178 protein-coding genes, 2 tRNA genes, 3 rRNA genes and 1 other RNA gene (1 of these 184 cut by a window edge) are annotated in these 230,686 nt (G+C 72.6%); 113 read left to right on the forward strand and 71 right to left on the reverse strand.

The features are described 5' to 3' along the window. The first annotated feature begins 8 nt into the window (after window positions 1–8). Entirely contained in the window at window positions 9–590 is a 582-nt protein-coding gene (locus FHX78_RS20215; RefSeq protein ID WP_145868833.1) for a DUF501 domain-containing protein, read from the forward strand. Then, complete coding sequence (locus FHX78_RS20220; protein ID WP_145868834.1) at window positions 587–1,540, forward strand: Ppx/GppA phosphatase family protein; 954 nt, start codon at window positions 587–589, stop codon at window positions 1,538–1,540. The genes FHX78_RS20215 and FHX78_RS20220 overlap by 4 nt, the downstream gene beginning before the upstream one ends. Before the next feature lie 37 nt (window positions 1,541–1,577). Here FHX78_RS20220 and FHX78_RS20225 read toward each other — a convergent pair whose 3' ends face one another. After that, window positions 1,578–1,865, reverse strand: coding sequence for a type II toxin-antitoxin system RelE family toxin (locus FHX78_RS20225; RefSeq protein WP_145868835.1), 288 nt, complete (start codon window positions 1,863–1,865; stop codon window positions 1,578–1,580). A gap of 415 nt (window positions 1,866–2,280) precedes the next feature. Between FHX78_RS20225 and FHX78_RS20230 the strand changes: the two genes are divergently transcribed. Next, window positions 2,281–3,666: an NAD(P)/FAD-dependent oxidoreductase gene (locus FHX78_RS20230; RefSeq protein WP_145868836.1), complete on the forward strand. Its 1,386-nt coding sequence runs from the start codon at window positions 2,281–2,283 to the stop codon at window positions 3,664–3,666. A gap of 263 nt (window positions 3,667–3,929) precedes the next feature. Further along, window positions 3,930–5,231 (forward strand): SAM-dependent methyltransferase, encoded by a 1,302-nt coding sequence (locus tag FHX78_RS20235; RefSeq protein WP_145868837.1) that lies wholly within the window; start codon window positions 3,930–3,932, stop codon window positions 5,229–5,231. 66 nt (window positions 5,232–5,297) lie between these two features. On the opposite strand, the gene FHX78_RS20240 is transcribed toward FHX78_RS20235, so the two are convergent. Continuing rightward, entirely contained in the window at window positions 5,298–7,826 is a 2,529-nt protein-coding gene (locus tag FHX78_RS20240; RefSeq protein WP_145868838.1) for an ABC transporter permease, read from the reverse strand. 58 nt (window positions 7,827–7,884) lie between these two features. Beyond that, window positions 7,885–8,655 (reverse strand): ABC transporter ATP-binding protein, encoded by a 771-nt coding sequence (locus tag FHX78_RS20245; RefSeq protein WP_145868839.1) that lies wholly within the window; start codon window positions 8,653–8,655, stop codon window positions 7,885–7,887. A gap of 400 nt (window positions 8,656–9,055) precedes the next feature. On the opposite strand from FHX78_RS20245, the gene FHX78_RS20255 reads away from it, so the two are divergent. Both FHX78_RS20255 and FHX78_RS20260 read left to right on the forward strand, forming a co-directional pair. After that, a tRNA-Leu gene (locus FHX78_RS20255) sits at window positions 9,056–9,142 on the forward strand. A 491-nt stretch (window positions 9,143–9,633) separates the two neighbouring features. Then, window positions 9,634–10,542: a Bax inhibitor-1/YccA family protein gene (locus FHX78_RS20260; protein ID WP_145868840.1), complete on the forward strand. Its 909-nt coding sequence runs from the start codon at window positions 9,634–9,636 to the stop codon at window positions 10,540–10,542. An 81-nt stretch (window positions 10,543–10,623) separates the two neighbouring features. On the opposite strand, the gene FHX78_RS20265 is transcribed toward FHX78_RS20260, so the two are convergent. Beyond that, a complete protein-coding gene (locus FHX78_RS20265; RefSeq protein ID WP_145868841.1) occupies window positions 10,624–10,854 on the reverse strand; it encodes a DUF4287 domain-containing protein in 231 nt (76 codons plus the stop codon). 102 nt (window positions 10,855–10,956) lie between these two features. Here FHX78_RS20265 and FHX78_RS20270 point away from each other — a divergent pair, with 102 nt between their 5' ends. After that, window positions 10,957–11,268, forward strand: coding sequence for a hypothetical protein (locus FHX78_RS20270; protein WP_145868842.1), 312 nt, complete (start codon window positions 10,957–10,959; stop codon window positions 11,266–11,268). Between the two features lie 22 nt (window positions 11,269–11,290). Here FHX78_RS20270 and FHX78_RS20275 read toward each other — a convergent pair whose 3' ends face one another. From FHX78_RS20275 to FHX78_RS20290, 3 genes are all read right to left on the reverse strand, one after another. Next, entirely contained in the window at window positions 11,291–12,067 is a 777-nt protein-coding gene (locus FHX78_RS20275; protein ID WP_145868843.1) for a hypothetical protein, read from the reverse strand. Window positions 12,068–12,340: 273 nt separating this feature from the next. After that, window positions 12,341–13,561 carry an acetyl-CoA C-acetyltransferase gene (locus tag FHX78_RS20280; protein WP_145872078.1) on the reverse strand — a complete coding sequence of 407 codons (1,221 nt, stop codon included), beginning with the start codon at window positions 13,559–13,561 and terminating at the stop codon, window positions 12,341–12,343. A gap of 372 nt (window positions 13,562–13,933) precedes the next feature. After that, a complete protein-coding gene (locus FHX78_RS20290; protein WP_145868845.1) occupies window positions 13,934–14,950 on the reverse strand; it encodes an SGNH/GDSL hydrolase family protein in 1,017 nt (338 codons plus the stop codon). Window positions 14,951–15,113: 163 nt separating this feature from the next. Between FHX78_RS20290 and FHX78_RS20295 the strand changes: the two genes are divergently transcribed. Further along, window positions 15,114–16,502: a cystathionine beta-synthase gene (locus FHX78_RS20295; protein ID WP_145868846.1), complete on the forward strand. Its 1,389-nt coding sequence runs from the start codon at window positions 15,114–15,116 to the stop codon at window positions 16,500–16,502. A gap of 361 nt (window positions 16,503–16,863) precedes the next feature. On the opposite strand, the gene FHX78_RS20300 is transcribed toward FHX78_RS20295, so the two are convergent. Beyond that, window positions 16,864–17,286 carry a hypothetical protein gene (locus tag FHX78_RS20300; RefSeq protein ID WP_167531985.1) on the reverse strand — a complete coding sequence of 141 codons (423 nt, stop codon included), beginning with the start codon at window positions 17,284–17,286 and terminating at the stop codon, window positions 16,864–16,866. A 99-nt stretch (window positions 17,287–17,385) separates the two neighbouring features. Further along, window positions 17,386–18,168: a hypothetical protein gene (locus FHX78_RS20305; RefSeq protein ID WP_145868848.1), complete on the reverse strand. Its 783-nt coding sequence runs from the start codon at window positions 18,166–18,168 to the stop codon at window positions 17,386–17,388. Between FHX78_RS20305 and FHX78_RS20310 the strand changes: the two genes are divergently transcribed. Continuing rightward, the gene (locus tag FHX78_RS20310; RefSeq protein WP_145868849.1) at window positions 18,167–18,478 is read left to right on the forward strand and encodes a hypothetical protein; all 312 of its coding nucleotides are present in this window, start codon (window positions 18,167–18,169) and stop codon (window positions 18,476–18,478) included. The two genes, FHX78_RS20305 and FHX78_RS20310, sit on opposite strands and share 2 nt — an antisense overlap. Here the strand turns inward: FHX78_RS20310 and FHX78_RS20315 are convergent. After that, the gene (locus tag FHX78_RS20315; protein ID WP_145868850.1) at window positions 18,442–18,825 is read right to left on the reverse strand and encodes a hypothetical protein; all 384 of its coding nucleotides are present in this window, start codon (window positions 18,823–18,825) and stop codon (window positions 18,442–18,444) included. The genes FHX78_RS20310 and FHX78_RS20315 overlap by 37 nt on opposite strands. A gap of 419 nt (window positions 18,826–19,244) precedes the next feature. Here FHX78_RS20315 and FHX78_RS20320 point away from each other — a divergent pair, with 419 nt between their 5' ends. The 3 genes from FHX78_RS20320 to FHX78_RS20330 are packed head-to-tail and all read left to right on the forward strand — an operon-like array spanning window position 19,245 to window position 23,021. Beyond that, window positions 19,245–21,068 (forward strand): peptidoglycan-binding domain-containing protein, encoded by a 1,824-nt coding sequence (locus FHX78_RS20320; protein WP_145868851.1) that lies wholly within the window; start codon window positions 19,245–19,247, stop codon window positions 21,066–21,068. After that, window positions 21,065–21,796: an ABC transporter ATP-binding protein gene (locus FHX78_RS20325; protein WP_145868852.1), complete on the forward strand. Its 732-nt coding sequence runs from the start codon at window positions 21,065–21,067 to the stop codon at window positions 21,794–21,796. Before FHX78_RS20320 ends, FHX78_RS20325 begins: the two co-directional genes overlap by 4 nt. Next, complete coding sequence (locus FHX78_RS20330) at window positions 21,789–23,021, forward strand: ABC transporter permease (protein WP_145868853.1); 1,233 nt, start codon at window positions 21,789–21,791, stop codon at window positions 23,019–23,021. The genes FHX78_RS20325 and FHX78_RS20330 overlap by 8 nt, the downstream gene beginning before the upstream one ends. A 31-nt stretch (window positions 23,022–23,052) precedes the next feature. Here FHX78_RS20330 and FHX78_RS20335 read toward each other — a convergent pair whose 3' ends face one another. Beyond that, window positions 23,053–24,750, reverse strand: coding sequence for an LCP family protein (locus tag FHX78_RS20335; RefSeq protein ID WP_145868854.1), 1,698 nt, complete (start codon window positions 24,748–24,750; stop codon window positions 23,053–23,055). A 300-nt stretch (window positions 24,751–25,050) separates the two neighbouring features. On the opposite strand from FHX78_RS20335, the gene FHX78_RS20340 reads away from it, so the two are divergent. The 3 genes from FHX78_RS20340 (at window position 25,051) to FHX78_RS20350 (ending at window position 27,967) form a co-directional block, all read left to right on the forward strand. After that, window positions 25,051–25,893, forward strand: a complete 843-nt coding sequence (locus FHX78_RS20340) for a MurR/RpiR family transcriptional regulator (protein WP_145868855.1) — start codon at window positions 25,051–25,053, stop codon at window positions 25,891–25,893. Between the two features lie 176 nt (window positions 25,894–26,069). Then, window positions 26,070–26,666 carry a TetR/AcrR family transcriptional regulator gene (locus tag FHX78_RS20345; protein ID WP_145868856.1) on the forward strand — a complete coding sequence of 199 codons (597 nt, stop codon included), beginning with the start codon at window positions 26,070–26,072 and terminating at the stop codon, window positions 26,664–26,666. Window positions 26,667–26,749: 83 nt separating this feature from the next. After that, a complete protein-coding gene (locus tag FHX78_RS20350; protein ID WP_145868857.1) occupies window positions 26,750–27,967 on the forward strand; it encodes an MFS transporter in 1,218 nt (405 codons plus the stop codon). Window positions 27,968–28,242: 275 nt separating this feature from the next. Here FHX78_RS20350 and FHX78_RS20355 read toward each other — a convergent pair whose 3' ends face one another. Continuing rightward, window positions 28,243–29,682 carry a type III PLP-dependent enzyme domain-containing protein gene (locus FHX78_RS20355; protein WP_145868858.1) on the reverse strand — a complete coding sequence of 480 codons (1,440 nt, stop codon included), beginning with the start codon at window positions 29,680–29,682 and terminating at the stop codon, window positions 28,243–28,245. 147 nt (window positions 29,683–29,829) lie between these two features. On the opposite strand from FHX78_RS20355, the gene hutU reads away from it, so the two are divergent. From hutU to hutI, 4 genes are read left to right on the forward strand one after another with little or no spacing between them, the layout of a single operon-like run. Beyond that, window positions 29,830–31,503 carry a urocanate hydratase gene (hutU, locus tag FHX78_RS20360; RefSeq protein ID WP_145868859.1) on the forward strand — a complete coding sequence of 558 codons (1,674 nt, stop codon included), beginning with the start codon at window positions 29,830–29,832 and terminating at the stop codon, window positions 31,501–31,503. Then, window positions 31,500–32,717, forward strand: a complete 1,218-nt coding sequence (locus tag FHX78_RS20365) for an allantoate amidohydrolase (RefSeq protein WP_145868860.1) — start codon at window positions 31,500–31,502, stop codon at window positions 32,715–32,717. Before hutU ends, FHX78_RS20365 begins: the two co-directional genes overlap by 4 nt. Further along, window positions 32,714–34,057 carry a formimidoylglutamate deiminase gene (locus FHX78_RS20370; RefSeq protein WP_145868861.1) on the forward strand — a complete coding sequence of 448 codons (1,344 nt, stop codon included), beginning with the start codon at window positions 32,714–32,716 and terminating at the stop codon, window positions 34,055–34,057. Before FHX78_RS20365 ends, FHX78_RS20370 begins: the two co-directional genes overlap by 4 nt. Before the next feature lie 20 nt (window positions 34,058–34,077). Then, entirely contained in the window at window positions 34,078–35,250 is a 1,173-nt protein-coding gene (gene hutI, locus FHX78_RS20375; protein ID WP_145868862.1) for an imidazolonepropionase, read from the forward strand. A 145-nt stretch (window positions 35,251–35,395) separates the two neighbouring features. On the opposite strand, the gene FHX78_RS20380 is transcribed toward hutI, so the two are convergent. Further along, entirely contained in the window at window positions 35,396–36,310 is a 915-nt protein-coding gene (locus tag FHX78_RS20380; RefSeq protein ID WP_145868863.1) for an RNA polymerase sigma factor SigF, read from the reverse strand. Between the two features lie 251 nt (window positions 36,311–36,561). On the opposite strand from FHX78_RS20380, the gene FHX78_RS20385 reads away from it, so the two are divergent. After that, a complete protein-coding gene (locus tag FHX78_RS20385) occupies window positions 36,562–36,939 on the forward strand; it encodes an STAS domain-containing protein (protein WP_145868864.1) in 378 nt (125 codons plus the stop codon). 245 nt (window positions 36,940–37,184) lie between these two features. After that, on the forward strand, window positions 37,185–37,739 hold the full coding sequence (locus FHX78_RS20390; protein WP_145868865.1) for an ATP-binding protein: 555 nt from the start codon (window positions 37,185–37,187) through the stop codon (window positions 37,737–37,739). Between the two features lie 141 nt (window positions 37,740–37,880). On the opposite strand, the gene FHX78_RS20395 is transcribed toward FHX78_RS20390, so the two are convergent. Next, window positions 37,881–39,377 (reverse strand): oligopeptide:H+ symporter, encoded by a 1,497-nt coding sequence (locus FHX78_RS20395; protein WP_145868866.1) that lies wholly within the window; start codon window positions 39,375–39,377, stop codon window positions 37,881–37,883. A gap of 513 nt (window positions 39,378–39,890) precedes the next feature. Between FHX78_RS20395 and FHX78_RS20400 the strand changes: the two genes are divergently transcribed. Both FHX78_RS20400 and FHX78_RS20405 read left to right on the forward strand, forming a co-directional pair. Further along, window positions 39,891–40,568: a response regulator transcription factor gene (locus tag FHX78_RS20400; RefSeq protein ID WP_145868867.1), complete on the forward strand. Its 678-nt coding sequence runs from the start codon at window positions 39,891–39,893 to the stop codon at window positions 40,566–40,568. A 34-nt stretch (window positions 40,569–40,602) separates the two neighbouring features. After that, window positions 40,603–41,877, forward strand: coding sequence for an ATP-binding protein (locus FHX78_RS20405; protein ID WP_145868868.1), 1,275 nt, complete (start codon window positions 40,603–40,605; stop codon window positions 41,875–41,877). Between the two features lie 30 nt (window positions 41,878–41,907). Here the strand turns inward: FHX78_RS20405 and FHX78_RS20410 are convergent, their stop codons facing one another. Beyond that, complete coding sequence (locus tag FHX78_RS20410) at window positions 41,908–42,405, reverse strand: GtrA family protein (protein WP_145872079.1); 498 nt, start codon at window positions 42,403–42,405, stop codon at window positions 41,908–41,910. A gap of 151 nt (window positions 42,406–42,556) precedes the next feature. Between FHX78_RS20410 and FHX78_RS20415 the strand changes: the two genes are divergently transcribed. From FHX78_RS20415 to FHX78_RS20430, 4 genes are all read left to right on the forward strand, one after another. Further along, the gene (locus tag FHX78_RS20415; protein WP_145868869.1) at window positions 42,557–43,696 is read left to right on the forward strand and encodes a 5-(carboxyamino)imidazole ribonucleotide synthase; all 1,140 of its coding nucleotides are present in this window, start codon (window positions 42,557–42,559) and stop codon (window positions 43,694–43,696) included. A 77-nt stretch (window positions 43,697–43,773) separates the two neighbouring features. Continuing rightward, window positions 43,774–44,274, forward strand: coding sequence for a 5-(carboxyamino)imidazole ribonucleotide mutase (gene purE / locus FHX78_RS20420; RefSeq protein WP_145872080.1), 501 nt, complete (start codon window positions 43,774–43,776; stop codon window positions 44,272–44,274). Further along, window positions 44,271–45,458 carry a dipeptidase gene (locus FHX78_RS20425; protein WP_145868870.1) on the forward strand — a complete coding sequence of 396 codons (1,188 nt, stop codon included), beginning with the start codon at window positions 44,271–44,273 and terminating at the stop codon, window positions 45,456–45,458. Before purE ends, FHX78_RS20425 begins: the two co-directional genes overlap by 4 nt. A gap of 141 nt (window positions 45,459–45,599) precedes the next feature. Continuing rightward, window positions 45,600–46,736 (forward strand): dipeptidase, encoded by a 1,137-nt coding sequence (locus FHX78_RS20430; RefSeq protein WP_145868871.1) that lies wholly within the window; start codon window positions 45,600–45,602, stop codon window positions 46,734–46,736. Window positions 46,737–46,763: 27 nt separating this feature from the next. Here the strand turns inward: FHX78_RS20430 and FHX78_RS20435 are convergent, their stop codons facing one another. After that, window positions 46,764–47,156: a VOC family protein gene (locus tag FHX78_RS20435; RefSeq protein WP_145868872.1), complete on the reverse strand. Its 393-nt coding sequence runs from the start codon at window positions 47,154–47,156 to the stop codon at window positions 46,764–46,766. Window positions 47,157–47,171: 15 nt separating this feature from the next. Next, window positions 47,172–47,531 carry a VOC family protein gene (locus FHX78_RS20440; RefSeq protein WP_145868873.1) on the reverse strand — a complete coding sequence of 120 codons (360 nt, stop codon included), beginning with the start codon at window positions 47,529–47,531 and terminating at the stop codon, window positions 47,172–47,174. A gap of 127 nt (window positions 47,532–47,658) precedes the next feature. Between FHX78_RS20440 and FHX78_RS20445 the strand changes: the two genes are divergently transcribed. Further along, on the forward strand, window positions 47,659–48,165 hold the full coding sequence (locus FHX78_RS20445; RefSeq protein ID WP_145868874.1) for a CGNR zinc finger domain-containing protein: 507 nt from the start codon (window positions 47,659–47,661) through the stop codon (window positions 48,163–48,165). 187 nt (window positions 48,166–48,352) lie between these two features. Here FHX78_RS20445 and FHX78_RS20450 read toward each other — a convergent pair whose 3' ends face one another. Next, complete coding sequence (locus FHX78_RS20450; RefSeq protein ID WP_145868875.1) at window positions 48,353–49,696, reverse strand: UDP-glucose dehydrogenase family protein; 1,344 nt, start codon at window positions 49,694–49,696, stop codon at window positions 48,353–48,355. 192 nt (window positions 49,697–49,888) lie between these two features. Between FHX78_RS20450 and FHX78_RS20455 the strand changes: the two genes are divergently transcribed. Beyond that, window positions 49,889–51,046, forward strand: a complete 1,158-nt coding sequence (locus tag FHX78_RS20455) for an acyl-CoA dehydrogenase (RefSeq protein WP_145868876.1) — start codon at window positions 49,889–49,891, stop codon at window positions 51,044–51,046. An 85-nt stretch (window positions 51,047–51,131) separates the two neighbouring features. Here FHX78_RS20455 and FHX78_RS20460 read toward each other — a convergent pair whose 3' ends face one another. Beyond that, complete coding sequence (locus FHX78_RS20460) at window positions 51,132–51,569, reverse strand: spore-associated protein A (RefSeq protein WP_229923874.1); 438 nt, start codon at window positions 51,567–51,569, stop codon at window positions 51,132–51,134. A gap of 174 nt (window positions 51,570–51,743) precedes the next feature. Here FHX78_RS20460 and FHX78_RS20465 point away from each other — a divergent pair, with 174 nt between their 5' ends. Beyond that, a complete protein-coding gene (locus tag FHX78_RS20465) occupies window positions 51,744–52,112 on the forward strand; it encodes a four-helix bundle copper-binding protein (protein WP_145868877.1) in 369 nt (122 codons plus the stop codon). Window positions 52,113–52,175: 63 nt separating this feature from the next. Here FHX78_RS20465 and FHX78_RS20470 read toward each other — a convergent pair whose 3' ends face one another. Then, window positions 52,176–53,456, reverse strand: coding sequence for an LCP family protein (locus FHX78_RS20470; RefSeq protein WP_444545364.1), 1,281 nt, complete (start codon window positions 53,454–53,456; stop codon window positions 52,176–52,178). A 119-nt stretch (window positions 53,457–53,575) separates the two neighbouring features. On the opposite strand from FHX78_RS20470, the gene FHX78_RS20475 reads away from it, so the two are divergent. After that, window positions 53,576–54,133 (forward strand): acyl-CoA thioesterase, encoded by a 558-nt coding sequence (locus FHX78_RS20475; protein ID WP_145868878.1) that lies wholly within the window; start codon window positions 53,576–53,578, stop codon window positions 54,131–54,133. 12 nt (window positions 54,134–54,145) lie between these two features. Here the strand turns inward: FHX78_RS20475 and FHX78_RS20480 are convergent, their stop codons facing one another. Continuing rightward, complete coding sequence (locus FHX78_RS20480) at window positions 54,146–55,615, reverse strand: LCP family protein (RefSeq protein WP_444545363.1); 1,470 nt, start codon at window positions 55,613–55,615, stop codon at window positions 54,146–54,148. Window positions 55,616–55,742: 127 nt separating this feature from the next. On the opposite strand from FHX78_RS20480, the gene FHX78_RS20485 reads away from it, so the two are divergent. Further along, window positions 55,743–56,780, forward strand: coding sequence for a glycosyltransferase family 2 protein (locus FHX78_RS20485; RefSeq protein ID WP_145868879.1), 1,038 nt, complete (start codon window positions 55,743–55,745; stop codon window positions 56,778–56,780). A gap of 48 nt (window positions 56,781–56,828) precedes the next feature. On the opposite strand, the gene FHX78_RS20490 is transcribed toward FHX78_RS20485, so the two are convergent. From FHX78_RS20490 to FHX78_RS20505, 4 genes are all read right to left on the reverse strand, one after another. Then, the gene (locus FHX78_RS20490; RefSeq protein WP_145868880.1) at window positions 56,829–58,406 is read right to left on the reverse strand and encodes an LCP family protein; all 1,578 of its coding nucleotides are present in this window, start codon (window positions 58,404–58,406) and stop codon (window positions 56,829–56,831) included. Between the two features lie 312 nt (window positions 58,407–58,718). Then, a complete protein-coding gene (locus FHX78_RS20495; RefSeq protein ID WP_145868881.1) occupies window positions 58,719–60,485 on the reverse strand; it encodes an LCP family protein in 1,767 nt (588 codons plus the stop codon). 243 nt (window positions 60,486–60,728) lie between these two features. Continuing rightward, window positions 60,729–61,901 carry an LCP family protein gene (locus tag FHX78_RS20500; protein ID WP_145868882.1) on the reverse strand — a complete coding sequence of 391 codons (1,173 nt, stop codon included), beginning with the start codon at window positions 61,899–61,901 and terminating at the stop codon, window positions 60,729–60,731. 245 nt (window positions 61,902–62,146) lie between these two features. Further along, a complete protein-coding gene (locus tag FHX78_RS20505) occupies window positions 62,147–62,908 on the reverse strand; it encodes a TIGR03089 family protein (RefSeq protein ID WP_145868883.1) in 762 nt (253 codons plus the stop codon). 129 nt (window positions 62,909–63,037) lie between these two features. On the opposite strand from FHX78_RS20505, the gene FHX78_RS20510 reads away from it, so the two are divergent. Both FHX78_RS20510 and manB read left to right on the forward strand, forming a co-directional pair. Next, window positions 63,038–64,687, forward strand: a complete 1,650-nt coding sequence (locus FHX78_RS20510) for an N-acetylmuramoyl-L-alanine amidase (protein WP_229923873.1) — start codon at window positions 63,038–63,040, stop codon at window positions 64,685–64,687. A 121-nt stretch (window positions 64,688–64,808) separates the two neighbouring features. Next, window positions 64,809–65,891 carry a mannose-1-phosphate guanylyltransferase gene (manB, locus tag FHX78_RS20515; protein WP_145868884.1) on the forward strand — a complete coding sequence of 361 codons (1,083 nt, stop codon included), beginning with the start codon at window positions 64,809–64,811 and terminating at the stop codon, window positions 65,889–65,891. 157 nt (window positions 65,892–66,048) lie between these two features. Here the strand turns inward: manB and FHX78_RS20520 are convergent, their stop codons facing one another. Genes FHX78_RS20520 through FHX78_RS20535 form a run of 4 tightly spaced genes read right to left on the reverse strand, consistent with a single transcriptional unit; the run spans window position 66,049 to window position 69,912 of the window. Next, on the reverse strand, window positions 66,049–67,032 hold the full coding sequence (locus FHX78_RS20520) for a DNA-3-methyladenine glycosylase family protein (RefSeq protein WP_145868885.1): 984 nt from the start codon (window positions 67,030–67,032) through the stop codon (window positions 66,049–66,051). Between the two features lie 49 nt (window positions 67,033–67,081). Beyond that, window positions 67,082–68,395, reverse strand: coding sequence for a coenzyme F420-0:L-glutamate ligase (locus FHX78_RS20525; protein WP_145868886.1), 1,314 nt, complete (start codon window positions 68,393–68,395; stop codon window positions 67,082–67,084). Next, window positions 68,392–69,375 carry a 2-phospho-L-lactate transferase gene (gene cofD, locus FHX78_RS20530; protein ID WP_145868887.1) on the reverse strand — a complete coding sequence of 328 codons (984 nt, stop codon included), beginning with the start codon at window positions 69,373–69,375 and terminating at the stop codon, window positions 68,392–68,394. Before cofD ends, FHX78_RS20525 begins: the two co-directional genes overlap by 4 nt. A gap of 33 nt (window positions 69,376–69,408) precedes the next feature. Further along, window positions 69,409–69,912: a cysteine dioxygenase gene (locus tag FHX78_RS20535; RefSeq protein WP_145868888.1), complete on the reverse strand. Its 504-nt coding sequence runs from the start codon at window positions 69,910–69,912 to the stop codon at window positions 69,409–69,411. Window positions 69,913–70,650: 738 nt separating this feature from the next. On the opposite strand from FHX78_RS20535, the gene FHX78_RS20540 reads away from it, so the two are divergent. The 3 genes from FHX78_RS20540 (at window position 70,651) to FHX78_RS20550 (ending at window position 76,301) form a co-directional block, all read left to right on the forward strand. After that, on the forward strand, window positions 70,651–70,914 hold the full coding sequence (locus tag FHX78_RS20540; RefSeq protein ID WP_003975777.1) for a WhiB family transcriptional regulator: 264 nt from the start codon (window positions 70,651–70,653) through the stop codon (window positions 70,912–70,914). A gap of 273 nt (window positions 70,915–71,187) precedes the next feature. Then, window positions 71,188–74,817, forward strand: a complete 3,630-nt coding sequence (locus tag FHX78_RS20545; RefSeq protein WP_145868889.1) for a glycosyltransferase — start codon at window positions 71,188–71,190, stop codon at window positions 74,815–74,817. Then, entirely contained in the window at window positions 74,814–76,301 is a 1,488-nt protein-coding gene (locus FHX78_RS20550; RefSeq protein ID WP_145868890.1) for a DUF5719 family protein, read from the forward strand. Before FHX78_RS20545 ends, FHX78_RS20550 begins: the two co-directional genes overlap by 4 nt. 240 nt (window positions 76,302–76,541) lie before the next feature. Here FHX78_RS20550 and FHX78_RS20555 read toward each other — a convergent pair whose 3' ends face one another. Next, window positions 76,542–76,925 carry a metallopeptidase family protein gene (locus FHX78_RS20555; RefSeq protein ID WP_145868891.1) on the reverse strand — a complete coding sequence of 128 codons (384 nt, stop codon included), beginning with the start codon at window positions 76,923–76,925 and terminating at the stop codon, window positions 76,542–76,544. Window positions 76,926–77,277: 352 nt separating this feature from the next. Between FHX78_RS20555 and FHX78_RS20560 the strand changes: the two genes are divergently transcribed. From FHX78_RS20560 to FHX78_RS20600, 9 genes are all read left to right on the forward strand, one after another. Next, the gene (locus FHX78_RS20560; protein WP_145868892.1) at window positions 77,278–77,700 is read left to right on the forward strand and encodes a DUF3499 domain-containing protein; all 423 of its coding nucleotides are present in this window, start codon (window positions 77,278–77,280) and stop codon (window positions 77,698–77,700) included. Window positions 77,701–77,852: 152 nt separating this feature from the next. Next, window positions 77,853–79,469 (forward strand): L-lactate permease, encoded by a 1,617-nt coding sequence (locus tag FHX78_RS20565; protein ID WP_145868893.1) that lies wholly within the window; start codon window positions 77,853–77,855, stop codon window positions 79,467–79,469. Window positions 79,470–79,551: 82 nt separating this feature from the next. Further along, window positions 79,552–80,916, forward strand: coding sequence for a phosphomannomutase/phosphoglucomutase (locus FHX78_RS20570; RefSeq protein WP_145868894.1), 1,365 nt, complete (start codon window positions 79,552–79,554; stop codon window positions 80,914–80,916). A 165-nt stretch (window positions 80,917–81,081) separates the two neighbouring features. Then, window positions 81,082–81,252, forward strand: coding sequence for a Trm112 family protein (locus tag FHX78_RS20575; protein ID WP_145868895.1), 171 nt, complete (start codon window positions 81,082–81,084; stop codon window positions 81,250–81,252). Between the two features lie 82 nt (window positions 81,253–81,334). Then, the gene (locus FHX78_RS20580) at window positions 81,335–82,462 is read left to right on the forward strand and encodes an SIS domain-containing protein (RefSeq protein ID WP_145868896.1); all 1,128 of its coding nucleotides are present in this window, start codon (window positions 81,335–81,337) and stop codon (window positions 82,460–82,462) included. Between the two features lie 78 nt (window positions 82,463–82,540). Continuing rightward, window positions 82,541–83,692: a mannose-6-phosphate isomerase, class I gene (manA, locus tag FHX78_RS20585; RefSeq protein ID WP_145868897.1), complete on the forward strand. Its 1,152-nt coding sequence runs from the start codon at window positions 82,541–82,543 to the stop codon at window positions 83,690–83,692. Window positions 83,693–83,836: 144 nt separating this feature from the next. After that, window positions 83,837–84,817 carry a cation diffusion facilitator family transporter gene (locus tag FHX78_RS20590; protein ID WP_145868898.1) on the forward strand — a complete coding sequence of 327 codons (981 nt, stop codon included), beginning with the start codon at window positions 83,837–83,839 and terminating at the stop codon, window positions 84,815–84,817. A 311-nt stretch (window positions 84,818–85,128) separates the two neighbouring features. Continuing rightward, the gene (gene ahcY / locus FHX78_RS20595) at window positions 85,129–86,586 is read left to right on the forward strand and encodes an adenosylhomocysteinase (protein ID WP_145868899.1); all 1,458 of its coding nucleotides are present in this window, start codon (window positions 85,129–85,131) and stop codon (window positions 86,584–86,586) included. Between the two features lie 159 nt (window positions 86,587–86,745). After that, entirely contained in the window at window positions 86,746–87,360 is a 615-nt protein-coding gene (locus FHX78_RS20600) for a hypothetical protein (protein ID WP_145868900.1), read from the forward strand. Window positions 87,361–87,379: 19 nt separating this feature from the next. Here the strand turns inward: FHX78_RS20600 and FHX78_RS20605 are convergent, their stop codons facing one another. Then, complete coding sequence (locus FHX78_RS20605) at window positions 87,380–88,387, reverse strand: RDD family protein (protein ID WP_145868901.1); 1,008 nt, start codon at window positions 88,385–88,387, stop codon at window positions 87,380–87,382. Between the two features lie 149 nt (window positions 88,388–88,536). Between FHX78_RS20605 and FHX78_RS20610 the strand changes: the two genes are divergently transcribed. The 4 genes from FHX78_RS20610 to rrf all read left to right on the forward strand — a co-directional run bounded on the left by FHX78_RS20610 (window position 88,537) and on the right by rrf (window position 95,261). Then, window positions 88,537–89,544, forward strand: a complete 1,008-nt coding sequence (locus tag FHX78_RS20610) for a stage II sporulation protein M (RefSeq protein ID WP_145868902.1) — start codon at window positions 88,537–88,539, stop codon at window positions 89,542–89,544. Window positions 89,545–90,099: 555 nt separating this feature from the next. After that, window positions 90,100–91,625: ribosomal RNA gene (locus FHX78_RS20620) — 16S ribosomal RNA — on the forward strand. Between the two features lie 315 nt (window positions 91,626–91,940). Further along, window positions 91,941–95,060, forward strand: a 23S ribosomal RNA gene (locus FHX78_RS20625). Between the two features lie 84 nt (window positions 95,061–95,144). Further along, window positions 95,145–95,261 (forward strand): 5S ribosomal RNA (gene rrf, locus FHX78_RS20630). The 16S, 23S and 5S rRNA genes sit together here, the layout of an rRNA operon. 104 nt (window positions 95,262–95,365) lie before the next feature. Here the strand turns inward: rrf and FHX78_RS20635 are convergent. Genes FHX78_RS20635 through FHX78_RS20655 form a run of 5 tightly spaced genes read right to left on the reverse strand, consistent with a single transcriptional unit; the run spans window position 95,366 to window position 100,952 of the window. Next, window positions 95,366–96,676: a DUF58 domain-containing protein gene (locus FHX78_RS20635; RefSeq protein ID WP_145868903.1), complete on the reverse strand. Its 1,311-nt coding sequence runs from the start codon at window positions 96,674–96,676 to the stop codon at window positions 95,366–95,368. Next, complete coding sequence (locus FHX78_RS20640) at window positions 96,676–97,665, reverse strand: AAA family ATPase (RefSeq protein WP_145868904.1); 990 nt, start codon at window positions 97,663–97,665, stop codon at window positions 96,676–96,678. The genes FHX78_RS20635 and FHX78_RS20640 overlap by 1 nt, the downstream gene beginning before the upstream one ends. Then, window positions 97,665–98,861: a DUF4350 domain-containing protein gene (locus FHX78_RS20645; protein ID WP_145868905.1), complete on the reverse strand. Its 1,197-nt coding sequence runs from the start codon at window positions 98,859–98,861 to the stop codon at window positions 97,665–97,667. The genes FHX78_RS20640 and FHX78_RS20645 overlap by 1 nt, the downstream gene beginning before the upstream one ends. Beyond that, window positions 98,858–99,607, reverse strand: a complete 750-nt coding sequence (locus FHX78_RS20650; protein ID WP_145868906.1) for a DUF4129 domain-containing protein — start codon at window positions 99,605–99,607, stop codon at window positions 98,858–98,860. The genes FHX78_RS20645 and FHX78_RS20650 overlap by 4 nt, the downstream gene beginning before the upstream one ends. A 4-nt stretch (window positions 99,608–99,611) precedes the next feature. Next, window positions 99,612–100,952, reverse strand: coding sequence for a proline-rich domain-containing protein (locus tag FHX78_RS20655; RefSeq protein WP_145868907.1), 1,341 nt, complete (start codon window positions 100,950–100,952; stop codon window positions 99,612–99,614). Between the two features lie 140 nt (window positions 100,953–101,092). Between FHX78_RS20655 and mtnA the strand changes: the two genes are divergently transcribed. From mtnA to FHX78_RS20695, 7 genes are all read left to right on the forward strand, one after another. Then, window positions 101,093–102,241, forward strand: a complete 1,149-nt coding sequence (gene mtnA, locus FHX78_RS20660) for an S-methyl-5-thioribose-1-phosphate isomerase (protein ID WP_145868908.1) — start codon at window positions 101,093–101,095, stop codon at window positions 102,239–102,241. A 4-nt stretch (window positions 102,242–102,245) separates the two neighbouring features. Next, window positions 102,246–102,935 carry a two-component system response regulator MtrA gene (mtrA, locus tag FHX78_RS20665; protein ID WP_189908751.1) on the forward strand — a complete coding sequence of 230 codons (690 nt, stop codon included), beginning with the start codon at window positions 102,246–102,248 and terminating at the stop codon, window positions 102,933–102,935. 1 nt (window position 102,936) lies between these two features. Continuing rightward, window positions 102,937–105,312, forward strand: coding sequence for an MtrAB system histidine kinase MtrB (mtrB, locus tag FHX78_RS20670; RefSeq protein WP_229924220.1), 2,376 nt, complete (start codon window positions 102,937–102,939; stop codon window positions 105,310–105,312). Beyond that, the gene (locus FHX78_RS20675) at window positions 105,302–107,137 is read left to right on the forward strand and encodes an LpqB family beta-propeller domain-containing protein (protein ID WP_145868910.1); all 1,836 of its coding nucleotides are present in this window, start codon (window positions 105,302–105,304) and stop codon (window positions 107,135–107,137) included. Before mtrB ends, FHX78_RS20675 begins: the two co-directional genes overlap by 11 nt. A gap of 76 nt (window positions 107,138–107,213) precedes the next feature. Further along, on the forward strand, window positions 107,214–108,290 hold the full coding sequence (locus tag FHX78_RS20680) for a ComF family protein (RefSeq protein WP_145868911.1): 1,077 nt from the start codon (window positions 107,214–107,216) through the stop codon (window positions 108,288–108,290). Window positions 108,291–108,605: 315 nt separating this feature from the next. Then, window positions 108,606–109,298, forward strand: a complete 693-nt coding sequence (hpf, locus tag FHX78_RS20690; RefSeq protein ID WP_145868913.1) for a ribosome hibernation-promoting factor, HPF/YfiA family — start codon at window positions 108,606–108,608, stop codon at window positions 109,296–109,298. Window positions 109,299–109,502: 204 nt separating this feature from the next. Continuing rightward, window positions 109,503–110,249: a response regulator gene (locus FHX78_RS20695; protein WP_145868914.1), complete on the forward strand. Its 747-nt coding sequence runs from the start codon at window positions 109,503–109,505 to the stop codon at window positions 110,247–110,249. Window positions 110,250–110,256: 7 nt separating this feature from the next. Here the strand turns inward: FHX78_RS20695 and FHX78_RS20700 are convergent, their stop codons facing one another. Together FHX78_RS20700 and FHX78_RS20705 are read right to left on the reverse strand one after the other, a co-directional pair. Then, a complete protein-coding gene (locus tag FHX78_RS20700) occupies window positions 110,257–111,444 on the reverse strand; it encodes a winged helix-turn-helix domain-containing protein (protein ID WP_145868915.1) in 1,188 nt (395 codons plus the stop codon). A 49-nt stretch (window positions 111,445–111,493) separates the two neighbouring features. Continuing rightward, window positions 111,494–112,063: a GNAT family N-acetyltransferase gene (locus FHX78_RS20705; RefSeq protein ID WP_145868916.1), complete on the reverse strand. Its 570-nt coding sequence runs from the start codon at window positions 112,061–112,063 to the stop codon at window positions 111,494–111,496. Between the two features lie 280 nt (window positions 112,064–112,343). Here FHX78_RS20705 and secA point away from each other — a divergent pair, with 280 nt between their 5' ends. Next, window positions 112,344–115,190, forward strand: a complete 2,847-nt coding sequence (gene secA / locus FHX78_RS20710; protein ID WP_145868917.1) for a preprotein translocase subunit SecA — start codon at window positions 112,344–112,346, stop codon at window positions 115,188–115,190. 75 nt (window positions 115,191–115,265) lie between these two features. Here the strand turns inward: secA and FHX78_RS37530 are convergent, their stop codons facing one another. Continuing rightward, on the reverse strand, window positions 115,266–115,853 hold the full coding sequence (locus FHX78_RS37530; protein WP_229924221.1) for an Rv3235 family protein: 588 nt from the start codon (window positions 115,851–115,853) through the stop codon (window positions 115,266–115,268). Window positions 115,854–116,510: 657 nt separating this feature from the next. On the opposite strand from FHX78_RS37530, the gene FHX78_RS20720 reads away from it, so the two are divergent. The 4 genes from FHX78_RS20720 (at window position 116,511) to FHX78_RS20735 (ending at window position 124,814) form a co-directional block, all read left to right on the forward strand. Beyond that, window positions 116,511–117,017 carry a DUF6912 family protein gene (locus FHX78_RS20720; protein WP_145868919.1) on the forward strand — a complete coding sequence of 169 codons (507 nt, stop codon included), beginning with the start codon at window positions 116,511–116,513 and terminating at the stop codon, window positions 117,015–117,017. 45 nt (window positions 117,018–117,062) lie between these two features. After that, window positions 117,063–117,734: an HAD family hydrolase gene (locus FHX78_RS20725; RefSeq protein WP_145868920.1), complete on the forward strand. Its 672-nt coding sequence runs from the start codon at window positions 117,063–117,065 to the stop codon at window positions 117,732–117,734. 466 nt (window positions 117,735–118,200) lie between these two features. Next, entirely contained in the window at window positions 118,201–123,153 is a 4,953-nt protein-coding gene (locus FHX78_RS20730) for an NAD-glutamate dehydrogenase (protein WP_145868921.1), read from the forward strand. Window positions 123,154–123,293: 140 nt separating this feature from the next. Continuing rightward, window positions 123,294–124,814 (forward strand): hypothetical protein, encoded by a 1,521-nt coding sequence (locus FHX78_RS20735; protein ID WP_145868922.1) that lies wholly within the window; start codon window positions 123,294–123,296, stop codon window positions 124,812–124,814. A gap of 16 nt (window positions 124,815–124,830) precedes the next feature. On the opposite strand, the gene FHX78_RS20740 is transcribed toward FHX78_RS20735, so the two are convergent. The 4 genes from FHX78_RS20740 to FHX78_RS20755 form a co-directional block, all read right to left on the reverse strand. Beyond that, window positions 124,831–126,504 carry a glycosyltransferase family 2 protein gene (locus FHX78_RS20740; RefSeq protein ID WP_145868923.1) on the reverse strand — a complete coding sequence of 558 codons (1,674 nt, stop codon included), beginning with the start codon at window positions 126,502–126,504 and terminating at the stop codon, window positions 124,831–124,833. After that, window positions 126,501–128,699 (reverse strand): CDP-glycerol glycerophosphotransferase family protein, encoded by a 2,199-nt coding sequence (locus tag FHX78_RS20745; protein ID WP_145868924.1) that lies wholly within the window; start codon window positions 128,697–128,699, stop codon window positions 126,501–126,503. The genes FHX78_RS20740 and FHX78_RS20745 overlap by 4 nt, the downstream gene beginning before the upstream one ends. A 228-nt stretch (window positions 128,700–128,927) precedes the next feature. Then, on the reverse strand, window positions 128,928–129,812 hold the full coding sequence (locus FHX78_RS20750) for an ABC transporter ATP-binding protein (protein ID WP_145868925.1): 885 nt from the start codon (window positions 129,810–129,812) through the stop codon (window positions 128,928–128,930). Beyond that, window positions 129,805–130,731, reverse strand: a complete 927-nt coding sequence (locus FHX78_RS20755) for an ABC transporter permease (RefSeq protein ID WP_145868926.1) — start codon at window positions 130,729–130,731, stop codon at window positions 129,805–129,807. Before FHX78_RS20755 ends, FHX78_RS20750 begins: the two co-directional genes overlap by 8 nt. 145 nt (window positions 130,732–130,876) lie before the next feature. Between FHX78_RS20755 and FHX78_RS20760 the strand changes: the two genes are divergently transcribed. Next, window positions 130,877–131,503, forward strand: a complete 627-nt coding sequence (locus FHX78_RS20760; protein WP_145868927.1) for a TetR/AcrR family transcriptional regulator — start codon at window positions 130,877–130,879, stop codon at window positions 131,501–131,503. Between the two features lie 250 nt (window positions 131,504–131,753). Here the strand turns inward: FHX78_RS20760 and galE are convergent, their stop codons facing one another. The 3 genes from galE to FHX78_RS20775 all read right to left on the reverse strand — a co-directional run bounded on the left by galE (window position 131,754) and on the right by FHX78_RS20775 (window position 134,971). Continuing rightward, window positions 131,754–132,734, reverse strand: a complete 981-nt coding sequence (gene galE, locus FHX78_RS20765; protein ID WP_145868928.1) for a UDP-glucose 4-epimerase GalE — start codon at window positions 132,732–132,734, stop codon at window positions 131,754–131,756. A gap of 40 nt (window positions 132,735–132,774) precedes the next feature. Beyond that, window positions 132,775–134,376: a glycosyltransferase family 2 protein gene (locus FHX78_RS20770; protein ID WP_145868929.1), complete on the reverse strand. Its 1,602-nt coding sequence runs from the start codon at window positions 134,374–134,376 to the stop codon at window positions 132,775–132,777. 88 nt (window positions 134,377–134,464) lie between these two features. Next, a complete protein-coding gene (locus FHX78_RS20775; protein WP_145868930.1) occupies window positions 134,465–134,971 on the reverse strand; it encodes a MarR family winged helix-turn-helix transcriptional regulator in 507 nt (168 codons plus the stop codon). Between the two features lie 131 nt (window positions 134,972–135,102). Here FHX78_RS20775 and FHX78_RS20780 point away from each other — a divergent pair, with 131 nt between their 5' ends. Continuing rightward, the gene (locus FHX78_RS20780; RefSeq protein WP_145868931.1) at window positions 135,103–135,516 is read left to right on the forward strand and encodes an organic hydroperoxide resistance protein; all 414 of its coding nucleotides are present in this window, start codon (window positions 135,103–135,105) and stop codon (window positions 135,514–135,516) included. A 30-nt stretch (window positions 135,517–135,546) separates the two neighbouring features. On the opposite strand, the gene FHX78_RS20785 is transcribed toward FHX78_RS20780, so the two are convergent. Further along, window positions 135,547–137,106, reverse strand: a complete 1,560-nt coding sequence (locus tag FHX78_RS20785; protein WP_145868932.1) for a hypothetical protein — start codon at window positions 137,104–137,106, stop codon at window positions 135,547–135,549. A 176-nt stretch (window positions 137,107–137,282) separates the two neighbouring features. Continuing rightward, the gene (locus FHX78_RS20790) at window positions 137,283–138,728 is read right to left on the reverse strand and encodes an MFS transporter (RefSeq protein WP_145868933.1); all 1,446 of its coding nucleotides are present in this window, start codon (window positions 138,726–138,728) and stop codon (window positions 137,283–137,285) included. A gap of 57 nt (window positions 138,729–138,785) precedes the next feature. Between FHX78_RS20790 and FHX78_RS20795 the strand changes: the two genes are divergently transcribed. Continuing rightward, window positions 138,786–139,454, forward strand: coding sequence for a TetR/AcrR family transcriptional regulator (locus tag FHX78_RS20795; protein WP_145868934.1), 669 nt, complete (start codon window positions 138,786–138,788; stop codon window positions 139,452–139,454). Window positions 139,455–139,536: 82 nt separating this feature from the next. Here FHX78_RS20795 and FHX78_RS20800 read toward each other — a convergent pair whose 3' ends face one another. From FHX78_RS20800 to FHX78_RS20835, 8 genes are all read right to left on the reverse strand, one after another. Beyond that, window positions 139,537–140,808 carry a hypothetical protein gene (locus FHX78_RS20800; protein ID WP_145868935.1) on the reverse strand — a complete coding sequence of 424 codons (1,272 nt, stop codon included), beginning with the start codon at window positions 140,806–140,808 and terminating at the stop codon, window positions 139,537–139,539. Beyond that, on the reverse strand, window positions 140,805–143,021 hold the full coding sequence (locus FHX78_RS20805; protein ID WP_145868936.1) for a bifunctional glycosyltransferase/CDP-glycerol:glycerophosphate glycerophosphotransferase: 2,217 nt from the start codon (window positions 143,019–143,021) through the stop codon (window positions 140,805–140,807). The genes FHX78_RS20800 and FHX78_RS20805 overlap by 4 nt, the downstream gene beginning before the upstream one ends. A 7-nt stretch (window positions 143,022–143,028) precedes the next feature. Then, window positions 143,029–145,230, reverse strand: coding sequence for a bifunctional glycosyltransferase/CDP-glycerol:glycerophosphate glycerophosphotransferase (locus tag FHX78_RS20810; protein WP_145868937.1), 2,202 nt, complete (start codon window positions 145,228–145,230; stop codon window positions 143,029–143,031). 152 nt (window positions 145,231–145,382) lie between these two features. Beyond that, the gene (locus tag FHX78_RS20815) at window positions 145,383–147,650 is read right to left on the reverse strand and encodes a bifunctional glycosyltransferase/CDP-glycerol:glycerophosphate glycerophosphotransferase (protein WP_145868938.1); all 2,268 of its coding nucleotides are present in this window, start codon (window positions 147,648–147,650) and stop codon (window positions 145,383–145,385) included. Window positions 147,651–147,797: 147 nt separating this feature from the next. Then, entirely contained in the window at window positions 147,798–148,703 is a 906-nt protein-coding gene (locus FHX78_RS20820; protein WP_145868939.1) for a carbohydrate ABC transporter permease, read from the reverse strand. After that, entirely contained in the window at window positions 148,700–150,046 is a 1,347-nt protein-coding gene (locus FHX78_RS20825; RefSeq protein WP_167531809.1) for a carbohydrate ABC transporter permease, read from the reverse strand. The genes FHX78_RS20820 and FHX78_RS20825 overlap by 4 nt, the downstream gene beginning before the upstream one ends. Window positions 150,047–150,053: 7 nt before the next feature. Then, on the reverse strand, window positions 150,054–151,433 hold the full coding sequence (locus tag FHX78_RS20830) for an ABC transporter substrate-binding protein (RefSeq protein WP_145868940.1): 1,380 nt from the start codon (window positions 151,431–151,433) through the stop codon (window positions 150,054–150,056). Window positions 151,434–151,617: 184 nt separating this feature from the next. Continuing rightward, on the reverse strand, window positions 151,618–155,388 hold the full coding sequence (locus FHX78_RS20835; RefSeq protein WP_145872086.1) for an FHA domain-containing protein: 3,771 nt from the start codon (window positions 155,386–155,388) through the stop codon (window positions 151,618–151,620). A 463-nt stretch (window positions 155,389–155,851) separates the two neighbouring features. Between FHX78_RS20835 and FHX78_RS20840 the strand changes: the two genes are divergently transcribed. The 4 genes from FHX78_RS20840 (at window position 155,852) to FHX78_RS37535 (ending at window position 161,112) form a co-directional block, all read left to right on the forward strand. Next, on the forward strand, window positions 155,852–157,528 hold the full coding sequence (locus FHX78_RS20840; RefSeq protein ID WP_145868941.1) for a serine/threonine-protein kinase: 1,677 nt from the start codon (window positions 155,852–155,854) through the stop codon (window positions 157,526–157,528). Window positions 157,529–157,637: 109 nt separating this feature from the next. Further along, window positions 157,638–158,882: a serine/threonine-protein kinase gene (locus FHX78_RS20845; protein WP_145868942.1), complete on the forward strand. Its 1,245-nt coding sequence runs from the start codon at window positions 157,638–157,640 to the stop codon at window positions 158,880–158,882. A gap of 138 nt (window positions 158,883–159,020) precedes the next feature. After that, a complete protein-coding gene (gene prfB, locus FHX78_RS20850) occupies window positions 159,021–160,127 on the forward strand; it encodes a peptide chain release factor 2 (protein WP_145868943.1) in 1,107 nt (368 codons plus the stop codon). A gap of 310 nt (window positions 160,128–160,437) precedes the next feature. After that, a complete protein-coding gene (locus tag FHX78_RS37535) occupies window positions 160,438–161,112 on the forward strand; it encodes a hypothetical protein (RefSeq protein WP_145868944.1) in 675 nt (224 codons plus the stop codon). 98 nt (window positions 161,113–161,210) lie between these two features. On the opposite strand, the gene FHX78_RS20860 is transcribed toward FHX78_RS37535, so the two are convergent. Further along, window positions 161,211–161,402 (reverse strand): hypothetical protein, encoded by a 192-nt coding sequence (locus FHX78_RS20860; RefSeq protein WP_145868945.1) that lies wholly within the window; start codon window positions 161,400–161,402, stop codon window positions 161,211–161,213. 265 nt (window positions 161,403–161,667) lie between these two features. Here FHX78_RS20860 and ftsE point away from each other — a divergent pair, with 265 nt between their 5' ends. From ftsE to FHX78_RS20890, 6 genes are all read left to right on the forward strand, one after another. Continuing rightward, entirely contained in the window at window positions 161,668–162,357 is a 690-nt protein-coding gene (gene ftsE / locus FHX78_RS20865; protein ID WP_030224873.1) for a cell division ATP-binding protein FtsE, read from the forward strand. 29 nt (window positions 162,358–162,386) lie between these two features. Beyond that, window positions 162,387–163,304 carry a permease-like cell division protein FtsX gene (gene ftsX, locus FHX78_RS20870; protein WP_145868946.1) on the forward strand — a complete coding sequence of 306 codons (918 nt, stop codon included), beginning with the start codon at window positions 162,387–162,389 and terminating at the stop codon, window positions 163,302–163,304. 67 nt (window positions 163,305–163,371) lie between these two features. Then, the gene (locus FHX78_RS20875; protein ID WP_167531810.1) at window positions 163,372–164,532 is read left to right on the forward strand and encodes a S41 family peptidase; all 1,161 of its coding nucleotides are present in this window, start codon (window positions 163,372–163,374) and stop codon (window positions 164,530–164,532) included. 71 nt (window positions 164,533–164,603) lie between these two features. Beyond that, window positions 164,604–165,083, forward strand: a complete 480-nt coding sequence (smpB, locus tag FHX78_RS20880) for an SsrA-binding protein SmpB (RefSeq protein WP_145868947.1) — start codon at window positions 164,604–164,606, stop codon at window positions 165,081–165,083. Window positions 165,084–165,238: 155 nt separating this feature from the next. Further along, window positions 165,239–165,641, forward strand: a transfer-messenger RNA (tmRNA) gene (gene ssrA, locus FHX78_RS20885). 233 nt (window positions 165,642–165,874) lie between these two features. After that, window positions 165,875–166,843, forward strand: coding sequence for an extracellular catalytic domain type 1 short-chain-length polyhydroxyalkanoate depolymerase (locus FHX78_RS20890; protein WP_145868948.1), 969 nt, complete (start codon window positions 165,875–165,877; stop codon window positions 166,841–166,843). Window positions 166,844–166,856: 13 nt separating this feature from the next. On the opposite strand, the gene FHX78_RS20895 is transcribed toward FHX78_RS20890, so the two are convergent. Together FHX78_RS20895 and FHX78_RS20900 are read right to left on the reverse strand one after the other, a co-directional pair. Continuing rightward, a complete protein-coding gene (locus FHX78_RS20895) occupies window positions 166,857–167,864 on the reverse strand; it encodes a LacI family DNA-binding transcriptional regulator (RefSeq protein ID WP_145868949.1) in 1,008 nt (335 codons plus the stop codon). Window positions 167,865–167,973: 109 nt separating this feature from the next. Next, window positions 167,974–169,323, reverse strand: a complete 1,350-nt coding sequence (locus FHX78_RS20900) for an MFS transporter (RefSeq protein WP_145868950.1) — start codon at window positions 169,321–169,323, stop codon at window positions 167,974–167,976. Between the two features lie 83 nt (window positions 169,324–169,406). On the opposite strand from FHX78_RS20900, the gene FHX78_RS20905 reads away from it, so the two are divergent. From FHX78_RS20905 to FHX78_RS20950, 10 genes are all read left to right on the forward strand, one after another. After that, window positions 169,407–170,375 carry a LysR family transcriptional regulator gene (locus FHX78_RS20905; RefSeq protein ID WP_145868951.1) on the forward strand — a complete coding sequence of 323 codons (969 nt, stop codon included), beginning with the start codon at window positions 169,407–169,409 and terminating at the stop codon, window positions 170,373–170,375. Between the two features lie 284 nt (window positions 170,376–170,659). Then, the gene (locus FHX78_RS37540; RefSeq protein WP_229924172.1) at window positions 170,660–172,153 is read left to right on the forward strand and encodes a hypothetical protein; all 1,494 of its coding nucleotides are present in this window, start codon (window positions 170,660–170,662) and stop codon (window positions 172,151–172,153) included. Beyond that, window positions 172,153–174,351, forward strand: coding sequence for a bifunctional polysaccharide deacetylase/glycosyltransferase family 2 protein (locus FHX78_RS20915; protein ID WP_145868952.1), 2,199 nt, complete (start codon window positions 172,153–172,155; stop codon window positions 174,349–174,351). The genes FHX78_RS37540 and FHX78_RS20915 overlap by 1 nt, the downstream gene beginning before the upstream one ends. Continuing rightward, complete coding sequence (locus FHX78_RS20920) at window positions 174,348–175,670, forward strand: acyltransferase family protein (RefSeq protein ID WP_145868953.1); 1,323 nt, start codon at window positions 174,348–174,350, stop codon at window positions 175,668–175,670. The genes FHX78_RS20915 and FHX78_RS20920 overlap by 4 nt, the downstream gene beginning before the upstream one ends. 139 nt (window positions 175,671–175,809) lie before the next feature. Further along, on the forward strand, window positions 175,810–176,721 hold the full coding sequence (locus tag FHX78_RS20925; protein WP_145868954.1) for a hypothetical protein: 912 nt from the start codon (window positions 175,810–175,812) through the stop codon (window positions 176,719–176,721). 192 nt (window positions 176,722–176,913) lie between these two features. Beyond that, window positions 176,914–177,447, forward strand: coding sequence for a 2'-5' RNA ligase family protein (locus FHX78_RS20930; RefSeq protein WP_145868955.1), 534 nt, complete (start codon window positions 176,914–176,916; stop codon window positions 177,445–177,447). A gap of 529 nt (window positions 177,448–177,976) precedes the next feature. Continuing rightward, window positions 177,977–178,732 (forward strand): (5-formylfuran-3-yl)methyl phosphate synthase, encoded by a 756-nt coding sequence (locus FHX78_RS20935; RefSeq protein WP_145872088.1) that lies wholly within the window; start codon window positions 177,977–177,979, stop codon window positions 178,730–178,732. A gap of 8 nt (window positions 178,733–178,740) precedes the next feature. Continuing rightward, window positions 178,741–180,144 carry an aldehyde dehydrogenase family protein gene (locus FHX78_RS20940; RefSeq protein ID WP_145868956.1) on the forward strand — a complete coding sequence of 468 codons (1,404 nt, stop codon included), beginning with the start codon at window positions 178,741–178,743 and terminating at the stop codon, window positions 180,142–180,144. A 1-nt stretch (window position 180,145) separates the two neighbouring features. Next, the gene (locus tag FHX78_RS20945; protein WP_145868957.1) at window positions 180,146–181,252 is read left to right on the forward strand and encodes an NAD(P)-dependent alcohol dehydrogenase; all 1,107 of its coding nucleotides are present in this window, start codon (window positions 180,146–180,148) and stop codon (window positions 181,250–181,252) included. Window positions 181,253–181,332: 80 nt separating this feature from the next. Beyond that, a complete protein-coding gene (locus FHX78_RS20950) occupies window positions 181,333–182,238 on the forward strand; it encodes a class I SAM-dependent methyltransferase (protein WP_145868958.1) in 906 nt (301 codons plus the stop codon). Between the two features lie 150 nt (window positions 182,239–182,388). On the opposite strand, the gene FHX78_RS20955 is transcribed toward FHX78_RS20950, so the two are convergent. The 3 genes from FHX78_RS20955 to FHX78_RS20965 form a co-directional block, all read right to left on the reverse strand. After that, the gene (locus FHX78_RS20955) at window positions 182,389–182,922 is read right to left on the reverse strand and encodes an EF-hand domain-containing protein (RefSeq protein ID WP_145868959.1); all 534 of its coding nucleotides are present in this window, start codon (window positions 182,920–182,922) and stop codon (window positions 182,389–182,391) included. Window positions 182,923–183,728: 806 nt separating this feature from the next. Further along, window positions 183,729–184,094: a beta/gamma crystallin domain-containing protein gene (locus tag FHX78_RS20960; RefSeq protein ID WP_145868960.1), complete on the reverse strand. Its 366-nt coding sequence runs from the start codon at window positions 184,092–184,094 to the stop codon at window positions 183,729–183,731. A gap of 90 nt (window positions 184,095–184,184) precedes the next feature. Next, window positions 184,185–185,042 (reverse strand): hypothetical protein, encoded by an 858-nt coding sequence (locus FHX78_RS20965; protein ID WP_229924173.1) that lies wholly within the window; start codon window positions 185,040–185,042, stop codon window positions 184,185–184,187. 278 nt (window positions 185,043–185,320) lie between these two features. Here FHX78_RS20965 and FHX78_RS20970 point away from each other — a divergent pair, with 278 nt between their 5' ends. The 9 genes from FHX78_RS20970 (at window position 185,321) to FHX78_RS21010 (ending at window position 197,770) form a co-directional block, all read left to right on the forward strand. Continuing rightward, window positions 185,321–187,615, forward strand: a complete 2,295-nt coding sequence (locus FHX78_RS20970) for an ATP-binding protein (RefSeq protein WP_145868962.1) — start codon at window positions 185,321–185,323, stop codon at window positions 187,613–187,615. 219 nt (window positions 187,616–187,834) lie between these two features. Next, window positions 187,835–189,193 carry a nitrate/nitrite transporter gene (locus tag FHX78_RS20975; protein ID WP_145868963.1) on the forward strand — a complete coding sequence of 453 codons (1,359 nt, stop codon included), beginning with the start codon at window positions 187,835–187,837 and terminating at the stop codon, window positions 189,191–189,193. A gap of 120 nt (window positions 189,194–189,313) precedes the next feature. After that, window positions 189,314–190,465 carry a uroporphyrinogen-III synthase gene (locus FHX78_RS20980; RefSeq protein WP_145868964.1) on the forward strand — a complete coding sequence of 384 codons (1,152 nt, stop codon included), beginning with the start codon at window positions 189,314–189,316 and terminating at the stop codon, window positions 190,463–190,465. A gap of 112 nt (window positions 190,466–190,577) precedes the next feature. Beyond that, complete coding sequence (locus FHX78_RS20985) at window positions 190,578–191,171, forward strand: CGNR zinc finger domain-containing protein (protein ID WP_145868965.1); 594 nt, start codon at window positions 190,578–190,580, stop codon at window positions 191,169–191,171. A gap of 281 nt (window positions 191,172–191,452) precedes the next feature. Then, window positions 191,453–192,037 (forward strand): sigma-70 family RNA polymerase sigma factor, encoded by a 585-nt coding sequence (locus FHX78_RS20990; protein WP_037932079.1) that lies wholly within the window; start codon window positions 191,453–191,455, stop codon window positions 192,035–192,037. A gap of 74 nt (window positions 192,038–192,111) precedes the next feature. Beyond that, window positions 192,112–192,873 (forward strand): anti-sigma factor family protein, encoded by a 762-nt coding sequence (locus FHX78_RS20995; protein WP_280117370.1) that lies wholly within the window; start codon window positions 192,112–192,114, stop codon window positions 192,871–192,873. A 60-nt stretch (window positions 192,874–192,933) separates the two neighbouring features. After that, a complete protein-coding gene (locus tag FHX78_RS21000; RefSeq protein WP_145868967.1) occupies window positions 192,934–195,231 on the forward strand; it encodes a HelD family protein in 2,298 nt (765 codons plus the stop codon). 442 nt (window positions 195,232–195,673) lie between these two features. Next, on the forward strand, window positions 195,674–197,092 hold the full coding sequence (locus FHX78_RS21005) for an NAD-dependent malic enzyme (protein WP_145868968.1): 1,419 nt from the start codon (window positions 195,674–195,676) through the stop codon (window positions 197,090–197,092). 396 nt (window positions 197,093–197,488) lie between these two features. After that, complete coding sequence (locus FHX78_RS21010; protein WP_004987462.1) at window positions 197,489–197,770, forward strand: HU family DNA-binding protein; 282 nt, start codon at window positions 197,489–197,491, stop codon at window positions 197,768–197,770. Between the two features lie 85 nt (window positions 197,771–197,855). Here the strand turns inward: FHX78_RS21010 and murA are convergent, their stop codons facing one another. Further along, a complete protein-coding gene (murA, locus tag FHX78_RS21015) occupies window positions 197,856–199,202 on the reverse strand; it encodes a UDP-N-acetylglucosamine 1-carboxyvinyltransferase (protein ID WP_145868969.1) in 1,347 nt (448 codons plus the stop codon). Window positions 199,203–199,456: 254 nt separating this feature from the next. Between murA and FHX78_RS21020 the strand changes: the two genes are divergently transcribed. The 10 genes from FHX78_RS21020 to FHX78_RS21065 all read left to right on the forward strand — a co-directional run bounded on the left by FHX78_RS21020 (window position 199,457) and on the right by FHX78_RS21065 (window position 212,757). Then, complete coding sequence (locus FHX78_RS21020) at window positions 199,457–200,029, forward strand: YqgE/AlgH family protein (RefSeq protein ID WP_167531811.1); 573 nt, start codon at window positions 199,457–199,459, stop codon at window positions 200,027–200,029. A gap of 30 nt (window positions 200,030–200,059) precedes the next feature. Next, window positions 200,060–200,350, forward strand: coding sequence for a DUF3039 domain-containing protein (locus FHX78_RS21025; protein WP_142195067.1), 291 nt, complete (start codon window positions 200,060–200,062; stop codon window positions 200,348–200,350). 250 nt (window positions 200,351–200,600) lie between these two features. After that, on the forward strand, window positions 200,601–201,893 hold the full coding sequence (locus tag FHX78_RS21030; protein WP_145868971.1) for an extracellular solute-binding protein: 1,293 nt from the start codon (window positions 200,601–200,603) through the stop codon (window positions 201,891–201,893). Next, window positions 201,890–202,849 carry a carbohydrate ABC transporter permease gene (locus FHX78_RS21035; RefSeq protein WP_145868972.1) on the forward strand — a complete coding sequence of 320 codons (960 nt, stop codon included), beginning with the start codon at window positions 201,890–201,892 and terminating at the stop codon, window positions 202,847–202,849. Before FHX78_RS21030 ends, FHX78_RS21035 begins: the two co-directional genes overlap by 4 nt. A 29-nt stretch (window positions 202,850–202,878) precedes the next feature. Continuing rightward, the gene (locus FHX78_RS21040) at window positions 202,879–203,724 is read left to right on the forward strand and encodes a carbohydrate ABC transporter permease (RefSeq protein WP_145868973.1); all 846 of its coding nucleotides are present in this window, start codon (window positions 202,879–202,881) and stop codon (window positions 203,722–203,724) included. 1 nt (window position 203,725) lies between these two features. Then, a complete protein-coding gene (locus FHX78_RS21045; protein ID WP_145868974.1) occupies window positions 203,726–205,369 on the forward strand; it encodes a beta-N-acetylhexosaminidase in 1,644 nt (547 codons plus the stop codon). Window positions 205,370–205,687: 318 nt separating this feature from the next. Continuing rightward, entirely contained in the window at window positions 205,688–206,581 is an 894-nt protein-coding gene (locus tag FHX78_RS21050; RefSeq protein ID WP_145868975.1) for an FAD binding domain-containing protein, read from the forward strand. Next, entirely contained in the window at window positions 206,578–209,004 is a 2,427-nt protein-coding gene (locus FHX78_RS21055) for a 2Fe-2S iron-sulfur cluster-binding protein (protein ID WP_167531812.1), read from the forward strand. The genes FHX78_RS21050 and FHX78_RS21055 overlap by 4 nt, the downstream gene beginning before the upstream one ends. Then, window positions 209,001–211,316 (forward strand): xanthine dehydrogenase family protein molybdopterin-binding subunit, encoded by a 2,316-nt coding sequence (locus tag FHX78_RS21060; protein ID WP_145868976.1) that lies wholly within the window; start codon window positions 209,001–209,003, stop codon window positions 211,314–211,316. Before FHX78_RS21055 ends, FHX78_RS21060 begins: the two co-directional genes overlap by 4 nt. A gap of 265 nt (window positions 211,317–211,581) precedes the next feature. Next, window positions 211,582–212,757, forward strand: a complete 1,176-nt coding sequence (locus FHX78_RS21065) for an SUKH-4 family immunity protein (RefSeq protein ID WP_145868977.1) — start codon at window positions 211,582–211,584, stop codon at window positions 212,755–212,757. Between the two features lie 87 nt (window positions 212,758–212,844). Here FHX78_RS21065 and FHX78_RS21070 read toward each other — a convergent pair. Next, a tRNA-Cys gene (locus tag FHX78_RS21070) sits at window positions 212,845–212,917 on the reverse strand. Between the two features lie 178 nt (window positions 212,918–213,095). Here FHX78_RS21070 and FHX78_RS21075 point away from each other — a divergent pair. The 4 genes from FHX78_RS21075 (at window position 213,096) to FHX78_RS21090 (ending at window position 218,347) form a co-directional block, all read left to right on the forward strand. Beyond that, complete coding sequence (locus tag FHX78_RS21075; RefSeq protein ID WP_145868978.1) at window positions 213,096–214,559, forward strand: MFS transporter; 1,464 nt, start codon at window positions 213,096–213,098, stop codon at window positions 214,557–214,559. A 161-nt stretch (window positions 214,560–214,720) separates the two neighbouring features. Further along, entirely contained in the window at window positions 214,721–216,514 is a 1,794-nt protein-coding gene (locus tag FHX78_RS21080) for a DEAD/DEAH box helicase (protein WP_145868979.1), read from the forward strand. 309 nt (window positions 216,515–216,823) lie between these two features. Further along, entirely contained in the window at window positions 216,824–217,465 is a 642-nt protein-coding gene (locus tag FHX78_RS21085) for an IclR family transcriptional regulator (protein WP_145868980.1), read from the forward strand. A 90-nt stretch (window positions 217,466–217,555) separates the two neighbouring features. Then, window positions 217,556–218,347 carry a S16 family serine protease gene (locus tag FHX78_RS21090; protein ID WP_145868981.1) on the forward strand — a complete coding sequence of 264 codons (792 nt, stop codon included), beginning with the start codon at window positions 217,556–217,558 and terminating at the stop codon, window positions 218,345–218,347. A gap of 9 nt (window positions 218,348–218,356) precedes the next feature. On the opposite strand, the gene FHX78_RS21095 is transcribed toward FHX78_RS21090, so the two are convergent. Genes FHX78_RS21095 through FHX78_RS21115 form a run of 5 tightly spaced genes read right to left on the reverse strand, consistent with a single transcriptional unit; the run spans window position 218,357 to window position 222,618 of the window. Beyond that, the gene (locus FHX78_RS21095) at window positions 218,357–219,337 is read right to left on the reverse strand and encodes a glycine betaine ABC transporter substrate-binding protein (protein ID WP_145868982.1); all 981 of its coding nucleotides are present in this window, start codon (window positions 219,335–219,337) and stop codon (window positions 218,357–218,359) included. Continuing rightward, window positions 219,334–220,149: an ABC transporter permease gene (locus tag FHX78_RS21100; protein ID WP_373313131.1), complete on the reverse strand. Its 816-nt coding sequence runs from the start codon at window positions 220,147–220,149 to the stop codon at window positions 219,334–219,336. Before FHX78_RS21100 ends, FHX78_RS21095 begins: the two co-directional genes overlap by 4 nt. Window positions 220,150–220,187: 38 nt before the next feature. Then, window positions 220,188–221,477 (reverse strand): ABC transporter ATP-binding protein, encoded by a 1,290-nt coding sequence (locus FHX78_RS21105; protein WP_145868984.1) that lies wholly within the window; start codon window positions 221,475–221,477, stop codon window positions 220,188–220,190. Further along, entirely contained in the window at window positions 221,470–222,117 is a 648-nt protein-coding gene (locus FHX78_RS21110) for an ABC transporter permease (RefSeq protein ID WP_145868985.1), read from the reverse strand. The genes FHX78_RS21105 and FHX78_RS21110 overlap by 8 nt, the downstream gene beginning before the upstream one ends. A 30-nt stretch (window positions 222,118–222,147) precedes the next feature. Beyond that, the gene (locus FHX78_RS21115; RefSeq protein ID WP_037643868.1) at window positions 222,148–222,618 is read right to left on the reverse strand and encodes an Lrp/AsnC family transcriptional regulator; all 471 of its coding nucleotides are present in this window, start codon (window positions 222,616–222,618) and stop codon (window positions 222,148–222,150) included. A gap of 122 nt (window positions 222,619–222,740) precedes the next feature. Between FHX78_RS21115 and hppD the strand changes: the two genes are divergently transcribed. Continuing rightward, window positions 222,741–223,889: a 4-hydroxyphenylpyruvate dioxygenase gene (hppD, locus tag FHX78_RS21120; RefSeq protein WP_145868986.1), complete on the forward strand. Its 1,149-nt coding sequence runs from the start codon at window positions 222,741–222,743 to the stop codon at window positions 223,887–223,889. A 21-nt stretch (window positions 223,890–223,910) separates the two neighbouring features. Here the strand turns inward: hppD and FHX78_RS21125 are convergent, their stop codons facing one another. Then, window positions 223,911–225,647 carry a tetratricopeptide repeat protein gene (locus FHX78_RS21125; protein ID WP_244403709.1) on the reverse strand — a complete coding sequence of 579 codons (1,737 nt, stop codon included), beginning with the start codon at window positions 225,645–225,647 and terminating at the stop codon, window positions 223,911–223,913. Between the two features lie 103 nt (window positions 225,648–225,750). On the opposite strand from FHX78_RS21125, the gene FHX78_RS21130 reads away from it, so the two are divergent. From FHX78_RS21130 to FHX78_RS21140, 3 genes are all read left to right on the forward strand, one after another. Next, on the forward strand, window positions 225,751–227,166 hold the full coding sequence (locus tag FHX78_RS21130) for an FAD-binding oxidoreductase (RefSeq protein ID WP_145868987.1): 1,416 nt from the start codon (window positions 225,751–225,753) through the stop codon (window positions 227,164–227,166). 115 nt (window positions 227,167–227,281) lie between these two features. Next, entirely contained in the window at window positions 227,282–228,784 is a 1,503-nt protein-coding gene (locus tag FHX78_RS21135; protein WP_145868988.1) for an RDD family protein, read from the forward strand. A 118-nt stretch (window positions 228,785–228,902) separates the two neighbouring features. Beyond that, window positions 228,903–229,553: an RDD family protein gene (locus FHX78_RS21140; RefSeq protein WP_145868989.1), complete on the forward strand. Its 651-nt coding sequence runs from the start codon at window positions 228,903–228,905 to the stop codon at window positions 229,551–229,553. Window positions 229,554–229,580: 27 nt separating this feature from the next. Here FHX78_RS21140 and FHX78_RS21145 read toward each other — a convergent pair whose 3' ends face one another. Then, complete coding sequence (locus tag FHX78_RS21145) at window positions 229,581–229,862, reverse strand: hypothetical protein (protein WP_189908734.1); 282 nt, start codon at window positions 229,860–229,862, stop codon at window positions 229,581–229,583. Between the two features lie 390 nt (window positions 229,863–230,252). On the opposite strand from FHX78_RS21145, the gene FHX78_RS21150 reads away from it, so the two are divergent. Then, on the forward strand, window positions 230,253–230,686 hold the 5' portion of the coding sequence (locus FHX78_RS21150; RefSeq protein WP_145868991.1) for an immune inhibitor A domain-containing protein. 1,927 nt of this gene lie beyond the right edge of the window; only the first 434 of its 2,361 coding nucleotides appear in the window; the start codon lies at window positions 230,253–230,255; its stop codon lies beyond the right edge, outside the window.

Below are 230,686 nucleotides of genomic sequence, written 5' to 3' on the forward strand. Positions count from 1 at the left end.
AGACAGGTATGGAAACCCCTCCGCCCACGACCCCGCGCACCGAGCCCACCGAGGCGGACGTCGAGGCCTTCAAGCAGCAGCTCGGGCGGCCCCCTCGCGGGCTGCGCGCCATCGCGCACCGCTGCCCCTGCGGGCAGCCGGACGTCGTGGAGACCGCGCCGAGGCTGCCCGACGGCACCCCCTTCCCGACGCTGTACTACCTCACCTGCCCCCGGGCCGCCTCGGCGATCGGGACGCTGGAGGCGAACGGCGTGATGAAGGAGATGACCGAGCGGCTGGGCACCGACCCGGAGCTGGCGGCCGCCTACCGCGCGGCGCACGAGGACTACATCCGGCGCCGCGACGAGATCGAGGAGCTGAAGGGCTTCCCGAGCGCGGGCGGCATGCCGGACCGGGTGAAGTGCCTGCACGTCCTGGTCGGCCACTCGCTGGCGGCCGGACCGGGTGTCAACCCGCTGGGCGACGAGGCGCTGGCGATGCTGCCCGAGTGGTGGCGCAAGGGCCCCTGCGTGACGCTCCCCGGGTCCGCCGGGTCCGCCGGGTCCGTCGAGTCCGCCGAGTCCGCCACGGAGAAGGAGGACGGCCGGTGACCCGGGTCGCCGCCATCGACTGCGGTACGAACTCCATCCGTCTGCTGGTGGCCGACGTCGACCCGGAAACGGGCGAACTGACGGAGCTGGACCGGCGCATGACGATCGTGCGGCTCGGCCAGGGCGTCGACCGCACCGGCCGGCTGGCGCCGGAGGCGCTGGAGCGGACCTTCGCCGCCTGCCGCGAGTACGCGGAGATCATCACGTCGCACGGCGCGGAACGCCTCCGCTTCGTCGCCACCTCCGCCTCCCGCGACGCCGAGAACCGCGACGCGTTCGTGCGCGGGGTGCTGGACATCCTGGGCGTGGAGCCCGAGGTCATCACCGGCGACCAGGAGGCCGAGTTCTCCTTCACCGGCGCGACCAGGGAGCTGGCGGGCCGGCCCGACCTGCACCGCCCGTTCCTGGTGGTGGACATCGGCGGCGGCTCGACCGAGTTCGTCGTCGGCGACGACCACGTGCGCGCCGCCCGCTCGGTGGACGTGGGCTGCGTGCGGATGACGGAGCGGCACCTGGTGCGGGACGGGGTCGTGACGGACCCGCCGTCCGAGGAGCAGATCGCGGCGATGCGCGCCGACATCGAGGCCGCGCTCGACCACGCCGAGGAGACGGTGCCGCTGCGCGAGGCGCACACCCTGGTCGGCCTGGCGGGCTCGGTCACCACGGTGTCGGCCATCGCCCAGGACCTCCCCGAGTACGACTCGGAGGCGATCCACCACTCCCGCGTCTCCCGCGACCGCGTCCGCGAGATCACCGAGTGGCTGCTGCGCTCCACGCACGCCGAGCGCGCGGCCGTGCCCTCGATGCACCCGGGCCGGGTCGACGTCATCGGGGCCGGCGCCCTCGTCCTGCTGTCGATCATGGAGCGGATCGGCGCGGAGGAGGTCGTGGTCTCGGAGCACGACATCCTGGACGGCATAGCGCACAGCTGCGCCGCCGAGGCGCGCTGAGAAGCACTGCCGGGCGATGCCGGCACCGGGCGGGGCGTCACACGTCGCGGTGGACGTCCCGCCGGCCGCCCATCTCGACGACGAGGACGACGAGTTCACCGTCGTTGATCCGGTGGGCGACCCGGTGGCTTCCGACCCGGAGCCGGTGGGCGACCCGGTGGCTTCCGGCCCGGAGCCGGTGGAGCCCCGAGGGGCCGGTGAGCTTCTTGACGTCGGCGTCCTGGCGGTACGGGTCGTCACCGAGTGCGGTCAACGCGGTCAGGACGCGCATGGCGTCGGGTCGGCTGCTCGCCCGGCTCCCTTCTTCGTGGCCGGTCACCGGCACTCGGCTGAGCTGTCGGAAGGGCGTTTGAGCGGGCTTCCGGGGGCTCTTCGGGGCCCTCGGCGGGAGCCCGCGCAGAAAGTTCGTGAAGTTCTTCACAAGGAATTGGCCCCGGTAGGTCGAAGAAGACGGCCCTGTTGACCCGTTCGGGGCCCCAACGCCCCTTTGAACACGTTCAGAAGGCGCCCGGAGGGGTCCGCTCGGAGGCGGCTGCCCGGGGGCTCCGGTGGGCCTCACACGACCCTCCGGTCGGCAGAGAGGCAGCTCACGCGGCATTGACAACGTGCCGTCGGGTGCGCCGGTTCCCGGTTCGCACTGTGATCTGGATCAAGAGGCGCGGGAGTGTAACACAGGGCCTGTCGGACCTTGTGAAGGGGCGCACGAGGTACCCCCTCCCGGCGGGTGGATACTCGATGGCATGAGCACCACGGAGCGTCCCAGGATCCTCGTAGTAGGCGGTGGGTACGTAGGCCTGTACGCAGCTCGGCGCATCCAGAAGAAGATGCGTTACGGCGAGGCGACCGTCACCGTCGTCGACCCGCGGTCGTACATGACCTACCAGCCCTTCCTCCCCGAAGCCGCCGCCGGCAGCATCTCCCCCCGGCACGTCGTCGTCCCGCTGCGACGCGTGCTGCCGAAGGCGGAGGTCCTCACCGGCCGGGTCACCACCATCGACCAGGACCGCAAGGTCGCCACGATCGCCCCGCTGGTGGGCGATGCGTACGAGCTGCCCTTCGACTACCTGGTGATCGCGCTCGGCGCGGTCTCGCGCACCTTCCCGATCCCCGGCCTCGCCGAGCAGGGCATCGGCATGAAGGGCATCGAGGAGGCCATCGGCCTGCGCAACCACGTCCTCGAGCAGCTCGACAAGGCCGACTCCACCACGGACGAGGAGATCCGGCGCAAGGCGCTCACCTTCGTCTTCGTGGGCGGCGGCTTCGCCGGCGCGGAGACCATCGGTGAGGTCGAGGACATGGCCCGCGACGCGGCCAAGTACTACACCAACGTGTCCCGCGAGGACATGCGCTTCATCCTCGTCGACGCCGCCGACAAGATCCTCCCCGAGGTGGGTCCCAAGCTCGGCGCGTACGGCAAGGAGCACCTCGAGGGCCGCGGCGTCGAGGTCTACCTGTCCACCTCGATGGACTCCTGCGTCGACGGCCACGTGGTGCTGAAGAACGGCCTCGAGGTCGACTCCAACACCATCGTGTGGACGGCCGGCGTCAAGCCGAACCCGGCCCTGTCCCGCTTCGGCCTGCCGCTGGGCCCGCGCGGCCACGTCGACACCGAGCCGACCCTCCAGGTCAAGGGCACCGACTACATCTGGGCCGCCGGCGACAACGCCCAGGTCCCGGACCTCGTGGGCCGCAAGGCCGGCAACGAGAACGCCTGGTGCCCGCCGAACGCCCAGCACGCGCTGCGCCAGGCCAAGGTGCTCGGCGACAACGTGGTCTCCGGCATGCGGGGCTTCCCGCAGAAGGAGTACAGCCACGCCAACAAGGGCGCGGTGGCGGGCCTCGGCCTGCACAAGGGCGTGGCGATGATCGTCATGGGCAAGATGAAGATCAAGCTCAAGGGCCGGCTCGCCTGGTACATGCACCGCGGCTACCACGGCATGGCGATGCCGACCTGGAACCGCAAGATCCGCGTCTTCGCCGACTGGACCCTCGGCATGTTCCTCAAGCGCGAGGTCGTGTCCCTGGGCGCGATCGAGTCCCCGCGCGAGGAGTTCTACGAGGCCGCCAAGCCGGCCCCGGCTCCCGCGGCGGCCCAGCAGGAGAAGACCGAGGCCAAGGCCTCCTGACCCCACCTCCGGTCACCGCCTCCCCGAAGGGGCCGCCCGCCATCCGTGGTGCGGGCGGCCCCTTCGGCGTGTCCGGGGAGCGGTCCCCCGCGGATCCGGGGCGCAGCCCGGGAGGGGGCGCGGGCGGGCGGGCCCCCGCTCCCGCCGGTGCGGCCCACCCCCTTTCGCCCGGAGACGACGCGCGCCGGGGACTGCCAAGCCGCCCCCCAGGTGTTTACGTGGTGGACGACATTCCGGGATTACCCGTCACGGAGGTGTACCCCATGGCAGACGCCGCCCCCCGACTGAAAGGCCTCGTCGAACAGCTGATCGGCACGCCCCTCCCCGTCCGTGTCCGCGCCTGGGACGGATCGCTGGCCGGTCCTCCCGGCGCCCCGACCCTGGTGGTCCGCAACCGCCGCGGCCTGCGCCACCTGCTCCGCAAGCCGGGCGAACTCGGCCTCGCCCGCGCCTGGGTGGCCGGTGACCTCGGCATCGAGGGCGACCTCTACACCGCGCTCGACCTGCTCTCCGGCCTCATCTGGGAACGCGACGAGGACGCCCCCCGCCCCCTCGCCAGAGCCCTGCGCGACCCCGGCTTCCGCTCCGCCGTCCGCGGCCTCCTCGCCCTCGCCGGCCCCCCGCTGCCGCCCGCCCCGCCCCGCGAAGAGGCGCGCCGGCCCCGCCGCGGACTGCACACCAGGCACAGCGACCGGCGCGCCATCAGCCACCACTACGACGTCGGCAACGACTTCTACGAGATCGTCCTCGGCCCGTCCATGGTGTACTCCTGCGCCTACTGGCCCGCCCCGCCCCCGCGGGGCACCCTCGAACAGGCCCAGCGCGACAAGCTCGAACTGGTCGCCCGCAAGCTCGCCCTGACGCCGGGACAGCGCCTGCTGGACGTCGGCTGCGGCTGGGGCTCCCTGGCCCTCCACGCCGCCCGCGACCACGGCGCGCGCGTCGTCGGGATCACCCTCTCCCACGAGCAGGCCGCCTACGCCCGCAAGCGCGTCGCCGACGAGGGCCTGACCGACCGCGTCGAGATCCGCGTACAGGACTACCGCGACGTCACCGACGGCCCCTACGACGCCATCTCCTCCATCGGCATGGCCGAACACGTGGGCGCCGAACGCTACCTGGAGTACGCCACCGCCCTGCACCACCTGCTCAAGCCGGGCGGACGGCTGCTGAACCACCAGATCGCGCGCCGCCCGCAGCGCGACGAGTCGTCGTACCGGGTGGACCCCTTCATCGACGCCTACGTCTTCCCCGACGGCGAACTCGCCCCGCTGGGCACCACGGTGTCCCTGCTGGAGCGTTCCGGGTTCGAGGTGCGCGACGTCGAGTCGCTCCGCGAGCACTACGCGCTCACCCTGCGCCGCTGGGTGGAGAACCTGGAGGCCGACTGGGCCCGCGCGGTGGCCCTCACCGGTCCGGGCCGGGCCCGCGTCTGGCTGCTCTACATGGCCGCGTCCGCGCTCGCCTTCGAACACAACCGCATCGGCGTCAACCAGGTCCTCGCCGTCAGGACCCCCGAGTCCGGCGCCTCCGGCCTCCCCCTGCGCGCCCGCACCTGGAACTGACCCGCACGCGGACGCGGGCCCCGCTCCGTGAGGAACGGGGCCCGCGTGCCGCGCGTCGCCGTGCGCCTACTCCGACTTGATGGCCTGCAGCATGTTCAGCCGGGCCGCGCGCCGGGCCGGCCACAGCGCCGCCAGCACCCCCACCAGGGCGGCCAGCAGCAGGAAGACGGCCATCCGGGCCCACGGCAGGACCAGTTCGTACGTCGCCATCCTCGTGCCCAGCAGCTCACCGGCCGCCCAGCCGAAGAACACGCCCAGCCCGATCCCGAGCACCCCGCCGAACAGCGAGATCACCAGGGACTCCAGCCGCACCATGCGCTTGATGCCCTTGCGGTCCAGGCCGATCGCGCGCAGCATGCCGATCTCCTGGGAGCGCTCGAAGACCGACATCGCCAGGGTGTTGATGACGCCCAGGACCGCCACGATCACCGCCATCGCCAGCAGGCCGTAGACCATGTTCAGCATCAGGGTGAACATCTGGGCGACCTCGTCGGAGAGGTCCTTCTTGTCCTGGACCTGGATGCCCGGGTTGGTGCCGAGGGCCTTCTCCAGCGACTCCTTCGCCGCGCCGGACGCGCCGTCGGCGGTCTTCACCATGACCATCATGTCGGCCGGCTCCGACGCGTGCGGGGCGAGCGTCGCGTTGTCGATCATGATGCCGCTCATCAGGTCGTTGCCCCGGTAGACACCGGCGACCGTGAGCCGCTGCTTCTCGCCGTCCTCGTAGGCGACGGTGAAGGAGGAACCCGCCTTCCAGCCGTGGGACTCCGCGGTGTCCTCGTCCGCGACGACCCGGGTGCCGCCGACCTCGAAGGCACCGGACAGGGTCTCGAACTCGGTCAGGTCGTCGAACGTGGCGCCGTTCACGCCGGTCAGGTACTCGGTCTCGCCGTCGATGCGGGAGACCGCGTTGCGCATCGGGCTGGTGGCGGTGACGCCGTCGGTCCGCCGCAGGGTCTTCTCGACGTCCGGCGACAGCGCGTTGCCGTTCGCCATGGACACCACGTAGTCCGCCTCGATCGCGGCGGCCGCCATCTTGTCGATGGACTTCTGCAGGCTGCCCGCCATCACCGTCATCCCGGTGATCAGGGTGAGTCCGATCATCAGGGCGGACGCGGTGGCGGCGGTACGGCGCGGGTTGCGCACCGAGTTCTGCCGGGCCAGCTTGCCGGAGACCCCGAAGACGCGCAGCACCGGGGAGGCGGCGGCGATCAGCGGGCGGGACAGCAGCGGGGTCAGCACGAAGACACCGATGATCAGCAGCACCGCGCCGAGCCCCATGGGGGCCTGGCCGTCGGAGCCGTCCATCGTCGTCGCCGCGAGGACCACCGCGACACCGGCCGCCGAGAACAGCGCGCCCAGCGTGTTGCGCAGGACCAGCGACTTGGTCGTCGCCTTGGCGTGCACCGCGCTCATCGCCGCCACCGGCGGGATCTTCGCCGCCCGGCGGCCGGGCAGCCAGGCGGCGAGCATGGTGACGAGGATGCCGACGGCGAACGCGGTGCCGACGGTGCCGGGGGTGATCACCAGCGGTCCGTCGGGCACGGGCGCGTCCAGGGCCCCCATCAGGGAGCGCAGCCCCACGCCGATGCCGACCCCGGCGGCCAGTCCGGCGACGGCGGCGACCGCGCCGACGACGAACGCCTCGATCAGCACCGACCGTGTGACCTGGCGGCGGGAGGCGCCGACGGCGCGCATCAGCGCCAGCTCCCGGGTGCGCTGGGCGACCAGCATGGTGAAGGTGTTGGCGATGATGAACGTGCCGACGAAGAGCGCGATGCCGGCGAAGACCAGCAGGCCCTGCTTCAGTCCGCTCATCGAGGAGGCGATCGTCTCCGCCTGCCGGTCGGCGAGTTCCGCGCCGGTCGTGGTCTCCACGACGCCGGCGGGCAGCGCCTCCTCCAGCTGGGCCCGCAGCGCCGCCTGGCCGACGCCGTCCTTGGCCTTCACGGCGATCTCGTCGAAGGTGCCCGCCTTGCCGAACAGCTGCTGAGCGGTCGCCGTGTCGAACAGGGTGAGGCTGCCGCCGGCCGCGACATTGCCGTCGTCGGTGGTGAAGATGCCGGCGACCACCGGCTCCAGGACCGGTCCGTCGACCGACATCCGCACGGTGTCGCCGACCTCGTAACCGGCGCGCCGCGCGGTCTCGGAGTCGATGAGGACCTCGCCCTCGCCCTTCGGCGCGCGCCCCTCGGTCAGCGGGTAGCGCGGGTCCTCGTCGCCCCAGTAGTTGCCGCCCTGCGACCCGAAGCCGTCGCCGATCAGCTTGCCGTCCTTGTCGGCGATCGCGGTGAAGCCGGTGACGATCCCGATGGCCCGCTCGGCGCCGGGCACCCGGGCACTGTCGTCGACCAGGTCGCGGGTCAGCTCCCGGAGCTTGCCGACCCGGTCGCCCTCGGCCTCCTGGAGGCCGGGCGTGACGGCGACGTCGACGTGGTCGAAGCCCTTGGCGGACTGGTTCTGCAGGGCGTCGGAGATGGTGTTGGTGAAGACCAGGGTCCCCGACACGAAGGCCACGCCGAGCATCACGGCGAGCACGGTCATCAGGAGCCTGGCCTTGTGCGCGAGCACAGTGCGCAGGGCGGTACGGAACATGGGTGTCTTCTCGGGTCCAGACGTACGCGGTCAGGGGCGGGCGGTGGGCGGGCGGGCGTCAGCTGGTGCGGCCCTTGGCGTCGAAGCGCTTCATCCGGTCGAGCACCGAGTCGGCCGTCGGCCCGTGCACCTCGTCCACGATCCGGCCGTCGGCGAGGAAGACCACCCGGTCCGCGTACGCGGCGGCCACCGGGTCGTGGGTCACCATGACCACGGTCTGGCCCAGCTCACGCACGGAGTTGCGCAGGAAGCCCAGCACCTCGGCACCGGAGCGGGAGTCCAGGTTCCCGGTGGGCTCGTCGCCGAAGATGATGTCGGGGCGGGACGCCAGCGCCCGCGCCACCGCGACCCGCTGCTGCTGGCCGCCGGACAGCTGCGAGGGCCGGTGGCTCAGCCGGTCCGACAGGCCGACCATCCCGATCACCGTGTCCAGCCACTCCCGGTCCGGCCTGCGGCCCGCGATGTCCATCGGCAGGGTGATGTTCTCCAGGGCGGACAGCGTAGGGAGCAGGTTGAACGCCTGGAAGATGAAGCCGATCTTGTCCCGGCGCAGCCTGGTCAGCTGCTTGTCCTTCAGCGAGCCCAGCTCGGTCTCACCGATGCGCACGGAACCCGAGGAGAAGGTGTCGAGGCCGGCCACGCAGTGCATCAGCGTGGACTTGCCGGAGCCCGAAGGGCCCATGATCGCGGTGAACTCGGCCTGCCGGAAACCGACGGAGACCCGGTCCAGGGCGACCACCTGGGTCTCGCCCTGGCCGTAGATCTTCGACAGCTCCGTGGCGCGCGCGGCCACGGCGGTGGTCCGGTCGGCGGTGGGTGCGGTGGTCACGGGATGGTCTCTCCTGACGGGACGACGGCTTCTCGGCAACGTCGTCCATCGTTCCGCCGCTTTGCCGCCGTGTAGTCAGCCGCTGCTCCGGTTCCGGAGGGCGACTGGGGGCGGACCGCCGGGCGGGGCGTCATACCTGGGGATGACGGCGGACCCTGAGCGGGGGGGGGGGGGGGGCGTGCCGGAACGGGTGGAGCGCCCTTGTCGGGACGGTGAAATTCCGTCATTCCGCATGCGTGGCGGACCGTCACACGCAAGGCTGTTGGCACGTGCTGACGGCGCGTTCCGAGTGCTGATGCACCCTCAGGCGCCAATAAAATAAGACAAGATCGGCCCATCCCGCCGCTGCTCGCGGGAGGGTCCCGATAGGCTCGGAAGCTCACAGTGGAGCCCATGGCCTGCCCGGATGGTGGAATGCAGACACGGCGAGCTTAAACCTCGCTGCCCCTCAGCGGGCGTGCCGGTTCAAGTCCGGCTCCGGGCACCACTGCGCGTGCCGCTCTCGCGCGACGGCGACGGTCCGTCGCCGCCCTCCCGTGGAACGGACGGCCGGGAGCACGGCCCCCCTCTTAGCATGTGCGCATCACGCGCGCGCCGGCGACGGCCGCCCTCCCCTCGCGGCCGGGGCGCCGCCGCGGACGCGCCTCCGTCGTCACCCTGCCGGCCGTGCCGCCGCCGCGGACGCGCCCCCGTCATCACCCCGTCGGCCGTGCCGCCGCCGGACGCCCGCCGGAGCCCGCGCCGGCCCGCCGGACGCGGGCGGGGCCCTCCGGCGGGTGGCGCGCGGGTTCCGGGACGGTAGCGGGCGGGTACCGGGTCGGTCATGGTTCGGGATCCCGCGGTGAGGGGAATCACGAAGCCGCGTAGCGTGTTGCGCAGCACAACGAGGGAAAGATCCTCCCCAAGCATTAGGGTCAATCCTTTGCCTACCTATTACTCTTGAGCCAAGGCCGCGCTGTGCGGCCATGGAGGAGTGAAATGAGGAGCAGAAACCCGGTCTTCTCGCGACGGGGGTTCAGCCGCGACAACGGCTACGCGGGCTTCAACACCGCGCCGCAGGCCGGGGGTCCCGCTGTCGCCACGCAGGGCAACCCGTACGCGCAGCCGACGGGCAACCCGTACGCGCAGAACCCGTACGCGCAGAACCCCTACGCCCAGCAGGACCTGCAGCAGGGCGCGCCGCCGCAGGCGCCGGCCGTCCCCGGCCGGATGACCATCGACGACGTCATCATGCGCACGGCGAGCACGCTCGGTGTGCTCGTGGTCACCGCCGCGCTCGCCTGGGCCCTGCTGCCGGTCGACGACGCCAACATCAGCCGGTCCTACGGCATCGGCATCGGTGCCGCGCTGATCGGCATGGTCCTGGCGCTCGTGCAGTCCTTCAAGCGCAAGGCCTCGCCCGCGCTGATCCTGACGTACGCCGCGTTCGAGGGTGTCTTCCTCGGCGTCATCTCCAGCATCGTCGACAACCGCATCGCCGACGGTGCGGCCATGCAGGCCGTGCTCGGCACCATGGCGGTCTTCGCCGGTGTGCTGGTGGCGTACAAGGCGGGCTGGATCCGCGTCAACCGCCGCTTCTACGGCTTCGTGATGGCGGCGGCGCTCGGCTTCGTCCTGCTGATGGCCGTGAACCTGCTGTTCGCGGTGTTCGGCGGCGGTGACGGCCTCGGCTTCCGCAGCGGCCCGCTCGGCGTCATCTTCGGCGTCGTCGGCATCATCCTCGGCGCCTGCTTCCTCGCCCTGGACTTCAAGCAGGTCGAGGACGGCATCGCCTACGGTGCCCCGCGCGAGGAGGCCTGGTTCGCCGCCTTCGGCCTGACGCTGACGCTGGTGTGGATCTACATGGAGTTCCTGCGGATCATCTCGATCCTCAACAGCAACGACTAGCGGACCGCTCGGGCGGTACCCCGCCGCGGCGACGAAGGGCCCCGGGTTCTCACCCGGGGCCCTTCGCCGTGCCGACGCGCGTCAGAGCAGTTTGCGCGCGGCCCTCCTCAGGTCGTATTCGTGGACGATCGCCTTGGCGTGGCCGTAGGCCAGGTCGTACTCGTGGCGGAGCCAGCTGACCTTCTCCTCGAAGCGGGTGAGCGCCGGGCCTTCTTCGACGGTGCGCAGCCAGTCGGCGATCTCACGACCGGTGCAGTGGGGGATGCGGGCGAGCATGTTGCGGTGGGTCTCCGCGGAGAAGACTTGGGACATCGGCGCCTCCGGACGCATGGGGTGTGAGCCGGTCCTTCAAGTCACCGTGCCTGAGCGTTCGCCCGTTGGCAACAGTCCTGCCGCGCCGCGTACGCTCGCCGCGTGGTTGATACGACGCCCTTCACCCGTGCCGTGGATCATTTCGCCGACCGCCTGCGGGCCGCGCCGCAGAGCCGGCTGCAACGCGGTGGAGCGGCCGAGGCCCTCGCCCTGGCCAGGGAACTGGCGCGGCGCACCCAGCGCGTCGAGGAGCCGGGCACCGAGCCCCGCGAGATGCCCGACGCCGGCATGTTCGCCGCCGCCGACCAGATCACCGTCGCCGGACACGACCTGGCCCTCGTACTGAAGAGCGAGGACGAGGTGGAGGAGGCGGTACGGCTGGTGGAGGAGGCGCGGGAGCGCGCCGGGGTCTGAGGCGTCTCCCCGGCCCGCCGGGTCAGAGGGACGCGATGACGCGGTCCGCCAGGACGTAGACGCTCTCCTCGCCGCAGGAGAACGTCAGCGTGTACGCGCCCGAGATGCCGGAGCCGCCCAGCAGGAACGGGTTCTCGCCCGCGCGCAGGGCGGCGGCCAGGCGCTCCGCGGTCTCGCGGTGACCCGGCGTCATGCACAGCGTCGTCCCGTCGGCGAAGACGTAGACGTCCAGGGTGCCCAGCGGGCCCGGGCGGACGTCGGTCAGCTCGGTCCGGGAGTCGGCGAGCTCCTCGAGGGCGGCGACGGTGCGCTCGTGGTCGTTCACGACCGGTGAGGAGTGCGGTACGAAGTCGGGGTGCGAGGGGTGGCGGCGGCGGGCCGCGGCCAGCTCCGGGGAGTCCCCGGAGTACTCCTCGGTGTCGGCGCCCGGCTCGGACACCGGCTCCAGACCCACGAAATCGGTCTGCCGGGGCAGGAACAGCTCGCTGTCGGCCAGACCCAGCAGGGACGGCGCGTCGGAGCCGTCACGCGACTCCTGGGCGGCCCAGAAGGCCCGCGCCTCGGCGAGCTCGCGCTCCCGTTCCTCGGCGAGCGCGTCCGCCACGGCGGCGCGTATCTCGTCGGTGTCGGCCGCGCGGGCGGCGGGGACGTGCGCGCGCGTGGCGTCGCAGCTCCCGGCCAGCTCGGTGTGCAGGGCCGCGACCTGTCGGCGCAGCACCATGATGCTGCGCAGGACAGCGACGCCCACGGCGCCGGTGGCGGCCGTGGTGATCAGCAGGGCGATCGGCATGGCGCTCACTGACGTACTCCCGGTTCAAAGTCGACCCCCGACTTCCTACATCAGCTTGAAGGGCGGACTAACCATCTGTCAGTGCGTAACGTCACGAACCGGACAGGGCTTTGGGTTCGGGGGAGGTAGGGGTGTGACGCTGACCAGCGCGGATTCCCGCGGCACGAGGGATAGGTCACATCCTGGGGGAGATTGGATCACAAAACGGCCCGGAGCCCCAGGGATTCGGGGGTTCCGGGCCGCTGCCTCACGGACGGTGGTCAGGCGGCTACGCCGGGGTGGTCAGCTGAGGCGCTCGATGACCATCGCCATGCCCTGGCCGCCGCCGACGCACATCGTCTCCAGGCCGAACTGCTTGTCGTGGAACTGGAGGGAGTTGATGAGCGTGGTGGTGATGCGCGCGCCCGTCATGCCGAAGGGGTGGCCGACGGCGATGGCGCCGCCGTTGACGTTCAGCTTCTCCAGCGGGATGCCGAGGTCGCGGTAGGAGGGGATCACCTGGGCGGCGAACGCCTCGTTGATCTCGACCAGGTCGATGTCGTCGATGGTGAGGCCGGCGCGGCCCAGGGCCTGCTTGCTCGCCTCGACCGGGCCGAGGCCCATGATCTCCGGGGAGAGGCCGGAGACGCCGGTGGAGACGATCCGGGCGAGCGGCGTCAGACCCAGCTCGCGGGCCTTGGTGTCGCTCATGATGACGAGCGCGGCGGCGCCGTCGTTGAGCGGGCAGCAGTTGCCCGCGGTGACCAGCCCGTCGGGGCGGAACACGGGCTTCAGGCCCGCGACGCCCTCCATGGTGACGCCGGCGCGGGGGCCGTCGTCCTTGCTGACCACCGTGCCGTCGGGGAGCGTCACCGGGGTGATCTCGCGCTCCCAGAAGCCGTTCTTGATGGCCTCCTCGGCGAGGTTCTGCGAGCGCACGCCGAACTCGTCCATGTCCTGCCGGGTGACGCCCTTGGCGCGCGCCAGGTTCTCGGCGGTCTGGCCCATCGCGATGTACGGGTCGGGCAGCAGGCCGTCCTCGCGCGGGTCGTGCCAGGAGGCGCCCTCCGACTCGGCGACGGCGGCGGTACGGGCCTCGGCCTCGGCGAACAGCGGGTTGCGGGTGTCGGGGAGGCTGTCGGAGTTGCCCTTGGTGAAGCGGGAGACCGTCTCGACGCCGGCCGAGATGAAGACATCGCCCTCGCCCGCCTTGATGGCGTGCAGGGCCATGCGGGAGGTCTGCAACGAGGAGGAGCAGTAGCGGGTGACGGTGCAGCCGGGGAGGTGGTCCATGCCCATCTGCACGGCCACGATCCGGCCGAGGTTGTTGCCCTGCTCGCCGCCGGGCAGGCCGCAGCCGAGCATCAGGTCGTCGATCTCCCGCGGGTCCAGCTCGGGGACCTTGGCGAGGGCGGCCTGGATGATCGTGGCGGTCAGGTCGTCCGGGCGGAGGTCCTTCAGGGAGCCCTTGAAGGCGCGGCCGATGGGGGAGCGGGCGGCTGAGACGATCACGGCTTCGGGCATCACGGCTCCAGGGTGAAAGCGGCGGCGGGCAGCGCCTCGGCGGGGGGTGGTCGGTGGACGGGCGACGGGGCGGCATACCGGGTGGTTGGTGAACGGCTGCTTGGGAAGTTACCCGTACGTATGGGCTCGGTCACGCGTGTCGCGGTGTGACATGGGCCGCAACTTTCCAAGCGCTTGCTTTGTCGGGTGGGCGCGGATGGGCGGTCGCCGGGTGCCGCGACTCGCCCGGCGCCGGCTGCAACAACCGGCAAGCGGCGGTCGGCGAGCGGCAAGCGGCGGTCGGCAAGCGGCGGTCGGCAGTCGGCGAGCGACGGTCGGCAGCCGGCGAGCGGCAACCGGCAGTCGGCGAGCGGGCCCCGAGGGCAAGGACGCCTAGACCGGCGGTGCCACCGGCTCCGCCTCCGGCACCCGCCGGCGGCGGCGGCGCTTCAGCAGGGCCCACGGTCCCCGCGCCCCCGGCATCGCCGCGGTGACCTCCGTGCCCGCCTCCGACGCCGCCTCCGCCGCCGCCCGGGCCACCGGCAGGAACCCCTCGCGGCGGGCGGCGTCCGGCCGCTCCTCGTCCGCCGGCCACAGCCCCAGGGCCGCGCACACCGTCGGCAGGACCGCCATCGCGGCCGTCGCGTACCCCTCGACGGAGGGGTGGTAGCTGTCCGGGCCGAACAGCTCGCGCGGGTTCGCGGCGAACTCGGGGCCCAGCAGGTCCCCCAGTGACACCGTGCGCCCGCCCTGCTCGACCACGCCGATCGTCTGCGCCGCCGCCAGCTGGCGGGAGGCGCGGCGGGCCAGCCAGCGCAGGGGCTGCCGCACCGGCTCGATGGTGCCGAGGTCGGGGCAGGTGCCGACGACCACCTCCGCACCGGCGGTCCGCAGCCGGCGGACCGCCGCGGCCAGCTGCCGCACCGAACGGGTGGGCGGTGTGCGATGGGTGACGTCGTTGGCGCCGACCATGATCACGCAGATGTCGGGCACCCGGGAGGGGTCCGCCAGCGCCAGCGTCACCTGCCGGTCCAGGTCGTCCGAGCGGGCCCCGGGCACCGCCACCGTGCTCAGCCCCACCGGACGCTCCGCGATCGCCGCGACGCCCGCCGCCAGCAGCGCGCCCGGGGTCTGCCCCGCCCGGTGCACGCCCTGGCCGACGGCCGTGGAGTCCCCCAGCATGGTCAGCCGCAGCGCCGGCTCCCCGGGCACCGTGTAGGCCGCGCCGTACAGGCCGTCCGCGTTCGGCACGTGCGGCGTCGTGCCGTTGCCCACGCGGCGCCGCGCCAGCCGGGCCTCGGCCAGCAGCAGTCCCACGGTGGCCGCGCCGGCCAGGCCGATGCCGCCGCCGCCGTATGCCGCGCCGGCCGCGATCCGCCGGGCCACCCTCGCCCTCGACATGCTCGTCATGCCTCGCCGCCACCTCCTCGAGCCGTACACCCAGTGCTTGCCCCGTACGGACCGTGCTCCAATCCCAACAGCGAGTGAACGACCCCGAGGGGTCCGGGCCCGGAAGGGCCTAGGCTGGCCTGACCACTAGGACCACATCTTTTGCAAGCATCCGGAGACAACGGTGCAATTCCACGACTCGATGATCAGCCTCGTCGGCAACACCCCGCTGGTGCGGCTCAACAGCGTGACCAAGGGCATCAGGGCGACCGTCCTGGCCAAGGTGGAGTACTTCAATCCGGGCGGTTCCGTGAAGGACCGCATCGCCCTGCGCATGATCGAGGCGGCGGAGCAGAGCGGCGAGCTGAAGCCGGGCGGCACCATCGTCGAGCCGACCAGCGGCAACACCGGGGTCGGGCTCGCGATCGTGGCGCAGCAGAAGGGCTACAAGTGCATCTTCGTCTGCCCGGACAAGGTGTCCACGGACAAGATCAACGTGCTGCGGGCCTACGGCGCCGAGGTCGTCGTCTGCCCGACCGCGGTGGCGCCCGAGCACCCCGACTCCTACTACAACGTCTCCGACCGGCTGGTGCGTGAGACGCCGGGGGCCTGGAAGCCCGACCAGTACTCCAACCCCCACAACCCCCTCTCCCACTACCACTCCACCGGCCCCGAGCTGTGGGAGCAGACCGAGGGGAGGATCACCCACTTCGTGACCGGCGTCGGCACCGGCGGCACCATCTCCGGCACCGGGCGCTACCTGAAGGAGGCCAGCGAGGGCCGCGTGCGGGTCGTCGGCGCCGACCCCGAGGGGTCCGTGTACTCCGGCGGCTCCGGGCGGCCGTACCTGGTGGAGGGCGTCGGCGAGGACTTCTGGCCGACCGCCTACGACCGGAGTGTCGCCGACGAGATCGTCGCCGTCTCCGACAAGGACTCCTTCCAGATGACCCGCCGTCTCGCCAAGGAGGAGGGCCTGCTGGTCGGCGGCTCCTGCGGCATGGCGGTCGTGGCGGCGCTGCGGGTGGCCGAGCGGCTCGGCGAGGACGACGTCGTGGTGGTGCTGCTGCCGGACAGCGGCCGCGGCTACCTCAGCAAGATCTTCAACGACGAGTGGATGGCCGACTACGGCTTCCTGGAGGACGCCGGCCCGAGCGCCCGCGTCGGCGACGTCCTGCGGGACAAGGCGGGCGGCACCATGCCGTCCCTCGTCCACATGCACCCCGACGAGACGGTCGGTCAGGCCATCGACGTGCTGCGCGAGTACGGCGTCTCGCAGATGCCGGTGGTCAAGCCGGGCGCCGGGCACCCCGACGTGATGGCCGCCGAGGTCGTCGGCTCCGTGGTGGAACGGGACCTGCTGGACGCGCTGTTCAACAAGAGCGCCTCGCTCGACGACCCGCTGGAGAAGCACATGTCCGCGCCGCTGCCGCAGGTCGGCTCCGGCGAGCCGGTGGCCGACCTGATGGCCGTGCTCGGCAGGGCGGACGCGGCGATCGTCCTCGTCGAGGGCAAGCCGACCGGTGTGGTCAGCCGCCAGGACCTGCTCTCCTTCCTCGCGGCCGACGGGAAGTGACGGAGCGTCCGGGAGCCTGAAGGCGAACGGGAGTCGAACGGCCGGGAACGGAAGCGTTCGTGATCTTCGTGGAAGTGGTACGAGCGTGTCACGTCCGCGCAGCACTCGCTTAACACGGGTCCGGCACAGTGGTGGGTGTCGGCAGGGCGGGAGCGGCTCCCCGCCCCGGCCGACGCCCAAACGGCGTCGAAGGACCTCCGGAGCGGCTCCCGGACCTCCATGGACGCCTCGGACGCGCAGCCGGTCCCGACCGGCCCGCGTCCCCCGCGGGGACCGCCGTCGTCCCGCCCCCCGGTCACGGGGGTGCGGCGGTCCCCGCGCAGTCTTCTCCGCCGGGGCCCGGCCTTCCCGGCCCGGCGGGTCAGTCCTCCCAGTCGCCGTCCCGGGACGACCCGCGCCGGCCGAACAGGCCCGGGTTGGTGCGGACCGCCTGGACGACGTTGACGCCGACGATGCCGGCCCAGGCGGCCAGCAGGCCGGGCAGATGGGCCACGCCCCCGCCGATGGCCGACAGCGGCACCGCCAGGACCAGCGAGACGATCCCGAAGCCGAAACGCTCGCCCCAGGTGTCCGTCACCTTCGGCGAGCGCGCGTCCCGGGCCGCCACCATCTGCTGCTCGGCGAACTGCCGGCGCACCCGGCGCTCCACCACCCCGTCGATCCGCTGGTCGACCTTCTCCAGGAACGAGTCGACCAGCGCGGACTCGTACTCCTCGCCCAGCTCCCCGCGGGCTCGCAGGGAGGCGTGGAGTTCCTTCTTCAGCTCGGTGTCCCGCGCGTCCATTCCGCTCATGCCGTCCACGGTAGGCAGCCGGTACGCCGGTGGCACTGGGGGTAACCCCCCTCTCCGCCTCGGGCCCGCCGGGGCCCGGGCGGCCGTGTCTCAGCCGCCCGCGACGATCTTCGCGGCGGCCTTCAGCTGCTGGTCGCGTGCGGCCCTGGCGTCGTTCAGCTGCTCCTGCTTCGCGGCGATGTCCTTGTTCTGCATCGCCGCCTCCGTGTCCCGCCACACCTTCACCACGTCGGCCGACTCCTTGCACGCGACGTCCGCGACCGCCATCTGGATCTCCTCCGCGCCCGCGGTGTCGCCCTTGATGACCGGTGAACGCGGCGGGTCGACCGGCGAGTTGAAGGTGTACCCCTTGCCGGCCATGCACGCCGACCACTCCTTGAACACCTTCAGCACCGCGGGGGCGTTCTGCGACTCGGCGTAGCTCTTCGCACGGATCTCCGCCGCCGTCCTGCTGCGCCCGTACTCCTTGCCCTGGGCCAGCCGGCGCCCGGCCTGGCCGATGCAGCCGCCGTCGGGGATGACCCCGATCTTCCGCAGCTCCGGGTTCTGGAAGTCCTGGTCGGGGTCGTCCCTGGGCGGGCCGACCATGGCGAGCCGTTCGTCGGAGTTGTGGTTCGCCCTCGGTCCGCTCTTGAGGCCGCCGCCCGCCGCGTTCTGCGCGGGCGCGTCGGGGTTGGGCGGCATGTGGTAGCCGTACTTCCGCGCGAGCTCCGGTTTGACGACCCCGTAGCGGCGGCCGTTGGCGTAGGGGTCGCCGGGCGGGGCCTTGGTGCCGGTGGGCACCTCGTAGTCGAAGCCGTATTTCTTCATGCAGGTGTCGGCGAGCATCGCCTGGGCCCGGTTCAGTTCCTCCGCCTGAGGAATCGAGAACATGTATGCGTCGATGGGCAGGGAAATGCCGGAGGTGTCGTTTGCGGCCGGGTCCCCCGCTGTTTTCGCCGCCGTATCGGAAGCGCCGCCGGAAGAAGTGGAGCAGCCCGCCAATGCCAGTACCGCGATGATGGCGGCAGTCGCACCGGAATATGTACGCGCAGGATTTTTTGCCATGCTGTCGAATTCACCCATCGAAAGGAGCGCCCGCAGAAGTCCTCACGCGAAGACGGAAATGGCCGAAGCCGTGGGCCCGGCCATTTCCACGCCACTGGATCAGCAGCTACACGACGCGTTCTCGTTGTACGTGTAGTAGAGCTGGCCGTAGGTGTGGGGGTTGAACCAGTCGAGGTTGCCCATCTGGTTCGAGTTGTAGTAGATGAGCGACATGAACTGGCCGTCGGCCTCGCCGGAGGCGGCGTTGTTCTTGATCGGCTGGCCCTTGGCGTTGCCGTCGGGCCAGGTCAGGCCCTCGAAGTTGTAGGCGCCGACGTCGAAGCCGGCGCCCGAGCCCTGCTGGTAGCTGTTGTAGAACAGGCAGGTCGCCCAGCCGCAGCGGCCGGTGTTCCCCCACGTGTCACCGGAGTAGTGCTCCGCTGCGCCGGCCGGCGGCGCGATGAACAGGGTGGTGGCGGCCGCCGCGGTGGCGGCGAATGCCACGGCTCTCTTCCTGAGGTTCATGTACAGCCCTTCAACTAGTGGTTTGCGAGGCCCTGAAAAGGGGAACGCAAGTGCACTTCGCTCCCCCCGGTGCAATGAACCTGTCGACCGAACGGCGGGATCGACGACCGGATCCTCACACGGTCCTCACCGGCGGTCAAGGTGATTTATTTTCGGCCATCACGTCCTGATCGGCCCCGTTCGGGGCGGCCCGGTGCATGCAAACCGGACATACGGGGAGTGCGTCGGTGCATGCGCCATCTGCTCGATATTCGGGGTCTTGACCGGCGTGGTGGGCCTCTGGAAATGTGTGCGGGCGGCAATTTCCGCGAGCGCACTTCCCGGACGGTCGCAGGGGGAAACCGTCCATTTCTTGCAGGGGGAGGCGGCACGCGATCCGGCCGCGACGGAAGGACCTCATGGCCACCCAATCGCCTGTCGACGAGCCGTCGCCCCTCGATGAGCCCGCGCCCGTCGGCGAGCCGTCGCCCCTCGATCAGAACGCGCCCGGCGACGTGCCGTCGGCCCTCGACGAACCGGTGTCCGCCGACGGGCCGGTGTCCACCGACGAACCGGTGTCCGCCGACGGGCCGTCGGCCGTCGAGGGACCGGCCGTGCTCGACGTGCCCGGTACCGGCGCGACGCCCCCGAAGCGGGTCTCCGGTCTGAGCCGGCGACGGAAGGTGTTCGTCTCCATCGCCGTCATCGCGGCGTCCGTCTCCGCCGGCGGACTGGCCGCCGCCTCGTTCGTGAAGTCCCCCGCGCAGCAGGCGGCGGAGCAGAAGCCCCCGCCCGCCGGCCCGTTGACCACACCGGTCGCCAAGCGGGTGCTCGCCAACAGCCTCATCACCCGGGGCACCGTGGTGGCGTCGTCGACGCTGTCGGCCACTCCCACCGGCGCCTCCGGCAAGGACGGCGGAGGCGGCGGCGCGATCATCACCGCGGTCCACACCGAGGTCGGGCGGAAGGTGGAACCCGGCCAGGTACTCGTCGACGTGTCCGGCCGCCCGCTGATCGCCCTGCCGGGAGCACTCCCCTCCTACACCGACCTCAGACCCGGGGACACGAACGACGCCGTCGCCCAGCTCCAGGACGCCCTGCGGCAACTCGGCCACACCACCGGCCCGGACAGGCGCGGCCACTTCGGCGAGGGCACCAAGAACGCCGTGAAACGCTTCTACACCGACCTGGGGTACAGCGTCCCCGACACCGGTGGCACCGGCGGCGCGGCCGACAAGGCCGAACTGCTCGCCGCCGACAACAAGGTGGCCGCCGCACAGCGCCAGGTGGACGCCATGCGACGGCAGATCGCCGCCCGGGACGGCGCCGGGGACGAGAGCGGAAGCGGACGCGGGACCGGGGGCGGCGACGGTGACGGCGCGGACGTCAAGGCGCAGGCGGACACGGGTCAGGCGTCCTCACCCGGTACGGCACAGGAGCAGCCGGAGCAGCAGGGGCAGCAGGGCGCGGGGCCGGACCCCGGTGAGCCGCTCGACGTACAGCTGAGCCATCTGGAGACGGCCCTCGCACAGGCGCGGCAGGCCCGGGCCGACCTCGTCGCGCGGACCGGTCCGATGGTCCCCATGTCGGAGGTGGTGTTCATCCCCTCGTTCCCGGCGCGGGTCACCGCGGTCAACGGCGCCCGGGGATCGGCGGTCTCCTCCCCGCTCATCACCTTCTCCGCCGGGGAACTCCAGGTGTCCGCCCAGCTCGACCCCGCCCAGGGGCAGCTCCTGCGCGCCGGCATGAAGGTGAAGATCAACGCGGACGCGCTCGGCCTGGAGGCCGGGGCCACGGTGAAGAGCGTCGGCAGCGTCACCACGGTGCCGCCGAACGGCACCCCGGGCGCGGACGGGGGCGACGGCGCCGGTGCGGCCGCCGCGGACGGGGCGGCCCCCGCGTCCGGCAGTACGGGAGGCGGCGGGGGCGGCGGACCGGCGGGCGGCGTGGCGCCGTACGTCCCCGTGGTGATCGTCCCCGACAAGCCGCTCGGCGCACGGTGGAACGGGCAGGCCGTGCGGCTGACCATCACCTCCGCGCAGACCGAGGGGGAGGTGCTGGTGGTGCCGTCGGCGGCCGTCACCTCGCGCGCCGACGGAAGGACGACGGTGACGGTGCTGAGAGGCACCACCCGCACCCAGGTCGTGGTCACCCCGGGCCTCTCGGGCGACGGCTACGTCCAGGTGACACCGGTCGAGGGCGGTCTGCGCCCCGGGGACGACGTCGTGGTGGGCACGCGATGAGATTCCCGCGCCGACGCGCCCACCTGACCGGGCCCGACGCCGACACGCCGGTCATCCGGCTCTCCGGGGTCGCCATGACCTACCCCGGGCCGCCGCCCGTGCCGGCGCTGCGGCCGACCGACCTGACCATCGGGCGCGGCGAGTACGTCACCGTGGTCGGCCCGTCCGGATCGGGCAAGTCCACCTTCCTCAACGTCGTCGGACTGCTCGACCGCCCCACGGCAGGGACGTATCTGCTCGACGGCATCGACGTCGCCGGGCTGCGGGAGGCCGACCGGACGGCGCTGCGGGGCCGGCGGATCGGGTTCGTGTTCCAGTCGTTCAACCTGCTTCCGCACCGCAGCGCGCTGGAGAACGTCAACCTCGCCCAGCTCTACAACGACACGCCGCGCTCCCTGCGGACCGCCGCCGCCGAGGAGGCCCTCGCCCAGGTCGGTCTCGCGCACCGGATCGACGCCCTGCCCACCCGGCTGTCGGGCGGCGAACGCCAGCGCGTGGCGATGGCCCGCGCGCTGGTGACCCGGCCGTCGCTGCTGCTGTGCGACGAGCCCACCGGGAACCTCGACACCGCCACCGCCGAGAGCGTCCTGACGCTGCTGGACGACCTGCACCGGCAGGGCCTGACGATCCTGCTCATCACCCACGACCCCAACGTCGCGGTACGCGGCACCCGCACCGTGGCCATCCGCGACGGCCACCTCACGGAACTGGCCGCGACCCATGCCTGAACCCCGGCGCCTGCGCTCCACGTTCCCCGTGCGGGACATGCTGTCCGAGGCCCTGTCGGGCATGCTGCAACGTCCGGGCCGGACGGTCCTCACCCTGCTCGGTACGGTGCTGGGGGTGGGCGCGTTCGTCGCCATCCTCGGTTTCACCGCGACCACCAGCGGCCAGATCAGCTCCCGCTTCAACGCGCTGTCCGCCACCGAGGTCGACATCAACGACGTCGGCACCGGGCTTCCCGGTGACACGTCGATGTCGTTCGACGAGGACTCCAACGCGCGGGTGCGGGCGCTCCCGGGGGTGGTGCACTCGGGCGTGTGGTGGGCCCTCCCGCTGCGCGACCCCGTGGTGACGGCCTCCGCGAACCGCGACGCCACCGACGCCGGAGACCCCGGCGGCCTCAACCTGTTCGCCGCGGACCCCTCCGCGCTGGCCGCCACCCATCCCACCCTCGGCAGCGGCACCCTCTACAACGCCTTCCACGAGTCCCGCTCGGAGAAGGTCGCCGTGCTCGGCAAGGCCGCCGCCCGCCGGCTGGGCATCAGCCGGCTGGACACCCAGCCGGCGGTCTTCATCGACGACACCGCCTACACGGTGGTCGGCGTCATCGACGACATGCGACGCGAACCCGCCATGCTGATGGGCGTCATCATCCCGACGTCCACCGCCCTCGACGCCTACGGTCCCCCCACGGTGAACCGCGCCACCATGATCGTCGAGACCCGGCTGGGCGCCGCGCAGCAGGTGGCGCGGCAGGCACCGGTCGTCATCCGGCCCAACAACCCGGACCTGCTCCAGGCGGTCGCCCCGGTGGACCCCAAGACGCTGGAGAACGGCGTCACCGGGGATCTGAACTCCCTCTTCCTGCTGCTCGCGGCGATCAGTCTGGTCATCGGCGCCATCGGCATCGCCAACACCACCCTGGTCGCCGTCCTGGAACGCACGGCGGAGATCGGCCTGCGCCGCTCGCTGGGGGCGCGCCCCCGGCACATCGCCTCGCAGTTCCTCACGGAGTCGACCGTGCTGGGCACGCTGGGCGGGCTGATCGGCACGGCGATCGGCGTGGCCCTGGTGGTGTGCGTGGCCATCGCCCGCGACTGGACGGCGATCCTCCAGCCCTGGGGGGTGCTGCCCGCCCCGCTCATCGGTTCCCTGGTCGGGCTGGTGGCCGGGCTGTACCCGGCCCTGCGGGCGGCCACCATCGAACCCGTCGAGGCACTGCGGCGCTGATGCCCGTGGAGCCGCGGGCGGCGGGCTCGGGTTACGTGCCGCACACCTTCTCGTCGGCGCGGGACTGTTCGACGTCGACCTTCTTCGGCGGAGTGATGGGGACGCCGGCCTTCTTGAAGTCCGGACCGAGGGTGAGCACCATCGGCTCCGTCCCGGCGGCGTCCGCCGTGCCGGGCTTCAGGGCCGCGGCGGGCAGGCCCATCAGGTCGGCGAGCCGGCGGGCCTGGTCGGCCTGGTCCGGGGCGTACTCCAGCTGCGTCCGGTCGACCTCGGCCGGGGCGTTGCCCCTGTTGGTGGACGCGGTCACGCCCTCGCCGGTCCTCAGCCAGACAAGGGTGTCCTGGGCGGCACCCTGCGGTCCGCCGCCGTTGAAGACGTCGACCCGCACGTCGGCCGCCTCGGCACGCGGGCCCTCCAGGAGCGCGGCCTGCCTGTCCTTGGCGTCCTTCTCCTTCTTCTTCACGTCGGTGAAGGAGACGTCGTTCTGCAGCATGGCGAAGACCTGCGGGGCCTTCACCGGGTCCAGTACGACGGTGACGGGCGTGGGCTCGGCCGGGTTGTCCCGCACCGGCACGGTCATCAGGGTGATGTTCTTCAGGTCGATCCTGGCCAGCTCCCTGGCGAGGGTGAGCAGCTTGCCGGGGCTGCCGATGCCCTTGTCCACGGTGAGGGACTTGGTGGCCGCGTCGGCGATGTCGAGCATCTTCGACGGGCTGTCCAGCGTGTCCTCCTTCAGCTGGCGGATCATGGACGCGACGAACTGCTGCTGCATCTCGATCCGGTCCAGGTCGCTCTCGTTCTTCAGCCCGTGCCGGTTGCGCAGGAACGACAGCGCGTCCTCGCCCTCGACCGTGCTCTCGCCCTGCGGAAGATCCAGCCCGGAGCCGCCGTCCAGGTCCTTGATGGGCTTCTCCAGGCACACCTCGACGCCGCCGACCGCGGTGGACAGCGTCTTGACCGCGTTGAAGTCGAACATCATGAAGTGGTCGACCTCGAGGTCCGTGATGTCCTCGACGGTACGCATCGTGCAGCCGGGGTCGCGGCCGTCCACCCCGTAGGACTCGTTGAACCGGGTGGTGCCCGCCGAGCCGGGGATGACCTTGGTCGAACCGTCGGACTGCTTGGTCTCGCAGTCCGGTATCCGGATCTTGAGGTCCCGGGGGATGCTCAGCACGGTCGCGTGGGTGCGGTCCTCGGAGACGTGGAAGAGGAGGGTGGTGTCGGCGTGGCCGGTGACGTTGTCCCGGTTGCCGTAGTCCTCGTTGCCCTCGCCGGTGCGGACGTCGTTGCCGATGATCAGGATGTTGACCGGCCCGTCCGCCAGGACGGCGTCACTGCCCACGTCACCGATGTCGACGGTGCTGATGTTGCCGTAGAGGCGGTCGTACCAGTAGTACGCGAACGCCGAGCCGCCGACGAGCACCAGGGAGAGGGCGCCGCCCGTCCAGATCAGCGCCTTCCTCCTGCCGCCCTTCCTCCGCCCCGTGCGCGTGCGGCGGCCCTCGCCGGGCGGGGCGTCCGGGGCGGGTGCGGAGGGGCGGCCGCGCTGGCCGGGGACGCGGCCGGGGGAGGCGGGAGCGGTGCGCGGGGCGGTGCGGGGGCCGGGTGCCTCCGGCGGCCGCGGGGTGCCGCTCTCCGTGCGCAGCTCGTACGCGCCGGTCGCCGGGTTGCGTACCCACTGGTCGGCAGGGTCGGTCCCGTCCGCCTGCCCACGACTTCGCGCATCCACGCTCGTCCCCGTCCTCCGTCGAGTGCCGCACGGGCCGCCCGATGCCTCAAGGCGCTTGACTGTTCGAGTGGTTACGCTATCCGGCCCGTTCCCCACGTGGTGACGCCGTGGCGAAATCGTCGAGGTCCGGAACGGGCCCCGAACCGGGAGAAGCGGGTGATGTCCGCCCATCGCGCCACCCGGCCCGGGTGTCCCGCGCGCATGCGCCCGGTACGGCGGAAGTCCGCGACCGCCTGTATAACGGCATGCAGGAATCGCGGTGAGTGAATAGGTCGAGATAGGTCGAGGGGGAGTCACATCATGAGCGGCACCGAGAGCCCTGCCGCGCGCCTCCAGGCGCTCTTCGAGGGGCACCGGCTGACGCCGACCCAGCGGCGCATCGCGCACAGCATGGTCCGGCGCGCCGCCGACGTGCCGTTCCTGTCCAGCGTGGAGCTGGCCGAGCTGGCGGGGGTCAGCCAGCCGTCCGTGACCCGGTTCGCCGTCGCCCTCGGCTTCGACGGCTACCCCGCCCTGCGCCGGCATCTGCGCGAGGTCGCGCCCGCCGGGCCCGCGCCGGAGACCGGGACCGCCAACGAGTACCAGCAGGCCGTCGAGGCCGAGATCGCCAACCTGCGGCACCTCGCGGAGGTGCTGGCCGACCCGCGGCCGGTGCGGCGGGCGGGGCGGCTGCTCGCGGAGAGCCGGCCGCTGCCGGTGCTGGGGCTGCGGGCCGCGGCGGCCCAGGCGCACGGCTTCGCCTACTTCGCCGCCAAGGTCCATCCGGACGTACGGCTGCTCAACGAGGGCGGCACGATGCTCCACGACCGCATCGACGCCGCCGCCCGGGCCGGGGCGAGCGCCCTGCTGTGCTTCGCGCTGCCCCGGCATCCCCGCGAGGTCGTCGACACGCTCACCCACGCCAAGGAGACCGGGCTGACCGTCGTCACCGTCGCCGACTCCCCGTTCGCGCCGGTCGCCAAGGTGTCCGACCTGCTGCTGCCCGCGGCGGTCGGCACCGGGCTCGCCTTCGACACGGCGTGCGCGCCGATGCTGCTGGGCCGGGTGCTGCTGGAGGCGATGTGCGACGACCTGCCCGACGCGCAGGCGCGGCTGGAGGAGTTCGACGCGAAGGCGGCGGCGCGCGGGCTGTTCGTGGAGTGACCGTTCCGGGTCGCCCCGCGTTCGCCGCGTTCGTTCCCGGACTCCTCTCACCTCGCGTCGCCACGGTCCGTGCTGCGACCGATCGTTGACCCGGGCCTCCCTCCATCCCCCGTCGCGGTGGCCGAAGCCCGCACAGGTTTTGTGTCATTCGTTCCATAACCCGCTAGGGTGCTGCCATGGGGCGACCACGGCAGTTCGACGAGGGTCGAGCGGTTGAGGCGGCGTGTCACGTCTTCTGGGCCAAGGGCTACGAAGCCACCTCCACCGAGGACCTGTGCAAGGCCACGGGGCTCGGGCGCAGCAGCATCTACAACACGTTCAAGTCGAAGAAGGACCTGTTCCTGCTGGCCCTGTCGTACTACGTCGACACCATGACCACCCGCCAGGTCTCCCTGCTCGCCGAGGAGGGGCGCCCCGCCGCGGAGCGCATCCGTCGCCTCTTCTCGGTGATCATCGAGAGCGAGATGGAGAACCGGCGCGAGGGCTGCGGCTCCGGCTGCTTCACCGTCAACACGACGACCGCGCTGGCCGCCTCCGACCCGCAGGTCGCCGAGGTGCTGAACAGGGATCTGGAGCGGCGCCTGGTCTCCCTGCGCGCGGTGATCGCGGAGGGTGGACGGGACGGTTCGGTCACCTCTCCGCAGCCGGTGGAGGGTCTCGCCTGGTATCTGACCGCGCTCATCGCCGGCGTGCGGGTCGCCGCCCAGTCGGGCGCGGACCGCTCCGCGCTGGACCAGATCGCCGCTTCGGGCATGGACGCCCTCAACTGCTGACCGTCTGAGGGTCGTTCGAGCGACCGGCCGGTCCCCCCTGCCCTCGTTTTGTGCTGACCAGTACATAATTCTGGAGGTCAACCATGCCAAAAGCCGTCTACCTCATGGCCCTCGGCATCTTCGCGATGGTCACCAGTGAGTTCCTCGTCGGCGGCCTCATGCCGCAGATCTCCGAGGATCTCGGTGTCACCATCCCCCAGGTCGGCTACCTGATCACCGCGTTCGCCGTCGCCATGGCGGTGGGCGGGCCCTTCGCCACCGCGGTCGTCCTCAAACTCCGGCCGAAGGCCGCACTGATGACCCTGTACGCCGTCTTCCTGCTCGGCAACGCCCTCGCCGCGGTCGCCACCGACTACTGGGTGATGCTGGCCGGCCGGGTCATCACCGGCACGGCGTCCTCGGCGTTCTTCGGGGTCTCCCTCGCCGTCGTCGCCCAGATCACCAAGCCCGAGCTGCGGGGGCGTGCCACCGGCCTCGCCATGCAGGGCCTGATGGTCGGGACGCTGCTCGGTCTGCCCGTCTCCACCCTGGTCGGCGAACAGTGGGGCTGGAGGGCCGGGTTCGTCGTCGTCGGCATCGTCACGGTGATCGCCGCCGTCGCCACCCTGATCGTCGTACCCTCCCTGGAGCACGCGCAGGACTCCGGCGGTTTCCGGCAGGAAGTGTCGGCCTTCCGCAACGGGAAGCTCTGGCTCATCATCTGCACGTCCACCCTCATCATCGGCGCCACCTTCTCCGCCTTCTCCTACTACACGCCGATCCTCACCGAGGTGACGGGCTACTCCCGCGACATCGTGCCGCTGCTCCTGCTCGCCTACGGTGCGGCCACCGTCATCGGCAACGCCGTCGTGGCACGCCTCGCCGACACGCACACCATCCGCGTGCTGACGACCGGACTGGCGCTCAACGTGCTCTTCCTCAGTGCCTTCGCCCTGTTCGCCGACCTGAAGGTCCCCGCCCTCCTCGCCATGATGGGCATCGGCTTCGTCGGCGTCACCATGAACCCCGCCATGATCAGCAGGGTGCAGCGCGCCGCCAACGCCCGCGCGCTCGTCAACACCGTGCACACGTCCTTCATCACGCTGGGCGTCGTCATCGGCTCCTGGCTGGGCGGACTCGGGATCAACGCCTACGGCCTGCGCGCCCCCCTCTGGCTCGGTGCGATCCTCGCCGTCCTGGCCCTGGTCGCCCTGATCCCCGACATGGGGCAGATGCGTCGTCGGCCTGCCGCCGGCCCCGCTGTGGCGGCGGCAGGGGAATCCCCGGCGCGCGAGGCGGCGGGAGCCGGACAGCGCGGCTGACGAAGCGACGTCCCGATCGGCCGCGGACCCTGGCGGGCCCAGGTGGGCGCCGGTGCCGCGGCCGGACCGCAGCCGCTCGTACGGGTCCCGGGAAGTCGGCTGCCGGTGTCCGGCCCTCCGGGCTGTCGCGCCGCGGGGAGGTCTCGCCATGCGGCCGTGAGGGCATCGTTCCGACGAGGCTTCATGTTTTCAGGCTTGTGAGCTGTCGGGGACAGCCTGCGTGAGGTGCTCGACGACCTCGCCTCGAACGGGGAACCGGGCCGGGACCCGGCCCCTCACGGCATGAGCCCCGTCGTCAGGGCGTCGCCGTGTTCGCCGCCCGACTCGGTCACGATCTCCTCGATCGTCTGGGCGCGGCGGACGACCGCGAAGGCGACCCCTCCCGTCCCGTCCGGCGCGAAACCGTGAATGGCGGGCCGGGGCAGCGAGTTGTACGCGTAGTGGTGGGCGAAGTAGTACGCGCCCGTGTCCAGCGCCGCCGCGTAGTCGCCCTGCTCCAGCAGCGGCAGCTCCTGCGCCTGCGCCAGCAGGTCACCGGCGAAGCAGGCCGGTCCCGCCACGTCCTGCACGATCGCCGGGCCCTCCTTGGGCCGCCCCTTCGCGTCGTACGCGGCGATCCTGAGCGGCCACGACCCCGGCGCGTACACCGTCCGCGTCGCCACCTGCACGCCCGCGTGCGTCACCGCGACCGGACGCCCGCCCGCGCTCTTGGCGTACTCCACGCGCGCGACCACCGTGCCGTGCTTGGCCAGCAGCGACCGCCCGAACTCGGTGACCAGCCCGTACCGCCCGTCGAACAGCCCCGGCACCGTCTCGCCCAGCAGCCGCGCGTACTGCCCGTACGTGGGACTGGTCGCCTCGGAGGCGAAGTTCACCGGCAGCCCGCCGCCGATGTCGATGGTGTCGACCTGATGCCGCCCCGCGCGCCGGTTGATCTCCTCCGCCAGCGCGTACGTCTCCGCCACCCCGCGCGCCATCAACGTCAGCGCGATGCCCTGGGAGCCGGTGTGCGCGTGCAGCCGGGTCAGCCACGGCCGGTCCAGGTACGCCCGCACCACCCACTCCCGCGCCCCCTCGTCGCGCAGCGCCACCCCGAACTTCGACGTCGCCGTGGCCGTGGACAGAGCCTCGATGGAACCGCCGCCGACCTGCGGGTTCACCCGGATGCCGATCGGGGAGCGGACCCCGGAGCCGGCCGTCAGCGCGTCGATGCGCGCCAGCTCCTGCGGATTGTCCGCGTTCACGGCGATGCCCAGCTCCAGCGCCTCCCGCAGCTCGGCGGGCGTCTTGGCGGGCGAGTCGAGGACCGTCCGCGCCGGCTCCACCCCCGCCGCCCGCGCGAGCGCCAGCTCACCCGGGCTGGCGACCTCCGCGCCGATGCCCTCCTCGCGCAGCAACCGCAGCACCGGCACCAGCGGGCTCGCCTTCACCGCGAAGGCGTGCAGCACGGGCGTGCCGGGCGCCGCCACCGCGTCGAACGCCGCCCGCAGCTCGGCCGCCGACTCCCGGATACCGGTGACGTCGAGCAGGGCCACGAGGGGGACGTCGGCGTCGAGCAGCCCCTGCTCCACGGCGGCCCGCACCGCCTCGTCCCGCCGGGCGGCCCGCCCGGCGGCCCCCGGGTCCCTCTCGCCCCGCTCGTTCCTCTCGTCCGTCCGGTCGCCGTATGCCACCGCTTCCCCCGTCCCGTCGGTGTTCTCCGTGTCCGAGTGCATGTGTCCAGCGAAACATCCGTGCCCGGCGGGCGACACACCCGACCTCTTGACTAGTTCTATTCAGAGCACGACCATGTGAATATCTGAGGTAACCGTGGGGCCGTCCGGCCCGCGGAGCAGCCGGGAGCGAGCACCAGGAGGCAGACCATGTCCGGACCCCGCACCGTCCGAGCGCCGCGCGGCACCACACCGAGCGCCCTGGGATGGCAGCAGGAGGCCGCCCTGCGGATGCTGCAGAACAACCTCGACCCGGAGGTCGCCGAGCACCCCGACAAGCTCGTCGTCTACGGCGGCACCGGCAAGGCGGCCCGCGACTGGCGCTCCTTCGACGCGATGGTCCGCACGCTGGAGACCCTCAAGCAGGACGAGACGATGCTCGTCCAGTCCGGCCGCCCCGTCGGCGTCATGCAGACCCACGAATGGGCGCCGCGCGTCCTCATCGCCAACTCCAACCTCGTCGGCGACTGGGCCACCTGGGAGGAGTTCCGCCGCCTGGAGGCCCTCGGCCTGACCATGTACGGGCAGATGACGGCCGGCTCCTGGATCTACATCGGCACCCAGGGCATCCTCCAGGGCACCTACGAGACCTTCGCCGCCGTCTCCGCCAAGAAATTCGGCGGCACCCTCGCCGGGACCATCACCCTCACCGCCGGCCTCGGCGGCATGGGCGGCGCCCAGCCCCTCGCCGTGACGATGAACGACGGTGTGGCGATCTGCGTCGACTGCGACCCGCGCGCCATCGACCGCCGCATCGAGCACCGCTACCTCGACGTGAGGGCCGACTCCCTCGACCACGCCCTGCGGCTCGCCACCGAGGCCCGCGACGCCCGCCGCCCGCTGTCCATCGGCGTCCTCGGCAACGCCGCCGACGTCGTCCCGCAGCTCCTCGCCCTGGGCGCCCCGATCGACATCGTCACCGACCAGACCTCCGCCCACGACCCCCTGGCGTACCTCCCCACCGGCATCGCCTTCGAGGACATGGCCGACGCCGCCGCCAAGGACCCGGCCGGCTTCACCACCCGCGCCCGCGCGTCCATGGCCCGGCACGTCGAGGCCATGGTCGGCTTCCAGGACGCCGGCGCCGAGGTCTTCGACTACGGCAACTCCCTCCGCGGCGAGGCCCGCCTCGCCGGATACGACCGCGCGTTCGCCTTCCCCGGCTTCGTCCCCGCCTACATCCGCCCCCTGTTCTGCGAGGGCAAGGGCCCCTTCCGCTGGGCCGCCCTCTCCGGCGACCCCGCCGACATCGCCAGGACCGACAAGGCGATCCTCGACCTCTTCCCGGAGAACGAGTCCCTGGCCCGCTGGATCAGGATGGCGGGGGAGCGGGTCCACTTCCAGGGCCTGCCCGCCCGCATCTGCTGGCTCGGCTACGGCGAACGCGACAAGGCCGGCGAGCGGTTCAACGACATGGTCGCGAGCGGCGAGCTGGCCGCGCCGCTCGTCATCGGCCGCGACCACCTCGACTGCGGCTCCGTCGCCTCCCCGTACCGCGAGACCGAGGCGATGCTCGACGGCTCCGACGCCATCGCCGACTGGCCGCTGCTCAACGCCATGGTGAACGTGGCCTCCGGTGCCTCCTGGGTGTCGATCCACCACGGCGGCGGCGTCGGCATGGGCCGCTCGATCCACGCCGGGCAGGTCACGGTCGCCGACGGCACGAAGCTCGCCGGCGAGAAGATCCGCCGGGTCCTCACCAACGACCCCGGCATGGGCGTCATCCGGCACGTGGACGCCGGGTACGACATCGCCGAGTCCGTCGCCGACGAGCGCGGCGTGCGGGTGCCGATGCGCGAGGGCGACGAGGGCGGGGCCGCGTGACCTTCCACAGCATGTGGGCCGAGCTGCTGCCGCTCGGCCGCAGCTCCGCCTCCGGCGGCTACCGCCGCTTCGCCTGGACCGGAGCCGACGCCGACTGCCGGGCCTGGTTCGAGCAGCAGGCCCGCGGCCGCGGACTGGCCTACGAGACCGACCGCAACGGCAACCAGTGGGCCTGGCTCGGCGACCCGGCACACGGCGACGCCGTCGTCACCGGCTCGCACCTGGACTCCGTGCCCGACGGCGGCGCCTTCGACGGGCCCCTCGGCGTCGTCTCCGCCTTCGCCGCCCTCGACGAACTCCGCCACCGGGGCGTCCGGTTCACCAGACCGGTCGGCATCGTCAACTTCGGCGACGAGGAGGGCGCCCGCTTCGGACTGGCCTGCGCCGGCTCCCGGCTCACCGCCGGACTGCTCACCGTCGAACAGGCCCACCGCCTCACCGACGCCCAGGGCATCACCCTCCCGCAGGCCATGGAGGCCGCCGGCCACGACCCCGACGCCCTCGGCCCCGACCCGGAGCGGCTGGACCGCATCGGCGCCTTCGTCGAACTCCACGTCGAACAGGGCCGCGCCCTGGACCTGTCCGGCGACCCCGTCGGCATCGCCGGTGCCATCTGGCCGCACGGCCGCTGGCGCTTCGACTTCCGGGGCGAGGCCAACCACGCCGGCACCACCCGCCTCGCCGACCGCCGCGACCCGATGCTCCCGTACGCCGAGACCGTCCTCGCCGCCCGCCGCGAGGCCGAACTCGCCGGAGCCGTCGCCACCTTCGGCAAGATCGCCGTCGAGCCGAACGGCGTCAACGCCATCCCCTCCCTGGTGCGCGGCTGGCTCGACTCCCGCGCCGCCGACCAGGAGAGCCTGGACGCCGTGGTCGCGGGGGTGCGCAAGGCCGCCCGGGAGTACGCCGACGCCCACGGCGTGGACGTGGACGTCGAGCGCGAGTCCTTCACCCCCGTCGTCGCCTTCGACCAGGCCCTGCGCGACGAACTCGCCCGCATCCTGGGCGGCGGCACCGACCTCACGGTGCCCGTCCTCGGCACCGGCGCCGGACACGACGCCGGAATCCTCTCCGGACGCGTCCCCACCGCCATGCTGTTCGTACGCAACCCCACCGGCGTCTCGCACTCCCCGGCCGAGTTCGCGGCCGAGGACGACTGCGTGGCCGGGGTGACCGCGCTCGCCGACGCACTGGAAGGACTGGCCTGCACGTGACTGCCACCCAGCGGACGTACTGGCTGGAGCACGCCTGGCTCGGCACCGGCGTCGAGCCGGGCGTGACCCTCGACGTGGCGGACGGCCGCATCACCGCCGTCCGCCCCCGCACCCCCGCACCGCCGCCCGGCGCCGAGATCCTGCGCGGACTGACCCTCCCCGGACTGGCGAACGCCCACAGCCACGCCTTCCACCGCGCCCTGCGCTCCGCCGTCCAGGTGGGCTCCGGCACCTTCTGGACCTGGCGCGACACCATGTACGCCACGGCCGGCCGGCTCACCCCGGACACCTACCACGCCCTCGCCCGCGCCGTGTACGCCGAGATGGCGCTGGCCGGCATCACCACCGTCGGCGAGTTCCACTACGTCCACCACGCCCCCGGCGGCACCCCCTACGCCGACCCCAACGCCATGGGCGAGGCGCTCCTCGCGGCCGCCGCCGAAGCCGGCATCCGCATCACCCTCCTCGACACCGCCTACCTCTCCTCCGGCTTCGGCCGGCCGCCCACCACCCACCAGCTCCGCTTCTCGGACGGCGACGCGGAGACCTGGGCCGCACGCTGTGCACTTCTCAAGGAACGGGACCACGCACGGATCGGCGCGGCGATCCACTCCGTCCGGGCCGTACCGGCGGAGCAGCTGGCGACCGTGGCGCGATGGGCTGAGGAGCGGCGGGCCCCGCTCCATGTGCACCTGTCCGAGCAGACCGCCGAGAACGACGCCTGCCAGGAGGCGCACGGCTGCACACCGACCCAGCTGCTCGCCCTGCACGGCGTCCTCGGACCGCGCACCACCGGCGTCCACAACACCCACCTCACCGCCGAGGACATCGCCCTCATCGGCGGCAGCGGCACCGGCACCTGCATGTGCCCGACCACCGAACGGGACCTCGCGGACGGCATCGGACCCGCCGCGGCCCTGCAGAACGAGGGCTCCCCGCTCTCCCTCGGCTCCGACAGCCACGCCGTGATCGACCTGCTCGAAGAGGCGCGCGCGATGGAGCTGAACGAGCGCCTGCGCACCCGCACCCGGGGCCACTGGACGGCCGCCGCCCTGCTGCGCGCCGCCACCGCCGACGGACACGCCGCCCTCGGCTGGGACGACGCGGGCACCATCGAGGCCGGCGCGCTCGCCGACCTCACCACCATCGCGCTCGACTCGGTCAGAACAGCGGGGCCGCCGCCCCGGCTCGGCGCGGAGACAGCCGTATTCGCGGCGACGGCAGCGGACGTACGGCACACGGTCGTGGGCGGCCGGCACGTCGTGCGCGACGGGGCGCACACGCTGGTGCCCGACGCACCCGGAGCCCTCGCGCGGGCCGTCCGAGCCCTGCACGCCTGACGACCACCCACGAGGACGCCATGAGCAGCACCGTCATCACCAACATCGCCACGCTGGTCACCAACGACCCCTCCCTCGGCGGCACTTCCCCCCTCGGCCCGGTCCGGGACGCGGCCGTCGTCATCGACGGCGACCGCATCGCGTGGACCGGTGAATCAAGCAAAGCACCCGCCACTGACAACCGGGTCGACGCGGGCGGCCGGGCGGTCCTGCCGGGCTTCGTCGACTCCCACTCCCACCTGGTCTTCGCGGGCGACCGCACCGAGGAGTTCAACGCCCGGATGTCGGGCCGCCCCTACAGCGCCGGCGGCATCCGCACGACCGTCGCCGCCACCCGGGCCGCCGGCGACGCGGAACTGGAGGCGAACCTCACCCGCTTCCTCACCGAGGCGCTCCGCCAGGGCACCACGACCTTCGAGACCAAGTCGGGCTACGGCCTGACCGTCGAGGACGAGGCCCGCGCCCTGCGCGTCGCCGCCGCCCACACCGAGGAGGTCACCTACCTCGGCGCCCACATCGTCGCCCCCGAGTACGCCGACGACCCGGCCGCCTACGTGGCCCTGGTCACCGGCGAGATGCTCGACGCCTGCGCGCCGTACGCCCGCTGGATCGACGTGTTCTGCGAGAAGGGCGCCTTCGACGGCGACCAGGCGCGCGCGATCCTCACCGCGGGGAAGGCGAGGGGCCTGCACCCGCGCGTCCACGCCAACCAGCTCTCCCACGGCCCCGGCGTTCAGCTCGCCGTGGAGCTCGACGCGGCCAGCGCCGACCACTGCACCCACCTCACCGACGCGGACGTCGACGCCCTGGCGCAGGGCTCGACCGTCGCCACGCTGCTGCCCGGCGCCGAGTTCTCCACCCGCGCCGCGTGGCCCGACGCCCGGCGGCTGCTGGACGCGGGCGTCACCGTCGCGCTGTCCACGGACTGCAACCCGGGGTCGTCCTTCACGTCCTCGGTGCCGTTCTGCGTCGCGCTCGCCGTGCGGGACATGGGCATGACGCCGGACGAGGCGGTCTGGTCGGCCACGGCGGGCGGCGCGGCGGCCCTGCGCCGCACCGACATCGGCCGGCTGGTCCCGGGCGCCCGGGCCGACCTGGTCCTGCTGGACGCCCCGAGCCACGTCCACCTCGCCTACCGTCCCGGCGTTCCGCTGGTCGCGGGCGTCTGGCGCGGGGGCGTCCGCGTGGTCTGACGCCCGTACGACAGCAGCGGCGACCCCGCCGGGCGCGGAAGCACGGACGCGCCCCGCGCCCGGCGGGCGCCCGGTGCCCGGGGCGGGCATCCGGCGCCGACAGGGCGCGGGGCGCGGTCACGCGGCCGCTCGACGGTCCGGTCCGTCACTCCTCGACGGTCAGTCCCCTGCGCAGCTTCACCAGCGTCCGCGACAGCAGGCGGGAGACGTGCATCTGGGAGATGCCCAGTTCCTCGCCGATCTCCGACTGGGTCATGCCCGCGACGAAGCGCAGGGACAGGATCTTGCGGTCCCTCGGCGGCAGTTCGGCGATCAGCGGCTTGAGCGACTCGATGTACTCGATGCCCTCGAGCCCGTGGTCCTCGTAGCCGATCCGGTCCGCCAGCGCGCCCTCGGCGTCGTCCTCCTCCGGCTGGGCGTCCAGCGAGGAGGCGGTGTAGGCGTTCGACGCCGCCATGCCCTCGACGACCTCGTCGTTGCTGATGCCCAGGCGCTCGGCGAGTTCGGCCACGGTCGGCGCCCGGTCCAGCTGCTGGGCCAGCTCGTCGCCGGCCTTGGCCAGGTCGAGCCGGAGCTCCTGCAGCCGGCGCGGAACGCGCACGGACCACGAGGTGTCACGGAAGAAGCGCTTGATCTCGCCGATGATGGTCGGCATCGCGAAGGTGGGGAACTCCACCCCCCGCGACAGTTCGAAGCGGTCGATCGCCTTGATCAGGCCGATGGTGCCGACCTGGATGATGTCCTCCATCGGCTCGCTGCGCGAGCGGAACCTGGAGGCGGCGAACTTGACCAGGGCGAGGTTGAGTTCGACGAGCGTGTTGCGTACGTACGAGTACTCGTGGGTGCCTTCCTCCAGCGACTCCAGCCGCTCGAAGAGGGTTTTGGACAGCGCCCGTGCGTCGACCGGGCCCACCTCGTCGTACGGGGGGATCTCCGGAAGACCGGCGAGTAGGTCGTCCGGGACGACACCCAGGTCGTCCTGCTCGATGGGATCCAGATGTTCCGGAGGGGGTGTCGACGTCGCTTTCGGGGTAGGCGATGCGTCGAGCCGGGGTGACATGATGTCCTCCATCGTTCTCGGCATATGGCTGCCGAAGCCAAAACGTGCACTGCGGTGTGCGGCGCCTCCAAAGCCGGCCGTGTCGGGTACGTGTTCTTACTAGCCCTACCCGCTTTCCCGAGCCCACCGCAAGTGCGTTCTGTTGGGATATGTCCGTTTGTGCGTGATTGTTCGGGTGTCGGAGCGTGGCCGGAGGGCGTAATGTTCGAGGGCGTCAGCAAGCAGCCACGACGTCGGGAGAGAGAGACGGCATGGACCGCGGGACGGTCGGCAGCGCACAGTCGGGCCGGCTTCTGGTCGAGGTGCGAGAAGAGGGCCCCAGTGCCGTCGTGACTCCGGCGGGTGAGTTGGATCACCACACCGCCGATCTGTTGCGTGAGCCACTGGAGGACTGCCTCGCCAAGGGATTCAAGCGGCTCGTCATCGACTGCTCCCGGCTGGAGTTCTGTGACTCCACCGGGCTCAACGTGCTGCTCGGTGCCCGGCTGAAGGCCGAGGCGGCCGGAGGCGGGGTCCACCTCGCGGGCATGCAGCCCGTGGTCGCGCGGGTCTTCGAGATCACGGGAGCGGACGCGGTGTTCACCGTCCACGACTCTCTCGAGGCGGCGCTGGCCGACGATTCGGCGTGACCCGCGCGGGCAGCCCCGGCGGGGCGCTCCCGTCGCCCCCGCCGCCGCGGGGGCCCTCGCGTCACGCCATCGCGCGCGAAGACGGGGGTGTCCGCCCGGTCCCCTCGGGCAGGAGAGTCCCTGAGCGTGGCGGACGTGGCCGTCGCCGGCCGACTGCCGAGAACCGTACGTGCGTTGCGCGCGTGACTGATCGAGTACGGAATTTTTTCAATCGTGAACTGGTGACACGGTGAGGTGAAGCGCTGATGAGCACCACCCGGCCCTACTCGCCGGGCGACCGCGGTCCGGAGGCCGACGGCGCTTCCGGGGTGCCCGGGGGCGGCGCGTCGGCGGGGAGTGCGCCCGACGGCGGCGTGGCCGCGCCGTCGGGGACGTCGGGGGCCTCGGGCGGCGGCCACGTCCGCCGACTGAGCTTCGACGGCCAGAGCGGCGTCGTACCGCTCGCCCGCGACTTCACCCGCCAGGCGCTGTACGCGTGGGGCTGGCTGCCCGCCGCCACCGCCGACCAGCGGGCCGCCGCCGAGGACGTCCTGCTCGTCGTCTCGGAGTTGGTCACCAACGCCTGCCTGCACGCCGAGGGGCCCGACCACCTCGCCATCACCTGCGACAACAAGGTGATCCGGCTGGAGGTCACCGACCGGGGCACGGGCCAGCCGGCCCCCCGGACCCCGCACCGCGCGGGCCGGCCCGGGGGCCACGGCATGTTCATCGTGCAGCGGCTCTGCCTGGACTGGGGCGTCGTGCGGACCCCGGACGTCGCGGGCAAGACGGTCTGGGCGGAACTCGGGGCCCCCGCCTGATCCGCGCCCCGCGCGTCCCCCTCCGCGCCAGGCGCGCCCTCCGAGCACGTCCGGCCCACCGCCGGCCGGCCCACCCGCACCACGCCCGAAGGGCCCCGCATCCCGTGATGCGGGGCCCTTCGGCGCTGGACGGGGGACGGCTCAGCGGACGTCGCCCATGAGCGCCTTGACCTTGTTGCGGTACATCCACACCGCGACACCGGCGACCACGGCGAGGGTGGCCTCCATCGCGACGATGCCGGTCTTGTTCAGGTCGACGCCGGCGATGGAGAGCAGCCCGGTCGTGGCGTCACCCGCGGTGACGGCCAGGAACCAGACGCCCATCATCTGCGAGGCGTACTTCGCGGGCGCCATCTTCGTGGTGACCGACAGGCCGACGGGGGAGAGCAGCAGCTCACCGACGGTCTGCGTGAAGTAGATCGCCACCAGCCACAGCGCCGCCGCCTTGTGACCGCCCTCGGCGATGGACAGCGGGGCCAGGAACAGGAAGAAGGACACGCCGACCAGCAGCAGACCGGAGGCGAACTTCACGATCGTGCTGGGCTCCTTGCCGCGCCGGTTCAGCGCCAGCCAGATCCAGGCGAAGACCGGGGCCAGCGCCATGATCAGGACCGGGTTGACCGACTGGTACCAGGAGACCGGGAAGTCCCAGCCGAGGACGCTGTTCTCGGCCGACGAGTCGGCGAAGATCGACAGGGTCGAGCCGCCCTGGTCGTAGATCATCCAGAAGATCGCGGCGGCGACGAAGAACCAGATGTACGCGGACATCTTCGACTGCTCGGCGCGGTCCAGGTCCTTGTCGCGCTTGATGCGGGCGATCACCATCACGGGGACGATCACACCGAGCAGCGTCAGCGGGACCAGGATCCAGTTCAGGGTGTAGTTGCCGGTGAAGCCGACCACGGCGTACGCGACGACGGCGACGCCCGCCCACAGGGCGGCCTTGCGCAGGGTCGAGGACTTCTCCTCGGCCGACAGCGGCTTGGGGACGACGCTGGAGCGCGCGTCCAGGTGACGGCTGCCCAGCAGGAACTGCGCCACGCCGAGACCCATGCCGAGCGCGGCCAGCGCGAAGCCCAGGTGCCAGTTGACGCTCTCGCCGATGGTGCCGATGATCAGCGGCGCGGCGAAGGCACCCAGGTTGATGCCCATGTAGAAGACGGTGAAGCCGCCGTCCCGGCGCGGGTCGTCCGGGCCCTGGTAGAGCTGGCCCACCATCGTGGAGATGTTGGCCTTCAGCAGACCGGAGCCGATCGCGACGAGGCCGAGCCCCGCGTAGAAGGTGCCCGAGGACGGCAGGGCCAGCGTCAGGTGGCCCAGCATGATGATGCCGCCGGCGACGGCGACGGTCTTGCGGGGGCCCCACACGCGGTCGCCGAACCAGCCGCCCGGCATCGTGAGCAGGTACACCAGCGAGAGGTACACCGAGTAGATCGCGGTCGCGGTGCCCGCGCCCAGACCCAGGCCGCCCGGCGCGACGAGGTACAGCGGGAGCAGAGCCCTCATGCCGTAGTAGGAGAACCGCTCCCACATCTCGGTCATGAAGAGAGTGGCCAGTCCGCGGGGGTGGCCGAAGAAGGTCTTCTCGGACCCGGGGGTGCCCGGAGTGACCGAGTCCTTCGTCAGGCTGGACGCCATGGTCGTTCCTTGCTGGTCGGGACGCGTCGCGCGAGCGGGTACGCGCCCGGTGGGGGGCGGCCGGCACCGGCGGGTCGTACCGTCCGCCCCACGCCCGGGGGAGGCCGCCCCGGATCGCGGGGCGGTGGACGGCGACCACCGGGATCCACGCCCGCGCCGCGCGTCCACGCGCGGCCGGGCCCGGCCACAGGTCATTCCTTCCGGGGCCGGCGGAAAACCGGCCCGCACACAAAAGAGACCCTCGGCGTCACTGCGGCCAAAGGTCCCCGTGGTGCAACAGGCGTTGATTCACCATACGACAGGACACTGCCGGATATGGAAGGACTTGAGAGATGGATCACAGGTTTCAGTGGAACCGTGATCACCCATTCGAAGGTCTCCTTCAGGATCGCACCCCACACTCTCAGGTCCGTACCAGCCTCCGCGGAGGTGAGAATCGGGTGAGCGGGAGGTAAGGACCGGGCTCGGCGATCACACCCCGGGCCCCGCCGCGGCGGGACTACCATCACTGCCATGACCCGTGTACTGCTCGCCGAGGACGACGCGTCCATCTCGGAGCCGCTGGCCCGTGCCCTGCGCCGGGAGGGCTACGAAGTCGAGGTGCGTGAGGACGGCCCCGGCGCACTCGACGCCGGAATGCAGGGGGGCGTCGACCTGGTGGTGCTGGACCTCGGACTGCCCGGCATGGACGGCCTGGAGGTCGCCCGCCGGCTGCGCTCCGAGGGGCACACGGTTCCGCTGCTGATCCTGACCGCGCGCGCCGACGAGGTGGACACGGTCGTCGGCCTCGACGCGGGCGCCGACGACTACGTCACCAAGCCGTTCCGCCTCGCCGAGCTGCTCGCCCGGGTCCGGGCCCTGCTGCGGCGCGGTGCCGCCGAACCCCAGCAGCCGCCCGCCACCCACGGGGTGCGCATCGACGTCGAGTCGCACCGGGCGTGGATGGGCGACGAGGAGCTCCAGCTCACCGCCAAGGAGTTCGACCTGCTGCGGGTCCTGGTGCGGGACGCGGGCCGGGTCGTCACCCGCGACCAGCTGATGCGCGAGGTCTGGGACACCACCTGGTGGTCCTCCACCAAGACCCTCGACATGCACATCTCCTGGCTGCGCAAGAAGCTCGGCGACGACGCGGCCAACCCCCGCTACATCGCGACCGTGCGCGGCGTGGGCTTCCGTTTCGAGAAGAGCTGAACCCCCGCCGGGGTTCGCCAGTGGGTAAGAGGACATGCGCCGCCGTCTGATCCAGTCCACGCTCGCCGTGGTGCTCGTCGTGATCGCCGTCTTCGGCGTCTCCCTGGTGATCGTCGAGACCCGCACGATCAGCGAGAGCGCCCAGGAGCGCGTGGAGTCCGAGGCGGTGCGGCTGGCCAGCATCGTCGACAGCCGGCTGATCGTCGAGGACCAGGTCACCGCCGAGATCCTCAGCGACCAGGTCACCGAGGACCGGTACGCCGTCGTCCGGATCCCCGGCAAGGCGCCCATCGAGGTCGGCAGCAAGCCGGACGGCGACGTCATCAGCGCCTCGGCACCGGGGGAGGAGGGCGAGACCGTCACCGTCCAGGAGCCGCGCTCCTCGGTGACCCGCGAGGTCGCCCGCACCCTGCTGATCATCGGTCTGGTGGCGCTGCTCGCGGTGATCGCGGCGGTGCTGCTGGCGATCCGCCAGGCCAGCCGCCTCGCCTCCCCGCTGACCGACCTCGCGGAGACCGCCGAACGGCTCGGGTCCGGCGACCCGCGCCCCCGCCACCGCCGCTACGGAGTCCCCGAGCTGGACCGGGTCGCGGACGTGCTGGACCGCTCCGCCGAGCGCATCGCGCGGATGCTGACCGCCGAGCGGCGCCTGGCCGCCGACGCCTCCCACCAGCTGCGCACCCCCCTGACCGCCCTGTCCATGCGCCTGGAGGAGATCACCCTCACCGACGACCCGGAGACGGTGAAGGAGGAGGCCACGATCGCGCTGGCGCAGGTGGAGCGGCTGACGGACGTGGTGGAGCGGCTGCTGACCAACTCCCGCGACCCGCGCACCGGCTCCGCGGTCACCTTCGACCTCGACGAGGTCATCCAGCAGCAGCTCGCCGAGTGGCGGCCCGCGTACCGCAGCGCCGGCCGCGCGATCGTCACCTCGGGCAAGCGCCACCTGCGGGCGGTGGGCACGCCGGGCGCGGTCGCCCAGGTGCTGGCGGCACTGATCGAGAACTCGCTGATGCACGGCGGCGGCACGGTCGCCCTGCGCACCCGGGTCACCGGCAACCAGGTCGTCGTCGAGGTCACCGACGAGGGGCCCGGCGTCCCCGCCGACCTGGGCTCACGGATCTTCGAACGGGCGATCAGCGGCCACAACTCCACCGGCATCGGCCTCGCCGTCGCCCGGGACCTCGCGGAGGCGGACGGCGGCCGCCTGGAGATGCTCCAGGCCAAACCGGCCGTCTTCGGCCTGTTCCTCTCCCGCACGCCCCCGGAGAAGTCCCGGGACGACGACACCCGCCAGACGATCCGCTGACGGCTGACCGCCCTCACCGCCGCCCGCCGGTTACGGCACGCGCTGCCTCGGGCGCCGTCCGCCGCCCCCGGTGACCGGACCGGACCCCGCCGCCGGTTCGCGCACCGGCAGCGCGCGGAACACCCACGAGCGGTAGGACCAGAAGCGGAACAGGGTCGCCACGCCGATGCCGAGGAACTTGAAGACGTTGCTCTGCAGCGGGCTGTCCCAGCCGAAGCCGTACGTCGCCGTGTAGAGCACGCCGTTCTCGATGACCAGGCCGATCGCGCTGAACAGCAGGAAGAGCGACATCTCCCGGGTGCGCCGGGACTTGTCGCGGTCCCGGTAGGTGAAGTAGCGGAAGCCGACGTAGTTGAAGATGATCGCCACGACGGTCGCGATGACGCTCGCCCGGACCACCTGGAGGTCGGTCGTCTGCCGGACCAGGTTGAAGACGCCCAGGTTGACCAGCACGCCGGCCCCGCCCACCGCGCCGAACTTGGCGAGTTCCCGGCAGAGTCGTCGGAGTCTGGACGAACCGCGTTCCATCGCCTGCGGGCTCCTGTCCGTCGGTTGCGTCAACGCAGCCATGCTAACCACCCCTCCGCGCGATCTTCCTGCGGACGAGGGCCACGGCCGCAGACCGTCCGGAAAGAGGCCGGTAAACCGGCCACTGTGGCTCGGCCGATACCCTGGGGGCGTGACGTTCCCCGTAGTCGGCATGGTCGGCGGTGGCCAGCTCGCTCGTATGACACACGAGGCGGGCATCCCGCTCGGCATCAGGTTCAAGCTTCTCAGTGACACTCCGCAGGATTCCGCGGCGCAGGTCGTCGGCGATGTCGTCATCGGCGACTACCGCGACCTGGACACGCTGCGCGAGTTCGCGCGTGGCTGTGACGTGATCACCTTCGATCACGAGCACGTGCCCACCGAGCACCTCAGGGCCCTGGAGGCGGACGGCATCCCCGTCCGGCCGGGCCCCGACGCGCTGGTGCACGCCCAGGACAAGGGCGTGATGCGCGCGCGGCTCGACGCGATCGGCGTGCCGTGCCCGCGGCACCGCATCGTCGCGGACCCGCAGGACGTGGCGGCCTTCGCCGCCGAGGGGGAGGGCTTCCCGGTCGTCCTCAAGACCGTCCGCGGCGGCTACGACGGCAAGGGCGTGTGGGTCGTCGACTCCGTCGAGGAGGCCGCCGAGCCGTTCAAGGCCGGCGTCCCGGTCCTCGCCGAGGAGAAGGTCGACTACGTTCGCGAGCTGGCCGCCAACGTCGTGCGCTCCCCGCACGGCCAGGCCGTCGCCTACCCGGTGGTGGAGTCGCGGCAGGTCGGCGGCGTCTGCGACACGGTGATCGCGCCCGCCCCCGGCCTCGACGACGCCCTCGCCCTCAAGGCCGAGCAGATGGCGCTGAGCATCGCCAAGGAGCTCGGCGTCGTCGGCCACCTCGCGGTGGAGCTGTTCCAGACCCGCGACGGCCGCATCCTCGTCAACGAACTCGCGATGCGCCCGCATAACTCCGGCCACTGGAGCCAGGACGGCGCGATCACCTCGCAGTTCGCCAACCACGTCCGCGCCGTCCTCGACCTCCCGCTCGGCGACCCCCGCCCGCGCGCGAAGTGGACGGTCATGGTCAACGTCCTCGGCGGCGACTACCCGGACATGTACTCGGCGTACCTGCACTGCATGGCCCGCGACCCCCAGCTGAAGATCCACATGTACGGCAAGGACGTGAAGCCCGGCCGCAAGGTCGGACACGTCAACACCTACGGCGACGACCTGGACGACGTGCTGGAGCGCGCCCGTCACGCAGCCGGATACCTGAGAGGCACGATCACCGAATGAGCCCTGCCCACCCGGCGCCCGACCACCACCCCTCCACGAGCGCCGACGCGCGCCCCTTCCCCTCGGTGGGCATCGTCATGGGGTCGGACTCCGACTGGCCCGTCATGGAGGCGGCGGCGAAGGCCCTCGACGAGTTCGAGATCGCCTACGAGGTGGACGTCGTCTCCGCGCACCGCATGCCCCGCGAGATGATCGCGTACGGCGAGCAGGCCGCGGACCGGGGACTGAAGGTGATCATCGCGGGCGCGGGCGGCGCCGCCCACCTGCCCGGCATGCTCGCCTCCGTCACCCCGCTGCCGGTCATCGGCGTCCCCGTGCCGCTGAAGTACCTCGACGGCATGGACTCCCTGCTGTCCATCGTGCAGATGCCGGCCGGTGTCCCCGTCGCCACCGTCTCCGTCGCCGGGGCGCGCAACGCCGGTCTGCTCGCGGCCCGCATCCTCGCCGCCCACGACGAGGAACTCCTCGGCCGCATGCGGGAGTTCCAGCAGGACCTGAACGACCAGGCCACCGAGAAGGGCAAGCGGCTCCGCTCCAAGGTCGAGGGCTCCGCGGCCGGATTCGGTTTCGCCAAGTGACCGGGGCGACGTCCGCGGACCGGGCCCGGGAGCTGCTGCGCGAGTTCCCCGTCGTCGACGGGCACAACGACCTGCCCTGGGCCCTGCGCGAGCAGGTCCGCTACGACCTCGACGCCCGTGACATCGCCGCCGACCAGGGCGCCCACCTGCACACCGACATCCCCCGGCTGCGGGCCGGCGGCGTCGGCGCGCAGTACTGGTCGGTGTACGTCCGCGCGGACCTGCCGGGCGCGGTGACGGCGACGCTGGAGCAGATCGACTGCGTACGGCGGCTGATCGACCGGCACCCGGCGGACCTGCGGGCCGCGCTCACCGCCGCCGACATGGAGGCGGCGCGCGCCGAGCGGCGGATCGCCTCGCTGATGGGCGCCGAGGGCGGCCACTCCATCGACAACTCCCTCGCCACCCTGCGCGCCCTGTACGCGCTCGGCGTGCGCTACATGACGCTCACCCACAACGACAACGTGGCGTGGGCGGACTCGGCGACCGACGAGCCCGGCGTCGGCGGCCTGTCGGCGTTCGGCCGGGAGGTCGTGCGGGAGATGAACCGCGAGGGCATGCTCGTCGACCTGTCGCACGTGGCGGCGACGACGATGCGGGACGCGCTGGACACCTCCGCCGCGCCGGTGATCTTCTCGCACTCGTCCTCCCGCGCCGTGTGCGACCACCCGCGCAACATCCCCGACGACGTCCTGGAGCGGCTGCCCGCCAACGGCGGCGTGGCGATGGTGACGTTCGTGCCGAAGTTCGTGCTCCAGGCCGCCGTCGACTGGACGGCCGCGGCCGACGAGAACATGCGCGCCCACGGCTTCCACCACCTCGACACCACCGCCGAGGGCATGAAGGTGCACCGCGCCTTCGAGGAGGCCCACCCGCGTCCCGTTGCCACGGTCGCCACCGTCGCCGACCACCTCGACCACATGCGCGAGGTCGCCGGCGTCGACCACCTCGGCATCGGCGGGGACTACGACGGCACCGCGTTCACCCCCGACGGCCTGAGCGACGTCTCCGCCTACCCGAACCTGATCGCCGAACTGCTCGACCGCGGCTGGTCGACGGCCGACCTGGCCAAGCTGACCTGGCAGAACGCGGTCCGGGTGCTGCGCGCGGCGGAGGACGTCTCCCGGGACCTGCGGGCGACCCGGGCGCCCTCCCACGCCACCCTGGAGTCGCTCGACGGCTGACCCGCGCCGACGGGCGGCCGGACGGGCACGTCGCCGCGCCGTACCCCCGAACGCCGCGTCCACCAGGAAGGACTCGGGGGCGGCGTGCGACGGTGGCCGTATCGCGATCACGCACCCAGGTCACGACGTACGGAGCCCGTTATGGCCGATCTCCAGGACGACCTGCACCCCGCCGCCGAGGTCGGCCGGGCCGACGAGCCCACCTCGCCGTACCCGGCGGAGGCGGTGGTCGTCGCCCCGGAGGAGTACGAGCCCGTCTCCGACCCGGACGACGCCCCGCTGACCCGCGCCCGCGCCGTCCTCGCCGCCCACCCCGTCGCCGACGGCTACAGCGGGCTGCCCTGGGCGCTGCGCCGGCTGCCCTGGTACGACCTCGACCTGGGCGAGAGCGCCGTCGACGCGGACCTGCCGCGGCTGCGGAAGGGACAGGTCGGCGCGGTGTTCTGGTCGCTGCACCTGCCCGAGGGGCCCGACGGCGACCGGGCCGTCGGCGCCACCCTGGAGCAGCTGGACCTGGCTAAGGCGGTGGTCGCCGCCCACCCGGAGGGACTGCGCCCGGCCCGCACCGCCGGGGAGACCGCCGACGCCCGCAACTGCGGCCGGGTCGCGGTGCTGTTCGGGCCCGCCGGAGCCGCCGCCCTCGGCGACTCGCTGAGCGTCCTGCGCTCCCTGTACGCCCTCGGCCTGCGCGTGCTCACCCTGACCGGCGCCACCTGGGCGGGACCCACCGGGCTGACCCGGTTCGGCGAGGAGGTGGTCCGCGAGATGAACCGGACCGGCATGATCGCCGACCTCTCGTACGCCTCCACCCCGACGATCCGCCGTGTCCTCACCGTCTCCAAGGCGCCGGTGCTGTTCAGCCGCTCCGGCGCCCGCGCCCTGCGCCCCCACCCGGCCAACCTCCCCGACGACCTGCTCACCGAGGTGGGCCGGGCCAGGGGCCTGTGCATGGTGCCGCTCACCGCCGAGCAGGCCGGCCCGACCGTCCGCGACGTCGCCGAGCACCTCGACCACATCCGCGCCCTCGCCGGGCCGGACTGCGTCGGCCTGTCCGGCACCTACGACACCGGCAGCGCCCACCCGCAGGAACTCGCCGACACCTCCTGCTACCCGAGGCTGGTCGCCGAGCTGCTGCGGCGCGGCTGGGACGAGTCCGAGGTGGCCCTGCTGACCTGGGGCAACGTCCAGCGGGTGCTGCGCGGCGCGCACTTCACCGCCCTGACGGCCCAGCAGCGCAGGCCCCCTTCGACGGCGACCATCACCGACCTGGACGGCTGACCCGCCGGACCGGCGCGCGGTCCGCCGTCAGGGCTGCTCGATCCGGCACAGGCAGAACGGATGCCCGGCCGGGTCGGCGTACACCCGGAAGTCCTTCGTCTCGTAGTCCTCCCGGTCCAGCACCCGGGCCCCCAGCGCCAGCACCTTCTCCTCGGCCGCGTCGACCTCCTCCCACGTCCCCCCGGCGTCGAAGTCGAGGTGGAACTGCTGGGAACCGTGGTCCGCGCGCGGCCAGTCGGGCGGGGTGTGTCCCTCCGCCCGCTGGAAGGCCAGCCGCGGGCCCGCGGGGATCTGGAGCACCACCCAGTCCGGGTCCTCCTCCTCGGGGACGCCACCGCCCACGGCCGCGTAGAAGACGGCCAGCTCCCGCGGGTCGGGGCAGTCGACGACGACGGAACGCAGACGGGCCACGGCGGCCATGCAATCCTCCCGGGGTCAGCAGGCACACAGGCAGAACGGGTGCCCGGCCGGGTCGGCGTAAACCCGGAAGGTCCGCGAGCGGTCCTCCGCGTCCAGCGGCCGCGCGCCGAGCGCCAGCACCTCCTTCTCGGCCGCGTCCAGGTCCTCGACGGTCAGGTCCAGGTGGAACTGCTGCGAGCGGTCGGCCGCCGGCCACCGCGGCGGTACGTACCCGGGGGCCGCCTGGAAGGCGATGACCGGGCCGCCGGGCACCTTGAGGTCCACCCAGTCGTCGTCCCCCTCCAGCGCGCCGCCCACGATCCCGGCGTAGAAACCGGCCAGCGCACGCGGGTCGGGGCAGTCCAGCACGACGGCGCCCACCTTGGCCATGGACATGGTCTCCTCCTAGAAGTCCGACAGCGTTACCCGTAGAGCCGGGTAACCGGTAACAGTTACCGTATGCTGCCCCACAGGAGGTAACGCCGCAAGGGGAATCGCGGAGTGCGGGAGGTACCGTCCAGGCATGAGTGAGAGATCGGCCCCGCCCGGTGCGCTGACCCTGGTCCAGGCCCTGGTCAACACGCTGGACGTCGAGACGGGCGGCGACGCGCTGGACACCGCCGAGGGCCGCGCGCCCTTCGGGCTCACCGAGGACACCGTCGACTCGGCCCGCGAACTGCGCGAGTCCCTGCGCGCGGCCCTGCTCGCCCACGCGGGCCACCCCCCGCACCGCGCGGTCACCCCCCTCGGCGACCTGCTCGCGCGGGCGCCCCTGGTGGTCACCGTCGACACCGCCGACGGCTCGGCCGCCCTCACCCCCGTCGACGACGGGCCGCTGCTCTCCCGCGTGGCCGCCGCCGTGGCCGAAGCGGTCACGGCGGGCACCTGGAACCGGCTGAAGGCCTGCGAGGCCGCCGACTGCCACTGGGCGTACTACGACCGCAGCCCCGCCGGCCGCGGACGCTGGTGCTCCATGCGGGTGTGCGGCGCCCGCGCGAAGATGCGCCGCTACCGGGCGAAGGAGGCGTAGCGCCGGTACGGCGGCTCAGGCCGCGGACGCGGGGCGGGGTGCCGTGGGGCTCCCGCGAACCGGTCCGCCGGACGGGGCCTGGCCGGCCCGTCGTCGCGCCCGGTGGGGCAGAATGCGGCGGGACGCCGGTTCGGCCGACTGAGCCTCGGCCGAACCGGCGTCGGACGTCGCCGCGGGGGTGTGTTCCTCAGGCGCCGGGGCGCCCCATCGCGCGGTAGCGCCAGCCGGCCCGCCGCCACGCCTGCGCGTCCAGCGCGTTCCGCCCGTCCAGCACCAGCCGGTCCGTCACGACCTCGCCCAGCTCCGCCGGGTCCAGCTCGCGGAACTCCCGCCACTCCGTCAGGTGCAGGACGACGTCCGCGCCGCGCACCGCCTCCAGCGCCGAGTCGGCGTACCCGAGGGTCGGGAAGATGCGGCGGGCGTTGTCCATGCCCTTCGGGTCGTACACCGTGACCTGGCCGCCCTGGAGGTGGATCTGCCCGGCCACGTTCAGCGCCGGCGAGTCGCGGACGTCGTCCGAGTCCGGCTTGAAGGTCGCGCCGAGCACCGCCACCCGCCTGCCCAGGAACGGCCCGCCGCCCAGCGCCTGCCGGGTCAGCTCCACCATCCGGCCGCGCTGGCGCATGTTGATCGAGTCGATCTCCCGCAGGAAGGTCAGCGCCTGGTCCGCGCCCAGCTCACCGGCGCGGGCCATGAACGCCCGGATGTCCTTCGGCAGACAGCCGCCGCCGAAGCCGATCCCGGCCCGCAGGAACTTCGCGCCGATCCGGTCGTCGTGGCCGATGGCCTCCGCCAGCTTCGCCACGTCCCCGCCGGTGGCCTCGCACAGCTCCGCCATCGCGTTGATGAACGAGATCTTGGTGGCCAGGAAGGAGTTCGCGGAGGTCTTCACCAGCTCCGCGGTCGGGAAGTCGGTCACCAGGAACGGCGAGCCCTCCTCGACCGGCGTGGCGTACACCTCCCGCAGCAGCTTCTCCGCCCGCTCGCCGCGCACGCCCACCACGATCCGGTCCGGGTGCAGCGTGTCCTGGACGGCGAAGCCCTCGCGCAGGAACTCCGGGTTCCACGCCAGCTCCGCGTCCTCCCCGGCCGGGGCGTGCTCGGCCAGGTAGGCGGCCAGCCGCTCGGCCGAGCCGACCGGCACCGTCGACTTGCCGACGACCAGCGCGGGGCCCTTCAGGTGCGGGGCGAGCGAGGCGATCGCGGAGTCGACGTACGACATGTCGCAGGCGTACTCGCCGTGCCGCTGCGGGGTGTTCACGCACACGAAGTGCACATCGCCGAACTCCCCGACCTCGGCCCAGTCCATGGTGAACCGCAGCCGCCCGGTCGACCCCTCGATCCCCGCGACGTGCCGCCGCAGCAGCTCGTCCAGCCCCGGCTCGTACATCGGGACCTCACCGCGCCGGAGCATGTCGATCTTCTCCGGTACGACGTCCAGGCCCAGCACCTCGAACCCCAGCTCGGCCATGGCCGCCGCGTGGGTCGCGCCGAGATAACCGGTGCCGATCACGGTGATCTTGAGGGCCATGGGTGCTCCAGGGGTCTACGGCGAGCAGTGCGGGCCCGAGCATATCCGGGGCGCGTGCCAGGCCCCCGCCCGGTGGCCCGGCCGCTGTCGTCAAGCTCACCTATCCACGACCGCGGGCGAAGCCCTAACATTTGAGTTACTTAACGGTAGTTAGCGTGACCAGCATCGCAGCGTTTTGGAGCGTGAGACACCTTGGCCGGATCGGCTGACTTCGACCTGTACCGCCCGTCCGAGGAGCACGACATGCTCCGTGACGCCGTCCGCTCGCTGGCCGAGGCGAAGATCGCGCCGTACGCCGCCGCGGTGGACGAGGAGGCCCGCTTCCCCCGCGAGGCCCTCACCGCGCTGGTGGCCAACGACCTGCACGCCGTCCACGTGCCGGAGGAGTTCGGCGGCGCCGGCGCCGACGCGCTCGCCACGGTGATCGTGATCGAGGAGGTGGCCCGCGTCTGCGCGTCCTCCTCCCTCATCCCGGCCGTGAACAAGCTGGGCTCGCTGCCGGTGATCCTCTCCGGTTCCGAGGCGCTGAAGAAGAAGTACCTGGGCCCGCTCGCCAAGGGCGACGCGATGTTCTCGTACTGCCTGTCCGAGCCGGACGCCGGCTCCGACGCGGCCGGCATGAAGACCCGCGCGGTCCGCGACGGCGACAGCTACGTCCTCAACGGCGTGAAGCGCTGGATCACCAACGCGGGCGAGTCCGAGTTCTACACGGTGATGGCCGTCACCGACCCGGAGAAGCGCTCCAAGGGCATCTCCGCCTTCGTGGTGGAGAAGTCCGACGAGGGCGTCTCCTTCGGCGCCCCGGAGAAGAAGCTCGGCATCAAGGGATCCCCGACCCGCGAGGTCTACCTCGACAACGTCCGCATCCCCGCCGACCGCATGATCGGCGAGGAGGGCACCGGCTTCGCCACCGCGATGAAGACGCTGGACCACACCCGCATCACCATCGCCGCGCAGGCCCTCGGCATCGCCCAGGGCGCCCTCGACTACGCCAAGGGCTACGTGAAGGAGCGCAAGCAGTTCGGCAAGCCGATCGCCGACTTCCAGGGCATCCAGTTCATGCTCGCCGACATGGCCATGAAGATCGAGGCCGCCCGCCAGCTCACGTACGCCGCCGCGGCGAAGTCCGAGCGCGGCGACAGCGACCTCACCTTCCAGGGCGCCGCCGCCAAGTGCTTCGCCTCCGACGTCGCCATGGAGGTCACCACGGACGCCGTCCAGCTCCTCGGCGGCTACGGCTACACCCGCGACTACCCGGTCGAGCGCATGATGCGCGACGCGAAGATCACACAAATTTATGAGGGCACGAACCAGGTCCAGCGGATCGTGATGGCGCGCAACCTGCCGTAACCCCGGTGGACCGAGACCGGAGGGTGCCCGGCGCCGGGCACCCTCCGGCCGTCATCCCCCGCGCGGGGATCCGGTGTCCGCCGGGTCAGCCGCAGTGGTCGTCGTAGTCGATCTGCAGGTAGTTGGAGTCGACCGCGCCGCCCCAGTCGACACAGGAGCCCGCGGCGTACTTGTAGATGGGCCCGGCGTAGTAGCTGTAGTAGCCGTCGTCGCGCTCGCTGGAGTTCCACACGGCGTCGTTTCTGGAGAGGCGCAGGGCGGCCTGCATGTACAGCGACGTGCCCGGGTAATTGCTGACGGTCACCACGCAGTTGTAGCCGGTGGAGCCGTTGTACGTGAGGTACACGGTCCCGTCGCCGACGTTCTTGGAGTCGATCACGCTGTACCCGGATCCGCAGCCACCGTTGTAGGCGGCGGCGGCCGCCGACGGCGCCGCCTGCGCGGTTCCCGTGGCGACCACCATTCCGGTGACCGTGGTGCCGAGCAGTGCGGCCACGGCGCCAAGTCGCTTACGGACATTCATGGTTGACCTCCATTGATTGCTGACCGGGGATGATCATTCCCTCGCGCGGCAATCCGAGAAACAGGCCGATATGTGAGCTGCGACATAGTGGCCGGTGGTGGTCTTGGGGCGGGGGGCGTAGGACGGAGGGACGGGGGCCGACCGCCGGTCCTCGCCGCCTCCCCGGGAGGAACCATGACCCAGCAGCAGCCCACGACCATGGAGCCGATGAGCAAGGAGACGCAGGACTGCGTCAACGCCTGCATGTCCTGCCACGGAGTGTGCGAGGAGACCATGAGCTCCTGTCTGCAGATGGGCGGCCAGGCCCAGATGCGGATCATGCGGGCGCTCATGGACTGCGCGGAGATGACCCGCATGTGCGCCGACATGATGATGCGCCGCTCGCCGCTGGCCAACGAGATGTGCATGATGTGCGCGCAGGCCTGCGACCTGTGCGCCGAGGCGTGCATGTCCCTGCCGGACGACGACCGGATGACGCGCTGCGCCGAGTCCTGCCGCCGCTGCTCCGAGACGTGCCGCGCCATGGCGGGCGCCACGATGTGACGCACCCGCCGGCACGACGGAGGGGCGCCCCGCGGCGGGACGCCCCTGCGCCGGGGTCGGGTCTCAGTTGCCGGAGACGGTGACCTTCTCGTCGTTCTTCAGCTGCTCGACCAGCTGCTTCACCTTCGGCATGTCCCACTGCAGGTTGCCGTTGCCGGCGCTGCCCGCGATCGGCATGTTCATCGACTTGCCCTCGCCGCCGCTGACGCCCTTCATCGCCCAGAACATCCCGGCCAGGTCGAACAGCCCCATGTCCTGGTCGACGACCAGGGAGTCCAGGCCCGCGCCCATCGTCGGGTACAGCTTGAAGGGGTTGAGGACGGTGCCCGGGGTGGCCACCTGGTTGGCGAGCGCGGACAGGAACTTCTGCTGGTTCTTCGTGCGGTCCAGGTCGGAGCCGGCCAGCGCGTACCGGGTGCGGACGAAGGCGAGGGCCTCCTCGCCGTTCAGCGTCTGCTTGCCCTTCTTGAAGTCCGCGCCGGACTTGGTGTCCTTGATGTCCTGCGGGATGTCCATCTCCACCCCGCCGACCGCGTCCACGATGCTCGCGAAGCCGCCGAAGCCGATCTCCACGTAGTGGTCGATGTGCAGACCGGTGTTGAACTCCACCGTCCGCACCAGCAGCGTGGGGCCGTCGATGGAGTACGCGGCGTTCAGCTTGTTCGCGCCCATGGCGGGCCTGGACTTGCCCGACTCCGAGCCCTTGAACTCCGGGATCGTGACGTTGGAGTCACGGGGGAGGGAGATCAGGGTCGGGCCGTTGTCGCCGGTGTGCAGGATCATCATCGAGTCGGTGCGCTTGCCCTCGGCGGACCCGGTGTGCAGCTTCTTCTTGTCCTCGTCGGACATGCCCTCGCGGCTGTCGGAGCCGACGATCAGGTAGTTGGTGCCCTCGCCCTTCTCGGGCCGGTCGACGACCGTGGAGAGGTCGACGTCGCGGTTGAGCTTGGAGTCGGCCCAGAAGTACGTGCCGACGGTCGTCACGACCAGCACGGTGACGACGGTGATCGCCGTCCACTTGATGCGGCGGCGCCAGTCCGGCGCCGGACGCGGACCGGGTCCGGGCCCGCCGCCCGGCCCGCCGGGTCCGCCACCGCCGGGCCTGCCGTAGACCTGGCCGGTGTTGTAGCCGCTGTCGTAACCGTCGGAGCCGCCGTGGCCCTGGCCGTCCACGTACGACGGCTGCTGCGGCACACCGCCGTACGCGCCCTGCCCGGCAGGGGCCGCCGGACCACGGCGGACCTGCCGCATGACACGGGCGCCCTCGGGCTGCGCGCTCCCGCTCCCGCGTCCGTAGCGTCCGCCGCGGTTGTCGTCGGACCTTGCCTCGGGCCAATCAGTCATGGGAGACAGTGTGCAGGTCCGGGCCGTGCGCCATGCAAGGGTCGTCGGAAAATCACAGCGCCGCTGTTGCGAAGCTGACACAAATCCCACCGATGTGACCTCGGCATAAGGTGGAGGCCATGACAGACCAGGCCCCAGCCGCACAGACGGAGACTCCGGACATCCCGGGCAAGCCCACCTCGGCGTCCCGTACGACCCTCAGCCACATCATGACCCACAACGACACCAACCTCCTCGGGACGGTGCACGGCGGGGTGATCATGAAGCTGGTCGACGACGCGGCGGGAGCCGTCGCCGGACGGCACTCCGGAGGGCCGGCCGTCACCGCCTCCATGGACGAGATGGCCTTCCTGGAGCCGGTCCGTGTCGGTGACCTGGTCCATGTGAAGGCCCAGGTCAACTGGACCGGGCGGACCTCCATGGAGGTCGGGGTGCGGGTGCTGGCCGAGCGCTGGAACGAGTCCACGCCGTCTACCCAGGTCGGCTCGGCGTACCTCGTGTTCGCCGCCGTCGACGCCGACGGCAAGCCGCGCCGGGTGCCGCCGGTCATACCGGAGACCGAGCGGGACGAGCGCCGCCGCCAGGAGGCGCAGATCCGCCGCGCCCACCGGCTGGCCCGCCGCCGCGCGATCATGGAGCTGCGGGAGAAGCGGGCGGCGGAGGGGTTCGAGGACTGACCGCTCCCCGGCTCAGGAGCACCCCACCTCGTCGCCCCGCACCACCCCGAACTCGTCCTGGCCCGGATCCTGCGCCCGCACCTTGCGGACCTTCTCGAAGTCGGCGCCCGCGATCACCTTCAGCGTGGCGCCCTGGCCCTCGACCGCGCGCAGTTCGCTGCCCGGCAGGGCCGCCGCCAGGGACCGCGCGGAGCGGTCCCAGCGCGGGTCGTGGACGACGACCGTCCGCCGCACGTCCCGGTCGGCCGCGTTGGCCGGGGCCCGGGTGGTGTCGAAGCCGGTCGCCGCCAGCGCCGCGTCCACGCGCCGGCCGAGACCGGCCGTGCGGGTCCCGTTCTCCACCTGGACCCGGATCCGCCGGGGGTCGACCGGCACGCGCCGCGCCGCGTCGGGCGCGTGCCGCACGGCGAGCGGCTGGTCCCGGCGCAGCGCCTCGAAGATCCGCTCGGACTTCTCGGTGTCCCACTTCAGGGTCGAGCCGACGCCCTTGACGGCATGCCCCATCTCCGCGATCGGCACCGTCGTGAACTCGGAGGAGGAGGGAGAGAAGTCCCGCATCGCCCGGCCGAGGTCGAGCAGTTCGTCGGTGCCGAAGCCCTTGTCCGCGCGGACCGAGCCGAGCACCGCCCGGGTCACGTCCCGGAACTTCATCGGGTTCAGCAGGATCCCGGACGAGGTGGTCCGGTCCACCAGCGCCGCCATGAAGTGCTGCTGGCGCTTCATCCGGCTGAGGTCGGAGGCGCCGTCCACGTACCGGGCCCGGACGTACTGCAGGGCCTGGCCGCCGCGGAGGGTGTGCCGGCCGGCCGGCAGGTCCAGGCCGGTGCGGCTGTCCTTCATCCGGCGGTCGGTGCAGATCTCCACGCCGCCGACCACGTCCACGGTCTTCATGAAGCTGGCGAAGTCGACCTCCAGGTAGTGGTCGATCTTCACCCGGGTCATCTTCTCGACCGTGCGCACGGTCAGCCGCGGCCCGCCCTCCGCGTACGCCGCGTTGAGTTTCAGGGGGTGCCCCCGGTGCTGCTCCCCGCTCACCCGGTCGGTGTGCGGAGGTGTCTCGGCGTAGGAGTCGCGGGGCAGGCTGACCACGCTGGCGCGGTCCCGGTCCTCCGAGATGTGCACGATCATGATCGTGTCGGTGCAGTGGCAGGGGGCGCCGCCGAGCCGGTACCTCTCCCGCTCCTCCCGGCCGATCCTCTCCCGGCCGTCGGTGCCGACGAGCAGGATGTTCGTGCCGTGCCCGGCCTCGGGACGGTTCTTCATGTCGCGGAACGGGTCGACCCGGGCGATGTCCTCGTCGAGCCCGGTGAGCACCGCGTGACCGATCCCGGCGGAGGCGAGCACCACGACCGAGAGCGTGGTGACGGTGCGCATGGCCCAGCGCGGCTTCCGGCGCGCGGGCGGGCGCGGGCCCCTGCGGGGCGGCCGCGGGGTCTGCTGCGGTGCGGTGCGGGGCCGGGGGGACCGCGGCGGCGTGGACAAGGGGACACCTCCGGACGACGGCCGTGCGAGCGATCGTGAGCACCGTAGGCCGATAGGATCTGCGGCCCGGCGCAGCGCCCCCGGCGCGCGCACCGGTGTCCCCCGTTCGCGGTAACGTGAGCGCTCTATGAACGCCAATCCCGACGTGCAGCTCCCCGCCGTTTCCGTGATCATGCCGGTCCTCAACGAGGAGAGGCATCTGCGCGGCGCGGTCCGCGCGATCCTCGCCCAGGAGTACGCCGGCGAGATGGAGGTCGTGATCGCCCTCGGTCCCTCCACGGACCGCACGGACGAGATCGCCGCCGAGCTCGTGGCCGAGGACCCGCGGGTGCACACCGTGCCCAACCCGACCGGCCGCACCCCGGCCGCCCTCAACGCGGCGATCAAGGCCTCGCGCCACCCGGTCGTGGTCCGCGTCGACGGGCACGGGATGCTCTCCCCGAACTACATCGCCACCGCCGTGCGGCTCCTGGAGGAGACCGGCGCGCAGAACGTCGGCGGCATCATGCACGCCGAGGGCGAGAACGACTGGGAGCACGCGGTCGCCGCCGCGATGACCTCGAAGATCGGCGTGGGCAACGCCGCCTTCCACACCGGCGGCCAGGCCGGCCCCGCCGAGACCGTCTACCTCGGCGTCTTCCGGCGCGAGGCGCTGGAGCGGCAGGGCGGCTACAACGTGGAGTTCATCCGCGCCCAGGACTGGGAGCTGAACTTCCGCATCCGTGAGGCGGGCGGGCTGATCTGGTTCTCGCCCGAGCTGAAGGTGTCGTACCGCCCCCGGCCGAGCGTGCGCGCGCTGGCCAAGCAGTACAAGGACTACGGCCGTTGGCGGCACGTGGTGGCCCGCTACCACTCCGGCTCCATCAACCTGCGCTATCTCGCCCCGCCGGCCGCCGTGTGCGCGATCGCCGCCGGGATCGTGGCCGGCGCGGTGCTCACGCCGTGGGGCTTCGTGGTCCCCGGCGGTTACCTCGCGGCGATCGTGCTGGGCTCCATACCCGCCGGCAAGGGGCAGCCGCTGAAGGCGCGGCTGCGGATCCCGGTGGCGCTGGCCACCATGCACATGTCGTGGGGCTGGGGCTTCCTGACCAGTCCGCGCTCGCTGGCGAAGAAGGTCATCGCCTCCCGGCGCCCCGCCGTCCACGCGGACGCGCCCGCCGCCTGACACCGCGGTCACCAGGGCCTCTCCCGGCCGGGGAGAGGCCCTTCGCGTTCACCAGGTGTAGTCGGGGTCGACGTGCATGCACGCCTTGTCGTCGGCCCCGTTGAGCGCCTGCGCCGACTCGGGGGTGGTGTTGTCCTCCTCGGGCGCCTCGTACTCCGTGCCCTCGCGCCAGTCGGCGCCCACGACGAGGGTGACGCCGGACACCTCGGTGGACCGCTTCACCGAGTCCGCCGGGATGCCCAGGGCCTCGGCGACGCGCCGGGCGTCGCCCTCCAGGTCGGCGCTCGGGTAGTGCACCACCGTCCGCTCCTCGCTGAGGGCGCTGGTGGTGTCGGCGGTCGTCGAGGTGAAGCCCTTCTCCTCCAGCGCCCCGGCCACGACGGTGGCCCGGCCGGAGGCGGCGGCGAGGGTGTCGGTGCGGGTGCCGTTGCGGACCTGGACGGCGATCTCGGCGTCCGCGGCGGCCGGGTCGGACGGGGCCTTCTTCTCGGCCTTCGCCGGCGCGGCGTCCTTGCCGTCGAGGGCGATGTCCTCGCGCACCAGACGGAACAGCTTCTCGGCGTCCTCGGTCGGCTCCACCCGTGCGCCCACGTAGCGGTTGGGCATCGTGGTCATGGTGATGCGCTCCGGCTTCACCGCGCGCAGCTCGGAGCTGAGGTCGTAGAGCTTCTTGACGGTGTCGAGCCCGGGGTCGACGGTGAGCGCCTCGGTGGCCTTCTCGGCCAGCCTGCGCAGCTTGTTGGGGCTGCTCAGGGTGGCGTTCGCCCGCAACTGCCGGACCAGGGAGTTCATGTACATGTGCTGCGCCTCGGCGCGGGCGAGGTCGCTGCCGTCCTTGAAGCCGTAGCGCGTGCGCAGCCACTGCAGGGCCTGCTCGCCCTTGATCGGGTGAGTGCCCTTGCGCAGTTTCAGCCCGGAGCCGTGCCCCCGGCTGTCGCGCGAGTGGATGTTCGCGTCGACGCACACCGGCACTCCGCCGACCGCGTCCGCCATGGACACCACGCCCGCGAAGTCGACCATGACGAAGTGGTCGATGTGGATGCCGGTGAGCTCCTGCCAGGTGGCCACGGTGCAGCCGGGACCGCCGTGTCCGAGGCTCTGGTTGGTCATCGTGCGCCCGTTGCTCGCCGGGTACACCGTCCCGTCGTCGGGGTCGGTGCACTTGGGGATCTCGACCAGGGTGTCGCGCGGCATGCTGATCACGGACATGTTGGACCGGTCGGCGGACAGGTGCACCAGCATCTGCACGTCGGCGAGCGGGGTGGAGCCGAACGTCTCGCGGGCGCCGCCGAGTTGCTGGTTCTCCTCGGTGTCCCGCGCGTCGGAGCCGATGAGCAGGATGTTCAGCGGGGTCTGCCCGGCCGCGTTCGGCGTCGGCTCGGCGACCTTGGTGTCGCCCAGGTTCAGGGGGTCCTTCTTGATGTTGCCGTTCAGCTGCCGGTAGTAGAGGTAACCCGCCCCGGCGGCGCCGATTATGAGCAGCGCGAGCACCGCCGCCGACCACTTGAGCAACCGGCGTGCGCGGCGCGGGCGGGGGCTGCCGGCGCCGTCGGACGGGGCCTCCTCCGGAGCGGCGTCCTCACGCTCGTCGTCACGGAGCGTCTCCCGCGTGGCGTCCTGCGTCACTGCCCCCGTCCTGACCACCCCTGGCAACTCCTCGCCTCGTCCACGCAGGCCTGTCCTGCGTCCTGTTAGACGCACGAGGCGCCCGTCAGTTGCCCTCCGAACGGCACCGACTTGGACACGGTGCGGGGGCCAGGGCAACCGTCCCGCGGACCGGCCGCAGACCCCTGCCGTGTCCCCGTCCGCGCCCTCTCCGCGCACACACCGCGCACACCGCGCACACCGCGCACGCACCGTCCGGCGCCGCCGTCGCGCCCCTCACGGCACGGAACGGGCCCGTCCGCGCCCCCAAGGGGACGCGGCGGGCCCGTCAGGTCACTTGGCGCACTCGACCTTGTCCGCCGTGGACTTCTCGACGTCGTCGGGCGCCTTGTCCGGCGGCGTGAGCGAGACGCCGGCGCCCTTGAAGTCCTTGCCGAGGGTCAGTGAGATCGCGGGCAGGCCCTGGGCGTTGGTGACGCTCTCGCCGGGCTTCATCGCCGACCCGGACAGCCCCAGGATGTCGGCGAGGCGGCGGGCCTGGGCGGCCTGGTCGGGGGCGTACTCGAGCGTGGTCTTGCTCAGTTCCGCGGGCGCGTTGCCCGCGTTCTCGGACTTGTCGACGCCCTGTTCGACCTGGAGCCAGCTGAGTGTCTCCTGGGCGCTGCCGCCGGGCGCGCCGCCGTTGAGGATGCGGACGCGGACCTCGGAGGCCGGTGCCTTCTCGCCCTTCAGCCGGGCGGCGACCTCGGCCTTCTCCTTCTTCTTCTGCTGCTTGACCTCGGTGAACGACACGTCGTTGCGGATCAGGTCGAAGACCTTGGGGGCCTCGGCCTCGTTGAGGACGACGGTCGCCTTCACCGTCTCCGCGGGGTTGTCGCGCACCGGCACGGTGGTGAACGACAGGTTCTTGACGTTGAGTTTGCCCAGTTCCAGGCCGAGGTCCTTGAGCTTGCCGATGCTGTCCAGCTGGGAGTCGACGGTGAGCGCCTCGGTGCCCGCCTCGGCGAGTTTGATCATCTTCGAGGGGCTGGTGAGGGTGTCGTTCGACTTCAGTTTGCGCATCAGCGCGCTCAGGAACTGCTGCTGGAGTTCGATCCGGCTCAGGTCGCCGCCCGTGCCCACCGAGTGCCGGGTGCGCACGAACGCCAGCGCCTCCTCGCCCTCGATGGTGTGCGTGCCCTTGGACAGCTTCAGGTGGGAGTCCGGGTCGTCGATGTCCTTCGCCAGACACACCTCGACGCCGCCGACCGCCGAGGTCAGCGTCTTGACGGCGTTGAAGTCGGCCACCATGAAGTTGTCCGGCTTGATCCCGGTCAGCTCCGTCACGGTCCGCATGGTGCAGCTCGGCGTGCGGCCGCTCTGGCCGAGGCTGGTGTTGAAACGGACGCCGGAGGAGCCCGGGATCACCTTCTGGCTGCCGTCCTCCTGCTGCGTCGGGCAGTCGGGGATGTCGACTATCAGGTCGCGCGGGATGCTCAGCGCGGTCGCGTTGGAGCGGTCCCTGGAGACGTGCAGCAGGATCGTGGTGTCGGCGTGCCCGGCACTGCCCGCGTCGCCGTAGCCGTCGTTGCCCGCGCCGGTGCGCTTGTCGGTGCCGATCACCAGGATGTTGATCGCCTTGTCCTTGCTGAAGCCGCCGGTGCTGGCGCCGTCGTCCGGGACGGAGGTGATGTTGTCGTTCAGGTGCTCCAGGTACAGGTAGCCGCCCACGCCGGTGGCGAGCACCACGAACGCCATGGTGCCGCCGGCCCACAGCAGGACCTTCTTCGCCTTCGGCTTCTTCGCCGGCCGGCGCCCGCGCCGTCCCGGCGGCTCCTCCGGCGGCGCGCCGCGGCGTCTGCGCTGCGGCGGGACCTCCCGGCCGGGCTTCTCGCGCTCCCGCGTCCCGCGGCCGGTCGGCTCGGCCGAACGGCCCGGTGCCGCCGACCGGCCGCGCGCGGCGCCCCCGCGCGCGGAACGTCCGGCACGCCGCGGTCCGGGGACCGGCGACTGCGGTGCGGAAGTGCTCAGTCGCAGTTCGTATTCACCAGTGTCCGGATTGAGTACCCACTGGTCTGCGGGGTCGATGTTCTCCCCCCGCCCACGGCCTTGCGCGTCCACGGTCGCTCGAATCCTCCGTCGGGGCCACGCGGCGCCTTTCCCCTCCCAAGGCGCTCGGGTCTCGGTCACACAGTGCGGGATCTCAGGACGGGCCTGAAGGAACGGACGCACCGGAGCGCTCACACTAACGGTCCTGATCGACCCCGGGCGACGCCGGTGACGAATTCCACGTCCTCACAAGGGGCAATCCGCCCATTTCCCTGGACGAGAGTTCGTACTCCTGGAGTTGGTTTGGTGCAGGTTTTACGCGCAGGTGTCCTCGGCGGCCGTGTTCCCCGAGAACGTCGGGGCCGGAGAGGCCGTCCCGGGCGTCTTCCCCGATTCCTTTTCCGTGGCCTTTTCGTCACCGTCCGTGTCGACCGCCACGGGTGCGTCCCTGCGCAACCGCTCGAACAGTTTCTCCGCCGCGGGCTGCGCGAGCTGGTCCCGATTGGCGTTTCCGGCGTACGGCTCGCGCGGGACGGTCAGGAATTGCACGCCTTCCGTGGGGATCTGCCGCAGCCCGCGCACGAGGTCGTACAGGCCCCGCAGGCTGGCCAGCCCCGGGTCGGTCGTGAGCGAGGAGGTGGCCGCGTCCAGAACGGGATACAGCTTCACCGGATTCAGCAGAACGTCATTGCTGCGCACCTTGTTCACGAGGGCGCCGAGGAACCGCTGCTGCCGTTCCATACGACTGGTGTCACTGCCGTCGCCGATGCTCTTGCGGGCGCGGACATAACCGAGCGCCTGCTCCCCGCTCAGCGTCACCCGGCCCGCCGACAGCCTCAGTTCGGCGGCCTCGTCGTCAATGGGCTCGCGCAGGCACACCTCGACGCCGTCCACCGCGTCGACCATGTCCTTGAAACCGTCGAAGTCGACGACGACATGGTGGTCGACGCGAATGTCCGTGAGTTTCTCGACGGTGCGGATGGTGCAGGCGGAACCGCCCACCTCGAAAGCGGAGTTGAACATCGTGAACACGGGTTCGGAACGTGATCCGTCCGGACGGCGACAACCGGGTACGTCCACCATCAGGTCCCGGGGTATGGACACCGCGGTGGCACTGCGCCGGCCCGCCGACAGGTGCAGCAGGATCACGGTGTCCGACCGCTGCGTCCCCGGGTCCCGCCCGTAGCGCCGGTTCTCCTGGCCCGAGCGCGAGTCGGACCCGATCAGCAGGATGTTCCGGGCGTCCTTGACGAGGGCCGTGGGCCGCTCCTTCTCGAACCGCGCGAGTTCGGCCGCCGCCGCCTCGTCCGGGGTGATGTTCCCCTCCAGCTTCATGTACACCGCCCACCCCGCCCCCGCGGCCGCGACGACGACGACGGCGACCGCGAGCGCCGTACCGCGCGCCCAGCGCCGCCTGCGCCGGGCCCGCCCCCGCCCGCTCGCCGAGGACCCCGCCACCGCGAGAGGTGTGCCTTCGGTGTCGCTCATGACCGGGTCCACCCCCTCACTGCGTACGGGACCGGGACGGCGTACGGGCGCGTCGGCGCACGGGGGCGGCCGAGGTCCCCGTACGGACGGGAGCGTGCGGCGCGGCACGGGGCGTGTGCCGTCGCTACGACGATGACCCGGGAGGGCGCCGGGCGGCGGGTGGTGCTGCGCCGAACGGGGGAGGGGGCGGAGTGGACGGGTGGGACCGGGCCCGGCCCGGTTTGCTCCGCGGGGTGCGGCGTCCGCTAGCGGGCGATGACCGTCACGCGCTCGCTGTCCACCCGCTTGTCCAGCGCGTCGTCCGCGAGGCGGTCCAGGTTCCGGCACAGCACCACGGAGCCGCCGGTCGCCAGCGGACCGTACAGTCCCGTGTTCAGACCTTCCCAGGTGTCGAACGGCAGCCCGGACAGGATCCGCGAGCCCGGCCCGGTCAGCCCGAGCTCCGCCGCCTCCGCGCGGGCCCGCTCGACCACCTCCGCCCCGGTGAACTCCCGTCCCGCCACGATCAGCGCCGGCTCCTCGGCGTCCACGGGCGCGTACGGCACGAACCGGTCGCCCTGTCCCGGCACCTCGACGGCGTAGTCGGCGAAGCCCTCCGGCGGCTGCGGGAAACGCCCGCCGAGGGGGCGCAGCGCCAGCGCGACCCGGGGGCCCGAGCAGGCCCGCGCCGCCTCCAGCGACTCCGGCTCCGGGCCGCTCACCACCACGTCCGCCGCCGCCGGGTCCCCGGCCACATCCGCGACCACGCCCACCGACGCGCACGCCAGCAGCCAGACCGCCGTCTGCCAGTGCGCGGGCAGCAGCAGCGCCACCCGGTCGCCGGGCTCGACGGACAGCTCGTCCTGGAGGAGGTTGGCGGTCTTGGCCACCCAATTGGCGAAGGTCGCCACGGACAATTCGACGCGTTCGCCCGTGGCGTCGTCGTAGAAGGTCACCAGAGGGCGTCCCGGGTCCGCGGCCAGCGCGGAACTCAGCAGGTCGGCAGGGGTGCGGTCGGTCGCGTTCACCCGCGCAAGCGTACGCGGGCCGGTCCGCGCGCACCGCCCGTGCGGGGCACCGGTTCGGGGGAACGGGGTCCGACAGTCCGTCAACTCCCCGATGGACAGATTTGTCTGACCATGTCCAAAGTCAGGGGTATGCGTGGAATCCTTGCTTCCTCAATCGGTGTCACCTGCGCCGCCGCCCTCGCCCTCCCGCTCGCTCCGCCCGCCACCGCTGCGGCCGCGAGAACGGCCCCGACGGCAGAAGCGGCCACGCGCGCGGCGGTGACGGCCCAGCCCGACGTCCCCGGCAGCACCCAGTCGCTGCCGCTGCGGACCCTCACCCGCGACCGCGCCTCCGGCGCCGCGGTCCTCGGCCTCGCCCCCCGGGCGGTACGGCACTTCTCGCTCCTCGGCGTCGTCTGGGACGACCCCGCCGCCGAACTCCACGGCCGCGTCCAGGTCCGCACCCGGGCGGCCGGCACCGGCACCTGGACCGGCTGGCGGGACGTCGAGACCCACTACGCCGACCACGCGGCCGATCCGGGCACCCCGGAAGCGGCCTCGGGCCGGGTACGCGGAGCCACGGCACCCCTGTGGGTGGGGGAGTCCGACGGGGTGGAGATCCGGGTCCAACCGGAGCCCGGGGAACCGGGGACCGGGGCGCCTTCGGGTGACGGGTCCTCGGTGGACGGGCCCTCGGCCGGTGCGGTTTCGGGTGACGGGTCGTCCGCCGGTGCGGTTTCGGGCGGCGGCGGGTCCTCGGTGGACGGGTCCTCGGCTGGTGCGGGCTCGGGTGACGGCTCGTCCGCCGGTGCGGTTTCGGGCGGTGGCGGGTCCTCCACCGGTGCCGTTTCGGGTGACGGCCCTTCGGGTGACGGTGCCTCGGCCGGGGCCTCCTCCGGCGACGACCCCTCGGCTCTGCCCTCCGGGCTGCGGCTCGATCTCATCGACCCCGGGACGGCCGCCCCGCCCCCGGGTGAGGCCACCGGAGCGGCTGCCGGACAGCCCACCGGCGAGGACGCCGAGGTCCCCCGCACCGGTGCGATGAGCGCCGAGGCGACCGCCGCCTCCGCGGCCAACGCCCCCCTCGCACCGCTCGGCGCCACCGAGATCCCGGCGCTGACCGGCGAACAGACCCGGCAGGAACTGCTCGCCCTGCGCGGGCCCGAGCTGACCGAGCAGCAGCGGGCCAGGCCGTACATCGGGCCGCGCCCCGCCATCGTCACCCGGGGCGGCTGGGGAGCGGACGAGAGCCTGCGGGAGAAGCAGTTCGTGTACACCGGCAAGGTCAAGGCGGCCTTCGTGCACCACACCGCCTCCGGCAACAACTACTCCTGCGCGCAGGCCCCTTCGCTGATCCGCGGGTTCTACCGCTACCACGTCAGGAGCCTGGGCTGGCGGGACATCGGCTACAACTTCCTCGTCGACAGGTGCGGCAGGATCTACGAGGGCCGGGCCGGGGGCGTGGCGAAGCCGGTCAAGGGCGCCCACACCTTCGGGTTCAACACCGACACCACCGGCATCGCCGTGATCGGCTCCTACGACTCCAAGAAGCCGTCGTCCTCCGCGGTGAAGGCCATCGCCCGGCTCACCGCCTGGAAACTCGGACTGCACGGCATGAATCCACGCGCCAAGACATATCTGAAGTCCGGTGGTGGCAATCTCTACCGAAAAGGTAAGAAGGTACGACTGAACGTGATCTCCGGTCACCGGGACGGGTTCAACACCGCGTGCCCAGGGGGGAAGCTCTACCGCAAGCTCGGCACCGCCCGTTCCACCGCGGCCCGTTACCAGGGCCGCTGAGGCGGTCCGGGCGTCCCTTCCTGCCGGAGACACCGCCGTCGCACGCGCTGTGGAACGGTCTGCATACACTGGCCGGCCGAAAGACAGTTCGGCCGGTCCCGGCAGGAAGCAGAGACGACAGGTGACAGAAGCGATCCTCCTGGTCGGCGGCAAGGGCACGCGACTGCGCCCGCTCACGGTGCACACACCGAAGCCCATGGTTCCGGCGGCCGGGGTGCCCTTCCTCACGCACCAGCTGGCGAGAGCGAGAGCCGCGGGCGTCGAACACATCGTCATGGCCACGTCCTACCTGGCCGAGGTCTTCGAGCCGTACTTCGGCGACGGGGCGGCCCTGGGCCTGCACATCGAGTACGTGACGGAGGAGGAGCCGCTCGGTACGGGCGGCGCGATCCGCAACGTCGCGTCCCGGCTGCACTCGGGGCCGGACGAACCGGTACTGATCTTCAACGGGGACATCCTGACCGGGCTGGACATCCGGGCGCTGGTGCGCACGCACGAGACGACCGGCGCGGACGTCTCGCTGCACCTGACGAAGGTGACGGATCCGCGCGCCTACGGGCTGGTCCCCACGGACGGGACGGGGAGGGTGCTGGCGTTCCTGGAGAAGCCGCAGACGCCGGAGGAGATCGTCACCGACCAGATCAACGCGGGGGCGTACGTCTTCCGCCGGTCGTTGATCGACACGATCCCGACGGGCCGGCCGGTGTCGGTGGAGCGGGAGACCTTCCCGGAGCTGCTGTCGGCCGGGGCCCATCTCCAGGGCATGGTCGACTCCACGTACTGGCTGGACCTGGGCACTCCCGCGGCGTTCGTGCGGGGCTCGGCGGACCTGGTGCTCGGCCGGGCGCCGTCGCCGGCCGTGCCGGGGCGCTGCGGTGACCGGCTGGTGCTGCCGACGGCGACCGTGGCGCCCGACGCGAAGCTCGCGGGCGGGACGGTGGTGGGCGAGGGCGCGTTCGTGGCGGAGGGCGCGCGCGTCTTCGGCAGCACGATCCTGCCCGGGGCGGTCATCGAGCCGGGCGCGGTCGTCACCGACTCGCTGATCGGCACGCGGGCGCGGGTGGGCGAACGGTCGGTCCTCACCGGCACGGTGATAGGCGACGGCGCGGTCATCGGAGCCGGCAACGAACTCCGCGAGGGTGTCCGCGTGTGGTGCGACGCGCGGATTCCGGCGGGGGCGGTTCGCTTCTCCTCGGATCAGTAGGGGGCTGCCTGCGGCGCGGGTGCGGGTTCTCGCCCGCGGCGCAGGGTGCGGTGCGGTGGGGTGCGCGCAGCGCCTGCGGCCGGTGGACGGGGCGGGGCGGGGGTGTGCGTCCCCGGTCCGTCCCCGGCCCGGCGCGGAATCCGGCGGCCGGGTGCTCTCAGAACCGTCCGATGTCACCGTGCGGCATGCGCGGTGCCCGGCGTTCCGGTACGCGTCCGCTCAGCAGGATGAGCCGCGCGGCGCGGTGCCGCTGACCGGCGTACGGCTCCAGGAGCGACAGCATGGCGGCGTCGTCCGCGTGCCGGTCCCCCGCCAGCGCGAACCCCACGATCCCCGGCAGGTGCAGATCGCCCACGGTCACCGCGTCCGCGGCCCCGTGACTGCGCTGCACCGTCTCCGCCGACGTCCACGGCCCGATCCCCGACACCAGCTCCAGCCGCTGCCGCGCGGCCGCCGGGGGCATGGCCACCGCTTCCTCCAGCCGTGCGGCGACCCGTACGGCCCGCAGGATGGTCGACGCCCGCTTGTCGTCGACGCCGGCCCGGTGCCACTCCCAGGACGGGATCAGGGCCCAGGTGCGCGGAGCCGGCATCACCGACATCCGCTCCGGTGCGGGACCGGGCGCCGGCTCCCCGTACGCGCGCACCAGCAGCCGCCACGCCCGGTAGGCGTCGCCGGTGGTGACCTTCTGCTCCAGGACCGACGGGATCAGCGACTCCAGCACCAGCCCCGTACGGGTCAGCCGCAGACCGGGCCTGCGGTGACGGGTGAGGGCCAGCAGCCTGTGCCGGGGGACGAAGGCGGACGGGTCGTCGGCCGCGCCGAGCAGCTCCGGCAGCCGGTCCAGGAGCCAGTCGGCGCCCGGACCCCAGGCCTCACCCCGGACCTCACCGGCCCGCTGCGTGACCCGGAGCGTGCCCGGGCCCGCCGGTGTCAGGCTGGCCCGCCACACGGAGCCGTCCGGCAGCGCCCGGAACGTCGGATCGCCGGGGCCGCGCCGCAGCGGCCCGAGCACCAGGCCGAGGTCCAGCGGGCCGTCCGGCGTCCAGTCCCGCACCCGGGCCGGCGCCTGGCGGGGCACGCCGACGGACCCGCCGCGCACGGTCGTACGCGTCGGGCGGGGAGCGAAACGTCCTGCCACGGCAAGTCCCAGGGTGGAGCGGATGGGCTCCTACGAGGGTAGGGCCGGCTCACCGCACCTCGATGAACGCCCCCGGGTCCCGCTCCGGCCGCGGACGCGGGTCCTCGGCGGGATGGCCCACCGCCACCGCGCCCATGGGGTCCCAGTGCGCGGGCAGGTCCAGGACCTCCCGGACCACGTCACGGCAGAACATGGTCGACGACACCCAGGCCGAGCCCAGCCGCTCCCCGGCCAGGGCGACCAGGAGGTTCTGCACGCCCGCGCCCGCGGCGACCACGAACATCTCCCGCTCCGCGCCGTCCCGCCGCGCGTCCCCGTAGGTGTGCGAGCCGTCCATCACCAGGCAGGGCACGACCAGGTAGGGCGCATTGCGCAGGACGTCGCCGCGGCGGACCCGCCGGGCGACGGACTCCTCCGTCCTGCCGTCGCGGCGCAGGTCCGCGATCCAGGCGTCGCGCATCGCGTCCAGGAGGCGGGTGCGGGCCGCGGGGGACTCCAGCAGGACGAAACGCCACGGCGTGGTGTGGTGGGGGGCCGGTGCCGTCACGGCCGCCGCCACCGCGCGGCGCACCGCGCCCGGGTCGACCGGCTCGTCGGTGAAGGCCCGCACCGTACGGCGCTGGGTCACCGCCTGGCGCACGGCCTCGGAGGTGCCGAGGCGGAACATGTCGTCGCGGGCGCCGCGGACCAGGGCCCGCGCGCCCTCGCCGTCGTCGGGCGCCACCACGTGGGGCAGCCCGCGGACGACGGCCACCGGGAGGCCGGACGCCTTGCCCTTGACCAGGTCGCCCGCCGCGGCCAGTTCGTCGGCCGTGGCGACGACCGTGGCGGCGAGCGGATTGCCGTACGCGTCGGTGCCGCCGCGCAGGTCGTCCAGGACGCGGACGCCCGCCGCGCCGATTGCGACGTCCGTCAGGCCCGAGCGCCAGGGCCGGCCGGAGGTGTCGGTGACGATCACGCCGACCTCGACGCCGAGGGCGTCGCGCAGGCCGTCGCGGATCGCCCGCGCGGAGGCGTCCGGGTCCTCGGGCAGCAGCAGGACCGTGCCCGCCGGGGTGTTGGAGGCGTCGACGCCGGCCGCGGCCATGACCAGGCCCTGCCGGTTCTCGACGATGCGCAGGGTGCCGCGCCGGGCCACCACGCGGACCGTCTCCGCGTCGATCGCGGCCTCCCGGTCGGCCGCCTCGACGACGCGGCCCTCCGCCTTGGAGACGATCTTCGAGGTGACCAGGAGGACGTCGCCGTCGGCCAGGCCCGGTCCGGTGGCGGCGATCAGCTTGGCCAGGTCGTCGCCCGGGCGGACCTCGGGCAGGCCGGCCACGGCCCACACCCGGTAACCGGGCGCGGGGTGCGCCTCCCTCATACCGCCCGCACCTCCTCCGCCAGCGCCAGTGCCTCCCGCGCCATCCGCGCGGACGCCTCGACGTCGGTCATCATCAGCGGCACGGCCCGGCAGCGGATCCCGGCGGCCTCGACGCGCTCCACACAACCCGCGTCGACGGTGTCGACCAGCCAGCCGTCCAGCAGGCCCGAGCCGTAGTGCTCGGCCACCGCGGCCGCCGTGGACTCCACGCCCACGGCCGCGAGCACCTTGTCGGCCATGCCGCGCACGGGCGCGTCCCCGACGATCGGCGACAGGCCGACCACCGGCACGCCCGCGTCGGCGATCGCCTCACGGATGCCCGGCACGGCGAGGATCGTGCCGACGGAGACCACGGGGTTGGAGGGCGGGAAGAGGATCACGTCGGCCCCGGCGATCGCCTCCAGGACGCCCGGGGCCGGCTTCGCCTGCTCCGCGCCGACCGGCACGACCGCCTCGGCCGGCACCGAGGCCCGCAGCCGCACCCAGTACTCCTGGAAGTGGACCGCCTTGCGCTCGCCGGACCCCTCGGCGGAGCCGCTGTCGGGCAACGTGACCGCCACGTGCGTCTCCACGCGGTCGTCGGTCATCGGGATCAGGCGCACGCCCGGCTGCCAGCGGTCGCACAGCGCCTCGGTCACCGCGCTCAGCGGATATCCGGCACCGAGCATCTGCGTCCGCACGATGTGCGTGGCGAAGTCCCGGTCGCCGAGCCCGAACCACTCCGGGCCGACGCCGTAGGCCGCGAGCTCCTCCTTGACGCGGAAGGTCTCGTCGGTCCGCCCCCAGCCCTGCTCCTCGTTGATGCCGCCGCCAAGGGTGTACATCACCGTGTCGAGGTCCGGGCAGACCTTCAGCCCGAAGAGGTGGATGTCGTCCCCGGTGTTGCCGATGACGGTGATGTCCGCGTCCGGCACGGCCCGCTTCAGACCGCGCAGGAAACGGGCACCGCCGATGCCGCCTGCCAGAACCACAATGCGCATGGGGCCATCCTCGCAGGCGGCTACGACATCACGTCAGGCAGTCACCGGGCCCGGCACCGCGCGCGCCTCGCAGTGCGGGGTGTGCATCGGCATCTCGGTCAGGCCCGGGTAGTAGATGTGCAGGCTGACGGCGGGCTCCAGCGCGTCGTTGACGACCTCGTGCACATAGCCCGGCGCGAAGACGCGCTGCGCGCCCGCCGTCAGCGCGCGGGTGCCGCGGGCGGTGTGCTCGGTCAGGGTGCCGTCGAGGACGGTGAGCACGCCGGAGGAGGGGCCGTGGTCGTGCTGTCCGCTGCCCTGGCCGGGCACCCAGGACAGCAGCCACACCTCGTATCCGGGCCCGGTGCGCAGCCGGTGGTACCAGCGGCTGGTGGCGTCGTAGCGCACGAGGTGCTCCCACTGGGAGCGGTCGGCGGCGACGGAACGGGCGAGGCCGGCGAACTCGGCCACGGTGGCCGGGTGCTCGCGCGGCGCCTGGAGCAGGTGCGGGACTTCGAGGATGTCGCCGGCGATCTGGAGGTCGCTGTCGCTGTTCATGGGGTGCGGAGTTCCTTGGCGGAGAAGCGGTGGGGGTGGGGTGTCGCGTCGCGTGCGCCCGGGTCGCGGGCCTGCGGCGAGGGATGCCCTGGTGGAGCGAAGGAAGGTGCCCTGATGGAGCGAGGGGAACTGCGTCCGGGTCGCGGACGACCCGGTGGCGGCCGGAGCGCGTGGGCTCAACAGCCGGAACAGCGACAGCTACAGCGAGCGCGGGCAGCACCGAGGAACCCGGCGGAGCGGGTCGAGGTGAGTGCCGAATTCGCGAGCATGCCCACAAGGACAGCGGTTCACTCCGCCACTGTCAACTCGACGCCCGATATGTAGGACATGGTTCACCTCATCCGGTTCTTCTCGTAGGCGAAAGGTTTGCTCAGTCGTTTCCCGGGACACAAGGTGCGCACGGCCGGGCGCCGCGCGTGCCGTTGCGATCTCGTGATGCGACTGTGATCCGGTTCGCTTCGGCGCGGGTGTCGCAACGGGATCGATCTCGTGGGCGTCTTCCCCGTAGAGGCTCTGCGGGGGGCCGGAAGCCCTCGTGGGTCCCCTCCGCGTGTCAAGGTTTAGGGTGATTTGAACACTTAACGCTTGGCCTTGGTTCCGCAGAGTGAATAAGGGGCTCAATAGCAGATCTCGGCTTGACTCGCCCGGAGCAGCACACTTGTAATTTCACTCGTGTCGTTCAGCCGGGATCGGTAACGGCTACATCACGGGGACGCGAAAGACGGACGAGGGGCGCACATGACCGAGCTGGTGCAGCAACTGCTGGTCGACGACGCGGACGAGGAGCTCGGCTGGCAGGAGCGCGCGCTGTGCGCCCAGACCGACCCCGAGTCCTTCTTCCCCGAGAAGGGCGGCTCGACCCGCGAGGCCAAGAAGGTCTGCCTCGCCTGCGAGGTCCGCTCCGAGTGCCTCGAATACGCCCTCGCCAACGACGAGCGCTTCGGCATCTGGGGCGGCCTGTCCGAGCGGGAGCGCCGCCGGCTGAAGAAGGCCGCCGTCTGACACGGCGCCACATCACCGCCGTACGCGCGTCATCTCCGCACAGCGGACACCGAGGACACACGCACGTCACCACGTACATACGGAACTCACGGCCCGTCGCGGGTGGACCATCCACCGGCGACGGGCCGTTCCGTCCGGTCACCGCCCCCACCGAGGCGCTCCGCGCCGCCCCGTTTCATCTGCCGATAGTGTGGTCGCTCGTCCGAGACGCCCCGCTGCCCCCACCGGGCGCGGGCGTCCCCCACAGTCCACCGAACCGGGGCCCGTACCTCGATGTCCGTGCACAGCCACACCGCAGCCCGGCAAGACCTCGCTGCCACCGCAGGGTTTGACCCCGCCCGCCCGCCCGAGTTCCCGCGTCACGTGGTGACCGCGGTCCTCGTCTCCCACGACGGTGCCCGCTGGCTGCCCGACGCGCTCGCCGGGCTGCTCGGCCAGGAGCGCCCCGTCCAGTTCGCCATGGGCGCCGACACCGGAAGCGCGGACGACTCCGCCCGGCTGGTCACCGACGCCCTCGGCGACGACCGCGTGCTGCACCTCGCCCGGCGCACCGGCTTCGGCCAGGCCGTCGAGGAGTGCAACCGCAGCGCCCCGCACCTCACGCCGGACGACCTGCCGTACCTGAAGCGGCCGAGCGGCTGGGACCCGGTCACCCGCAGCTGGCGCGACGACGCCTACGACCTGCCCGAACTCCCGCACGGCGAACCGGTGCAGTGGCTGTGGCTGCTGCACGACGACTGCGCCCCCGAACCCGACGCGCTGGCCCAGCTGCTGCGCGTCGTGGAGAACGAGTACGAACTCGGCCGCGACGACGTGGCCGTCGTCGGCCCCAAACTCCGCGGCTGGTACGACCGCAGGCAGCTCCTCGAGGTCGGCGTCTCCATCGCCAACTCCGGCCGCCGCTGGACCGGACTGGACCGCCGCGAACAGGACCAGGGCCAGCACGACCACGTGCGGTCCGTCCTGTCGGTGTCCACCGCCGGCATGCTGGTCCGCCGCGACGTCTTCGACCGGCTCGGCGGCTTCGACCGCCACCTGCCCCTGATGCGCGACGACGTCGACCTGTGCTGGCGCGCGCACTCGGCCGGACACCGGGTCCTGATCGCCCCCGAGGCGGTCGTCCGGCACGCCGAGGCCGCCTCCCGGGAACGCCGCACCGTCGACTGCGTGGGCCGCACCTCCGCCTCCCCGCACAAGGTGGACAAGGCGGGCGCCGTCTACGCCCTGCTCGTCAACAGCCGTACCGCGGTGCTGCCCTGGGTACTGCTGCGCGTCGTCCTCGGCACCCTGCTGCGCACCCTCGCCTACCTCGTCGGCAAGGTCCCCGGGCAGGCCGTCGACGAGATCCGCGGCCTCGTGGGCACCCTGCTGTGGCCCGAACGGATCCTCGCCGGACGCCGCCACCGCGGCAGCCCGCAGATCGACAAGGGCGAACTGCGGCAGCTGTTCCCGCCGCCCGGCGCGACCGTCCGCGTCACCGTGGAACAGATCGCGAGCAACCTCGTCGGCCGCTCCGACCCCGAAGCCGCCTCCGGCGCCGGACGCCACGGCAGCGCCACCGAGTCCGGACCCGGCGGCGACGACGCCGACTTCCTCGAGGTCGAACAGTTCGCCCGTCTCAAGCGCATCGCCCGCAAACCCGGCCCGGTGCTCTTCCTGTTGCTGCTGCTCGTCTCGCTCGCGGCCTGCCGGGGACTCCTCGGCGGCGGCGCGCTCGCGGGCGGCGCCCTGCTCCCCGCACCGGCCGACTCGGCCGACCTGTGGGCGCGTTACACCGACGCCTGGCACACCGTGGGCGCCGGCGGCACCGGATCCGCCCCGCCCTACCTCGCGGTGGTGGCCGCCCTCGCCTCCCTGCTCCTCGGCTCCACCGGCCTCGCCGTCACGATCCTGCTGGTCTGCTCGGTCCCGCTGGCCGGGTTCACCGCGTACCTCGCCTCCCGCCCGCTCGTCGAGTCCCGGCTGCTGCGCGCCTGGGCGGCCGTCGCCTACGCCTTCCTGCCCGCCGCGACCGGCGCCCTGGCCGGCGGCCGCATCGGCACCGCCGTCCTCGCCGTCCTGCTGCCGCTGATCGCCCGCGCGGGCATCGCCGCGAGCGGCCTCACCAGCACCTCCGGCACCCGCGGCAGCTGGCGCGCCACCTGGGCGTACGCGCTGCTGCTCACCCTCACCACCGCGTTCACGCCGATCGTGTGGCCCATCGCGCTGGTCCTCGGACTCGGCGTCCTGGCCCTGCGCCGGAGCGACATCCCGGCGTACGGGCTCCGCTTCCTGGCCCAGCTGGGCACCCCCCTGCTGGTCCTCGCCCCCTGGTCGCTGTCCCTCCTGCCGTTCGGCTTCTTCCGGGAGGCCGGCCTGGAGTACGGCCCGTCCGCCGCCTCCGCCCTCGACCTGCTCGGCGCCAGCCCGGGCGGCCCCGGCACCGTCACCGGTCTGCTGCTCATCGGCCTCGTGCTCGCCGCGCTGGCCGCCCTGCTCCGCTCCGAGCGCCGGCCGGCCATCCTCACCGCGTGGGCGGCCGCCCTGGTGGGCCTCGTCTTCGCGGTCCTGTCCAACCACTCCGCCTGGGCCGGCCCCGCGACCCTCGTCTACGGCATCGCCGTCCTGGCCGCCGCCACGCTGGGCGCCGACGGGGCCCGCGCGCGGGTCGCCGAGCAGAGCTTCGGCTGGCGCCAGCCGGTCGCCGCGCTGATCGCCCTCGCCTGCGCCGTCGGTCCGCTGCTCGTCGCCGTCGGCTGGATGCTGCGCGGCGCCGACGGGCCGCTGGAGCGGCGCGACCCGGTCCAGGTGCCCGCCTTCGTCGCCGAGGAGAGCGGCACCCGCGACCAGGCCCGCACCCTCGTCCTCGACAGCGACTCCACCGCCCACGTCGGCTACGTGCTGGTCCGCGGCTCCGGCGCCCGCATGGGCGACGCCGAGACCGCCGAGGTGGACGGCGAGAACGCCCGGCTCGACAAGGTCGTCGCCAACCTGGTCGCCGGCTCCGGCGCCGACCAGGCCGACCAGCTCGGCGGCTTCGCCGTCCGCTACGTCCTCGTCCACCCCGGGGCACCCCGCGAGGTCACCCGCGTCCTGGACGCCACCCCCGGCCTGAGCCGGCTCAGCCAGCAGGCGGGCGGCGCGCTGTGGCGGGTCGACCGGCAGGTCTCCCGCGCGAGCATCGTGCCCGCCGGGGACGGCGACGCCGAGCCGCAGCCCGTCGCCGCGGGCCCGGTCGAGATCCACACCGAGATCCCGAGCGGCACCGAGGGCCGGACCCTCCGCCTCGCCGACACCGCCGCCGACGGCTGGACCGCCACCCTCGACGGCGAGCCGCTGCCCCGCACCACGGTCGACGGCTGGGCCCAGGGCTTCGAACTCCCCGCTTCCGGCGGCACGCTGGACGTCACCTACGACGCCCCGGTCACCCACACCGCCTGGCTGTGGACGCAGGGCCTGCTCGCCGTCGTCCTCGTCGTCATGGCCCTGCCCGGCCGCCGCCGCGACGTCGACGACGACCTGCCGGAGGAAGAGGCCGTCCCGGCCGAGGCCCTGGCCGGCGAGGGCCGCCGCGCCCGCCGCCTGCGCGCCCAGGCCGAGGCCGAGGCGGAACCCGCCCCCGAGGAAGCACCCGCCGAGGAACCCGCCCCCGCCCCCGTCCCGCCCCAGCCCGACTACACGGACTGGCAGCAGACCGGCGACCAGTACCAGCAGCAGCAGTACGCGCAGGACCCCTACCACCAGCAGTACCCGGCGGACCCCTACCAGGGCGGCCAGTACGACCCGTACGCCTACGGCACCCCCCAGCCGCCGTACGACCAGGCGTACCCGCAGGGCTACGACCAGAACTACGCGCAGGGCTACGACGCGCCCTACGACCCCCACGGCACGGGCAGTGAGCGTCCCGACGGGAGCCAGCAGTGAACCGCACCACCCTGTCCCTGATCGCGGGCGCGACCGCGCTCGCCGCCGTCACCGGCTTCGCCGCGGTGTCCGCACCGGACGCCGGGACCACGGACGGGACGGCCGCGGCGTCGGCCCGCCTCCCCGTGGAACGCACGACCCTGCTGTGCCCCCGGCCCAGCGGCTCCGACCTGGCCGAGACGACGTACACGTCCTTCACGCCGCTCACGAAGGGCACGGAGGACACGGGCAAGGCCGTCCTGCGGCCCGCCGCGGAGAAGACCGACGAGAAGGCCGACGAGAAGCCCGACGAGAAGGCCGTGCTGGAACCCGGGGACCCCGGCAAGCCGGTCACCGGGGACACCACCGGTGCCGACGCCCCCGCCCTCGTCGGCACCGCCGAGGGCCGCTTCGCGCCCGGCTGGACCGTGCAGCAGACGACGGAGGTCACCGCCGGCACGGGCCGGGGCCTGCAAGGTGTCGCCTGCACGGCCGCGGACACCGAATTCTGGTTCCCGGGCGCCAGCACCGACCCCGACCGCACCGACTACGTCCACCTGACCAACCCCGACGACTCGGCGGCGGTCGTGGACATCGAGCTCTACGGCGAGGACGGCGCGCTCAAGACGGTGGTGGGGGAGGGCATCACGGTCCCGCCGCACTCCTCCGAGCCGGTCCTGCTGTCCACGCTCACCGAAGAGAAGCAGACCGACGTGACCGCGCACGTGGTGGTCCGCAGCGGCAGGGTCGGCGCGGCCGTCCAGGCCCTGGACGCCGAGGTGGGCGGCGACTGGCTGCCCGCGTCGGCCGACCCCTCGGGCACCCTGGTCCTGCCCGGCATCCCGAAGGACGCCACCGCCGTACGCCTGGTCGCCTTCACCCCGCGTGACGCCGACGTCGACCTCAAGGTGCGCCTCGCCTCCCCGTCGGGCCTGATCACCCCGGCCGGCAACGAGACGCTCCACGTGAAGGGCGGCATGACCTCGGCCGCCGACCTGGGCGACCTCACGCGCGGCGAGGCGGGCTCCCTGGTGCTGACCGCGTCGGACAGCACGGTCCCGGTGGTGGCGGCGGTGCGGGTGCTGCGCGGCGACGCCGGCGAGCAGGAGTCGGCCTTCATCCCGGCCGCCCGCCCCGTCGGCCCCCGCGCGACGTCCGCCGGCAACACCGCCGAGGGCACGACCCTCTCGGTGACCGCCCCAGAAGGCACGGCCACGGTCAAGGTCACCGCCTCCGCGGGCACCGAGGGCGGTACGCCGGCGTCCAAGACGTACACGATCAAGTCCGGCACCACCCAGGACATCGAGGTCCCCGTCCCGGCCGGCGCGAAGGGCACGTACGCCCTCACGCTCGAACCCCGGTCGGGCACCCCCGTCTACGCCTCCCGCACCCTCGGCACGACGTCGGACGGCGTCCCGTTCTTCACCGTCCAGCCGCTCCCGGACGACCGCGGCATGGTGGCCGTACCGGAATCGGAGGAGGACCTCTCGGTCCTGCAGCGGTAGGCAGCGCCCGCGCGGCCCCCGACGGCGCCCGGGGCCGCGTACGGCGCGGAGGGGGCGGGGCGGGGGTGCCCGCCCGCAGCGGCCGGCGCGTCCGCACCCCGCACTTCTCGACCGACCGATTCCGCGCCGGACCGAGGACGGACACCCCCGCCCCGCCCCCGCCCCACCCACGTGCTACGCGCACCGCACCGAACCCGGCGCCGCAGCCAGAGAACCCACAGACCCCCGCGCCGCGCCCCCTCAGTCCTCCCCGTACCGCGGATCCACGGTCTCCGGCGTCAGCCCCAGCAGATCCGCCACCTGCTCGACGACCACCTCGTGCACCAGCGCCGCCCGCTCGTCGCGCCCCTTGGTGCGGATCTCGACCGGCCGCCGGTAGACCACCACCCGCGCCGGACGCCCCTCGCGCGCGGCCACGGTCCCGCCCAGCGGCACCGTCTCGTCGCTCCACCCCGCCCCCGCCGCCCCGTCCAGCCGCGGCACGTCCAGCACGAGGAAGTCGACGTCGGCGAGCTGCGGCCACCGCCGCTCCAGCCGCTCCACGGAGTCCTGCACCAGATCCGCGAACGTCTCCGCGCGACTGGCGGCGAGCGGTACCTGGGGTGGTGCGATCGGGCCGCGCATGCCCCGGCCGTGGCGATCACGGCGTCGGGGCCCGGGGCCGGCGGCACGGGGCGTCACAGGGCTGTCCATCACTGCGAAGCGTAGTCGTCGCGTCGCCGACCCGCCCGACACCCACCCGCCTTGGGGAGAACCCGCGCGGCATGTCACAACATGACCATTCCGGCCAAGCTTGGGCTCGATTCCATATCTCTCCGCGACCGATCACCTCTAGGCAAATGACGGTGTTTGTACCAACTGGTGACCGGAACCAGAACCGCCGCGCCCCTTGGACGTCCACGTCGAACCAGGTCAGAGAGGTATGCCCAAAGGGGCATGTGGGGTGTTTCACACCACGACACGGTGGAGTGACCTGATGGAGAGTCGTCGCGGCCCGCTCAAGAGTGCGGTACCGTCCAACGTCGTGAGCCCTGTACGTCGCTGTTCGCGCACCGCCTGCGGCCGTCCCGCCGTCGCGACGCTGACGTACGTCTACGCCGACTCGACCGCGGTCCTCGGCCCTCTCGCCACCTACGCCGAACCCCACTGCTACGACCTGTGCGCCGAGCACTCCGAGCGCCTCACCGCACCGCGCGGCTGGGAGGTCGTCCGCCTGCTCGACGGCTCGGCCCCCGCCCAGCCCAGCGGCGACGACCTGGAAGCGCTTGCGAACGCCGTGCGCGAGGCGGCCCGCCCGCAGGAGCGCGCGGCGGGAGCCGGCGGCGGATCCCGCGGCGCCGACCCCATGGAAGTCGCACGCCGCGGCCACCTGCGCGTCCTCCGCTCCCCGGACAACTGACCGGCGGAGCCCGCTTTCCGGCGTACCGGCACCCCGCTCGGCAGCCACATAAACCCCCGCACGCCCATTGACGCCCCCTTGTCGCGGACACGACCATTCCGTTGGCTGTCCGGCGAGAAATCGCTTTCGCATGGCGGAATCGGGAGGCGTCCGTGTACGTCCAGGAACTGGAACCCGTCGCCGGCTCACTCGGGCTCTCCGCCCTCGTGGCGGCCCTACCCCTGGTGATCGTCCTGGTGCTGCTCGGCGGCGTGCGGATGAAGGCCCACCTCGCGGGCCTGACCGGCCTGCTGGCGGCCGTCCTGGTGGCCTGCCTCGCCTACGGCATGCCCCTAGGCCAGACACTCTCCAGCGGTGTTCAGGGAGCCGCCTTCGGCCTCTTCCCCATCCTGTGGATCGTCGTCAACGCCCTGTGGGTCTACCGGATGACCGTCCGCACCCGCCACTTCGACATCCTGCGCCGCTCCTTCGGCCGCCTCTCCGACGACCCCCGCATCCAGGCGCTCGTCATCGCCTTCTGCTTCGGCGCCCTCCTGGAGGCCCTCGCCGGATTCGGCGCCCCCGTCGCGATCTCCGCCGTGATGCTGGTGGCCCTCGGCTTCGACCCCGTACGCGCCGCCGTGGTCGCGCTGGTCGCCAACACCGCGCCCGTGGCGTTCGGCGCCATGGGCACCCCCGTCGTCACGCTCGCCCAGGTCACCGGCCTGCCGCTGGACTCCGTGGCGTCCGTGGTGGGCCGTCAGACCCCGCTGCTCGCGCTCGTCGTGCCGCTCGTGCTGGTCTGGCTGGTGGACGGGCGGCGCGGTCTGCGCGAGACCTGGATCCCCGCACTGGTCTGCGGCACCGCCTTCGCCGTGGCGCAGTTCGTCGCCTCCAACTACGTCTCCGCGCAGCTCGCCGACATCGGCGCCGCCCTGGCCGGAGCGGCCGCCCTGGTCGCCGTACCGCACGCGCGCGTGCCCGCCACCGAGGCCGTACGGACCTCCGTGCTGACCGGCGTCCGCAGCGAGGAACTGGACGAGGAGGACCCGCGCGGCGAAGTGGTGCGGGCCTACGCCCCGTACGCCCTGATCGTGGCGGTGTTCTCCGTCGCGCAGATCCCCGCGGTCAAGGACTGGCTGGCCGGCGCCACCCAAACCTTCGACTGGCCCTTCCTCGACGTCGCGGGCCCGGACGGCGAGCCCGTCAGCGGCAACGTGTTCACCTGGCCGGTCGTCTCCACCGGCGGCACCCTCGTCCTGCTCGCGGGCGTGGGCACGGCGGCCCTGATCGGAGTGCACGCGCGCGTGGCGGTCAAGGAGTGGCTGGCGACGGTGTACGAACTGCGGTTCGCCGTCCTCACCGTGACCTCCGTCCTGGCCCTCGCCTACGTCATGAACCTCTCCGGCCAGGCGGCGACGATCGGCCACTTCGTGGCCGCGGCCGGCGCCGGGCTCGCCTTCCTGTCCCCGGTGCTGGGCTGGTTCGGCGTCGCCGTGTCCGGCTCGGACACCTCCGCCAACGCCCTCTTCGGCGCCCTCCAGGTGACCGCCGCCCGCGAGTCCGGCCTGTCGGCCGACCTGCTCGCCGCCGCCAACAGCTCCGGCGGCGTCCTCGGCAAGATGATCTCGCCGCAGAACCTCACCATCGCCTGCGCGGCCGTCGGGCTGGCGGGCCGCGAGGGCGACCTGCTGCGCAAGGTACTGCCGTGGAGCCTCGGCCTGCTGCTGGTGATGTGCCTGATCGTGGTGGGCCAGAGCACGGCGGTGCTCGGCTGGATGCTGCCCTGAAGCCTCCGCGGCACCGACGACCGGACCGGCGGCCCCTCCGGGTAGTTTGTGGTGACCGACAGGACTTCCGGAAGGGCTGGCCGTGGCTGCTGATCTGTCGCAGATCGTGAAGGCGTACGACGTGCGCGGGGTCGTCCCCGACCAGTGGGACGAGACGCTCGCCGAACTCTTCGGCGCCGCCTTCGCCCGGGTGACCGGCGCGACCGCCCTCGTCACCGGTCACGACATGCGGCCCTCGTCCCCCGGCCTGTCGAGCGCCTTCGCGCGCGGCGCGGCGGCCCAGGGCGCCGACGTCACCGAGATCGGCCTGGCCTCAACGGACCAGCTGTACTACGCCTCGGGCGCCCTGCACCTCCCGGGCGCGATGTTCACCGCCTCGCACAACCCGGCCCGCTACAACGGCATCAAGCTCTGCCGCGCGGGCGCCGCCCCGGTCGGCCAGGACACGGGTCTGGCCGACATCCGGGACCTGGTGGAGCGGTGGAGCGAGTCCGGCGCCCCGACGCCGGCCGGCACGCCGGGAACGGTCACCCGGCGCGACACGCTGGACGACTACGCGGCCCACCTGCGCTCGCTCGTCGACCTGACCTCGATCCGCCCGCTGAAGGTCGTCGTCGACGCGGGCAACGGCATGGGCGGACACACCGTGCCGACGGTCTTCGCCGGCCTGCCGCTCACCCTCGTCCCGATGTACTTCGAACTCGACGGCACCTTCCCCCACCACGAGGCCAACCCCCTCGACCCGGCCAACCTGGTCGACCTGCAGCAGCGGGTCCGCGAGGAGGGCGCCGACCTCGGCCTCGCCTTCGACGGCGACGCCGACCGCTGCTTCGTCGTCGACGAGCGGGGCGAACCGGTCCCGCCGTCCGCGGTCACCGCCCTGGTGGCCTGCCGCGAACTGGCCCGCAACGGCGGCCGGGGCACGGTCATCCACAACCTGATCACCTCCTGGTCGGTCCCCGAGGTCGTACGGGAGAACGGCGGCACCCCCGAGCGCACCCGCGTGGGCCACTCCTTCATCAAGGCCGAGATGGCCAGGACCGGCGCGATCTTCGGCGGCGAGCACTCCGCGCACTACTACTTCCGCGACTTCTGGAACGCCGACACGGGCATGCTGGCCGCCCTGCACGTCCTCGCCGCCCTCGGCGGCCAGCAGGGCACCCTGTCCGCCCTGGTCGCCCAGTACGACCGCTACGCCGGCTCCGGTGAGATCAACTCCACCGTCGACGACCAGACCGCCCGCCTGGCCGCGATCCGGGCCGCCTACGAGGGCCGCGAGGGCATCACCCTGGACGAACTGGACGGCCTCACCGTCACCTCCGCCGACTGGTGGTTCAACGTCCGCCCCTCCAACACCGAACCGCTCCTCCGCCTGAACGCGGAGGCCCGCGACGAGGCCACGATGCGGAAGGTGCGCGACGAGGCGCTGGCGATCATCAGGTCGTAGCGACGGCGTACGCCGCACCGCGGGGCGACGGAGGCCGCCCACCGCCCCGCGCCGGCGGCCCCGCCCCAGCCGGCGCCCCACCTCTCCCCACCCCGCCGAAGCCCCACCGGCGGTACCCTGACCAGCACATCCCCACAAGCCACCCACCGCCCGAAGGGAACGCCCATGCCGCTCGAAGCCGGCCTTCTGGAGATCCTCGCCTGCCCGGCCTGCCACGCCCCCCTCGAGGAGCGGGACACCGAGCTGATCTGCACCGGCCAGGACTGCGGCCTGGCCTACCCGGTCCGCGACGGCATCCCCGTCCTCCTCGTCGACGAGGCCCGCCGCCCCGCGTAACCGACGATCCGGCGACCCGGCCCGCACCCGCGACCCGGCGCCCGCGTACCGACGACGCCCCGCCGATCGGAGCCTGCCGCCCATGCTCGACGAATCGCTGCTCGACTCACCGGAGGGCCTCGCCGAGGCCGACCACCGCGCGCTGCTCCGCGGCGCCGCGGAAGCCGGCGCCCGCGTCCGCACCGCCGCCCGGCACGCCGCCGAGGCCGGCGTCAACGGCCTCAAGCCGGACGGCCGCCCCCGCGCCGTCCTCATCGCGGGCCCCGGAGCCGCCGCCACCCAGACCGCCGACCTCCTGGGCACCCTGGCCGGCGCCGGCAGCCCCGTCACCCGCCTCGCGCCCACCGGCGTCGCCCCCGCCGCGGGCGCCCTGCGCTGGGAACTGCCCGGCTGGGCCGGCTCCGTGGACCTGCTCCTCATCGCCACCCCCGACGGCACCGAACCGGGCCTGTCCCTGCTCGCCGAGCAGGCGTACCGCCGCGGCTGCACCGTCGTCGCCGTGGCCCCCGCCCGCACCCCGCTCGCCGAGACGGTGAACGGCTCCGTCGGCCTCTTCGTCCCCATGGCCACCGCGCCCTACGACGTGGACGAACCCCTCGCCGCCTCCGCCCCCGGCGTCCTGTGGGCGCTGCTCACCCCGCTGCTCGCGCTCCTGGACCGCACCGGCCTGCTCTCCGCCCCGCCGGAGGCCCTGGAGAAGGTCGCCGACCGCCTCGACGCCATCGCCGAACGCTGCGGGCCCGCCATCGCGACGTACAGCAACCCGGCCAAGACCCTGGCCGCCGAACTCGCCGACGCCCTGCCCCTCGTGTGGACCGAGGGCGTCTCGGCCGGCCCGGCCGGCCGCCGGTTCGCCGCCGCGCTCGCCGAACTGTCCGGCACCCCCGCCGTCGTCGCCGAACTGCCCGAGGCGCTCGCCGCGCACAGCGCCCTGCTCGCCGGCCCGCTCGCCGCCAGCGCCGACCCCGACGACTTCTTCCGCGACCGCGTGGACGAGCCGCCCGCCCTGCACGCGCGCGTGGTACTGCTCCGCGACCGCCCCATCGGCGGCCTCACCGCCGCCCCGGCCGCCCGTGACCTGGCCCTCACCCACGACACACCGGTCAGCGAACTGGAGCCGGAGGAGGGCGGCGAACTGGAGACGCTCGCGGAACTGATCGCCGTCACGGATTTCGCCGCCGTTTACCTGGCGCTCGCTTCGAGAGCCTGATCATGCCCGGGCAACCCTGACCCTCCCTCCCCTCCGCGCGCACGCACGAGAACCGGCAGAAGGAACGCAGAGAACCCCATGGACCGCCTCGACAACACCATCCGCCCCTACGCCTGGGGTTCCACCACCGCCCTCCCGCGACTGCTCGGCACCGAACCGACCGGCGAGCCGCAGGCGGAGATGTGGATGGGCGCCCACCCCGGCGCGCCCTCGCGCACCGACCGGGGCACGCTCGTCGAGGTCATCGACGCCGACCCGGAGAGGGAACTCGGCCCGGACTCGGTCGCCAAGTTCGGCCCCCGCCTGCCCTTCCTCCTCAAACTCCTCGCCGCCGGAGCCCCGCTCTCCCTCCAGGTCCACCCCGATCCGGCGCAGGCGAAGGAGGGCTACGCGGACGAGGAGCGCCGCGGCGTGCCCGTGACCGCCCCGCACCGCAACTACAAGGACGCCAACCACAAGCCCGAACTGATCTGCGCCCTGACCGAGTTCGACGGGCTGTGCGGCTTCCGCGACCCGCTGCGCGCCGCCGACCTCCTCGACGGCCTCGGCGTGGACTCCCTCAAGCCGTACGTCGACCTGCTGCACGCCCACCCCGAGGAAGCGGCCCTGCGCGAGGTCCTCACCGCGATCCTGAGCGCCGACCCCGAGGAGATGGCCCGCACCGTCACGGAGGCGGCCGCCGCCTGCGACCGCCTCGGCGGCGCCTACGCCCCCTACGCCGACATCGCCCACCACTACCCCGGCGACCCCGGCGTCATCGCCGCGATGCTCCTCAACCACGTCCGGCTCCAGCCCGGCGAGGCCCTCTTCCTCGGCGCCGGCGTGCCGCACGCCTACCTGGACGGCCTCGGCGTCGAGATCATGGCCAACTCCGACAACGTCCTGCGCTGCGGCCTCACCCCCAAGCACGTCGACGTCCCCGAACTCCTGCGCGTCGTCCGCTTCGAGGCCGGCGACCCCGGCGTCCTGCGCCCGGAGGCCGGCCCGGACGGCGAAGAGGTCTACGAGACCCCCATCGACGAGTTCCGGCTCTCCCGCTACGTCCTCCCCGAGGGCGGCGCCACCCACGACCTCACCCTGACGACCCCCCAGATCCTGCTGTGCACCGCCGGCTCCGTACGGGCGGGCGACCACGCGCTGTCCCCGGGACGGTCCGTGTTCGTCCCGGCCGGTGAAAAAGCCGATGTGTCAGGTACCGGAACACTGTTCAGGGCCACGGTCGTCGCCTGACCGCCCGGTGACGGCGACCTGACGCGCAGTCGCCGCGGAGTGCTGCAACAATGGCCCACCGTCACAGGACGGGCGAAGTCCCGGGCGGCGTACGAGACGCCCGCCCGGGCCCGCACACGGCGTACGAAGGGACAACGCGAACACATGAGCGCGTCAGGCGGCACCAAGGCGATCGTGGCGGCACTCGCCGCCAACCTCGCTATCGCGGTAGCGAAGTTCGTGGCGTTCCTCTTCAGCGGCTCCTCGTCGATGCTCGCCGAGTCCGTGCACTCGCTCGCCGACTCCGGGAACCAGGCCCTGCTGCTGCTCGGCGGCAAGAAGGCCCAGCGCCAGGCCACCCCGCAGCACCCCTTCGGGTACGGCCGCGAACGCTACATCTACGCCTTCCTCGTCTCCATCGTGCTGTTCTCGGTCGGCGGCATGTTCGCCCTCTACGAGGGCTACGAGAAGATCAAGCACCCGCACGAGCTGGAGCACTGGTACTGGCCGGTCGGCGTGCTCGTCTTCGCGATCATCGCCGAGACCTTCTCCTTCCGCACCGCCATCAAGGAGTCCAACGTCCTGCGCGGCAAGCGCTCCTGGAAGGAGTTCGTCCGCCACGCCAAGGCGCCCGAGCTGCCCGTCGTCCTCCTGGAGGACCTCGGCGCGCTCGTCGGCCTGGTCCTCGCCCTCGGCGGCGTCGGCCTCGCCGTGCTCACCGGCGACAGCGTCTGGGACGGCATCGGCACCCTCTGCATCGGCATCCTGCTCATCCTGATCGCCCTGGTCCTCGCGGCCGAGACGAAGTCCCTGCTGCTCGGTGAGGCGGCGGGCGCCGAGGAGACCCGGAAGATCGAGGCGGCCGTCGTCGACGGCGACACCGTCACCCGCATCATCCACATGCGCACCCTCCACATCGGCCCCGAGGAACTGCTGGTCGCCGCGAAGATCGCCGTCCGGCACGAGGACACCGCAACGGAGATCGCCGCCGCCATCGACGCCGCCGAGTCCCGCATCCGCGAGGCCGTGCCGATCGCCCGCGTCATCTACCTCGAACCCGACATCTTCAGCGAGACCGAGGCCGCCAAGGGCGCCGACCCCGAGGCCACCCCGGGCGGCCCCACGCCGCACGACACCGCTCACTGACCCACCGGTCACAGGGGCCCCGCCGGTCACCGGCGGGGCCCTTCGGCGTCCACCGGCCCCAGATCGGCCTGATGTGTACCCGGCCGGACTGGGGGCGGCGGCGCCGGGCGGTGTAGCTTGGGACGGAGCCAGACGTCGCTGCTGATGGCGGTCGGGCGGTCCCACCGCGGACCGGCCGAGGGAGAGAGGGCCTCCGACGGACTGCGCTGCGCGCACGCGGGCATGCCTGTGTCCTCCCCTGGGCACCCCTGTGTCCGCCGCCGCGCAGACCAGCCGTACCTCTCGACCCACACCCCGAGGAGCAGCTCGCAATGACGACTGTCGACAACCGACAGGACTTCAAGGTCGCCGACCTCTCCCTGGCCGAGTTCGGCCGCAAGGAGATCACCCTCGCCGAGCACGAGATGCCGGGCCTGATGGCGATCCGCAAGGAGTACGCCGAGGCCCAGCCCCTGGCCGGCGCCCGTGTCACCGGCTCCCTGCACATGACCGTGCAGACCGCCGTCCTCATCGAGACCCTGGTCGCCCTCGGCGCCCGGGTCCGCTGGGCGTCCTGCAACATCTTCTCCACCCAGGACCACGCCGCGGCCGCCATCGCCGTCGGCCCGAACGGCACGCCCGACAACCCGCAGGGCGTCCCGGTCTTCGCCTGGAAGGGCGAGACCCTCGAGGAGTACTGGTGGTGCACGGAGCAGGCGCTGACCTGGCCGGACAGCCCCACCGGCGGCCCCAACATGATCCTCGACGACGGTGGTGACGCCACCCTCCTCGTCCACAAGGGCGTCGAGTACGAGAAGGACGGCAAGGCCCCCTCGCCCGACACCGCCGAGTCCGACGAGCACCGCGTCATCCTCGAACTGCTCAACCGCACCCTGGGCGAGAACCCGCAGAAGTGGACCCAGCTCTCCTCCGAGATCCGCGGTGTCACCGAGGAGACCACGACCGGCGTCCACCGCCTGTACGAGATGCAGCGCGACGGCATCCTCCTGTTCCCGGCGATCAACGTGAACGACGCCGTCACCAAGTCGAAGTTCGACAATAAGTACGGCTGCCGCCACTCCCTGATCGACGGCATCAACCGCGCCACCGACACCCTGATCGGCGGCAAGACCGCCGTCGTCTTCGGCTACGGCGACGTGGGCAAGGGCTGCGCGGAGTCCCTGCGCGGCCAGGGCGCCCGGGTGATCATCACCGAGATCGACCCGATCTGCGCCCTTCAGGCGGCGATGGACGGCTACCAGGTCACCACGCTCGACGAGGTCGTCGACAAGGCCGACATCTTCGTCACCACGACCGGCAACAAGGACATCATCATGGCCTCGGACATGGCCAAGATGAAGCACCAGGCCATCGTCGGCAACATCGGCCACTTCGACAACGAGATCGACATGGCCGGCCTCGCCAGGATCCCCGGCATCGTCAAGGACGAGATCAAGCCGCAGGTCCACACCTGGACCTTCCCCGACGGCAAGAAGATCATCGTCCTCTCCGAGGGCCGCCTGCTGAACCTGGGCAACGCCACCGGTCACCCGTCGTTCGTGATGTCCAACTCCTTCGCGGACCAGACCCTGGCCCAGATCGAGCTGTTCACCAAGCCCGACGAGTACCCGACCGGGGTCTACGTGCTGCCCAAGCACCTCGACGAGAAGGTCGCCCGCCTCCACCTGGACGCGCTCGGCGTGAAGCTGACGACGCTCCGCCCCGAGCAGGCCCAGTACATCGGCGTGCAGGTCGAGGGCCCGTACAAGTCGGACCACTACCGCTACTGAGCCGACGCCCCCGCCACGGGGTGCGCGCCCGTGCACGGACGCGCACCCCCGCGGCAGGTACTCCGCGTCCTCCGAGGCAGGCCCCCGCACCCCCGTGCCGGGGGCCTGCCCCGTTGGCGGACCGGCGACCGGCCCAGCCCGTCACGACCCAGGACCCCCATGCCCCGCGGCCGCTATTCGCTCCACGATCCGCACGATCACACCCCCCTCGCCCACGAGCACTTCCACTGCGCCCCCGGCCCCTCCGGCTGGCGCTACGTCTCCCAGCTCACCGCCCCCTCCGGCGATCACCTGGGCTCGGTCGACCTCGCCCTCGACGAACTCGGCCGCCCCATCCGCCTCGAACTGCACGCCGCGAGCTGGCAGGTCCGCGGCGCCGCCCTCGACGGCGTCACCTGGGTCCGCACCGACCCCACCGGGACCCACGCCACTGAAGGCAATGTGCGCGCCCACGCCTTCACCGGCTCGTCCCCCGCCTTCCTCGTCGCCACCGCCCGGCTCCTGCGCCTCGCCCCCTCCTCGTCCGCCACCCGCGTCCGGCTCGTCGCCTTCACCGAACCGGTCCTCGCCCCGCGCACCGTGGACCAGTCCTGGGCGCTGGTGAACAGAGAAGCACACGCCACTGACAACGGCCCCCTGACCGTGGACGAATACCAGGTCACAGCCCTGGACACGGGCGAACAGCACGCCGTGCACCTCGCCGGCGACGTGGTCCTCGCGGCCCCCGGCATCGAGCTCGAGGACCTCGAATCACCACCGTCCGTCTTCGACTGACCGCCCCGCCGGCGAGCACCTACGCCGGCGGCACGAACCCCGTCGCGGGACCGTCGGAGACCCCCCGGTCCCGGGGCGCCTCGTCCCGCGGCGCGGCACCCGGAACCCCGGGCACGGCCGCTCCCGGACCGGCCGACGGACCGGCCCCCCGAGCCTCCGGCGGTACGGCCGCGAACGGATACCCGGGCGCCGGCCCACTGTGCGCACCCGTCGCACCCGTCGCACCCGTCGCACCCGCCACACCGGTCGTGCCTCCCGGCCCGCCACCCGCGGCGGCCCCGGCCCCGAAGGCCCGCCGAGCCTCCCTGGCCTGCCGCTCCTGCACCACCGCCGCCAGATACGCGGCCGGCGGCACCCCCGGAGGCACCGGCGTCCCCGTGCGCCCGGACAGGTCGGCGGCCAGCCGCTCCGCCATCGACCAGCCGACCTGCGGATCCAGCTGACGCATCCGCGTCAGGTACTGGCGCACGGCCAGCCACAGACCGTCGGGCACCGCCGACAGATCCAGCCCGGAGAAGCGCCCGGCGAGCCAGGGCGGAGGCGGCGGCACGAAACCCGCCTCCCCGACCGGCACCCGCTCCCGCACGACCAGGGTCCCCGCGAACACGTCGCCGAGCCGCCGCCCGCGCGCCGAAACCAGCGAGGCGACGCAGGCCACCACCCCGAGGGTCAGCAGAATCTCGATCACACCGATCAGGCCCCGCACCAGCGCGTGCCGGAAGCGGATCGGCCCCCCGTCGTCCCGCACCACCCGCAGGCCGCACGCCAGCTTCCCCAGCGACCGCCCATGGCTCAGCGTCTCGACCACGATCGGCCCGCCCACCAGCACGAGGACGAACGACGCGATCGATATCGCCGTCTGCGCCGCACGGTCCAGTGACGCCGTGGCAGTCACCAGAGCGATGGTCACGGCGATGTAGACGGCCAGGGCCGCCGCCAGGTCGAGCAGCACGGCCAGCGCCCTGCTGGGCAGCCTCGCGGGGCGCAGCTCCAGCGCCACCGCCTCGCCCGTCACCAGCTCACTCACGCCCGCCATCCTTCCCTGGCCTGCCCCGAACACCGCCAGTCTGCCAAGCTGATGCCAGATCGCACCGCAGTACGACCAGCCGATCAAGCCGATCATGTTTCCGCCGGTCCGGTCGACCGCCGACGAGCAGCCGAGGAGCAGGCACACCGATGGACCTCGACGTCTTCGTCTCCGCCCACCGCGCGGAGTGGGACCGCCTCGACGCCCTGCTCCGGCGCCGTCGCCGCCTCACCGGCGCGGAGGCCGACGAACTCGTCGTCCTCTACCAGCGCACGGCCACCCACCTCTCGCTGATCCGGTCGGCCGCCCCCGACCCGCAGCTCACCGGCCGGCTCAGCCAACTCGTGGCCCGCGCGCGCAACGCCGTCACAGGCGCCCGCCGTGCGTCGTGGCGGGACGTCACGCGCTTCCTGACCCACAGCTTCCCGGCCGCCGTCTACACGTCGCGCCACTGGTGGGTGCCCACGGCGCTGCTCTCCACGGCCGTCGCGGCGCTCCTCGGCTGGTGGATAGGCACCCACCCCGAGGTCCAGGCCACCATCGCGGCCCCCAGCGAACTGCGCGAGCTCACCCGCCCCGGCGGCCAGTACGAGACGTACTACTCGAGCAACCCGGCCGCCTCCTTCGCGGCCCAGGTCTGGACGAACAACGCCTGGGCCGCGGCCCTCTGCCTGATCCTGGGCGTCTTCCTGGGCCTGCCGGTCCTCTGGATCCTCTTCCAGAACATGCTGAACCTGGGCATCGGGTTCGGTCTCATGTCCTCCGCCGGCCGCCTCGACACCTTCCTCGGCCTCGTACTGCCGCACGGCCTGCTGGAACTCACCGCCGTCTTCGTCGCCGCCGGAACCGGCCTGCGCCTCGGCTGGACGGTCATCGACCCGGGCCCACGCACCAGGCGCACAGCCCTCGCGGAAGAGGGCCGGGCGGCCCTGGCCATGGCGATCGGTCTCGCCCTGGTCCTCTTCGTCTCCGGGGCCATCGAAGGCTTCGTCACTCCGTCGGGCCTGCCCACCTGGGCACGCATCACCATCGGCGTCGCCGCCGAACTGGCCTTCCTGGCGTACGTCTACGTCCTGGGCGGACGTGCGGCGCGCGCGGGCGAGACCGGCGACCTGGAGGCATCGGAACGCAGCGCCGACGTGCCCACGGCCGCCTGATGTGCGAGTGGGTCCGTTGAGCTGCTAGTCTCCTCTTCGCCCCGCAGGAGCCGTTGACACGGAGCCGGCGGGGAGGTAGATTCGAACAGTTGCCTGGAGATGGGGCTATACCCAGAGGGCGACAGTGAGCGTCTGTCCGCTTCTCGTCGAAACGATGATTTCGAGGAAGCACCTCCCGATAAATCGGAAACCGAAGGCCGGTCAGTCCGCCCTGAAACTTCTGATAAAGTCGGAACCGCCGGAAAGGGAAACGCGAAAGCGGGAACCTGGAAAGCACCGAGGAAATCGGATCGGAAAGATCTGATAGAGTCGGAAACGCAAGACCGAAGGGAAGCGCCCGGAGGAAAGCCCGAGAGGGTGAGTACAAAGGAAGCGTCCGTTCCTTGAGAACTCAACAGCGTGCCAAAAGTCAACGCCAGATATGTTGATACCCCGTCCATCGGATTTCCGATGGTCGAGGTTCCTTTGAAAAAACACAGCGAGGACGCTGTGAACCGGAGGATCATTCCTCCTCCGGTTCCGCTCTCGTGGTGGAAACCGGATTACCGGTAAACATTCACGGAGAGTTTGATCCTGGCTCAGGACGAACGCTGGCGGCGTGCTTAACACATGCAAGTCGAACGATGAACCACTTCGGTGGGGATTAGTGGCGAACGGGTGAGTAACACGTGGGCAATCTGCCCTGCACTCTGGGACAAGCCCTGGAAACGGGGTCTAATACCGGATACTGATCATCTTGGGCATCCTTGGTGATCGAAAGCTCCGGCGGTGCAGGATGAGCCCGCGGCCTATCAGCTTGTTGGTGAGGTAATGGCTCACCAAGGCGACGACGGGTAGCCGGCCTGAGAGGGCGACCGGCCACACTGGGACTGAGACACGGCCCAGACTCCTACGGGAGGCAGCAGTGGGGAATATTGCACAATGGGCGAAAGCCTGATGCAGCGACGCCGCGTGAGGGATGACGGCCTTCGGGTTGTAAACCTCTTTCAGCAGGGAAGAAGCGAAAGTGACGGTACCTGCAGAAGAAGCGCCGGCTAACTACGTGCCAGCAGCCGCGGTAATACGTAGGGCGCGAGCGTTGTCCGGAATTATTGGGCGTAAAGAGCTCGTAGGCGGCTTGTCACGTCGGTTGTGAAAGCCCGGGGCTTAACCCCGGGTCTGCAGTCGATACGGGCAGGCTAGAGTTCGGTAGGGGAGATCGGAATTCCTGGTGTAGCGGTGAAATGCGCAGATATCAGGAGGAACACCGGTGGCGAAGGCGGATCTCTGGGCCGATACTGACGCTGAGGAGCGAAAGCGTGGGGAGCGAACAGGATTAGATACCCTGGTAGTCCACGCCGTAAACGGTGGGCACTAGGTGTGGGCGACATTCCACGTCGTCCGTGCCGCAGCTAACGCATTAAGTGCCCCGCCTGGGGAGTACGGCCGCAAGGCTAAAACTCAAAGGAATTGACGGGGGCCCGCACAAGCGGCGGAGCATGTGGCTTAATTCGACGCAACGCGAAGAACCTTACCAAGGCTTGACATACACCGGAAAACCCTGGAGACAGGGTCCCCCTTGTGGTCGGTGTACAGGTGGTGCATGGCTGTCGTCAGCTCGTGTCGTGAGATGTTGGGTTAAGTCCCGCAACGAGCGCAACCCTTGTCCCGTGTTGCCAGCAGGCCCTTGTGGTGCTGGGGACTCACGGGAGACCGCCGGGGTCAACTCGGAGGAAGGTGGGGACGACGTCAAGTCATCATGCCCCTTATGTCTTGGGCTGCACACGTGCTACAATGGCCGGTACAATGAGCTGCGATACCGCGAGGTGGAGCGAATCTCAAAAAGCCGGTCTCAGTTCGGATTGGGGTCTGCAACTCGACCCCATGAAGTCGGAGTCGCTAGTAATCGCAGATCAGCATTGCTGCGGTGAATACGTTCCCGGGCCTTGTACACACCGCCCGTCACGTCACGAAAGTCGGTAACACCCGAAGCCGGTGGCCCAACCCCTTGTGGGAGGGAGCTGTCGAAGGTGGGACTGGCGATTGGGACGAAGTCGTAACAAGGTAGCCGTACCGGAAGGTGCGGCTGGATCACCTCCTTTCTAAGGAGCACTTCTTACCGAGTCCTTCGGGACGAGGTCAGAGGCCAGTACATCAGCGAACGTCTGATGCTGGTTGCTCATGGGTGGAACGTTGACTACTCGGTCCGGATCTCGGGTCGGTGGCTGCCAGTACTGCTCGCAAGAGCGTGGAACGCATGATCACCGGGTGGGACTGGATCGGGCACGCTGTTGGGTGTCTGAGGGTATGGCCGTATGGCTGCCTTCAGTGCCGGCCCCGGTAAAAATCTGCTTCGGTGGGTTGTGACGGGTGGTTGGTCGTTGTTTGAGAACTGCACAGTGGACGCGAGCATCTGTGGCCAAGTTTTTAAGGGCGCACGGTGGATGCCTTGGCACCAGGAACCGATGAAGGACGTGGGAGGCCACGATAGGCCCCGGGGAGTCGTCAACCAGGCTTTGATCCGGGGGTGTCCGAATGGGGAAACCCGGCAGTCGTCATGGGCTGTCACCCTTGCCTGAACACATAGGGCAAGTGGAGGGAACGCGGGGAAGTGAAACATCTCAGTACCCGCAGGAAGAGAAAACAACCGTGATTCCGGGAGTAGTGGCGAGCGAAACCGGATGAGGCCAAACCGTATGCGTGTGAGACCCGGCAGGGGTTGCGTATACGGGGTTGTGGGATCTCTCTTTTATGGTCTGCCGGCCATGAGACGAGTCAGAAACCGTTGATGTAGGCGAAGGACATGCGAAAGGTCCGGCGTAGAGGGTAAGACCCCCGTAGTCGAAACGTCAGCGGCTCGTTTGAGAGACACCCAAGTAGCACGGGGCCCGAGAAATCCCGTGTGAATCTGGCGGGACCACCCGCTAAGCCTAAATATTCCCTGGTGACCGATAGCGGATAGTACCGTGAGGGAATGGTGAAAAGTACCGCGGGAGCGGAGTGAAATAGTACCTGAAACCGTGTGCCTACAAGCCGTGGGAGCGTCGGGATGGAGCTTGCTCCATCCTCGTGACTGCGTGCCTTTTGAAGAATGAGCCTGCGAGTTTGCGGTGTGTTGCGAGGTTAACCCGGGTGGGGTAGCCGTAGCGAAAGCGAGTCCGAATAGGGCGTTTCAGTAGCACGCTCAAGACCCGAAGCGGAGTGATCTAGCCATGGGCAGGTTGAAGCGGAGGTAAGACTTCGTGGAGGACCGAACCCACCAGGGTTGAAAACCTGGGGGATGACCTGTGGTTAGGGGTGAAAGGCCAATCAAACTCCGTGATAGCTGGTTCTCCCCGAAATGCATTTAGGTGCAGCGTCGCGTGTTTCTTGCCGGAGGTAGAGCACTGGATAGGCGATGGGCCCTACCGGGTTACTGACCTTAGCCAAACTCCGAATGCCGGTAAGTGAGAGCGCGGCAGTGAGACTGTGGGGGATAAGCTCCATGGTCGAGAGGGAAACAGCCCAGAGCATCGACTAAGGCCCCTAAGCGTACGCTAAGTGGGAAAGGATGTGGAGTCGCAGAGACAACCAGGAGGTTGGCTTAGAAGCAGCCACCCTTGAAAGAGTGCGTAATAGCTCACTGGTCTAGTGATTCCGCGCCGACAATGTAGCGGGGCTCAAGCGTACCGCCGAAGTCGTGTCATTCACATATGAGGGCCAACGCCTGTGTGGATGGGTAGGGGAGCGTCGTGTGCCGGGTGAAGCAGCCGCGGAAGCGAGTTGTGGACGGTTCACGAGTGAGAATGCAGGCATGAGTAGCGATACAAACGTGAGAAACGTTTGCGCCGATTGACTAAGGGTTCCTGGGTCAAGCTGATCTGCCCAGGGTAAGTCGGGACCTAAGGCGAGGCCGACAGGCGTAGTCGATGGATAACCGGTTGATATTCCGGTACCCGCTGTGAAGCGTCAAACATCGAGCATCGTGATGCTAAGGCCGTGAAGCCGTTCCGGACCCTTCGGGGAAAGGAAAGTGGTGGAGCCGCCGGCCCAAGCGGTTAGTAGGTGAGTGATGGGGTGACGCAGGAAGGTAGTCCATCCCGGGCGGTGGTTGTCCCGGGGTAAGGGTGTAGGACGTCAGGTAGGTAAATCCGCCTGGCAATAGTCTGAGACCTGATGCCGAGCCGATTGTGGTGAAGTGGATGATCCTATGCTGTCGAGAAAAGCCTCTAGCGAGTTTCATGGCGGCCCGTACCCTAAACCGACTCAGGTGGTCAGGTAGAGAATACCGAGGCGTTCGGGTGAACTATGGTTAAGGAACTCGGCAAAATGCCCCCGTAACTTCGGGAGAAGGGGGGCCACGTCCGGTGAGAGCACTTGCTGCTTGAGCTGGGGGTGGCCGCAGAGACCAGCGAGAAGCGACTGTTTACTAAAAACACAGGTCCGTGCGAAGCCGTAAGGCGATGTATACGGACTGACGCCTGCCCGGTGCTGGAACGTTAAGGGGACCGGTTAGCTTGGATTCGTCCGGGCGAAGCTGAGAACTTAAGCGCCAGTAAACGGCGGTGGTAACTATAACCATCCTAAGGTAGCGAAATTCCTTGTCGGGTAAGTTCCGACCTGCACGAATGGCGTAACGACTTCTCGACTGTCTCAACCATAGGCCCGGTGAAATTGCACTACGAGTAAAGATGCTCGTTTCGCGCAGCAGGACGGAAAGACCCCGGGACCTTTACTACAGTTTGATATTGGTGTTCGGTTCGGCTTGTGTAGGATAGCTGGGAGACTTTGAAGCGGCCACGCCAGTGGTTGTGGAGTCGTCGTTGAAATACCAGTCTGGTCGTGCTGGATGTCTAACCTGGGTCCGTGATCCGGATCAGGGACAGTGTCTGATGGGTAGTTTAACTGGGGCGGTTGCCTCCTAAAGGGTAACGGAGGCGCCCAAAGGTTCCCTCAGCCTGGTTGGCAATCAGGTGTTGAGTGTAAGTGCACAAGGGAGCTTGACTGTGAGACCGACGGGTCGAGCAGGGACGAAAGTCGGGACTAGTGATCCGGCGGTGGCTTGTGGAAGCGCCGTCGCTCAACGGATAAAAGGTACCCCGGGGATAACAGGCTGATCTTCCCCAAGAGTCCATATCGACGGGATGGTTTGGCACCTCGATGTCGGCTCGTCGCATCCTGGGGCTGGAGTCGGTCCCAAGGGTTGGGCTGTTCGCCCATTAAAGCGGTACGCGAGCTGGGTTTAGAACGTCGTGAGACAGTTCGGTCCCTATCCGCTGTGCGCGTAGGAGTCTTGAGAAGGGCTGTCCCTAGTACGAGAGGACCGGGACGGACGAACCTCTGGTGTGCCAGTTGTTCTGCCAAGGGCATGGCTGGTTGGCTACGTTCGGGAGGGATAACCGCTGAAAGCATCTAAGCGGGAAGCCTGCTTCGAGATGAGGGCTCCCACCTCCTAGAGAGGGTAAGGCTCCCAGTAGACGACTGGGTTGATAGGCCGGATATGGAAGCACGGTAACGTGTGGAGTTGACCGGTACTAATAGGCCGAGGGCTTGTCCTCAGTTGCTCGCGTCCACTGTGTTGGTTCTGAAACCACGAACAACCCCACGTCCACAGCGTGGTGCGGTTGATTGTTTCATAGTGTTTCGGTGGTCATAGCGTAGGGGAAACGCCCGGTTACATTCCGAACCCGGAAGCTAAGCCTTACAGCGCCGATGGTACTGCAGGGGGGACCCTGTGGGAGAGTAGGACGCCGCCGAACAATTTTTGGGGAATCCCCCGTGCTTTTCAGCACGGGGGATTTCTGCGTTTTGGGGGCACATCGGGGGAGCCTTCCGGTCCCAGGGGACCGGAGAGTTCCCGGAATTACAAGCGACCCGCTGTCTTCAGAGCGAGGTATGCGTCCGCGAGGGCCGGGGGGAGTTCCTCCGGAGTCGCGTCCACCACGGTGACGCCGTGACGGCGTAGTTGTTCCGCGGTGCGGTCGCGTTCCGCTTGGGCCTGTGCTGCCGCCGCTGCCTCGTAGACTGCGTCGGTGTTTCCGCGTGCCGTGGCCATCCTGGCGACGTGCGGGTCGGCCACGGAGGCCAGGAGAACCGTGTGGCGCTGGGTCAGCTGGGCCAGGACGGGGAGCAGGCCCTCCTCGATGGGGGCCGCGTCGAGCGTGGTGAGCAGCACGATCAGGGACCGGCGGGGCGCCGTGCGCAGGGCCGTGGCCGCCAGGCCCCGGGCGTCCGTCTCGATCAGCTCGGGTTCGAGCGTGGCGAGGGCGTTGACGAGGGAGGGGAGGACGTCGCCGGCCATGCGGCCCTGGACGAGCGCCCGCACCCTACGGTCGTAGGCCAGCAGGTCGACGCGGTCGCCGGCGCGGGACGCGAGAGCCGCGAGGAGCAGGGCCGCGTCCATCGAGGCATCCAGGCGGGGGGCGTCGCCGACGCGGCCCGCCGAGGTGCGGCCGGTGTCGAGGACCAGCAGGATGCGGCGGTCGCGTTCGGGACGCCAGGTGCGGACCGCGACGGTGGACTGGCGGGCGGTCGCGCGCCAGTCGATGGAGCGGGTGTCGTCGCCGGGGACGTACTCGCGCAGGCTGTCGAACTCCGTGCCCTCGCCCCGGGTGAGCACGCTGGTGCGGCCGTCGAGTTCGCGCAGCCGGGCCAGCTTGGACGGCAGGTGCTTGCGGCTGGTGAAGGGCGGCAGGACACGCACCGTCCAGGGGACCCGGTGGGTGCCCTGGCGGGCGAGGAGGCCGAGGGGGCCGTAGGAGCGCACGGTGACGCGGTCGGCCTGGCGGTCGCCGCGGCGGGTGGGGCGCAGACGGGTGGTGATGCGTCGGCGTTCGCCCGGGGGGATCGTCAGGAGGTGGCGGGAGGCCGCCGCCTCGGTGCCGGGCTGCCAGCTGCTGGGGGGCCAGGCGTCGCGGACGCGGGCGCGCAGCGGGCGGCGGGACGGGTTGGTGACCGTCAAGGTGACGTCGGCGGTGTCGCCCAGCCGTACGGAGGTGTCGCCGGAGCGGGTCAGGCGCAGGTGGCGTACGGGGGCGGCCAGGGCGACGTCGCAGGCGCAGGCGAGCGCGAGGGGAGCGTTCACCGCGAGGAAGCCCGTCCAGCCGGGGTCCCAGATGCCTACGGGGAGGGAGCCGAGGGCCGCGAGCAGGGCGGCGCGTCCGGTGAGGGCCATCAGCGGGGGACGGGGACGTGGGCGAGGATCGCGTTGATGACCGAGTCGGTCGTGACGCCTTCCATCTCGGCCTCCGGGCGGAGCTGCACGCGGTGGCGGAGGGTGGGGAGGGCGAGGGCCTTCACGTCGTCGGGGATGACGTAGTCGCGGCCGGTGAGCCAGGCCCATGCGCGGGCCGTGGCCATCAGCGCGGTGGCGCCCCGGGGGGAGACGCCGAGGGTGAGGGACGGCGACTCGCGGGTGGCGCGGCAGATGTCCACGACGTAGGCGGTGATGTCGGGGGAGATCGTCGTGGTGGCGACGGCGCGGCGGGCCGCTTCCAGGTCGGCGGCGTTCGCGACGGGGCGTACGCCGGCGGCGCGCAGGTCGCGGGGGTTGAAGCCGTCGGCGTGGCGGGTGAGGACGTCGATCTCGTCCTGGCGGGAGGGGAGGGGGATGGTGAGCTTGAGGAGGAAGCGGTCCAGCTGGGCTTCGGGGAGGGGGTAGGTGCCCTCGTACTCGACCGGGTTCTGGGTCGCGGCGACCAGGAACGGGTCGGGGAGCGGGCGGGGGGTGCCGTCGACGGTGACCTGGCGTTCCTCCATGGCCTCGAGGAGGGAGGACTGGGTCTTCGGGGGCGTGCGGTTGATCTCGTCCGCGAGGAGGAGGTTGGTGAAGACCGGGCCGGGCTGGAAGGAGAACTCGGCGGTGCGGGCGTCGTAGACCAGGGAACCGGTGACGTCGCTCGGCATGAGGTCGGGGGTGAACTGGACGCGCTTGGTGTCGAGCTCCAGGGCGGCGGCGAGGGCGCGGACGAGGAGGGTCTTGGCGACGCCGGGGACACCTTCGAACAGGACGTGGCCGCGGCAGAGCAGGGCGACGACGAGGCCGGTCACGGCGGGGTCCTGGCCGACCACGGCCTTGGCGATCTCGGCGCGCAGGGCCTCCAGGGAGGCCCGGGCGGCGGCCGGGTCCCCGGTGTGCGCGGCGTTGTCAGTGGTCGGGTCCATCATGGACGGCGTACCTCTCTTTCGAGGGCGTCGAGGTGGTCGGCGAGCCGGATGAGTGCCGCGTCGTCGCCGGGCGGCGGGCCGAAGAGGAGGGGGTGCAGGGGCCGTCCGTCGTCGTTGAGGTGGGCGGACAGCGCGGGGAGCAGGGCCTCGGGCGCGTGTGCCTGAGGGGTGGGGACGCCTACGAGGGGGGCGAGTCGGGTGCGGGTGGCGGAGCGAAGAGCGGCGGCCGCGCGGTCGCGGGCGTCGGTCTTGCGGTAGAGGCGGGCGCGGCCTTCGACGGTTTCGGAGGCGCGGATTGCGACGGGGAGTTTCTCGGGCACCAGGGGGCCGAGTCGGCGTGCCCGCCACAGGGCGGCCAGGGTGGCGGCGAAGAAGAGTTGCAGGGTGCCCCACAGCCAGCCGGAGGGGAGCAGGTCGAGGAGGTCGCGTTCGCCTTCTGAGGAGGCGGTGGAGGCGTCGGCGGGTGAGGGGAGGTACCAGACCAGATGGGGGCGCGAGCCGAGGAGTTGCAGGGCGAGCGAGGCGTTGCCGTGCTCGTCGAGGCTGTCGTTGAGGAGGATGTCGGGCGAGCCGAGGAGGACGGTGTCGCCGTCGCCGGAGGGTGCGGGGATGCGCAGCAGGGTGGACAGGCGCTCGCTGGGGTAGCACTCGTCGGCGGTGAGATGGGTGGTGGTGTAGCGGATGCCGCCGGTGTCGGCGGTGCCGGCGCGGCGGGCCGCGGGCAGGTCGCAGTCGGGGGAGAGGGTGGAGTCGAAGCTGGTGGCCGGGTCGGCGGTGACGCCGGGGGCGAGCCGTTCCACGGACGCGCTGCCGGAGGAGACCAGGACGGTGCGGCCCCGGGAGCCGACGAAGGCGGAGTGCAGCCGGGTCTGCTGACTGGGGGTCAGCAGGTCGGGGACGGCGACCAGCAGGGTGGTGTCGGGGGCGGCCGCGGCGGAGGCCTCGTCGAGGGTGGTGACCACGCGGGTGTCCACACCGCGGTCGGCCAGCAGCTCCGCGACGGCGCGGCTGCCGTAGGGGTCTGCGGAGCGCGGGTCGAGTTCGCCGTGCCGGGCGTCGGAGCGGACCACGGCGATCGCGACGGCCGCCGCGAGCAGCAGCACCAGCGCGAGGGCGACGCCCCGCGCGCGGGTCCACACCTGGCGGGCGGTGGGCGAGGCCGAGGTGGCGGAGTGGGTGACCTCGGTCGTCATCCGGCGGCTCCGTGGCGGGCGGTGGTGTCCGTGCCCGGGGCGCTGCCGGCGAGCTGGGGTGTGGTGCGCTCCAGGTCGTGGTCGAGTGCGGCGATGCGCCGGTACGACTGCTCCGTCGCGGCCCGGCCGCCGTATGTCACGTCGTCGAAGTCGCGGGCGGCGGTGTGCAGCGGGCCGGTGTGGGCGGGCAGGGCGCGGCCGGCTTCCGCGGCGGCCTCGTCGGCGGTGCGGCCGGGGCGCAGGTCGAGCAGGGCGCGTTCCTCCAGGGCGCGGACGATGGCGCGCATGCGTTCCTGGACGGCCTGGTTCCAGTGGCCCTGGGCGGCATGGGCCTCGGCGGCCGCGCGGTGTTCGGCGGCGTTGCGGGGGCGGTCGTCGAACAGGGCGGGTGCCGTGGTCGGCCGGCGGCGCGGAGTGCCCAGGCGCCACCACAGGGCGCCCAGGACGGCGATCACGGCCGCGATGATGACGACGAGGCCGAGCGTGCCGCCGGGTGAGGCGGTGGAGGCGGCGTCGAAGAGCTTGCCGACCCATTCCCAGAAGGTGTCGAGGGCCCGCTGGAACCAGCTGGGGTCGTTCTCGCGGTACATGCGCTTGGACAGCTCGCGCCGGGCCGCCTCCCGCGCGGGATCACGCGGGACGGTGACGGGCGGCTCGTCGTCGCCGCGCAGCAGCAGGCGCACGGCCGTGTCCGCGGCCGCGGACAGGGCCTGTACGGATGTGAGAACTCCCCCCGTGGCGGTCACCGCATCAGCTCCCCGGGGTGGTGCCGTGGTCCGGGACGCCCGCGGCGCGGGCCAGTTCGAGGTCGAGGGCTTCGCGGCGGATGCGCTGGTCGATGTAGAGGAGCACGGTGACGCCGGCCGTGATGGGGAACGTGATCATGGCGCCGATGACCGAGCCGATGCCGCTCACGATGAGGAACGTCCAGCCGATGTCGCCGCCGGCGGTGTTGAGGAATCCGGAGACGCCGTCGCCGCCGAGGGCAGCGGCGAGGAAGGTGAACGGGATGACGATGATCGACGCGACGACGTTGGCGATGAGCGTGGCGAGCAGCTGGATGCCGAAGACCCGCCACCAGGAGCCGCGCACCAGCTTGGCGGAGCGGCTCATCGCCTTCACGATGCCCTGCTTCTCCAGCATCAGCGTGGGCGAGGCCAGCGAAAAGCGGATCATCAGCCACAGGGCGAGGACACCGGCGCCGACCACGCCCAGGACGGTGAGTCCGAGGCCCACTTCGCCGCCCGCCGCGAGGGTCACGAGGAAGCCGGGCAGCGCGCCGGCGGTGATGATGCCGGCGGTGATGAGCAGCAGCAGGCAGATCAGGCCGAACAGCTTCACGACCTGGGGGCGCGCGTCGCGCCAGGCCTCGCCGGTGGTGACCGGCTTGCCGAGTACGGCGCGGCTGGTGACGGTCGTGAGCAGGGCGGTGGCGGCGACGGTGCCGACCAGGGTGATCAGGAAGACCACGCCGGAGTTGAGCAGGGCGTCGCCCATGGCGTCGGTCAGCTCGCCGAGGGTGGCGCTGGGGTCGTTGAGCGCCGCGGTGCTGGAGCTGTCCAGGACGAGGCCCTGGAGGAGGACGACGACGATCTCGGTGAGGACGGCGACGGTCAGCGAGATGCCGAGGACCGTGCGCCAGTAGGTGCGCATGGTGGAGACGGCGCCGTCGAGGATCTCACCGACGCCGAGCGGGCGCAGCGGGATGACGCCGGGCTTGGCCGCGGGCGGGGGGCCTCCCCAGCCGTTGCCCCAGCCGCCTCCCCAGGCACCGTGGCCGCCGGGTCCGCCACCGGGTCCGCCACCGTGGCCGCCGGGCGGCGGGGTGCCCCAGCCCGGTCCGGGCGGTGGCGGCGGGGGAGTACCGGCCGGGTCCGTGGGGCCGGTGGGCGCGGACCACTGGCCGGCCGGCGGCTGCTCCTTGGACCACTTGACGCCCGGCTCCTGCGGGGCTCGGCCGGGCTGCTCGGGCTGGTCCGCGGGCTGCTCGGGGTCCTGGCGGCCGGCGGGCTCGGCAGGTCCGGACGCGGCCGGCTCCTGCCCTTCGGACGGGGCGGATCCGGGCGAGGCCCAGCCCGGAGTGTCGTTCATCGTCGCTCCTTCACGGTGCCCGTCCGCGGTCGCGGCGGCAGCTTGGCTGCCATCGTGCCATGGGGTGGTCATCGGCGGTCCGGGCGAGGTGGGGCCTGCGTACCTTCTATTGTCCGCGCCGGAGGGGGCAGACTGACGGCATGGCTGATCAGTACGCGCACAGCGGCGACATCAAGCGGCCGACCGAGATCCCGGCGCTGCGCTGGGAAGAGCCGCCCGAAGGGCCCGTTCTGGTTCTGCTGGACCAGACGAGGCTGCCGGCCGAGGAGGTCGAACTCGTCTGTACGGACGCGTCCGCGCTGGTGGAGGCGATCCGCTCGCTCGCCGTGCGCGGTGCCCCGCTGCTGGGCATCGCGGGCGCCTACGGCGTCGCGCTCGCCGCCGTGCGGGGCTTCGACGTGGACGACGCGGCGGCGGCGCTGGAGAGCGCCCGGCCCACCGCGGTGAACCTGGCCGTGGGGGTGCGCCGGGCGCACTCCGCCCACCGGGCCGTGCTCGCGCGGGGCGGGGACCCCCGGCAGGCGGCGGGGGCGGCGCTGGCCGCGGCGCGGCAACTGCACCGGGAGGACGCCGAGGCCAGTGCCCGGATGGCCGAGCACGGTCTGGCGCTGCTGGACGAGCTGCTGCCCGGCGGCGGGCACCGTATCCTCACGCACTGCAACACCGGTTCGCTGGTGTCGGGCGGTGAGGGGACGGCGTTCGCGGTGGCGCTGGCGGCGCACCGGGCGGGGCGGCTCAGGCGCCTGTGGGTGGACGAAACGCGTCCGTTGCTGCAAGGTGCTCGCCTGACGGCGTACGAGGCGGCCCGCAGCGACATGGCGTACACCCTGCTCACCGACAACGCGGCGGGATCGCTGTTCGCGGCGGGCGAGGTGGACGCGGTGCTCATCGGGGCGGACCGCATCGCGGCCGACGGATCGGTGGCGAACAAGGTGGGGAGCTATCCGCTCGCGGTGCTCGCGCGGTACCACCATGTGCCGTTCATCGTGGTGGCACCGGTGACGACGGTGGATCCCCGGACGCCGGACGGGGCGTCGATCGAGGTGGAACAGCGTCCCGGACACGAGGTGACCGAGGTCACGGCACCGCAGGTGCCGGTGGCCGGAACGGAGGCGGGAGGGGGGATTCCGGTGGCACCCCTGGGGACGCAGGCGTACAACCCGGCGTTCGATGTGACGCCGCCGGAGCTGGTGACGGCGATCGTCACCGAAGAAGGTGCAGTTTCGCCCGTGACGACCGAGGCTCTGGCCGCGTTGTGTGCCAGGTCACGCCAGGTAACGATTAGCTAATGGGATGATGTCGTTTATGAAGGGACGAGTCCTTGTCGTCGACGACGACAGCGCACTGGCCGAGATGCTCGGCATCGTGTTGCGCGGTGAAGGTTTTGAGCCGTCTTTCGTAGCCGACGGCGACAAGGCGCTGGCCGCTTTCCGTGAGGCCAAACCCGATCTCGTACTGCTGGACCTGATGCTGCCCGGACGGGACGGCATCGAGGTGTGCCGCCTGATCAGGGCGGAGTCCGGGGTGCCGATCGTGATGCTCACGGCGAAGAGCGACACCGTCGACGTGGTGGTGGGCCTGGAGTCCGGGGCCGACGACTACATCGTGAAGCCGTTCAAGCCGAAGGAGCTGGTGGCCCGTATCCGGGCGCGGCTGCGCAGGTCGGAGGAGCCGGCGCCGGAGCAGCTCGCCATCGGTGACCTGGTGATCGACGTGGCCGGGCACTCCGTGAAGCGGGAGGGGCAGTCGATCGCGCTGACGCCGCTGGAGTTCGACCTGCTGGTCGCGCTCGCCCGCAAGCCGTGGCAGGTGTTCACGCGCGAGGTGCTGTTGGAGCAGGTCTGGGGGTACCGCCACGCGGCGGACACCCGGCTGGTCAACGTGCATGTGCAGCGGCTGCGCTCCAAGGTCGAGAAGGACCCGGAGAAGCCGGAGATCGTGGTGACCGTCCGTGGTGTCGGGTACAAGGCAGGACCGAGCTGACATGTCCGGTGACAGTGCCGCTTCGGCGCCCGGCCGGTCCGGGGGCCGTCCGGGGCGGCCTGTCGGCCGGAAGTCGGCGGGCTCGCGCTGGGGACGCCTCCTCGAGGGCGGGCTGCTGCAGGGCGGGGTCCAGGGCAGCCCGGTCATCCGGCTGTTCGTGCGCTGGGTGCGCCGGCCGCTGCTGCCCGTCATGCGGCTGTGGCGGCGCAACATCCAGCTCAAGGTCGTCGTCACGACGCTGCTGATGTCGCTGGGCGTGGTCCTGCTGCTGGGCTTCGTCGTCATCGGGCAGGTGCGCAACGGTCTGCTGGACGCGAAGGTGAAGGCCTCGCAGAGCCAGGCCACCGGCGGGTTCGCGGTGGCCGAACAGCAGGCCGACGAGGCCGTGAGCGTCACCGACGTCCAGGGCACCGCGGTGGACGGCCGGCCCGCGCAGAGCGTCATCCAGTGGATGAGCGACCTGGTGGAATCGCTGTCCAGCGGTGGTCAGGGAGCCTTCGACGTGGTGACCCTGCCCGTGAGCGACGAGAGCGGCAGCGGGCGCGGTCCGCGCGCCTCCGGTGAGGTCAACCCGACGGCGAGCGTGCCGGCGGCCCTGCGGGAGCGGATCGACACCAGCACCTCGGCGGCGCAGAGCTACACGCGCATCGTCTACGACACCAAGAAGGACTCCCAGCCCGGCCTGGTGATCGGCAAGCAGGTCAGCGACCCCAACGGCGACCCGTACCAGCTGTACTACCTGTTCCCGCTCACCCAGGAGGAGCGGTCGCTCAGCCTGGTCAAGGGCACCCTGGCGACCGCCGGGCTGTTCGTCGTCGTACTCCTCGGGGCGATCGCCTGGCTCGTGGTGCGCCAGGTCGTCACTCCGGTGCGGATGGCGGCCGGGATCGCCGAGCGGCTGTCCGCCGGGCGGCTGCAGGAACGGATGAAGGTCACCGGCGAGGACGACATCGCGCGGCTGGGCGAGGCGTTCAACAAGATGGCGCAGAACCTCCAGCTGAAGATCAACCAGCTGGAGGACCTGTCGCGGATGCAGCGCCGGTTCGTGTCGGACGTGTCGCACGAGCTGCGGACGCCGCTGACGACGGTGCGGATGGCCGCGGACGTCATCCACGAGGCGCGCGAGGACTTCGACCCGGTCACCGCGCGGTCGGCGGAACTGCTCGCCGACCAGCTGGACCGGTTCGAGTCGCTGCTCGCGGACCTGCTGGAGATCAGCCGGTTCGACGCCGGCGCGGCGGCGCTGGAGGCGGAGCCGATAGACCTGCGCGAGGTGGTACGGCGGGTGGTCAGCGGGGCGGAGCCGCTGGCCGAGCGCAAGGGCACGCGGATCAGGATCACCGGTGACCAGCAGCCCGTCGTCGCCGAGGCCGACGCACGCCGCGTGGAGCGGGTGCTGCGCAACCTCGTCGTCAACGCGGTGGAGCACGGCGACGGCAAGGACGTCGTCGTGAAGCTGGCCGCGGCCGGCGGGGCGGTGGCGGTGGCGGTGCGCGACTACGGTGTCGGGCTCAAGCCGGGGGAGGCGACCCGGGTGTTCAGCCGTTTCTGGCGGGCCGACCCGGCACGCGCGCGGACCACCGGCGGTACGGGGCTGGGGCTGTCCATCGCCCTGGAGGACGCGCGGCTGCACGGCGGCTGGCTCCAGGCGTGGGGCGAACCGGGCGGCGGCTCGCAGTTCCGGCTGACGCTGCCCAGGACCGCGGACGAGCCGCTGCGGGGCTCCCCGATCCCCCTGGAGCCCAAGGACTCGCGGCGCAACCGGGGGCTGGACGACGCGGGGCTGCCGCGCGGCGGCGGGGACGACGAGAAGCGCGCCACGGTCCCGGCGCAGCAGCCGGGGGCCGACGGGTCCGCGCGGGCGGTCCGGGACCCGTTGGCGCTGAGGCCGGCGTCCGTGACCCCCACGGCCGACCCCACGGCGCTGCCGGGCAACGGCGCCCGCGTGGTGTCCCGGCCCGGCGGCGCGGGAGCGGCCTCCGGGGCGCGGAGCGCGGGCGGGCCGGGTGGTCCGGGTGGTCCGGGCGGCTCGCCGTCCGTCGGGGACGGCGGGGACGGGGACGGGGACGGCCACGGAGAGGTGCGGGACGCGGGGCGCTCCCACGACGGGCGTCACGGTGACGGACCTGATGACGGTGCCGGACGTGACGGGGCCGGCCCGGACGGGGCCGTCGGGCGGCCGTCGCGGGCGGATCGTGCCGGTGACGCCGGACGGCCCGACGGCGGCCGCGGCGCGGGGGGCGCGGGACGGCCGGAGGGCGGTGCCGGGGACGCGGAACCGGGTTCCGGCACCGGGACCCGGGACGAAGCCGGCGGACGGGGCGACAGTGCGGCGCGAGACGCGCAGCGGGACGGGGAGGCATCGCGTGGGCGGTGAGCGCGGTGGGCGCGGCCGGAGGGCATCGGTGCGGACGGTGGCGTACGCCGCCGGCGGGGTCGTCCTGCTGGCCGGGTGCGCCTCGATGCCCGACGACGGCGATCTGCGGGGCGTCGAGTCCACGCCGCGGCAGGACACCCAGGTACGGGTGTTCGCCATGCCGCCGAGCGAGGACGCCACCCCCACGCAGATCGTGCAGGGCTTCCTGGAGGCGCTGACCAGCGACGACCCGGACTACAAGACCGCGCGCCAGTATCTGACGCGGGAGGCCGCGAAGACCTGGCGGCCGGAGCTGTCCACCACCGTGCTGTCGGACGGGCCGGGCGCCCAGGCCGACCGTCCCGACCGGCAGGACATCGGCTCGCTCTCCTACACGCTGACCGGGACCAAGGTCGCCACCGTGGACGCGCAGCAGTCCTACGCGCCCGCCTCCGGCTCCTACACCAAGCTCGTGCACCTCACCAAGGACACCGAGAACGGCCAGTGGCGCATCGACGCGGTGCCGCAGGGCGTCGTCATGGGGAAGTCGGACTTCCAGCGCAACTACAGGGCCGTCAACAAGTACTACTTCGCCTCGAACGACGGGGGCACCGCCGGCGGGACCACGCCGGTGGCGGTCGCCGACCCCGTCTACGTGCGCAGTCACGTCGATCCGACGACCCAGATGGTGCGTTCCCTGGTCGGCGGGCCGACGAGCTGGCTGGACCCCGTCGTGCGGTCCGGCTTCCCCACGGGGACGGCGCTGCGGAAGGACGCCGGTCCGCTGACGCCGGACGACCGGGGCAGGCTGACCGTGCCGCTCAACGACCGGGCGGCCGGTGTCGGCACGGGCCGGTGCGAGGAGATGGCGGCCCAGCTGCTGTTCACCCTGCGCGGGGTCGGTCCCGCGGTGGAGGAGGTCGAGCTGCGGGCCGGTGGCGGGCCCTTGTGCCTGCTCACCCAGCAGGGCGCGGAGATGGTGGCCACCACGGGCGCGCCCCCGCCCGACAACCTGTACTTCGTCGACGACGAGCACCGCGTGGTGCGGATCGCCGCGGGCAGCAGCGACACGGAGCCGGACCCGGTGCCCGGTGCGCTGGGTGAGGGCGAGAAGGCGCTGCGTTCGGTGGCGGTCGCACGCGACGAGCAGACCGCTGCCGGGGTCGGGCTCGACGGCAGGTCGCTGTTCGTCGCCCCGCTGGAGCCGGGCGGTTCCCTCGGCGAACCCGTGCTGCACAGCGCGGGCAAGACGGAGGAGGACCGGCTCACCACGCCCAGCTGGGACGCCCGGGGCGGGCTCTGGGTGGCCGACCGCGACCCCGCGGCCCCGCGGCTGTACCTGCTGGAGGACGGCGCCGAGGAGCCGCTGGAGGTGCGGACGCCGGGCCTCGACGGCCGGGTGCGGGCCGTGCGGGTGGCCGCCGACGGGGTGCGCATCGCGCTCGTCGTGGAGAAGGGCGACCGGCACTCCCTGCTGATCGGGCGGATCGAGCGGAGCAGGCCGGACGGCGGGACGGACGAGCGTCCCGCGGTCACCGTGCGGGACCTGCGCTCCGCGACCCCCGAGCTGGAGCAGGTCACGGCCATGTCCTGGGCCGGGGACAGCCGGCTCGTGGTGGTCGGGCGCGAGCAGGGGGGTGTGGAGCAGATGAAGTACGTCGAGGTCGACGGCTCCACGCCGGACGTGCCGCCGCCCGCCGCCCTGACCGGCGTCAAGGCGGTCACCGCCTCGGAGGACGAGAGCGCGCCGCTGGTGGCGTACTCCGTGGACGGGATCGTCCGGCTGCCCTCGGGGGCGCAGTGGCAGAAGGTGACGAAGGGGACCGCGCCGGTCTATCCGGGGTGAGCCAGGCCCTCCCGCCGCCGCGCGCCGGTTGTCCACAGGGGTGGCCGGGGGCGGCGGGCGTTGGCACAGTGGGCCCATGCGGGACTGGTGGCGGGACCTCACCGACCTGGTGCTTCCGGCCGAATGCGGCGGGTGCGGCAGATCTCGCGCCGTGCTCTGCACACCGTGCCGTACGGCGTTGAGCGGGGCCCCGCCGCGCCGGGTGCGGCCGGTGCCCGAGCCGGCCGGGCTGCCCCCGGTCCATGCGGCGGCCCCGTACGCGGACGAGGTGCGCGCCGCGTTGCTGGCCCACAAGGAGCGGGGCGCCCTCGCCCTCTCCGGGCCGCTGGGCGAGGCCCTGGCGGGAGCGGTGCGGGCGGGGCTGGGGGCGGCTTCGTCGGGGGAGTCTGGTGCCTCCGGTGCGTCAGGTGCCTCGGGTGCCCCGGATGCCTCGGGTGCCCCGGGTGTCTCGGGGGCGCCGGGAGCGGCGGTGGCACGGACGTCGGGCGGGGGCCGCGTCCGAGGGGCGTACGGCACCGGTGCCGGCGTGGTGCTGCTCGTCCCCGTGCCGTCCGCGCGGCGGGCCGTGCGGGCGCGCGGGCACGACCCCGCGCGGCGGATCGCGTACGCGGCGGCGGGTGAGCTGCGGCGTGCGGGGGTACCCGCCCGAGTACTTCCCGCGCTGCGGCAGCGACGGGCGGTGGCCGATCAGTCGGGGCTCAACTCCCGGCAGCGGCTGGCGAATCTCGCGGGGGCGCTGACGGTGGCCCCGGGGTGCGGCCGGCTCCTCACCGGGGGCCGGGTCGTGCTGGTCGACGACCTGATGACGACCGGGGCGTCGCTGGCCGAGGCCGCGCGTGCGGTGCGGGCGGCAGGCGCCGAGCGGGCGCGGTCACGGACCGCGGCACCGGAAGCGGAACCGGACGGGACACCCGGTCCGGGGCCGGAAACAGGCGCCGGTTCGAGTATTTCGGGGGCCGCGTTCGTGTACCCGGGTGGGACACGGGAAAGGAGAGGGGAACAGCGGAACGGATCAGCTGAACAGAGTGCGGGTCGGTGCTCCGCCCGGGCGCCGGGTGCGGCGGGCGCGGGTGGCGCCGACGGGATCATCGACGTGATGTGCGCGGCCGTCGTCGCGGCATCACCGAACGCCTTCGAAATACACCGGAACTGACTGAGTGCGTGCGTCGTTGCAGGTAATGAGAGGACTAATTCACCTGAATGGAGGTAGGGCGCGGTAGAGGGTGACGACTTCCGTCCCGGCGAGATATGTTCGGTTGAGAGGGAAAGCCGCAGGCCACACCTCTTGAATCCGATTGCCGTGCCGCGGGTTCCGGCAAAAGCGCCCCCGCGCCGGTGGAGTGGAGATCTCGCTCGTGGGGGAGGAGGTGGAAGTCACCGAGTCCGAGGTTCCGGACGTCACCGGAGCCTGGTGCAAAAGGGAGACGCTCCGCACAGAAAGCGGAGTGATCCGGGAACGGAGTTCTGCGTGGACATCGTCGTCAAGGGCCGCAAGACCGAGGTGCCCGAGCGGTTCCGGAAGCACGTGGCCGAGAAGCTGAACCTGGAGAAGATCCAGAAGCTCGATGGCAAGGTGATCAGCCTCGACGTCGAGGTGTCCAAGGAGCCCAACCCCCGACAGGCCGACCGCAGTGACCGAGTGGAGATCACGCTCCGCTCCCGCGGTCCGGTGATCCGGGCGGAGGCAGCGGCGAGCGATCCGTACGCGGCGCTCGACCTGGCAGCGGAAAAGCTGGACGCCCGGCTGCGCAAGCAGCACGACAAGCGTTTCTCGCGGCGCGGTGCGCGCAGGATCTCCGCAGCGGAGGTCCCCGACCACGTCCCGGGCGCGGCGACGCTCAACGGGACCGGCGCGCCCTCCGTCGAGGAGGAGCGGGAGGCCGTCCCGACCAAGAAGATCGGCTCGCTGGAAGTACAGGGTGACGGACCCCTCGTCGTCCGCGAGAAGACCCACGTGGCAGCGCCCATGACCCTCAACCAGGCCCTCTACGAGATGGAACTGGTGGGGCACGACTTCTATCTGTTCGTCGACTCCGAGACGAAGGAACCCAGTGTCGTCTACCGACGGCACGCCTACGACTACGGCGTGATCCACCTCAGCACCGACACCATGGTCACCGCGACCAACTCCCCCGAGGCGGGCGGAACACTGGGCGGCTGACCCTGCCGGGCGTGAGCCGATCCGGTGCCCCTGGTGCGCGTGTGCGCCCCCAGGGGCACCGGTGTGCGCCCACCGGGCGCGCCCACCGGCACCGGAGTGTCCCCGGGGCATGGAATCATGGCGGCAACGGCCCAACCGGTGGGCCGTTGCCTTGGGTTGGCGATGGCTCAGGACCACAGGCCACAGCCTTCAGGGGGAGGAACGATGGCGGACAGCTTCGGACCGATGCATGACGGGGACGCGGACGACGGCGTCGCCGGCACGGGCCCGGACGCGGACACTCCACGCAAGGAGCCGATCAGGGTCCTTGTGGTGGACGACCACGCGCTGTTCCGCCGCGGACTGGAGATCGTGCTCGCGGCCGAGGAGGACATCCAGGTCGTCGGCGAGGCGGGGGACGGCGCCGAGGCCGTGGAGAAGGCGGCCGACCTGCTGCCCGACATCGTGCTGATGGACGTGCGGATGCCCAAGCGGGGCGGGATCGAAGCGTGCACCTCCATCAAGGAGGTCGCCCCCAGCGCGAAGATCATCATGCTGACGATCAGCGACGAGGAAGCCGATCTCTACGACGCCATCAAGGCGGGCGCGACCGGCTACCTCCTCAAGGAGATCTCCACGGACGAGGTGGCCACCGCCATCCGCGCGGTGGCCGACGGGCAGTCGCAGATCAGTCCGTCCATGGCGTCGAAACTGCTCACCGAGTTCAAGTCGATGATCCAGCGCACCGACGAGCGGCGGCTCGTGCCCGCGCCCCGGCTGACGGACCGTGAGCTGGAAGTCCTCAAGCTCGTCGCCACGGGGAAGAACAACCGCGACATCGCCAAGGAACTGTTCATCTCCGAGAACACCGTGAAGAACCACGTGCGCAACATCCTGGAGAAGCTGCAGCTGCACTCCAGGATGGAGGCGGTGGTCTACGCGATGCGGGAGAAGATCCTCGAGATCCGCTGAGGCCGGTTCAGGCGAGGGCCCGGGCCAGCTCCAGGGTGAGGGCCTCGCGCAGCTCGGGTGCGTCCACCCGCTCCACGCGGACGTTGGTGCAGTCCACCCAGCCCGCCGCCTCCACCAGCGCCTGAGCCACGGCGGGCACCGCCTTGTGGCCGTCCAGCGTGACCTGCTTGGCCACCAGGGTGCGGCCCTCACGCGCCGGGTCGACCCGGCCGACGAGCCGGCCGCCCGCGAGCACCGGCATCGCGAAGTAGCCGTGCACCCGCTTGGCTTTGGGGACGTAGGCCTCGAGGCGGTGGGTGAAGCCGAAGATCCGCTCCGTGCGCGCCCGCTCCCAGACCAGCGAGTCGAACGGGGACAGCAGCGTCGTACGGTGCCGGCCGCGCGGCGGGGTCTCCAGGGCGGCCGGATCGGCCCAGGCCGGTTTCGACCAGCCCTCCACCGTGACCGGGACCAGGCCCGAGCCGGCGATCACCGCGTCGACCTGCTCGGCCTTGAGGCGGTGGTAGTCGGCGATGTCCGCGCGGGTGCCGACGCCGAGGGCGCGGCCGGCCAGGCCGACCAGGCGGCGCAGGCACTCGGTGTCGTCCAGCTCGTCGTGCAGCAGCGCTTGTGGGATCGCGCGCTCGGCGAGGTCGTAGACCCGCTTCCAGCCGCGGCGCTCGACGCACACCACCTCGCCGTGCATCAGGGCGCGCTCGACGGCGACCTTGGTGCCCGACCAGTCCCACCACTCGCTGGTGCGCTTGGCGCCGCCCAACTCGGTGGCCGTGAGGGGGCCTTCCGCGCGCAGCTGCTTGATCACCTGCTCGTAGACCCCGTCGGGCAGGTCGTGGCCCCAGTGCGGGCGGTCGCGGTAGGCGCGGCGGCGGAAGGCGAAGTGCGGCCACTCCTCGACGGGGAGGATGCACGCGGCGTGCGACCAGTACTCGAACGCGTGCGGAGGCTCGGAGTCCTTCTTCCAGTAGGCGTCCTCGACGGTCCGGCGGCCCACGGCGCCGAGGCGGGCGTACGGGACGAGTTCGTGGGAGCGGGCGAGGACGGAGATGGTGTCCAGCTGCACCGCGCCCAGATGACGCAGGACGCCCCGGACGCCGGAGCGGCGGTCGGGGGCACCGAGGAAGCCCTGGGCCCGCAGGGCTATGCGGCGGGCCTCGTCTGCCGAGAGTTCCGTGGTCGGACGCGGGAGGGTCGTCATACGTCCGCACGATAGAGGGCGCCACTGACAACGGGGCGGGGCCCCTCGCTCACACCCGCCCCGGCACGTAGGGAGCCGTCGAGGGGAGCCCCAGGTCGGAGGGGAGCAGCGAGCCCACCCAGCAGTCCCGCAGCACTCCCTTGTTGTTGAGCGAGGAGCGCAGGACGCCCTCGACGGTGAAGCCCGCGCGTTCGGCCACCGCGCGGGAGGCCGTGTTGCCCACCTCCGCGCGCCACTCCACGCGGTCGATGGACATCCGGGTGAACGCCCAGCGGGAGGCGGCGAGCGCGGCCTCGGTGATGTAGCCGTTGCCGCGGTGCTCCTTGGCCCCCCAGAAACCGATCTCGCCCGTGCCCAGGGAGCGCATGGTGATGCTGAGCATGCCGGTGAGTTCCCCGGTGGGCAGGAAGACGCCGAAGGTGAACATCGAACCGTGCGCCCAGCCGTCGGGGACCATCTGCTCGGTGAAACCCCGCGCGTGCTCGGGCAGGTAGGGCGACGGGATCGTGGTCCAGCGCTGGATCTCCGGGTCCTGGCAGATGGCGTACACGGCGTCGGTCTCCTGCGGGCCGACCGTGCGCAGCAGGAGACGGCCGGTGGTGAGCGTGACGGGTTCCATCGGCCGATTCTGCTCACGCGGCGGCGGGCGGCGCCATCCCTTTCGCCGTGCGTGAGGCGACGATCACCCTTCGCACAATTCGCCGAGGTGACGCGGCACCATCCGAGGGCCCCGGACGTTGTCCTTTTGAAGCAGCCGTGAAACGGATAGGAAGCAGCCGACGGTCACCCCCACGGCAGGCCTCCCGGCGTGGCGGGGTCCTCGCATACGATGGCCGTTGCTCAGTCAGTGAAATGGAAACCGACCGTCCCAGGCCCGACCGGCAAGGAGACCAACCCCCGTGTCCGTCCTCTCGAAGATCATGCGTGCAGGCGAAGGCAAAATCCTGCGCAAGCTGCACCGCATCGCGGACCAGGTCAACTCCATCGAAGAGGACTTCGAAGGCCTCTCCGACGCCGAGCTGCGGGCCCTCACCGATGAGTACAAGCAGCGGTACGCCGACGGTGAGAGCCTGGACGACCTGCTGCCCGAGGCGTTCGCCACCGTCCGCGAGGCCGCCAAGCGGGTCCTGGGCCAGCGGCACTACGACGTCCAGATCATGGGCGGCGCCGCCCTCCACATGGGCTACGTGGCCGAGATGAAGACCGGTGAGGGCAAGACGCTCGTCGGCACCCTGCCCGCGTATCTGAACGCGCTGTCCGGCGAGGGCGTCCACATCATCACGGTCAACGACTACCTGGCCGAGCGCGACTCCGAGATGATGGGCCGCGTCCACCGCTTCCTCGGCCTGGACGTCGGCTGCATCCTCGCCAACATGACGCCGGCCCAGCGCCGCGAGCAGTACGCCTGCGACATCACCTACGGCACGAACAACGAGTTCGGCTTCGACTACCTGCGCGACAACATGGCGTGGTCCAAGGAGGAGCTGGTCCAGCGCGGCCACAACTTCGCCATCGTCGACGAGGTCGACTCCATCCTCATCGACGAGGCCCGTACGCCGCTGATCATCTCCGGCCCGGCCGACCAGGCCACCAAGTGGTACGGCGACTTCGCCAAGCTGGTCAAGCGCCTCAAGCGCGGCGAGGCCGGCAACCCGCTCAAGGGCATCGAGGAGACCGGCGACTACGACGTCGACGAGAAGAAGCGCACGGTCGCGATCCACGAGTCCGGCGTCGCCAAGGTCGAGGACTGGCTGGGCATCGACAACCTGTACGAGTCGGTGAACACCCCGCTCGTGGGCTACCTGAACAACGCCATCAAGGCCAAGGAGCTCTTCAAGCGCGACAAGGACTACGTCATCATCGACGACGAAGTCATGATCGTGGACGAGCACACCGGCCGTATCCTCGCCGGACGCCGTTACAACGAGGGCATGCACCAGGCCATCGAGGCGAAGGAAGCGGTGCCGATCAAGGACGAGAACCAGACGCTCGCCACGATCACGCTGCAGAACTTCTTCCGCCTCTACAAGCGCCACGACCACGACGGCAAGGAGATGCCGGGTCTGTGCGGCATGACCGGTACGGCGATGACCGAGGCCGCCGAGTTCCACCAGATCTACAAGCTCGGCGTGGTGCCGATCCCGACCAACCGGCCGATGGTCCGCAAGGACCAGTCGGACCTGATCTACCGCACCGAGGTCGCCAAGTTCGAGGCGGTCGTCGACGACATCGAGGAGAAGCACCGCAAGGGCCAGCCGATCCTCGTCGGCACGACCTCCGTCGAGAAGTCCGAGTACCTGTCGCAGCAGCTCAGCAAGCGGGGCATCCAGCACGAGGTGCTGAACGCCAAGCAGCACGACCGTGAGGCGCAGATCGTCGCCCAGGCCGGCCGCAAGGGCAGCGTCACCGTGGCCACCAACATGGCCGGCCGCGGTACGGACATCAAGCTCGGCGGCAACCCGGAGGACCTCGCCGAGGCGGAGCTGCGCCAGCGGGGCCTCGACCCCGAGGAGCACATCGAGGAGTGGGCGCACGCCCTGCCCGACGCGCTCAAGCGGGCCGAGCAGGCCGTCAAGGCCGAGAAGGAGGAGGTCGAGAAGATCGGCGGCCTCTACGTCCTCGGCACCGAGCGGCACGAGTCGCGGCGCATCGACAACCAGCTGCGCGGTCGTTCCGGCCGTCAGGGCGACCCGGGCGAGTCCCGGTTCTACCTCTCGCTCGGTGACGACCTGATGCGCCTGTTCAAGGCCCAGATGGTCGAGCGCGTGATGTCCATGGCGAACGTGCCGGACGACGTGCCGATCGAGAACAAGATGGTCACGCGCGCGATCGCCTCCGCCCAGTCGCAGGTGGAGACGCAGAACTTCGAGACGCGCAAGAACGTCCTGAAGTACGACGAGGTCCTCAACCGGCAGCGCGAGGTCATCTACGGCGAGCGGCGCCGCGTCCTGGAGGGCGAGGACCTGCAGGAGCAGATCCACCACTTCATGGACGACACCATCGACGCCTACGTCCAGGCGGAGACCGCCGAGGGCTTCCCCGAGGACTGGGACCTGGACCGGCTGTGGGGCGCGTTCAAGCAGCTCTACCCGGTGAGCGTCACCGTGGAGGAGCTGGAGGAGGCGGCCGGCGACCGCGCCGGTCTGACGGCCGAGTACATCTCCGAGTCCATCAAGGACGACATCCGCGCCCAGTACGAGGCGCGTGAGTCGCAGCTCGGCTCCGAGATCATGCGTGAGCTGGAGCGCCGGGTCGTGCTGTCGGTCCTGGACCGCAAGTGGCGCGAGCACCTCTACGAGATGGACTACCTCCAGGAGGGCATCGGCCTGCGCGCGATGGCGCAGAAGGACCCGCTGGTCGAGTACCAGCGCGAGGGCTTCGACATGTTCCAGGCCATGATGGACGGCATCAAGGAGGAGTCCGTCGGCTATCTGTTCAACCTGGAGGTCCAGGTCGAGCAGCAGGTCGAGGAGGTCCCGGTCGAGGAGGCCAAGCCGGTCGCCGATCTGGAGAAGCAGGACGCGGTGCCCGCGCAGGCGGGTCCCCGTCCGGAGATCCGGGCCAAGGGCCTCGACGCCCCGCAGCGCCGGAACCTGCACTTCTCCGCGCCGACCGTGGACGGCGAGGGCGGCACCATCGAGGGCGAACTCGCCACGGACGAGGAGCCGGTGCGCTCCGAGGCCGACGGCCTCACGCGCGCGGAGCGGCGCAAGCAGGCCAAGGGCGGGCGTCGCCGCAAGAAGTGAGCCGCGCTCCTGCGGGAGCGGTCGTGAGCGGGCCGAGGGCCGGACACCGGAGGGTGTCCGGCCCTCGGGCCGTGCTCAGGCGGTGTCCGCGCGGGGCGGGCGCGGGCCGCCCAGTTCCACCGCCGTGCAGCGCCAGCGCAGGTCCCGGCCCAGCTCCAGCCGGAACGCCATGGCGCGCAGTCTGTCCCCGGCGCCGATGCGGGCGAACGCCTCGATGGCGCCCTCACGGGGTTCGAACCAGCCGATGTCGCGGACGACGGGGCGGGCGCCGCGGGTGCGCAGGGGGCCGCGCTCGGCCAGGCGCACCAGTTCGTCGTAGGCCTGGCCGGCGGTGTGCCGCAGCATGGCGTGGACGGGGCGCTGCCCGCTGAGGACGGCGAGGAGCAGGTCGGCGAAGCGGTCGGTGGGGCGTGGCTGGGGGACGACGGGCCGCAGCGGGGCCCGGCCGGAGCGGGGGACGGCGGCCCCACGGGTGCCGGGGAAGGAACCGGCCGGGGAGGCCGGCCGCCGGGTCCGGGCCGCCGGGGAGGGCGGACGGTTGTCGGCGGGCCGGGTGGAGGGGCCGGAGGACGCCGGGCGGCCCCCTCCGGCCGAGGGCGCGGGAGCCGGCCCGCCGGTGGGGACACGGGGCGGCGTGGTGCCGGTGCGGACAGCGGCGGGCACCGGGCGGCCGCCGTCGGGGAGAAGGGCGGTGGCGGGCCTCCTGGCGGGCAGGTGGCCCGTCCCGGGGGGAGCGGCGGGGACGCTCCGACCGGCGGGGGTGCGGGGCGTGGGCGGGGCGGGGTGGCCACCGGCGTGGGGTGGGGCGGGGTGCCTGTCGTCGTCGGACGGGGCGGGGTGGCCACCGTCGTGGGAAGCGGCGAGGTGCTCACCGTCGGGGGACGGGGTCGGTCGCCCGCCCCGGGGAGACGGTGCGGGGGTGCGGAGAGGGGTGGGGGTGCCCGGGCGGCGTGGGTCGCGGCGGGCGGGGGGACGGGTGCCGGGGCGGTGCTGCGCCCTGGTCATGACCTTGTGCATGGGGACCCCGTTCTACGGGCCCGGCCGGCCGGGAAGCCGGGAGATACCGGGCGGTAACTTCGTGGTTGGGGATCTTGTACGGGCCGGCGGGCGCCGGTGGCAAGGCGGACCGGGACGGGTGGGGGCGGCCGGAAAGTTCACCTATCAGAGTGGCCGGCGACTGCTCCGGCCCGCGGGGGAGCGGGCGGACCGGGTGACGTCCCGGACGGAAGTGGACGCGGTCGGGGGTGCGGGCAGCAACCCGATCGGGGACGCCCCCACGTATCCTGGAGCCCCTTCCGGACCGATACGAAAGCGGGCGGCATGCGCGTCTACGTCCCCCTGACCCTCCCCGGGCTCGCCGCGGCGCACCAGACGGGTGAGCTGGGGGAAGGACCCTTCCTCGCCTACGCCGTGACGCCCGCGCTGCGCGAGTGGTACCTCTCCGACGACATCGAGGAACTGGAGTACGCCGCGCTGAGCCGCGCCGCGCTGGCCTCCCTGCGGCTGCTCGCCGCGGACCCCGCCGCGCCCCGGCGCCGGGTCGTGGTCGCCGTGGACGTACCCGACGGCGCCGCCTCGGTCGACCCGGACCGCGGTCTGGACCCGGCCGCGCTCGGCGAGGTGCGGGTCGCCGGGACCGTACGGCTGGCCGAGGCGGCCGCGGTGCACGTGGACGCGGCGGACGCGGAGGCGGACGTGACGGCCGCCGCGGACGCGCTGCCCGCGGCGGACGGCGGGGACGACGACGCCCAGTTCGTGGTGGACGGGGCGGAGGACCACGAGCTGCTGTGGTACGCCACGCAGGAGATCCCCAACCTGGTGGGCTGAACCGCGCCCTCCCGGATGTCAGCGGGTGCCGGTACGTTTTCCGGCATGGGGACGCACAGGGACGCGCACATCGTCTGGGACTGGAACGGCACGTTGTTCCACGACGTCGACGCGGTCATCGGGGCGACGAACGCGGCCTTCGCCGAGCTGGGCCTGGAGCCCATCACACTGGAGCGGTACCGGGAGCTGTACTGCGTGCCGGTGCCGAAGTTCTACGAGCGGCTGATGGGGCGGCTGCCCACCGGGGCCGAGTGGGAGCTGATGGACGCCACCTTCCACCGCTACTACACGGAGCACCGGGTGCGCTGCGGCCTCGCGGACGGCGTGGAGGACCTGCTGGCGGGATGGGCGTCGGCGGGCCGCAGCCAGTCGATCCTCAGCATGTACGGGCACGAGGACCTGCTCCCGCTGGTGAGGGGCTTCGGGATCGAGGCGCACTTCCTACGGGTCGACGGGCGGACCGGACCGTCCGGGGGCAGCAAGGCGGAGCACATGGTGCGCCACCTCGGCGCGCTCACCGGCGTCGACCCGGCGCGCACAGTGGTGATCGGTGACGCGGCCGACGACGCGCTGGCCGCCCGCCACGTGGGGGCGCGGGCCGTGCTGTACACGGGCGGCTCGCACGGCCGGGCGAGCCTGGAGGCGGTGGGGGTCCCGGTGGTGGACACCCTGAGGGACGCGGTGACGGAGGCGGAACGCCTGGCGGCGGCGGCCTGACCGGCGTCCCCCGGGGACACCGGGGGATACCGGAGGACAGCCGGGGTACGCGGCGCACTGTGCAGAACGTCAAAGTTACCGCCCCGGTTTTGTACACATACGGCTCATGACGGGGCCCCCGCAAGGAGCGATAGCCTTGGTGGCGTGATCAGCGCGATAGCTCGCGGGGACCTCGGTGTCCCTGCTGTGCGCCCGGCGAGCACGGACGACATCCGTGACCGGGTGGCGGTCGCTGATCCTCGCGGGCGGCACGGGACACGGCGCACCCCCAAGGGGCAGGCGTCGTGGAGAGCAGCGTCACACCCGTCGGGCACGTCGAATTCGGCCGAGAAGCCCCCGCCCATCTCACCTCGCGGCATAGCGTCGGCACAGACCGGACACCCCGCGTCGTATCACCGCACCACGAGGTCAGAGACCGTACTTCCTTCTACGTCACGCAATGGCGCGCGACAGGAGCCAGAGGACCATGCAGACCAAGCTGGACGAAGCCAAGGCCGAGCTGCTCGACAGGGCGGCCCGGGTAGCTGAGAACAGCCCGGCCGGGGGGAAACTACCGACTGGGACGACGGACGAGGGCGCGCCCGACCGGGACTCCGTGCTCGCGTTCCTCCAGCGCTACTACCTGCACACCGCACCGGAGGACCTCGCCGACCGCGACCCGGTCGACATCTTCGGGGCCGCTGTCTCGCACTACCGGCTCGCCGAGAGCCGCCCCCAGGGCACGGCCAACGTCCGGGTCCACACCCCGACCGTCGAGGAGAACGGCTGGACGTGCAGCCACTCCGTCGTCGAGGTGGTCACCGACGACATGCCCTTCCTGGTCGACTCCGTCACCAACGAGCTGACCCGCCAGGGCCGCGGCATCCACGTCGTCATCCACCCGCAGTTCGTCGTGCGCCGGGACGTCACCGGCAAGCTGATCGAGGTGCTGCCCACCCCGGCCGGCGGCGACCTCCCGCACGACGCGCGCGACCTGCCGCACGACGCGCACGTCGAGTCCTGGATCCACGTGGAGATCGACCGCGAGACCGACCGCGGCGACCTCAAGCAGATCACCGCCGACCTGCTGCGGATCCTGTCCGACGTCCGCGAGGCCGTCGAGGACTGGGGCAAGATGCGCCAGGCCGCGACCCGGCTGGCCGAGGCGCTGCCCGGTGAGCCGGTCCCCGCCGACCTGCCCGCGCCGCAGGTCGAGGAGGCCCGCGAGCTGCTGCGCTGGCTCGCCGACGACCACTTCACCTTCCTCGGCTACCGCGAGTACGAACTGCGCGACGACGACTCGCTCGGCGCCGTCCCCGGCACCGGCCTCGGCATCCTGCGCGCCGACCCGCACCACGCCACCGACGAGAGCCACCCGGTCAGCCCGTCCTTCGAGCGGCTGCCCGCCGACGCCCGGGCCAAGGCGCGCGAGCACAAGCTGCTGGTGCTGACCAAGGCCAACAGCCGGGCCACCGTGCACCGGCCGTCGTACCTGGACTACATCGGCGTCAAGAAGTTCGACGCGGACGGCAACGTCGTCGGTGAGCGGCGCTTCCTCGGACTGTTCTCGTCCGCCGCCTACACCGAGTCCGTGCGCCGGGTGCCGGTGATCCGGCGCAAGGTCGAGGAGGTCCTGGAGCGCGCCGGCTTCTCGCCGCACAGCCACGACGGGCGCGACCTGCTCCAGATCCTGGAGACCTACCCGCGCGACGAGCTGTTCCAGACCCCCGTCGGCGAGCTCCAGCCCATCGTCACCTCGGTGCTCTACCTCCAGGAGCGCCGCCGCCTGCGGCTCTACCTGCGCCAGGACGAGTACGGGCGCTACTACTCCGCCCTCGTCTACCTGCCGCGCGACCGCTACACCACCGGGGTGCGCCTGAGGATCATCGACATCCTCAAGGAGGAACTCGGCGGCATCAGCGTCGACTTCACCGCCTGGAACACCGAGTCGGTCCTCTCCCGGCTGCACTTCGTGGTCCGCGTCCCGCAGGGCACCGAACTGCCGGAGCTGTCCGACGCCGACAAGGAGCGCATCGAGGCGCGGCTCGTCGAGGCCGCCCGCTCCTGGGCCGACGGCTTCGCCGAGGCGCTGAACGCCGAGTTCGGCGAGGAGCGCGCCGCCGAGCTGCTGCGCCGCTACGCGGGCGCCTTCCCCGAGGGCTACAAGGCCGACCACTCCCCGCGCGGCGCGGTCGCCGACCTGGCCCGTGTCGAACAGCTCGACGACGAGCGCAACTTCGAGCTCAGCCTGTACGAGCCGGTCGGCGCGGCCCCCGAGGAGCGCCGCTTCAAGATCTACCGCAAGGGGGAGGCCGTCTCCCTCTCCGCGGTGCTGCCCGTGCTCCAGCGGCTCGGCGTCGAGGTCGTCGACGAGCGGCCGTACGAGCTGCGGTGCTCCGACCGCAGCGTGGCCTGGATCTACGACTTCGGTCTGCGCATGCCCAGGGCGGCCGGCGGGAGCGTCGACTACCTCGGTGACGACGCGCGCGAGCGGTTCCAGGACGCCTTCGCGGCGACCTGGACCGGCAAGGCGGAGAACGACGGCTTCAACGCCCTGGTGCTGGGCGCCGGGCTGACCTGGCGCCAGGCCATGGTGCTGCGGGCGTACGCCAAGTACCTGCGCCAGGCCGGTTCCACCTTCAGCCAGGACTACATGGAGGACACCCTCCGCACCAACGTCCACACCACCCGGCTGCTGGTCTCCCTGTTCGAGGCGCGGATGTCGCCGGACCGGCAGCGCGCCGGCTACGAACTGGTGGACGCGCTGCTGGAGGAGGTCGACGCGGCCCTGGACCAGGTGGCCTCGCTGGACGAGGACCGCATCCTGCGCTCCTTCCTCACCGTCATCAAGGCGACCCTGCGCACCAACTTCTTCCAGGAGGCGAGCGACGGTACGCCGCACGACTACGTCTCCATGAAGTTCGACCCGCAGGCCATCCCCGACCTCCCGGCGCCCCGCCCGGCGTTCGAGATCTGGGTGTACTCGCCGCGCGTGGAGGGCGTGCACCTGCGGTTCGGCAAGGTCGCGCGCGGTGGTCTGCGCTGGTCGGACCGCCGTGAGGACTTCCGCACCGAGATCCTCGGCCTGGTCAAGGCGCAGATGGTGAAGAACACCGTCATCGTGCCGGTCGGCGCCAAGGGCGGCTTCGTCGCCAAGCAGCTCCCGGACCCGTCCGTGGACCGCGACGCGTGGATGGCGGAGGGCATCGCCTCCTACAAGACGTTCATCTCGGCGCTGCTCGACATCACCGACAACATGGTGGCCGGCGAGGTCGTGCCCCCGGCGGACGTCGTCCGGCACGACGAGGACGACACCTACCTCGTCGTCGCCGCCGACAAGGGCACCGCCACCTTCTCCGACATCGCCAACGAGGTCGCCGAGAGCTACGACTTCTGGCTCGGCGACGCCTTCGCCTCCGGCGGCAGCGCGGGCTACGACCACAAGGGCATGGGCATCACCGCCCGCGGCGCCTGGGAGTCCGTCAAGCGGCACTTCCGGGAGCTGGGCGTGGACACCCAGACCCAGGACTTCACGGTCGTCGGCATCGGCGACATGTCCGGTGACGTGTTCGGCAACGGCATGCTGCTCAGCGAGCACATCCGCCTGGTCGCCGCCTTCGACCACCGGCACATCGTCATCGACCCCAACCCGGACGCGGCCGTCTCCTACGCCGAGCGCCGCCGCCTGTTCGAGCTGCCGCGCAGCTCCTGGGCCGACTACAACACCGAGCTGCTCTCGGCGGGCGGCGGGATCTTCCCGCGCAGCGCCAAGGCCATCACGGTCAACTCGCAGATCCGCGAGGCCCTCGGCATCGAGCCCGGCGTCACCAAGATGACCCCGGCCGACCTGATGAAGGCGATCCTCAAGGCGCCGGTGGACCTGCTGTGGAACGGCGGCATCGGTACGTACGTCAAGGCGTCCGGCGAGTCCAACGCCGACGTCGGCGACAAGGCCAACGACGCCATCCGCGTCGACGGCAGGGACCTGCGCGTCAAGGTGGTCGGCGAGGGCGGCAACCTGGGCCTGACCCAGCTCGGCCGGATCGAGTTCGCCCTGCACGGCGGCCGGATCAACACCGACGCCATCGACAACAGCGCGGGCGTGGACACCTCCGACCACGAGGTGAACATCAAGATCCTGCTGAACGGCCTGGTCACGGACGGTGACATGACGGTCAAGCAGCGCAACAAGCTGCTCGCCGAGATGACCGACGAGGTCGGCCGGCTGGTGCTGCGCAACAACTACGCGCAGAACACCGCCATCGCCAACGCGCTGGCCCAGTCCAAGGACATGCTCCACGCCCAGCAGCGCTTCCTGAAGCACCTGGTGCGCGAGGGCCACCTCGACCGGGCCCTGGAGTTCCTGCCCACCGACCGCCAGATCCGGGAACGGCTCGGCTCCGGGCAGGGCCTGACCGGCCCCGAGACGGCCGTGCTGCTGGCGTACACGAAGATCACGGTCGCCGAGGAGCTGCTGCACACCTCGCTGCCCGACGACCCGTACCTGAAGGTGCTGCTGCACGCCTACTTCCCGTCGGCGCTGCGCGAGCAGTTCGTCGACCACATCGACAGCCACCCGCTGCGCCGCGAGATCACCACGACCGTCCTGGTCAACGACACGGTCAACACGGGCGGTACGACGTACCTGCACCGGCTGCGCGAGGAGACCGGCGCGTCGCTGGAGGAGATCGTCCGGGCGCAGACCGCGGCCCGCGCGATCTTCCGCTCCTCGGTGGTGTGGGACGGGGTGGAGGCGCTCGACAACAAGGTCGACGCCGACATCCAGACCCGGATCCGGCTGCACTCGCGCCGGCTGGTGGAGCGCGGCACGCGCTGGCTGCTCAACAACCGGCCGCAGCCGCTGGAGCTCCAGGAGACGGTGGAGTTCTTCGCCGACCGCGTCGAGCAGGTCTGGTCGCAGCTGCCGAAGCTGCTGCGCGGCGCGGACCTGGACTGGTACCAGAAGATCTACGACGAGCTGGCCGGCTCCGGTGTCCCGGACGAGCTGGCCACCCGCGTGGCCGGGTTCTCCTCCGCCTTCCCGACGGTCGACATCGTGTCGGTGGCCGACCGGATGGGCAAGGAGCCGCTGGACGTCGCCGAGGTGTACTACGACCTCGCCGACCGGCTGCGCATCACCCAGCTGATGGACCGCATCATCGAGCTGCCGCGCGCCGACCGGTGGCAGTCCATGGCCCGCGCGGCGATCCGCGAGGACCTGTACGCGGCGCACGCGGCGGTGACCGCGGACGTCCTGGCCGCGGGCAACGGCACGTCGACGCCGCAGCAGCGCTTCGCGCTGTGGGAGCAGAAGAACGCGGCGCTGCTGGGCCGGGCGCGCACCACGCTGGAGGAGATCCACGGCTCCGACACGTTCGACCTGGCCAACCTGTCGGTGGCGATGCGGACGATGCGCACGCTGCTGCGGTCGCACTCGTAGGACACGCGGGTCGCGCGGCACGCGGCGAGGGGTGTTCCGGGCCTGTCGGGTCCGGGGCGCCCCTCGCGCCGTTGTGGTGCCTTAGGTGGGCATCGGCCGCCACGCGGTGCGGGAGCGCCGTTCCCGGTCAAGCCTTAAGTGTGACTGTCCGATTCTCGTCGTCCCCCCGGTCCGGGACGGCCGGCGCACGGCACGCCGCCGGCCGTCCGCCGTCCGCCGTCCGGACCGTGGCCCCGGTCGCCGCCGGGCTCGTCCTCGCCCTGCTCGCCCTGGTGGTCGTGCGGCTCCCCTGGGTCGGTGACCTGGGCATGCACGCGGCGACCGTGCAGCGCCTGCGGCACAGTCCGCTCGACCCGGGCAACCCGCTGGTCGACGCGGACACCCCGAGCCCGTACTACTCGCCGTGGATGCTGCTGCTCGGCACCGTCGCCCGGGTGACGGGCCTGCCCGTGTTCGCGGTCCTGCGGCTGGCCGCCGCGGCCGGACTGGCGCTGCTGGTGACGGGCGTGTGGCGGTACGTGCGGACGCTGAGCGCGCACCGGGCCGCGCCCGCGCTGGCCCTGCTGAGCCTGCTGCTCCTGTGGGGCACGACGCCGTTCCTGTGGAGCGGCTTCCTGGGGCTGAACTCGCTCGCGCTGACGGTGTCGTACCCGAGCACCTTCACCCTCGGCCTCGCCTTCCACTTCTGGGCGTGGCTGACCCGGGCGGTGCGCGGCGCGGCCGGGTGGGCGGTGTGGCTCGGGCTGGGGGTGCTGTGGGCGGTGATCCTGCTCTGCCACCAGTTCGCGGGCGTGGTCGCCACGGTGGGGGCGCTCGCCACGGTGGTCGCCGCCCGGCCCGGGCGGGCGGTGCGGATCCGGTGGGCCGCCGGAGCGGCGGCGGGGGCGGTGGTGCTGTGGGCCTGGCCGTACTACGACTTCTTCGCCCTGTCCGGTGCCGGGGACGGGCTGGAGCCGGTGCACCGGGTGCTGTACGGGCACCCGGGCGCACGGTACGGGCTGGTGCTGCTCGGTGTGGCCGCGCTGGTCCCGCGGTGGCGGCGCGACCACCGGGATCCGCTGGTGGTCTTCTGCGCGCTGGGCGCGCTGGTCGTCGCGGCGGGGTGGCTGAGCGGCCACTACTCGTGGGGGCGGGCCCTGCCCGCCGCCATCGTCCCGGCGCAGCTCGCGGTGGCGCTGGAGGCGGTCGGGGCGGGGCGCCGGTGGCCGCGCGCCGGCTGGGCGGTCCTGCTCGCCGGGGCGCTGGCGCTCGGCGGGTGGGCGCAGTCGGGGACGCTCGGGTACGTGGTGCCGCGCGGTGCGCTGCCGCAGGCGGTGGAGGACAGGTACCGGCCGCCGTGGACGGGGTACCGCTGGATCACGCCGTGGGTGCGGTACGGCGACGTGGTCATGGCCGAGGGGCGCCCGGCCCGCCAGATCCCGGCGTACGGCCCCTACACGGTCGCCCCCGGCTACCCCGACTTCTTCCTCCCGGACGAGGCCCGCCGCACGGCCGCCACGGGGACCTACTTCGCCGAGCGGACCCCGGAGTCCGTGCGGCGGGGGATAGAGCGGGAGTACGGGGTGCGGTGGGTGGTGGACGGGACCGGCGCCCTGGACGGGACCCGGCTGCGGGCGGTGGCGCGGGGCCCCGGGGGGCAGGTGCTCTACGCGGTGCCCTGAGCGGGCGCGCCGGTGGTCACCGCAGCGCGCTCGCCACCAGGCGGGCCGGGCCGCGCACCCGGGAGCGGGCCAGCCGGCCGGCCACCGGGCACAGGACGGCCGCGGCGACGCCCACCGGTTCCCAGCGGAGCTGGAGCCGCCCCGGGTCGTGGCCCTCCGGTTCGACGGTGAGGAGGTGCGGGGAGGCACCGGAGCGGTAGGGGATCCGGGTCGTCAGCGGCGGGAAGGCGAGCGGCGCCAGCAGGATGCCCCGGTTGCCCTGCCCCCGGCAGGTGAGGCGGACCATCGGGTGACGCACCCCCGCGAAGCCGCTCACCGGGAGGCGCGCGGCCGCCGGGTCGAGGCGGACCCGGCCCTCGAAGACGCCGGGGCGGACGGGGGAGAGCCGGAAGGGGAAGGCGAGGCGGCGCCGGCCGGGCGAGAGGAGCAGGCTCGCGCGCTGCGGGCCGACCGGGAGCCGCAGCGCCGGGTCGTAGGTCCGCACGGTCAGGTCGACGCAGGCGCCCGGGCCGCGGGTGAGCCGCGTGATCTCGTGCCGGAACTGGGCGGCGGGGAACGGGCGGGTGTCCAGCCCCAGGTCGGTCAGGTCCAGCTCGCGGCGGGCGTCGGCGGACTCGGGGACGTGCTCGCCCCAGTAGGGGCGGCCGTCCGCGTCCGTGGTCAGCCGCCGGGGGGCGACGGCGTGCCCCAGGCCCCGGGCGGCCAGCCGCGCCTCGGCCGTCCGCCGGTCGCGGACCAGCTGGAGCACCACCCGCTCGGCGCGCGGAAGCCGGGCGTACGCGCCCGGCGACAGGGTCGCCAGGTACGGGTTCACCAGGTCGGCGAAGGTGTCCAGCCACTCCTCGTCCCGGTAGGGCAGATCGCCCGCGTACATCCGGAAGTCGTGCTTCAGGAACTTGTGGTCCTTGTCCTCGCGCAGCGCCTCGTGCCCGCTCTCCACCAGGAAGGCGTCGATCAGCCGCTGCACGTGGATCCGGTCGCGGACGTTGGTGAGCAGATGGCGCTGGTTGGAGATGGACGCCGCCTCCGAGCCCGCGTACGGGGCGACGTACCAGAGGTAGACCGGCTCGGGGATCACGGTGAACCTCTTGGCCAGGCAGTACGCCTGCGCCGAGAACAGCTGGTCCTCGTAGTGGATGCCCTCGGGGAAGCGCAGGTCGTGGCGGTCGAGGAAGGCGCGGGCGTACATCTTGCTGGTCGCCAGGTGCTCGAAGAACAGCCGGGGGTCGGCCTCGATCCCGTCCAGGGTGCGGCGCTCCGCGACGAGGTGCGGCATCCAGGTGGAGTGGCGGCCGGTGTCCACCCGGATCCGCCGCACCGCGCCCATCGCGAAGTCGATGTCGCGTTCGCGGTGGGCGGCGAGCAGGGAGGCGACCGACTCCGCGGGGAGTTCGTCGTCGCTGTCGAGGAACATCAGGTGCGGCGCCCGCGCGATCTCCAGGGCGCGGTTGCGCGGCGCGCTGCACCCTCCGCTGTTCTCCGGCAGGCGCAGGTACCGGATCCGCGGGTCCCGGGCCGCCAGTGCCCGCGCCACCCGGGGCGTGTCGTCCGTCGAGTGGTCGTCGCTGATGACGATCTCGAGGTCGCGGTGGGTCTGGCGGCGGACGGACTCCACCGCGCGGGGGAGCCGTCCGGCGTCGTTGTGCACGATCACCGTGACGGTGACGTCGGGGGTGCCGGCGGTGGTCATGACGGGCACGCCTCCTCGGGGCTCGGCGCCGGGGTGCGCTGCTCGACGGGCAGCACCGGGGGCAGCGACGCCTCGTCCTGGCCGAGGAAGACCCGGCGCACCACGCGTTCGGCGGCGCGGCCGTCGTCGTACTCGCAGAACCGGCGCCGGAAGGCGGCCCGTGCCTTCGCCGCGCCCTCGTCGCGCCAGGCGTCGGTGGTGAGGATCCCGGTGAGCTCCTCCTGGGTGCGGGCCACCGGGCCGGGTGCCTCGGCCATCAGGTCGAAGTAGACGCCGCGCGTGGTGCGGTACGTCTCCCAGTCGTCGGCGTGGACGACGATCGGGCGGTCGAGGTTGGCGTAGTCGAACATGATCGACGAGTAGTCCGTGACCAGGGCGTCGGCGGCCAGGCACAGCACCTCGACGGGGTCGTAGGAGGAGACGTCCACGACGCGCCCGGAGCGGCGCAGACCGGTCAGCGGGGAGGCGGCGCCCTCGTAGAAGTAGTGGCCGCGCACCAGCAGGACGGTGTCCTCGCCGAGGCGGTCGGCGAGCGCGGCGAGGTCCAGGCGCGGGGTCCAGGCGGCCTCGTAGTCGCGGTGCGTGGGCGCGTAGAGCACGGCCCGGCGGCCGGGCGGGATGCCGAGGCGGGCGCGGATCGCGCGGATGTCGTCGGCGCCGGCCGTGTAGTAGACGTCGTTGCGCGGATAGCCGTAGTCCAGCGAGACGTACCGGGACGGGTAGGCGCGCTCCCACATGCGGGTGGTGTGGCTGTTGGCGGAGACGCTGAAGTCCCACTTGTCGACGCGCTCCAGCAGGGCGGCGAAGTCCAGGCCCCGGGCGGCGGCCGGGTACGGCATCTGGTCCAGGCCCATGCGTTTGAGGGGGGTGCCGTGGTGGGTCTGGAGGTGGACCGCGTCGGGGCGTTTGACCACCGCGTTCGGGAAGTTGACGTTGTTGACGAGGTACTTCGCGGTGGCGAGCACCTCCCAGTAGCGGCGGGTGCCGGGGACGACGTGGTCGGTGCCGGGCGGGAGGAGCGCCACGTTCCGGTGGGTGACCACCCACACGGGGTGGATGTGCGGGGCGAGTTCGGCGAGCTTGGCGGCGATCGCGGCCGGATTGCAGGCGACCCCGCGGTTCCAGTAGGCGGCGAACACCGCCAGACGCGGGTCGACCGGCCGGTGCAGGGCCTTGCGGTACTGGAGGTCGCGGACCCGGTCGGCGAGCCGGTGCCGTCCGGTGCGCACCGTGGAACGCACGGTGCGGCGGGCGCGGTTGGCCCGCTGGAAGGCGCGGTACTTGGTGTAGGCGCCCTCCTCCAGGAGCGAGCGGCGGATGCCCTCGACGCCGGCGGGGCGCGGGTGGCCCTCGGGGCGGCGGCGCAGTGCGGCCACCGAGGCGCGGTGGAAGAACTCCCGGGCCACCGCCTCGGGCATGTCACCGCGGGCGAAGGCGCGCAGGCAGTCGCGGACCATGATCTCGTAGAGCACGGTGTGGACGGCGGGGCGCTCGCGGACCAGGTCGAGGAGGCTCTCGTAGCGGTCGACGAGGGCGTAGCGCTGTTCGGCCGTGAGCGGCGGGAGGCTGGCGGACCGCAGCCGGCGGTCCTCGTGGGCGATCTGCGGCAGGCAGGCGACACGGCCGGCGAGCAGGAGGGCGGCGAGGGCGGCGCGCGGTTCGTCGTCGGTGGTGAGCGCCTCCTCGTGCGCCCGCCAGAAGCCGGCGCGCAGGACGCGGGTGCCGAGCAGCGGGGCCAGACGCAGCAGGTGGGCGCTGTCGTCGAGGGCGAGGTCGGTGCGGCCCGCGCGGGCGAGCAGGGGGCCGTCCGCCGAGGGCAGGCCGGAGCTGCGCCAGGTGCTGCGGAGGTGGTCGACGAGCAGGACGTCGACGGTGTCGGGGAGTTCGGCGGCCCGTTCGGCGACCGCGCGCGGACTGCCGGGGGGCACACCGTCCTTGGCGCGGACGAAGTGCAGCCAGCGGCCGGTGGCCCGCGCGGCCCCCGCGGTCCGGGCCGCCGCGTCGGACGTGCCGTCGGGCAGCGGGAGCACCTGGAGGTGGGGGGTGTGCCGCTGGGCCGTCCGGCGGGCCCAGTCGCCGACGGCGGCGACGACGATCTCGGTGTCCGGCAGGGGGTGGGCGACGAGGGAGTCGAGGAGGCCGGTCAGATGGTCCTGGGTGTTCGGCCCGTGGACGATGACGCTGAGCTCGGGCATCGCGGGGCTCCTTCGGCTGCTCGTCGCTCCGGACAATCCTCTTCGGTCATATTGGCACCAATACGACGAAGCGGCTGCGGGGACGCGCGGGCGTGCGCCGCATGAGAGGGGCGCACGCCGTCCTTGCTTCACGCGGGAGGCGCACCACGCGCGTGGAGTGAGCTGCCGGGCGCCGCGCCGCCCGCCTCACGACGGGAGCGGAAGCTTCGCCTACGGCGGAACCTTTGCCTACGGAAGCGGAACCTTCGCCTCGCCCTGCTCGGCCCGGGGCTTCGGCTTCGGTGCCGGTGTGCGGGCCTTGTCGGCCTTGTCCGTGCCGCCGGTGAACGCCTCGTACTCCTTGAGCACCTCGTCGGTGGGCCCGTCCATGCGCAGTTCGCCGCGCTCCAGCCAGAGCACGCGGTCGCAGGTGTCGCGGATCGACTTGTTGTTGTGGCTGACCAGGAACACCGTCCCGGCCCGCTTGCGCAGCTCGCGGATGCGGGCCTCGGAACGCTTCTGGAAGGAGCGGTCGCCGGTGGCCAGCGCCTCGTCGACGAGGAGGACGTCGTGGTCCTTGGCGGCGGCGATGGAGAAGCGCAGCCGGGCCGCCATGCCGGAGGAGTAGGTGCGCATCGGCAGGGTGATGAAGTCGCCCTTCTCGTTGATGCCGGAGAAGTCGACGATGTCCTCGTAGCGCTCCCGGATCTCCTCGCGGGACATGCCCATGGCGAGCCCGCCGAGGTGGACGTTGCGCTCACCGGTCAGGTCGCGCATCAGGGCCGCGTTGACGCCGAGCAGGGAGGGCTGGCCGTCGGTGTAGATGCGGCCGTTCTCCACCGGGAGCAGGCCGGCCACGGCCTTGAGCAGGGTCGACTTGCCCGAGCCGTTGGTGCCGATGAGCCCGATCGCCTCGCCCCGGTACGCCACGAAGGACACGTTCCGCACGGCGTGCACCCGGCGCACACCGGACGCCTTCTCGGTCTGCTTGCGGCGCAGGATGCGGTTGAGGGCGGCGGTGGCGGAGCCGCGTCCGCCGCCGGTGCCGTTGACCCGGTAGACGATGTCCACGCCGTCGGCGATGACGGTCGGGATCTTCTCCCCGGTGCGCTTGTCGGTGGTGTCGTCAGCCACGGCCGTACGTCTCCTCAGCCTTCCAGAAGTAGATGAAGCCGGCGGCGCCGGCCAGCAGCGCCCAGCCGAGGGCGACCGCCCACACGTGCGGCGGCAGGTACGAGGAGCCGTAGTCGTCGATCAGCGCGAAGCGGACCAGGTCCATGTAGACCGCGGCCGGGTTCCACTGCAGCACGTCGGCGAGCCAGCCGGGGACGTCCTTGTCGGCGAGCATCGCCGGGATGCTGAACATCACGCCGGACGCGTACATCCAGGTCCGCAGCACGAACGGCATCAGCTGGGCCAGGTCGGGCGTCTTGCTGCCCATCCGCGCGAAGATCAGCGCCAGACCGGTGTTGAACACGAACTGCAGCAGCAGCGCCGGCACCACCAGCAGCCACGACAGCGCCGGGAAGCTCCCGAACGCCATCACGACCACGACCAGCACCAGCATCGAGAACAGCAGCTGCTGCAACTGCTGGAGCGCGAACGACACCGGCAGCGAGGCCCGCGGGAAGTGCAGCGCCCGCACCAGCCCCAGGTTGCCGGAGATGGCGCGCACACCGGCGAGCACCGAGCTCTGCGTGAAGGTGAACACGAACACGCCCGTCACCAGGAACGGCACGTAGACGTCGTGCGGGATGCCCCGGCGGGCGCCGAGTAGCAGGCCGAAGATGAAGAAGTACACCGCCGCGTTGAGCAGCGGGGTCGCCACCTGCCACAGCTGGCCGAGCTTGGCCTGGCTGTACTGGGCGGTCAGCTTCGCCTGGGAGAAGGCGAGGATGAAGTGCCGCCGCCCCCAGAGCTGACGGACGTACTCGAAGAGGGACGGCCGGGCGCCGCTGACCGTGAGGCCGTGGCGGGCGGCGAGGGCCGCGAGATCGTCCTCGCCGGAGGCGGCGGCCGGTGCGGGGGGCGGTGTGTGGAGGACCTGACTCACATCCGCTGCTTTCTAGGAGGAGGGGGGTGGCAACGGGTTTCGTACGTCGGGACGGGACCGTATCGTCGCAACGGGAGCGTAGGCCGAACGGACGTCGGAACGCAACCGTTTCGTCGTGACGCCGGCGGCTGCCTATGCTGTCCGCATGACGACGAACGCCGACGAGCCCCAGCCGCGTCCGCGCCGCCGGGCCCCCGCCGGGGCCGCCGTCCTGCGGGAGGACGTGACGGAGGCCATCCGGGCGGCCGTCTTCGAGGAACTCGCCGCCGTCGGCTACGCGCGGATGTCGATCGAGGGGATCGCGCGCCGCGCGGGCGTCGGCAAGACCGCGGTGTACCGCCGCTGGCGCTCCAAACTGCACCTGGTCCTCGACCTGGTGTCCGCGATCGCCGTGCAGGGCCTGCCCGCCCCCGACACCGGCTCGCTCGAGGGCGACCTGCGTCTGCTGTACGAGGTCACCTCCCGCGCCCTGCGCCACCCCGTCGCCTCGCAGATCCTCCCCGACCTCCAGGCCGAGGCCGCCCGCAACCCCGACATGGCCGAGGCCGTGCAGAAGGCGCTGCGCGAGGGCCAGGACGGAGTCGCCAAGGGCATCGTCACGGCCGCGCAGACCCGGGGCGAGGTGCGCCCGGGCGCCGATCCCGCCCTGGCCCTGGACCTGATCTCGGGACCCCTGTACTGGCGCTCGGTGGTCATTCGCAACCCGAAGCTTCCCAAGGGCTACCTGGCCGCGCTGGCGCGCGCCACGACCGCGGCGCTCAGGGCGCTGTGACGCGGGGGCCGCGGCCCCCGCACTGCCGCCGCGGCCGGTTTCCGAACCCGGGCGGCGGCACGCGCAGCGCCTCGGCCCGGCGTGCGGGTACGGCTCTGATGCCGGGGACCGCTCCCGCCGGCGCCCCCCGCCCGTGTCCCCGCCCGGGCCGATCGCCGCGGGCGGGCGAAGGCGACCCAAGCCGGACGCGATGCGCCCACGGCGCCCACCGCGCGTTCGGTACGGCTCGCGGCGGTCGGGACAGCCGGACCTAGTGGCGACCCGCCTCCGGGTGCAGGCGGGTCCAGCCCTGCCAGGCGGAGGTGATCATGTCGTCGACGGTGTGGCGGGCCTTCCAGGCCAGTTCCGTGGCCGCCCGGTCGGCGGAGGCGACGACGCGGGCGGGGTCGCCGGGGCGGCGGGGCGTGACCACGGGCGGGCGGTCGTGGCCGGTGAGGGCGTTGACGCGGTCGATCATCTCCCGGACGGAGACGCCCTCGCCCCGGCCGATGTTGACGGTGAGGTCCCGGCCGGGGGCGGAGCGCAGGGCGCGGGCCGCCGCCACATGGGCCTCGGCCAGGTCGACGACGTGGATGTAGTCGCGGACGCAGGTGCCGTCGGGGGTCGGGTAGTCGTCGCCGAAGACGCGCGGGGGCGCGTCCTCGGTCAGCTTCTCGAAGATCATCGGGATGAGGTTGAAGACCCCGGTGTCGGCGAGGTCGGGGCGCGCGGCACCGGCCACGTTGAAGTAGCGCAGGCACGCCGTGGACAGTCCGGCCGCCCGGCCGGCCGCGCGGACCAGCCACTCGCCGGCCAGCTTGGTCTCGCCGTACGGCGACATGGGCGCGCAGGGGGTCTCCTCCGTCACGAGGTCCACGTCCGGCATGCCGTACACCGCCGCCGACGACGAGAACACGAAGGAGCGCACCCCGGCCGCCGTCACCGCGTCCAGCAGGACGCGCAGGCCCTCCACGTTCTCCCGGTAGTAGTGCAGGGGCCGTTCGACCGACTCGCCCACCTGCTTCTTCGCCGCCAGGTGGACGACGCCGGTGATCCCGTGGCCGACGAGGGCGCGGGCCACCCGCTCGCCGTCCAGGGTCGAGCCGACGACCAGCGGCACGCCGTCCGGCACCCGGTCGGCGAGGCCGGTGGACAGGTCGTCGTACACCACCGTCCGTTCGCCCGCCTCGGTCATCGCCCGTACGACGTGCGCCCCGATGTAGCCGGCGCCGCCCGTGATCAACCAGGTCATGGATGGCCGTCCCCTCGTCGTTGGCCGTGTCTCCGCGCTCTCAGTGAAGCAGGCGCCAGATCCTTCCGCGCAGCACCGGCACGACTCCGCGCACCCCGGTCGCCACGCGCAGGGCCAGCGAGCCGGAGTGCGTGGCGTACGGCCGCACCAGCACCACGCCGTGCCGGGGGCTCGGTACCGCGCGGCGGCGCAGCAGGCCCGGTCCGGCGAGCGCGTGGGCGGTGACGCGGCGGCCGGCGCCGTCCCGGAAGCGCACCCGCAGCCGCAGGTCCCAGGCGCCGGTGCCGAGCGTGGCCAGCCGGTCCGGCCGCACCCCGGTCTCCGCGACCCAGGTGCCCGCGCCGGACGCCCGCAGCGGCACCGTGCAGCGGACGGCCGTGCCGTCCCGGTCCCGGTGCCGCCACTCCACCTCCACCGTCTCCGGGCCCGCCTGTGCCACCCGGCCGTACAGCTCGTGCAGGCGCAGCCGCAGCCGCATGCCGCCCGCGCGGGGCCGCAGTTCGGCGTCCACGGCGAGCGGCAGGAAGGGCACCGGGCGGGTGAGCAGCGGCTCCAGGGAGACCTCGGGCAGATCGGCCGACCAGCACGGCGTGCCGTCCCCCGCGCGGGCGTACGGGGGACACAGCCGGGCCGGCCGGGCCGCCAGCTCCCGCAGGCGGGGCAGGTCGCGCGGCTCGGGGCAGGCCCGTACGACCCGTCCGATCAGGCGGCCTGGTGCGAGGGGGTCGCGGGCCCAGTCGGCGGCGTCGTAGTCCGCGAGGAACTCCCGGGTGTGCGTCCACCAGCGGCGCCGGTAGTCCTCGTCGCGCAGGGGCAGTTCGCGCGCGTACATGCGCAGGTCGTGGTCGAGGAACTTGGCCCGGGCCCGGCGCGCCAGCCGTTTCCGGCCGGCGCCGAGCAGGATGTCGTGGGCGGTGCGGCACGCGTGGGTGCGGGCGCGCCAGTTGTCGATGCCCGCGCGGTCCAGCGAGATCGACAGCCGTCGCGCGGACCGGCGCACGTGCCAGACGTACACCCGGTCTGGGACGAGGGCGACGCGCGGGGCGGCGGCCCACACCCGCGCGGTGAAGACCAGGTCCTCGTAGGGGAAGCGGCCGTCGGGGAAGCGGATGCCGTGCTCGCGGAGGAAGGCCGTGGCGTACAGCTTGTTGACGCAGAGGGTGTCGTGGACCAGGCGCGGGCGGTGCTCCGGGCGGGCGATCACGGCGGGCCCGGCGTACAGGGCCGGCTCCCACGGCACCTCGCGCCCCGACGGCAGTTCGCGGCGCACGCACAGCCCGCCCGCGACCTGCGCGTCCGCCCCGGCCGCGGCGCTGAGCAGCGCGTCCACCGCACCGGGCGGCAGCACGTCGTCGCTGTCCAGGAACATCACGTACGGCGAGGTCACCGCGTCGATGCCGGTGTTGCGCGGGGTGCCGCAGCCGCCGCTGTTGACGGGGTGCCGGATCACCCGCAGCCGCGGTTCCCCGGCGGCCAGCCGCTCCAGCAGGCCGGCGCTGTCGTCCGTCGAGCAGTCGTCGACGGCGACGACCTCGCGCACGGCGGGTCCCTGCCCGAGCGCCGAGCGCACGGCGTCGGTCACATGGGCGGCGTCGTCGTGGCCGATGACGACGACGGCCACTTGGGGGCGATGGGGGTGCATGGCGTCCTTGGGGCATGGTATGGGCTGTTCCTACCCTTTGCCCGCTTGGGGACGTTCCGTACACGTATCTCCATGCCCGGCGCCGCCGTCACGCGCCGTTCGCGGCCGCCCTGTCCAGTGCGGTGGTCAGCCGGTGGAGGCGGTCGCTCAGGTCGCGGACCTCGTCGAGCTCGAAGCCGGTGGCGGCGGCGATCCGGCGCGGGACGGCCAGGGCCCGCTGCCGCATCTCGGCGCCCTCCTCGGTGGGTCGGACCTCCACCGACCGCTCGTCGCGCGCGCTGCGCTCCCGGCGCACCAGACCGGCCGTCTCCAGCCGCTTGAGCAGCGGCGACAGCGTGCCGGAGTCCAGTCGCAGCAGCTCGCCGAGCCTCTTCACGGGCAGGGTCCCGTGCTCCCACAGCGCCAGCATGACGAGGTACTGCGGATAGGTGAGCCCCAGGTCCTTGAGGATCACCCGGTAGACGCCGTTGAAGGCGCGGACCGCGGCGTTCAGGCTGAGGCAGATCTGTTGGTCGAGGCGGAGCCAGTTGTCCGCGGGGTCCCCCTGCGGGGGTGCCGCGGGGGGCGCGGGCGGTGGCGTCGGGGTCGCTGTCATGCGTCCAGGGTAGCTCCGGCGGCCCATTCAGTTGTGCGCAATTGAATTGTGTGCTCTACTTGTGGTCGCACGGCGCCGGGCCCACCGGGCCCGGCCGAGCCATGACACGAATCGAGAGGGAAGGTCTTCCCATGGACGCGCTCTACACCGCTGTCGCCACCGCCACCCACGGCCGCGAGGGCCGCGCCGTCACCTCCGACGGCAAGCTGGACCTCGGCCTGAGCGCCCCGGCGGAGCTGGGCGGCAACGGCGAGGGCACCAACCCGGAGCAGCTCTTCGCCGCCGGCTACGCGGCCTGCTTCGGCAGCGCCCTCGGCGTGGTCGGCCGGGCGGCGAAGGTCGACGTCAGCGACGCCGCGGTGACCGCCGAGGTCGTCCTCGGCAAGCAGGGCGAGGGCTTCGCGCTCGCCGTCACGCTGCGCGTCGAGCTGCCCGACGGCCTGGACGAGGCGACCGGCCGCAAGCTGGTCGAGCAGGCCCACCAGGTCTGCCCCTACTCCAACGCCACCCGCGGCAACATCCCGGTCGACCTCGTCATCGAGTAATCCCGCACGGCGGCCCGCCGTCCGCCGCCCTCACCCCCCGACCCGCGCCAGCACCTCCCCCGTCCGCCGGCTCCACGCCACCACCACCGCCTCCTCGGGCACCCGCTGCCGGGGCGTCAGCAGCAGCCAGCGCGCGTGGTACCGGCGGACGATCACGGACCGCTCGGCGCGGGTCGCACCGGGATCGAGGTACGCGCGCACGTCGGCCACGCGCCGCAGCCGCTCCCGTTCGTCCAGCGAGGCGTCCGGCCAGGCGGGCGCCGCGAGGTTCGGCCCGTGCCCGGCGATCGCGTGGACGGCGTAGTAGCCGTCGGTGATCACCACCTCGCCCCGGCCGATGTACCGCGCGGCCCAGTCGTACGCGGGCCAGTCCGGCGGCCGGGCGAATCCGACCGGGTCCAGCGCGGGCGGCACCACCGCCCCCGCGTGCACGGTGAGGAACCCCGCGCAGGCCCCCGCCGCCGCGGCCCCGCCCAGCAGCCGCCGCCACACCGGCCACGGCCGGGGCGCCGCCAGCTCCACCGCGAGCGCGCACTGCAACGGCACCAGCGTGAGCCCGAGGATCCTGCCGTACGTGTAGTGGCCGCTGACCCAGCCGTACGCCACCACCAGGCAGTCCAGGACGAACATCAGCACCAGTGGATCGCGCCACGAGGTGCGCCGCGCCCGCAGCCACAGCGCCGGCAGCCCCAGCAGCGCCAGCCCGAAGTGCCCGGCGAGGTCCGCGTACAGCCGCCGGTGCATCGCGTCCACACCGGTGTCCCCGGCCAGCGCGAACACGTCGAAGTACGGCCAGCACCCGGCCACCGTCAGCGCCACCGCCCCGGTCAGCGCCCACCGCCCGGCGACCGCCGGCCCCCAGCGTCGCTGCCCGCCCGCGATCAGCGCCACCGCCCCGAGCGCCGCCGCGACGGCCGTGATCGGGTGCACCAGCAGGATCAGCCCGTACAGCGCGCCCAGCGCCGCGTACCCGGACAGCGGGCGCAGCCCGCCCGGCCCCACGTACCGCACGCCCTCCGCGTGCCGGGCCCGCGCCCCCGTCAGCGCCCACGCCCAGAAGGCGAGCCCGATCGCGCACGCCGAGGGGTAGGCGAGATTGCCGGTCAGCGCCATCAGGTTGGCGTAGCCGCTCCACCAGGCCCGCTCCACGCCCCACAGCAGCGTCATCGCGGCGAGCGCCAGGACCGGCGCCCACGGGCGCGGGGTCAGCACGCGCACGAAGCGGCCCAGCCCGGTCAGCAGCACCAGCAGGTTCAGCGGCCCGGTGAGCCGGAGGACCTCCCAGCCGCCCAGCCCGGTCAGCCGGGCGGCCACAGCCTGCGTCACCGCGAACGGCGAGTAGTAGGGGCTGCCCGCGCCCGGCAGGTCGGCCGTCGGATGCCGGGGACGCAGCAGATCGTCCTTCAGGCGTTCGACGACCGCCGCGTGCTGCCCGGCGTCGCAGCACAGCGGCACCCTCCAGTACGCCAGTGACATCACGAGCCAGAACAGGAAGCCGAAGAACTGGTACGGGGTGGGGCGCCAGGCCCCGCCGCCGCGGAGCGCCGTGGCGCCGCCCACGGTCCGCCGGACGAGGACGCCGGCGCTCATCGGGTGGTGCGGAAGGGAAGCGTCTGAGGCATTTGCCGTATGTTCCCGCCGAGGTCAAGGGCTTGACCTCGCATCACCTCATCGAGTGACGCGGGTGGTCGGCCGGTGTCGGGGTGCCGCGGCCCCCGACGGCGTTCGGTCCTACCCGGATGCGGGTCTCACTACGACGGCGTTCCTTATGACGGCGTTTCTTCCAGCCGGTTCTCCGCGGGGGCGGCGGGTTGCGGGTCGGGTGTACCGGTCCGGCGGTGGGGCAACACCCCGATCGCCACCACTGCCGCGAGGACGAAGAGGCCGGCGGTGACGGCGAGGCCCAGGGCATAGCCGTCGTTGAGCGCGGTGGGGTCGGTGGCCGGGCCGGTGCGGAGTGCGGCGACGGTGGCCAGGGCGGCCAGGCCGACGCAGCCGCCGAGCTGGCGGGAACTGTTGAAAAGGCCGGAGGCCATGCCGGCCTCGCGGGAGGTGACGCCGGTGGTCGCGGCGGCGGCGACGGGGGCCAGGACCAGTCCGACGCCGACGCCGATGACGACGCTGGGGCCGAGCACGTCGGTGACGAAGCCGCCGCCGGGGCTGATGAAGGAGCACCAGGCCAGGCCCGCGGCGGCCAGCGAAGCGCCGGGCACCAGGGCCGCTCGGGGGGTACGGGCCGCGGTGACGCGGGTCGCCAGGACGGTGCCCGCGACCAGGCTCACGGAGAACGGCAGGAACGCGGTGCCGGTCGCCGCGGCACCCATGCCCAGGACCTGCTGCATGTACAGGGACAGGAAGTAGAACGCCGTGAACTGCCCGGCCGCGGCCAGGAACACCAGCATGTTGGCGCCGGCCACCCAGCGACTGCGCAGCAGGCCGAGGCGGAGCAGCGGCGCGGGGGCCTTGGACTCGGCGAGGAGGAAGGCGGCCAGGAGCGCGGCGGCCGTGGCGAGGGTCGCCACGGTGGCCGGGGATCCCCATCCTCGGGTCTCGGTGCGGACGACGCCGAACACCAGCAGCCCGATTCCGCCGGTCGCCAGGACCGCGCCGAGCACGTCCAGCCGCTCGCGCCGGTCGGGCCGTCCGGCCGGCACGCCTGCCGGAACCAGCGCGAGAGCCGCCGCCACGACGGGCACATTGACCAGCATCACCCAGCGCCAGCCCGCGTACTCGGTCAGCAGGCCACCCGCCAGTAGTCCCAGTGCTCCCCCTGCGGCGTTCACCGCGCTCCACACCCCGAGCGCCCGGACACGGCGGGGGCCCTCGGCGAAGGTGGTCGTGAGCATCCCCAACGCGGCCGGGGCCGCCGCGGCGGCGCCCACGCCCTGTCCGGCGCGGGCGGCGATCAGTTGCCAGGGCTCCTGGGCCAGCCCGCCCGCCAGCGAGCACAGCCCGAAGAAGGTCAGGCCCCCGACGAACAGCCGGCGGTGACCGTACAGGTCGCAGGCGCGGCCCCCCAGGAGGAGGAGTCCGCCGAAGGCGAGCGCGTAGATGTGCACGATCCACGACAGATCGAGCGGCGCGAATCCCAGTGCGGTGCGGATCGCCGGCAGGGCGACGTTGACCACCGACATGTCGAGGGCGAAGACGAACTGGGCGACGGCAGCGGCCGCCAGCACCACCCCGGGGCGCCCGGGTAAGTTTTTATACATGTAAATAAATTAACCCCAGGGGATCGCTGCTGTCGATGCCTGGGGAATGATGAGGCCATGCCGCAGCCGTCCGCACCGCGCAGATCCCCTGGCCGACCTCCCCGCATCTCCCGTGAGGAGGTCATCGGGACGGCCCGCCGGATCGTCACCGAGGAAGGCGTGGACCGGCTGACCATGCGGCGGCTGGCGACGGAGATCGGCAGCACGCCGATGGCGCTGTACCACCACGTCCGCAACAAGGAAGAACTGCTCGTCCTGCTGCTGGACGACTATGCCGCGCGGGCGCTGCGCCGGCCCGAGCCGCCCGCCCACCCCCGCGAGCGTGTCGTCGTCGCCGCCGCCGCGATCCACGAGGCGCTCGCCGCGTGCCCCTGGACCGTGGACGTGCTGACCGCCGACGATCTGATGTCGGCGTCCGCGCTGTGGTTCGTCGAGCAGATGGTCGACGGCCTGGTCGAGTGCGGACTCTCCCCCGAGCAGGCCGTGCACGGGTACCGCGCGATCTGGTACTACACAGCCGGAGAGATCGTGGTCCGAACGACGGCCGCCCGACGGAGCGCGGACGGTGGCCGTGCGACCTATCGGGAGCAGGTCTTCGGCAATCTCGACCCGGGCGAGCTGCCCCGGTTGGCGCAGGTCGCGGACCGCTGGACATCGCTGACCGGCGAGGACACCTACCTGGACGGGCTCCGGGCCCTGGTGGCCGGCCTGCTCGCCGGCCGCTGACGGCACCGTCGCCACGGGCGGTTGCTCGCCGCTTGGTCCGCCACTCGTCAACGGCGCCCGTGTCCCGCGCCCCCGAACGCCCTCAGTGCGCCAGCCCCAGCGGAGCCCCCTGCGCCGGCACCACCACCCGCCGCACCCACGGCTCCAGCAGCAGCGGCACGCCCAGGACCGGCAGCAGCCAGGCCACGGTCACCAGCCGGTCGCCCCAGATGTTGATGTCCGGGTGCCCGGCCTGGTTGAGCAGGCCCGTGCAGGCGGCGGCGACCAGGAAGGCGCCGAACACCGGCCGCCGCCGCGCCCCCAGCGCCCCGGCCGCCAGCGCCGCCAGGAACAGCGGCTCCCACAGCTGCCGCCGCAGCCACTCCGTCCAGAAGTTCCCCTGCAGCTGGAAGAACTCCTGCCACGGCCGCTCCCGGTCGGGGCGGGCGAAGTGATCGGTCAGCAGGTCCTGCACGCTCTCCGACACCGACGGGAAGTGCAGCAGCCGGGCCAGCAGCACCGCGCCCAGCGCACCCGCGCACCCCGCCCCGGCCAGCGCCACCGCCCCCGCCACCGCCACCGGCGGCAGGCCCCGACACCGGCGCCGTACGGCGGTCACCGCGCCCGCGCCCGCCAGGCACAGCCCGAGGAACAGCGCCTGCGAGTGCTTGACGGCGAACAGCGCGCACAGCGCGGCGGCCACCACCGCCACCCCCTTCCGCGTCCCGCCCCCCTCCAGCGCCAGCGCACAGCCCCACAGCGCGGCCAGGGTGAGGACCAGCAGCAGCCCCTCCGTCATCGGGCGCATCGCGGTCGTCCCGCACGGCAGGACCAGGAACAGCGCCTGCCCGGTGAGCGCGAGCGGCACGGGCACCGACAGGGCGCGCAGCACCAGGAAGGCGAGCACCCCGCCCGCACAGGTGATCACCACCCCCGCCGACCACACCCCCCACGTCACCCCGAACAGGCTCACGAACGGGGCCAGGACCACCGGATAACCGGGCCGCACCTCGAAGATCCGCATGAACCGCTCCGGCATGAACGGCACCGTGTGCCCGCCGGTCTGCCCGGCCGCCAGCCGCGCCTCCACCTGCCGCCACTCCTGCTCCCGGCACTCCGCGAGGACCCGCGGGGCGGGGTCCGGGGCGTGGAAGCGCACCACGTCCACGTTCTGCGCGCGGTGCGCGATCGCCGCCCGGCCCGCGCAGAAGTGGTCGATGGTGGCGGCCGCCGCCGCCCGCTTGTCCACGCCGCCCAGACTCAGGGCGTACGACAGGTAGTTCTTGCTGTCGGGGGTGTCGCGGCCGGTGACGTTGGCGAGTTGCAGCACCGCGAAGACCGCGGCCAGGAGCAGGACCCAGGTGCGCGGCCTCACGACGGGATCAACAGGTCGGGGGCGGTGGCCTGGGACGGCACCCGGGCCGGGCCGGCCGGCGGCCCGGCGGGCGGCTCGCCCAGCATCAGCGTGCGCACCACCCGCTCGGCGGCCCGGCCGTCGTCGAACTCGCAGTACCGCTCCCGGAAGGCGGACCGCAGCCGTGCCGCCTCCTCGTCCTGCCACGTCCCGGAGTCGAACAGCCAGGCGAGTTCGCGGTAGGAGCGGGACACGTGGCCCGGCGCCTCGGCCGTGATGTCGGCATAGGCGCCCCGGCTCGCCCGGAAGGCGTCCCAGTCGTCGGCGTGGATCACGATCGGCCGGTCCAGGAGGGCGTAGTCGAACATCAGGGCCGAGTAGTCGGTGACCAGGACGTCGGCGGCGAGCAGCACGTCCTGCACCTCCGGTTCGTCCGTGGCGTCGACGAGCACGCCCCGCCGGTGCAGCTCCGACAGGCCGAGACCGCGCGCGGGCCCCCCGGCGAGGGAGGGGTGCAGCCGCACGACCAGGGTGCGGCCCTCGCCCAGGTCGGCGGCGAACCGGGCCAGGTCGATCCGCTCCACCAGCCCGCCCCTGCGGTAGTCCCGGCGGGTCGGCGCGTACAGCACCACCGTGTGGCCGTCCGGGACGCCGAGCCGCGCGCGGACCTCGCGTCCGCCGTCCGCCCCCGCGCCGACCAGGACGTCGTTGCGGGGGCTGCCGGTGCGCAGGGAGGTGAAGTGGCAGGGGAAGGCCCGCTCCCACACCAGCTCGGAGTGCCGGTTGGCGACCAGGCTGTAGTCCCAGCGGTCGGCCCTGCGCAGCATCCGCGGGACGTCGACCCCGTGCCGGGCGCCGGGCTTGTCCAGCAGATCGGCGCCCATGTACTTCAGCGGGGTGCCCTGATGGGTGTGGACGTGCACGCTGCCGGGGCGTTTGACCAGCGCCCCGGGCCAGTTGACGTTGTTGACGAAGTACGTGGCCCGCTCGGTCACCCTGCGGTAGCCGGGCGAGTCCAGGAGCACGTACTCCGTGTCCGGCGGCAGCCCGGCGGCCTGCTCCTCACCGGCCAGCACCCACACGCCCCTGATGTGCGGGGCGAGTTCGCGCGCCGCGCGGTGGATCGCCGCCGGGTCGCCGAGCACGCCCCGGTGCGAGAACGCCGAGTACACGGCGAGCTCCGGGTCCAGCGGGCGGTGCAGGTTCAGCGCCGACCGGCCCCGGGCCACCCGCTCCGCCGTCGCGGTGCGCGCCTGCCGGGCCCGCCGCCCCAGCTCCCGGCCCGCCCGCCCGGCCTGCCGCCGCAGCAGGTAGCGGGAGTAACCGCCCTCCAGAACCCGCAGCCCGGCCGGCACCCGGACGCCCTCGGGCCGGTGCGCCCGGAACAGCTCGGCCGTCCGGCGGAAGAACTCGGCCCGGTCGGACGGCGGCAGACGGTCGGGCTTGGCGAGGATGTCCAGACAGTGCTCGCCCATCTTGGCGTGCAGGAACGGCCGCCAGTGCGCCAGCGCCGGGCGGTCGTCGACGAACCGGAACACCCGCGCGTACTGCTCGTGCACGTCGAAGTGCTTGCGGCTGGTGGTGGACAGGATGCTGCCCTGGCGGCGCTGCCGGTAGTACAGGCAGATCCGGTCCAGGGTGGCGATGCGCTCCGCGCTGAGCAGCACCGGGAAGGTCCAGGGCGTGTCCTCGTAGTAGCCGGGCGGGAAGGCGAAGCCCTCCCGTTCGACGAAGTCCCGGCGGTACAGCTTGTTCCACACCACCATCAGCAGGTCGAGGATCTGCGGCCGCTCGGCGGCCGTGAAGACGTCCTCGGTGGCCAGCAGGTGGGCCAGCACGTTGCGGCGGGTGCCGCCCCACCAGTGGGTGCGGGCGTAGTCGAAGACCAGCACGTCCGGGTCGCCGGTCTCCTCCAGGCGGTCGGCCAGCGCGCGCAGGGCGCCCGGGGTGAGGGTGTCGTCGCTGTCGAGGAAGAACAGGTAGTCGCCCGTCGCGTGCGGCATCCCGGCGTTGCGGGCCGGTCCGAGCCCCACGTTCTCCGGCAGGTGCAGCACCCGGACCCGCTCGTCGCGGGCCGCGTAGTCGTCGAGGATCGCTCCGCAGCCGTCGGGTGACCGGTCGTCGACGGCGATCACCTCGATGTCGCGGTACGACTGTCCGAGCACCGAGTCGAGACAGGCGTGCAGATAGCCCTGCACCTTGTGGACGGGGACGATGATGCTGAAGCGGGGCACTGCTTCGTCAGCTCCTCACCAGGGTGGCGGCCGCGGGGGCGGGGACGCGCTCCGCGAGCGGGATCACGGGCGGCAGCGCCGCGGGGGGCTCGCCGAGCAGCACCCGGCGCACGACCCGTTCGGCGGCCCGGCCGTCGTCGAACGTGCAGAACCGCTCCCGGAAACGGGCCCGCAGCGCGGCCGACTCCGCCCCGGCCCAGGAGCCGTCGCGGAACACGCGGGCCAGCTCGTCGGGGGTGCGGGTCACCGGTCCGGGCGGCTCGGCCATCAGGTCGAAGGTGACGCCCCGGATCTCCCGGTAGACGTCCCAGTCGTCGGCGTACACCACGATCGGGCGGTCCAGGTTGGCGTAGTCGAACATGATCGACGAGTAGTCGGTGACCAGCGCGTCGGCGGCCAGGCACACCTCCTCCGAGGAGCGGTGCGCGGTGACGTCGATGACCCGGCCGCCCGCGCGCCGGCCGCCCCGGTCGTAGAAGTAGTGGGCGCGCAGCAGCACCACGACGTCCTCGCCGGCCGCCTCGCAGAACGCCTCCAGGTCGAGGCCGGGCTCGAAGCCGGTGCGGTGGTCGCGGTGGGTGGGCGCGTACAGCACGGCCGTGCTGCCCTCCGGCACGCCCAGCTCCGCGCGGATCCGGGCGACGTCGTCGGCGGTGGCCGTCAGGTACGCGTCGTTGCGCGGATAGCCGTACTCCAGCTGCTCGTAGGAGCCCGGGAAGGCGCGCTCCCACACGCGGGTGGAGTGCGGGTTGGAGGACAGGTTGTAGTCCCAGCGGTCCACCCGGCCGAGCAGCCGGGTGAAGCTGCCGGTCGCGGCGGCCACCACCGAGTACGTCGACTGGTCGACGCCCATGGTCTTCAGCGGGGTGCCGTGCTGCGTCTGGAGGTGGACGCTGCCGCGGCGCTTGACCACGCCCTCCGCGAAGTTGGCGTTGTTGACCAGGTACGTCGCGCGGGCCAGCAGCCGCCAGGCGAGGTGGCTGCCGATGACCGCGTACTCGACGCCGTCCGGCACGGTGTGCTCCTGCCCGGCCTCCACCAGGAACACCGAGCGCAGGTGCGGGGCGAGTTCACGGGCCCGGGCGTGGATCGCGGCCGGGTTGCAGGCGTAGCCGCGGCCCCAGTACGCGCAGTACACGGCCAGGTTCGGATCCAGCGGGCGGAGCAGGTGCATCCGGTACAGCAGCCGGGTGCGCAGGCCCCGGGGACGCGGCACCGCGGCCGCCGCCCGGCCCGCCGCCCGGTGCGCGCCGCGCAGGGCGGCGAAGGCCGCGTACGAGCCGGCCGCCAGCAGCCGGTGCTGCACACCGAGGCTGCCGCCCGGCGGGCGCCGGCCGGCCGGGCGGTGCCGGCGGTACAGGACGCTCGCCCGGCGGAAGAAGGCCCGGTGGCCCGACGGCAGCCGCCGGGGGTGGGCGGCCGTCTTCAGCACGGCGGCGAAGAGCTGGTCGAACAGCGGCCCCGACCGGTCGGCGGACAGCCCCAGTTCGGCGGCCCGCTCCAGCACCAGCTCGGCCTGGTCGAGCAGTTCCGCGTGGTGCTCCCCGGGCAGGTTCAGGCGGCTGCCCTGCCGGCGCACCAGATGCCGTACGACCACCGACCGCAGCACCGCCACCCGCCGCGCCGCCAGCATCGCCAGCCCGCCCCAGCCGACGTCCGTGAAATGCCCGTCGGGAAAGGCCAGCCCCTGCTCGGTGACGAAGGCGCGGCGCCAGGCCGCGCTCCACGCCGGGAGCCGTACGCCGGTCAGGTGCGGCACCTGTTCGGGGGCGAAGGCGTCGTCCGGGGTGTGCGCCAGCACGGGGGCCGCCGGGTTGGTCGGCTCGCCCTCCCACCAGGGGGCGCGCTCGTGTGCGAAGTGCAGCACGTCCACCTGGCCGGTCTCCGTCAGGCGCGCGTCCAGGGCCGCCAGCGCGCCCGGGACCAGGACGTCGTCGCCGTCGAGGAACAGCAGGTACGTCCCGGTCGCCGCCCGCATGCCCGCGTTGCGCGCCCCGGCCAGCCCGGCCGACGGCGGCGCGTGCACCGGCGCCACCCGGGAGTCCCGCTCGGCGTGCCGGGCGGCGACATCGGCCGCGGGGGAGCCGGGGGCGTCGCAGACCGGGATCAGCTCGAAGTCACCGAAGGACTGGGCGCGGACCGAGTCCAGCGCCTGGCCCAGCCGGCCTGCGACCCCGTGGGACGGGACGATGATGCTGAAGCGGGGCATTCTGCTCTTTCCGTAGGGGGTGGCGTGGCGCCGGCCGCCTCAGCGGGCGGGGCGCCGGCCGGGCCGCCCCGCCGGCCGCCGGGTCGGCGGCCGGGGCGGGGTGGGCCGCGACGGTCCGGGGGGCATGGGAACTCCCGAGGGGGAAACGGCGGTCAGCCGCGATCGGTGACGGTCAGCAGCCCGGCGGGCTGCTGCGGCGGCACCGTCGCGAGTGACGGCGCGGCGGACCCGGCGGCGGCCGACGGCACCGGGCGGCGCTCGGCGGGCGGCACGGCCGGGGGCGGAACGCTCTCCCCGAGCAGCACCCGGCGGACGACCCGCTCGGCGGCCCGGCCGTCGTCGTACGGGCAGAACCGCTCGCGGAACTCCGCCCGCAGCCGGGTGGAACGGGCGCCGCACCAGTGGCCGGTGGCGAAGATGTCGATCAGTTCGTCGTCGCTGCCCGCGACGGCGCCCGGCGGGGAGGTCCGCGGATCGAAGTAGAGCCCGCGGGCCGCCTCGTACGCCTCCCAGTCCTCGGCGTGCAGGACGATCGGCCGGTCCAGGCCCGCGTAGTCGAACATCAGCGACGCGTAGTCGGTGACCAGGGCGTCCGAGGCCAGGCACAGGTCCGTGACGTCCGGGTGGCCGGTGACGTCCACGACCCGGTCGGAGGCGGCCTCCAGCGGTCCGCCCCGCGGGTGGTGGGCGCGCGCCAGCACGACGAACCGCGGGCCGAGACGGCGCACCACGCGCTCCAGGTCGAGCAGCCGGCGCTGGGTGCGCCGGTAGTCGCGGTGGGCCGGCGCGTACAGGATCGCCACCGAGCCCTCGGGGACGCCCAGCGACTCCCGCAGCGCCGCCACCTCGTCGGCGGTCGCCGTGTGGAACCGGTCGGTGCGGGGCCGGCCGTACTCCAGGGTGGTGTAGCGGCCGGGGAACACCCGCTCCCAGGTCAGCGTGGCGTGCCGGTTGGGGGAGACGACGTAGTCCCACTGGTCGACGTTGCGCAGCAGCCGGGCGAAGTCGGTGCCCCCGGACGCCGCCGGGCGCTCCAGCAGGTCCAGGCCCGTGTGTCCGAGGGGGGTGCCGCGCCGCGTCTGGACGACGACCTGGCCCTTGCGCTTGACCAGACCGGGATCGACGTCGGTGTCGGTCACCAGGTACGCGCTCCGGGCGAGCGCGGTCCAGTGGGCGGCCGTGCCGGGCACGAGGCGGCGGGTGCCGGCCGGGACGGTGTGGTGGTGCTCGGGGCGGGCCACCCATGCGGTGCGGATGTGCGGGGCGAGCGCGCGGGTCGCGGCCTCCAGGGCGCCCGGGTCGCCGCCGTGACCGCGTCCGCCGTGGGCCGTGAAGACGGCGCGGTCGGTGCGCAGCGGGAGCAGCCGCTGGAGGCGGTAGTGCGCCCGCAGGGCGCCGTGGCGCAGCGCCCGCCGCAGCCTCCCCGCGAGCCGGGCCGCCCTGCGGCGCAGCACGGCCGCCAGCCGGAGCGCCAGGTAGGTGCGGTGCAGCCCGAAGCGGACCAGCGTGTGGTGGACCCGGGCGCGCGCGGGGACGGGGGCGCCGGGCGTCCGGTGGCGCCGGTAGTGGGCGCGGGCCCGGCGCAGGAAGGCGGCGCGCGACCCGCGCGGCAGCCGGTCCCGCCGCGCGTACACCGTCACCAGGTGGTCGACCATGCGGCGGAACAGCACCGGCCGCCAGCGCCCCAGTTCGGGCCGCTCGTCGAGGAACGCGAAGACCCGGTCGTACTGGTCGAAGATCTCGAAGTGCCGTGCGCTGGTGGTGCGCAGGATGCCGCCGGCCCGGCGCTGCCGGTAGTGCACGCACACCCGGTCCAGGGTGGCGATCGACTCCGCCGTCATCAGGACCGGGTACGTCCACGGGGTGTCCTCGTAGTAGCCGGGCGGGAAGGTGAAGCCCGCGCGCTGGACGAACTCCCGCCGGTAGGCCTTGTTCCAGGCCACCATCAGCAGGTTGAGGAGGCCCGGCCGGTCCTCCAGGCGGAACGGCGCGGGCCCGTCCTCGGTGAGCTCGGCGAAGACCCGGTTGCGCACGGCCTCGCCCGACCAGTACGTGCGCGCGTAGTCGTACACCAGGACGTCCGGCTCGCCCGTCTCCTTCAGCCGGTCGGCGAGGGAGAGGAGCGCGTCGGGGGTGAGGGTGTCGTCGCCGTCCAGGAACACCAGGTAGTCGCCGGTCGCCCGCTCCATCCCGGCGTTGCGGGCCGGGCCGAGACCGGCGTTCTCCGGCAGGTGCACGGCCCGTACGCGCGGGTCGCGGGCCGCGAACTCGTCGATCACCGCACCACAGGCGTCCGGCGAGCAGTCGTCGACGGCGATCAGTTCGAGATCGGGGTACGACTGGGACAGCACCGATTCCAGGCATGCGTGCAGATACGCCTGAACCTGGTACGCGGGGACAATGACACTGAACCTGGGCAAGAGGCATCCAACGGTCGGTGCGGGCGTTCGGCCCGGCAACGGCCGCCGCCCCGACTTGGTTACGCCGCCTGCGGCATACGGGGGACCCCCGTCACACGAAGGGGCGGACCTGGACCGGCCCGCCCCTCAACGCGACCCGCCCACGGGCTACTTCACGGCACCCGCCATCACCCCGGACACGAACTGCCGCTGGAACGCGAAGAACACCACCAGCGGGATCACCATCGAGATGAACGCGCCGGGCGCCAGGACGTCGACGTTGTTGCCGAACTGCCGTACCTGGGTCTGCAGGGCGACCGTGACCGGCTGGCTCCCGGAGTCGGTGAAGATCAGCGCGACCAGCATGTCGTTCCACACCCACAGGAACTGGAAGATGCCGAGCGCGGCGATCGCCGGCCCGGCCAGCGGCATCACCACCCGGACGAACAGGCGCAGTTCGCCCGCGCCGTCCAGCCGGGCCGCCTCCAGCAGCTCCCTCGGGATCTCCGCGAAGAAGTTCCGCAGCAGGAACACCGCGAACGGCAGCCCGAAACCGACGTGGAAGAGGACCACACCGGCCACCGACCCGAACAGGCCCAGCGTGCCGAAGAGTTCGGCGATCGGGATCAGCGCCACCTGCACCGGCACCACCAGCAGCCCCACCACGGCCAGGAACCACCAGTCCCGGCCCGGGAACTCCATCCAGGCGAAGGCGTAACCGGCCAGTGAGCCGATCACCACCACCAGCACGGTCGCCGGCACGGTGATGTACACCGTGTTCAGCAGCGAGCCGGTGATGTCCTCGTTCTCGAGCAGCGTCTCGTACGCGCCGAAGGTGAGCTGCGAGGGCTCGGTGAACACCTTCCACCAGCCGTCGGCGGCCATGTCCCGCGGGGTGCGCAGGCTGGCCAGCAGCAGGCCGACCGTCGGGACCAGCCAGAACAGGCCCACGACGACCAGGAAGACGCGCACCGCGCCGCGGCTCACCCAGCCGCTGAGCCGGGCGCCGAGCGACCGCTCCGCCGTGACCGCGACGACGGGCGGTGCGCCCGCCGCGCCGGTGTCCGCGCTCATCGCCGCACCTCCCGCCGCAGCCTGCGGATGTTGAACCACATCACCGGGATCACCAGCAGCAGCAGGAACACCGCGATCGCGCTGGCGACGCCGGGCTGGTCCTCGGAGAAGCCCTTGCGGTACAGCTCCAGCGCGAGGACGTTGGCGTCGTCCTGGGTGGAGCCCGGGGCGATGATGAAGACCAGGTCGAACACCTTCAGCACGTTGATCATCAGGGTCACGGTGACGACCGCGAGGACGGGCGCCAGCAGGGGCACCGTGACCCTGCGGAACACCTGCCACTCGTTCGCGCCGTCGACGCGGGCGGCCTCCAGCAGCTCCCGGGGCATGCCCGCGAGCCCGGCCGCGATCAGCACCATCGCGAAGCCCGCCCACATCCAGATGTACGAGCCGATGATCGCGGGGGTGACGAGCGACGGGCCGAGCCAGTCGAGGCCGTTGTACGGCGCCTTGAAGTTGTCCGCCGGCAGGCGCAGTTTCGCGCCGTCGGCCTGGGACGACAGGGAGAAGGTGCCGTCGGCGCCCGCCGTGGCCGTCTCCACCACCCTGCCGTCCCTGACGGCCTCGATCTTCATCCCGGCATAGCCCAGTTCGGCGGCGTCGACGCCGTTCAGCGTGCCGACGCCCTTGCCGCGGGTGAAGTCCTGCCAGGCGGTGCCGGTGATCCGGCCGTCCCGCGGCTTCGGCGCCGCGGCCCGCCGCGCGTCGTCCGGCATCAGGTCCGGGGCGACACCGACCAGCGGCAGCGCGACCGTGTCACCGGCGCTCACCGTCCCCTTGGTGACGAACGCGCCCCCGCCGGCCGGCTCCAGCGGCGACTCGCGGCCCGGGTGCGCCTTGGGGAACGCCGAGGACTGGGCGAAGGTGTCGTGCACCCCCACCCACACCGCGTTCGCCACGCCCTTGTCCGGGTCCTGGTCGTAGACGAGGCGGAAGATGATGCCGGCCGCCAGCATCGAGATCGCCATCGGCATGAAGACGACCAGCTTGAACGCCGTGCCCCAGCGCACCCGTTCGGTCAGCACCGCGAAGACCAGCCCGAGTGCGGTGGCGACCGTCGGCGCGAACACCACCCAGACGACGTTGTTCCTCAGGGCGGTGCGGATGCCGTCGTCGGTGAACAGGGTCCGGTAGTTGTCGAGTCCGGCGAAGCCGTCACCGGACTGGTCGTAGAAGCTGCGGACGACCGAGTACCCGATCGGGTAGACCACGAGCGCACCGAGCAGCACCAGCGCGGGCAGCAGGAACAGCGCCGCCACGGTGGTGCGGGTGCCGGTGACGCTCCCGCGCGACCTGGGAGGGGCGGGGGCCCTGCCGGGCCCCGCCGCCGTGTCCGACGCCATCGCCGGATCAGTTCCCGTACGCCGCGGCCGCGTCGGCCTCCAGCTGCGCCTGCGCCCCCGCGACGTCCCGGGGGTTCTTCAGGAAGTCCTGCAGCGCCTTCCACTCGCCCTTGCCGGGGGTGCCGCCGAAGGCCTGCGGGGCCTGGTCGGACATGTCGAAGCGGAAGTCGTCACCGGCGTCGATCAGCGCCTTGGCCATCTTCCGCTGTATCTCGTTGGGGTACGCCGAGTCCGGCACGTTCCTGTTCGGCGAGAGGTAGCCGCCCAGCCCGGCGTGGATGCGCGCCGCGTCCGGGGAGGCCAGGAAGGTCGCCAGTGCCTGCGCCGCCTCGGAGTCCTCCAGGATCACCGCCGCGTCGCCGCCGGACACCACGGGCGGCGCGTCACCGACCGCCGGGAACGGGAACACCTTGGCGTCCGTCCCCACCTCCGCCTCGGTCTCACCGATGTTGACCTGCACGAAGTCGCCCTCGTAGACCATGCCGGCCTTGGGCTGGTCGCCGCCGGTGAAGGTCTGGGTCACGGACGCCGGGAAATCGGTCTGCAGCGCGCCGGACGCGCCGCCCGCGACGTAGTCCTTCCTGCCCCAGATCTCGGCGAGCGTGGTCAGCGCCTCCTTGACCGACGGGTCCGTCCACTTGATCTCGTGCCGGGCCAGCCGGTCGTACTTCTCCGGCCCCGCCTGGGACAGGTAGACGTTCTCGAACCAGTCGGTCAGCGTCCAGCCGTCGGCGCCGCCGACCGAGAACGGGGTGACCCCGGAGTCGTACACCGTCCGCGCGGCGGTGAGCAGTTCGTCCCACGTCTTCGGCTCGGCCGCGCCGGCGTTCTCGAAGACCTGGGCGTTGTACCAGATCAGCGACTTGTTGGCGGCCTTGTAGTAGACGCCGTACTGCTTGCCGTCGACCGTGCCGATGTCCTGCCAGCCCCGCGAGTAGTTCTCGGCGAGCTCCGCCCGCGCCTTGGCGCCGAGCGGCTTGGCCCAGTTCCGCTCCACGGCCTGCTTGATGGCGCCCGGCTGCGGCAGCAGCGCCACGTCCGGCGGGGCGCCGCCCGCGATCTTCGAGCCGAGGAAGTTGATGATCGGGTCCTGGGCGGGGACGAAGGTCACCTTGGCGCCGGTGCGCTTCTCGAACTCCGCGAGGACCTTCTTGAAGTTGGCCTGTTCCGCGCCGGTCCACACGGCGGCGACCTCCAGGCTCGCGCCGTCCAGCTCGGGCAGGGTGACGGTGTTCCCGGCCCCGCCGCCGCCCTTGTCCTTGTCGCCGCCGTTGTCGTCGTCGCCACCGCCGCACGCGGTCAGCGAGACCGCGAGCACTCCGGCGGCGAGGGCCGCGGCGGCCCTGGCGCCCCCGCGTATCCGGATGATCTGGCTCGTCCTGCGCATCACTGCCCCGTTCTTCGTACGTCGTCGTACTTCGTCGAACGTCCAGCGCTGTCCCCTGCGCTCTGGTCTACGCCCGGGGGGTGGGGGTGGCAAGACCGCGTCCCGCGTCAACTCCGCGATCGTGACCACGTCGTGACCGGGCGTCACCGCGGAGGGAGCGGGGGCGGGTGGCAGGCGTGCCGGGTCAGAGCAGCGACGGGACCTCCGCCGCCGACACCTGGCGGGCCGCCCGCTCCAACGCGCTGGCGAGCAGGGCCAGATCGGTGGGCCCGTTGCCGAGTTCGCGGACCTGGCGGCGGGCCGGGGGGTCGCCCATGCGGTGCCACTCCAGAGGGACGACCGTCGGCCGCAGGGTCGCCGTCCGGGGGATGCGGCCGGTGACCCGGCCGCCCTGGAACGCCGTCTCCCGCCCGTCCGGGTGGGCCAGCCGCCCCCGCCCGGGCGCCGGGTCCTCCGGGCCGCCCCCGGTCACCGGCGCGTCCAGCGTGACCCGCAGCGACGCCTGCCGGGCCGGCTCGGTCCGCGCCGTCCGGGCGCAGGGGCCGGTGGCCGACACCAGGTGCACGCCCAGCCGCTCGCCGTCGCGCGCCACCGCCTCCAGGGCCCGCAGCACCGAACCGGCCGCGGGCCGCCCCGGGGAGCCGAGCGCCGGGGAGACCAGCGCGTCCAGGTCGTCCACGACCACCACCAGCCGGGGCAGCGGCGGCGCGGCCTGCGTCTTGCGCCGGTCCGCTCCCGGCCGCAGCCGCAGCGTCGAACTGGGCGGGGTGTCGAGGTCGCCGTTCTGCTCACCGGCCCCCGCCGTGCGGGAGGCGGCCGTGCGCTGGGCGACCATGCGGTCCGACAGGGTGCGGCCGGTGTGCCACTCCGCGAAGTCCGACCGGCCCAGCAGCTCCGCCCGCCGCTTCAGCTCGGCGCTCAGGGACTGCGCGAATTCCCGCATCCGCACCGGGTCGTTGGCGGAGAGGTGCGTGGTGACGTGCGGTACGTCCGTGCAGACCCGCAGGCCCTCACCGTGCGGGGCGCCCGCCGCCGGGGTGCCCCGGCCGTCGACCAGCACGATGCCCAGCCGGTCGGGACGCTCGGCGGCGGCCAGCGAGGCGACGAGGGCCCGCAGCAGTTCCGTACGGCCGCTGCCGGGCGGCCCCTCGACCAGCAGGTGCGGTCCGTCGGCGGCGAGGTCGGCGGTGACGGGGCCGCGCGGTCCGGCGCCCAGTATGGCGGTGACGCGTCCGCCGAGCGCCTCCGTGTCGTCCGCCGCGTCCGCCCAACGGGCCATCAGCGAGGCGGGGGTGGCCCGGGCCAGGCCCAGCTCGTCCAGCAGCCGCGCCGACTGCGGCAACGGCGCCGACACACGCGCGTGCCGCTCGGCGCCGGTGCCGTCCGTGCGCAGCGGGGCCAGCGCCCGCGCGAACCGCTCGGCCCAGGCGGGGGAGACCGCGTCGACGGTGGCGAGGGTGCCGTGCCCGACGGGGCCGGGCACCGTCCCCGCGCCGGTCGCGGCCACTCGCAGCAGCCGCAGCGCGGTCGCCACGTCCCCGCTGAGCAGGGCGACCGCCCCGCACGACCGGAACGCCGGCGCCACCGCGCAGGCCGCCTCGTACGTCTCCGTCACCGGGGACGCCGGGGAGGCGGCGGCGGTCTCGGCGAGGCACAGCAGGTGGATCCCGGCCCGCGGCCCCTCCAGCGCCAGCCGTGCCACGGCCTCGCGCACATCGGGGGCGCCCGGATCGCCGTCCACGACGACCACGGTGTACGGCCCCCCGTCCCGGGCCACCGGTATGAGGGGGGCGGCCGGGCCGGCCGCGGCCGCGTGGTCGTGGTCCGCCAGCCGGCGCAGCAGTTCCTCCGCGCGGGCCGTGGCCTGCTCGGGGTCGTGGGCGAGCAGCAGGCGGCAGTCCTGGCCGTGGCCGGGGCGCACGTGCGGCAGCCAGCCCAGCCAGGACCACTCGGCGGTGCGCTCCGCCAGGGGCCGGGAGGGGTCCGCGGCGATCAGCACGATCTCCAGGGAGTCGGGGGAGTGCAGCGCGGCGAGCTGGGCCAGCACCGCGCGGGCCAGTCCGGCGAGCCGCTCGCGCGGGCCGGCCAGCCCCAGCGCGCCGACCTCGCGCAGCCCCGTGGTGACGGGTACGGCGGGCAGCAGACCGGAGCCGTCCGGCGCGGGCCGGTCCGCCGTGCCGAGCCGCACCGCCAGTGCCTCCGGGTGGCCAGGGCCGCGCTCCCACAGCCGGGGTCCGGGGCCCAGCGCGGTCAGCAGCAGCGTGGCGGGGTCGGGCCAGGTCTCGGGCGCGGCGGGGGCGGCCGGGGCGGTTTCGGGCACGGCACCGGGGTCCGCCGCGCCGTGCGCGGCCGCCGCGGCCTCCGGTTCCTGCCGTCCGCCGGCCAGCCGCCGCGCCCAGGCGGTGAGCCCGCCGCGCTTGCGTCCGGCGGGCGGCCGGGGGAGGTCGGTACCGCGGACGGGGGTGCCCTTGCGGGTGCCGGGGCGGGGGGCGGTGGAGCGGTCCTCGCCGTGGGGGACGGAGTGGTCCCCGCCGTAGGGGGCGGCGGAGTGTTCCCCGCCGTACGGGGCGGCGGGCATGTGACCGGTGGCGGGGCCCGTGGTGGGTCCGGTGAGACGGTCGGGGGCGGGGGAGGGTGCGGTGCGCGGGTCGGGTGAGGGGACGGGCGCGGTGCGATGGTCCGGGGCGGGTGACGGTGAGGCGGAGGGCGCGGTGCGGTGGTCCGGCGGGGCGGCGGGGGTCCGATCGGTCGGCGGGACGGCCGGACCGCCGGCGTCACGGCCCGGAGCGCGGCCGGCGCCCGGGCGGCCCGCAGTGGCCCCGGAGGCCGGATCGCCCCCGTCGAAGGCGGGACCGGCGGGATGATGTCCGGTGGCGCCGCCCGGCTCCGCAGGGTGCGGGCCCACTCCGGAGCGTCCGGCGTGCGTCTCCCGGTCGGCGGACGACGGCGGCTGCGGGACGCGGCGCCCGTCGGGGAAGCGGGGTACGTCACCCCGGGCGACCGTGTGCACCACGCGCCCTCCGGCGCCGGTCCCGCGGTGCTCGATCCCGGGCGCGCCGCCCTGCCCCGGCACCTGCGGCCCCCGCGCCGAGCCGTCGCCCCGACCGTCCCCGGTCGCACGGGAGCCGAGGGAGTCGCGGGCGTCCTGCGCGCCCCCCGGGTCCCGTTCCGCGCCCCGCGCGGGGGCGGCCCAGGAACCGCCGGAGCCGTACGAGTGATGGGTGGGCGCCATCGGTGCCGCCCCGGGCCCGTGGACGGGCGCGCCGGTGTCCGGGCCGCGCCGCGGGCCCAGCACCCGGACGTGCCCCTCCCCGTCCGGCGTGGTGGCCGCCCGCGCCCGGGGGCCCGCGGCCGGGGTCAGGCGCAGGGCCGACTCACCGATGCGCAGGAGCGCTCCCGGGGCCAGCCGGACCGGGCGCGGACCCACCCGCCGCCCGTCCAGCGTGGTGCCGTTGGTGGAGCCGAGGTCGGCGACCGAGACGCGGCCGTCGGAGCCGACCGTCACCGCGCAGTGCAGCCGGGAGACGTCGGGGTCGTCGAGCGGCACATCGGCGTCGGCGGACCGGCCTATGCGGATCTCCCCGCCGTGCAGCAGGTGCACACCGCCCGCGTCGGGACCGGCGACGACATGCAGCCGGGTCGGGGTGTCGTCCAGCTCGGGATGCGGCTCGGGCTCGCCCGGGGCGCCCACGGCCAGCACCGCGCCGTCGATCAGCGGCGGCTCGCCGAGCGTGCACCGCTGGGCGTCCAGCCGCTGGTCACCGGCGTACAGCACCGGAGTGCCCGAGGAGCCGGAGGTGCCGTCCCCGCCGGCGACCGCGGAGGCCAGGGCGGAGGCGACGGCGGCCAGGGCCGTGCCCGCGGGCGCCGTGACCAGTACGTCGCAGCTCGCGGCCCGCTCCCGCGCGGGGGAGGAGGGGCCGAGCGGGTCTACGACGGTCAGCCGGATCTGCATCGCCGTCAGCGGTCCCTTCTGCGCGAGCGCCCGCGACAACGGGGGAACGAAGCCGCCCCGCGGTCCCCCGCCGCGGACTACCCCCACCACCACACGCGCACGTACGGCCAGTAACTGGGAGGCATCCTCGCACCTGCCACCGACAACGCGCCCGCCCTCCGGCATCGAATGATCTTGATTGGTCGGCTCTGCCCTCAAAAATGCCTGACAGGTGACGGGCAGGTGATCGTTTCAAGCCCATTCGAGATCGGCCACTTCCGGTGTGCGGCAACCGACGGACCGGGTTCAGCGTCTTTCCTTCGAACCTCCGAACAGGGACGGGAACCGGTGAACGAGGCCCCCGCGCGGACGAGGTCGAAGTCGACCGGCCGGTATCCCGCGCGGCGGCACTACAGTGGGGCGGAACATTCCGTAGCACGGTGGACCACGGTGTGCGCCAAGCAATCAGCAGGGAGTGCGTGACGTGCGGCCAGTCGGCAGCAAGTACCTGCTCGAGGAGCCGCTCGGACGCGGCGCCACGGGCACCGTCTGGCGAGCCCGCCAGCGCGAGACCGCGGGTGCCGAGGCGGCCGTGCCCGGACAGCCCGGCGAGACCGTCGCGATCAAGGTCCTCAAGGAGGAGCTCGCCAACGACGCCGACGTCGTGATGCGGTTCCTGCGCGAGCGGTCCGTGCTGCTGCGGCTCACCCACCCCAACATCGTCCGGGTCCGCGACCTGGTGGTCGAGGGCGATCTGCTGGCCTTGGTCATGGACCTCATCGACGGTCCCGACCTGCACCGCCACCTGCGCGAGAACGGCCCGTTCACCCCCGTGGCCGCCGCGTTGCTGACCGCGCAGATCGCCGACGCGCTCGGCGCCAGCCACGCCGACGGCGTGGTCCACCGCGACCTGAAGCCCGCCAACGTCCTGCTCAGGCAGCAGGGCGGCGAGATGCACCCGATGCTGACCGACTTCGGCATCGCCCGCCTCGCCGACTCCCCGGGCCTGACCCGCACCCACGAGTTCGTCGGCACGCCCGCCTACATCGCCCCCGAGTCCGCCGAGGGCCGCCCGCAGACCTCCGCCGTGGACATCTACGGCGCCGGCATCCTGCTGTACGAGCTGGTCACCGGCCGTCCGCCGTTCTCCGGCGGCTCCGCGCTGGAGGTGCTGCACCAGCACCTGAGCGCCGAACCGCGCCGCCCCTCCACGGTCCCCGACCCGCTGTGGACGGTCATCGAGCGCTGCCTGCGCAAGAACCCCGACGAGCGGCCCAGCGCCGAGAACCTCGCCCGCGGCCTGCGCGTCGTCGCCGACGGCATCGGCGTGCACGCGAACTCGGGGCAGATCGCCGCCGCCGAGAACGTCGGTGTGCTCCTCGCCCCCGACCCGGCCCCCGCGCCGGTGCCGGGCGTGCCCGGCGGCGACGCCGACCCGACGCAGGTGCTGCCGCACGGCGCGGGCGCCTACGACCCCAACGGCGCCACCAGCGTCCTGCCCCAGACCGGCGGACCGGCCGGCGCCGCCGACCCCACCGCCGTGCTGCCGCCGGTGCCGCCCGGGCAGCCGGGGCAGTCCGGCGGGCCCGGCCCCGAGGACCCGCACCCCTGGCAGAACCAGCTGCGCGCGGCCCGCGACCGCAACGAGCAGACCCAGGTCCAGTACCTCGACCCGAACCAGGACCCGCTGCGCCGCCGCCCCCAGCGGCAGGTCGCCCGGCCCCAGCAGCAGCCGCCGCAGGGACGCCCCCAGCCGCAGCCCGGCCCCGGCTACGGCCACCCGCAGCAGCACCAGCAGCAGCACCAGCCGCAGCAGTACGCCCCGCCCCAGCCGCCACCGCAGCCCCAGCGGCCCCGGCAGCCGCAGCCCCAGCGGTACGCGCCGGCGCCGGAGCCGCAGGCCCCGGCCCGTGCGCCGCGGCAGCGCGGCGCCAACCCGATGCGGATCCCCGGCCTCGGCTGCCTCAAGGGCTGCCTGTTCACGATCGTCATCCTGTTCGTCGCGGGATGGCTGATCTGGGAGCTGAGCCCGCTCCAGGACTGGATCGGCACCGGCAAGGGCTACTGGGAGCAGCTCTCCGACTGGTTCGGCACGGTGACCGGCTGGATCGACGAGCTGGGCGGCCCCTCGGAGCCCTCGGGAACCTCCGGGACGAACTGAGCCTGTTTGCTGATTTGTCGACATTCGGGGGCCGATTTCCGGATCCGCGGTGAAGGCCGGCTCCCCGGACGCGTAGCTTGGGCGACAACACGCGTCGGTAGGAGCAGTCTTGGCACGGAGAATCGGCAGCCGGTACACCGCCCACCAGATCCTCGGGCGGGGCAGCGCCGGGACGGTGTGGCTGGGCGAGGGCCCCGACGGGCCCGTCGCCATCAAGCTGCTGCGTGAGGATCTCTCCTCGGACCAGGAGCTCGTCGGCCGCTTCGTGCAGGAGCGGACGGCGCTGCTCGGTCTGGAGCACCCGCACGTCGTCTCGGTGCGCGACCTGGTGGTCGACGGCAACGACCTCGCGCTGGTCATGGACCTCGTCCGGGGCACGGACCTGCGCACCCGCCTCGACCGGGACCGCAGGCTCGCCCCGGAGGCCGCGGTGGCGATCGCCGCCGACGTCGCCGACGGGCTGGCGGCGGCCCACGCGGCGGGCGTCGTGCACCGGGACGTGAAGCCGGAGAACGTGCTGCTGGACATGCAGGGCCCGCTCGGTCCCGGAGGCTCGCACCGCGCCCTGCTCACCGACTTCGGCGTGGCGAAACTCATCGACACCCCGCGCCGCACCCGCGCCACGAAGATCATCGGGACGCCGGACTACCTGGCCCCGGAGATCGTGGAGGGCCTGCCGCCGCGCGCGTCGGTGGACATCTACGCGCTGGCCACGGTCCTCTACGAGCTGCTCGCGGGCTTCACGCCGTTCGGCGGCGGCCACCCGGGCGCCGTCCTGCGCCGCCACGTCACCGAGACGGTCGTCCCGCTCCCGGGCATCCCGGACGAGCTGTGGCAGCTGCTGGTGCAGTGCCTGGCGAAGGCCCCCGCGTCGCGGCTGCGCGCCTCGGAGCTGGGCGCGCGGCTGCGGGAGCTGCTGCCGATGCTGGAGGGGATGCCGCCGCTCGACGTGGACGAGCCGGAGACGGAACCGGCGGAGGAGGCGGCGGACGACACCCCGCAGTCCGCCCCGCCCCCGGCCGCCGGGAAGCCGGTGCGCCGCCGTGGCGCGGTCCCGCTGGTGCCGGGCGCCAGGCCGGCCGACTCCAACCGCGACACCCATACGTCGATGCGGGTGCCCGCCCCCGACGAGCTGGCCGGCGGCGCCCGCGGCACCGCCCGCGCACCCCGCGCGGCGGGCTCCCCGCGCCCCGGCTCGGCCCGCAACCGCGCGGTCACCCGCCGGCGCCGGCTGGCCCTCGCCGTGGCGGCGGTGGTCCTGGCGGCGGCGGGCGTGGGCACCTGGCTGGCCGCCGCGGACGACGACACCGCGCCCCCGCAGGACTCCGGGAACTCGGCCCCGGCCACCCCCTGACACCCGGGCCCACCCCCCCCGGCCCCTCCCGGGCGCCCGCCCCGCCCGCCCCGCGGCGGGCCGCCGTCCCGTGCCGCGCCGTGTGGCACCGGCCCGTGCCCGGCGTGGGCCGGTCGGCGGAGCCGTTACGCTGGAGGCGTGGCAGTCGTCGATGTATCCGAAGAGCTCAAGTCCCTCTCCTCGACCATGGAGTCGATCGAGGCCGTTCTGGACCTCGACAAGCTGAGGGCAGACATCGCCGTGCTCGAGGAGCAGGCGGCCGCGCCGTCCCTGTGGGACAACCCGGACGAGGCGCAGAAGATCACCAGCAAGCTGTCCCACCTCCAGGCCGAGGTGCGCAAGACCGAGGCGCTGCGCGGACGGATCGACGATCTCGCCGTGCTCTTCGAGATGGCCGAGGAGGAGGACGACCCGGACACCCGCGCGGAGGCCGAGTCGGAGCTCGTCCTCGTCAAGAAGGCGCTGGACGAGATGGAGGTCCGCACGCTGCTCAGCGGCGAGTACGACTCCCGCGAGGCGCTGGTCAACATCCGCGCCGAGGCCGGCGGCGTCGACGCGGCCGACTTCGCCGAGAAGCTGCAGCGGATGTACCTGCGCTGGGCGGAGCAGAAGGGCTACAAGACCGAGCTGATCGAGACGTCGTACGCGGAGGAGGCCGGCATCAAGTCGACCACCTTCTCCGTCCAGGCGCCCTACGCCTACGGCACCCTCTCCGTGGAGCAGGGCACGCACCGCCTCGTGCGCATCTCGCCCTTCGACAACCAGGGCCGCCGCCAGACCTCCTTCGCGGGCGTCGAGATCCTCCCCGTGGTCGAGCAGACCGACCACATCGAGATCGACGAGTCCGAGCTGCGGGTGGACGTGTACCGGTCGTCCGGTCCCGGCGGTCAGGGCGTGAACACCACCGACTCCGCGGTGCGGCTCACCCACCTCCCCACCGGCATCGTGGTCTCCTGCCAGAACGAGCGCTCCCAGATCCAGAACAAGGCCACCGCGATGAACGTCCTCCAGGCCAAGCTCCTGGAGCGGCGCCGCCAGGAGGAGCAGGCCAAGATGGACGCCCTCAAGGGCGACGGCGGCAACTCCTGGGGCAACCAGATGCGTTCGTACGTGCTGCACCCGTACCAGATGGTCAAGGACCTGCGCACGGAGCACGAGGTCGGCAACCCGGAGTCCGTGTTCAACGGCGAGATCGACGGTTTCCTGGAGGCCGGAATTCGCTGGCGCAAGCAGCAGGAGAAGTAACTCCGCGCCCCGTCACCGCTTTGTCGACAAGGCAACTGCCGCCCTTGGGGCGGCGGTTGCCTTTTCCTGTCGGGGATGTCTGGGTTTTACATCACACTCACACCTCCACCGGCCCGCAAAGCGTGCGTTGTTGGACATCGCGTACGCAACGGCCTTGACGTCCTTTTGAAAAATGGGAAGGGTGAAGCGTGGCATGCGTATCTCTGGGGCGCATGTGAACCGGGGGGCGTTTTTCCATCGCAGCAACCCCCGTTGATCACGGCCCCGGGCGCCGCCTCATTGACGATGAGCTACTGGGGGTAGCAACCACATGACCAAGAAGACGCGGATCCGTGTCGCTCGGATCGCGGCGGGCGCCGTGATCGCGGCCGGTGCCTCGCTGACGGCGGCCGGCGCGGCCTCCGCACTCGACATCGGCGTGAGCGCCGAGGCGAACGAGAACGGGCTCGGCCTCGGCCTCGAGGCCGACCTCGACGACCCCGAGGAGCCCACGGACCCGCCGACCGAGATCCCCGACGACCCGACGGACCCGACCGACCCGACGGACCCCGGGATCCCCACGGACCCGGAGATCCCGACGGACCCGACGGACCCCGAGGTTCCCACCGACCCGACGGACCCGACCGAGCCGGAGGAGCCCACCGAGCCCACCGAGCCGGAAGAGCCCATCGAGGAGCCCTCCGAGAACCCGGGCAACGGGAACGGCAACGGCAACGGGAACGGCAACGGCGGAGGCAACGGTGGCGGCAACGCCGCCGACCCCGACGGTGGCGCCTCGACCCAGGAGCAGGGCTCCTCGGCCCTCACCGACACCGGCGAGGAAGCCCCCGCCACGTCGGCCCAGGGCAGCGGTGAGGAGCTCGCCGAGACCGGTGCCGCCGAGACCACCTTCCTGGTGATCGGCGCCGCCACGATGATCGCCGGCGGTATCGGCTTCCGGGTGCTGCCGCGCCTGATGACCGGCCGCGGCGGCGCCGCCGCCTGACGGTGGCCGCGCGCGTACGCACCGTACGCATGACGTAGGCCGAAGGGCCCGGAGCGCCACCGCGCTCCGGGCCCTTCGTCGTGTCCCTGGGGCCGCCGTCAGGCGGTCTGGTGGGCGAGCAGCGCCACCGCCGCGACCAGTACGGCCAGCAGGGCGATCAGCGCCATCGGGTTCAGCCCCGCGAAGAAGTTCCCCTGCTGCAGCCGCTCGCGGTTCGCACGGCACACCGGGCACCGGCCCTCGCTCACGGGCGCGGCGCAGTTCGCGCACACCAGCCGGTCGTACGTCATGCGCTCGCCCTCCTCGCACCGGTTCCATGGACACAACGCCCACGGCCCCGTGAACGTTCCCCTCCACTGTGCCAGGTTCCGCGGCGATCGGCGCGGGCCCCTGCGCCCCGCACCGCGCCCCCCGGGCCGTACCGGCCACATCAGGGGCCCCGCACATCCGTCACATAGGGCGCAAGTGTCGCGCAACCCCGGACGGTGACTGCGGTCGTCCTTCCGCTTCGCGTATGGTCACGCTCATCTACCCCCGGCTACCCGTGGTGCATCCGTGATCCGATTCGACAACGTGTCCAAGGCCTACCCCAAGCAGAACCGTCCTGCACTCAGGGATGTCTCCCTGGAAGTGGAGAAGGGCGAGTTCGTGTTCCTCGTGGGGTCCTCCGGCTCCGGAAAGTCCACCTTCCTGCGGCTGATCCTCCGCGAGGAGCGGGCCAGCCACGGACAGGTGCACGTCCTGGGCAAGGACCTCGCCCGCGTCTCCAACTGGAAGGTGCCGCAGATCCGGCGCCAGCTGGGGACGGTGTTCCAGGACTTCCGCCTGCTGCCGAACAAGACGGTCGCCGAGAACGTCGCCTTCGCGCAGGAGGTCATCGGCAAGTCGCGCGGCGAGATCCGCAAGTCCGTGCCGCAGGTGCTCGACCTCGTCGGGCTCGGCGGCAAGGAGGACCGCATGCCGGGCGAGCTCTCCGGCGGTGAGCAGCAGCGCGTGGCCATCGCGCGGGCCTTCGTCAACCGGCCCAAGCTGCTCATCTGCGACGAGCCCACCGGCAACCTCGACCCGCAGACCTCCGTCGGCATCATGAAGCTGCTCGACCGCATCAACCGGACGGGCACCACCGTGGTGATGGCGACGCACGACCAGAACATCGTGGACCAGATGCGCAAGCGCGTCATCGAGCTGGAGAAGGGCCGTCTCGTCCGCGACCAGGCACGCGGCGTCTACGGCTACCAGCACTGACGCTCCACGGAAAGGCTTGATCAGACGCCATGCGCGCCCAGTTCGTCCTGTCGGAGATCGGCGTCGGTCTCCGCCGCAACCTGACGATGACCTTCGCGGTCGTCGTCTCCGTCGCCCTGTCGCTCGCCCTGTTCGGCGGGTCGCTCCTGATGAGCGACCAGGTCAACAGCATGAAGGGCTACTGGTACGACAAGGTCAACGTCTCCATCTTCCTGTGCAACAAGAGTGACGCCGAGTCCGACCCCCACTGCGCCAAGGGCGCGGTGACCGACGACCAGAAGGGCCAGATCAAGGCCGACCTGGAGAAGATGTCGGTCGTCGACACGGTGACGTACGAGTCGCAGGACGAGGCGTACAAGCACTACAAGGAGCAGTTCGGCGACTCGCCGCTGGCCAGCTCCCTCACGCCGGACCAGATGCAGGAGTCGTACCGCATCAAGCTGAAGGACCCGGAGAAGTACCAGGTCATCGCGACCGCCTTCGACGGGCGGGACGGCGTGCAGTCGGTGCAGGACCAGAAGGGCATCCTGGACAACCTCTTCGAGCTGCTGAACGGCATGAACTGGGCCGCCCGCGCGGTGATGGCCCTGATGCTGGTGGTGGCCCTGATGCTGATCGTGAACACGGTGCGCGTCTCCGCGTTCAGCCGCCGGCGCGAGACCGGCATCATGCGGCTGGTCGGTGCCTCCGGCTTCTACATCCAGGCGCCGTTCATCATGGAGGCCGCGGTCGCCGGGCTCATCGGCGGCACGCTCGCGTGCGGATTCCTGCTCGTCGCGCGGTACTTCATCATCGACCACGGACTGGCCCTGTCCGAGAAACTGAACCTGATCAACTTCATCGGCTGGGACGCCGTACTGACGAAGCTGCCGCTCATCCTCGCGACCAGTCTGCTGATGCCCGCGTTGGCCGCTTTCTTCGCGTTGCGCAAGTATCTGAAGGTGTGACTCTTGCCAAAAGGGGCGTGCGGCCAACCGGCCGTACGCCCCTTCGCGTTGTCCTAGACTCACCGGCATGTCAGGTCGTGACCCGTTCTGTCAGCCCCGCCGGATCCGCCGCGGGGCCGCCCTGACCTTGGTGTTCGCCGGCGTGCTGGTCGCCGGTGCCGCCACGGGCAACCTGCCCGGGACCGACCGCGAGCCCACGGCGGACGGGGCCCGTCCGGCCGAACCCGTCGGCCACCACGCCGACGTCGCCCGGGCCGCCGAGGAGGCCGCCGCCGAGGGCGCGTCCCCCCTGGAGGCCGCCCGACGGGCCGTCAGCCGCAGCGGGGACCGCTGGGCGGCCGTCTACTCGCCCGCCGAGTACGAGGAGTTCGAGGACGCCCTGGACGGCCGGTACACCGGCGTCGGCCTGTGGGCCCGCGAGCGCGACGGCCGGATCGAGGTGACCAAGGTGGGCGGCGGCACCCCCGCGGCCGGTGCCGGGATCCGCGCGGGCGACCGGCTGCGCAGCGTCGACGGGAAGCCGGTCGACGGACGGCCCGTCACCGAGGTCGTCTCCCTGCTGCGCGGCGACACCACCGGCGAACCCGCCGGCACCACCGTCCGCCTCGGCCTGGAGCGCGGCACGCGCGCGTGGCACGAGACCCTGCGCCGCGCCCGCCTGTCCCGGGACACGGTCACCGTCCGCGAGCTGGCCTCCCGCGCCACCGTCATCAAGGTCGGCGCCTTCACCAAGGGCTCGGGCGAGCAGGTCCGCACCGCCGTGCGCCGGGCCCCGGCCGGCTCCGGGATCGTGCTCGACCTGCGGGGCAACCCCGGCGGCCTGGTCGCCGAGGCGGTCACCGCGGCCTCCGCCTTCCTCGACGGCGGGCTGGTCGCCACGTACGACGTCGAGGGCGAGCAGCGCGCCCTGCATGCCGAGCCGGGCGGCGACACCGCCAGACCCCTGGTCGCGCTCGTCGACGGCGGCACGATGAGCGCGGCCGAACTGCTCACCGGCGCCCTCAAGGACCGCGGCCGGGCGGTCGTCGTGGGTTCCCGCACCTTCGGCAAGGGGTCGGTGCAGATGCCCACCCCGCTGCCCGACGGCTCCGTCGCCGAGCTGACCGTCGGCCACTACCGGACCCCCTCCGGCCGGGAGGTCGACGGCCGCGGCCTCACCCCCGACCTGGAGGCCGGCGAACAGGCGCTCCAGCGGGCCGAGACGGTCCTCGGCGGCCTGGGCCGGTAGGGCCCCCGCGTCCGGCCCGTCGGTAATCGGCTTCCCGTCGACCCCCTCCCTAGTGCGAAAATGGCTCCACTATGGCTAAGGAAAAAGGGCGCAAGCTGATCGCGCAGAACAAGAAGGCGCGGCACGACTACCTCATCATCGACACCTACGAGGCGGGCCTGGTCCTCACCGGCACCGAGGTGAAGTCCCTGCGCCAGGGCCGGGCGTCGCTGGTGGACGGCTTCGTCCAGCTGGACGGGCACGAGGCGTGGCTGCACAACGTGCACGTCCCCGAGTACAGCCAGGGCACCTGGACCAACCACAGCGCGCGGCGCAAGCGCAAGCTGCTGCTGCACCGCGCGGAGATCGACAAGCTGGAGTCCAAGTCCCAGGAGACCGGGCACACCATCGTGCCGCTCGCCCTGTACTTCAAGGACGGCCGCGCGAAGGTCGAGATCGCGCTGGCCAAGGGCAAGAAGGAGTACGACAAGCGGCAGACGCTGCGGGAGAAGCAGGACCGGCGCGAGACGGAGCGGGCGATCTCCGCGGTGCGCAGGAAGCAGCGGGCCTGAGCGGGAACAGCCGGGGGCCCGTCCGCGTTGTACGGGGTACCACGGCGGGATGACCGGTGTTAATACGGTGGCATCGTCGGGTACCGGTCACGTACGATGGCACCTGCACCTCACAGAGGGTGCGTGCCCCCTCCGGGGGGTTGAAAAATCAACATGGGGATGATCGGTTTCGACAGCGGCTGTCGAAGCAGGGGAAGCGTGTCGAGGAAGCGGCCATGATCTCGTAAACCACAGGCCGAAAAAATAATCGCCAATTCCAAGCGATCCATCTCCCAGGGCGAGCTCGCCCTCGCTGCCTGATCTTCAGGTAGCGAGCAGCGGCTCCCCTACTTAAGGGAGTGTCAGCCCGGGGGTGTTCCCGACCCGGATCCTGGCATCATCTAGGGGACTAAACCTTGATCCTGGTCACGGGGTGAAGAGGGAAAACACACAGTGACTGGGCCCGTCGGAGACTTGTCGGCGTGATCTCCGGGGCCGAGAAAAGCACAGCCGACTGCACACGGAGAAGCCCTGATTCCGCACCGTTGGACGCGGGTTCGATTCCCGCCATCTCCACGAAGGCGACTGGTGACGTGTGCCCGCGGACGACGCGGGCCACGTCACCTTCGTCGTTACCGCGCGGCCGCGCCGCGCGAGCGGGGGCTCCGCCACCCGCACCCCCTCTGTGGGCACAGGCCCCGTCGCTTTCGAGCGGCGGGGCCTGTGTCATGCCCGCCCACATGGTCCCGGCGCTGCGATGTGGTGCCCGCACCCATATCGGGGGGTGGTTCACGCTTCTACGTTCCCTCCCCATGACACAGACCAGAGCCGCGACCCTGCTCACCGTCCTCGCAGCACTGCTCTCCGTGCTGCTCGCCCCGGCCCCCGCCGCCGCGGCCTCCCTCCAGGAGGTCACCGGCTTCGGCAGCAACCCCGGCGCCCTGCGGATGTACCGGTACGTCCCCGACGGGCTGCCCGCCGGCCGGCCCGTCGTCGTCGCCCTGCACGGCTGCACCCAGAACGCCGCCGGCTACGCCACCGGCACCGGCTGGACCACGCTCGCCGACCGCTGGGGCTTCTCCGTCGTCCTGCCCCAGCAGCAGAGCGGCAACAACGCCGGCCAGTGCTTCAACTGGTTCCAGACCGCCGACATCCGGCGCGGCCAGGGCGAGGCCGCCTCCCTCGCCCAGATGGTCGACCGGCAGCTCGCCGACGTCTCCGGCGACGTCTCGCGCGTGTACGTCACCGGCCTGTCCGCCGGCGGCGGGATGACCGCCGTGATGATGGCGGCCTACCCGGAGAAGTTCGCCGGGGGCGGCGTCGTCGCCGGACTGCCGTACGGATGCGCGCAGGCCGCCGGATCTCCGTACGTGTGCATGTACGTCGGTGCCACCCAGACCCCGGCGCAGTGGGGCGACCGGGTGCGGGCCGCGCGCCCCGGGTACACCGGCCCCTGGCCCGCCCTCACCGTGCTGCACGGCACGGCCGACCACACGGTGCGGCCCGCCAACATGACGGACCTGGTGGAGCAGTGGACCGACGTGCACGGCGCCGACCGGACCGCCGACGTCAGCGACACCGTCGCCGGACATCCGCACCAGGTGTTCCGCGGCCCGGGCGGTGATGCGGTCGTCGAGACGTACGCCCTCACCGGCATGGGGCACGGCCAGCCCGTCGACCCCGGCACCGGGGACGGGCGGTGCGGGACGGCCGGGGCGTACTTCCTCGACGTGGACCTGTGTGCCGCGTACCGGCTGGGCAAGGGCTGGGGACTGGGCTGACCGGAACGGTCCCTCACGCCCCGCGCGGTGCCGTGCTCGCCCGTTCCGTCAGACGGGGCGGCAGCAGGGTGGTCTGCGGTACGGCGGCTCCCGACAGCTTCCGCACCAGCAGGTGCACCGCGCGGGTGCCCAGTTCCGTGGACGGCACGGTCACCGCGGTGACCGGTACGCGGGCCGACGCGGCGACGGGCGCCGGGCAGACGGCGGTCAGGGACAGATCGCCGGGGACGCGCAGCCCCAGCTGCCCGAAGGCCTCGATCAGCGGATCGAGGAGCGGTTCGTTGTGCACGACCACCCCGGTCAGCGCGGGCAGCTCGCGCACCAGCCGTTCGGCGATCGCGCGGGCGGCGTCCGGGCCGGTCCCGCACGGGTGCACGGCGGAGGTGAGCCGGTGCCGGTCCGCGGCGGAGGTGAAACCCTCCACCAGCCGCCGCGCGAACGCGGTCCGCCGCACGTACACCTCCGGCGGGGAGCCGACCAGCGCCACCACCCGGTGCCCCAGCCGGGCCAGATGGTCCACGCACAGCTCACCCGCCGCCCGGAAGTCCAGATCGACGCAGGTCAGCCCGTCCGGCTCGGCGGGCATGCCGATCAGCACGGACGGTAAGGGCCCCGACCGCAGCATCGGCAGCCGGGGATCCTGGAGCTGCACGTCCGTCACGATCACCGCGTCGGCCAGCCCCGCCGCGGCGACCCGCCCCAGCCCCTCCTCGCCCTCGCCCTCGGTGAGCAGCAGCACATCGTGGTCGTGGGCGCGGGCGGCGGTGACCACCGACACCGCGAACTGCGTCACCACCGGCACATGGATGCCGGACCGCATCGGCACCGCCAGGGCCAGCACCCTCGACCTGCGGCCGGGCGCGGCACGGCCGGCGCCGTCCGTGCGGTAGCCCAGCTCGCGCACCGCCGCCTGGACGCGGCGCCGGGTCGCGTCGGAGATCGGACGCTTGCCGCTGAGCGCGTACGAGACCGTGCTGGGGGAGACCCCGGCGCGCCGGGCCACATCCGTGATCTTCACCATCGGGGGTCCTCACCTGGCACTGTCCGCGGGATACCGAAACGATCGCCGAAGTCGCCGCACATCGTCGAAGCGCTTCGACGGGTGAAGGTATGTGCGGGACTTGTGGCCGTCAATGGGGTGCGCGGGATTCGGTGGAGCGGTTCGACGGCCCGAACGGAAAGCGGTTGCGGGACCCGGGCGGGGCGAGCACCACGAGGGAGACGAGGAGGGCCGCCGCGGCCGCCGCCACCGGGACGCCGTACCCGGCCGCCGCCGAAACCCGCTCCACCGTCCAGCCGCCGGCCGCGCTGCCGCAGGCGATCCCGCCGAGCAGACCGGTCACCGCGAGCGTCATGCCCTCGTTCAGCCGGTCCCCGGGGGTGTACCGCTGGACCAGCGTCATCGTGGTCACCATGGTCGGGGCCGTCGCCATCCCGGCGACCAGGAGCGCCCCCGCCAGGAGCAGCAGCGAGCCGGTCAGGCCGGCGGCGAGCAGCGGCAGCACCATCAGCGCCGTCATCGCGGCCAGGCACCACGGCAGCCGGGACCGCGCGGACGCCCCGGCCGGGCGCAGCGCCCCGTACACCAGCCCCGCCGCACAGGAACCGGCCGCCTGGAGCGCGAGCACCGCCCCGGCCGCCGAACGGTGCCCCCGCGCGTCCGCGAACGCGATGGTCACCACCTCCATCGACCCGAACACCGCACCCGTCGCCAGGCAGACGGCGAGCAGCGGCCGCATCCCGGGCGCCCGGAACGGGGCCCGCCCGGAGGAACGCCGCGCGGCCGGCGGCTCGGTCGACCGCTGGGCGGTGAACAGCGCCACGCCCGCCAGCAGCAGCACGGCCCCGACGAGGGTGCCCGCCTCCGGGAAGAACGTCCCGCACAGGAAGGCCGCGAGCACCGGGCCGAGCATGAAGCACAGCTCGTCCGCCGCCTGCTCGAAGGAGTTCGCGGTGTGCAGGGCCTCGGCGTCCCCCTTCAGCAGGTGCGCCCAGCGGGCCCGCGACATCCCGCCGGTGTTGGGGGTCGTGGCGGTGGCGGCGTAGGAGGCGAACAGGGTCCAGTCCGGGGCCCCGTGGTGGACGCAGAGCAGCAGGGCGAGGGAGCCGAGGACGGCGAACACCGTGGCCGGCAGGGCGACGCGGGCCTGCCCGTACCGGTCGACCAGGCGCGCGGTCCACGGCGCGACCACCGCCGTCGCCGCCAGCCCCGTCGCGGTGACGGCACCGGCGAGGGCGTACGACCCCCGGGTCCCGGCGATCATCACCACCGCGCTCACGCTGAACATGCCCATCGGCAGGCGGGCGATGAGGTTCCCGGCGGTGAACGCGCGGGCGCCGGGCAGATCGAAGAGGCGGCGGTACGGGCCCTTCGCGCGGGTGCCGCCACGCGTACGCGGGCTGAAGTCGACGGCGACCAGGGTGTCGGCGGTGAGCGTGAGCAGGGGAGTGTCCCGGGAACGGGAGGTCGGCTGGGGCATGGAGCCACCGTCGTCCGCGGCCCCGCCTCCGGTCCAACACCTTCTCGGTACCGATTCACGCACCCCTGTTGTAAGTTCACGGGATGCCCGCCCCCGCCCACCTCGAACCCCGCCTGCTGCGCGCCTTCGTGACCGTCGCCGAGGAACTGCACTTCACCCGTGCCGCCACCCGCCTCTACGTCGCCCAGCAGGCGCTCAGCCGGGACGTACGGCGGCTGGAACGGGAACTGGGCAGCGAACTGTTCGTCCGCACCACCCGCCAGGTGACGCTCACCGCCGACGGCGAACGCCTGCTGCCGTACGCCCGCGCCGTGCTCCAGGCGCAGGACGACCTGCTCGCCGCCGCCGGACAGGCGCGGCCCTTGCTGGTGGACCTCAACTCCCCGGGCCTGGAGACCCCGCGCCGGGTCCTGCACCGGGCTCGCGAACTCGCCCCCGGTCACGAGCTGATGGCCCGCTACGAGAGTGGACTGACCGGCGCGGCGGGGGAGTTGCTCGCGGGGCGGCTCGACGCGTCGTTCGGACGGTTCGCGGGCCTCGCCCCCGCGCTGCGCGCCGGGCTCGACCAGCAGCCCGTGCGCTACGAGCCGATGGCGGTCGTGCTGCCCGAGGACCACCCGCTGGCCGCGCTGGAGGAGGTGCCGCTGGCCGCGCTGGCCGGCGAGACGGTGTACGCCGGGGCCGGGAACCCGCGTACGCCGGAGTGGACGGACCTGGCGCGGCTGCTGTTCGACGGGCGGGGGATCGCCCTCGCGCCGCCCGCGCCGCTGGCGGTCGGGGAGGAGGAGTTCCAGCGCGTGATGGCCCGAACACGCTGCCCGATCCTCGCCGTCGTCGATTTTCCGCCAATGCCCTCGACGGTGCTGCGGCCCCTCGTGGAGCCGGTCCCGTTGTCCCCGGTGTCCCTGGTGTGGCGGAAGGGGTTGATCCATCCCGCTCTGGACGAGTTGCGCGGATCGGCGGCCGCCGTGGCCGCCGAGGAGGGCTGGCTGCGGCGACCCGCGCGGGGGTGGCTCCCGGCCCCGGATGCCGCCGTGATGGCGGCCTCGTGAGGTCTCACTCCTGACACGAATGCGTAGGCGGGAAACACAGAACCTCCGCGTGCGCTACATTCATCGCCCGAGCACGGTGTGATAAACGGGGCGCTCGGATCGGGTGGGGGCCCGGTCCGCCGACGAGTGCTCGGGTCGTCTGCGCGCCGGAAGTGTCCCGTGGGGGGAAGTGCGTGCGCGTGGAAAAGTGGCGAGAAGACGCCCAACCGGAACGACCCGAAGCCGCAAACGCGGAGGAGGAGTTCACGGGGAACGGCGACCGGGACCTGCCCGACACACGGGTCATGCCCCTGAGCGAGAAGCCCGCCGGAAACGCCGTGGACCGGCGCGAGCCCGATGCCGACTCCCTCGAGGAACGCTGGGCCCGCCTCGGCGTCCACTCCCGTACGACCGACAGGACCGAGGTCCTGCCCGGCACCGCGCCCCGCACGCGTCCCGCCGGGCGGCCCGGTGACGACAGCCGCGCCGCCGCGACACCGGACGGGCCGGAACGGTCCGAGGCCCGCCCGGACGGCCCCTGGGACGCCGAGCGCACCACGGCCCTGCGCATCCCCCGCCCGGAGTCCGGCGCCGCTTCGGGCCCGGAGTCCGGCGCCGTTCCGCGCCCGCAGTCCGGCGCTGCTCCGCGCCCGGAGTCCGGCGCCGTTCCGCGGCGTCCGGAGACCGGCGGGCGGCCCGGCGGCGACGCCCGCGCCGCCGTGACACCGGACGGGCCGGACCGGTCCGAGGACCGCCCGGACGGCCCCTGGGACGCCGAGCGCACCACGGCCCTGCGCATCCCCCGGCCCCAGACCGGCACCCCCGCCGCCCGCGCGACACGCCCCCCGGGAAACCCCGCACGGGCCGGCTCCCCGCAGGACACGGCCCGTTTCCCCGGCCCCGCAGCGGCCGGCTCCCCGCAGGCCACGGCCCGCTTTCCCGGCCCCGCACGGGTCGGCTCCCCGCACGAAAGGGACCGTTTCCCCGGCCCCGGACCGGCCGCCCCCCGTACCCCCGCCCGTGACCCCTGGCAGGAGCCCGGCGAGCCCGTCGGCGCCACCCACGACCCGCACGAAGTGACGGTTCAGCTCGACGCCGTACAGATAGGGGACGGCGGCGTGCTGCGCCGGTCGCCGGGCGGGCCGGGCCCGGCGCAGGACGCCCCCGCCGGGCCCGTGTTCGTCGACGAGTCCGGCCGCCGCAGCCGCCTCTACCGCCGTATCGGCATGGCCGTCGGCCTGGCCTGCGCGGGCTACGCCGTCGTCATGGTCGCCACCCTGCTCTCCGGCAACTCCGACGCCCCCTGGATGCCCGTCCCCGGCCAGGAGCAGAACCCGGCGGGGAAGGTCGAGACCACCCCGCAGCCCGCGGAGACCGACGCCGTCCCCAGTACCGGCGGCAGCCTCCCCCCGGACGGCACGCCGACCACCGGCGCCCCCGCGCTCCCCACGCCCGGCGCCACCCTCCCCGCGACGGACGAGGCCGGCACCGCGAACCAGCCGGACGCCGCCGACCCGGCCCCGACGTCGGCCGGCGGCCAGGACACCACGCGCCCGGCCACCGGCGACGACGCCACCCCCACCACCCCGGACGAGACCCCGGTCACGACGCCCCCCGACGCGCCGGCGTCGGAGAGCCCGGCCCCCGGGACCACCGCCCCCACGGGTGACGGCAGTGCCGCCGGCACCGACGACGTCGCCGGTGCTCCCGCCGGCCCGCGGGTCGCCGCCGACGGCTCCGCCGGGCAGCAGGAGCCGTCCACCGCCCCCACCGCACCATCCTCGGAGAACGTCATCTGATGGCACCCCGCACCCACCGTCACCGGGCCGCCCGCCCCGCCCGTGACGGCTCCCCGCGCCGCCGCGTGCCCCTGCGCCTGCTGCTCCCGCTGCTCGTCCTCGTCGCCCTCGCCGCGATGCTCATGCTGCGCGGCTACGTGCACAGCGAGATCCTCGCCGACCACCGCGTCGGCAAGCCCGCCCCCACCACCCAGGTGCCCGAGGACATCCTCGGGGGCGGCCCGGTCATCGACGCCCGCGCCGGGCGGGCCACCACTCTGAGCGTGCCCGACCACCGCCTCGTCCTCACCTTCGACGACGGCCCGGACCCGATCTGGACGCCCAAGGTGCTTGACGTGCTGAAGGAGCACGACGCGCACGCCGTCTTCTTCGTCACCGGCACCATGGCCTCCCGCTACCCGGACCTCGTCCAGCGCATGGTCGACGAGGGCCACGAGATCGGCCTGCACACCTTCAACCACCCCGACCTCTCCCTCCAGTCGAAGAAGCGCATCGACTGGGAGCTGTCGCAGAACCAGCTGGCGATCACCGGCGCGGCCGGCATCCGCACCTCCCTCTTCCGCCCGCCGTACTCCTCCTTCGCCGAGGCGATGGACAACAGGACCTGGCCGGTCACCCAGTACATCGGCAGCCGCGGCTACCTCACCGTCGTCAACAACACCGACAGCGAGGACTGGAAGCGGCCCGGCGCCGACGAGATCATCCGCCGTGCCACCCCCGAGGGCGGCAAGGGCGCCATCGTCCTGATGCACGACTCCGGCGGCGACCGCAGCCAGACCGTCGCGGCGCTCGACCGGTTCCTGCCCGACCTGAAGGAGAAGGGCTACGCGTTCGACAACCTGACGGAGGCCCTGGACGCGCCCAGCGCGCACAGTCCGGTCACCGGCGCCGACCTGTGGAAGGGCAGGGCGTGGATCTTCCTGGTCCAGGCCTCCGAGCACATCACCGACGTCCTGGTGGTGGGCCTGGCCATCATCGGCACCCTGGTCATCGGCCGCTTCGTCCTGATGCTCCTCCTGTCCGGCGCCCACGCCCGCCGGGTCCGCCGCAAGGGCTTCCGCTGGGGCCCGCCGGTGACCGAACCCGTGACGGTGCTGGTCCCGGCGTACAACGAGGCCAAGTGCATCGAGAACACCGTCCGTTCCCTGATGGCGAGCGACCACCCGATCGAGGTGCTCGTCATCGACGACGGTTCCACCGACGGCACCGCCCGCATCGTCGAGGCGATGGGCCTGCCCAACGTGCGGGTGATCCGCCAGCTCAACGCCGGCAAACCGGCCGCCCTCAACCGGGGCCTGGCCAACGCCCGTCACGACATCGTCGTGATGATGGACGGCGACACCGTCTTCGAACCGTCCACCGTCCGCGAACTCGTCCAGCCCTTCGGCGACCCCCGGGTCGGCGCCGTGGCGGGCAACGCCAAGGTCGGCAACAAGGACAGCCTCATCGGCGCCTGGCAGCACATCGAGTACGTGATGGGCTTCAACCTCGACCGCCGCATGTACGACATCCTCGGCTGCATGCCGACCATCCCCGGCGCGGTCGGCGCCTTCCGCCGCTCCGCCCTGGAACCCATCGGCGGCATGAGCGACGACACCCTCGCCGAGGACACCGACGTCACCATGGCCCTGCAGCGGGCCGGCTGGCGCGTGGTCTACGCCGAGAACGCCCGCGCCTGGACCGAGGCCCCGGAGACCGTCCAGCAGCTGTGGTCCCAGCGCTACCGCTGGTCGTACGGCACCATGCAGGCCATCTGGAAGCACCGCCGCGCGGTGGTCGAGAAGGGCCCCTCGGGCCGCTTCGGCCGCATCGGCCTGCCCTTCGTCTCCCTGTTCATGATCGTGGCCCCGCTGCTCGCGCCGCTGATCGACGTCTTCCTCCTCTACGGCCTCGTCTTCGGCCCGACCGAGAAGACCATCACGGCGTGGCTGGGCGTCCTGGCCATCCAGGCGGTCTGCGCGGCCTACGCCTTCCACCTCGACCGCGAACGCATGACCCACCTCATCTCGCTCCCGCTCCAGCAGATCCTCTACCGCCAGCTCATGTACGTCGTACTGCTCCAGTCCTGGATCACCGCCCTCACCGGCGGCCGCCTGCGCTGGCAGAAACTGCGGCGCACCGGCGTGGTCGGGGCGCCGGTCGGCGGGGCGGTGCCGAGCCAGGGCCGACGCAACGATGATCGGAGGCCCGTGGCATGACCCACGGACACACGACCGGCACGGGCACGAGCCCGGAGCCGCCCGGCCCGTACGGAACGCCGTACGCGGGAGACACGGGCGCGGCCCCGGCGCCGACGCCGTACACGGTCCCCCAGCAGCGCACGGACGGTGCCGCGCCCACCCCGGCACCCGCGAGACCGGGCCGTGACCGGTACCTGGACCTGCTGCGCTCCGTCGCCCTGGTGCGCGTCGTGGTGTACCACCTGTTCGGCTGGGCCTGGCTGACCGTGCTGTTCCCGTCGATGGGCGTGATGTTCGCGCTGGCGGGCTCGCTGATGGCGCGGTCCCTGAAGCGCCCGGCGTGGAGCGTGATCCGCGGGCGGGTCCGCCGGCTGCTGCCGCCCCTGTGGGTGTTCGCGGTGGTCGTGCTGGCGCTGTTGTTCGTGAGCGGCTGGAGCCCCTCGAAGGACCCGGACCAGGACGGGGTCTGGGGCCTGGTCAACCTGCTCAACTACCTCGTCCCGATAGGCGCCCCGCCCTACCCGGTGGATGCCGGAGTCCTGGGGCCGCTGGAGTCCACCTGGGCGGACGAGACGGTGGGGCCGCTGTGGTACCTGCGCGCCTACCTGTGGTTCGTCATCGCGTCGCCGTTGCTGCTCCGGCTGTTCCGCCGGGCCCCCTGGCCGACCCTGCTGGCCCCGCTGGGCCTGACGGCGATCGTCGGCACGGGCCTGGTGACCATCCCCGGCGAACTGGGCAACGCGGTCACCGACTTCGCGGTCTACGGCAGTTGCTGGGTGCTGGGTTTCGCCCACCACGACGGCCTGCTCCAGCAGATCCCGCGGTACGTCTCCGTCTCCTGCGCGTCCCTGGTGATGGCCTTCGGCCTGTGGTGGGCCTCGGGTCACCTCGGTCCCGCGGGCTGGGACCTCAATGAGATCCCACTGGCCGATGCCGCCTGGTCGTTCGGTTTCGTGGTGATCCTGCTCCAGTACGCCCCGTCGTGGCGGGAACTCCCGGGACGCCTGGCGAACTGGGACGGGCTGGTGACCCTGTCCAACAACCGGGCGGTCACCATCTACCTGTGGCACAACATGATGATCATGGCGACGTTCCCGATCATCGACCTGCTGTACCGGCTCCCGTTCATGGAGAGCGAACGGGCGGCGGCCGCTCTCGACAGTACGTACACGATCTGGACCTTCGCCCTGGTCTGGCCGCTCATCGGCCTGATGATCCTCGCGGTCGGCTGGGTCGAGGACCTCGCGGCGAAGCGCACGCCACGCCTGTGGCCGAACGGCGGCGCGAAGCGCACCACCGGCGGGCGGGGCCGGTCCGGCGCGGCGCGCGGCGGCTGACGGGCGCCTGTTCACGCGGCCCCGGCCGGTCAGTGGCCCAGCGCCCACGGGGAAACGCCGCTGTGGTTCACAGGGGACCGGCATGCCACACTGCCCCCTGTTGCGTAAGTGAACAGAGCGGCCAGGGGGGCGTGTACGGATGAGCAAGCGGCAGACGCAGAAGATGCTGCGGTTGATGGCGAGCGGGGAGCCGGTCGAGCTCACCAGCGCGATGGCATCCGTGAAGAAGCTCGCCAGACTCGCCTTCACGGCCCAGCAGTTCGGGTACGAGTACGCGGACGTGCGGCAGGGCGGCGGGAACAACAGCCAGCTGAAGATGCTGATCGTGCCCGATCACAGTCCGCAGGCCCGCGCCCGGGCCGCGCAGAACTGGGCGCAGTACCCGAACGCCGGTGACGGGATCTCCCTGCCGCCCCTCGTGCCGGACGCCTTCGAACTGCTCAAGGCCCGCATCAACTTCGACCTCACCGGCAAGAGCGCCGAGAAGCGGATGGGGTACGGGGCCCTCGGTGTCTCCATCGGCTCTGTGCTCTTCGCCTACCAGGCGGGCGGCTCGTCCGACGACTTCGTCGTCGCGGCCGTGGTGTGGCTGGTCGTCATGGCGATCCTCGGCATCGGCTTCGTCGTCACCCGCAAGCGCAACGCCAAGTTCGCGGCCCGGTTGCAGGCGGCCGGATTCGCCCCGGTGACGGACGAGACCGGCCGGGTCCGCTACCTGCCCCCGGGCGGCCAGATGCCGGGCCACGGCAATCCCTTCGCCGGCGGCCCGTACGGCGCCCCCGGCACGGTCCCCGGTTACGGCCATCAGCCGCCTCAGCCCCACCAGCCCTCGATGCCGTACCCCCAGCAGGCCCCGGGGCCGTACGCCCCCCAGGCCCCGGCCGCCTACGGCACCCCGCCCGTGCCCACCCCGTACGGCGCCCCGCCCCAGCCCCCGGCCCAGGCTCCCGGCCCCTACACCCCGCAGCAGCCCCAGCAGCCCCCGTACGGGCAGCCCGCCCAACCGCCCCACCCCCAGCAGAACCCGCACTGGCAGCCCCCGCAGCACTAGGGCCTGTCGCTTGGATCATGCCGGCGTCGCGGAGCGTGGCACGCGCATCTGCCGCGTCGTCGTCGGTTGCCGACTCCCCCACGCTCGGCTCCGCTCGCGTGGGGGGACCCCCATCGCGTCGCCGCCCTCCTCGGTGGCTCCGTATGGGGTCGCAGACCTCGCTCCGCGGGCGATCGCCGTTAGGCTGCGACGGTGCGCACGGTCGAGATCCTGTTGGACGAGGCGGCAGAGCTGGCGGTCCGGGAGGCCTGGCGGCGGCTCGCGGACGCGGGACTGCCCAGTCAGGCGCGCCACCGCTCACCGACCAACAGCCCGCACCTCACCCTGGCCACCTGTCCGGAGCTGACCGCCCCGATCCGCTGGGAGCTTGCCGAGGTGGCCGCCTCCCTGCCGCTGCCGGTGCGGTTCACCGGCCTGGTCCGCTTCGAACGGCCCACCTCGGTGCTGGCCTGGGCGCTGGACCTCGACTCCGCGCTGGCCTGCTTGCAGCGCAGGGTGTGGGAGGCGGTGGCCTCGGACAGTCCGCCCGAGACCCTCAACCCGCTCCATGAGCCCGGGCGCTGGAGCCCGCACATCACCCTTGGCCGGACCCGGCGGGCCGGTGCCTTCACCGACCGGCGGGTCTCTGAGCTGCTGCCGGAGCCGCCGCTGTCGGCCCGGCTCACCACCCTGCGCAGTTACGACACCCGGAGCGGCGCTCTGGAGGTGCTGGAGCCCCGCCCCTGAAGGCTGTGTTCCACCCGGCCGGTCGGCAGTGGTGCCATGGCCCTGGGGAGTGGACGGTGGGGACGGATCGTTCCGGACGGCCTGTGGGCGTCGCGAGGCCGTTGGCGCGGGTGCGCCCGCAGGGGGGGGCGGGGTCGCCTCGGACGTCGATGATGAGGCCGCTCCGCGTCGCGATCACCTCGCGCCGGCAACCCGTGGGCATGCCCCCGGCTGTCTCGAAGGGGCCTCATCGCGGGTGGGGAGCACAACAGCGAGGTCACCGGCCGACCCACCGGACCGGGGCCGTCCCCACGGACGCGTGGACGGCCCCGACGTCCACCGGCCGGAGGCGCACGAGCCGGACGATCGCGTGCCGGTCCACGCCGGTGCGCGCGGCCCACTGCGCGAGGGCACGAGCGCCACGGGCCAACTCCGCACGCCCTACCAGCGCCCGGGGGCGGCGGAAATGATGAGCCCACCGCACACGAGCCACGTCATCCGCGATCCCCTGCGCCTCGGCCGGGCGGACCGGCGGCGGAAGGAGTTCACGGTGTTGCTTCTCATCTCCCCGGACGGTGTCGAGGAAGCCCTCGACTGTGCCAAGGCGGCGGAGCACCTCGACATCGTCGACGTCAAGAAGCCCGACGAGGGCTCGCTCGGCGCCAACTTCCCCTGGGTCATCAGGGAGATCCGCGACGCGGTGCCGACGGACAAACCGGTGTCCGCCACCGTGGGAGACGTCCCGTACAAGCCCGGCACGGTGGCCCAGGCCGCGCTCGGCGCGGTCGTCTCCGGCGCCACGTACATCAAGGTCGGCCTCTACGGATGCACGACGCCCGGTCAGGGCATCGAGGTCATGCGCGCGGTCGTCCGGGCGGTGAAGGACCACCGCCCCGAAGCGCTCGTCGTCGCCTCCGGCTACGCCGACGCCCACCGGATCGGCTGCGTCAACCCGCTCGCCCTGCCCGACATCGCCGCCCGCTCCGGCGCCGACGCCGCCATGCTCGACACCGCGGTCAAGGACGGGACGCGGCTGTTCGACCACGTGCCGCCGGACCTGTGCGCCGAGTTCGTCCGCCGGGCCCACGCGTCCGGTCTGCTCGCCGCCCTCGCGGGCAGTGTCGAACGAAGCGACCTCGGCGCGCTGACCCGCATCGGCACGGACATCGTGGGTGTGCGGGGAGCGGTCTGCGAGGGCGGCGACCGCGACGCCGGACGGATCCAGCCCCACCTGGTGGCCGCCTTCCGGGCGGAGATGGACCGGCAGGCCCGGGAGCAGGCGGCCGGCGTCCCGGCCGCGAACTGACCACCGGCATGCCGGCCTCCGAGCCCGACCGCGTCCCTGGCCACCGAGCCGCGCGTTTCCCCGTCGTCGACCCGGCCACCGGGAAGACCTTCGACGAGGCCCCCGACCAGCAGCCGGACGAGCTGGACTCCGTGGTCGACCGGGCCCGGCGGGCCTGGCACGGCTGGCGCGCCGACCCCGCCGCCCGCACCACCGCGTTGCGCGTGGCGGCCGACGCCGTGGAGGCAGCCGGCGAGGAACTCGCCCGGTTGCTCACCCGGGAGCAGGGCAAGCCCCTGACCGAGTCGTACGCGGAGATCGCCCGTACGGCGGCCCGCCTGCGCCACTTCGCCGACCTCGCCCCGAGGACCCGGCGCATCACCGACGGCCGGCCCGTGGACAGCGAGATCCGCTGGCGATCCCTCGGACCCGTCGCCGCGATCGTGCCGTGGAACTTCCCCCTTCAGCTCGCGGCGGCCAAGTTCGCGCCCGCGCTCGCGGCGGGCAACACCGTCATCCTCAAACCGTCCCCCTTCACCCCGCTCGCCACCAGGCTGCTCGGTTCCGTCCTCGCCACCGTCCTGCCCGAGGACGTGCTGACGGTCGTCACCGGCCGCGAACCGCTCGGCGCCCGCCTCGCCTCCCACCCCGGCATCCGCCACGTCACCTTCACCGGCTCGGTGCCCACCGGGCGGACCGTGGCCGAAGCGGCGGCGTCCTCGCTCGCCCGGGTCACCCTGGAGCTGGGCGGCAACGACGCCGCCGTCCTGCTGGACGACGTCGAGGTGGACCGGATCGCGGACCGGCTGTTCTGGGCCGCCTTCCGCAACTGCGGACAGGTCTGCATGGCGGTCAAACGCGTCTACGCCCCGGCCCGGCTCCACGCCCAGGTCGTCGAAGCCCTCGCCGAGCGCGCCAGGACCGTCGTCGTCGGGCCCGGCCTCGACCCGGACACCCGGCTGGGACCGGTCAACAACGCCCCCCAGCTGGCCCGGGTCGAGCAGATCACGCGGCGGGCCCTGGCGGACGGCGCCCGGGCGGCGGCCGGCGGCCACCGGCCGGCCGGGCGGGGGAACTTCTTCGCCCCCACGATCCTCACCGACGTCCCGCCCGACAGCCCGGTGGTGACCGAGGAGCAGTTCGGTCCGGTCCTGCCCGTACTGCCGTACCGGAGCCTCGACGAAGCCGTCGACGCCGCCAACGGCACCGGCTTCGGACTGGGCGGGTCCGTGTGGGGCACCGACCTCGACCGGGCCGAGGCGGTGGCCGACCGGCTCGAATGCGGCACGGCCTGGATCAACCACCACGCCGAACTGTCCCTCGCCCAGCCCTTCGCGGGCGTCAAGGACAGCGGCGTCGGCGTGGCGGGCGGAGCGTGGGGGCTGTACGGCAACCTGCGGCCGTTCGTCGTCCACCGTCCGCAGGAGGTGTGAGGTGAGGTTCCAGGCGGCCGTACTGCGCTCGTACGAGGATCCGTTCACGCTCGAGGAGGTGGCCCTGCGGACGGAACCCGCCGCCGGTGAGATCCTGGTCCGGATCGCCGGCTGCGGGATGTGCCGGACCGACCTCGGGGTCCGGCGAGCGGCCGGCAGCAGCCCGCTGCCGGCGGTGCTCGGCCACGAGGGGGCCGGGGTCGTGGTGCGGACGGGCGGCGGCCCGGACACCACGATCGGCGTGGGTGACCACGTCGTGCTGAGCTTCGACTCCTGCGGGCACTGCCGCAACTGCCGCGGCGCGGCCCCTGCCTACTGCGACTCCTTCGCCTCCCTCAATCTCTTCGGGGGACGCGCACAGGACGCGCCGCGGCTCACCGACGCGGCCGGGGAAGCGCTGGCCCCCCGGTGGTTCGGCCAGTCCTCCTTCGCCGAGTACGCACTCGTCTCGGCCCGCAACGCCGTTCGGGTCGACCGAGCACTGCCCGTCGAACTGCTCGGGCCGCTCGGCTGCGGGTTCCTCACCGGCGCCGGAGCCGTGCTGAACACCTTCGCCGCCGGCCCGGGTGACACCGTCGTCGTCATCGGCGCGGGAGCCGTGGGTCTGGCCGCGGTGATGGCGGCCACCGCCGCCGGCGCGCTGACCGTGGCCGTGGACCGGCACCCCCGGCGGCTGGCCCTGGCCGAGCGGTTCGGCGCGATCCCGCTGCCCGCCGAGACGGCCGGACTGGCCGAGTGGATCCGGCGGGTCAGCGACGGCGGCGCGCAGTACGCGCTCGACACCACGGCCTCAGCCCCGCTCATCAACGACGCGCTCCGGGCACTGCGCCCCACCGGCAGCCTCGGCCTGGTGGCACGGATCCGCACCGCGCTGCCGCTCGAACCGGGCACGCTCGACCAGGGCCGCAGCATCCGCCACATCTGCGAAGGGGACGCCGTCCCCGCACTGCTGATACCGCTGCTGACCCGGCTCTGGCAGGCCGGACGCTTCCCCTTCGACCAGCTCATCCGCACCTACCCGCTGGCCGACATCAACGAGGCCGAGCGCGACTGCGGCGCCGGCCGCGTGGTCAAACCCGTCCTGCTCCCGACCGGAAGGAGCCGGTGAGCGCGGCCCCCAGCATCGCGGACCCACCGCATCCGACGAGCAGGAAGCTCGTGGTCCCCACTTCCGTCAACGGAGGAGACATGACCGGCACGGCACCGCAGCAGACGGACGTGGAAGGCGTGGACGGAGGTGTGGGCCTGACCGCCTTCCTGGTCGCCGCGGCACGGGCGATCGAGACCTACCGCGACGACAGCCTGGCTCAGGACACCTACGCGGAACACTTCGTGCGCGCTGCCCCGGCGTGCGCGGACTGGCCGGTGCGCATCCAGCGGGTCCCGGAGGGGGACGGCAACCCGCTGTGGGGGCGGTTCGCCCGCTACTTCGGCCTGCGGACCAGGGTCCTCGACGACTTCCTGCTCCGGTCGGTCCGGACGGGCCCCCGGCAGGTGGTCCTGCTGGGAGCGGGGCTGGACACGCGCGCCTTCCGGCTGGACTGGCCGTCCGGCTGCGAGGTCTTCGAGGTCGACCGGGCGGGCGTGCTGGAGTTCAAGCACCAAGTGCTCACGGACCTGGCGGCCACCCCAAAGGTGAAGCGCGTCACCGTACCGGCCGACCTGCGCGCGGACTGGGTCGGCGCGCTGACCAACGTCGGCTTCGACCCCGCGGCACCGAGCGTCTGGCTGGCCGAGGGACTCCTCTTCTACCTGCCGGGCCCCGCCGAGACGTACCTCGTCGACATGGTGGACAGGCTGACCACCGAAGGCAGCGCCCTGGCCTTCGAGGCCAAGCTGGAGAAGGACCTGATGCTGTACCGCGACAGCCCGATCTACACGGCGACGCGAGAACAGACCGGTATCGACCTGCTCCACCTCTTCGACAAGGGGCCGCGACCCGACTCCGCGGGCGACCTGACGGCCAAGGGCTGGTCCACCTCGATGTCCACGCCCTTCGACTTCACCCGTCGGCACGGACGTGGCCCCCTCCCCGAGCCGAACGACGCACTGGAGGGAAACCGGTGGGTGTTCGCGTACAAGTCACGGCCATGAGGCCCGCAGCGCTCACGACGACGTCAGCACGGGAGCCGGGGACGGGGCCTGCCGCGGGCCCGCACGGCGGGACGCGTCCCGGTGGAGGGGCAGCCCGGTCGTGTCGCAGCGGTTGCCGCCCGCGCCCGGCGCTGCCCCTCACGGGCCGTGTCAGACGGACCGGGCGGCCACGAGCCGGTCGCCCGGGATCCCGGCCAGGTCCGGCGCGTAGTAGTCCTCGATGCCGGCGGCCCACGTACCCACGGTGATGCGGTCCTCGGCGTCCGGGCCGAAGGCGTCGAAGAGGGCGTGGATGTTCGCCTCCTCGAAGCCGATCGCCGTCATCAGGGACACGAAGAGGGGGCGCTCGATCAGACCGTCCCCGTCGGGGTCGCCGAGTGCGGCGAGAGCCTCGGCGAACTCGGTGATCGTGGGGCCGAAACGCTCGGGGTCGAGCACGAACGGACGGAACTCGTCCACGGTGATCACACCGTCGCCGTTGGCGTCCAGTTCAGTGGCCAGCGTCGTCCAGTAGCGGCGGAACGCCGCCCGGATGGCGGCCTTGGCGCCGTCGTCCGACGCGGCCGCCGCCTCCAGAACACGGCCCGTCATCAGGTCGAAGTCTCCGGAGTCGATTACTCCGTTGCCGTTGGCGTCGAAGAGGGAGAAAACCAGTTCAACCCGCTTGGCGGCCTCAGTCCGCATGTCCATCACCTGTCTTCTGTGACCCGACGACTCCGGGCCTGTCCCATGAGTGCCTCTACGTGACCGTGTGGCCGGCACACGCCCGACCCCGCGCGTGTAGCGGCCATGACCCATGGAACCGCCCTGAGGAGCCGCGAGATCTCGGTCTTCGCTTGTGGTGACAGAAAGACTGCCGAATGAGCGTGTGTGACAGGTCGGATGCCTCACCTGCGACAACCAGACCGCTTCGACTGATCCCGTTCATCAGCTCACATGATTCCGCTTCCCTGGTAGGGAGTTGGGGGAGGAGGAACGGCGCCCGCGCCGGCCGAGCAGCCCGGCCATGTGGCGTTCGCGACCACATGGCCGGGTCCCTGCTGTCGGCCGATCTCACCGATGCCATCGGCTTGACCGGTGCCTTCGCCGATGCACTACGTCGACTGCGTCCGCGCGGGACCGGACACGGCCCGGGCCGGGTGGCGGTGAATCCGGCGGGTGCCCGTTTCCGCCGGTTGTCAGAGGATCCTGATGCGGTATGCCCTGACCCCACCTGGGTGGTTCGGCCAGGTCATCTCGGTGTACTTGCCGATCGGCTGCTCGGGCTGCCACCTTCCGTCCATGGAGGGCAGGTCCTGCGCCGGGCCCCCGGAAACGGATCGCCGTGGACGTGGCCAGGTGTGGTCGTTTCCGGGCCGTCCCGCCGGCGCGGCTGTCTGGATACCGGCCTCGCGAGCCCCCCGGCGGGGCTGCGGACACAGCTCCGCCAGGGGACGTTACGACTGTTCGGGCCGAACGGACAGGACCACGCCCCCGCTACCACTGACGGTTCAGAGGATCTTGATTCCGGTGACGCTGACCCCACCCGGGTGATTCGGCCAGGTGAAGACGGTCCACTTGTTGATCGGGGTGTCGGGCTGCCACCTTCCGTCCCCGTGCCACTGGACCCGGTTGTTGCCGGTCGAGATCTTCGTGATCCACCAGCCCCTGGCGAATTCCAAGGTTCCGGCGTTGGCGTAACACAAGGTCTGGGTGGGTCCCAGGGTCGGGTGGATGTCGATGTGCAGGAACTCACCCGTACTGCACGGTACCTTGCCGATCGCGGACGCCTGCGTCGTGGTGGCAAGGGTGAGTGAGGTCGCCGCCACGACGGTCGTCAGCGCGGACAGGACCACTCGTTTGGCTGCTTGGTTCATGGAAGTTCTCCTTCTCGTGTCGTGCTGGAGGGCCGGACGGTGGTGCGGTCTGGCACAGTGCCGTCCGGAGTCGAGGGGTGAGGCTCCGATTCAGGTCGTGTTTGACGCGGCCAGGAGGTGTGCGGCCCGGTCGACCTGCGCCTGAACCTGTTTCTTGTAGCCAGTCAGGACTTCGGCGTTGGCGGATATGAGCTGCTGCTGGTATCCGGTGAGGACGGCGAAGTAGACGGCGGCCAGATTCGATGACCGCGTGCAGGACTCGTCGGCCGTGGCCGCGGCGATCTCCTTCGCGGTCGCCTTCTCGGCGTTCAGGAAGCCGTTGGCCAGCTCCTCGGGATCGTCGGCCGGATGTCCCGCCGTGCTCATGCAGTCCGACCAGCGTTCACGCGCGGCACCGACCCGGCTGTCGGCGGCCGCCTGCTGGAACGACTGTCCGAACAAGTCCTGGGTGAGCTTCCAACCCCGGGTGCCGGCGAGAGAGGGCACTTGCTTGTCGGCCTTGTCCCAGCAGGCGTTGTAGTCCTTCAATTCCCGGCCGGTCGGGCCTTGGGTGGCTGAAAGGGGCACGGCGACGTGGAAACCGATGCGCTTGGCGGTCGCACTGCCGATGTAGCCCCAGGCGCCGGCCGGGTGGATCGCTTCTTTTTCTTCTTTCGTCTTCGCGGCAGCCCGGGTCTTCTTCTGGCCTGAATAGCTGGTGTATCCCCGGTTCTGCATACAGCGGGCGACCAGCGCCTCGTTTGTCCGGTGCAGCAGGACGTCGTCCTGCTCGGAGGTGCCGTAGGCGGACAGCGGGACGCCCGTCAGACCGTCGTATCCGGTGGCGGGCGCTGTCGAAGTGGCCGCGATGGCCGGCGGGGTCGGCGTCACGTGCGCCGTGCTGTCGGTGAGGTCCGCGGAGCAGCCGATGGTCAGCAGACCGGCGGCGATCGCCGCGATGGAGGTCATTCCCATGACGGGCCGTACGGCTCGCCGCGCGCCGGGGGCAACTCGAACGGTTCTCATGCTGGACGTGCCCTTTCCGGGAGCAGAAGCGCGGTGCCGGCCGCGGGGAAGACCAATCGGATTTGGTCGGACGAGTGCTTTATGGACAGATGCATTCACCACCTGATCGGGACGGATGTGACAAGTAGACTGCTCCTCACGATCGATGCCCAGGCAGAACAGCAGGCACAAGTACCGCCGGTACGAAATGCCTGCGCGCATACTCGGCGGAGAAGCGGACGTTGGACAGCTCGTTAGGGGCGCTCTTACGGCGCCTGCGGCATGCCGCCCAAATGACCATCGAGGAGTTGTCGCACGCTTCCGGGGTCAGCGTGCGAGCGATCGGCAACCTGGAGCGCGGTGAGAGCCTCGGGCCGCAGCGCGCCACCGTGATCGCACTCGCGGACGCGCTACGACTGACCGGTGAGTGTCGCGACGAGCTACTGCGGGCCGCCCGCTCCGGTCAGCGCCGCAACCCGGCACCGGCCCCGGGGCTGATGGCGATGCCTCGCGCGGTGCCCGACTTCACCGGCCGCGGCCAGGAGGTGGGCTGGCTGGCCTCGCTCACGGACGGTTCGCGGGACGAGCCGGCGCCCATCGTCGTGATCTCGGGCCAGCCGGGGGTCGGCAAGACCAGCTTGGCGGTGCACGCCGTCAGTAAGCTGTCGCACCGTTTCCCCGACGGGTACTTCTTCGTCGACCTGCGCGGCCTGGAGGCACGGCCGCTGGACCCCGGCGTCGTTCTGGAACGGCTGATCCGCGCCCTGGCGCCGACCCGGCATCGGCTGCCGCTCGATGTGGGGGACCGGGCGGCCCTGTACCGGTCCGTGGTTGCCGAGCGCCGGATCGCCGTGGTGTTGGACAACGTGGCGGACGAGGCCCAGGTACGTCCCCTGCTGCCGGCGACCGGCGCGGTCCTGACAGTGATCACCAGTCGTCGGCTGCTCACCGGCTTGGAAGGGGTGGCCCGGCTCCCACTGCCGCCACTGCCTGACACGGAAGCCCGCCACCTGCTGGAGCACCTGATCCCCGGCCTACCCACTGCCGACCACGCCACCGACGCGATATCGCGACTGGCGCACTCCTGCGGCAACCTCCCACTGGCCCTGCGGATCGTCGGCAACCGCATGGCCAGCCGCCCCGACTGGTCACCCGACCGGCTCGCAACCCGTCTCGAGGGCGAGGAACGCCGTCTGGACGCACTGACCGCCGGCGACCTGGAGGTCACCGCGGCTTTCGAACTGTCCTACGCACAGCTGTCCGGCGCCGCGCGACAACTCTTCCGACGACTGTCCCTGATGCCGGGACCGCACTGTGGCCCCCGACTGGCCTCAGTGCTGGGAGGGCTGCCGGACGCCGACACGGAGGACGCCCTGGACGAGCTGGTCGAGCTCGGTCTGCTCCAGTCGGGTTTCACCGCGCGCTACCGGCTGCACGACCTCATCCGGATCTTCGCCCGACGGCGACTGGAGCAGGAGGAGCCCGAGGACGAGCGCGCCGCCGCCGAGACACGAGCGGTGGACTGGCTGTTGGACACGGCGATCGCGGCCGGCCGCTGGTTCGACCCGGACTACGACAAGACCCTCCCCGAGCACTGGGACGACCGCGCGCAGCTGGACTCCCCTGAGGCCGCACAACAATGGTTGATGACCGAGGCCGACGGCTGGCTCGCCGCGCTGGAACTGGCTGCCGCCACCGGAAGGTGGCAACGGGTGGTCGACGTGGCCGAAGCCATGCACTGGTTCTCCGACCGCTGGATCCACTGGGGCTACTGGCCCCGGATATTCACCCTGTCCAGCAACGCCGCCGCCGAGCTGGCCGACCATACCGCCGCCGCAACGCATTTGAACTACCTCTCCTGGGCGCACAACACGTGCCTCGGCGACACCGCGGGAGCGAGCGACTGCGCCCGTCGAGCCCACGCGGAAGCGGTCACGGCCGGGGACCTGCGACAGCAGGCGTGGGCCGACTCGTACCTGGCGGTGGCGCTGTTGAAGGCCGGGGATGCCCATGGCGCGCTGCCGCTGGCTGCCCGGGCGATGAGGGGCTTCCGCACCGTGAACGACCGAGAAGGCATGGTCATGCACGCGCTGTCCACCCTGGGCAGAGCGCTCGAGCGCACCGGGAAGCCGGGTGAGGCGCTGCGTGCCTACAGGCAGAGACTCACACTGGCGTCCGACCCGGCCACCGCGCCGTCGCCCGAGATCGCGGGAATGACACGGGTATCGGCGGCACGCGACATCGGCCTGCTGCACATCACGCAGGGAAGGTGGCGGGAGGCGATCGCGACACTCGAGCCGGCCGTCGCCTGGGAACAGGCCTCGAACATTCCCCAATGGCAGGCGCAGATGTACGCGGCGCTCGGCCGGGCACGCCGGGAACTGGGGCAGACCGAAGGCGCGTTGGCCGACGTGGACCGCGCCATCGCGATCCATGAGCAGATCGGTGACGACAACGCCGTAAAGGCCATCCAGGCCCTGCGCAACGGTTTGGGCCCGGACCCGAGCACTCGATCGACAACGGAAACGACATCATGAACCTAGCAGTCCCCGCAGTCCCCGCAGCGCCGGACGGGACCCGGCACCTCACCGCCCCGCCCCGCCCGGCGCCGGACACCTCTCACCCCGCCCCCGCCGGTGGTGAGAGCAACGTTCCCTACCGGTCACCGCCCGCCACAGACCGGAAACGCTCCCTCCCTACCTTCGGGATCAGCCCCTCGCGGCACCGTCCGCACCCCGGAGAACAGTGGAGGCGTCATGACAGCCCGCAGCGGTCGCTGGATCCAGCACTGGGATCCGGAGGACGAGACCTTCTGGAACACCACCGGTGAGAAGACCGCCCGCCGCAACCTCCTCTTCTCCGTGCTGTCCGAGCACATCGGCTTCTCCATCTGGACGATGTGGTCCGTGCTGGTGCTCTTCATGGGCCCCGAGTACGGACTGACGCCCGCCGACAAGTTCCTGCTGACGTCCATGGTCACCCTGGTCGGCGCCGTGGTCCGGGTCCCGTACACCTTCGCGGTCGCGGTCTTCGGCGGACGGAACTGGACGATCGTCTCCGCCGGACTGCTGCTGGTGCCGACGGTCGCCGCGTTCGCCGTGATGGAGCCGGGGACGTCCTTCTCCACGTTCCTACTGGTCGGCCTGCTGGCCGGGATCGGCGGCGGCAACTTCGCCTCCTCCATGACCAACATCAACGCCTTCTTCCCGCTGCGGAAGAAGGGCTGGGCGCTGGGCCTGAACGCCGGCGGCGGCAACATCGGCGTCCCGGTGATCCAGCTCGCCGCCCTCGCCATCATCGGGGCGAGCGGCGGACCGAGGGTGCTGCTCGGCATCTACATCCCGCTGATCGCCGTCGCCGCCGTGCTCGCCGCGCTCTACATGGACAACCTGGCCTCGGTGAAGAACGACACCGGTGCCGCCAAGGACGCCGCGCGGGACGCGCACACCTGGATCATGTCCTTCCTCTACATCGGTACCTTCGGTTCGTTCATCGGCTACAGCTTCGCCTTCGGGCAGGTGCTGCAGAACCAGTTCGACCGCACCCCGCTCGAAGCCGCCTACGTCACCTTCATCGGTCCGCTGCTCGGCTCGCTGATCCGCCCGGTGGGCGGCTCGCTCGCCGACCGGTACGGCGGCGCGCGGATCACGCTGTGGAACTTCGTCGCCATGGGCGCGGCGACCTCCGTGCTGATCGTCGCCTCCATGCAGAAGTCGCTCGCGCTGTTCACCGTCGCCTTCGTGGTGCTGTTCGTGCTGACTGGCCTCGGCAACGGCTCGACGTACAAGATGATCCCCGGCATCTTCCAGGCGAAGGCGCTGGCCAAGGGGCTCGGGGGCGAGGAGGCGGCCGCGTACGGGCGGCGGCTGTCCGGGGCGTCCATGGGGCTGATCGGCGCGGTGGGCGCGCTCGGCGGGGTCGGCATCAACCTGGCCTTCCGCCAGTCCTTCCTCTCCTACGGCTCCGGCACCGGCGCGTTCGTCGCCTTCCTCGCCTGCTACGCCGTCTGTTTCGCGGTCACCTGGGCGGTATACCTTCGCCGCCCCGCGGCCGGGCGGACCGGCACGACCGCCGCCTCCGAGGAGAAGCCGCAGCTCAGCTACGCCAGGGTGTGACGTAACACTGGTGACATGATGCCGAACCGAGCCCGTCACGGATCGTTGACAGGCTCGATCGGCATGGAGGTGGAGCCGCACCTCCGTGCAGTACGCCGACTCGAGTGCGGGACGAGAGCCATGGACGACGAACGACAACGCCCCGACCACGGGCCACTCGCGGGCTTCACCGTGGGGGTGACCGCGGCGCGCCGGGCCGACGAACTGGGCGCGCTGCTGGAGCGGCGCGGAGCCGTCGTGCTGCACGCCCCGGCCCTGCGGATCGTGCCGCTCGCCGACGACAGCGAGCTGCTGGCCGCCACCAAGGACATCATCGGGCAGGTCCCGGACATCGCGGTCGCCACGACGGCGATCGGTTTCCGGGGGTGGGTGGAGGCCGCCGACGGCTGGGGACTCGGCGAGGACCTGCTGGCGCGGCTGCGCGGGGTGCGGATCCTGGCGCGCGGGCCCAAGGTGAAGGGCGCGATCCGGGCCGCCGGACTGACCGAGGAGTGGTCGCCGGCGTCGGAGTCGCTGGCCGAAGTGCTCGACCGGCTGCTGGAGGAGGGCGTCGACGGGCTGCGCATCGCCGTCCAGCTGCACGGTGAGCCGCTGCCCGGGTTCGTGGAGTCGCTCAGGGCCGGGGGAGCGGACGTGGTGGGCGTGCCCGTCTACCGGTGGCTGCCGCCGGAGGACATCGGGCCCGTCGACCGGCTCCTCGACGCGGCCGTCGCCCGGACGCTGGACGCGGTCACCTTCACCAGCGCGCCCGCCGCCGCGTCCCTGCTGTCGCGCGCCGAGGAACGCGGGCAGCTCGACGACGTGCTCGCTGCCCTCGGCCACGACGTGCTGTCCGCCTGCGTCGGCCCGGTCACCGCGCTGCCGCTGCAGGCCCGCGGCATCGACACCGTCCAGCCCGAACGCTTCCGGCTCGGCCCGCTCGTCCAGCTGCTCTGCCAGGAACTGCCCGCCCGCGCCCGCTCGTTGCCCCTGGCCGGGCACCGGGTGGAGATCCGGGGGCACGCGGTCCTGGTGGACGGCGTGCTCCGGCCCGTACCGCCGGCCGGGATGTCGCTGCTGCGGGCGCTGGCCCGGCGGCCCGGCTGGGTCGTCGCCCGCGCGGAACTGCTGCGCGCCCTGCCGGGCGCGGGCCGCGACGAGCACGCGGTGGAGACCGCCATGGCCCGCCTGCGTTCCGCCCTCGGCACCCCGAAGCTGATCCAGACGGTCGTCAAGCGCGGCTACCGCCTCGCCCTGGACCCGGTGGCGGAGTCGAAGTACGCGGACGGGTGAGCGCGGCGCGAGGGGTTCCAGGGACCGCTGCGGGCGGGCACTGTGGGAGGGGAACGGTTTCCCGGATCGCTCACCGGCCCCGCGCGGGGCCAACCTAGGCGGTGGCAGGAACATGGCACTGGGTACGGTCACGGCGCCCTACGAGCCGAGGTTCGACACCGGGCGGATCTGCCTGGATCTGCTCGCGACCGCCCATCCCGGCGAACGGATCGACTCAGTGGCGGCGCTGCGCGCCTGGATCACCGGCTCCGGGCTCGTGCCCCAGGGCACCGCGCTGGCCCACGCCGACCCCTCCTGGCCAGTGGCGTTCCGTGAACTGCGCGCGCAGATCGGGTCGTTGGTGCGCGGCCGGCCCGCGCCCGGTGTCCCCTCGTACGACCTCGCGCTCGCCCGGGTCAACGAACTCGCCCGCGCCGCGCCCCCGGCGCCCCGCGCGGTGCCGGGCGAGGACGGCGCGCTGGTGCGCGGGCTGGACGGTCCGCCCGGCCGGGCCGCCCTGCTCGCGGTGATCGCGCGGGACGCGGTGGACCTGCTCACCGACCCCGCCGCGCGGGCGAGCCTGCGGCAGTGCGAGGGCGACAACTGCCCGATCGTGTACGTCGACACCTCCCGGGGGCGCCGGCGGCGCTGGTGCTCCAGCGAGGTCTGCGGCAACCGCGAACGGGTGGCCCGCCACCGCCGCCGCGCGGCGCTCGCGCGGGCCTGAGTCCCCCTCGGGTGCGCCGGGGGGCGGTATCCGCGCGCGGGCAGCGATCGGGCGCCGAAGTGACCTCCGTTACAGCGCTGTTCGCCGCGCTCACGGCGTGAGCAGCGTCACAGTCCCGTCGTTGTGTCGGATATGTAAAGAAGTGGCGGGGGGAATGTGGCCTCATGTCCCGGTCGTCACCTCGTCCCCCCAGAAAACCGTCCCCTCGCTTTGAACACCCCACCCGCACCGTCCGTACCGGTTGTCGAGCGACCGACTGGGGGATCCCCCGGACACCGGAGGTGGGCGTGCGCAAGGATGCGGCCGTGGCCAATGAGCGTGGATCGAGGGCCCGACATCGCATGTCCTCACAGCCCTCGGAACCCGATGAGGAGCTGATGCGCGCGCTGTACCGCGAGCACGCCGGACCTCTGCTGGCCTACGTCCTGCGGCTGGTCGCCGGAGACCGGCAGCGCGCGGAGGACGTCGTGCAGGAGACGCTCATCCGTGCCTGGAAGAACGCCGGTCAGCTCAATCGGGCGACCGGTTCGGTACGCCCCTGGCTGGTGACGGTCGCCCGGCGCATCGTCATCGACGGCCACCGCAGCCGGCAGGCCCGGCCGCAGGAGGTCGATCCGTCGCCGCTGGAGGTCATCCCCGCGGAGGACGAGATCGACAAGGCGCTGTGGCTGATGACGCTGTCGGACGCGCTCGACGACCTGACCCCGGCCCACCGGGAGGTCCTCGTCGAGACGTACTTCAAAGGGCGTACCGTCAATGAGGCGGCACAGACGCTCGGCATACCCAGCGGCACGGTCCGCTCCCGGGTGTTCTACGCCCTGCGGTCGATGAAGCTGGCTCTGGAGGAGCGGGGGGTGACGGCGTGATGGGTGTGTACGGGGGAAACCAGGGATTCGGCACGGGCGGTACGGGTATGTCTGGTGCCATGGAGGGATCACCGGTGCCGAACGAGCACGAGACCGTCGGTGCCTACGCCCTCGGGATTCTCGACGACGCCGAAGCGACCGCGTTCGAGGCGCACTTGGCGACCTGCGAATGGTGCGCCCAGCAGCTCGACGAACTGGCCGGGATGGAACCGATGCTGGCCGCGCTCGCGGACCTGCCCGGCACCGGCACGCCCGCGCTGGGCGAGTCGCTGTCCGCCAAACCCTCCCCGCGCGTGGTGGAGAAGCTGGTCGACGAGGTCGCCGAGCGCCGCGCCCGCAAGCGCCGCCGCAACTTCTACATGGTGGCCGCCGCGGGCGCGCTGATCGTCAGCGGTCCCTTCGTCGCCGTGGCGGCGAGCGGCGGGGGCGACGAGGGCGGGCCCAGGAGCGGCACCGGGCAGACGCTCGCCGCGAACCCGGCCAAGGACGCCTTCGACAAGGCCTCCGACAGGATCTCGGCCACCGACCCCGGTACCAAGGTCTCCGCGACCGTGGCGCTGGAGGAGAAGACCTGGGGCACCGGGACGGTCCTCGAACTGAAGAACGTCACGGGTCCGCAGAAGTGCTCGCTGATCGCCGTCGGGAAGAACGGCGAGCGCGAGACCGTCACGTCCTGGTCGGTGCCGGACTGGGGCTACGGGCTGCCGGACGCCAAGACGGACAAGGCCAGGCAGCCGCTGTACATCCAGGGCGGCGCCGCGTTCGAGCCGAACGAGATCGACCACTTCCAGGTCATGACCTTCGACGGCAAGCTGCTCGTCGAGGTCGACGCGTAGCCTCACGGGGTCCCCTTCGCGTACGGTTGACGGCTGCCCAGCACGTCAGAAGGGGGCCCGGTGGCCGCTCAGGCTCAACAGGAATCCGCGGTCGACCCGGTTCACGACTCCGTTCGCGACCGGGAGATCAGCGTGGAACAGGAACACCTGGACCGGGTGTACCGGCGCCTCGAGGAGAAGATCCACGAGGCGGAGTTCCTCATGGCCGACGCCGCCCGGCGCGGCCAGGTCGGCACGCCCGGCGCCCTCGCCGAGCGGGACGCCCAGGTCTTCCGGGCCGGCATCCACCTCAACCGGCTGCACAACGAGTACGAGGACTTCCTCTTCGGCCGGATCGACCTGCTGCCCGGCAGGGACGGCAAGAAGGGCCCCGACGGCGCCTACACCGCCGTCGAGCCCGCCGAGGGCGCCGTGCGCCCCGACAACACCGCCGACATCGCCGAGACCCTGCACATCGGCCGGATCGGCGTCCTCGACGAGGACTACAGCCCGCTGGTCATCGACTGGCGGGCCCCGGCGGCCGCCCCCTTCTACCGGTCCACCCCGGTCGACCCCGGCCGGGTGGTGCGGCGCCGCGTGATCCGCTCCAAGGGCCGCCGGGTCCTCGGCGTCGAGGACGACCTGATGCGGCCCGAGCTGACCGCGTCCCTCGACGGCCACGAACTGCCGGTGATCGGCGACGGCGCCCTGATGGCGGCGCTCGGCCAGGCCCGTACGCACACCATGCGCGACATCGTCGCCTCCATCCAGGCCGAGCAGGACCTGGTGATCCGCGCCCCCGCCGCCTCCGTCACCTACGTCGAGGGCGGGCCCGGCACCGGCAAGACCGCCGTCGCCCTGCACCGCGCGGCCTACCTCCTCTACCAGGACCGGCGCCGGTACGCGGGCGGCATCCTGATCGTCTCGCCCACCCCGCTCCTCGTCGCCTACACCGAGGGCGTGCTGCCCTCCCTCGGCGAGGAGGGCCAGGTCGCCGTCCGGGCCATCGGCTCGCTGGTCGAGGGCGCCGAGGCGACGCTGTACGACTCCCCGTCGGTGGCCCGCGCCAAGGGCTCGTACCGCATGCTCAAGGTGGTGCGCAAAGCCGCGCGGGGCGCCCTGGAACGCGCCGACGCGCCGACCCGGCTGCGGGTCGTCGCCTTCGGCCGGCGCCTGGAACTGGAGGCGGAGGAACTGGCCGCCGTCCGCCGCGCCGCCCTCGGCGGCACCGCCCCGGTCAATCTGCTGCGCCCCCGTGCCCGCAAGCTGCTCCTGGACGCCCTGTGGGAGCGCTCCGGCGCCGCCGGCCGGCACACCGACCCGGAACTCGCCGCCGAGCTGCGCTCCTCCTTCGACGAGGACATCACCTCCGAGGACGACTTCACCGCCTTCCTCGACGCCTGGTGGCCCGAGCTGACCCCGGCCGCCGTCCTGGACGCCATGGCCGACGAGAAGCGGCTGGGCCGCTGGGCCCGCCGCATCCTCAACCCCGGCGAGGTCCGCAAGGTCGCCCGCTCGCTGAGGCGGGACGGGCGCTCCGTCCACGACATCGCCGTTCTCGACGAGCTCCAGGCCGTCCTCGGCACCCCCGCCCGCCCCCGCAGGCAGCGGGAGATGGACCCGCTGGACCAGCTCACCGGCCTGGAGGAGCTGATGCCGGTGCGCGAGGAGACCCAGCGCGAGCGGGCCGAGCGGCTCGCCCAGGAGCGCGTCGAGTACGCCCACGTCATCGTGGACGAGGCGCAGGACCTCACCCCGATGCAGTGGCGCATGGTCGGCCGCCGCGGACGCCACGCCACGTGGACGGTCGTCGGCGACCCGGCCCAGTCCTCCTGGTCCGACCCGGACGAGGCCGCCCAGGCCCGCGACGAGGCCCTGGGCACCCGCCCGCGCCGCCGCTTCGAGCTGACGGTGAACTACCGCAACCCGGCGGAGATCGCCGAGCTGGCGTCCAGGGTGCTCGCCCTCGCCATGCCCGGGTCGACCTCGCCGAGGGCGGTGCGCTCCACCGGTGTGGAGCCGCGGTTCACGGTCGTGGCGGACTCGCTGGGCGCGACCGTGCGCGCGGAGGCGGCCCGGCTGCTGGACCGTGTGGAGGGCACCGTCGGCGTGGTCGTCGCCATGCAGCGCCGCGAGGAGGCGCGGCGCTGGCTCACCGGGCTCGGCGACCGGGTGGTGGCCCTCGGCAGCCTGGAGGCCAAGGGGCTGGAGTACGACGCGACGATCGTCGTCTCCCCGGCCGAGATCGCCGACGAGTCACCGGCCGGCCTGCGGGTCCTGTACGTCGCCCTGACCAGGGCGACCCAGCAGCTCACGGTGGTGTCGCAGGAGCGCGACGAGCCGGACGCGGCCGGGGTGCCGGACCTGCTGAGGGACTGAACCGGCGCGGCGGGACGGCCGCGTGAAAAAGCGCTTGCGTCACGGGGAATGGCCTTACCGGATCCGTTTGTTAGCCTTGGTGTGGCACCGGCCCGATCCAAGCCCCCGGGCCCAACCTTCGTCGCTACGAGCGACCACTTGCCGCGAGGCGAGCATGGCGGGTCGGTGCCACTGAGCGTGTGAGAGAGGCCCATGTCACGGGAAGTGACGTGGGCCTCTTTCGCTGCCCGGGGCCCTTCCCCGGCCCCGATTGTCTCTCGTATGGTGGAAACCACATTCCAAAAGCGCCGCTGGTGCTCGCCGTTACCCGGTCGGCCGGCGAACAAAACGTTCTCAATCCGGGGCGGCTACCGCGTACTCAGGGGTAGGTGCGACGATCGGACGGCACAACGCTGTGACACACAGCGGCGCAGCGACACGGTGAAAGCAGAGGAAGTCGGCCATGGCAACGGCGCCCAGCGTCTCCTACTCGATGACCATCCGGCTGGAGGTGCCCGCCAGCGGAACAGCGGTCTCCCAGCTCACCGGGGCCGTCGAGTCCCACGGAGGTTCGGTGACCGGCCTCGACGTCACGGCGTCCGGCCACGAGAAGCTCCGTATCGACGTCACCATCGCGGCCACCTCCACCGCCCACGCCGACGAGATCGTCGAGCAGCTGCGCGGCATCGAGGGCGTCACCCTGGGCAAGGTCTCCGACCGTACGTTCCTGATGCACCTCGGCGGCAAGATCGAGATGGCGTCGAAGCACCCCATCCGCAACCGTGACGACCTGTCCATGGTCTACACCCCGGGCGTGGCCCGGGTCTGCATGGCGATCGCCGAGAACCCCGAGGACGCCCGCCGCCTCACCATCAAGCGCAACTCCGTTGCGGTCGTGACGGACGGCTCCGCCGTGCTGGGCCTGGGCAACATCGGCCCGAAGGCCGCGCTGCCGGTGATGGAGGGCAAGGCGGCCCTGTTCAAGCGGTTCGCCGGCATCGACGCCTGGCCGATCTGCCTCGACACCCAGGACACCGACGCGATCGTCGAGATCGTCAAGGCCATCGCCCCGGGCTTCGCCGGCATCAACCTGGAGGACATCTCCGCGCCGCGCTGCTTCGAGATCGAGGCCCGGCTGCGCGAGGCCCTGGACATCCCCGTCTTCCACGACGACCAGCACGGCACCGCGATCGTCGTCCTGGCGGCCCTCACCAACGCGCTGCGCGTCGCCGGCAAGGCGATCGAGGACATCCGCGTGGTCATGTCCGGCGCCGGCGCGGCGGGCACCGCCATCCTGAAGCTCCTGCTCGCGGCGGGTGTGAAGAACGCGGTGGTGGCCGACATCCACGGCGTGGTGCACGCGGGCCGCGAGGACCTGGTCGACGCCGCTCCGGAGTCGGCGCTGCGCTGGATCGCCGACAACACCAACCCCGAGGGCCTGACCGGCACCCTGAAGGAGGCCGTGCGCGGCGCGGACGTCTTCATCGGCGTGTCCGCCCCGAACGTCCTCGACGGCGACGACGTGGCCGCGATGGCGGACGGCGCGATCGTGTTCGCGCTCGCGAACCCCGACCCCGAGGTGGACCCGGCAATCGCCCGTCAGACGGCGGCCGTTGTGGCCACCGGCCGCTCCGACTTCCCCAACCAGATCAACAACGTGCTGGTGTTCCCGGGCGTCTTCCGCGGTCTGCTGGACGCCCAGTCCCGCACCGTCAACACCGAGATGATGCTGGCCGCCGCGCAGGCGCTGGCCGACGTGGTGACCGAGGACGAGCTGAACCCGAACTACATCATCCCGAGCGTCTTCAACGACAAGGTCGCGGGCGCGGTCGCCGGTGCGGTGCGCGACGCGGCGAAGGCGGCGGCGGCCTCGGCGGTGTAGCAGCACCGGACGCGGCGGGGGCTGTGAGGATCGCCACGGCCGGTTCGAACCCGGCGCGTCGTGGAACCCGTAGGTCCTGGCAGCCCTCTAGGGTGGCGGCCAGACCCGGGCTCCGGCCCCTGCTGTCCGCTGCCGGAAGCGGACGGAGCGTCACCGTGTGGAGGCCGTGGCGCTCTTCGTGTGACTCCCTCGGGTGTTCTCACGACTCCTGCGGGTGCCGGATTGGCGCTACCGCCGCAGGTAGAGGCAGGATGCGTCCCTGGGCGCGAGGGTCTGACGACGGACCCGGGTCCGGGGACTCACCGAGGAACCTGGCAGCATCGGCTTCGCCGTGCCCGACATGCGGCTCCGCCGCGTGGCACGCCTCAACGGCAAGAAGAACACGGGAGTAACAACATGAACCGCAGTGAGCTGGTGGCCGCGCTGGCCGACCGCGCCGAGGTGACCCGCAAGGACGCCGACGCCGTGCTGGCCGCGTTCGCCGAGGTCGTCGGCGACATCGTCTCCAAGGGCGACGAGAAGGTCACCGTCCCCGGCTTCCTGACCTTCGAGCGCACCCACCGTGCCGCTCGCACCGCGCGCAACCCGCAGACCGGTGAGCCGATCCAGATCCCGGCCGGCTACAGCGTGAAGGTCTCCGCGGGCTCCAAGCTCAAGGAAGCCGCCAAGGGCAAGTAAGGGCGCGCCCCTCAGGGGCTGTACCGACGCCGATGGGGCGGTCACCCGGTTGTGGTGACCGCCCCATCGGCGTGTGGGCGAGGGGTCAGGCGAGGGCCTTGCCCGGCAGCTCCACCTTCGCTCCCAGCTCCATGAGCTTCTCCATGAAGTTCTCGTAGCCGCGGTTGATCAGGTCGATGCCGTGCACGCGGGACGTGCCCTGGGCGGCGAGGGCGGCGATCAGGTAGGAGAAGCCGCCGCGCAGGTCGGGGATGACCAGGTCGGCGCCCTGCAGCCGGGTCGGTCCCGAGACGACCGCGGAGTGGAGGAAGTTGCGCTGGCCGAAGCGGCAGTCGGAGCCGCCCAGGCACTCGCGGTACAGCTGGATGTGCGCACCCATCTGGTTGAGCGCGGAGGTGAAGCCGAGCCGGGACTCGTAGACCGTCTCGTGGATGATGGACAGGCCCGTGGCCTGGGTCAGCGCGACCACCAGCGGCTGCTGCCAGTCCGTCTGGAAGCCCGGGTGGACGTCCGTCTCCAGCGCGATGGACTTGAGCTGCCCGCCGGGGTGCCAGAAGCGGATGCCCTCGTCGTCGATCTCGAAGGCGCCGCCGACCTTGCGGTAGGTGTTGAGGAACGTCATCATCGAGCGCTGCTGGGCGCCGTGGACGTAGATGTTGCCCTCGGTGGCCAGCGCCGCCGACGCCCAGGAGGCGGCCTCCAGACGGTCGGGCAGGGCGCGGTGGGTGTAGCCGCCGAGCTTGTCCACACCGGTGATGCGGATCGTCCGGTCGGTGTCCATCGCGATGATCGCGCCCATTTTCTGCAGGACGCAGATCAGGTCCTCGATCTCCGGCTCCACCGCCGCGTTGGACAGCTCGGTGACGCCCTCCGCGAGCACCGCCGTCAGCAGCACCTGCTCGGTCGCGCCGACGGACGGGTACGGCAGCTGGATCTTGGTGCCGCGCAGCCGCTGCGGCGCCTCCAGGTACTGGCCGTCCGCCCGCTTCTCGATCGTGGCGCCGAACTGCCGCAGCACGTCGAAGTGGAAGTCGATGGGCCGGCCGCCGATGTCGCAGCCGCCCAGACCGGGGATGAACGCGTGCCCGAGCCGGTGCAGCAGCGGGCCGCAGAACAGGATCGGGATGCGCGAGGAACCCGCGTGGGCATCGATGTCGGCGACGTTGGCGCTCTCCACGTACGTGGGGTCGAGCACCAGCTCGCCGGGTTCCTCACCCGGACGGACCGTCACACCGTGCAGTTGCAGCAGACCCCGTACGACGCGGACGTCACGGATGTCCGGAACGTTGCGCAGACGGCTCGGGGCGCTGCCGAGCAGCGCGGCGACCATGGCCTTCGGTACGAGGTTCTTCGCACCGCGGACACGGATCTCGCCCTCCAGCGGGGTTCCGCCGTGGACAAGCAGTACGTCATCAGCGTCGTTGACGGTCATGAATCTCGCGTTCCGTGGGGAGTGGGGCAGGGGCCAGAAGGGAAAGGGTAATCGCCCCGCACCCCCCTTCCGTAAGCCCGAGGAGGGCGGGGGACGGTCATGGGTCTGTCACAACACGAACCGTTCCCCGGCGGCCACGGGCGGTCACCACCACCCCCGTGCGCCGGGCATGCTCTCGTCCGCCCTGAGCTGCCTTCACCCCCGTACCCCCGTTGCCTCCCCATGCGGGAGCGAGATGCGGGATCATGTCTGGCATGACCGAGGTGTCCTCGCTCACAGGGCGGCTGCTCGTGGCCACTCCCGCCCTGGCGGACCCGAACTTCGACCGCGCGGTGGTGCTCCTCCTCGACCACGACGAGGAGGGCTCCCTCGGTGTCGTCCTCAACCGCCCCACCCCGGTGGACGTGGGCGACATCCTGGAGGGCTGGGCGGACCTGACCGGTGAGCCCGGCGTGGTCTTCCAGGGCGGTCCGGTGTCGCTGGACTCGGCCCTCGGGGTCGCCGTCGTCCCGGGCGGGGCGGCCGGGGAGACCGCGCCGCTGGGCTGGCGCCGGGTGCACGGCGCGATCGGACTGGTCGACCTGGAGGCGCCGCCGGAGCTGCTCGCCTCCGTCCTCGGCTCCCTGCGCATCTTCGCCGGTTACGCCGGCTGGGGCCCCGGCCAGCTGGAGGACGAGCTGGTGGACGGCGCCTGGTACGTGGTGGAGTCGGAGCCCGGCGACGTGTCCTCGCCGTCGCCCGAGCGGCTCTGGCGCGAGGTGCTGCGCCGGCAGCGCAACGAGCTGGCGATGGTGGCCACGTATCCGGACGACCCTTCGCTCAACTGATGGCTGTGAGCTTCAGTACCCTTGGCTGTTATGAGCACTCTTGAGCCCGAGCGCGGGACTGGTACGGGGACCCTCGTCGAGCCGACGCCGCAGACCTCCCACGGCGACGGTGACCACGAGCGCTTCGCCCACTACGTCCAGAAGGACAAGATCATGGCGAGCGCCCTCGACGGGACGCCCGTCGTGGCGCTGTGCGGCAAGGTGTGGGTGCCCGGCCGCGACCCGAAGAAGTACCCGGTGTGCCCGATGTGCAAGGAGATCTACGAGTCCATGGGTGCCGGTGACGACAAGGGCGGCAAGGGCGGCAAGGGCGACAAGTAGCCCTCCCCTCCTGCCGTACGACTCGTAGGGACTCGTAGGACCGACGGACCTGCCCGAAGGCCTCCGGGGTGCGTTTTGCGCGCCCTGGGGGCCTTTGTGCTGCCCGCGCGTTGCGCGGGATGCGCCCGCCGGTCACAGAGTGGTTGAGACCTCTTGTGGCGCGGTTCACCCAGTCCCTAGCCTCCGGTGTGTTGTGCACAGCGAAACCGCCATTGCATATGTTGCAACGTGCCATCGGAGGAGCAACTCCATGAAGCTGTCCGCCCGCCTGGTCGCCGTCGCGGCCGTCCTCGCCACCGCCGCCTGCGCGCCCCAGACCTCCGGCACCTCCTCCTCCGACAAGGACGAGAAGACCGGCACCCTGCGCGTCTGGCTCTTCCAGGAAGTCAACAACAAGCCCAAGGAACGGGCCGTCGACTCCGTCCTGGCCGCGTTCGAGAAGGCGCACGAGGACACCGAGGTCACCGTCGAGTACATACCCGTCGAGACCCGCGCCCAGCGCATCAAGGCCGCCTTCAACGACCCGGAGTCCGCACCCGACCTCATCGAGTACGGCAACACCGACACCGCGGGCTATGTGAAGGACGGCGGACTCGCCGACGTCACCGCGGAGTTCACGGCCTGGGACGAGGCCAAGGACACCGACCCGACCGCCAGACAGTCGGTCACCGTCGACGGAAAGGTCTACGGAGCCCCGTACTTCGTCGGCGTCCGCGCGCTGTACTACCGCACCGACGTCTTCGACGAGCTCGGCCTGGACGTCCCGGAGAGCCAGGCCGAACTGATCTCCACCGCCCAGCAGATCCGCGCCGCCAGGCCGGACATGTACGGCATCGCGGTCGGCGGCGCCTACACCTACGGCGCGATGCCGTTCATCTGGGCCCACGGCGGTGAACTCGCCACCGGCAGGACGGGCTCGTACGCCTCCGCCATCGACGGCGCGGACGCGCGCAAGGGTATCGAGGCGTACACCTCGCTCTTCGGCGACGACAACTGCCCGGCCGCCAAGTGCGCCGGCATGGGCGGTAACGACACCGTGACCGCGTTCGCCTCGGGCAAGGCGGCGATGGCGATTGGCGGCGACTTCAGCCACGCGGCCGTGGAGGCCGGGAAGGTGAAGGGACAGTACGCGGTGGTGCCGCTGCCCGGCGTCGAGCCCGGCTCCATCGCCCCCGCGTTCGCGGGCGGCAACAACCTCGGTGTGCTGAAGTCCACTTCGCACCGCACCCTCGCCGTCGACCTGATGAAGCGGCTCGCGTCCAAGGAGGCGCAGGGCGAGCTGTTCGACGCGATGGGCTTCCTGCCGACGTTCTCCGACGTGCGGCAGCAGGTGGCGGTGAAGGAGCCGTTCGTGAAGCCGTTCGTCGAGACGCTCGCCGCGGACACCAAGTTCGTGCCGGCCTCGCCGGCCTGGGCGCAGATCGACTCCTCGCTGGTCCTGCCGACGATGTTCCAGGAGATCGTCAGCGGCAAGAAGGACGTGGCCGCCGCCTCGGCGGACGCGGCGAAGAAGATGAACGAGGCGTTCGGGTCCGCCGGATGACGGCGCCCACCGGCTCGGCGGACCTGGACCGCGGGCGGGTGCGGGTGGTCCGTGGCGTCCCGCGCAGCTCCCCGCGCCCCCGGGGAGGTTCGGGCACCCCCTGGCTCTATCTCGCGCCCGCGCTCGTCGTCCTCGGCGGACTGCTCGCCTACCCGATCTACCAGCTCGGCCTGATCTCGCTCTTCCACTACACCCAGGCGCAGGTCAGCGGCGGGGAGCCGACCACCTTCGAGGGGTTCGGCAACTACGCCGAGCTCTTCGCCGACGAGCGGTTCTGGCAGGTGCTGCTGGCCACCGTGCTGTTCGCGGCGGCCTGCGTGGTCTGCACCCTGGCCGTGGGCTGCGCGCTCGCCGTGCTCCTCACCCGGGTGCGGGCGGTGCCCCGGCTCGCGCTGATGCTGGCCGCGCTCGGCGCCTGGGCCACCCCGGCCGTCACCGGCTCCACGGTCTGGCTGTTCCTCTTCGACCCCGACTTCGGCCCGGTCAACCGGGTGCTGGGCCTCGGCGACCACTCGTGGACGTACGGGCGGCTCAGCGCGTTCTTCCTGGTGCTGCTCGAAGTGGTCTGGTGCTCCTTCCCCTTCGTGATGGTGACGGTCTACGCCGGCATCCGCGCCGTACCGTCCGAGGTGCTGGAGGCCGCCGCGCTCGACGGGGCCTCGCAGTGGCGGATCTGGCGCTCGGTGCTCGCCCCGATGCTCCGGCCCATCCTCGTGGTGGTCACCATCCAGTCGGTCATCTGGGACTTCAAGGTCTTCACCCAGATCTACGTGATGACGAACGGCGGCGGCATCGCGGGCCAGAACCTGGTCCTCAACGTCTACGCCTACCAGCAGGCGTTCGCGTCGTCGCAGTACAGCCTCGGCGCGGCGATCGGCGTGGTGATGCTGCTGATCCTGCTCACCGTGACGCTGGTGTATCTGCGGCTGCTGCGCCGCCAGGGGGAGGAACTGTGACGCTCGTGGGCCGGGACCGGAAACCCCGGGTGAATCCTGTGCGCCGGACGGTCCGGCGGCCGGGACGGCTCGCGGCCGAGACGGCGGCGCTGCTGACCGCCGCCGTGGTGGCCTTCCCGCTGTACTGGATGGTGCTGAGCGCCTTCAAACCGGCCGGTGAGATCGAGTCGTCCGAGCCGCGCCCGTGGACCCTGGCACCCACGCTGGACTCCTTCCGGCGGGTCTTCGGACAGCAGGAATTCGGCCGCTACTTCCTCAACAGCGTGGTCGTCGCGGTGGCCGTGGTGATCGCCTCGGCGCTGATCGCCTTTCTCGCCGCGACGGCCGTGACACGATTCCGCTTCCGTATGCGGACCACCCTGCTGATCATGTTTCTGGTGGCCCAGATGGTGCCCGTGGAAGCGCTCACCATCCCCCTGTTCTTCGTCATGCGGGACTTCGGCCAGCTGAACACGCTGTGGTCGCTGATCCTGCCCCACATCGCGTTCTCCCTGCCGTTCGCGATCTGGATGCTCAGGGGGTTCGTGAAGGCCGTTCCGGAGGCGCTGGAGGAGGCCGCCTACATCGACGGGGCGAGCCGTGCGCGCTTTCTGTGGCAGATCCTTTTCCCGCTCGTCCTGCCCGGCCTGGTGGCCACCAGCGTGTTTTCCTTCATCTCCACCTGGAACGACTTCCTGTTCGCCAAGTCCTTCATCATCAGCGACATCTCGCAGTCGACCCTGCCGATGGCGCTGCTGGTCTTCTACAAACCCGACGAGCCGGACTGGGGCGGGGTCATGGCGGCGTCCACGGTGATGACGATTCCGGTACTGGTGTTCTTCGTACTCGTGCAGCGGCGTCTGGTCTCCGGACTGGGCGGCGCGGTAAAGGACTGACGTGACCGAACTGATTCCAGCGCCCCGCAGCGTCGTCGCCGGTTCCGGCGAGGTGCGGCTGACGGCGCGTTCCGGACTCCATGCCGCCCGGGGGACGGAGGGCGTCGGCCAGTGGCTGCGCACCGTCCTGTGGCAGGCGACCGGCCTGCCGCTGCGCGAGGCGCGCGAACTCGACGACACCGACGGCGACGGCATCGGGCTCCGGCTCGATCCCCGGCTGGGCCCCGAGGAGTACCGCCTCGTCAGCGACCCCGGCGGCGTCCTGGTCGAGGGCGGCAGCGCGGCCGGTGTCTTCCGGGGCGCCCAGACGCTGCGGCAGCTCCTCGGCCCGGACGCGTTCCGCAGGGCGCCGCTCCGCCGCGACCGGGTCTGGGCGGTGCCCCACGTCACCGTCGAGGACGCCCCCCGCTTCCGCTGGCGCGGACTCATGCTCGACGTCGCCCGGCACTTCATGCCCAAGGAAGGCGTGCTGCGCTATCTCGATCTGATGGCCGCGCACAAACTCAACGTCCTCCACTTCCACCTGACGGACGATCAGGGGTGGCGCGTCGAGATCCGGCGCCATCCGAAGCTCACCGAGGTCGGCTCCTGGCGCGCCCGGACGAAAATCGGCCACCGCGCCTCACCGCTGTGGGACGACAAGCCGCACGGCGGTCACTACACCCAGGACGACATCCGCGAGATCGTCGCCTACGCCGCCGAACGGCATATCAGCGTGGTCCCGGAAATCGACGTGCCCGGCCACTCGCAGGCCGCCATCGCCGCGTATCCGGAACTCGGCAACACCGATGTCGTCGACACCGCCTCCCTGACCGTCTGGGACACCTGGGGCATCAATCCGAACGTACTCGCCCCCACCGACGACACCCTGCGCTTCTACGAGGAGGTGCTCGAGGAAGTCCTGGAACTGTTCCCGGCGGACGCCGGCCCGTTCTCGCCGTTCGTGCACATCGGCGGCGACGAATGCGTCAAGGACCAGTGGCGCGCCTCGGACACCGCGCAGAAGCAGATCTCCAACCTCGGACTGGCCGACGAGGAGGCCCTGCAGGGCTGGTTCATCGGGCATTTCCACACCTGGCTCGCCGCCCGGGGACGCCGGCTGATCGGCTGGGACGAGATCCTCCAGGGCGGGCTCGCGCCGGGCGCCGCGGTCTCCTCCTGGCGCGGCTACGCGGGCGGGGTGACCGCCGCCCGCGCCGGGCACGACGTGGTCATGTGCCCCGAGCAGCAGGTGTACCTGGACCACCGGCAGGCCGCGGGCCCCGAGGAGCCGGTGCCGATCGGGTACGTGCGCACCCTGGAGGACGTCTACCGGTTCGAGCCCGTACCGGCGGAGCTGACCCCCGAGGAGGCCGCGCGGGTGCTGGGCACCCAGGCCAACGTGTGGACCGAGGTGATGGAGGACCAGGGGCGCGTGGACTACCAGACGTTCCCCCGGCTCGCCGCCCTCGCCGAGGTCGCCTGGAGCGCCCTGCCCGCCCCCGAGGAACGGGACTTCGCCGGCTTCGAACGGCGCATGACCACCCACTACCGGCGCCTGGACGCGCTCGGGGTCGGCTACCGGCCGCCCACCGGACCCCTGCCCTGGCAGACGCGTCCGGGCGTACTGGGCCGCCCGATCGACGGCCCGCCCCCGAACCTCTGACGTCCCCGCCGTCCCGCGCGCCCGGCGGCCCGCCGCCGGGCCCGGGGCCCCGAACGGGCCCTGCCCGCCCGTCCGTCCCGGGCCGAACAGGTCACGCGATACGGCACAGGAGTCACCGAAGAGGGTCATGCCGAAACGTACCGGCTATGCCGGGTCAATTCGGGCATGCCCGGGGTGAGGTGGGCGAATGCCTCCTAGCGGACCCCCGTCTTCGGCGCCTGCCAAGATGTGCCAGAGTTGCCACGTCCGCCCTGTCAGGTCGTACCGTACGGCAGCACAGGTGGGACCAGGTGGGGCAGCGGGAAGGGGCAGCCGGTTTTGAGCACGCACGCACCGCAGGCGGCGCAGGCCGTGACACTGCCGACGACCCTGGACGAGGCGGTGGCGGCGCTCACCGCCGTGCCCGCCGCCGTGCCCGTGGCGGGCGGCACCGACCTGATGGCCGCCGTCAACTCCGGTCAGCTCAGGCCCGCCGCCCTGGTCGGCCTCGGCCGGATCAGCGAGATCCGCGGCTGGCAGTACCTGGACGGGCACGCGCTGCTCGGCGCCGGTCTCACCCACGCGCGGATGGGACGCCCCGACTTCGCCGCCCTCATCCCGGCGCTCGCCGCCTCCGCGCGCGCCGCCGGACCGCCGCACATCCGCAACGCCGGCACCCTGGGCGGCAACATCGCCTCCGCCGCCCCCACCGGGGACGCGCTGCCCGTCCTGGCCGCCCTGGAGGCGACGCTGATCATCGCGGGCCCGGGCGGGGCCCGCCGCGAGATCCCGGTGTCGCACCTGCTCGCCGGGATGGACCTGCTGCGCCCGGGCGAACTCATCGGCTACGTGCGCGTACCGCTGCTGCACGCCCCCCAGGTCTTCCTGAAGGCGACCGGCCGCACCGGCCCCGGCCGCGCGGTCGCGTCCGTCGCCCTGGTGCTCGACCCGGCCCGCCGCGGCGTCCGCTGCGCGGTGGGCGCCATAGCGCCGATGCCGCTGCGGCCCCTGGAGGCCGAGCAGTGGGTCGCGCAGCTCATCGACTGGGACAACAACCGCGCGATCGTGCCCGACGCACTGACCGCGTTCGGGGAGTACGTCGCCGCGGCCTGCATCCCCGACGCCGCCCCCGGCGAGGACGGCACCGTCCCACCACTACCGCCCGCGGTACTGCACCTGCGGCGCACCGTCGCCGCGCTGGCCCGACGAGCACTGGGGAGGGCGCTGTCGTGACCGACGACCAGCACGGACAGGGCACGCCCCCGGGCGGCGGCCGCTGGGACCCGCTGCCCCAGGGCGAGTACGACGACGGCGCCACGGCCTTCGTGAACCTCCCCGAGGGCGGCATCGACGCCCTGCTGGACGCCATGGAGAGCCCGCTCGCGGCGCCGGGGCACGGCTATGTGCCGCCGCAGATAACGGTCACTCCCGCTACCACCGCGGGCATCGACCCGGCGGCCACCGGCACCTGGGCGGCGCCCGGCGCGCCCGTCGACGGCGCCCAGTGGCACGACCCGCAGGCCGCCGAGGGCGACGCGGCCACGGGCGACCGGTTCACCTACGACCCCGGCGTCACCGGGCAGTGGACCTATGAGGAGACGGGCAGCCCGGAGCACCCCGCGCCCGGACACGACGTCACCGGCCAGTGGTCGATCCCCGTCGCCGGCGGCGACCTGCCGGACGAGTCGGGCGAGTTCACCACGTCCGCCCTGGTCGAGCAGTGGGGCGGCACCCCGCCGGCCACCCTCCCGGGCGGCGCCCCGGCCCCCTGGGCCGACCAGGCCATCGGCCGGCCGTGGGGGCCCGGCGTGCCGGGGGTCCCGCAGGAGCAGGACCCGGCGCACCCGGAGACCGGACACGGCCCCGCGCACGAGCAGTACGACCAGTACGACCAGCAGGCACCGCACGGGCAGCACGGGCCGTACGAGCAGGTGCCGCACGAGCAGTACGGGCAGCAGGCGCAGCCCCACGGGGAGCCCGGTGCGGGACCCGCGTACCAGCAGGCGCCCGGACCGGACGCCTACGACGGGCGGTTCGCCCACGACGCGTCCGCGGCCGGACGGCACGCGGCCGGTCACGCGCCCGAGCGGCCCGGCGGGGCGGAACACCTGCCGGGCGCCGGTGCCGCGCCGGATCCTTCCGGCGTGCCCGGTCCGGTGCCGGAGCAGCCCGCGGACGCCGTCGCGGCGCGGCCCCACGGCGAGCCCGCCCCGGGCGACGGCCCGGTCTTCGGCCGGCCGTCCGCCCCGGACGCGTACGACGGGCAGCCCGCCCACCACGACGCGCACGCGCCCGCGGGGCCGGCGGACCGGCACGACCCCGAGCCGTCCGGCGCCCCGGAACACCCCGCGGCGGGCGCCGCGCCGGGCAGCCCCGTGGCACCCGGTCACGCCCCCGAGCAGCCCTCCGCCGGTCACGCCCCCGAGCAGCCCTCCGCCGGTCACGCCCCGGAGCCCTCCGGTGCGCCCGGTCACGCCCCCGAGCAGCCCGCGCACGAGGGGCCCCGGTCGGCCGGTGTGCCGCAGCCGTTCCCCGTCGAGGGGTACGCGGAACCGCCGTGGCCGTCCGACGCGGAGGCCGCCGACGGCGCCCCGCCCGCGCCCCGGGAGCACCCGCAGCCCGGCGGCCAGGACGCCTCCGCGCCCGTTTCCGGGGCCGCTGGGGCCTCGGAGGCCCCTGAGGGCCCCGGGGCCGCCGACGAGGCCCCTGAGGCCGCCGAGAGCCCCGCGGAGCCCTCCGCCGCCGACGGGACCGGCCAGGAGCCCGGCGCCGAGCCGGACCCCGTCGCCGACGAGAGCGCCCCGGCGGCCGACGCCGAGTCCCCGGACGGGGCCGCCGTCCCGACGGCGCACGACGGTTCCGGCGCACCCGACGCCACGGACGCCCAGGACGCCGCGGAGGCCCCGGAGACCGAGGACGCCGCGGAGACCCCGGACGCCCCCGGCACGGCGGACGCGGACGCCCCGGACGATGCGGCCCAGCCCCCCGCCCCGGACGCCGCGCCCCCCGGTGCCCCGCACGACGACCACCCCCTGGCCACCTACGTGCTCCGCGTCAACGGCACCGACCGGCCCGTCACCGACGCCTGGATCGGCGAGTCGCTGCTCTACGTGCTGCGCGAGCGGCTCGGGCTGGCCGGCGCCAAGGACGGCTGCTCGCAGGGCGAGTGCGGCGCCTGCAACGTGCAGGTCGACGGCCGGCTCGTGGCGTCCTGCCTGGTCCCGGCCGTCACCGCGGCCGGCAGCGAGGTCCGTACCGTCGAGGGACTGGCCCAGGACGGCCACCCCTCGGACGTGCAGCGGGCGCTCGCGCGGTGCGGCGCCGTGCAGTGCGGCTTCTGCGTACCGGGCATGGCGATGACCGTGCACGACCTCCTGGAGGGCAACCCCGCCCCCACCGAGCTGGAGACCCGCCAGGCCCTCTGCGGCAACCTGTGCCGCTGCTCCGGCTACCGGGGCGTGGTGGACGCCGTCAAGGAGGTCGTCGCCGAACGCGAGGCGCACTCCGAGTCCCCCGAGTCCGGCCCGGACGGCGAGGCGGACACGCCCCGCATCCCGCACCAGGCGGGACCCGGCGCCGGCGGGGTCAACCCCTCGGCGTTCCACACCCCCGAACCCCATGACCGGGACCACGGCCAGGACGGAGGCCAGGCGTGAGCAACGAAGCAGCCACCGCGCAGGCCGCACAGGTCGCGGAGGCCGCCCCCGATCCGGAAGCGGTGCCGCGCGGACTCGGCGTCTCCCTGCCGGCCGCCGACGCCCGCGCCAAGACCGAGGGCACCTTCCCGTACGCCGCCGACCTGTGGGCCGAGGGCCTGCTGTGGGCGGCCGTGCTGCGCTCGCCGCACCCGCACGCGCGGATCGTGTCCATCGACACCACCCACGCGCGGGAGATGCCCGGCGTCCGCGCGGTCGTCACCCACGAGGACGTCCCCGGCACCCCGGTGCACGGCCGCGGCAAGGCCGACCGCCCGGTCTTCGCCTCCGAGGTGGTGCGCCACCACGGCGAGCCCATCGCGGCCGTCGCCGCCGACCACCCGGACACCGCGCGGATGGCCGCCGCCGCCGTCATCGTCGAGTACGAGGTGCTCGACCCGGTGACCGACCCCGAGCAGGCCTTCGAGGCCGAACCGCTGCACCCGGACGGCAACCTGATCCGGCACATCCCGCTGCGCCACGGCGACCCCGAGGCGGCCGGCGAGGTCGTCGTCGAGGGCCTGTACCGCATCGGCCGCCAGGACCCCGCCCCCATCGGCGCCGAGGCCGGACTCGCCGTGCCCCGCCCGGACGGCGGCGTCGAGCTGTACCTGGCCTCCACCGACCCGCACGGCGACCGCGACACCGCCGCCGCCGCGTTCGGCCTGGAACCCGATCGGGTGAAGGTCGTCGTCACCGGGGTGCCGGGCGCCACCGCCGACCGCGAGGACCAGAGCTTCCAGTTGCCGCTCGGCCTGCTGGCGCTGAAGACCGGCTGCCCGGTCAAGCTCACCGCCACCCGCGAGGAGTCCTTCCTCGGCCACGCCCACCGCCACCCCACCCTGCTGCGCTACCGCCACCACGCCGACGCCGAGGGCCGGCTGGTCAAGGTCGAGGCGCAGATCCTGCTCGACGCGGGCGCCTACGCGGACACCTCCGCCGACGCCCTGGCCGCCGCCGTCGCCTTCGCCTGCGGGCCGTACGTCGTGCCGAACGCGTTCATCGAGGGCTGGGCGGTGCGCACCAACAACCCGCCCTCCGGCCATGTGCGCGGCGAGGGCGCGATGCAGGTGTGCGCCGCCTACGAGGCGCAGATGGACAAGCTCGCCAAGAAGCTCGGCACCGACCCGGCGGAGCTGCGCCTGCGCAACGTCATGGCCACCGGCGACGTCCTGCCCACCGGCCAGACCGTGACCTGCCCGGCCCCGGTCGCCGAACTCCTGGAGGCGGTACGGGACTTCCCGCTGCCGCCGCTGCCGAAGGACACCCCCGAGGACGAGTGGCTGCTGCCCGGCGGCCCCGAGGGCGCGGGCGAACCGGGCGCGGTGCGCCGCGGCGTGGGCTACGGCCTGGGCATGGTGCACATGCTCGGCGCGGAGGGCGCGGACGAGGTGTCCACGGCCACCGTGCGGGTGCAGGGCGGTGTGGCGACGGTGCTGTGCGCGGCGGTGGAGACCGGGCAGGGCTTCTCCACCCTGGCCCGGCAGATCGTGCAGGAGATCCTCGGTGTCGACGAGGTGCACGTGGTGCCCGTGGACACCGACCAGCCGCCGGCCGGCGCGGGCTGCCGGGGCCGGCACACCTGGGTGTCGGGCGGCGCGGTGGAACGCGCGGCGAAGATGGTCCGCACCCAGCTCCTCCAGCCGCTGGCCCACAAGTTCGGCATGTCCACCGAACTGCTGCAGATCACCGACGGCAGGATCACCTCGTACGACGGTGTGCTGTCGACGACCGTCACGGAGGCGATGGACGGCAAGGAACTGTGGGCCACCGCCCAGTGCCGCCCGCACCCGACGGAGCCGCTGGACGAGTCCGGGCAGGGCGACGCCTTCGTGGGCATGGCGTTCTGCGCGATCCGCGCGGTGGTCGACGTCGACATCGAGCTCGGCTCGGTACGGGTGGTGGAGCTGGCGGTCGCCCAGGACGTGGGCCGGGTGCTCAACCCGGCGCAGCTCGCCGCCCGGATCGAGGCGGGGCTGACCCAGGGCGTGGGCGCCGCGCTCACCGAGAACCTGCGCACCCCGCGCGGTCTGGTCCGCCACCCGGACCTGACCGGGTACGCGCTGCCGACCGCGCTGGACGCGCCGGACATCCACATCGTGAAGCTGGTCGAGGAGCGGGACGTGGTCGCGCCGTTCGGGGCGAAGGCGGTCAGCGCGGTGCCGGTGGTGACCTCGCCGGCGGCCGTCGCCTCCGCCGTCCGGGCCGCCACGGGCCGCCCGGTGAACCGCCTGCCGATCCGCCCGCAGGCCGCGGTGGTGACCGGCGGCTGACCCCGCGGTGGCGTGGTGACCCCGGAGGCGGTCCGTCGCGGACGATCCTCGCGGGGGAGGCAACGCACGGGGGTGCCCGGGCGTCTTCAGTGACAGGGGTGCCCGGTCGGTCGTCGCCGGCCTCGGCCCGGGGGCGTTGTCAGTGGTGGCGCGTAGTGTTCCGAGTGGTGGGGGACGGTGCCGGGCCCGCGGGGGGCATGGGCCGTCCTGCCCGGGGCAGGGCGTTCGCGGGCCCGGGACGAAGCACACGTATCGCGGGGGAATCATGAGCACGACGGACACCGTCGCCACAGCGGCGATCACACTCACCGACGCCGACCTCGATCTCCGCATCACGCACGCGTCCACGCGCCGCTGGCTGGCCGACCCCGGACTGCCCGTGGACAGCGGCCTGTTCAGCTTCGCCGCGCTGACGCGGCAGGGCGGCCCGCGCACGGTGGCCGACGCGGCCGGCGACCCCGGCGGCCGGCTCTCCGCGGAGCTGCGGGACCAGCTGGTCATCGGCGGGCTGCTGGGCCCGGCCGGTCTGGACACGGAGTCGGTGCTGCTCGACGGGGTGACCGGGGAGGTCTCGACGACGCACTTCCTGCACGACCGCACCGACCTGATGGACCGCCGGCCGCTCGCCCCGTCCCTGCCGACCCTGGTGCGGTTCGCCGCGGCGACGGACGAACTGGCCGGTCTGCGCGGCCAGTTCGCCGACCAGGCGGGCCGGTACGGCACCGAGGCGGTCGCGGAGGCGTCCCGCCGGCTGCTCGCGGTGTTCGAGGAGGGCGCGGACGGCGAGCCGGCGCCGTTCTGGAGGATGGCCGCGCTGATCCGCCCCCTGGCCCTGGTGGCGGGCCCCGGCACCGCCTCGGGCCTGGCCCTGGACCTTCCCGTCCGCCTGCTGGACCAGGAGTTCGGCCGGGGCGGCGTGGTCCGCTTCGAGGAGGTCGACTTCCCCGCGACGCTCACGCACGAACCGACCCGCCGCTTCCTGTGCGGGACGGGCCTCCCGGAGGACGGCTTCCTCTTCCAGCTGGACACCGACCTGCCGCTGCGCACGCTCGCGGAGTTCTACGCCGACGAGCGCGACCTCCCCGACGACCGCCTGCCCGCCCGGCCCGAGCAGCTGATCCGCCTGGGCCACCTGGTCGACGACCACAGCCTGGTCGTCGACGGCGCCACGGGCGCGGTCCTCAGCTGGAGCGAGTCGGACTCCGCCCTCCACCCCCTGAACACGGACATCTCCACCCTCGCCTTCACCCTCTGGCTGCTGCACCGCGAGCACACCATCGACGAGGAGTCGGGCCACGCCCTGACCTCCGACACCTACGACCAGCTCGCCCTGACGATGATCCAGGTCCTGTCGTCCATCGACCCGACGGGCACCACCGCCGACGCGGACTGGCACTACTGGACGGAGCTGTTCCAGGACGAGGCGGGCGGAGTGCTCTGAGGGCACGCCCGGACGGACCAGGGCCGGGACCCGGACAGGGGCCCGGCCCCGGACCGGGCAGGGCCGTTCCGGGGCGTCGGGCACCGGAGACCGTGGCGGGATTCGAACCCGCGTACCTCGCTGTGCAGGCGAGTCCCTGGGACCACTCGGGCACACGGTCGTGTCGGCGGCGAAGTGCCGTGCGGCGCCCCGCCGTTGCCGACCGGAGCACGACCCTACGCCGCGGGTGACCCGGCGCTCAAGGGCATTCCGCGGCGCCGGCCTACGACCAAGGTCCCGGTCCCGTCCCACCACCCCGACAGGGGTCAAACCGTTTCGTGGCCCTTACGCTGACCGGCATGACCACCCCGCATCCGCACGACACCGGTGTCGCCGGGACCGCCGACGTCCCCGCCCCGCCCCCCGGCCCCGACAGCGCGACCGTGCTGAGCCGCCCCTACCGGGCGCTCAGCATCGGCGTGGTCTCCGTGGTGCTGCTGATCGCCTTCGAGGCGACCGCGGTCGGTACGGCGATGCCGGTGGCCGCGCGGGAGCTGGACGGGGTGTCGCTGTACGCGTTCGCGTTCTCCGGGTACTTCACGACCAGCCTGTTCGGCATGGTGCTGTCCGGCCAGTGGGCCGACCGGCGCGGCCCGCTCGGGCCGCTGGCCTGGGGCATCGCCTCCTTCGCCGCGGGGCTGCTGCTCTCCGGGACGGCCGGCGCGATGTGGCTGTTCATCCTGGGCCGGGCCGTGCAGGGGCTCGGCGGCGGACTGGTGATCGTCGCGCTCTACGTCATCGTCGGCCGGGCCTACCCGGAGCGGCTGCGTCCGGCGATCATGGCCGCGTTCGCGGCGAGCTGGGTGATCCCGTCGGTCGTCGGCCCGCTCGCCTCCGGCGCGGTCACCGAACACATCGGCTGGCGCTGGGTGTTCCTCGGGATACCCGCGCTGGTGGTGTTCCCCCTGGCACTCGCGCTGCCGCAGATACGGCGCCTGGCGTCCGGCCCCGTGGGCGACGGCGGGGAGGCTCCCGCCTCCTTCGACGGCCGCCGCATCCGCCTCGCGCTGGCGATCTCCGCCGGCGCGGGACTGATCCAGTACGCGGCCCAGGACCTGCGCTGGCTCTCCCTGCTGCCGGGCGCGCTGGGCGTGGCGCTGCTCGTCCCGGCGGTGCGGGGACTGCTCCCGCGCGGCACCTACCGGGCGGCGCGCGGCCTGCCCTCGGTGGTGCTGCTGCGCGGCGTCGCCGCCGGCTCCTTCATCGCGGCGGAGTCCTTCGTGCCGCTGATGCTGGTCACCCAGCGCGGGCTCAGCCCGACCCTCGCCGGGTTCTCGCTCGCGGCGGGCGGCGGGACCTGGGCGCTGGGCTCCTGGGTGCAGTCGCGGCCCCGGCTGGAGCCGTACCGGGAGCGGCTGATGACCCTGGGGATGGTGCTGGTCGCGGCGGCCGTCGCGGCGGCCCCGAGCGTGCTGATCGACGCGGTGCCGGCCTGGACGGTGGCGGTCGCCTGGGGCTTCGGCTGCTTCGGCATGGGCCTGGTGATCTCCTCCACCAGCGTGCTGCTGCTCCAGCTCTCCGCCCCGAAGGAGGCCGGCACCAACTCCGCCGCCCTCCAGATCTCCGACGGCCTGTCCAACGTCGTCCTCCTCGCGGCCGGCGGCGCCGCCTTCGCGGCCCTCGGCGGTGGCACGGTGAGCCACACCGCCACCACGGCCACCGGCTCCCACCCGGCCGCCTTCGCGGCGGTCTTCCTGCCGATGGCGGCGGTGGCCCTGGCGGGCGCGTGGGTGGCCACGCGGGTGCGGGCGGCCTCCGTATGACACCGGGTGACGCCACCTGGCTGCCGCGCCCGCGCCGACTGTGACCTCGGTCCCACCCTCGGGTGGTGCGGCCGTGTAGCGGCGATGACACCACCGGCCCATCGGTAGGGTGGCCCGGTCGTCGTACGTAGCCGAGCCGCTCGACCCCCCCAACGGAGACCGTGACTACCACCGCCAGCTCCGCCTCGCACCACCTGTCCCCGGCCTTTCCCGGCCGCGCCCCCTGGGGCACCGCCGGGAAGCTGCGCGCCTGGCAGCAGGGCGCGATGGAGAAGTACATCCAGGCACAGCCCCGTGACTTCCTGGCGGTCGCCACACCCGGCGCCGGCAAGACGACCTTCGCGCTGACGCTGGCCTCCTGGCTGCTGCACCACCACGTCGTGCAGCAGGTGACCGTGGTCGCGCCGACCGAGCACCTGAAGAAGCAGTGGGCGGAGGCCGCCGCGCGGATAGGCATCAAGCTCGACCCCGAGTACAGCGCGGGCCCGCTCGGCAGGGAGTACGACGGCGTCGCCGTGACGTACGCCGGTGTCGGTGTGCGCCCCATGCTGCACCGCAACCGGGTCGAGCAGCGCAAGACCCTCGTCATCCTCGACGAGATCCACCACGCCGGTGACTCCAAGTCCTGGGGCGAGGCGTGCCTGGAGGCGTTCGAGCCGGCCACCCGGCGCCTCGCGCTCACCGGTACGCCGTTCCGCTCCGACACCAACCCCATCCCCTTCGTGACGTACGAGGAGGGCGACGACGGGATCCGGCGGTCGGCGGCCGACTACACCTACGGGTACGGCTCCGCGCTCGCCGACGGCGTCGTCCGTCCCGTGATCTTCATGTCGTACAGCGGCAACATGCGCTGGCGCACCAAGGCGGGCGACGAGATCGAGGCCCGTCTCGGCGAGCCCATGACCAAGGACGCGATCAGCCAGGCCTGGCGCACCGCGCTCGACGCGCGCGGCGAGTGGATGCCGGCCGTGCTGCGCGCCGCCGACCAGCGGCTCACCGAGGTCAGGAAGGCCATCCCGGACGCCGGCGCCCTCGTCATCGCCTCCGACCAGGAGTCCGCCCGCGCCTACGCCAAGCTGATCCGCGACATCACCGGCCACAAGGCCACCCTCGTGCTCTCCGACGACTCCGGCGCCTCCCAGCGGATCGACGAGTTCAGCGGCGGCGACGACCGCTGGATGGTCGCCGTGCGCATGGTGTCCGAGGGCGTCGACGTCCCGCGCCTCGCGGTCGGCGTGTACGCCACCACCATCTCCACCCCGCTGTTCTTCGCCCAGGCCGTCGGCCGTTTCGTGCGGTCCCGGCGGCGCGGCGAGACCGCGTCGGTGTTCCTGCCGACCGTCCCGGACCTGCTCTCCTTCGCCAACGAGATGGAGCGCGAGCGCGACCACGTCCTCGACAAGCCGAAGAAGGACGGCGAGGAGGACCCGTACGCCGAGTCCGAGAAGGAGATGGAGGAGGCGAACCGGGAGCAGGACGAGGACACCGGTGAGCAGGACATGCTGCCCTTCGAGGCGCTGGAGTCCGACGCCGTCTTCGACCGGGTGATGTACAACGGCGCCGAGTTCGGCATGCAGGCCCACCCGGGCAGCGAGGAGGAGCAGGACTACCTCGGCATCCCCGGCCTGCTGGAGCCCGACCAGGTGCAGCTGCTGCTGCAGAAGCGGCAGGCCCGGCAGATCGCGCACAGCCGCAGGAAGCCGGACGACGAGGCCGACCTGCTCGAACTGCCCGCCGAGCGGCGGCCGGTGGTCTCCCACAAGGAGATGATGGAGCTGCGCAAGAAGCTCAACACCCTCGTCGGCGCCTACGTCCACCAGAGCGGCAAGCCGCACGGCGTGATCCACACCGAGCTGCGCCGGGTCTGCGGCGGCCCGCCCTCCGCCGAGGCCACGGCCGGACAGCTGCGCCAGCGGATCGCCAAGGTGCAGGAGTGGGCCACGCGCATGCGGTGACCCCGTGACCGGAGGGGCCCGTGTGGTGCCCGGGGCGGAGGGACGTACCGGGGCAAACGGAACCAGTTTGCCGACACGGTGCCCGGATTCTGGACGGAGCCTTCCGCTCACCGAACCGGCTCGCTACTGTCCCCGCTACGCACACGCCCCGTGGCAGCGCCGCCGCGGAGCGCAGCCGTGAAGCGACTGTGCCCGGGACACCGCCGGGCCGCCGGCCGATCGGCGGCCTCTGAAGCGCGTGACCGACGGGACTCGGTGACGCATCCGCCGCGAGGGGGCCGTCGACCTCACCACTAAGGAGTGGGCGTCGTGACCGCGGAGACCTCTCAGACGCTCGACAGGGGACTGCGTGTCCTCAAGCTGCTGGCCGACACGGACCACGGGCTGACCGTCACCGAGCTTTCCCACAAACTGGGCGTGAACCGGACCGTCGTATACCGGTTGCTCGCCACGCTGGAGCAGCACGCCCTGGTCCGCCGTGACCTGGGCGGACGGGCCCGGGTCGGGCTCGGGGTGCTGCGGCTGGGCCGGCAGGTGCATCCGCTGGTGCGCGAGGCGGCGATGCCGGCACTGCGGTCACTGGCGGAGGACATCGGCGCGACCGCGCACCTGACGCTGGTGGACGGGGCGGAGGCGCTGGCGGTGGCCGTGGTGGAGCCGTCGTGGACGGACTACCACGTGGCCTACCGGGCCGGGTTCCGGCACCCGCTGGACCGCGGGGCCGCGGGCAAGGCGATCCTCGCGGCCCGCCAGCAGCGGGCGGACGACCCCGGGTACACGCTGACGCACGGCGAGCTGGAGGCGGGAGCGTGCGGGGCGGCCGCGCCGCTGCTGGGGGTCACGGGGGTGGAGGGGAGCGTGGGTGTGGTGATGCTCTCGGAGGTCGTGCCGGAGCGGGTGGGGGCACGCGTGATGGACGCGGCCCGCGAGGTCGCGGAAGCCCTCCGCTAGCCGCGCCCGCCCGTGCCGCCCCCGGGGGGCACCTCCCAGCCCTTCGAGGCACTGGGAGAGGCGCGCGGGCCCCGTGGCTACGATGACGTCGTGCTCACTCGTCTCACGCGTCCCCATAAGCTGGCCGCTCTCGCGGTGCCCGTCGTGGCCCTGCTGGCCACCGCGGGGCTCGCGCCGCTGCCCTTCTCCGTGGCGCAGCCCGGGCTGACCGCGGACGTGCTCGGGGAGAACAAGGGCACCCAGGTCATCACGATCACCGGGGCTCCCGTCCGCGAGACCAGCGGGCAGCTGCGGATGACGACGATCGAGGCGACCTCCCCGGACACCCGCGTCGACCTCCCCGACGTCATCGACGGCTGGTTCCGCACCGACCAGGCGGTCATGCCCCGCGACTCGGTCTACCCCAGCGGCGACAGCGTCCGGGAGATCGAGCGGTACAACCGCGAGCAGATGGAGGAGTCCCAGGACGAGGCGACCCGGGCCGCGCTGGCGTACCTGGGCCGCGCGGACGAGGACATCGACGTCCGGCTGAAGCTGGCCGACGTCGGCGGGCCCAGCGCCGGACTGCTGTTCTCCCTCGGCATCGTCGACAAGCTGGACGGCGACGGCAGCGGCGGCGACCTCACCGGCGGCCGGGTCGTCGCCGGTACGGGCACCATCGACGCGGACGGCACCGTCGGCGCGGTCGGCGGCGTCCCCCTGAAGACGCAGGCGGCCCGGCGGGACGGCGCCACCGTGTTCCTCGTGCCCGAGGCCGAGTGCTCCGACGCGCGGTCCGAACTCCCCGAGGGACTGCGGCTGGTCCCGGTCACCACCCTGAAGGGCGCCGTGGACGCGCTGGTCGCGCTGGAGAAGGGCACGGGCGAGGTCCCCGCCTGCTGACGGCGGCCCCTACCCCTCCTTGACGAACCCTTCCGCCACCATCCAGTCGAGCGCCACCTCGTGCGGGTCCTCCCCGTCGACGTCCACCTTGGCGTTGAGGGTCTGCGCCACGTCGTTGTCCAGCTTCGCCGTGACCGGGCCGAGGACGTCGGCGATCGCCGGCCACTCCTCGAAGGTGTCGGCGTTGACCGTCGGCGCCGCGTTGTAGTTGGGGAAGAACTTCCTGTCGTCCTCCATCACCACCAGGTTCATGGACTTGATGCGCCCGTCGGTGGTGAAGACCTCGCCGTAGGCGCAGGCGCCCTTCGCCGCCTGGGTGTAGATGATGCCGGTGTCCATCTGCGTGACGTCGCGCGCCGGGAGGTCCATCCCGTACGCCTTCTCCATGCCCGGCAGCCCGTCCGCGCGGTTGGCGAACTCGCCCTCCACACAGAGCGTCACCGCGCCCGGGTCGGACTTCGCCAGCGCGGCCACGTCGGAGAGCGTGCGCGTGCGGTACTTCTCGTAGTTCGCCTGGTTCATGGCGAGGGCGTACGTGTTGTTCAGCTCCGACGGCTCCAGCCAGACCACGCCGTTCTTCTCGTCCGCGTCGCGCACCGCCTCCCACTGCTCCCGAGGGTCCGGGATCGGCCTGCTGTTGCCCTGGTACGTGATCCACGCCGTGCCCGTGTACTCGAACCCGGCGTCCGCCTCGCCGCCCACGACCGCCTCCCGGGAGCCGACGGAACCCTGGATGCCGGTCCGGTCGACGACCTCGGCGCCGGCTGCCTGGAAGGCGATGCCCATGATCGCGCCGAGGATCAGCTGCTCGGTGAACTCCTTGGAGGTGACGGTGAGTTTCGCGCCCTCCAGCGGCTTGCCCCGGCCGATCGAGCCCGGCTCCACGTCGTCGACCATGGGGGAGCCGCTGGTCAGTCCGCAGCCCGCCGCGGCGGCCGTCAGCAGCGCCGCGGCCAGCAGCGCACCCCTGTGCCGTGCCGGCCGTCTCATGGGCCCGCCTCCAGACCGCGCGGCCGCAGCAGCAGTTCCGCCAGGGAGGCCAGCCAGTCCACCAGCAGCGCCAGGGCGACGGTGAGGACGGAGCCCACCACCAGCACCGGCATCCGCTGGCTGGTGATCCCGGTGGTGATCAGCACGCCGAGTCCGCCGCCCCCGCCGAAGGTGGCCAGGGTCGCCGTGCCGACGTTCAGGACGAGCGCGGTGCGCACACCGGCGAGGATCAGGGGGACGGCCAGCGGCAGCTCCACCCGGGTCAGCACGCCCAGCGGGGACATGCCGATGCCGCGCGCCGCCTCCAGCAGCGTCGGGTCGTTGGCCCTGAGCCCGGCGATGGTGTTGGCCAGCACCGGCAGGACGGCGTAGGCGATGATGCCGATCAGGGCGGCCCTGCGGCCGATGCCGAGCCAGATCACCAGCAGCGCCAGCAGACCGATCGCCGGGGTGGCCTGGCCCATGTTGGCGACGGCCATCGCGGCCGGGGTGGCCCGGCGGAACATGCCGCGGGTCAGCAGGATGCCCAGCGGGATCGCGATGAGCAGCACGAAGAACGTCGAGATCGCCGTGAGCTGGATGTGCTGCCACAGCGCCTTGGACACCTGCCCGTCGGACAGCGCGTTGCGGGTCAGCGCGTCGAGGTCGGCCTGCTCGAACCACAGCCAGGTCGCGAGCAGCACCGCGATCAGCACCACCGGCAGGAACGTCAGCTTCTGCCAGGTCACCCGGGGCCGCGTCGGCGGCGGCGGGGGAGCGGTGTCCTCCCCGTCGGACTCGGCGCCCTCGTCGCGGAAGGCGAGCCCCTTCACCTCGTGCTCGCCCTCGGGCCGCCGTCCGGACGCGGCCCTCACGCCTTCGCCTCCCCGCCGAAGCCGCCGAAGCCCTCCTGCTCGGCGTGCGTCTGCGCGGCCCGCTGCTCCTCCAGCTCGTGCTGCGCCTCCCGCGCCTCCAGCCGGTCGGCCTCCAGCAGTTCGTGCACCGAGTTCATCAGCGTCTCCACGTCCACGACACCCTCGTACGCGCCGCGCCGCCCGGTGACCGCGACCCGCCCGGTGTTGTCGGTGAGGACCGCCTCCAGCGCGTCCCGCAGGGTCGCGTCCCGGGTCACCGTGTCGTGGACCAGGGTGCCCGCGCGGGCCAGCGAGCCCTTGGCGCGCATCAGGTCGCCGCGCCGCAGCCACTTGTAGGGGCGGCCCTGCTTGTCCAGCAGCAGGATCTCGTTGGTGCCGCCGGAGCGGAGCCGGTTGAAGATGTGCTGGAGCGGGTCGTCGACGGTCACCGTCGGGTAGTCGGTGATCTCCACGTCCCGCACCCGGGTGAGGTTGAGCCGCTTCAGCGCCGCCCCGGCGCCCACGAAGCCCGAGACGAAGTCGTCGGCGGGGTTGGTGAGGATCGCCTCCGGGGTGTCGAACTGGGCGATGTGGGAGCGTTCGCGCAGCACCGCGATCCGGTCGCCGATCTTGATCGCCTCGTCGAAGTCGTGGGTGACGAAGACGATCGTCTTGTGCAGGTCGCGCTGGAGGCGGATCAGCTCGTCCTGGAGGTGGTCCCGGGTGATCGGGTCGACCGCGCCGAACGGCTCGTCCATCAGCAGCACCGGAGGGTCCGCCGCGAGCGCCCGCGCCACGCCCACCCGCTGCTGCTGGCCGCCGGACAGCTGACGCGGATAGCGGCCGTGGAACTCGCCCGGGTCCAGGCCGACCAGGTCCAGCATCTCCTCCACCCGGGCCCGCACCCGGGCGGCCGGCCAGCGCAGCATCCTCGGCACCAGCGCGATGTTCTGCGCCACGGTCATGTGCGGGAACAGGCCGCTGGCCTGGATCGCGTAGCCGATCGTGCGGCGCAGCCGCACCGGGTCCATGTGGGTGACGTCCTCGCCGCCGATGCGGATCCGGCCGCCCGTCGGCTCGATCAGCCGGTTGATCATCTTCAGCGTGGTGGACTTCCCGCAGCCCGACGGGCCGACGAAGACCACCGTCTCGCCCGCCCGGATGTCCATGCTGACGTTGTCCACCGCGGGCAGCGTGCTGCCCGGATACCGCTTGGTCAGGCCCTCCAGCTCGATGGTCGCCCCGACCGACCTGGGCGCCGCCCCGGGGGCCCGCGGTGCCTGTGGTGTCTGTGGTGTCTCAGCCACGGATCCCCCTGGGAATGGTCAGCCGCCCGATCAGGACGTACGCGGCGTCGAACAGCAGGGCCAGCACGATGATTCCGAGGGTGCCCGCGAGGACCTGGTTGAGCGCGTTCTTGCTGCCCAGCGAGGCGATCCCGCGGAAGATCAGGTTCCCGAGGCCGGGACCGGAGGCGAAGGCGGCGATGGCGGCGATGCCCATCAGCATCTGCGTGGAGACCCGGATGCCGGTCAGGATGGGCGGCCAGGCCAGGGGCAGCTCCACCCGCGCCAGCCGGGCCACGCGCGACATGCCGATGCCCTTGGCCGCGTCCACCAGCGACGGATCGACCCCGCGCAGCCCCACGATCGCGTTCCGCACGATCGGCAGCAGCCCGTACAGGGTCAGCGCGATCACCGTCGGCGGCACACCGAGCCCCACGACCGGGATCAGCAGACCGATCATGGCCAGCGCCGGGATGGTCAGCAGGGTCGCGGTGGCGGTGGTGGCGAGGTTGCCCGCCCACTCGCTGCGGTAGGTGGCCACCCCGATCAGCACACCGAGCACGGTCGCCACCACCATGCACTGGAAGACGGCGCTGGCGTGCTGGAACGCGTCGGTGAGCAGCTGCTGATGGCGGTTGCCCAGGTACTCCCAGAAGTTCACGTCCGCTCACCCCAGCTCGGCCAGGTCGGGTCACTCGCCGAGCGACGCCTGTTCCACCAGCGGGATGATCCGCAGCGGAACGGGGTTCTCCATGACGATCGCCGTGGAGGCCCGGACGATGCCATCAAAACCGACGACGCGGTCGATCACCCGCTGGAGATCGGCGTTGGAGCGCGCCACCAGCCGGCACAGCATGTCCCCGGTGCCGGTGGTGGTGTGCAGCTCCAGCACCTCCGGCACGGTCGCCAAGTGGGCCCGTACGTCGGCTCCTTGACCCTGCCGGATCTGCAGCGTGGCGAACGCCGTCACCGGGTATCCGAGGGCCGCCGGATCCACCTGGGGTCCGAATCCGCGGATGACTCCGTTCGACTGAAGCCGGTCCAGCCGGGCCTGCACGGTCCCGCGCGCCACCCCGAGCCGCCGGGACATCTCCAGCACGCCGATCCTCGGCTCCCGCGCCAGCAGCAGGATGATCCGCCCGTCCAGATGATCGATCGCCATGTCCGTCTCCCCGGTGGTCATCCTGTACACACAGCCCGCCGATACGGGCGTACGACTATGCATGTTGCCCAGTGATCGGGCGAACTATTGCGCACCTTGCAGGGTTGGCCCACCCTGCCACTATGACGCAGACCACACACCACACTCCCGCAGCGACCGCCCGGCAGGCCGACCCCTTCCCGGTCAAGGGAATGGACGCGGTCGTCTTCGCCGTGGGCAACGCCAAGCAGGCGGCGCACTACTACTCCACCGCCTTCGGCATGAAGCTGGTCGCCTACTCCGGACCGGAGAACGGCAGCCGCGAGACCGCGAGCTACGTCCTGGAGAACGGCTCCGCCCGGTTCGTCCTCACCTCGGTGATCAAGCAGTCCACCGAGTGGGGCGCCTTCCTCGCCGAGCACGTGGCCGCGCACGGCGACGGCGTCGTCGACCTCGCCATCGAGGTGCCGGACGCGCGCGCCGCGTACGCCTACGCCGTCGAGCACGGCGCCCGCTCCGTCGCGGAGCCGTACGAGCTGAAGGACGAGCACGGCACCGTGGTCCTGGCCGCGATCGCCACCTACGGCAAGACCCGCCACACCCTGGTCGAGCGCGGCGGCTACGACGGCCCCTACCTGCCCGGCTACGTCGCCGCCGACCCGATCGTGGAGCCGCCGGCCCAGCGCACCTTCCAGGCCATCGACCACTGCGTCGGCAACGTCGAGCTCGGCCGGATGAACGAGTGGGTCGCGTTCTACAACAAGGTCATGGGCTTCACGAACATGAAGGAGTTCGTGGGCGACGACATCGCCACCGAGTACAGCGCGCTGATGTCGAAGGTGGTCGCGGACGGGACGCTGAAGGTCAAGTTCCCGATCAACGAGCCCGCCATCGCCAAGAAGAAGTCCCAGATCGACGAGTACCTGGAGTTCTACGGCGGCGCCGGCGTCCAGCACATCGCGCTGAACACCAACGACATCGTGCAGACGGTCCGCCGGATGCGCGCCTCCGGCGTGCGCTTCCTGGACACCCCCGACTCCTACTACGACACGCTCGGTGAGTGGGCGGGCGAGACGCGGGTGCCGGTCGAGACGCTGCGCGAGCTGAAGATCCTCGTCGACCGCGACGAGGACGGCTACCTGCTGCAGATCTTCACCAAGCCGGTCCAGGACCGCCCGACGGTCTTCTTCGAACTCATCGAGCGGCACGGCTCGATGGGCTTCGGCAAGGGCAACTTCAAGGCCCTCTTCGAGGCCATCGAGCGGGAGCAGGCCAAGCGCGGCAACCTGTAGGCCCCGCGAGCGCGCCGGGCCTCAGGAGGACTCGGGCCCCGCCTGGACGGACGGTTCCCCCAGGCGGGCCAGTGCCGCCTTCGCCCGCGGCACCCGCAACGGCGAGAAGTACGGGTTGATCCGCAACGCCTCCCGCAGATGCCGCCGCGCCGCCCCGTACCGCTCCACCTCCCGCTCGATCATGCCCCGGTGGAACACGTACAGCGCGCTGCGCACCCCGCCGCCCCGCGTGCCCTCCGTCGCCCGCACCGCGAACGGCAGCGCCTCCTTCGACCGGCCCGCCCGGTGCAGCGCCCACCCCAGCGCGTCCGCCACCGCCGTCGACGGCTGCCGCTTCCACTCCGCCCGCAGCCGCCGCACCGCCGCCCGCGCGTCCCCGTGGTCCGCCTCGAACCGGCCGAGCACCAGTTCCTCGTCGGCCCCGTGCGCGGCGGCCAGCCGCACCCGCTCCCGCAGCAGGCCGTACTGCACCCCGGCCGCCTGCCGCAGCCCCAGCGACTCGTACAGCTCGCCCAGCTCCAGCGCGTACTCGGGCCGCGGCTGCTTGGCCAGCGCCACCCGGTAGGCGCTGAGCGCCTCCGTCATCCGGCCCAGGGACGCCAGCGCCCTGCCCTGGCCGGCCTGCGCCGCCCGCTGGTCGGGATCGATGCGCACCGCCTCCTGGAAGTGCCGCAGCGCGTCCTCGCGGTCGCCGCGCTCCCAGGCGAGCTGCCCGGCCCGCTCCAGGTACGCCGCCCGCTCGGCCGGCTCCCCGGCGGCCGCGGCCGCGTCGGCCAGCTTGGCCGCGGCGTCCTCCCGCCAGCCCCGGTCCCGGTAGACGGCCGCCGCACGCGCCATCACGGCCGGACCGTCGCGCAGCTCGGTCAGCCGCTCCAGCAGCTTCGCCGTCTCCTCGTCGTCACCGAGCCCCGCGGCCGCCTCGATCAGCGGCGGATACGTCGTCCACCGCTTCGGCTCCAGTTTCCGCGCCTGCTCGCCCCAGGCGCGCGCCTCGGCGAAGTCCCGGCGGGCGTTCGCCAGCACCGCCAGCCCGCGCAGCGCCGGGGCGTTGCCCTTCGGCCGCACCTTCAGCGAGGTGCGCAGCGCCTTCTCCGCGCGCGACCAGTACGCCGGGTCCGCCAGCCGCAGCCCCTGCTCCACCCGGGCCGAGCCGAGCACCGCCCAGGCGTGGGCGTCCCTCGGGTGCGTGCGCAGATGCCGCTCGCGCTCCTCGACCAGCGCCGCCAGGTCGGGCAGCGCGGCCGGCACCCCGCTGGTGACCGCCGCCAGCGCCCGCGCCCCGGGCTCCACCGCGGGCGGCCCCCCTCCGTCCCAGGGCAGCAGCGCCAGCCCCCCGCCCAGCACGGCACATCCGGCGACGGAGGCGAGCAGCGCCCGGCGCCTCCCCCGCTTCCGCGCCGCACCGGACTCCTGCCCGGTCTCCCGACCGGCCGGCTCCGGGGTCGCGGCAGGCTCCTCCTGGGGGCCACCGGGCTGCTCCGGGGTCCCACCGGGCTCCTGCTCGATCCCATCGGCCTGCTCCGGGGTCGCGGCCGGCTCCTCCTGGGGGCCACCGGCATGCTCAGGGGCCCCACCGGGCTCCTGCTCGATCCCATCGGCCTGCTCCGGGGTCGCGGCCGGCTCCTCCCGGGGGCCACCGGCATGCTCAGGGGCCCCACCGGGCTCCTGCTCGGTCCCATCGGCCTGCTCCGGGGTCGCACCCGGCTCCTCCCGGGTCTCACCGGGCCTCTCCCGGGGCTCACAAGGCTTGTCGTCCATGGCGCACACTGTGCGTCACACCCCGTATCCATACGATCATCACACCCCGGTGTGACGCGGCTGCCTACGTGGGGTTCACACCGATGGCCCCGGATGCCACGCTGTGATCATGAGCCGTATCGAAGCGCGACGCGATGAAGACACGGTGGCGGCCGGCCCTCTCGTCGACCGGCTGCTCGGCGGCCTGCCCGCCGAGGCACTGATCACCGACCCCGACGTCACGGCCTCCTACGCCAACGACATGGCGAGCTTCTGCCCGGCCGGCGACCCCGCCGTGGTCGTCCTGCCGCGCACGGTCGAACAGGTCCAGCACGTCATGCGCACCGCCACCGAGCTGGGCGTCCCCGTCGTCCCGCAGGGCGCCCGCACCGGCCTCTCCGGCGCCGCCAACGCCACCGACGGCTGCATCGTGCTCTCCCTGACCAAGATGGACCGCATCCTGGAGATCGACCCGGTCGACCGGATCGCCGTCGTCGAACCCGGCGTCGTCAACGCCACCCTCTCGCGCGCCGTCGGCGACCACGGTCTGTACTACCCGCCGGACCCCTCCAGCTGGGAGATGTGCACCATCGGCGGCAACATCGGCACCGCGTCCGGCGGCCTGTGCTGCGTGAAGTACGGGGTGACGGCCGAGTACGTCCTCGGACTGGACGTCGTCCTCGCCGACGGCCGGCTGATGTCCACCGGCCGCCGCACCGCCAAGGGCGTCGCCGGATACGACCTGACCCGGCTGTTCGTCGGCTCCGAGGGCTCCCTCGGCATCGTCGTGCGGGCGGTCCTCGCCCTCAGGCCCAAACCGCCCGGGCACCTGGTGCTGGCCGCCGAGTTCCCCTCCGGCGCCGCCGCCTGCGACGCCGTCTGCCGCATCATGGCCGGCGGCCACGTCCCCTCACTCCTGGAACTCATGGACCGTACGACGGTCAAGGCCGTCAACGACATGGCCCACATGGGCCTGCCGGAGTCCACCGAGGCCCTGCTGCTCGCCGCCTTCGACACCACCGACCCGGCCGCCGACCTCGCCGCCGTCGGCGCGCTGTGCGAGGCCGCCGGCGCCACCCAGGTCGTGCCGGCCGAGGATGCCGCCGAGTCCGAACTGCTCCTCCAGGCGCGGCGGACGGCCCTGGTCGCGCTCGAAGCCGTCAAGGGCACCACGATGATCGACGACGTGTGCGTGCCCCGCTCACGGCTCGGCGAACTCATCGACGGCGTCGAGCGGATCGCCGAGAAGCACCGGCTCACCATCGGCGTCGTCGCCCACGCGGGCGACGGCAACACCCACCCGACGGTCTGCTTCGACGCGCGGGACTCCGAGGAGTCCCGGCGGGCGCGTGAGTCCTTCGACGAGATCATGGCGCTCGGCCTGGACCTCGGCGGCACCATCACCGGCGAGCACGGGGTCGGCGTGCTGAAGAAGGAGTGGCTGGCGCGCGAACTGGGCCCGGTCGGGCTCGAGATGCAGCGGGCCGTCAAACAGGTCTTCGACCCGCTGGGCATTCTCAACCCGGGCAAGCTCTTCTGAACGAGAAGGTGCCCGAAAGGAGTGGGGTCCGGCCGGACGGGCGGTCAGGCCCCCGCTCGTCTGATAGATGTGGAGCCCCCCGACCCACCCCTCGAGCAGATACGGGACGACGGACATGAGCGCCCCAACCCCGGCCCCCGGCGACGACAGGCCCCGCGAAGGGTATTACCCGGACCCGTCCATTCCTGGATATGTCCGGTACTGGAACGGTGACTCCTGGGTGCCGGGCACGAGCCGTCCGGCGCCCAAGGAGGGCGAGTCGCTCGCGCCGCCGCCCGGCGTGGGCCCGGCGCGGCCCTCCGTGGAGGAGACCGGCCCGCACTTCTTCGACGAGGACCCGGCCGACGCGCCCTCCCCGGCCCCGTCGTCCCCGTCGCCGTCCCCGTCGTCCTCCCCGGCCGCGTCGCCGGGAGACGCGCAGCACGGCAGCCGGCCCGAACCCGCCTCGGCCTGGGGCGCCGACCGCTCCCGCCAGTCCGGTTTCGGCGGCGAACAGGACCGCAGGGTCCTCTGGGGGGCCGACCCGAGGGTGCCGCACCCCTCGGCCCCGTCCACGCCGTCGGGATCCGCGCCGGAGGCCGGGCCCGCGGGCGCGGACGCCCCGGCCGCGGCCGGCGCGGGCGACACCTTCATGTTCCGCAGGCCGACGACCGGGTCCCGGCCGGCCCCCGACGCCCCCGGCGAAGCCCACGCCGACGAGGGCACCATGACCTTCCGCGCCGTCGCCCCGCGCGCGGGCGGGCCGGGTGCGGGCCAGGCCGCCGCCCCCGGGCGGCCCGGCTTCGGGGCCGGGAAGGCCGCCGCCGAGCGTGCCGCCGCCTCGGCCACGGCACCGTCCGGGCCGCAGCAGGCCGCCGCCCCCGCCGGCCCGCAGCAGGCGCCGGCGCCGTCCGGGCCGCAGCAGGCCGCCGCTCCGGCCGTGCCGCCGCAGACCGGCGGACCGGCCCACCCCGCCGCTGCCGCTCCCGCTGCCGCCGCCGCTCCCGCCGCGCCCCTGACGAGCGGGCCCGGCGGTGGCCAGTCGTCCTGGGCGCAGCAGGTGCACCGGCTCGCCGACGGCGGCGAGCCGCCGGTCGTGCCGTGGAAGCCGCCGGTCGAGGACGTGTTCCAGGCCGCCGCCCGGCGCCAGGCCGAGGCCCGCCCCGCCGCGCTCGGCAGGCGACTCGCCGCCCGGCTGCTGGACACCGTCGTCCTGGGCGCCGTCACCGCCGTGGCCGGTGTGCCGCTCGGCCTCCAGGCCGTGGACCACATCGAGGCGAAGATCGACGCGGCCAAGCTGTCCGGGGAGACCGTCACGGTCTGGCTGCTCGACGGCACCACCTCGGTCCACCTCGGCATCGTCCTCGCCGTCCTCCTCCTCGCCGGTGTCCTCCTCGAAGTGCTGCCCACCGTCAAGTGGGGCCGCACACTGGGCAAGAAGCTGCTGGGGCTGGAGGTGCGCGACATCGAGGGCCACGACGCACCCGAGTTCGGCGCGGCCCTGCGCCGCTGGCTCGTCTACAGCGTGCCCGGGCTGCTCGTCGTCGGGGTCGTCGGCGTCGTGTGGTGCCTGTTCGACAAGCCCTGGCGCCAGTGCTGGCACGACAAGGCGGCGCACACCTTCGTCGCCGCCGCCTGATCGCGGCGGCACCCGTACGCGCCGCCCGTACCGCCCGCACCACCGGGTGGGAGCGCCGGTACTCCGGACGGCCGCTCGCCGGATGCGGGGCCGGGGGGTTCGCGGTCGACTCGGGGGCATGACCACCGAACCGCCCCCCGGCTCCGGTCGGCAGCCGCCGGACGACGACCCGTTCAAGAAGCACACCCCGCCGGGCGGCCCCGGAGCACCGGGGACCGGCTCCCCGTACGACACCCCCGGCGGCCCGTACGACGGCGGCCCCCACGACGGCGGCCGGCCCGGTGGCCCTTACGGCCCCGGCTCCGCCGATCCCCTCGCCGGGATGCCCCCGCTCGCCGACAGCGGCAGGCGCACGCTCGCCCGCGTCATCGACATGCTCCTGGTCGGCGTCGTCGTCTGGCTGCTCACCTGGCCGTTCGGAGTCAGCGAGTACAACGTCGACGGCGATCGGATCAACGTCGGCAACTCCTTCGGGCAGTCCGTCATCGCCGCCGTGCTCTACATCGGCTACGACACCTTCATGACCGTCCGCTCCGGCCAGACCCTGGGCAAGAAGTGGCTGGGTATGCGGGTGGCCGACCTCGGCAACGGCGCGAACCCCTCCGTGCAGACCGCGCTGATCCGCGCCGCCGTGCTGTGGCTGCCCTTCGCGTTCTGCTGCGCCTGTGTGTGGACCGCGATCTCGGGCGGCTGGAGCTTCTTCGACCGGCCCTACAAGCAGGGCCTGCACGACAAGGCGGCCAAAACCGTGGTGGTCAGCAGCAGGTGACGCGGGGCCGGAGCGATCCGGCCCGGGTCAGGACGCGGCGCGCTCCCGCACCGGCTCGCGGGCCGGGGCGGGCAGGGTGGCCCGGACCGGCTCCAGGGGCGCGGGCTGTTCCACCGCGACGGGCCGCCGGGGCCCGGGACGCGGAACCACCATGGCCACCACCAGTCCGAGGGCGAGCGCCGCGAGGGCGACGACCGTGACACCGATGCCCGAACTCGTGCCGGACAACAGCAGCATGGCGAGGGTCGAGAAGATCACGGTGCACGAACCGTAAGCGAGCTGAGCGACAGTCGGACGGGGCATGGCCATCGTGTCCTCGGAAGTCGGGGGCTGTCGGCCTGGCTTTCCACCGGCTCATGGGCGTTCCACCAAGCGACTCTAACCGCGAGGGTGCCCGAGGGGAACGGACGGTAAGCGTGACCTAACCGACAGGGCCGGTGCACAGGGGGCGCACGGAGTCATGGCGTCCATCCCGTGGACGGTTGCACGCGCCCGCCCGGGTTCGCACGGGTGTGTCCGGTAAGCGAACGCGAACTCCGCATAGTGCAGTTGAACAGTTCAAGTCAAGGGCTGTTTTTTCTGACGAACCTCTAGTCAAATGTCGTCACTTGACTACACGCGTTGATCACGTACGCGCGGGAACCTTCCATCACCGGAACCTCCCTTGTCCGCGCGTGCGCACGCGGGAGGGGATCTCAAGTGACCAGTAGACCCTGGACGTTCAGAGCGGCCGCGATAGGCGTGGCGCTCGCGGCGGCCACCGCCACCTGCTCTGCGTTCACCGTGGCCCAGGCCGACACGGCTGACAAGGCCGACCGTCCCGGCGCCGTGGACCGGCACGACCCGGCGGACCACCACCACGTCGAGCACGACCTCGAGGGCCCGCTCACCAAGACGCAGGAGGCCCAGCGCGAGGAAGCCCTCAAGCAGGTCATCTCCGGTAAGGCATCGGTCAAGAACCGCGAAGGTTCGAAGGTCGTCCAGCTCAAGAGCAAGAAGGGCGACAGCAAGTACGTCGAACTCGGCCGCGAGAAGACCGACAAGATCTTCACGATCCTGGTCGAGTTCGGGGACCAGGTCGACAGCCGCTACGGCGGCACCCCGGGTCCGCTGCACAACCGGATCGCCGAGCC

Source organism: Streptomyces capillispiralis (genome assembly GCF_007829875.1).
In the GTDB taxonomy this organism is placed as follows: domain Bacteria; phylum Actinomycetota; class Actinomycetes; order Streptomycetales; family Streptomycetaceae; genus Streptomyces; species Streptomyces capillispiralis.

Coding starts and splice junctions, on each gene's coding strand:
- FHX78_RS20760 (WP_145868927.1), top strand. CDS start 130,877: ATGACGACGAACGCCGACGAGCCCCAGCCGCGTCCGCGCCGCCGGGCC.
- FHX78_RS20640 (WP_145868904.1), bottom strand. CDS start 97,665: ATGGACCCGACCACTGACAACGCCGCGCACACCGGGGACCCGGCCGCC.
- FHX78_RS20895 (WP_145868949.1), bottom strand. CDS start 167,864: ATGGTGAAGATCACGGATGTGGCCCGGCGCGCCGGGGTCTCCCCCAGC.
- cofD (WP_145868887.1), bottom strand. CDS start 69,375: ATGCGCATTGTGGTTCTGGCAGGCGGCATCGGCGGTGCCCGTTTCCTG.
- FHX78_RS20590 (WP_145868898.1), top strand. CDS start 83,837: ATGAGCGCGTCAGGCGGCACCAAGGCGATCGTGGCGGCACTCGCCGCC.
- FHX78_RS20355 (WP_145868858.1), bottom strand. CDS start 29,682: ATGCACTCGGACACGGAGAACACCGACGGGACGGGGGAAGCGGTGGCA.
- FHX78_RS20445 (WP_145868874.1), top strand. CDS start 47,659: ATGAGTGAGAGATCGGCCCCGCCCGGTGCGCTGACCCTGGTCCAGGCC.
- FHX78_RS21025 (WP_142195067.1), top strand. CDS start 200,060: ATGAGCACTCTTGAGCCCGAGCGCGGGACTGGTACGGGGACCCTCGTC.
- FHX78_RS20725 (WP_145868920.1), top strand. CDS start 117,063: ATGGGGACGCACAGGGACGCGCACATCGTCTGGGACTGGAACGGCACG.
- manA (WP_145868897.1), top strand. CDS start 82,541: ATGGACCGCCTCGACAACACCATCCGCCCCTACGCCTGGGGTTCCACC.
- FHX78_RS20920 (WP_145868953.1), top strand. CDS start 174,348: ATGACCCACGGACACACGACCGGCACGGGCACGAGCCCGGAGCCGCCC.
- FHX78_RS20730 (WP_145868921.1), top strand. CDS start 118,201: ATGCAGACCAAGCTGGACGAAGCCAAGGCCGAGCTGCTCGACAGGGCG.
- FHX78_RS20975 (WP_145868963.1), top strand. CDS start 187,835: ATGACAGCCCGCAGCGGTCGCTGGATCCAGCACTGGGATCCGGAGGAC.
- FHX78_RS21010 (WP_004987462.1), top strand. CDS start 197,489: ATGAACCGCAGTGAGCTGGTGGCCGCGCTGGCCGACCGCGCCGAGGTG.
- FHX78_RS20385 (WP_145868864.1), top strand. CDS start 36,562: ATGGACCGCGGGACGGTCGGCAGCGCACAGTCGGGCCGGCTTCTGGTC.
- hppD (WP_145868986.1), top strand. CDS start 222,741: ATGACGCAGACCACACACCACACTCCCGCAGCGACCGCCCGGCAGGCC.
- FHX78_RS20310 (WP_145868849.1), top strand. CDS start 18,167: ATGTATGCGTCGATGGGCAGGGAAATGCCGGAGGTGTCGTTTGCGGCC.
- FHX78_RS37535 (WP_145868944.1), top strand. CDS start 160,438: ATGACCAAGAAGACGCGGATCCGTGTCGCTCGGATCGCGGCGGGCGCC.
- galE (WP_145868928.1), bottom strand. CDS start 132,734: ATGACCTGGTTGATCACGGGCGGCGCCGGCTACATCGGGGCGCACGTC.
- FHX78_RS20345 (WP_145868856.1), top strand. CDS start 26,070: ATGGGGCGACCACGGCAGTTCGACGAGGGTCGAGCGGTTGAGGCGGCG.
- mtrB (WP_229924220.1), top strand. CDS start 102,937: ATGTCCGGTGACAGTGCCGCTTCGGCGCCCGGCCGGTCCGGGGGCCGT.
- FHX78_RS20350 (WP_145868857.1), top strand. CDS start 26,750: ATGCCAAAAGCCGTCTACCTCATGGCCCTCGGCATCTTCGCGATGGTC.
- FHX78_RS20795 (WP_145868934.1), top strand. CDS start 138,786: ATGCCGCAGCCGTCCGCACCGCGCAGATCCCCTGGCCGACCTCCCCGC.
- FHX78_RS20475 (WP_145868878.1), top strand. CDS start 53,576: ATGACAGACCAGGCCCCAGCCGCACAGACGGAGACTCCGGACATCCCG.
- FHX78_RS20500 (WP_145868882.1), bottom strand. CDS start 61,901: ATGAGCGACACCGAAGGCACACCTCTCGCGGTGGCGGGGTCCTCGGCG.
- FHX78_RS20775 (WP_145868930.1), bottom strand. CDS start 134,971: ATGACAGCGACCCCGACGCCACCGCCCGCGCCCCCCGCGGCACCCCCG.
- FHX78_RS20915 (WP_145868952.1), top strand. CDS start 172,153: ATGGCACCCCGCACCCACCGTCACCGGGCCGCCCGCCCCGCCCGTGAC.
- mtnA (WP_145868908.1), top strand. CDS start 101,093: ATGGCTGATCAGTACGCGCACAGCGGCGACATCAAGCGGCCGACCGAG.
- FHX78_RS20435 (WP_145868872.1), bottom strand. CDS start 47,156: ATGGCCGCCGTGGCCCGTCTGCGTTCCGTCGTCGTCGACTGCCCCGAC.
- FHX78_RS20235 (WP_145868837.1), top strand. CDS start 3,930: ATGGCAGACGCCGCCCCCCGACTGAAAGGCCTCGTCGAACAGCTGATC.
- FHX78_RS20610 (WP_145868902.1), top strand. CDS start 88,537: ATGGACCTCGACGTCTTCGTCTCCGCCCACCGCGCGGAGTGGGACCGC.
- FHX78_RS20390 (WP_145868865.1), top strand. CDS start 37,185: ATGAGCACCACCCGGCCCTACTCGCCGGGCGACCGCGGTCCGGAGGCC.
- FHX78_RS20280 (WP_145872078.1), bottom strand. CDS start 13,561: ATGCCCGAAGCCGTGATCGTCTCAGCCGCCCGCTCCCCCATCGGCCGC.
- FHX78_RS20545 (WP_145868889.1), top strand. CDS start 71,188: ATGTCCGTGCACAGCCACACCGCAGCCCGGCAAGACCTCGCTGCCACC.
- FHX78_RS20215 (WP_145868833.1), top strand. CDS start 9: ATGGAAACCCCTCCGCCCACGACCCCGCGCACCGAGCCCACCGAGGCG.
- FHX78_RS21095 (WP_145868982.1), bottom strand. CDS start 219,337: ATGAGACGGCCGGCACGGCACAGGGGTGCGCTGCTGGCCGCGGCGCTG.
- smpB (WP_145868947.1), top strand. CDS start 164,604: ATGGCTAAGGAAAAAGGGCGCAAGCTGATCGCGCAGAACAAGAAGGCG.
- ftsX (WP_145868946.1), top strand. CDS start 162,387: ATGCGCGCCCAGTTCGTCCTGTCGGAGATCGGCGTCGGTCTCCGCCGC.
- FHX78_RS20635 (WP_145868903.1), bottom strand. CDS start 96,676: ATGGCCCTCACCGGACGCGCCGCCCTGCTCGCGGCCCTCGGCTCCCTC.
- FHX78_RS21135 (WP_145868988.1), top strand. CDS start 227,282: ATGAGCGCCCCAACCCCGGCCCCCGGCGACGACAGGCCCCGCGAAGGG.
- FHX78_RS20410 (WP_145872079.1), bottom strand. CDS start 42,405: ATGGAACGCGGTTCGTCCAGACTCCGACGACTCTGCCGGGAACTCGCC.
- FHX78_RS20925 (WP_145868954.1), top strand. CDS start 175,810: ATGAGCAAGCGGCAGACGCAGAAGATGCTGCGGTTGATGGCGAGCGGG.
- FHX78_RS20940 (WP_145868956.1), top strand. CDS start 178,741: ATGCCGGCCTCCGAGCCCGACCGCGTCCCTGGCCACCGAGCCGCGCGT.
- FHX78_RS20300 (WP_167531985.1), bottom strand. CDS start 17,286: ATGGACGCGCGGGACACCGAGCTGAAGAAGGAACTCCACGCCTCCCTG.
- FHX78_RS20230 (WP_145868836.1), top strand. CDS start 2,281: ATGAGCACCACGGAGCGTCCCAGGATCCTCGTAGTAGGCGGTGGGTAC.
- FHX78_RS20905 (WP_145868951.1), top strand. CDS start 169,407: ATGCCCGCCCCCGCCCACCTCGAACCCCGCCTGCTGCGCGCCTTCGTG.
- FHX78_RS21115 (WP_037643868.1), bottom strand. CDS start 222,618: ATGGCGATCGATCATCTGGACGGGCGGATCATCCTGCTGCTGGCGCGG.
- purE (WP_145872080.1), top strand. CDS start 43,774: ATGGGGTCGGACTCCGACTGGCCCGTCATGGAGGCGGCGGCGAAGGCC.
- mtrA (WP_189908751.1), top strand. CDS start 102,246: ATGATGTCGTTTATGAAGGGACGAGTCCTTGTCGTCGACGACGACAGC.
- FHX78_RS20260 (WP_145868840.1), top strand. CDS start 9,634: ATGAGGAGCAGAAACCCGGTCTTCTCGCGACGGGGGTTCAGCCGCGAC.
- FHX78_RS20240 (WP_145868838.1), bottom strand. CDS start 7,826: ATGTTCCGTACCGCCCTGCGCACTGTGCTCGCGCACAAGGCCAGGCTC.
- FHX78_RS20450 (WP_145868875.1), bottom strand. CDS start 49,696: ATGGCCCTCAAGATCACCGTGATCGGCACCGGTTATCTCGGCGCGACC.
- FHX78_RS20780 (WP_145868931.1), top strand. CDS start 135,103: ATGGACGCGCTCTACACCGCTGTCGCCACCGCCACCCACGGCCGCGAG.
- FHX78_RS20980 (WP_145868964.1), top strand. CDS start 189,314: ATGGACGACGAACGACAACGCCCCGACCACGGGCCACTCGCGGGCTTC.
- FHX78_RS20380 (WP_145868863.1), bottom strand. CDS start 36,310: ATGTCACCCCGGCTCGACGCATCGCCTACCCCGAAAGCGACGTCGACA.
- FHX78_RS20745 (WP_145868924.1), bottom strand. CDS start 128,699: ATGCCCGAGCTCAGCGTCATCGTCCACGGGCCGAACACCCAGGACCAT.
- FHX78_RS21125 (WP_244403709.1), bottom strand. CDS start 225,647: ATGGACGACAAGCCTTGTGAGCCCCGGGAGAGGCCCGGTGAGACCCGG.
- FHX78_RS20400 (WP_145868867.1), top strand. CDS start 39,891: ATGACCCGTGTACTGCTCGCCGAGGACGACGCGTCCATCTCGGAGCCG.
- FHX78_RS20525 (WP_145868886.1), bottom strand. CDS start 68,395: ATGAGGGAGGCGCACCCCGCGCCCGGTTACCGGGTGTGGGCCGTGGCC.
- FHX78_RS20720 (WP_145868919.1), top strand. CDS start 116,511: ATGCGCGTCTACGTCCCCCTGACCCTCCCCGGGCTCGCCGCGGCGCAC.
- FHX78_RS20460 (WP_229923874.1), bottom strand. CDS start 51,569: ATGAATGTCCGTAAGCGACTTGGCGCCGTGGCCGCACTGCTCGGCACC.
- FHX78_RS20540 (WP_003975777.1), top strand. CDS start 70,651: ATGACCGAGCTGGTGCAGCAACTGCTGGTCGACGACGCGGACGAGGAG.
- FHX78_RS20645 (WP_145868905.1), bottom strand. CDS start 98,861: ATGACGACCGAGGTCACCCACTCCGCCACCTCGGCCTCGCCCACCGCC.
- FHX78_RS20965 (WP_229924173.1), bottom strand. CDS start 185,042: ATGACCTCCATCGCGGCGATCGCCGCCGGTCTGCTGACCATCGGCTGC.
- FHX78_RS20440 (WP_145868873.1), bottom strand. CDS start 47,531: ATGTCCATGGCCAAGGTGGGCGCCGTCGTGCTGGACTGCCCCGACCCG.
- FHX78_RS20470 (WP_444545364.1), bottom strand. CDS start 53,456: ATGACTGATTGGCCCGAGGCAAGGTCCGACGACAACCGCGGCGGACGC.
- FHX78_RS20395 (WP_145868866.1), bottom strand. CDS start 39,377: ATGGCGTCCAGCCTGACGAAGGACTCGGTCACTCCGGGCACCCCCGGG.
- FHX78_RS20290 (WP_145868845.1), bottom strand. CDS start 14,950: ATGACGAGCATGTCGAGGGCGAGGGTGGCCCGGCGGATCGCGGCCGGC.
- FHX78_RS20555 (WP_145868891.1), bottom strand. CDS start 76,925: ATGCGCGGCCCGATCGCACCACCCCAGGTACCGCTCGCCGCCAGTCGC.
- FHX78_RS20655 (WP_145868907.1), bottom strand. CDS start 100,952: ATGAACGACACTCCGGGCTGGGCCTCGCCCGGATCCGCCCCGTCCGAA.
- FHX78_RS20770 (WP_145868929.1), bottom strand. CDS start 134,376: ATGCACCCCCATCGCCCCCAAGTGGCCGTCGTCGTCATCGGCCACGAC.
- FHX78_RS20950 (WP_145868958.1), top strand. CDS start 181,333: ATGACCGGCACGGCACCGCAGCAGACGGACGTGGAAGGCGTGGACGGA.
- FHX78_RS20340 (WP_145868855.1), top strand. CDS start 25,051: ATGAGCGGCACCGAGAGCCCTGCCGCGCGCCTCCAGGCGCTCTTCGAG.
- FHX78_RS20985 (WP_145868965.1), top strand. CDS start 190,578: ATGGCACTGGGTACGGTCACGGCGCCCTACGAGCCGAGGTTCGACACC.
- hutU (WP_145868859.1), top strand. CDS start 29,830: ATGTCCGGACCCCGCACCGTCCGAGCGCCGCGCGGCACCACACCGAGC.
- FHX78_RS20580 (WP_145868896.1), top strand. CDS start 81,335: ATGCTCGACGAATCGCTGCTCGACTCACCGGAGGGCCTCGCCGAGGCC.
- FHX78_RS20860 (WP_145868945.1), bottom strand. CDS start 161,402: ATGACGTACGACCGGCTGGTGTGCGCGAACTGCGCCGCGCCCGTGAGC.
- FHX78_RS20900 (WP_145868950.1), bottom strand. CDS start 169,323: ATGCCCCAGCCGACCTCCCGTTCCCGGGACACTCCCCTGCTCACGCTC.
- FHX78_RS37540 (WP_229924172.1), top strand. CDS start 170,660: ATGCCCCTGAGCGAGAAGCCCGCCGGAAACGCCGTGGACCGGCGCGAG.
- FHX78_RS20560 (WP_145868892.1), top strand. CDS start 77,278: ATGGAGAGTCGTCGCGGCCCGCTCAAGAGTGCGGTACCGTCCAACGTC.
- FHX78_RS20330 (WP_145868853.1), top strand. CDS start 21,789: ATGCCTGAACCCCGGCGCCTGCGCTCCACGTTCCCCGTGCGGGACATG.
- hutI (WP_145868862.1), top strand. CDS start 34,078: ATGAGCAGCACCGTCATCACCAACATCGCCACGCTGGTCACCAACGAC.
- FHX78_RS21030 (WP_145868971.1), top strand. CDS start 200,601: ATGAAGCTGTCCGCCCGCCTGGTCGCCGTCGCGGCCGTCCTCGCCACC.
- FHX78_RS20890 (WP_145868948.1), top strand. CDS start 165,875: ATGACACAGACCAGAGCCGCGACCCTGCTCACCGTCCTCGCAGCACTG.
- FHX78_RS20705 (WP_145868916.1), bottom strand. CDS start 112,063: ATGGAACCCGTCACGCTCACCACCGGCCGTCTCCTGCTGCGCACGGTC.
- FHX78_RS20680 (WP_145868911.1), top strand. CDS start 107,214: ATGCGGGACTGGTGGCGGGACCTCACCGACCTGGTGCTTCCGGCCGAA.
- FHX78_RS20325 (WP_145868852.1), top strand. CDS start 21,065: ATGAGATTCCCGCGCCGACGCGCCCACCTGACCGGGCCCGACGCCGAC.
- FHX78_RS20465 (WP_145868877.1), top strand. CDS start 51,744: ATGACCCAGCAGCAGCCCACGACCATGGAGCCGATGAGCAAGGAGACG.
- FHX78_RS21035 (WP_145868972.1), top strand. CDS start 201,890: ATGACGGCGCCCACCGGCTCGGCGGACCTGGACCGCGGGCGGGTGCGG.
- FHX78_RS20960 (WP_145868960.1), bottom strand. CDS start 184,094: ATGAACCAAGCAGCCAAACGAGTGGTCCTGTCCGCGCTGACGACCGTC.
- murA (WP_145868969.1), bottom strand. CDS start 199,202: ATGACCGTCAACGACGCTGATGACGTACTGCTTGTCCACGGCGGAACC.
- FHX78_RS20510 (WP_229923873.1), top strand. CDS start 63,038: ATGCGTGGAATCCTTGCTTCCTCAATCGGTGTCACCTGCGCCGCCGCC.
- FHX78_RS21005 (WP_145868968.1), top strand. CDS start 195,674: ATGGCAACGGCGCCCAGCGTCTCCTACTCGATGACCATCCGGCTGGAG.
- FHX78_RS20830 (WP_145868940.1), bottom strand. CDS start 151,433: ATGCGCAGGACGAGCCAGATCATCCGGATACGCGGGGGCGCCAGGGCC.
- FHX78_RS20820 (WP_145868939.1), bottom strand. CDS start 148,703: ATGAGCGCGGACACCGGCGCGGCGGGCGCACCGCCCGTCGTCGCGGTC.
- FHX78_RS20810 (WP_145868937.1), bottom strand. CDS start 145,230: ATGCCCCGCTTCAGCATCATCGTCCCGTCCCACGGGGTCGCAGGCCGG.
- FHX78_RS20700 (WP_145868915.1), bottom strand. CDS start 111,444: ATGACGACCCTCCCGCGTCCGACCACGGAACTCTCGGCAGACGAGGCC.
- FHX78_RS20790 (WP_145868933.1), bottom strand. CDS start 138,728: ATGTATAAAAACTTACCCGGGCGCCCCGGGGTGGTGCTGGCGGCCGCT.
- FHX78_RS20305 (WP_145868848.1), bottom strand. CDS start 18,168: ATGTTCTCGATTCCTCAGGCGGAGGAACTGAACCGGGCCCAGGCGATG.
- FHX78_RS21020 (WP_167531811.1), top strand. CDS start 199,457: ATGACCGAGGTGTCCTCGCTCACAGGGCGGCTGCTCGTGGCCACTCCC.
- FHX78_RS20955 (WP_145868959.1), bottom strand. CDS start 182,922: ATGCGGACTGAGGCCGCCAAGCGGGTTGAACTGGTTTTCTCCCTCTTC.
- ahcY (WP_145868899.1), top strand. CDS start 85,129: ATGACGACTGTCGACAACCGACAGGACTTCAAGGTCGCCGACCTCTCC.
- FHX78_RS20405 (WP_145868868.1), top strand. CDS start 40,603: ATGCGCCGCCGTCTGATCCAGTCCACGCTCGCCGTGGTGCTCGTCGTG.
- FHX78_RS21145 (WP_189908734.1), bottom strand. CDS start 229,862: ATGGCCATGCCCCGTCCGACTGTCGCTCAGCTCGCTTACGGTTCGTGC.
- FHX78_RS21140 (WP_145868989.1), top strand. CDS start 228,903: ATGACCACCGAACCGCCCCCCGGCTCCGGTCGGCAGCCGCCGGACGAC.
- FHX78_RS20575 (WP_145868895.1), top strand. CDS start 81,082: ATGCCGCTCGAAGCCGGCCTTCTGGAGATCCTCGCCTGCCCGGCCTGC.
- FHX78_RS20265 (WP_145868841.1), bottom strand. CDS start 10,854: ATGTCCCAAGTCTTCTCCGCGGAGACCCACCGCAACATGCTCGCCCGC.
- FHX78_RS20600 (WP_145868900.1), top strand. CDS start 86,746: ATGCCCCGCGGCCGCTATTCGCTCCACGATCCGCACGATCACACCCCC.
- FHX78_RS20835 (WP_145872086.1), bottom strand. CDS start 155,388: ATGCAGATCCGGCTGACCGTCGTAGACCCGCTCGGCCCCTCCTCCCCC.
- FHX78_RS20695 (WP_145868914.1), top strand. CDS start 109,503: ATGGCGGACAGCTTCGGACCGATGCATGACGGGGACGCGGACGACGGC.
- FHX78_RS20785 (WP_145868932.1), bottom strand. CDS start 137,106: ATGAGCGCCGGCGTCCTCGTCCGGCGGACCGTGGGCGGCGCCACGGCG.
- FHX78_RS20825 (WP_167531809.1), bottom strand. CDS start 150,046: ATGGCGTCGGACACGGCGGCGGGGCCCGGCAGGGCCCCCGCCCCTCCC.
- FHX78_RS20875 (WP_167531810.1), top strand. CDS start 163,372: ATGTCAGGTCGTGACCCGTTCTGTCAGCCCCGCCGGATCCGCCGCGGG.
- FHX78_RS20430 (WP_145868871.1), top strand. CDS start 45,600: ATGGCCGATCTCCAGGACGACCTGCACCCCGCCGCCGAGGTCGGCCGG.
- FHX78_RS21075 (WP_145868978.1), top strand. CDS start 213,096: ATGACCACCCCGCATCCGCACGACACCGGTGTCGCCGGGACCGCCGAC.
- FHX78_RS21065 (WP_145868977.1), top strand. CDS start 211,582: ATGAGCACGACGGACACCGTCGCCACAGCGGCGATCACACTCACCGAC.
- FHX78_RS20320 (WP_145868851.1), top strand. CDS start 19,245: ATGGCCACCCAATCGCCTGTCGACGAGCCGTCGCCCCTCGATGAGCCC.
- FHX78_RS20535 (WP_145868888.1), bottom strand. CDS start 69,912: ATGAACAGCGACAGCGACCTCCAGATCGCCGGCGACATCCTCGAAGTC.
- FHX78_RS20740 (WP_145868923.1), bottom strand. CDS start 126,504: ATGACCACCGCCGGCACCCCCGACGTCACCGTCACGGTGATCGTGCAC.
- FHX78_RS20485 (WP_145868879.1), top strand. CDS start 55,743: ATGAACGCCAATCCCGACGTGCAGCTCCCCGCCGTTTCCGTGATCATG.